The organism is Bacillota bacterium (assembly GCA_018818595.1).
GTDB lineage: Bacteria > Bacillota_I > Bacilli_A > Izemoplasmatales > Hujiaoplasmataceae > JAHIRM01.
Window position 1 is genome coordinate 1 of record JAHIRM010000013.1, and the last position, 230,686, is coordinate 230,686.

The following is a 230,686-nucleotide window of genomic DNA, read 5'->3' on the forward strand; positions in this document are numbered from 1 at the left end:
AAAAAACACTGCAGAGAATGTATCTGATTTGGTAAGCAAAGCTAAGGATATCGTCTTCGATGAAAGTGTCCAGAAAACCATCAAAGAATTCATCATGATTGTCGAAGAAAAGAACAGGCTCGCAAAAGAAAAGGGTGAAGCTTTTCTTGTCGGTGATGACAAAAAACTCGCTGTCGTATCTAGATTAAGCGAGTGGGTAAGCAATCTCACGGGTTCAACAGAGAAAGCCGTAACGTTCGTAGAAACTAATCAATCAAAGATTGAAGCAATCATTGATGACTACATTTCCTTCAGTAACAAGATGCAAGGTAGAGCAACTTTATCAGCAGCTGAGAAAATAATTCAAGAACAATTAAAGAAATGAATAATTGCCATGTTCCATATTTACTGGACATGGCTTTTTTTATTTTAATTTTAGATGTATAATATAAAAAAAGCAATGGGAGGAATTAATAATGACAAAGGGTGAGTTATTTACTTTCAAAGGGCAAAAAGTAACTTTTAAAGTTGTTGATAGTTTTCCTGATTTAAAAGTTCAATTTGTAGATCATTTTGGAGACATGAAAGTAAAAATTTCTGATTCAAAAAGTTTCTCTAAAAAAACGATTAAAATAAAAGTTGTCACAAGTTTTCCGGATGTTAAGCTTGAAAAAGTTAAGAGTTTTGGAGATATTGAAGCTTATATTGAATAATCATTGTGGTGCTAGATATTACATTGTGTATGGGTTCTAGTTAAATGCGGCTTACATGCTGACAGCCACATTTTTTTAATTTCACTAAATGGGGATAATTATGGAGAGAAAAGAATATTTGTTTAAAACTTTATCAAGGACGAAACGTAAAGATGATGAAAACTATGTTCTAAACGCAATTTGGAATAAAGCGAATAATTTGGAATTGATGCCAGTAACTCAGCAATACGTAAGGTGTGGTTCAAGATGGTATCTTATTGACATGTTTTTTCCACAAATCAATTTGGGAATTGAAGTATATGAAGCTGGGCATAACAATTCTGTACAAGCTGATTTGATTAGGTCAGACGAGATTGTTTCAGCTATGATTTATGACAACAGAACAGATTATGATGAAATTGTAATTTATACATCAGAAAATGATATAAACAATATTCATGATCAAATAAATGCCTCAGTCAATAAAATAAATGAAAAGATTAAAACACTTGTACAGCCATTGCATTGGAACACGCATGAAGAGTTTATTTCAATAGTTCGAAATAAAGGGATACTTAGTGTTTTTGACAACATAACTTTTTCAACAATAACACAAGTGTTGAATGAGCTTTTTGACTATGGTCGTAAAGGTGGAAAAGGACCAACAAAAGTATTAATTCCACATAAATTCAATAAAGACTATTCTGTATGGTTTGCACGACGTAACATATTCATCAACGATATTGAATGCGCTGTTAGTGGTTGGATTAATAGATTATCGCTAGATGGTCGTGAAATTATCGAATTTGAAGTTGACAAAAAAGAATCAGCAGGGGATTGGTTCCCAGAAAAAAGAATAACATTCTTGAAGTACAAAAATAATTTAGGAGAAAATGGATATAAGTTTGTCGGAATTTTTGTTAGAGATGGATGGACTTCAACAACATATAGAGGAGATATTGTAAACGCAAGAAAGTATACATTAATGCATGACTGTGTGGATTTGCCTAAATAAATAGGTAGGTCAGCAAAATAATACTAATTACTGATTATCTAGTATCTACAATTGATAATAACTTTCAAGAGGTTAAGATGAATAATTATGAAGTAGCGCTTAATGGTGTAAGGATTGTAGCTAAAATTTTAAATATACCATTACCATATACAAGTTTTTTTGATCCTTCAGATGTATCAAATAAAGAAATAACAGGGATGTATTTATTTGAATCAGATGAGATAGTCTTTAATGAAGAATGGGTTGTAAAATCACCATGGATCGAAGTGATTGTGACAGCTTTTCACGAAACAAGGCATGCCTATCAAGGATATTGCATAAAGAATAAGATATATGAATCACCTGAGACATTGGATATTTGGCATCAAGAATTTACTAATTACTTAAAACCTAGCGGCAAAAACAATGAAAGTGATGATGCAGAGTATTTAAATCAAGCAATAGAGATTGATGCAATTAGATTTACACATCATAAGATTAATGAATTCTTTGGAGTAAGAACGATTATTCCTAAAATCATTGAAGCAATGATAATGGAATAACCACTTTAGGGGGTAAGATTATGTACTATAGAATTGAGAATGAGTTCAAGAAAAACTCATGGTACAAGAGAGATTTGAACTTTATTTTAATTTTATCAGTGAGTTATACTGTACTATCTATATTTTTATCAACAATTTTAGGTAGTATCTGGTATAGCTATGGACTAGCTCTTTTAATCGTACCTTCGCAGTACACTTACATTTTTTTCATTGTGAGAAAATTCAATAACCATGAAGCAAAATATTTTGAAGTAAAAAGCAACGTACAATCGTATATTGATGAAAGAAAATCTCGGGATGCAAAAATGCTCGCAGAAATATGTAAGAAAAATAGCATTAATACACGTCCTAAGGTATTAGAAGCGATTAAACACTATCAAACACTGCTTCCACGAAACATAATCGGTTCTGGTGTTTTTCTAAGTTTGGTTGCTATTATTATTTCAATTGCTGCTTTTTCTTTTAATGAAAACAATACTATATCATCTGAAAGATTTCAATTTATGATGACGTTGTTTTTATTGGTTGGAATTCTCTATGCATTTTTTAAATTTACAGTAAATCAATTTGCATCTTCATTTGGAACTAAAGCATTATATAGAAGAATGGAAGAAATCTTGTCAACGATATATTTTCAATCAATTATTAAGTAGGGTAAAGAATATGGACATCTATTTCGATGAATCGCGTAATACAGGTGAGATTAGCTTTAATGGAAGTACACTTAACTATGGAGACCAACGCTATTTCGTGCTGGTTGGGTATATCGAAAGCCCAAAGACAACAGAGTTATATCAAGAATTTAAAAAAACTTGGCATTCTAGTTTGCAGACGAAAAACCCAAATTCTTTTGAAATGAAGGGCAATGATTTATTAAGAAAAGACAATACAGAAATTCGAGACGAATTTATTAAAAATTTTTGTCACGGAGATAATCTTTATGTAACTGTATATGACAAAAAGTTTTTTTTGGTAACTCAGATGATTAACTGGTTAATATATCGAGTTTGTGATTACGGTGGCGATCTATATGATTTATACGTTCATTTTTGCGAATTACTAATAAAACTCAATGATAACTTTTTGGGTAAATATGTTTCAGTAACAAAGAGTAATGATGTTGTATCTATTGATGAATTCGTTAAGTATGTTATCAATTATAATTACACTGAATGTATCAATTCTCCATTTGAATCATATCTAGTATTACAGTGGAAAAGTGCAATACTAGGTGTTCGAGATTCTGTTGAAAACTACATAATTGAACTTAAAGAAGATAATGTATCGAACGACTGGATCAAAGGTAAAGACAGAAACAACATTGTCAATCTAACTTCCCTAGGTGAAACGATACTAGTTCTTAAGAACAATAATCCCCGACTTACAAACAATCAGATAAGGATACATCATGATAAGATTGAAACTGTCCAAGAATATATCAATGCGAACTGGGATTACAAGAATATTGAATTCATATCGAGTGACAATTCGTTGCAGATACAACTAAGTGATAATATAGCAAGTATTGTTGGCAACTTAGTCAATCGTGTTCTTCCTATTCATAGTGATCGTGATTTAATTAAATTGATGCAGGAAGATTATCAGTGGGTGAAGATTTCATTGAGAAAAATCTTTATTCATATAAACCAAAGAAATACAAAATTTGTAATTCCGATGAGGGAAATGGCAGTAATCAAATCCATTTTATCCGGAATAGAATTTACAAGTTTTGATGAGTTTAAAATAGATGTTCTATCAAGGCTACAATCGCGATTCGAAACAGAAAAAGCTAGACATGTCGATTTATCAGATGCTACAAAAATACTTAAAAGATAAAAATCTAAATTGTGCTATTGACAAATATTATCGTCGGTGATATTCTATTACGATTTAGCATTAGCTAGATGAACAGAGAGGTAAGAGGTATTAAATTTATGTATGAATTTGTTGAAAAGGATGAGTATCAACCGGTTAGGAATATACTAGAGGAAATCATTCATAGAGTTCAAGATTTAGTTAGAGATGAGTTTACATTCCAATATCAACTTATCGGAAGTGGTGGTAGACACTTAATCACTAGAATTAAAGGGGGTAATCAAGGATACGATTTCGATTACAACCTAATTTTGAATGGTCCAGGCGAAGGAAAAATTTGGAAGCCGGAATTTGCAAGAGTCACTATACTGAATGCTTTGAAGGAAGCAATAAAAGAATCACCATATAACGATCCTAATAATAAAACATCAGCACTTTCCATCAAAGTCGTCGACCAAAAAAACAGTAGAATCGTGCATGGTTGTGATTTTGCTGTAGTCTATTATCCCGAGGATCAAGATAGTCATTATTATAAGTATGTTCGGTTCAATAAAGCTGATTCATCATACACTTGGGAAGAGCGTAAGTTGAGTCGAAACGTTGATGAAAAGAGAGACTGGATCGATGTTAATAATCATTGGCAGAAACTAAAAGAAGAATACTTGAAACTGAAGAACAGAAACAGTGACCCCAATAAAGTATCCTTCTCGTTGTATCACGAGGCAGTTCATAATGTGTTTAATTGGTTCAATCAAGAAGACGATGAAGATGATGATGATTGGGATGACTAGTTTGTAAATATTTCCTTTAATTGGGAAAAATATGTTCCCACACTGGAAAAAGTCTGGAATGAGGGAACATAAAATGGCTAAAAATATGTTTCCGACGTACACGAACCGACATATTTTCGAGCAATTAGATATACTCCACGCACGTGGAAAGTGTATCACTTCTTTCTCTAAAATGACCTTGCTTTCCTGTTCTTGTTTTTAGGAATACATAATATATTTAAGAAAACATGCCATCGGATCAAATTTGAGAGAATCCGATGGCATGTTTAATTTTTATTAGAGATTTTTATCTAATTATACTAAAACATTACGATAAATAGATTAAATGGTGTTTTAAGAAATATCTAATGATTCTTTGTTGATAATAAAGAATGAAAAATCATTTATTCTTAAATGTATTTACTAATTTTAGTTATCGTGTTATTTTAGTATTAACGTAACACGCATAGACATTTTTCATGAGTTATTGGGTTTAATAGTAATTAGAGAGGGATTGTTTTGGGCATTCATAATGCATGGGATTGGACGAAAGATCGTTCAAATCGTTGGCTTGTTCCTAGTGAGGATTCGTATTATTTGCTTCATCGATGGAAAGAATTAGGATTCCTTCGTTTATTAGATTTGGGATGCGGTAGAGGTAGGCACGCTGTTCTTTTCGCAAAAAACGGGTTTGATGTATCCGCGATTGATTTATCTTCTGAAAGCGTGAAAGAGTTGTCTGAATATTCCAAACATAAAAATTTGAACATTCAATGTGATGTTGCTGACATGACTTCTTTGCCTTATCCAGATGATTCGTTTGATTGCCTGATGGAGTATCACTCTATTTACCATTCCAACAGAGCAGGAGTTACTAAGGCCCTCTCAGAAATTCGCCGTGTGGTTCGGAAAGGTGGTGAAGTCTTTCGTAACGTTCGGTTCAAGCAAAACTTTGGAATATTATCCAAATAGATGGGATGTTCTTGAACGCAATGTTATTGTCAAGCATGAGGACGGACCAGAAGATGGAATTCCTCATTTCTATCCAGATGCGGAAGACCTAAAAATGTTGCTGCAAGATTTTGATATTCTCCAAACAAGGCACTCACAAAATGTTGATCTTTTCTCTGACACTTGGAAAGGATTTCATTTCTTCATAAATTTAAAAGTTGTGAAGTAACACGCAAAAATCTTTCATAAAATGCATACAATGAAAGTCGCTAAGAAAACATATAAAGTGTTATGTGCATGTATGATATTGATATTAAAATTGGATAAATGATGAATCGTTCATATGAATACTAATTAATTTAAATAGGAGAGTTGTAATGAAAAGAAAATATGTAAGAAAACTTTTTAGAATGAAAAAACCCTATGATTTAGCCAAATCGGAACAGTTATTTGTTCAAGCGATGAGAGAAAATGCAATGTATCATTATACGCATTGTATGGATTATAAACGTATTTTAGATGAAGCTCATTTTGATCCGATAACGATATCTTCCATGGAAGATGTTATAAAAATACCGTTTCTTCCTACACTCTATTTTAAACATCATGAACTCTATTCTAAACCTTTAGGCAGAATGCCGATTAAAGCAACTTCTTCTGGGACATCTTCTGGAGTGTCAAGTAAAATTGCATTAAGTTTTAGTGACTTGTGGCGTGGATTTTTGATGATTAAAAAAATATTTTCATATCATAAGTTATGGTCTTTAAGACCAGTGACCTATTTAATTTTTGGTTTTGAACCTACAAAACACAGTGATGCAGGAATAATGAAAACTGCATTTGGATTTACTTTTGTTGCACCTGCAAAAAAACGAATTTACGCGATAAGATGGAAAAAAGATGGATATAAAGTAGATTTAGATTATATGAAACAACAATTAATTCTTGCTTCTAAGAAAAAAACGCCAATACGCACGATAGGGTTTCCTGCATATACGTACTTTTTACTAAAGGAAATGAATGATGAAGGTATCAAACTACAAATGCCAAAAGGATCCATTGTAACTATCGGCGGTGGTTGGAAACAATTCTATGCTGAAAAAGTAGATAAAATGGAATTTTACAAAATGGTATATGATGCTCTTGGAATAGATGATGCACATATCTTTGAATTCTTTGGAGCTGTAGAACATCCTATTTTGTATACAGATTGTAGAAGTCATCATTTTCATGTGCCTGCATATGCAAGAGTGATTATCAGACACCCAGATACATTTGAACCATTACCAAATGGCAAATTAGGATTAATCAATTTGTTGACACCAATGACAGAAGGAACCCCTTTGTTATCTATCATGACAGATGACTTAGGAATTTTACATGACGAAGGATGCGAATGTGGTGAACATTCTCCCTTTTTAGAAATCATTGGGCGAGTAGGTATAAAAGATGTTGTAACTTGTGCTCAAGGAGCAGAAGAATTACTTTTGAGCAAGGAGGAATAAGATGATTCTCTATAAAGGAAAAATATTAGAAAATATAGAACAAAAGAAAATCATTGAATCTTTAAGAGAAGATTGTTATCAGACGCTATCATCGGTTGAACCACTCCAAAATATAGATGTGATTAAAGCGTGTAATGTATTGGCACAAAAAGTAAAGAATAAAGATTTTGATGACTTAATCATTCCTTTGCTACAAGAATTTGATATTCCATATGACTATTTTTTACAACATATTCCGATGTTTGAAGAACAAGCTCTACTTGAAAAAATCAAATTAGAATTAGGTACAATAAATTTTAAATTAGAATCACTAAATGAAAAAAATATACGTTCGATTGAGCCTCTTGGAATTTTGTTTCATATTGCTGCTGGAAATGTAGATGCATTACCTGCATATTCTGTAATAGAAGGATTACTAGCTGGTAACATTAATATTTTAAAACTCCCTTCAGGTGATAGAGGTGTATCCGTAGCATTATTATCGGAATTGATTCAAATTGAGCCGAAAATAAAAGACTATATTTATGTTTTTGATGTTCCTTCTACAGAAACAGAAACATTGCAAGACTTAGCAAACATTGCTGATGCAATCATTGTATGGGGAGGAGATGCAGCTGTAAAGGCAGTTAGAAGCATGGCGCCAATCAATGCAAAAATCATCGAATGGGGACACAAATTATCCTTTGCTTATGCATCAATTGATGCATCGGATGAAGACTTGATAGGTTTAGCACATCATATTGCTATGACAGATCAAATGCTTTGTTCTTCAGCACAAGGCATATTTGTTGATACAACATCAAGAGTTGAACTTGATCAGTTTGCTTCGAGATTTTTTAAATTATTTGTCGAAGCAAATAAAACACATAAGCCAGTTCCTTATGGAATTAGAAGTAGAAATGCTATTGTATTATATAATGAGAAATTAGAACAATCACATACAAACAAAAAAATATGGAAAACAGATGGTATCAGCGTGATTACTTCAGATGACAGTGAATTAACACTATCGATGTTATACCGTAATGTATGGATTAAGATGTGTCCTAAAGAACATTTTATTCAAACGATTAAACCTCATAAGAATCATATTCAGACAGCAAGTATTTTAACAACTGTAAGTCAGTTTGATGGTTATGCTAATCTAATCAAAAAAACAGGAATTGTGCGTATCACAAAACCATCTGAGATGTCACGCATGGTGGCAGGTGAAGCACATGATGGGCAATATCCTCTCCGCTTGTATACTAGAATTGTTGAACAATATAAACCATAACAGGATAAGCAATAAATTTTAAACCATAAAAATGACATTTTTATGGTTTTTTTATTTGGTTTAATCAAAGAATAGAATAAACTTAATTTCTTTCTACAAGGTTAATTCATATTGGGATTTTTCTTGCAATCATATTTATCTTTACTTGCTATTTATAGATTGACAAACGCAATTTCCTTTGGTAAAATAGGAATATCATTTACAATTGTAAACAATATGGAGGACATTTATGGAAAAACATTATGAAATCACAAATTCTGAATGGGCAGTAATGCGAATTCTATTAAGTAAATCACCTAGAGGTTCTAAAGAAATCATTTCAATTCTTAAAGAACAAAACAATTGGAGTAGTGCCACAGTAAAGACGTTTCTTTCGCGTTTGGTTTCAAAAAAAGTAATCGGCTATGAAACTGTAAAAAATTCGTTTTTATATTATCCTCTTGTGACAGAAATGACTTATGTAAGAGATGAAATGAAATCTTTTTTTTCAAGAATATATGGAAACACCATACATTATGAAACACAACATTTTCAATTTTCTGGGTACAACAATCAAAATTACATTCGTCCACTCGCTTTATCTTTGGAAGAATACTATGAAAAAGTTTCTACAGATTTATCAATTCAATTAAAACGCAAACAAATTATATATATCTATTCAACTCAAAAAGAATTACATTCTGCTTTGGGGTATGAGAATGGTCCAAGTTGGTTAACGGCTGGTCAATTTTGGGAGATTGTTCATTTAACTCCAAAAGATAATTTTACTGGTTCAAACCTTGAATTTGGAGCTTTTCACGCGCTTACACAATTGTTAATCTATTATATTAATCCTAGAGCTCCTTTTTGGCTACTACAAGGAATATCAGCGTTTGAAAGTAATTGGTTGTCTTTTGATGCAATTAAAAAATCAATAATTGAGTTAGGAGATGATTTAAATCGTTACTCCGTAATGCAAATTTCATCAGATGATGATTTATTTAGAATTCAACACGGGTATGAACTGACGTATTCAATGATAGAGTATATAGTGAGTCGTTTTGGAAAAAAAGCTCTTTTGTCTTTATTAAAAACCCCAGAACGTTTGAGATTTATCTTTGAATGTTCAGAAGATGATTTTTGGGACTCGTGGGTAGACTTTGTGAAGTTGAGGTATCAACATTCATGAGAAAAAATTATTTCATACCAAAGAAAATAAGCATAATAATACTAATTATATTATTTGTATTTTTATATGGATGCAATTCGGATTATCCAATATCGATTTCTCAAGACACTTATACATATTTGCCTACGCATGTTTCAATAAGTGAACCACAAGCGAACGAACGTCTTTCACAAGTAATGAGCTATTTATATGAAGAAGATACGGTAAAATATTATTTCTCTGAGACTATCGACTTAACTTTAAGAGACAAATTTATCAATTCTCAAAAATATATTTTAAATTATCTTCAAGCAAAAGGGTACATTGAAAATATACCATCTGCGATGTTCTATGTTCTAAAGGAGTATAATTCAAGAACAGAAAGCGAGAATTCTAAAGCGTTTTTTGATATTGATGATACCTTAACTTACAAACAAATCTTGATTACTTTACAAGCATATTTTGGCGATTTTACAAATTATGGTATGTTATATGGAATAAGCAATATTATCTCAAAAGAACTGAAATGGGAAACGGATAACCCTGTAGTCTCTACTAAAAATATAATTGATTTTACAGAAGCGACTTCAAATCTTGATTATTTTGATTTAACTTACCCTTGTTTTTTAGAAGCATATGTCGGAGAAGTACTTCCGATGATTAAAGCAATATCGATAAGATTAATGACTTATCTAATGAAAAATGAAGAAGTTAACTACGTAGTAGATGTTCTTAATCTTCAAAACGAATCACCTGACTTATATAGACTTAAAGCAAGTGAAATGATAAATAATTGGTTAGAATCAATAGGTAGTACAACAAATGTATCTGCAAGAGATACTTCAATTTCATTTACATATGGAGGGAATAAAACACCATTAATTATTTCTTCAGATCATGCAAAATACTATTTGCTAAACAATTTTACTGAAGTAAGAATGGATGTTACTCAAATAGATTATTTTCATTCAGATTATTTTAAATTAATTGAAGTGATTGTAAATTTAGAACTTGATATGAAGGCATCGGATGAAATTTTTAGTGACTATATGAGGCCAAACGATTTTTTTAGTGTCGTTCTTTGTAGTGAAGCAAAAGTCATAAGTGAATCTAATTCCATTGCTTACTATTCGGAAATAAATCAAACAGCGTATAGTTCTTCAGCGATACCGATATCACATGAATATCTTCATTACTTAACTACGCCTATTAATGAATATAATTGGCAATATGAATCCATTGCAATCTATTATAATCTTGATTCATCTTTTGAGAGAATTACTTCTCAAAATACAATGGATGCAAGGCGTTATTATGAAAGTGCCGAGACAACTGCTTTGCTTGAGTATTTAGGAAGAGATTTTCAAAATGAAGATTTTCCAACATTTTGTGATGTGTTTTATGTGCTTAACGAGTTGAACTCGGTAAGCGCTTCAAATCCATATGCAATGATTTCAATTGCTAATTATGTTAAGAATACTTATGGAGATGAGACGTTAAGAAAAGTATTTTTACAACAAAATACGATTGAAGAAGAAATTTCACTTTCGTGGCAAGAATTAATTGATGAATGGAATCAATGGTTAATAGATCAATATTCATATCTTCGATAAATTTAATACATGATTAGTAGTTCATTACGATAAGAGAGGAATAGATTTATGAAAAAAGAGACTTTAGTAGTTTTATGTTTTATGTTAATTAGTTTATTATTAATTGGATGTAACAACAATACTAGTTCAATAGACATTACTTCGTCTACTACAACCATATCAACAAGTGAAGTAAATTTTGATTATTTAGATCAAATTCTTCCAACCAATGAAGCCATTCGATTTGATTTAGAAAATGGAAACCGTACGTGGTTTTGGAGTGGTTCACCAGTATTCTCTCCAAATGGAAACGAAATGTATTGGACTAAAATTTTTTCTTCTCTTGATGAAGTTGAAATTTGGTATGCAAAAAAAATAGATGGAATTTGGGAACCTGGATCTAAATTAGAAATTGAAGGAATTGATGGATACACAAACTCTCCTGTGTTTAATAACAACGCAGATGAAATGTACTTCATGAACTTGTCTTTAGCAGGTACATATAGAATTTTTAAAGTAATTAAAGTAAATGGAATTTGGTCGAATCCAGAAGCACTAAATATTCCAATTCCGGATAACAAAGTATTAGAATGGAGATTTTCAGTCTCGAATAATAAAAATGTCTTTCTAACGCTTGGATCCTTTGCAGGAGATGAGCCAATTAAAATATATGTATCAACCTATCAAGACGGCACTTACAGCGCACCCGAATCCATAGATATTCTTAATGGAGATGATTTTGGAAGCGGCTCTCCTTATATCGCTTTTGATGAAAGTTATATCTTGTTTGATTCTGGGCGATATGATGGGTTTGGACACCAAGACATCTATGTTAGTTTTAAAGATGATTTTGGAAATTTTATGGAGCCAATCAATCTTGGAAATAAAGTAAATACAAGCGAAGAAGAATCTTATGCACGTATTTCTGAAGATGGAGTATATTTATTTTTTACCGCTAAAAGGTTAGAGGATGTATATTATTATCCTTATTGGATAAGACTTGATGAACTTGAAGCCTTTCAATCTAATTCATAATTTAATTTATAAGAAATTTGGCAAATAATTTCATTTCATAATAACAAAATAAGAAAGGACCACATCAAATGATAAAAAAAGGAATGATTATTTTATATTTTTTATTAAGTCTTTTATTTCTTAGTGGTTGTAATCTTCAAACAACTACTCTTTTAACTGAAGTAATACAAATCGACTATCTAAATCAAACCCCTCCAACAAATGAAAGCATTCGATTTGAGCCAGAAGGATATTTAGCAAGCGATATCTGGTTTTGGCATGGAACACCAGTGTTTTCACCCGAAGGCAATGAAATGTTTTGGACTAAGTATATTAGAGAATCAAGCGAAATTCAAATGTGGTCATCTAAAAAAGTAAATGGCATTTGGTTAGAACCTACAAAATTTGAAATAGATGGCATTGAAGGAGCGTACAATTGTCCTGTATTTGTAGACGACAAACTATATTTTTTGAATGTGAATGGATTAGATTTTACAATTTATCAAGTAACCTTTGTGAATTCAGAATGGGGAAATCCTATTGCACTTGATTTAAATCTTCCAGAAGGCAAAGCACTTGGTTGGAATTTTTCAATGGCAGATAATAAAAACATCTATTTTTCATTGTGGAATGTTGATGGCACTGAAAGCTCAAAAATATATCGTTGCGTATATTCAAATGGAGCATATCAAGAAATAGAAGAACTTTCAGTATTAAATACAGAACAATCTGGAAGTGGTGGCCTTTCATTTCTCCAGATGAAAGTTATCTCATTTTTGATTCTGTTCGAAGTTCAGGATTTGGACAACATGATTTGTATATTAGTTTTAAAGAGGAATCAGGCGATTTTTCTACTCCTGAAAATTTAGGCGATCAAATTAATACTAGTTCAGAAGATTCAAGTGCGAGTATCTCAGAAGATGGAATTTATCTCTTTTTTACATCTTCAAAAAATGAGGATCTAGGATACAACCCTTATTGGATTAGGATTGACGAAATAGAAGTGTTTAAGCAAAGATAAAAGAAATTTTTTGATTCTACATTGGATATTTAATGAGATTTGGTATAATAAGATTTAAGTAGTCTGGCATTTGATTAGATTATTTTAATTTTAATGCTTAAGGAGAATCTAATGAAAAAAACAGTTATTTGGTTATGCGGTATGTCTTTTGTATTTTTACTTGTCACAATTGCGAATACACTAAATGAATTTGAGATTATTTCTTTTACTTCAGTCTTGTTAAAAGATCTGGAACTTTTCACGTTTGTTATCAATCATATTTTTGCACTTATTTGTTTTATTCTGTCAATTAAATTGATCAAAAAAGAAAAAAATAGCTGGTATTTTTTGACTATGATTATTCCAATTGCTATAATCATATTTAGCTGGTACTTATTTGTTGGAAGATTGCTTAATGAAATTTTTTCTTAATAATTTTTTAAATGATTTAAAAGACAAACGCTACAATGCATAAGGAGATATCTATTACATGAAGAACTTAGTTATTCTATTTCAAGGAGATAGTGTCACAGATTGTAATCGAAGAATTCATGATGATTATGGTGAAGGATACGTTCATGAAATTTCAAAAAATTATCCAAACCATACCATTATAAATCGAGGAATAAGCGGAAATAAAACAAGTGATCTTTTTGCAAGATGGCAAAAAGACACAATGGATTTCACTCCAGATATTTTGTGCATTCTTATAGGAATTAATGACGTATGGCATCGGTATGCTTTTGGTACAGGAGAGACGATTACCGATTACGAAAATTATTATCGAAAAATGTTAGAGCAAGTTAAAGAAAAACTTCCAAAAACATTCATTATCATGATGGAACCATTTATGTTTACCGTGGATGACTTTCAAAGAAGTTTTCGAAAAGATTTAGATGAAGAGATTCAAGTAACAAGAATGCTTGCAAGAGAATTTGCAGATGAGTATATTCCTTTAGATGGTTTTTTAGCAGAACAAGCATTAAAGTATAATGAATTTGATTTGTTACATGATGGAATCCATCCAACAGTAAAGGGACATAGTTTGATTGCAAAAGAAGTAATCAATCGAATCGATAAATTAATCATTAAATTATAATTTTTTCATAAAAAAATGGTTGTTCATATTCTTTTAAAAGAATGTTTGAACAACCATTTGTATTCATTTTAATGCATATCTTTTTTAAGGAGTGCTAAAAGTATATTCGTCATACACCGATTGGAGCAAAGATGGAATATTTGTCATAATGCCATCTGCCCCATTTTCAATTAACATTCGCATTACTTCGGGGTCATCAATCGTCCAATAATGTACAGCAATATTATGTTTGTGAGCTGTAGCAATAAATGCTTTCGTTGATAAATTTAAACCGTACTCATCTGTTGGAACTTGTAAAACAGCAATTTTATCAAAGAAGAAAACATCTAGTCTTAATGTATGTAAAACAAAATATTTAGTTACTCCACTAGTTGCTGGAGAAAACAATAAATTGTCGTGATCATTTTTTTGAATGTTTTCTAACTCTTCATAAACTTCTTTATGAAAAGAAGCAAGTACGATTCTAGAAAAAGTGTGGTACTCTTCATCGAGGTCTTCCATTAATTCAATTACCTTTTGAAGCGCTAATAGTCCTGTTTCTCCAGATTGCTTGATTTCAACATTGATAAAATTATCTGGAAAAGAAGTAATTAATTCTTCAAGTGTAGTAGCAAGGAATACCGATTCGTGTCTTGGTAAAATTCCATCAGGATAATTAATATCCAAAGGAGTTACTTCGGATTCTAGGTAATTTGTATATTTTGTGAATTCTTCTGATACATTTATACCGCCTGTAACGGAGTTGCTATAACCAAAATCAACTTCATCGGCTATTAAGTCTGAATAATTTGTTTCAATAATTAAGGCGTTGACTAAATTGGTTTTTCGGTCAAGGCTAACATCATGTGATAATAAAATAACACCATCTTTTGTAAGAGAAACGTCAGTTTCCATCATAACTGATGAATCTATGCTATAAGCATTATAAAAGGCTTCAAGCGTGTTATCAGGAAACTCTTTATTTCCTCCTCCATGAGCAATTAAGAGCGGTTTTGATTCTTCAGAAATAACTAATGGGTTTACAGCTGAAATGCTTTGAGGACGCGGGAAAATCGCAAGTAGCCCATAGATTGAAAGAATCACAATAAAAAAAACTAATATTTTTTTTCGTCTGGTCAAAAGAGATACCTCACATAAATTTATTTTTAAGTATATTATATCATATCAGGTAAAAATAATGTATTATAGTAAATTCATTCTTTTTAATCTGATTTATTGGGTTGATTAAATATTTAGAGTATAATAGAATTGAAATTCAAAAAAAATTAAGAAATGAGTTGAAACAATGTTTGAAGAATTAGGAGAATTTACTGGTGGTTTGATTATCTTTTTTTATTTACTTACTGTTCTAAACTATGTTTTAAAATTTATTACGAAAAAATTTGGAAAGACTTTGAGGAAAGCTCCTAAATTTTACAAAATATATATTGAAATGATGAAATTCATTTTCAAGAATCATCGATTATTTGGCTTAATTACCATTTTATTGGTTTTGACTCATTTTGTGATTCAATTTATAGATAAAGGGATAAGCGTTACAGGGCTGATTGCGGCATCGTGTATGTTTTTAGAGGCAATTCTTGGATCATTTGGTGCATTTACGAAACCTAAAAAGAAAATTTGGTTATATATTCATAGAGGATTGGCGATAATAATTTTTATTGCAATAGTAATCCATCTTTAAGAATGACTATTTTAAAGGAGATATAAATGGAACACAATGTTAAAAAAGTATTTGTTGCAGGAGGAACTGGGTTTTTAGGATATTACTCTTGCCTTCAATTTTTAGAAAGAAATATATTGGTTGATACGATTGCACTTCCTAATGAAATTGATTTAGAAGGCTGGTTTCCAAAATCAATAGGACTAAATTTTGGAAATATGTTTGAAATGAGTAGGGAAGACTTAGTAAAATTATTTTCAAAAAAAGACTATGATACATTTGTTTATGCATTAGGACCAGATGACAGATTTGTTCCAATGAAACCAGCATACACTTTTTTTCATGAAAAACTAGTGATTCAAGCCAAAAAAATTTGCCAAGCTGCAAAAGATGCTAAAATAAAAAGATGTATTATCATGAATTCCTATTTTTCACACTTTGATAGAGTATATCATGGAAAATTATCTAAAAATCATCCATACATTATGGCAAGAAGACAACAAGAACAAGAACTCATTGCTTTGGGTGAACCAAATGTATTTGATGTTATGATTTTAGAACTACCATACATTTTTGGAACAATGCCTTCACGAAAACCACTTTGGCGTGAATTTTTCCTTTCTTATTTTGAAAAATACAAAACCATTTATTTCCCTTGGGGGGGAGGAACTACCGTTATAGATGTAAAAGATGTAGCAAAAGCAGTTGTTGCAGCTGCTTTTAATGGACATCATGGAGGAATTTATTTAATTGGAGATAAAAATCTAACCTTTAAAGAATTAATCTCATTAATGATTGAGGCTTCAAGTTCCAAAAAACGATATAGAAGTGTACCGCCCATTATTGCCGCATTTGGTGCAAAAAAGATTGATAAATTGTCATACTTACAAGGAAAAGAAAGTGGATTAAACCACTTTAAGTTGATGCTTCAAATACAAAATAAAAAATTCTATTGTAATCCTATGCAATACAAAAAGGAATTAGGTTATGATGAATTACATTTCAAAGAAGAAAACGATGTAATAAATTCTATTATGGAAACAATTAAAGCTTGTTACGAATGAGAAAATAGGAAATTAGATATAAAACATAAAAAAAGATAATGAAGTTAAAGTTCATTATCTTTTTTTTACTTAAGATAAGATAAAAAGATTAATTACCTGAATCAAAATCAATAGAAATGCTTGCTATGGTATTTCCTATTGAATTGATATGAATCGTAAAATTAAATAACTCTAATGTGGAGTACCAATCAAAGCTTGGATAAGATGAGGATACAAAACTAGAAGAGGCTTGATACAAATCACTATTTTCTGCATAACCATCAGTGAAAATGTCGTTATCCATGTCCGCTTCAATGATTTCAATTAATTTGTGATTAGTATCGGTATTATTATAATTAAAGATTGAATAATAGGAAGAGGAGTCATCATAGCCTTGATCAATCTCAGCGCTGATATGATAAATAATAATTCCGGAAGTAGAAAAAATGTCATATTTGTCTAATTCATTCAATCCAGTGGGGGTGTAATAACTTATAAGTAAATATTCATCAAAAATAGTATTATTCCATTCATCTATTAACAAGATGACTTCGCCATCTTCTAAAAATGGAGCGATATCGACTGTCATAGATTCGGTGACCACAAGAGGTGTAATCCAACCTAAAAGTATTTTTGAGAAAGGATTGTGATCTCCTACGGTATTATCCATCATGTCAGCTCCGCCTAATCCACCACTATTATAATAATCAGAAGAATCATAATCGTAGTAATCATCAAGGCCTAACATATGGCCTGTTTCATGTATAATGGTTCTAGCATTAAGGTTTTCATTTCCTTCTAAAAAGAAATCTGTACCTGCCCATGCAAAATAATAAGGTTCTTTGTTTTGAAAAGTATCTCCTTCGTAAATATAGATATCTTGATAAGCCCACCATAAGTCAGAACCCGATTCATAGCTTACAGGAGTAGAATAGATTACATAAATTCCATCAATATAAGAATCATTATTTTGGTCATATTGTGAATAATCAATATCACCTGCATAATTAGATAGCAATTCATAAATTAAATCAGAATCTGGATAAGTTACTTCATCTTCTCCATACAGCCAATCATCATGTACATAGTCCCATGCATATAATTTTTCATATTCATCTGCATAGTAACTTGCAGGATAGTCTGCCATATAATAACCAAACACATCAGCAGTAATATTTAATTGATTAAAAGAGCTTTTTAAGTAATAACTATTTAGAGATTCATAATCAAGATTGGAACTAGATCCATTAAAGGCAAGTTCAATGTCTTCTACCGAAACGCCAGTGTCTTCTTTTGGATAATCACTAAATTCTACAACAAAAACTAATACTTTTACATTTCCAGTTGCTGGAATTCCAACAACATCAATCTCATCTTGTAATGTGGAGTAATTGCTAGGAATAATTGGTGATTCTGTAGAAGCAGACGTTGTTTGAGATGTAGTTGTACTAACTTGAGATGTAGTTGTACTAGCGGGGGTTGAACTAGTTAAAAAAGTAGTGGTCGTAGAAGCAGTAGTAAGCATATCACAAGCGTATGCACTAAACCCAAATAAAAATAATATCATTGTTAAAAATAATCTTTTCTTCATAAAAAAACCTCCAAAGTTGTAAAATATTATATCATATTTTGAATAAAATAATAATATAATCTTTTCTTTTTTGAAACTTTTTTACAAATAAAAACCTTGTAGTTTATATAAAATTCACTACAAGGCTTTTCAGTGTAAATTAATTTTTAGGTCTTTGTTTTAAAGTCAATTTAGGAGTGTTTTCTTTGATTGCAACTCTTAAAGCAGATAAATATTCACTTGTTTCCTTTTTCTTAGCTTTTTTGTACAAATATTCATCGATTCCTTGAGCACCTCGGTGACCGTCCGCAACTCCACTAATAATATCTGGACCTCGCATGATGTCTCCTCCAGCAAATAGCCAATCTAGACCTTCAACTTGTCCAAATTCATTTGTTTTAATTTTCCCTCTAACCATTGTGATTTTTTGTTTGATTGTTTCAGGAATATATTCATAATCTGGAGCTTGTCCAATTGATACATATACTTGTAATGCATCAATTACTTGTTCTGTGTTTTGATCAAATTGAGGATTAAAACGACCTTCATTATCAAATACACTTACACATTTCCAAACTCTTAACCCTTTTACTTTGTTATTTTCAAGAACGACTTCTTGAGGTCCATTTCCTAGGAGTAATTTAAGCCCTTCTGCTTGACCTTCTTCAAATTCATCTAAACTTGCAGGAAGAATTTCTCTTGATTCAAGTGAAGTTAAAGTAACGTTTGCTTTTCCAAATTTTAAAATTTGTAGTCGAATTAAATTTCTAGCAACGTCAAATGCTACATCACCACCGCCTATGACTACTGCACTTTCTAAAATATTCATATCTTCAATTTTTATGGATCCTCTTGAAAAATCTCTAGCTCTTGGTAAGAAATCCATTGCACCAATCACATCAGGATGATTTGCCCCTGGAATGGTTAAGTTTCTAGCTTTAAAGAATCCTGTGCCTAAGAAAACGGCATCATATTTTTTTTCTAAATCTTCTAAAGCAATGTCTGTTCCAACTCTAGTATTTGTTAATATATTCACACCAATTCTTTTCAAAAAATTAATGTCTTTATCAACGGAAGCATCTGGTAAACGATAGGCAGGGGCGCCATATCTCATAACGCCACCCGCAAGTGGTTTTTCTTCAAAAACATCTACGGTATACCCTAAAGCTTTTAAATAATAAGCAGCACCAAGCCCAGCAGGACCAGATCCAACAACAGCAATTTTGGCATCTATAATTTCAGAAACAGGTTCTGATATTATGGATTCATACATGTCTTCTGGGGCAGAATCAATGATGTATCTTTTTAACCATCTAATAGCAATTGCTTCACCTCTTACAGCGATAGCGCAAGCTGTTTCACAGTTATGAGTACAAACTCTACCACATACACCTGGTAGTGGATTGGTTTCGTATATTTGTCTTAATCCGCCTTCAATATCATCTTCCCAAATGGATTTTATGTATTGAGGTATATGCATTTGCACAGGACAACTACTTGTACAAACGCCACATTCAACACAACGAGATGCCTCTTGTTTTGCGGCTTCTTTTGAAAAACCTTTTACGACTTCCATGTAACTGTTAATTCTGGTAGTCGCTTCTAAGTGTTCCATAGGAATTCTTTTTAAGTCTAATAATTCGCTTACCTCATCTTTTACCCAACCTTGTTCAACTGATTCACCTTGCCATGTTTTTTCAGGCATCAAAATAAATTTATCAGGATCGGTCGAAGCATAAATATATTCTTTGCTCATCTTTAATGATTCAGTAGTACAAGTATCAACACATAAAGCGCAAAAACAACATCTTCCATAATCTATAACTGGCCTTTGTTGATGCTTTCCTAATTCTTCTTTTACATCTAATCTTTCGACCATGGTAATTGCTTCAGTAGGACAAATTTCAGCACAAGTTCCGCATCCAATACATTTTTCCCAATCATTGGTATGAAATCCTCTTAAATTATCAGGAGCAGTTCTTGGATTGGATTCGAGTCTTAATTTGGATTTTATGATGGCATTATCATTTAAATAACTTGCATTTTTCTTTGTGAAGATATCATTAAAGGAATGACTTACTGGTTTTCTTAAGAGATATTTGAAATGTCTCATTGAATTAAAAATACTTACTGTCCGATATTTTTTCTTTTCCATAATATTCTCCTATCGATCAATCTCAGGGGAGCAAACTCCCATGGTGTCTACCCATAAAGCCGCATCATCAATCCTGGTGCCTGGCATGTATTTTTCGATTCCTAGCAACCCTTGAGGGTAGCTAGCTCCTCTTACACCCACGCGGTATGGATTCGTTCCTCCATTGGAAACCATAAAGTATCCAAATTCTCCACGACTTGATTCAACGACACTATAGACATATCCTTTAGGAACGGTCCAACGCATCGATTGTCCTCTTGATAGTGGAACTCTTACAGGGCCTTCTGGCATTTTTTTAAGACATTGTCTTAGAATGGAAATAGATTGTAATATTTCTTTTAATTTGATATCAATTCGAGCTCTAGCATCGCTGTAAGAAGAAGTGGGAACTTCAAATTCAACTTGATCATATCGAGCATAAGGCATCACTTTTCGGATATCATAAGGTTTATCAACTGCTGAACGCATACCAATTCCTGTAACGCCTAATTCCCAAACAACATTTTCAGGCAACATAATTGTATCTTTTATACGAGGAACAATTGAAGCATTTTCAATCCCTAAATCACGATATTCTTCATATCTAGATTCAAGGCTATCAATAAAAGCATGAATATCTTTTTCAATGCCTTTAGGCAAATCTTTTCTCACTCCACCAGGTACAATATATTGATGATAAACGCGATGACCTGATATTTGTTCGAAAATATCTAAGATTGAATTTCGGTCGGCGTGAGCATGATACATCAAGGTATAATTTCCTGAAGGACCTCCAAGTCCACCATAACTCATTAAATGAATACTAAGTCTTGCTAGCTCTAACATAATCATTCGAATCCAATGAGCTCTTTCAGGGACTTCAATACCAAGTAATTTTTCGGTTCCCATGGCAAAAGCCATCTCGTTAATGTCTGGTTCTACGACGCAGACTCGAGGGATTAAACTGATATTGTTTACCCAAGTATGTCTTTCCATTCCTTTTTCAAATCCTCGATGAAGCATTCCAGGAAGCAAATAGGATCTTTTGATAATATCTCCATCAACGTACAAATGAACAGAAGCATTTCCATGCATTCCAGGATGTTGAGGTCCCAAAAATAATTTCATACTTTCCATTATTTTTTACCTCCTTTTAAAGATTCTGCCCGAACTTCACGGCTAAGTCTTTTTGCTTGTTTGCTTAAAGCTCCATTTGTTACTACAAAATTTTCTGTGTACTCTCTTTTTGGAAATTTTCTGTCACTATAGGCTTTTGGGTCAAAATCTTTTCGAAGAGGGGGAATATCGTCCCACATTTCTAAAATGAGTTGTTTATGGTAATCTGGATTGCCAGGAAATTTAATTCCAAAGAATTCATGGCATTCACGCTCATAATATTTGGCTCCGGGGAAAATGGGAATGATGGAATCCATTGTTGGATTTTCTCTATCAATATTAGTTCGAATTTGCACATGAACGGCTTTATCCCAATTCATTAAAATGTATACTAATTCAAATTTATTTTCTTCAGGCCAATCAACAGCACTTAAATAGGACATTTGAATCCATCCAGCGCTTTTAAGAGCTGATAATAATAGATGTACTTCATTTCTTTCAACTACAAAACTTACTTGATAAGGACTAATTACTTCTTGAGTTATAATATGAAAGTTTTTTGAAACAAGGTCTTGTAGATATTCAACATTACTCATGGAATTCGTCATGAACTTCTACCTCCCCCAATGAATCAAGTTGATTCTTTTTGTACCAAGCATAATTATCTCTGTAACGAATCCAACCAGTTGCTGTTTTGTTTTTGATTTGTTCCATCAAATCAACAAAACCATTCATGACGGATTCTGTATTAGGCATACATCCTGCAACATAAGTATCAACAGGAATGTATTGATCTAATTGATTGATAACGGCGTGTGAATCGTGATAAATTCCTCCATTGATTGGACAACTTCCTAAACCAACTACATATTTTGGTTCACTCATTTGTTCGTAAGTATAAATAAGTCTTCTTAATGTTTTTAAAGATAAGTATCCGGAAACAAGCAAAATATCAGCTTGTCTTGGAGTTGCCATTGGGCCCATTCCAAGACGTTCCATATCGTATGCGCTTGTCATAGCGGGAGGAAGTTCAATTGCGCAACAACCAGTACAATACATTAACATCCATAATGAATTTCTTCTGAAATAATCCCCAATTTCCCACCATTTTCGGTCGATTTCTTCTTTAGATAATCTTCTTGCTGGTGTAAATTTAGTACTTTTCATTTAAATCACCCACCCAACATAAATAGCTAAAATTGCTTGTGTAATAGCCATTAACAATGGCCATTTATAGAAAAATTTAACGACTTGATCAATTTTAAAACGTCCATTCACATTAGAAATCAAGTTAACTGTTGTATATACAAGGAAATATTTAATTAAGAATACAAAGATATTAGAAGCTCCTCCTAAGAATAAATGTACAAATAAACTGACTTCAATGAAAACAGTTATTTCATGCATTATGAATAGCATTCCTAGTTGTTTTCCACCATACTCTACCATTGGACCAGAAGCAATTTCTGCCGGGGCTATGTAAGTCTCAAATGGTTTTTTTCCTAGCATACCCATTAGGCTTAAGATTGCTACGATTCCACCAAGTGGCAGTGCAATGATAAACCAATTGTTTTCAGCTAATTGTTGAAATAAACCAATTTGAGTTAGAGAACTTGTTCCCGTTAATTTTATGATGGTTAATACAATAATCATGAAAGGAACTTCATAAGCTAACATGGTCGTTAAAGCTCTCATAACACCAATACTTGCAAATGGATTTCCACTTCCGCTTGCGCTCATAGCCATACCTAACATACCAACAGCTAAAAGGTAAACGAAGATGAAGAAATTATCATATCCATAGGCACCAAAAGCAGATATAGAATTGGTAAGTGGCATGAACATTGCCGTTCCTATGATTCCACCTAACGCCATAATGACACCAAAATCAAATATCCAGCCATGGCTAACACTTCTTTTGCTTAACAATTTAAAGATATCTAAAAATTCTTGATACCATCTTGGACCATATCGTTTTTGAAGTCGACCGACTATTTTTCGGTTAACACCAGCAACACTCGTTTGTAGAACGAATCCAAAAAAGGCAATGCCAAATCCGACTAATATACGTACAATCATAATAGTTCACCCCAAAGTAAGAAGACGATAATTGCGACAATCCAAAGAATGGTTGTTTCCACAAACTTCGACATAAAAATATATTTGCCGAGTCTTCCTATTTCCTTTACTTTATTAGCAAGCGAATCATAAAAGTCTTGCATTTTCGTTGTATATTTTTCATACAATCTTTCTAAAGGAGCATAAAAATCAGTACTGTAATGTAGTAAGTCTTCCGTATGGATAAAATTACCAGCGGTATAGGTATCCATTAATCCAACTTTTTTTGATTTTTTTAATACAATAAAAATAATAAAGGCAACTCCTACTCCAAAAGCAAATACTCCTGCGATAAGAGCCGGCTGTAAAACACCGTTGTATCCAGCGATTTCAAATCCGGAAAGAACAATAGGTGCATAACCTAATTCAGATATGATGTTATTGATAAAACTTAATATACCATTTGGGAAAACACCGGTATAAATATTTAAGAGTGTAACAATCACCATTGGAATTAGCATTAAAATGGGAGCTTCTTTTACTTTGCCTTTGTATCTTGGTAACTCTTGTCCTAAGAACAAAGCAGCAAGCGGCCTAAATACATAAAGGAAAGAACCAATACTTCCGAAGAATACCGCAATGGCAACGAAAATTAATCCTTTATCAATCACTGCTTGGAAAATTAACCATTTACTGATAAATCCACCCATTGGAGGAATACCAGCCATGGAAATAATTGCGACTAAGTAAACGATGTATGTGATTGGCATTTTGTGAATAATTCCACCCATTTCACTCATCTTAGTTGTACCTGTATTTCTTGCTACAGCTGCAATAGCCATAAAGCCTCCAGCACTAGCTAACGCATGAGCTAAAATATGATAAAAGCCTCCAGCAAAAGCAACAGAATCTAATAAACTAAAAGCAACTAATATGTAACCACCATGGCTCATAGATGAATAAGCTAACAATTTTTTTGCATCATCTTCTTTAATGGCCATTAAAGTTCCAAAAACAATTGAAACACTACCAAGTAATGCAATAATATAATGAGCAACCGGTAACTGAATTGCAGAAATAATAGAAGAAGCAGGTGAAATTCTCACAAGTGCAAGAACTCCTACAAAAGCTCCTAATTTAACTAATGCACCTGACAATACCGGAGAAAAAGGATGTGGAGCGTTTCCGTGTGCAATTGGTAACCATATGTGTAAAGGAAAAGCACCTAGTTTTGCAAAAGCTCCGACCAAGAATGAAACAAAAACAATTACTGCATTTGTTCCGCTCAAACTCGCAAGACCTGCATCAATATTAAAGGAGCCGACTTGTGTATACATAATGAAAATTCCAAATAACATAGCAAAACTTCCAGCTGCACTAAATCCATAATAAGTCACAGCTGCAGATTTGCTTTTTCCCATAGGAATTAAAAACATCGTTGTCCATACAATTAGCTCAAAGAAGAAGAACAGTTCTAAAAAGTTATCTGCAAAAAACACTCCTAATACGCCAGCTAAGCTAAATAAGAATAAAAAATTATAAGCACCTTTGTATTTGAATTTATCGATAAAATAAGGATGAAAGAAAGACACCATCAAATACACAAAGGCAATAATAATCGCAAAATAAATTCCTAAATAAGTTAATTGAAAGGAAAGTCCAGGGATCAAGGCTACATTGGTACTAAGTGATAAATCAAATCCATAAGTTACTAAAGAAATAAAAACAAACATCGTAGCGAAAATCGTTAGAACTGAGCCAACAAACGTATTAATTTTTGTTAAAAAATACGACACCAAACTAGATATAACTAAAAATAATATTAAGAATTCAATACTAGCCATTATAAATCACCTCTATTTCGCTTTGAACCGTATCAATACCATTATCTAGAGAATGAAGAGGAGAAGTATAAGTTCCAAAAACAATCATTAAACTTGCAATAATGATAAATACAAGTTTATATGAAAGAGAATAATTTACGTTAATTTCATTGTCACCTTTAAACCACAATTTGACAAGTAGTTTAACAAAGTAGACACCTTCAATGATGCTTGATACTAAGATGATCGCAACAATAATTAATTTATCAGCTACTACTAGTTCAGTTAAAAAATTCAATTTAATGATAAAGCCTACAAATAAAGGTAAGCCTAAAACACTAAGAGAAGCGATTGTAAAGACAATTCCTACAAGGATATTTTTAGAAAATAATCCTTGTAAAGCATTTACATCATCATCATTTGTCTCTTTTGTGGCTTTATTAATTACAAGAAATAAAACAGCCTTGCTTAAAGCATTTGCAATAATCAAATAAACCGCCCAAAGAACGATTCCATTTACAAACAGCAAAATTGCAATACTTGCTTGCGAGATACTACTGAACAATAAAATCTCTCTTGCTTTCGAAGAAGAATAAGCCATTGCTTCTCCTATAAAGATACCAGCGACTAAAATTACAACAACTACAGTGAGTAATTTACCTTCTAACATAAATAGATTATTGATAAGTCTGCCAAATACAAGAGTCATAGTTGCTGCATAAACGCTAGCAATCATTGGACCACTTAAAGTATTAGAGTGTTTTAATATTCCTTTAACCCATGCGTTAAAAGGCAATATTTTCGCTTCAACACCAAGGCCTACAATCATTAAGAAGAAAGGTAAAATTAGATTGGAATAAGCAACGTCTGTTGTTTGGATTTGATTTATCATATCCATTAAGTTTAACGTTCCAAACATACTATATAAAATGATTAATCCAAACAAATATAAACTGCTTCCAACTGCACCAATTACTAAATAATTAAAAGTAGCTAGTGGTTTTTTATTTGAAGTTGTAATTAAGTAAGCGGAGATTCCTGCTATTTCAAGAAAAACAAATAAGTTAAATAAATCTCCAGTTAATAACAATCCGTTAAGTCCAGCTAGAGAAACAAGCAAGACGGTGCTGAATTTTTTAAATTCAGAAATGTTTAATACTACTACAATCAAAAATAAAGTATTAACAAGAATTAAAGCTAGTTTTGAGTAGGTATCAAATAATAAATTTATACCATAAGGAAAGCTAAATCCTCCAATGATAACGATTCCTTCAGGTACAAGGAATAAAAGAATAACATTTACTACTGAAACAACGATTAAAATGAAGGGAGCAAGTTTTTTAGATAAAATCGAAAGGAAAGCCGCTAATAAAGGAATAGCGATTAAAAGAATTGCACTCATTAGGATTCCTCCACTTCATCTATATTAAATGTATGATATTTTGAATGAATATTTTTGGCAATTGCAAGACCTAAAGCGGTTGTTCCAACGCCAATCACGATAGCAGTTAACACTAAAGCTTGAGGAAGTGGATCTACATAGATTAATGCACTAGAGCCATGTGTACTTGTAATAATTGGAGCAACTCCATCGTAAACAAAACCAATACTGATAATAAAAATATTTAATCCAATTTCTAAAACATTAAGAGAAATGATTATTTTAATAACGTTACGATTTGTTAATAATCCATAAAGACCTAAAACGATTAATAAAATAGCAGCGTATTGTATCATAATACTTCCTCCTCTGTAAGAAAATTATCGATAACTCCAGAAATTTCGCTTCCAACTTTTAATCCAATTAAAACATAAACAATTGGAATGATTCCGGAACTAAGTAGTTCACCAACCGTACCATTTGGTAAGAAGTTTTCTAAGAAATAAGTTGCTAGTAATAGGCCTAATAATCCTAAAACGACATATAAACTTCCCGCAACACTTTCAAGAATTTTAAATCCTCTGATTTTTGCTCTAAATTGGTCATCCGCTAAATACAATAAAAGCATGGAACTTGCAATCATTGCTCCTCCAGGGAATCCTCCACCAGGAGTTAAATGACCATGAAGAGTAATATATACTCCAGTCATTAATATAATTGCAAATAAAGCTCTTGAACCCACTCGCAACATAAAGTTGGGTTTGAAATGGAGTTCAAGTCGTTTTTGTTTGGAGCCACTTCCAAGTAATAAGGCTACGCCTAAAGCGCTTATAAACAAGACGGTTACTTCGCCTAGCGTATCAAAACTACGATAATCAGCTACGATGGAAGTAACGATATTTGCAGGACCACTTTCAGGGTCTACAGTTTCGCCAAAGATAATATCTTCTGAAGAACCTTTTACGATGTATTCGCTTGAAACTCGATCATTTAAATCTACTTCACCGAACTTAGGAAAGTAATCATTATTGCTTAAAGATAAAATGATTAATACTCCAAGACCAATTGTAAGTAGGAGAGCTAAGAAATTTTTCATTTCGTTTCCTCCTTCTTAGTTGAAAGTAAAGTAAATATAAATAAACTTGTAACTAATCCAGATCCGATAACAGCTTCTGTCAAACCGACATCAGGAGCTTTTAGAATAACAAAAGCTACAACACTTAACATGCTTAATGCTGAAAGAAAAATAACGCTTTTGATCAGTTTTTTAGTGTTGATTGCTAAGAAGGCAATCAACACTAACAAAATGGATAAAGCGAGCATCACATAATCAATTAGTATCATTTACATCACCCCTATTTGCTAAATCATCTTGAACTAAATTAGTTGGAATATTTTTGGCTTTATAGGTTGCCTTTACAATTGCACTAGATCCAATTGGATTTGAAATGGCAATAAACACGATAATAATAATTATTTTAAATGTCCAAGATGGGTTTGCAAATGCAACTCCGATTAAAATGGAAAACGAACCTAATGTCGTTGCTTTTGTACCAGCTTGAATTCGATTGAACGTATCAGGCATTCTTAAAATTCCTAGTCCTCCAAGAAAGAAGAAGATTCCACCAATTACTAAGAAAATATAACTAATTATTTCCATTATTTTTACCCTCCACGTATCTTGCGAACACGACTGTTTCTAAGAATGACAAAATAGAATAAATAATTACGACATCTAAATACAGATTATCTTTAAAGACAAGAGCTAACATAGCAATTACCCCAATAATAATCATGTTAAATGTATCCAAAGAAACGACTTTATCGCTTAGTGTTGGACCCTTTATGAACCGGATTACAGTAAATAACAAACCTATTCCTAATAAAGAAAAAACGATGATGTCTATCATTTGAAGATCCCTCCTAATATTTTTTCGAAAGGTTGACTTATTTGATTTCTGTTTTCTTCTTCGCTTTTTCCTTTTACATCTACAGTGTGGACATATAAGTAGTCTTCATCAATATCAATTGATAAGGTTCCGGGCGTTAAAGTGATTGAATTTGCTAGAGTGAGCTTGCCGAAATCGCCTTTTAAATCCGTTTTAATTCGAACAATTCCAGGATTTAAAGGTATTTTGGGACTTAGTACTCTTCTTGCAATGTCAAAATTAGCCAGTATAAGTTTCCAAACAAAAACAGGGAGATAGATAAATATAAACTTTAATAATTTGATTGGAAAATAAATATCAATTTTGTAATTAACAAATTTGACCAAAATCAAAGTTAAAGTTGCACTCACAATACTCCCCAGTATGACTTCACTAATTGTAAAGCCTGCCAAGAATAAATAAATGACAAATAACACGATAAATGTAGCTACATACTTCATAAATTCCTCCTAATTTTTCATTTTTATTTATATATTTATTAATAAATAACCAAATTAAAGAAACCCAAATCATCAAACCATAGATAATGCTTTATTATAACATAATGACCTTAGATAATGAAAGCGAAATGCATCAAAAATCAATCTAAAAAAACAAGTGCAAATATCACTAAAAAATATTAAGTAATGACTATAAAAATAGGGTATAATTAATTATTTTCTATTCTATTTATGCTAAGAAATGATATAATGAAAAAGTAATATTTCAGAAAGGAAAGAGTGCGATGAAGATATACATAGATCCTAGAATCATTGGAAAAGATAATTATGAATTTATCGTAAATAGATTTCCTCAAATTCAAATTTCAAGCGAAACCGAAAATAGCTTTGAATCTGAAGTGTTAATTGTCATGCCAGATTTCTTTATAAAAGAAGATATTAATAGATACAAAAATTTAAAATGGATTCAATTGTTAATGGCCGGATACGATAATTTTGATTTTTCAATATTACAAAATAAAGAAGTAATTGTGACAAACGCAAGCGATATTTTTTCAAAATCAATTGCTGAAGATGTCATCACAAAAATTTTAGTTCTTAATCGCAAAGTTCCATTTTTTTTAGAAGAAATGAAAACGGGATCATGGAATCCAATCAAAAATATACCGGAATTAACTAACTCAGTTGTTGGAATTTTAGGAACTGGTTCAATTGGTAAAGAAATAGCAAAAAGATTAAAATCCTTTGAAACAAAGGTAATTGGTTATCGAAGAAAAGATGCACTTGTTCAATACTTTGATGAAATATATTCAGGAGAAACAGGGCTTGAATATGTTTTAAAAAATAGTGATTACGTTGTCATTGCGTTACCTCTTACCAAAAATACAATCAATTTAATTAATAGTAAAACATTATCCTTGATGAAGGAAAATGCTTTGTTAATAAATGTTGCAAGAGGAAAAATAGTGGATCAAGATGCCTTAACAGAAGTACTTATTAACAAAAAAATTAGAGGAGCAGGATTAGATGTAACAATACCAGAACCTTTACCAAAAAGCCATCCTTTGTGGACACTTGATAACACATTTATTACTCCTCATAACGCATCTTCAAGTCCATATATGCGCACTCGAATTACTAATCTTATTCTACAAAATATTGAATTATATTTATTAAAAAAGCCTGTATTATTTCAAGTAAAAGAATAAAAAAACCGCATAATTTATGCGGTATTTTTTTTAGAAATTGACATTCTTTCTTCCAGTGCATCTAGTTGCAATCTTAGTTCTTTTGGAAGATCATTTCCATATAATTTATAAAAATCTTCTATGGATTTAATTTCATCAATCCATTCACTTTCTTTAATTGAAAACAGTTCATCAAGTTTATCTTGTGAGATATCTAATCCCTCTAAATCTAAATCATTAAGTTTCGGTAAATAGCCAATTCTAGAGATTATCACATTATCCTTATTGTTTGTTCTTTCGAAAACCCATTTTAAAACTCTAATATTATCACCAAAGCCTGGCCACAAATATTCACCTTGTTTATTTTTTCTAAACCAGTTGATATAGAATATTTTAGGTAATTTTTCTTTCGTTGATTTTTTACCCATATCTAACCAATGATTGACGTAATCGGAAATATTATAACCGATAAATGGAAGCATTGCGAAAGGATCTCTTCTTACTTTTCCAATGTTATCAGAAATGGTTGCGGCAGTGATTTCTGAACCCATGATAGAACCTAAAAATACTCCGTGGTTAAAATCAAAACTTTCATGAATTAAAGGAATAGTAGAAGGACGTCTTCCACCAAATAATATAGCACTAATTGGAACACCTAATGGGTCTTCCCAGTTTGAAGCGACGACAGGGCAGTTTTTGATGGGTGCTGTAAATCTTGAATTGGCATGTGCGGCTTTCTTGCCTGAACCTCTGTACCAGTCATTTCCCTCCCAATCAATTAAATGCGATGGGATCTCTTTTGTCATTCCTTCCCACCAAATGTCTCCATCATCTGTCAAAGCAACATTGGTAAATATAGTATCGGTTAGAATGGTTTTCATGGCATTGGGATTTGTTTTGTAAGAAGTGCCGTGTGCGACCCCGAAAAATCCCGCTTCTGGATTAATGGCATGTAAATAACCATCTTCTTGGAAGCGTAACCAAGCAATGTCGTCGCCTAGTGTCTCTGCTTTCCATCCAGGAATCGAAGGCAAAATCATCGCTAAATTTGTTTTTCCACAAGCGCTTGGAAAAGCACCTGTAATATATTTGATTTCGTTTTGTGGAGACGTTAATTTTAAAATCAACATATGTTCAGCAAGCCAGCCTTCGTTTCTTGCTTGATGACTAGCAATTCTTAATGCAAAACATTTTTTTCCTAATAATGCATTTCCACCATAGCCTGAACCGTATGCCCAAATCATGTTGTCTTCTGGGAAATGAGAAATATATTTGTTTTCAATAGGAGCAGATGGCCATGGTAAATCAACTTGACCTTTGTTTAAAGGATATCCAACTGAATGAAGACACTTAACAAATTCTCCGTCTTCTCCCAAAACTTCAAGTACGTTTATTCCTGTTCTTGTCATAATGTGCATGTTGACGGTGACATAGGGACTATCGGATATTTCAACACCGATTTTAGAAAATTTAGAACCGATTGGACCCATTGAAAAAGGAATAACGTACATGGTTCTACCCTTCATAGAACCATCAAAAAGTTTCAACATTTTTGGCTTTAAAACCAAAGGAGAAACCCAATTATTTGTGGGGCCAGCATCTCTTTCAAGCATTGTTGAAATAAAGGTTCTATTTTCAACTCTAGCTACATCTGAAGGATCGCTTCGAAACAAATAACACCCAGGTCGCTTTTGTTGATTTAAACGTATGGCTTTTCCAAGAAATGCCATTTCTTCAAGCAAAGAATCGTACTCTGCTTTGGTTCCATTCCACCAAACAACTTTGACGGGTGTACACAGATCCTTAATTTCATTTACCCATTCTTGTAATTTTTTGTGATAAATCATTTTTAGCTCCTTTTTGAAAATTTTATTGTCATACAGCGAATTTAAGAAAAATATATTATTTTGAATTACAACTTCTCATTTATTAGTGTGAATGTTATAATAAGGTCAAAAGAGGTGTTTCTATGGATATTGAAAACAAAAGTATTGCATTACTGATTGATGCTGAAAATATTTCTCCTGCTTATATAGAAATTATAGTAGATGAAGCAAATAAATACGGAAAAATTAATTACAGGAGAGTTTATGGAGATTGGACTACTCCGCAATTAAATCCATGGAAAGTAAGAATAAGTGAATTTGGATTAACTCCTGTGCAACAATATGCATATACTGCTGGGAAAAACGCATCTGATTTTACGTTAATAATTGATGCGATGGATATATTGTATACAGGAAAAGTAAATTGTTTTTGCATCGTTTCAAGTGATAGTGATTTTACAAAATTAGTTACTAGACTTCGAGAAGACAACATGTTTGTATTTGGAATGGGTGAAAGTAAAACACCAATTTCACTTGTCAACTCCTGCGAAACGTTTGCATATCTTGATAAAATGTTAGCTTCTAACAAGCCAGCAGTTATCGAAGAAAAGAAAGAAGAAGGAATCAAACCAGTCAAAAAACCAGTTTCAAAACCAATCTTAAATAAATTAGAAAGTTCCATTACACCACTTAATCGTATAAAGCAAGAATTAAAGAATATCATTATTGATAATATGGAAGATGATGGATGGGCATATTGGAGCTTAATTGCTCAATTGCTCCAAAAAAAGTTCCCTGGATTTCATCCTAGAAATTATGGAGATAATCTAAAACCACTGGCTTTCTTTGAAAAAATGGAAGAGTTTGAAGTAAAGAAAATTAATACCGTTATTCATATTCGAAATCAAATAAAAGCAAAAGTGTAGAACTGTCACAAAAGTGACAGTTTTTTTATTTTATAATGACTTTTTTTACGTAAGATGAGTTCATTAAATGGACAAGACTTGGATAATTAATATCAAATAGAATAATATCTCCAACTTTATAAGATGTTCCTGTTACATCCAAAATTAAGTGATCACTGCTACCTCCAACAATTTGGATTCCTTTATCTTGTGGAAACAAATTTGAAAGGATAACATCTTGTTTTCCAATGGCTAGTAAAGCACGTTTCATCAATCCCTTATCTTCAATTTGAGGAACTTCACCAAATGAATTTAATCCAATTTCACCGATAGGAAAACTAGGTTTAACTTTGCATTCAATTATTTTGGCTTCTAGTTGAAATACATCGTAGTAAAAATTTGGAATTCTATTTCCATAAGCAGTTTCCCTGCCCATTAGAAAAGCTTCTCCAATTCTTACGTTATTGATTTCTTTAGGAATCTGATTTTGATTAAATAGGTATACAATGGAAGAATTTCCACCTGAAATCAAGTCTAAATGAATATGAAAAGTGGATTCAATGTTTTCTTTTATGATAACGAGTTCTTTTAGGTTTTCTTGTTTAGGAAGAATGCCGCCATAGCAAGTCAAGTTTGTCCCAATTCCCAATAATTTTATATTTTCTAGTGTAAGAATTTTTTCGACAATTGGTAAATAGGAATCCAAATAGAAAATTCCTTCTCTTAAATCTCCAAGATCAAACATTAAAATAATTTGATGTATTTTCTTTTGTTTTGCGGCTTCGGTATTTAATTTTTGGATAATTTTAAGTTCTGAATTTAAAGAAATATCGGCGTATTTTATCACTTTACTGATATTGTCGTTCATTGGAAGTCTTAATAATACTTTTTGAATTGGCAAATGTTGAAATTTTTGTAAGTTTTGAATTCTAGAGTCAGCAAGATAGGAAAAACCTTGACTGAGTAGGGATGATACAATTTCAAGATTACCAGCAAAAGCTTTTACAACTGCCATGCAAGAAATATTGTTTTCTTGACAAAGTTTATTTATTTCACTAGCGTTATGGCTTAGTTTTGATAAATTGATTATAATTCTTGGATACATCTAATCACCTCTTATTTAAGACTATTTAATAAAAGAATCCGTGCAGCTTCGGGATATTTTTTTGCTAACACTCCGCAAGCGCCCATTATGTAAAGCGTGTCCAGTAAAATAGTAGTTTCTTTGTTTGGTTTTAATAATAGATCAGATTTTTTATTTAAAGAATCAAAAATAATCGTTTTACCACCAGTTATTTTAGTTAAAGCTCCGCCAGTTCCAATAATGGTTTTTACGGCACTTAAGTCTTTGCCTTCTGTTAGCGTTGTTTTCCCACTTGCACCATATAAATGGATGTAGTGCCCTGCATGTCTTTCGATAGCTCTATTTAAAGCTTCTAATGTCAAACGACGTACTAAGGGAATTTGTTGAAAAGAGGGAATGGGAAGATAGTTTGAAAGAAGTTTGTTAAGCGAAATAGTATCTAAATTTAATTCTTTTGCTAATTCATTTCTTCCAATCATTTCAATAATATTGTCTTTATTTACGTAGACACCTAAATCTCCTTCAACCGTTCTTTTGGCAAAAGGTTCAGGAGAAATCAATTTTTTTTGATTTTCTTCAAGCCCTGAAGTCACAGAATGAATATCAGAAGTCGCTCCTCCAATATCGATGGTAACTAAATCTCCTATTTCTTTTTGTAAAAGAATGGAGGCTTCCATTACAGCGCCAGGAGTAGGAATAATATTTTGGTTAATCGTATCTCTTACTTTTTCCATACCAGGAGCGTTTATAATATGTTTTTCAAAAACGGATTGAATAATTTTTCTTGCTTCCTCAACTTGAAGTACATCTATTTTTGGGTAGACATTTTGAGATATGGTTAAATAATCTAATTGATTTTCTTTTTTGAAAACAGCTTTAATTGCATCGTGATTTTGGATATTTCCTGCGTAAATGACTGGAATATTCAGATGAAGACTAGCTATTTTTTTTGCGTTTTCTAAGGCAGTATCGCTTTCACCATAATCTACTCCGCCTGCAATCATAATAATATTTAATTTCAAGTCTCTAATAAGAGCTAATTGATATACATCTATTAAGCCGGCAGTAATCAATTTCAGATTAGCCCCAGCTCCTAAACAGGCTTCTTTTGCGGCTTTTACAGTCATATCATATACTAATCCATGAACGCTCATTTTCAAACCGCCAGCAGCACTTGAACACGCAAACGATTCGATTGCTTCTAAATCGTCAACGTTCATAGAGTGTTTTAAATCATCTATTGCTTGATGTAACCCGATGGTGACGTCACCTTGTTTTACTGTTGTAGGAGCAAAGCCTTGTCCAAGAAATATAGGATTATTAGAAGAAATATGATCAAATGCACTTACAATTGTCGTCGTTGATCCAATTTCTGCGACAAGGACATCAATTTTCATTTTTATGTAATTCCTTGTGTTTTTTTACGAGAAAAGAAGCAACATCTTTGCCTTTTGTTCCTCGACCAAAGCCTTCGTCTACTCCTTGAATCCTTGCAAGTTCTGGAGTAACTTGAGTTCCTCCAGCTAGAAGAATAAGTTTATTTCTTATGCCTTTTTCTATGGCGTATTCATGCGTTTTTTTCATGTTTTTATAGTGAATTTCATCATGAGAAATGATAGTAGACATAAGTATGGCATCTGCATTTAATTCGATTGCAGCATCAACTAATTTTGAAATAGGGACAGAAGTTCCTAAGTACTCACATGTAAATCCATATTTTTCAATTCCACCGTGTTTGATGTCAATAATCTCTCTTAATCCAACTGAGTGTTCATCTTCTCCAACGGTTCCAGCAACGATGGTCATTGGATGAGATTCAAGATATTCTCTTATTTCAGTATCACTTAAAAGATCTGGAATTTTTGCTAGTTCAAGTGTGGACAAATCGATATCAAAATCAATTTTTCCTTTTATTTGAATTCTTGTTCCTTCAATGGGATGAAGAACTTCTTTATGGATTACTTCTATGTTTTTTAAATTCATTTTTTTGCCTATTTCAATGGCTGCAGCTTCCGCATAAATAACAGATGTAGGTAAAGTTAAATCAACCACAATTACGCCATCGGCTAACCATTGTACTTCAGGTTTTATAAGAGAAGAATTACGGTATTTCTCGTTTTCTTTCATACGAAGATATACATTATCTTCAGAGTCAAGTTCGTCGATATATTGAATTTTAGAACGATCTTCAAAAGTAGATCCACCAATTAAGATAGAAGGGTTATCGGATTCTTTTAATCCATATTGCTTCACATTGTTGTATCCAAAATGAGCTGGAACAGGTGCAAAATAATCTAAATCTCGTTCAAAAACTGAATTGGAACTGATACCACCATTAATTTTTCTTGAGATGCCATCTCCGTTTCGTTCAGGATAATTTCCCGAGTCAATAAAAAAGCCTTTTTCAACAGAAGCAAAATATCCGCCAACTTCAAGGAGTTCTTCAAAGAAAAGGATAGCTCGTTCTTTAATTTCTCTTACTTTTTCTTTCATGAAACCATCTTTTTTAACTTCTACTAATTCCAGCAAACCATCCATTCCAATTAATGCTTGTTTTGCAGTATCACAAGCTTCAACATTGTACATATGCCAAGGAACATTTCTTCCTTCATCAGGAGTAATAGTGGATTGAATGTCAGCTGAAGTCAACTTAGAAATCATCATATTTAATACATGAGTTACTGTAGCGTCCCGAGTAGATGATTCCATATATTTTGTGTTCATTTGAGCTCGAAATTTATATCGGCTAAAAAAATCTCTAAGGGCAACTGCGTAAGGTAAATTAATTTTCAAATCTGGTTCAGGAGAAGCAGATGGAGGTACGGTTGATAATGCAATGTAGTTATTATTCATACCTGATTTTTCAGAAAACAAACTATTGATTGCGTGTTGAACAAGAAGCTCAGGCATTATTTTCCATGCTTCCATAGCGGTTGCATTTGCGTTATGAGCTCCATCAATTTGTAAGATATTTTCATAAGCCATAATTTTTTTAGATTCTGCAGCATCCACAAAAGATCGAATCATGTTAATGTTTCGATATAATACATTGTATTGTGGATCTTGATGAGCTCCATTCACGCCTTCTTCAGCGAACATTACTGCGATATCTGGTCCGGCAACTCCCGATACATAGGAATGAAAATTAATAGGTCTTCCGACTTCGTCTTCAATTAAATCAAGTGCTTTTCGTTGAGCCCTTATTTGTTTTCTGGAAATAGGAACTCCACCAACTCCTTGAGGGGTACCCTCAATGAGCCCATCAAAATGGGATTGACCAGCAGTACGTATGACCATAATGTGGTCTGCCCCATGCCATGCGGCCATTCTCATTCTTCTAATGTCATCTTCAAATCTTCCAGATGCAATTTCAGTTGTGATTACTTGAATGGGTTGTGGATCGATTTGATTAAAATATTTAGCAGCGGGAAGAGGAACATATTGGGTTAAAGGAGTAGAAACATCACTGTAATGATGGTGATTCATTTCAAGATTGTTTTCTAAAGTTCTCCAAGTCCAGCCTTTTCTTTTAGGAACATATTGATCTAAATCTTTTAGGATTTCTTCAATATTTAAATGTTCATTAGGGTTTATCATTCTTTCACCCCAAAACTGTTTATAATAGATTCAAAACCTTGATCTTTCATTAGAGAAAGACCAGCTTCTCGAATCGAAACTTTGTAAAATGTGGAATAACGATATACAACATGGCCTGCACCTTTGCCTATTAAATGATGATCCATTACTTTTTCAACGATTACTTTAGCTTCAATGCTTGAAAATCCCATTCTAAGTAAAATAGATCGTTCAATGGCAGGAGAAGTATGTGATTTTGCTAAATCAATTAAAGGAGACACCGCTTTGTTAGCTAAACTCCAAAAAAGTTGTTTTAATTCTTCATCATTTAATGTTTGTAAATGAGATCTTCTTGTTTCAAAATCATCCATTCTAGGATTTCCCTTATTCAAATTGATCCCTCCAAAGTAACTCCGTGTTTTTTGAGTTGTGTTTTTACAAAATCGATTGATTCATTTGTTTCTAAAACAAGAAATTCTAAATCATTGTAAGTAAGACTCGAAATGTCCTTTATAGCATTTTTAATATAAGATTCTTTAATTTTCGTTAAATCAATTTCTTGTGTTTGAATTAAATCAACCGCTTTTGGTAAAACGATTGTTTTTCCTGGAATTTCATCTTTTGGGTTTCCGAAAAGAATTTGAATTCCATTTTGTCTTGCGAAAGCCAGTTGAGCTTGATGATGCTTTCCTGCACCTGTATATTCAGTTTCTTGTACAATGATAATTTGATCTTCTTTTAATTCTTTTGCTAGTGAAAAAGCAGCAGCTAAAGAGGTGTTACCAGCAGGACCGCGTTCAATTCCTTCTAGAATTGTTAACATTTCAGTCATAAAGAAAACTTCTCCTTGAGAAATCGAAACGTAACGATCAATATAACGAAGAGGTCTAGCCGCTGATCGCGGAACGTCACTTCTGTCTGGATTCATCATAAAAGGAATTCCAAAACCTGTGTGACCTGTCGTAAAGGATTTTTTATTAAAATCCGTGTCACTTGCCATATGAAGCCCTTTCAGATTCACGCTGGCTCCAACTATTTGAATTGGAGAAGAAGTTGCTTTTAATATTCCTCTTGCAGTGCCAGTTAAATTTCCTCCTCCAGCGTTAGTAACGACCACCATATCGGGAAGTTTTCCTGTTAAAGAAAGACAATCTGATATAAGTTCTAATCCTAAGGTTTCAATTCCAGAAACGCCATAAGGCGTATACAAAGAAGCGTTAAAATAGTTTGTTTCTTCCAATAATTTAAGAAATACATAAAAAAGTTCAGGGCCTACAGTCAGTTGAATCACTTCAGCACCATATGCTTCACAAGCTCTTGCTTTTTCGATGATTTCAGGTTGACCAATACCTAATGAATCAAAACATTCTTGCACAATGATACATTTTAATCCGTATTTTGCTGCTTGAGAGGCCACTGCGGCACCGTAATTTCCTGAAGTAGCCGCAATAACGCCTTTATAACCGTTTTTCTTAGCGTGATAACATGCGATAGAAGCTCTTCTAGCTTTAAAACTTCCAGAATCATTTAAAGCTTCATCTTTTATGAAAATTCTAGCACCATTTCCAGCAATAGAGACTTTTCTGACTAAAGAAGTAATGTTTTTGCATTCTTTTAAAGGCGTTTTTCCCACGCCATTTGCATATTGAATTTTTTGAATTTCTTCTATGGAATAACCAGTTTCTTTCATTAATCTTTCATAATCAAAACCAATTGAACCTGTTTCATATTTATCATAATTAATTCCAACAGAAGTCTTCATAATAGCATTTTTTCTAGATAGAACTAAAGCATAATCCAAAGAATTATTCATGAGCTTCACCACCAAAAAGCGCATTTTTTATAATGCGATCTATTTGAAGAATTTCGGGAACAAATTCACCGTAATTATGCATATAACTCGGATTTGCTTTAAGAAGAGTTCCTGTTTCTATTCGATTTGTAATCGTTCTAATTTTAACGACATCAAATAATTCTGCGTCTTGAAGCAGAAAACCTTTCACCCATAATTCAAGAGGAACAGTGCATGTTTCGCTTGGAAGAGTTTTAAGCCTTTGACTTGAGGGTAGAATTATTTTATGAATTTGGACCCAGGTATTAGAAGGTATCATACATTCACTCCTCATCAATTAATAGCCGTACATCACCCATGATAGCTCGTGGAACAGGTAAATCAATCATCGTTTTTAATCCTGGTTTTGAATTCAAAACATGAGGAATCATATTAACACAAATTGCAATTGTACCAATTCCTCCATCAACTTCTGGGGTTATAGACATATTGATTTCAGGAGTTCCATGTATAGTGATATAATCACCAGTTTTTACTCCAGCAAGATGTGGCTCAATTTGTTGAGGATGATGCATGTGAATGGTTGTATGATTGCTTAATTGAATAATGCTTTGCATATCAACTCCACAAACATCTCCTTTTTTGGCGAATCCATATGAAGATTTACGATCAACTTGAGTAATGATAGGATTCATCGTTTGTGAAAATTTATTAACAGATAGCCCTAAAGCGTGGGCAATCATATTACTTGATTCTTTAAACCCTACATGCCCTGCAATCTCATTGTGCAAGCTTTTATCTTGAAAATCTTTCAATGTAAAACCGACACCTTGTTCTTCCATCACTGTTTTTCCAAAGGGAGATAGACTATTGACTCTTGAAATGTTCATATCTTTTACTTCTGTCATCACTCCAGTTAGAGTGATGGCAAGAAGATCCATCATCATTCCTGGGTTTACTCCTGTCCCTAAAACGGTAACTCTATGTTTTTTTGCTAATTCATTCATTAATTTAGAAATGTCTGGTTCACTTGCGTATGGATAAGCCATTTCTTCAGCGGTAGAAATAATATTACATCCATTTTCAATCAGTAACTTGATTTTTGGATAGGCTTTTTTGGAAAAAGAATCTGTAGCAAGTAACACGATATCTGGATTTTGCTCTTTTATAATCGCTTCAATATCGTCTCTTACATAAACATCGTGGGATTGAGGATTGTTAATCTTTAAGATGTCATAAATGCTTTTTCCAAGATACAATTCATAACTGTCACAAACACCAACGATGTCAAATCCGGTTTTTATACTAATCATTTTAGCCATTCCAGAACCCATGGCTCCAAAACCCCAAATAACAACTTTTACTAGTTCGTTTCTCATCGATATTCCTCCTATGCTCTTATTGTTGTGCCAGCTTGTCCTTCGACAGCCAATGCAGCTTCTTCTAAAGAAGCGATGATGGCAATTCGATTTTCATTTCCTTTCACAAAGGCTAATGCAGCTTCCACTTTTGGTAGCATGCTTCCTTTTAAAAAGTGGCCTTCTAATATATGTTTTTCTAATTCTAAAACACTTATTTGATCCAAATCGATTTGATTGGATTTATTAAAATTTAATTTCACTTTATTGACAGCAGTTAAAATAATCAACATATCAGCGTTTAGCATATCAGCTAATTTTGCACTTGCAAAGTCTTTATCAATTACGGCAGGAACGCCAATGTAATGGTTATTTTTCAATATTACAGGTATACCGCCACCACCTACAGTGATAACGGTATGATTTGCTTCAACTAATGTCTTTATTATATCAATTTCTAATATATTTACTGGCTTTGGTGAAGGGACAACTCTTCGATATCCTCTATTTGCGTCCTCTTTCATAATGTAACCTCTAGTTGTCTCTAAAAAATCTGCTTTTTCTTTAGAATAAAAAGAACCGATTGGTTTTGAGGGATGTTGAAAGGCTTCATCATTTGGATCAACTTCAACTTGAGTGATGATGGTTGCAACTTTTTGAGTCATTCCTTGTTCTAAAAACTCGATTTGTAAAGCATTTTGTAAATGATACCCGATATAGCCTTGGCTCATTGCTCCACATTCTGGAAAAGGCATTAAAGGATTTTTGTTATCAAGCATAGCTCCAGTTTCAAATGCTAAATTAATCATTCCTACTTGAGGTCCGTTTCCATGAGCGATAATAACTTCATGACCTTTTTTAATTAGATCAACAATGGGTTTAACAGCATGTTTTACTTTTTCAATTTGCTCTTCTGGACTATTTCCTAAAGCATTTCCTCCCAAAGCAACAACTATTTTTTTCATATGTTTTCTCCTAAGCTAGCGTACATGACAGCTTTTATGGTATGAAGTCTGTTTTCTGCTTCATCAAACACTACTGATTGTTTGGACTCGAATATGGCTTCATTTACTTCAAGGCTTGATATACCAAATTTTTGGTAAATATCTTTTCCAACTAAAGTATCTAAATTATGAAAAGCAGGCAAACAATGCATAAAAATGGCATTTGGATTTGCATTTTTCATAATGGTTTCGTTCACTTGATAAGGCATTAATTCTTTAATTCTTTGTGCCCAAACATCTTCAGGTTCTCCCATTGATACCCAAACATCCGTATAGATGACATCGCAATCATTGCTTCCTTGTATAGGATCTTCCGTTAAAGTGATAGATCCCCCAGAAATCAAAGCAAGTTCCTTGCAGGTATGAACTAATGTTTCATTAGGCCATAAATCTTTTGGGGCCACAGCTCTAAAATCTAGTCCCATGATAGCAGACCCAATCATTAATGAATTTCCCATATTGTTTCTAGCGTCGCCAAAATAAGCGAATTTTATATTTTCTAAATGACCAAAATGTTCTTGTATGGTAAGAAAATCAGCTAGAATTTGGGTAGGATGATATTTATCGGTAAGGCCATTCCAAACAGGGACTCCAGAATATGCGGCTAAAATTTCTACTGTTTCTTGTTTATAGCCTCGATACTCAATGCCATCGTACATTCTTCCTAATACTCTTGCGGTATCTTTAATACTTTCCTTTTTCCCCATTTGAGAGCCAGTAGGTCCTAAATAAGTTACATTCATTCCTAAATCATAAGCGCCAACTTCAAAAGCGCATCTGGTTCTTGTTGAATCTTTCTCGAAAAGTAAAACGACATTTTTTCCTAAAAGTGGTTTTGATTCTTTCCCAGATTTTTTTTCGTTTTTTAATTTTAAGGAAAGATTAAGTAAATCTGTGATTTCTTGGTTTGAAAAATCAAGTAATGTTAAAAAACTTCTTCCTTTAAACGGATTGCTCATATGAATTCTCCTCTACATTGTATGCAATTTTATTCTTTTATTCTTTTTTGTCCAAAAAAAATAAAGATATCATCTACTTTAAATTATAACACTAAAGCGCTTACAAATAAACCCCTATTTGCCAGAATCAAGGTTAAATAGATAGGGCATTATCTTTTTAAGATAAGAGAGAATTGTTAATATATTTTCATCTTGCTGGAAAAACATGGCATTTATTTGTATAATGATAAGATGAGGTGATTATTTTGGCAGTTGATAACATTTATATTGAATGGAAAGATGGGTTTATAGGAACGATGTCTTCTCCAACTGGAAAAGTAATATTAGGAGATCAAGATGGTGGAATGCAACCCTATCATTTATTGTTTGGGGCATTAGGCTCATGTTTTTATGCGACGTTTTTATCCATCGCGGATAAAAAGAGATGTTCGTTTGATTCTGCAAACGTAGAAATTAGCGGAGTCAAGAGAACTGGAGAAGTAGCTACTCTTGAAACAGTTTTTGTGAAGTTGGTCGTAAAAAATCCTAGCAATGAAATTCAGTTAATTAAAAGTGCAGAATTAGGAGCTAAATTTTGCTCGATTTATCAAACATTAAGTAAAGTAGCGGAAATGACTTTAAAAGTTTATTTTGAGTAACGAAATTATGTGTTTTCATCTATAAAGTATTTGCATAGAATTGTTCGCGAAATAAATGAAAAAACAATTAAAAAGACCTAAAAGAAATCGATTAATTCCTGCCGATTTCTTTTAGGTCTTTTTTCTATATTATATATAAAGAAAAATTATCGTTATTGAGGCTCTGTAAATAAAAGCTGCTTTGAAGTTCGATCCATCAAGATAGCACCTAGTGGAGCTGTAAATAAAATAGAAAGTACTGCGACGGTCAAAATGAGATTTCCAGAAGACAATCCAAGTGACAAAGGAATCGCACCTATCGCAGCTTGAACAGTCGCTTTAGGGATATAGGAAAAAGAAACATATATTTTTTCTTTCAACGTTAGATTCGTTTTAATACAAGCAATTTGAACGGCAATCATTCTCATACATAAGGATAAGAGGATTAAAAGAAGCGCTAAAACTCCAATGTTCGAAAGCACTCTAATATCAACAATGGCACCAACTAGTACAAAAAGCATAATCTCGGCTCCAATCCAAATCTTAGAAAATTTAACAGTTAGTCTTTTCGCTAACACTGGATATTGCTTTAGAATGGTTCCACCTAAAGCCATAATTCCCAATAAACCAGAAAATGGGACATATTCTTTAATGGAATCTTCTAAAAACATTAACAGAAAAGCAAAACTAAAGATGATAAACACTTTCACAGTATCTCTGATATGAAATTTTTTGAAGATAAAAATTAATAGTAATCCAGATGAAACACCCACAATTAAACCTAGAAGAAGAGATATGGGTAAGGATAATAATGTAGAGAACCCTATCGTTCCTCCTTGTGAAATTTGTAAAAATGAAGTAAATAGAACGATAACATAAATATCATCAATTGACGCGCCTGCAAGAACCATTTGAGGAATTGATTTATTAGTCCCTTGCCTTGACTCAATTAAGTGAATCATTTTTGGAACAACAATTGCTGGAGAAACTGCGGCTACAATGCTTCCCATTAAAAGCGCATCAATCAAATTGATATTAAAAAATATAGGCGCAAGAAAACCAATCGCAAGTATTTCAATCGTTGCAGGAAGAAAACTAAGCAATATAGCGGGACGACCAACTTTTTTTAAATCTTTTAAATCAAGAGATAACCCAGCTCTAAGCAAAATAACAATTAAGGCAATTTCTCTTAAGTCTGCTGAAATAGAAAGCAAGTTGGGGGAGATTAGATTTAATACATAAGGCCCAAGAATAATTCCAGTAAAAATCATGGCAATTAAACTTGGAATATGTAATTTTATAAATAAACTACTTAATAGTAAGCTAACAAGTAGTATTAACGCAAGACTTAGTAGCATAAAAATCTCCTTTTTATTTCGACTCTAGAAAAAAACTTCTTCCTTATAAAGATTATATGTTTATCCATTTGTTTCGTCAAGGTATAGTTATTTTTTGTAAAATTAAAAAATGTTGGAAAAACCTTGTGTATGTGATTGTTTTGATAATACATGAGAAGAAGGCGATAAAACAAAAGTTAATATTGTTTTTGAGATTAATTTAATTTAAAAATCGATAAATTTGTATTTTTCACTTAAAAATTGACTAAAAAAGAGAGATAATTCGCATTTTGCTCTTTACTTTCTAACCTTATAATATATAATAGAATTGAAAGAACACTCAATTGAGTTTGTTTTTCATTATCTTATAATTGCATAACAATAAGAAGCAAGACCATACAAAAAAGGTTTAAACCAATTTAACTAAATAATTTCTTCAAGATTATTTTGACGAAAAACATAGTGATGACGTTGTAAACTGAACTTTTTTTCTTAGTTTTGAAAAGGGTTACACTTCTAAAAATTTTTTTGATATGCAATTGACAAAGCAATTTAATTAATATATAATGGGACAAACACAAAAGTGTTAAAAAAAAATGGAAATTCTATAGGAGGAAATTAAATGAACCAAATCTTTAAAAAAGTAATGTCATATGCTATTTTATTGCTTGCAGTATTTAGCGTAGTGGCGTGTACTGAAGCTACAACAACAACTACAACATCTTCTGGAACTACTACCACGACTACTACCACGGCTCCAGAACCTCAAACTTTAGTTGTCGGTGTTCCTGAAATGAACGGCGAATTTATGTTTGGTTTTGGGAATAGTTCTTATGACAACTACGTAAGAAGCTTAATTTATGGATACGGAACATATGCAAGTACACCAACTGGTGAAATTGTATTAAATGATACCGTAGTTACAGATTTAGCTACTGCTACAGACGTAGATGGAAACAAGACTTATACATTCACATTAGCTGAAGACTTATTATGGTCTGATGGCGAAGCTATCATGGCTGATGACTTTGTATTTGCAATTCTATTTAATTCATCAATCGATTGGATTAATGCAGGAGCTACTTCAGCATCTGGAGAAGGCTTATTAGGATACGATGCTTATCGCGATCCAGTTGATGGCGATGAAGAACCTCTAGATTCATCTATTGGCGTACCTTTTGCTGGTGTTAAATTATTAGGAGATTATGAATTCTCATTAACTATCGATGCAGCAGAATTACCATACTTCTATGAAACATTATATGTAAGTTATGGACCTATGCCTATGCATGTTTTAGCAGCTGATGGAGCAACAATCACTTCAACTGCAGCTGGTGCAACTCTTTCTGTAGGCGCACTTGATACTATGGATGACATTATTGCAATTGGTGGATATCGTTACCATCCAACAGTAACAGCTGGACCTTACACTTTCGTTAATTTCGTAAACCAAGTAGTTACTCTTGAAAAAGATCCAAACTTTAAAGGAAATTATGCTGGCGATAACGTTACAATCGACACAGTAATTATTAAACGCGTTAACCAAACATTAGACGTTGAATTAGTAATTAGTGGAGAAATTGACCTTGTTACTGGAGTTATTGAAGGAAACAAAATTCAAGCTGCTCAAGCTTCTACTACAGCTTCAGCAAACTATTACAACCGTAATGGTTTTGGATACCTTGGAATGGTTTGTGACTGGGGCCCAACTGCAGACGTTAAAGTACGTCAAGCAATCGCTCATTTAACTGACCGTCAATATGTTGTTGACCAAGTTCTTGAAGGATACGGTTCAATCGTGTATAGCGAATATGGTCTAGCTCAATGGATGTATGTTGATAGCGAAACTTGGGTTGAAGATAATATCGATCCATACGTATTCAGCGTTGCACAAGCTAATGCATTATTAGACGATACTGTTTGGGCATTTGAATCAGACGGAACTACAGCTTTCAATCCTGCACTTGCAACTGCTGGAAGCGGATATTTCAGATATAACGCAGCTGGAGAACCTCTTGAAATCAAACATTTCGGTACAGAAAACAACCAAGTTACAACTTCTTTACAAGCTAAATTCGAATTAAATCTTCAATTAGCAGGTATTGATTATTCAATTACTATCGGTACTTTCGATACATTACTTGATCATTACTATTATTCATATGAATTAGCTGACGAAGATAGAGTTTATTCATTATTTAACTTAGCTACTAACTTTGGAACAACTTATGATCCATATTACAGTTGGAGTCAAGATTGGTTAGGTACTTGGTATAACGCAAATCAATTAGATAATGAAGCACTTTCTGATTTAACTTCTGAACTTCGTGCTGTAGCACCTGGAGACAACGCAGCATTCTTAGCAATCTGGAGAGAGTTCCAATTATTATGGAATGAATTAATTCCAAACGTACCATTATATTCAAATCAATATTATGATATTTTTGATGCTAACCTTCAAGGCGTAAATACAACTCCATTCTATGATTGGACAGCTGCAATATTCGATATGTATTTCGAATAAGAAGAAAGCTCAATTAAAAGAAAAATTTAATTATTTACATAGTTTGTAAAATCTAGAAAAGAGGAGAGTAATTAATACCTACTCTCCTTGCTTTTCGGAATAGGAGAAAAAAATGATAAAGTTTTTAGGCAAACGCATCATATCATTGATTCCGGTTATCATTATTATCTCAATCCTGTTGTTTGCTATCATGAAAATGATGCCAGGAGATCCCGTTCGGTACATGTTGCCTCCCGGTTCTACTAGAGACCCAGAAGTATATGAACAACTTTATGCTGAAGCAGTGATAAAATTAGGATTAGATAAACCCCTTGTTACCCAATATTTCTTTTGGGTAAAAAATATGGCTATCGGAGATTTCGGTTACTCTTCTGACTTTCAACAAGAAGTTAAGTTAGTCATTAAAGAACCTCTTGTAAATAGTATTATTATCAATGTTTTTTCAATTGGAATCGCGTTTATTATTTCAATTCCTGTGGGTATTAAATCTGCAGTAAAAAAAGATTCATTAACTGATCGAGGATGGCAAGTATTCTCGCTTTTTGGTATGTCAATGCCAACCTTTTTTATTGGTTTGACTTTAATCTTTATTTTCGCAATAACTCTCGGTTGGTTTCCTTCTGGAGGAATGCCGTATGAGAATCCTGGAACGTTTGAGTATTACTTATCTTACTCAAAATATATTTTCTTGCCTGTAGTTACCCTTACAATTGGCGCTCTAGCAGGAACAATTCGTTATGTAAGAGGATCAATGTTAGATGCTTTAAGCAAAGATTATATTAGAACCGCAAGATCTAAAGGATTACGAGAAAAAGTTGTTATTTATTCTCATGCTTTTAGAAATGCATTAATTCCTGTTGTTACTATTATGTCTTTTTCAATTATTGGTTTATTTGGTGGTTCCGCCATTACAGAAGCAATATTTGTATGGAATGGTATTGGAACGGTATTAATTAGATCGTTGACTGTAAAAGATTATAATGTAGTCTTAGTATTAAATATGTTTTACGCGGTATTGGCACTAGTAGCAAATATTGTTATGGATATTAGTTATGCGCTAGTAGACCCTCGCGTAAAATTAGAGTAGGGATGAATGCATATGAAAACAATTAATAAAATTCTACAATCATTTGTAGACCTTATAAAAAGATTATTTATTCCTGGCAATCACAATCGAAGCATTTTAGAAGAAGAAGCTTTAATGAGCCCAGGAAAAGTTATTGCAAAGAACTTTTTTCGGAATAAACTGGCAATTGTAGGAATTATAGGGTTTGTTTCAATCTTTATTTTTTCTTTTGGATTATCTCTATTTGTTCCTTTAGATTTATATTATTCAAGTGCTTTTCATGCGAACTTACCCCCTAATTATGCTTATTTGAACGCTCCAAGTGCTCTTGAAGATGAAGGAGTTGCTTTAATTGATTCAGGAGTTGCATTTTCAATTGGATTGTCTGATGAAGGCAATGTTTTTGTCTGGGGAAGCAACATTTATGGAGTAAAAGATATTCCAGAAGAAGTAGCAAATGCAAATATTGTTTTTGTTTCAGCTGGAACGAAGCATTTAATGGCAATTGATGATCAAAACAATGCTTATCTTTGGGGCTATAACCATTTTTCTCAATCTTCCATTGATGAGAGATACGTCGATGATTTTTTAACAGATCCAATTGTGTATTTAGAAGGTGGATTTGATAGAACAATTGCAATTACCGAATCTGGTGCAGTATATGTTTGGGGAGTTGGAGCAACTGATATTTTAGGAAATCCAATGAGAAGATCTCCTTATATTTATCTAGATGGAGATAGTCAACCAATCAAAGCAGTAAAAGCCATTGCAAATAGTACTAATTTAATGGTTCTGTTAGAAGATGGAACGATAAGAATTGAAGGAACTTTGGATGATGTAAGAGTATTTGCTCCTGCAGAATTAAAAGATGGTTCAATTGAAATTGTTCAAATTGCTCTTACATTACGAAATGCTTTTGCTGTGGATTCTAATGGTATTTTATATGCATGGGGTAGTGCAAGCGACAGCATGCTTGATACTTATATACCAACAGAAGCTTTAACAAATATCAAAGACCTTCAATCAGGATATCAACACGTTGTAGTACTTACAAACGATGGGAATGTATATTCTTGGGGAGATAATTCTTTAGGTCAAATAGATATTCCAGAAAAGTTATCAAATGTTGATGAAATCTTTGTTAATTCATTCCAAAATTATGCTATTTCAGATGGTGAAATTACCGCTTGGGGTAATCATGGATTCATTCTTGGAACTGATGAACAAGGTAGAAACTTTGTAACACAATTAATTCATGGTGGAAAAGTTACTTTAACCGTAGGTGCCGTAGCAGTTATTATTTCTGTTGTAATTGGAGTAACGGTAGGACTAACCGCTGGATACTTTGGTGGAAAAGTCGACAATTTATTAATGCGTTTTGCTGAAATTGTATCTTCTTTCCCATTCTTACCATTTGCAATTACATTATCTGCACTTCTAATAGAAACTGCAACAACAGAAATTCAGAGAATGATGATGATTATGGTTATTTTAGGTGTCTTATCTTGGCCAGGATTATCTCGTTTGATTCGTGGACAAATTTTATCTGAGCGTGAAAGAGATTATGTTATGGCTGCAAAAGCGCTTGGAATCAAACAAAAACATATTATTTGGAGACATATTTTCCCAGCAGTTACAAGTATTGTAATTGTTAACTTAACACTTGGGTATGCAGGCTCTCTTTTAACAGAAGCAGGACTTTCTTTCTTAGGCTTTGGCGTTCAAAAACCAAATCCATCTTGGGGGAATATTTTAACAGCTGCTCAAAATACAGATGTTATTCGTACATATTGGTGGCGTTGGGTGCTACCTGGTCTTTGCATTATTATTGCCGCATTAAGTATAAATTTAATTGGTGATGCACTACGTGATGCAATGGATCCAAGAAATAATGAGCGATAGGAGGTATGGATAATGAGTTTATTAGAAATTAAAAATTTACATACTTATTTCAATACCCGAAAAGGATTAATTAAAGCCGCTAATGGTGTATCTTTGAAAGTTGAAGAAGGTAAAACGTTAGGAATTGTTGGGGAATCTGGAAGCGGAAAAAGTGTAACAGCTATGAGTATTCTACGTTTATTTGAACCCAATCAAAAAATTCATGAGGGTGAAGTTTGGTTTGAAGGAGAATTGATTTCCGAAATTTCCGAAACGGAGATTCGCAAAATCCGTGGGAATCGAATTTCTGTTATTTTCCAAGAACCAATGACTAGTTTGAACCCTGTTTTAACTGTTACAAGACAAATTAGTGAAGTATTAATGCTTCATAGAAACATGTCAAAAGAAGAAGCTCATCTAAAAACGATTGATCTTTTAGCGTCGGTTGGGATTTCAAATCCAGATAAGATTGCTAAAGTATATTCTTTCCAATTATCCGGAGGAATGAGTCAACGCGTTATGATAGCAATGGCACTTGCTTGTAGGCCTAAATTACTGATTGCAGACGAACCTACAACAGCACTAGATGTAACAATTCAAGCACAAATCCTTAAACTAATGAATGATCTAAAAAGAGAATTAGGAACTTCTATTATCTTCGTGACTCATGATTTAGGTGTTATCAACGAAATGGCTGATGATGTTGCAGTAATGTATTGTGGACAAGTTGTCGAGAATGCTTCAGCAAAAATTATTTTTGGACCTAATCCAAAATATTCACATCCATATACTGAAGGATTAATGCTTTCCATTCCTAGATTAAGCGACAAAAAAGGAAGGAAATTAGAAGTAATTCCTGGAACCGTTCCACATCCACTTGATTTACCTGAGGGATGTAAGTTCGCTCCAAGATGCAAATATGCTACTTCAAAATGTCAAAAAGAAGAACCTGAGTACATTGAAGTTGGACCTGAACACTTTGTACGTTGTTTCTATCCGGAAAGTGAGGTGCGTATAAATGGAAAAAAAGAAGCTAAGTAAAGAACCGTTAATTGAAGTTCGAAAACTTAAAAAATACTTTCCTTTAAAACGCAATTCATTCCTTGAACGAGGACAAATTTATGTTCGCGCTAACGAAGATGTATCCTTAACAATCTATAAGGGAGAAACTTTAGGATTAGTTGGAGAATCAGGATGTGGAAAAACAACCCTTGGGCGTGTCATTTTACAGTTATACCCACCAACTAGTGGATCTGTCGTTTACTATGGACCTTTATTTCAAGAAACCAAATTACAATACATAGTAGATGAAATTAAAAAATTTCCTACTTATCAAAGTAAAGCTGAAAATTTATACAATAAAAGCCTTTTAATAGATCAAGATGTAGTAACTCTAACCGCTACATTAAAAGAGTATGACATTACGCAACCTCAAGAAAAAGACGTTGTTGACAAAAAAAGAGTGAGTTTAGATAAAAAAATCAAGAAAAAAATTATGGCATCAAAGTATCTTAAAATGCGTGCTTCAAGACTTTTAAGAGAAGCTTCACGCGTTGGAGGATGTCTTATCCTTGAAGAAAACATTGATGAAATAACAGAATTATTGCTTCAAGCAGCTGATTTAGTTAAGAATAATGGTGATTTTTTAGTAGGGCTTGATGGAAGAGAACTTCCTCATTTTTCGCCTAAGTTAAAAGCTATCTTTAATAAAGTGATTGGTTTTAAAGGAAAGAATGTTAAAGCCATTACAGAACGTACTTTAGACCCAGAATACCAAGCGAAACTTGAAAATAATCGTGAGACTGGGGTTATGTTACAACTTCTAGATAAAGAAGAAGTGCGTCAATTAAGAAGAAAATTGCAAATTATTTTCCAAGACCCTTATTCATCTCTTGATTCAAGAATGACAATTGGTCAAATAATTGGAGAAGCTGTTACAGAACACGGGTTATACAAAAGAGGATCACAAGAATTAGAAGATTATGTTTTGGATACGATGTCAAAATGTGGTTTAGACCATTACATGCTTCACCGTTATCCTCATCAATTTTCTGGTGGGCAAAGACAAAGAGTTGGAATTGCAAGAGCCTTAGCTTTAAAACCTGATTTTGTAGTTTGTGATGAAGCTGTAAGTGCACTTGATGTTTCGATTCAATCTCAAATAATTAATTTACTTATGGAATTAAAAAAAGACGAAGACCTTACTTATTTGTTTATATCTCATGATTTGAGTGTTATTAAGCACATAAGTGATCGTATTGGAGTTATGTATTTAGGAAATCTTGTTGAACTTGGAGATTCAGAAGAAATTTATGAAAATCCTCTTCATCCATATACTAAAGCATTACTTTCCGCCATTCCTACAACTGATGAAGTAAAAGGAACTAGAATTATTATTGAAGGAGATATTCCATCAAACATATTTCCACCTTCTGGATGTAAATTTAGAACACGTTGCCCTTTAGCTAGAGAACGTTGTGCAAATGAACAACCACTTTACAGAGAAATTTCTAAAGGCCATCATGTGGCTTGCCATTATTATGAAGAAACGAAGGATATGAAATAATAAATGAGAGATAGAGAAACACGTGAAGAAAAGGAAAGAAAATTTGCCTTAGCAAAAAAAAACCTAGAGGAAACTCCACCCGAAAAAAATGATGTTTTAGCATTGATTATCGCTGGATTTCTTGTTTTTCTTCCTGTTCTCATCATAATTTTATCTGTATTTATTATCGTTATTGCTTTAATATTTTTATAATTCTTACCGGGTGAAGATTAACAGTCTTCACCTTTTTTTTCTCAAATTGTAATATAAAAAAGAGCTAATAAATTTTAGCTCTTTTTGTATCGTATGTTAAAAGTGTTATAAAATTAAACTTTTTGAATAAAGGAATACCCAACAATTTCATCAGTTTTATAAGAATCTTTAGCAAGATTTTTTGTAATAAATGATTGAATTTCATCAACTTTCAGGTCGTACATTTTTTCAATTTCATAATAAAAGATCGTAGGAGTTACATCAAGTAATTCCTTTAAAGTTGGAAGATGATTTGGCTCTAAAACAGTTCCTTCTTTCATAATCTTTAACAATGCCTTTTTATAGGTTTCGATCGTTCTTGCGCCAACAACTTTAATGCCTTCATTTTGTTTGTTTACAAAAACAACCGTTGGGAATCCGCTTACTCCTAAATCAATCATAGGTTGAAAGTTATCAAGTAATATCTTTTTACCCTCTTTAGAAAAAGCCAAATCGATAATAGGTTGATAAGGAACTTGAAGAGATTGAAGCATTTTGATTAATTCTTCTTTATTTGCAACATTCGTTTCAAATACAAAAGCTTTTTCTCTAACCATGCGAAGAAATGTTGCTGCTTTTATTTCATCTTGTTTTTTTAAGATTAAGTAAATGATGCTTGAAGGAAAAGATGAAGTGATGGGATTTTTATGCCAAACATTTGAATTCATAGGAATGTGGTAAAATAAACCAACGTCTTCCCAGTGAGATGCTTGAGATTTTGCCTCTTCGCCTTGTAAGTCTTGATAGTGATTTCCATCTTCAATCATTCCTCCCATAACAGTAATGATATTCAGATAGTCTTTATATTCAAGTTTGAATCGAGAAAGAGTTGAATCAAGTGCCCAGCAATGGGAACATAATGGATCAGTAAAGTAGTATAAATCAATTACATCTTTTTCCGATTTTAATGATTTAAAATCATCCTTTAATGATTCATCAGATGTGTTGAATTTTGATTCTTGGTTTAAAGTTTTATTCATTTTGGCTCCTAATATATATAATAATTAAATTCATAAAATGATTTTTATGTATTATCATTATAAATTATTTCTAAAGCATAGTCAAAAGAAATGCTTTTTAATGCTTAGGCCAAGAGATGTAGTTTCTAAGTGGTATAAATCGACAATAAACGATCTATTTTGGTAAAATCAATAAATCTAGATTCTCTTAAAATTTCTTTAGATTCACTAAAAATAACAATTGTTGGTACTGTAAAAATCAAGAATTGACCTTGAAACTCTAAAATATCTTCTAAATATAGTTGAAATAAAGGCACATTTTGATATGAACTCATTAATTCTTCTAGACGATTTGAAATTGGAACACATACATTGCATGTTTTCGTTTTTGCAATAATCACAACAATTTGATTTTTTATAATCTTTTGTAAATCTTGATAAGTTAGTATTGTTTGCATGATATCACCCGCTACAATATACCATAATTTATATTTTTTAGAAAGCAAATAGCTTTTCTTTAAAAAAAGTGTATTAAAATACCAATGCTTATACCTTTTATTAAAAAAAGTTGATATAATAAAAACAATGTTTCATAGATTTAATACATTTATACTGAAAAAGGAGATTTTTATGGAAATGGATGTTTTGGCAGTTGAAAGAAAGCTTTTAAAAAGAAATAAATGGACATATAGTGTTGGTGGAATTGGCCGAGACATGATTTATCAACTAGTCGCAACCTTTTTTATAACTTATGTACAATTTGCGGGATTAGGATTAAGTGCTGCTCAATTTTCTACTATCGGAATTTTATTGGTTATCGGTAGAGTGTGGGACGCTGTAAATGATCCAATCATGGGATCTATTGTTGAAAACACTCATTCAAAATGGGGAAAATTTAAACCTTGGATATTATTAGGTGCTATATTAACAAGTATTGTTATATTATTTATGTTTAATTTTAGGCCAAGTGGATGGGGATTTGTAGTTTTCTTTGGTGTCATTTATTTATTATGGGAAATGTCTTTTACTTTAAATGATATCCCATATTGGTCTTTACTTCCAAATCTTGCAAGAGAGAAAAAGAACAGAGATCAACTTACAACAATGGTTGTTGTTTTTGCAGGAGTTGGAGCCTTTTTAGCCAATGCTATTATCAGTTTTACAACGGTTGGTAATGCAGTACAAGGGTATAAAATGATTTCAATAACATTTGCAATCTTTTTCATGGCATGTACATTATTAACTGTATTAGGAGTTAAAGAGCCAAAAGAAGATATTAAAGAAAAACCCGAAAATATTTCTATAAAGAAAATGTTTTCTGTTATTAAAAATAACAAACAATTATTATGGTCAGCACTTAGTTTAATGTTTTATAGTGTGGGATCAGGATTATTAGTTGCATTAGGGTATAACTTTTTCTATTTAGAATTAGGATATAATGGAACACTTGTCTTAATCTTTGTCGCAACATTTGGTGTAAGTAATATTTTAATTCAAAGCTTTTATGCTTCCTTTGCAAAAAAATATACTAGGAAACAATTAACATTTTATAGCTTTATTTTGCTTGGAGTCGGATATCTATTACTTTTAGTAATGGGATATATTCCTTTCTTACCAGTTCATATAGTGACAGTTTGTTTTTTTGGAGCTTTAGTATTTAGTGGACAAGCTATATTTTACATGGTTATTATTGTAAATATGACAAATACCATTGAGTACAATGAGTATAAAACAGGAAATAGAAATGAATCTGTCATCTTTTCATTAAGACCTTTTGTAGCTAAATTTTCAAGTGCTTTACAACAAGGAGTTGTTACTCTTGTACTTGTTGTTTCTGGCATTTATGCACTTAGTCAAAACATAAGCCAATTAGAAGCTCAAAAAGACGTGTTCGACCAATTGGAGTATTCAGATCAAATCATTTATCAACAAAACATAATGGATAGAGATATCATTTTAGATGAAGTAGACATGGATGAAACTGAAAAAGTGGCTGTATATGACGCTTTAGCCCTTGTCGAATACGTAGATGAAGATGTTGATGGTAGATTTGAGATGATAATAAATGATGCAGCAGATTCTGCTTTTAAAGCTCAAGCAACTCCTTCGATGAGAATTCTATTAAGAATTTCAATTACAATTATACCAATAGGATTGATTTTTTGTTCTTATTACATTTTAAAGAAAAAATTTATTATTTCGGAAGAATATTATGAACAAATTACGCTAGAAATTTTAGAAAAACAAAAGCAATTAGCTGAAAAATTAGAAATAACTGATAAATAATATTTTGAATAGAAATAGTGATTTATAAAAAAAGGAAGAGATAATTTGATATATATTATATCTGGTGTTGCAAAATCAGGTAAAACGTATTTGACAAAGAAAATCCTGAAAAAACGACATATTTCATCATTTTCAACAGACTACTTAATGATGTCTTTATCTCTTGCAAATCCCAATTTAGGTGTTAATCATCTAGAAGATGATAAAATTGTTGCAAAGAATCTTGAACCTTACCTCTATTCAATGATTTCAACAATGATTCAAAATGGAATCGATTATTTAATAGAAGGAGTTCATTTTTACCCAGAATTTTCATATAGACTACTGACTGATTTTTCAGGTAAAATTAAATTAATTATGTTAGGATATGCCAAAGTAAACCCAATTGAAAAAGTAAGTGAATTGCAAAGATATCAAAACGATATAGAGAATTGTTGGTACAAAGATTACTCTTATGAAGAACTGAAAAATCTTGTTTTGTACTTAATTTCAGTTAGCAAAGAATTAAATAATCTTTGTTTAAAATTTGGCATTCAATACCATGAAATTACAAATATAAAGAAACAGTCAAATAAAATCATAAGAGAGTTATTTAAGAATTGATTATTGACATATTACTATAACAAAGGTAGAACATGCTTATAATTTCTTTGGGAGGGATTCTTATGCCAAGGCCACAAAAACCACGATTAATTTGTCAACTACCAGATCATAAAAATTATGGTCCATACAATCATAGTGGTCTAGAAATAAAAACAATAGTGCTTTTGCTAGATGAACTTGAAACCATTCGCTTAATTGATTTTGAAGGATGTAATCAAGAAGAAGCAGCAAATCAAATGAATGTCGCAAGAACGACGATTCAAAGAATTTATGGTGAAGCTAGAAAGAAAATCGCAGATTCATTAATTAATGGAAAACAAATTATTATTGAAGGCGGAGAATACATTCTTTGCAATAAAAATTGTGAAAAATGTTCAAAATCGAAAAGGTTTAGAAAAATTAACGATTAACTTTTAATTTTTTGTAAAAAAAACATATTAAAAAAGAGCTGAATTATCAGCTCTTTTCTTTATGGAATTAATTTAATTTCAATTTGAACGGGATTGTGATCGCTGTATTTAAAATTTTCATTTAACGTTTCTACGGACTCAATTTCAATATTGCTTGAAACAATAAAACCATCAATTAAGTAGTACTGATTACTTTCTTGGTTTTGTGTGTCGTAGGCTTTATTTAATAAACGACAACTAGGAGTTGATAAGTCAATTCCAAATTGGAAATCATTCTCTAAAAACCAATCTTCTTCCATAGGGTATGCTTGCCAGAAATCTTGATCTTTTAATTCGTAATAATAATTATACGAAAAAGAATCAATTCCATTATCAATAGAAGGAAGAATTTCAACGGCATCAGGGAAAGTTTGGTTAAAATCCCCACCTACAATTACATAATTTCCTGCATCCGTTTCATCTTTCATGATTTCTTTTAAAGCTTCCATTTCTTGTAAGCGCATTGTACCATCATCATAAGCAGATAAGTGAACGTTTATGACGATTAAAAATTGATCACTGTCTGCGATAGCAAGTCTTGAAACAACAATACATCTTTTTAAATTAGCTAAACTAATAGGCCAAGAAAAACTTCCTGGAAGTTGGTATCTTGTTGCTTCATCTACATTATAATTGATGAAACTAACAATTCCAGAATTAACAGAACCCATCATTTGTCCAAAGGTGAAAGGGAAAGGAACAAAAATGCATCTGTAATTATAGCCTAAAGTTACTGACATGCTTAATAATTCAGAATAAATAGAATATTGCAACGTATTATATGAACGATTTGAATCAACATCTACTTCCTGAAGCAAATAGATGTCTGCGTTAGAATTTGTTAAAATAGAGGAAATTCCATCAATATTTAAAGAAACCTCTGCTTCACTATCCATTCTTCCTTTGGTTCCGCCATCCATTGCGAAATCTTCTGTTTCGCTTAAAGAAGCATAACCGGTGTTAAATGTAAGAATACGTATGCTTTCATCCAAAACAACATAATTACTGGAAAGATCATCTAAGTTATTTTCAATTTCTAGTACAGTTTCATCCGCAGGACGATATTCGAAAATCTGAAGAGTTAATACAAAAATTACTGCAAATGAAAGTATTATTACAAGCAAGACAAATAGTGATTTTAATATTTTTTTAATCATAAACTTCCTCTTTAAGTTAAGTCATAGTATTATTATACACAAAAATTAATAGATTATAGATTAATTTTTGATAAATGTCTCTAAATAAATAAAACATTGTTATAATTAATATAGAAACTATTATTTAAAGAGGATAGTGAGACTTATGTCAAATCCGTTTTTGTATGTAGCTTTGGGTATTATTTCCATATTCATTTTTTTTGAGGTTAAAGGTAAAACATTAATTGCTTTTTTCTTAAAAGCATTAGCAAGTTTTAGTTTTATTGTCGTCTTTGTCTCTAATATATACAGTATCGTTAATGGACATTTTTTGTTTTTTGAAGGAAGTTCAAATAATGTCAGTATTCTTGGTAACGATTTTAGTTTTATTTTATTTTTGTTTTTAGGATTAATATGTGGCTTAATTGGAGATTTAGTTTTAGAATTAAGACCTTTTTGGAAAAAAGAAGAAGAACACCATATTATATTAGCTGGGGTTATTGCTTTTTCAATTGGACATCTCTTTTATTTAGCAGCGATTATTCGACTGAATCAATTTCATTATCAAGCAATCATTTTCTCGCTTTTTGTGAGTGTTTTAGTCTTTATTAGTGGGAAGTTGCTTAAACTGAACTGGAAAAAGTCAATCATTCCTTCCCTATTATATTCTTTTTTGATTTTCTTTATGATTGGAGAAACTATTTTCACAGCAATCGATTTTTCTTTTGATACTTTTTCAATATTCTTGATGATTGGAGCAATTTTGTTTGGAATCTCAGATTTGATATTATCTCAGATTTACTTTAAAAATCAAAACAAAGGAATATATATTATTACAAACCTTAGTTGTTATTATTTAGCACAATTATTGATTGCATCTTCAATCGTTTACTTATTTCAATAAAAACTAATTTATCAAGGAGGAAAACATTATATGGCAGATAGAATTACAATCCATGAAATGAACATGAAATCTCTTAATAATCGCAAGAAAATCATCCGAGTTTGTTTACCATCTGATTACGATACATCAAATGAATCTTATCCGGTTTTGTACATGCATGATGGACAAAATTTAAATGATCCTTCTAGTTATAGTGATTACTCTTGGGACATTCAACGAACGTTAGATCATTTACAAAATCAAAAAATAATATCTGGAATCATCGTTGTAGGAATTGATGCAGATTCAAAATATCGAATTCTTGAATATTCTCAGGAATTATCTCAAAAAGCAAAAAAATATTTACAAAAGAGTATGGCTCAAGAGGAAATTAAATCAGAAGGAAAAGAATATGCAAAGTTTATTGTACAAGATTTAAAACCTTTTATTGATAAAAATTATCGTACATTGCCTCAAAGAGAATTTACTGGAATGGCAGGAAGTTCTTGTGGAGGAAATATTTCGCTCTATATGGGAACCCAATACGATACTATTTTTAGTGTGATAGGCGCGTTCTCTCCTGCGTATTGGATTGTGAAACAAGATTTATTTTCTTTGATTAAACAAAAAAATTATTTTCAACCAATGATGATTTATTTTGATATGGGGACTAAAGAAGGGGCCTTTGGGTGTTTTACCTATTTAAAAGACACGAAACAAATGAAACAATTATTTCAAGATAAAAAATTAAATAGCATTAACTTTAAAATGGTTATTGAGAAAAAAGCGACACATACTGAATTATTCTGGCAATCAAGATTTCCTGAGTTTGTAAAATGGGGTTTTAAAAAAGTAAAATAATCGCATTATTTTACTTGAAGTATATGAGATATAGGAGTATAATTTAAAACAGTGTATAAGGAGATGAAAATTATGAAATTGGTAGTATATGTAATGAACGATACTTCTTTACTAGATAAATTTTTACATGAGTTAAATCAAAAAAACATTAAAGGTGCAACAATCTTAAATAGCACTGGAATGGCAAGAAAATTAATTGAAAATGATGATATGGCATTTATTGGGTCGCTTAAAGTATTATTTGACAATCCTAGAAAAGAATCCTACGTTATTCTCATGGCTTTACCAGATGAACAAGTTCCAATCGCTCTTCAAGTGATTGAAAAGATAGCCGGAGATTTATCTAGACCAAATTCAGGAATTGTCTTTACTTTACCGATTGACTATATCAAAGGATTAAAACAATAGAGGCGAATGACATTGAATATAACTGTTTTATTTTACTCAGGAATTATTATTGCAACAGGATTATTGTTTGGAAAAATTGCTAAATATGTGAAATTACCAAACGTTACAGGATACTTGGTAGGTGGATTATTAATAGGACCTAGTATCTTTAATATTATAAAAGAAGAAGCATTACCAGGATTAGAAATTGTATCCACAGTTGCGCTAGGTTTTATTGCTTTTTCAATCGGAAATGAACTGAAACTATCCTACTTCAAAAAAGTAGGACCAAGACCAATTATCATTGCTGTTTTTGAAGCATTATTTGGCGTGTTATTTGTTTTAGGGTCCGTTTTAATTTATTTTCTAATCATCGGACAATTAACGACAGAAAACTTTCGATTTGCACTTGTACTTGCAGCAATTGCAGCAGCTACAGCACCTGCAGCAACCCTTATGGTTGTAAGACAATATAAAGCCAAAGGGACATTAACGGATACTTTGTTAAGTGTAGTTGCGATTGATGATTCTGTAGCTATCATGTTGTTTGGAATTTGTGTTGCTATTGCCAATGCGATTGGACAATCAGCGAGCGAAGCTTCTGTTTTTGTTCAAATCACCGCTCCGTTTTTGGAGATACTTGTATCTTTAGGAATTGGTGGATTATTTGGAATCATATTGATATATGCGTGCAAATGGTTTACAGGTAGAGGCAATCGAATTAGCCTTGTGATTGCAACGATTTTCTTAACGATTTATATTGCAGATCTTTTAGGTGGATCATCTTTATTGGCTTGTATGATGGTTGGAGGATTATTTGCAAATGTTAGTAAGAAATACGAAGAAGTAAATGGTCTTGTGTATTTTGTTACACCACCTATTTTTATCATGTTTTTTGTGCTAAGTGGTGCAGAATTGAAATTATCGGTTTTATCCGTTGTGGGTATAATTGGAATTGTATACGTATTATTTAGGGTGTTCGGAAAAATATTTGGAGCTTGGTTTGGATCGAAAATTACTCATGCAGAGCCAAAAATTGCCAAGTATTTAGGATACGCCTTAGTGCCTCAGGCGGGAGTCGCTATTGGATTAAGTTTAATTGCAACACAAGTTTTAAATCCAGTGATGGGGGCTCAAATCCGAGCAATAGTTTTATCAGCTACTCTTATTTATGAGTTAACTGGACCAATTATTACGAAAATTATTCTAAAAAAAGCTGGAGAAATTGTAGTAACTGCATAAATTATGGAAGTTGGATTTTTCCAACTTCTTTTTTTTCAGATTGTATAAATTATGATTTTATGATACAATTTTGTTGATTAGGAGGACTTGAAAAATGATAGATTATGGAAAAGCAGTATGCTACTCAGGATATAGAGAAAATCAAAGTCCAATGATGAATAAATATCCGACATATAAACAAGTACTAGAGGATTTACAAATTTTAGAAAAATATTTCAATTACATTAGAATGTACGATATTTCAGAACACGTAAAGACCGTTTTACAAGTAATAAGAGAAAATAATATTTCATTAAAAGTAATGTTAGGAGTAGAACCAAGAGGAGAAATATCTAATCCAAATTGTCCTTGGGGAGGACTACATTCCATAGCTGAAATCGAACACAATAAAGTATTTAATTTTACTCAGTTAGACGGTGCAGCGCTTATCGCTAACGAATACAAAGACATCGTGTTTGCTGTTTCTGTAGGAAATGAATCTACTTCAGATTGGCACTCAAATTTAATGGAGCCATCTACAATTGCCAGTCATGCAAGGTATTTGAAATCTAAAATTAGTCAACCCATAACTTTTTGCGAAGGTGGATATTACTGGAAAACAAAAGGAAATGAAATTGCAAAAGAAGTTGACTTTATAAGCATACATTCTTACCCTTTGTGGTTAAGAGTTCCTCTTGAAAAAGCAGTAGAAACGACCCTTCGTGATTATCAAGAAAACAAAGATCTTTATCCTGACAAACAAATTATATTTACAGAATTTGGTTGGGCTTCCAAAGCAAATGAAAAAATGGATTCAACTCAAGCCAATGAAGAATTCCAAAGTATCTATTTTGAACAAATGGAAAAATGGAGCGAAACTTCTCAAGTAATCATGTTTGTTTTTGAAGCATTCGATGAACCTTGGAAGGGATCAAAGGATCTTTTAGAACCAGAGAAACATTGGGGTATTTTTAATGTGGATCGGACTCCAAAATTATATTATCAAAAACATAGCATGTTAAGAAAAGAGTGATGAAATTGAAAACAATTTTAATTGGTAAAATTGTTAATACACATGGATTAAAAGGAGAAGTCAAAGTTGTCGCGACGACAGATTTTAAAGATGAAAGATACAACCCTTTACATCCGTTGTATCTAAAACAAGGTGACATATCCGTAAAGGTACATGTAAAAAAATACAGAGTTCTTAAAGGATTTGATTTATTAACTTTTGAAGGGTTAGAAGATATAAATGCTGTAGAAAAATTTAAAGGATTTGATTTATATTCTGAAGATTTTGAAATAAAAGCATTACATCCAAATGAATTCCATGTTGATGATTTACTTCATTTACAAGTTTTTCAACAAGGAATTCTAAAAGGAACTGTCGTTCAAATCAAAGGGTTTCCTCAAGGAGATTACCTTGATGTATTAAAATTAGATAAGACGCATGCTCTTATTCCTTTTCGAGATGAATTTGTGCTTGTTGTAGATCTGAAAACGAAACGAATTGAAATTGTCGAAATGGAAGGATTATTATGAAAATTACCATTTTGAGCTTATTTCCAGAGATGTTTACAGGAATTTTTTCAGAATCGATTTTAAAAAGAGCACAAGAAGATAGTAAAGTATCTATTGAAATCATTAATTTTCGAGATTTTTCATTAGATAAACACAAAAAAGTAGATGATTATGCTTTTGGTGGAGGACCTGGAATGCTTTTATCGGTCGAACCCATTTATAATGCTTTGATTAGTATAGAAGGTTATTTTGATGCTTGGAAAATTTTACTTACGCCTCAAGGAATACCCTACCATCAAGAAGTTGCAAAAAAATACGCGCTAAAAGAGCATTTAATCCTAATATGTGGACATTATGAAGGCTTTGATGAACGAATTCGGGCTTTTGTGGATGAAGAAGTATCCATTGGTGATTTTGTTTTAACTGGCGGAGAAATCGCAGCTATGACAATTATTGATAGTGTCGTGAGACTTCTTCCGGATGTCTTAGGCTCAGAAGAATCTTTTACCCAAGATTCATTTTATGAAGGCTTACTTGAATATCCACAATATACAAGACCTCAAGAATTTATGGGAATAAAAGTACCAGACGTCTTAATCAGTGGAAATCATCAAGAAATCGAAAAATGGAGAAAAGAAGAATCATTAAAAAGAACAAAAGAAAGAAGACCAGACCTTCTTCAAAAAACAAAGAAAAAAGATTGATTTCAACTATAAATTATGATATAATACGTACCGCTGTTAAGAATAGCATTATCAATCCAATGTTCCGCTGGTTTTCTTCAAGAACGCTGGGTAAAAGTAGAGGAGTTGACCAATATGTCGCAGCAAATTATTTCGCAAGTTACACAGGAATTCATTAAGAATGATATTCCAACTTTCCGTCCTGGAGATACTGTAAAAGTATCAGTTAAGATTAAGGAAGGAAACCGTGAACGTATTCAAATTTTCGAAGGGCTTTGTATTAAAAAGCAAGGCGGAGGCGTTAGCGAAACATTTACCGTAAGAAAAATGTCTTATGGAATAGGTGTTGAAAGAACGTTTGCAGTTCATTCTCCCGTCATCGATAAAATTGAAGTTGCTCGTCACGGAAAAGTACGTCGTGCTCACTTGGGATACATTCGCGGATTATCTGCAAAAGCATCACGTATTAAAGAAAGAAGATAACATTTTAAAAAAAGACAATCATAAAATTGTCTTTTTTTCTTGAAATGTAACAAAATGAAAAATTTTCATAAAATAAGTCAAAGCCATTGAAACCACTTGTTTTTAATGGTAAAATATGACAAAAGAAAAGAAAGGGTTGGGATCATTATGAATAAAGCTACAATTTATAATGTTGCTTATGCCGCAAATGTATCGCTTGCAACGGTTTCAAGAACCTTGAATAATCCACAAAAGGTTAAACCAGAAACAAGAGATAGAGTGCTTCGCATCATTAAAGAACTAGGATACAAACCCAATGCTTTCGCTAAAGGTCTAGCAAGCAAGAAGAGTACAACGGTAGCTGTGATTGTGCCAGACATGTCGAGAGCATCGGTCGCGGAAATGCTTAATGGAATTGCTGTTGAAGCTCGCAAATATAATTATTCACTGTTGATTTATGTTTTAAAAGATGAAAAACTTGAAGAATCAGAAATGCTAAAAGAAGTTGTTGCAAGTCAAGTAGATGGAATCTTATATTTAAATGATGAAATTAATGAGCAACAATATACAATGCTAAATATCATTCAAGATGAATACAAAGTACCAATTGTATTAGCAAACACACTATATCCTTATGATAATAAACTAGTTACAGTATGTATTGACTACTTTAAAGCCGCTTATGAAATTACAAGTAGATTAATTCAAGCAGGTAGAAAAAACATCTATCTTTTGACTACAGCTAGAAAATACATGGTAAATGATTTAAAAGAAGAAGGATATTTAAAAGCAGTCAAAGAAGCAAATTTAGATACAAATATTATTCGCACAAGCGGAGATATCATTGTCAACACGGTTCATTTCAATGAATTATTTAAAGATGTAGGTAAACAAATTGATGGAGTGATTGCCGTAAGAGATTCTATCGCAGTATCGTTTATCAATACTATGATTGAAAAAGGCAAACATATTCCAAAAGACATAAGTGTTTATGGATTCCAAAACACTAAATATGCATCTCTTTGTAGACCAAAATTATCTTGTGTAGATATCCCAATTATTGATATTGGCGCAAAAGCGATGGCTTTATTAAAACGAGAAATCGATGGAGATTCTGTTGAAGTAAAATTTAATGTATTGCCACATAACATTATTGAACGAAATACAACTAAATAAAACAAAGAGTAAGCTAAGTAAGATCTATTAAGATACATATTAGAGATTTGGTGGGTGGTGAAAACCAAAATCTTTTTAGAACTGAAATACACTTATGAGTTTCTGGAAAACAGACGGTAAATCCGTTATCTTTTGAAGTGCACTTAGGTGAATTAAGGTGGTACCGCGGTTTAAATCGTCCTTTATATTAAGGGGCGATTTTTCTTTTATTTTAGAGTTATTTTAGAAAGGGTGGAGACTATGAACTTATTTGAAGATTTAAAATGGAGAGGATTAGTATATGATACAACCGATCCAAATGTAGAAAACGTATTAAATAACGAAAAATTAACATTCTATTTGGGTGCTGACCCAACAGCAGATAGTTTACATGTAGGGCATCTTTTAGCATACTTAGTTGCGAAAAGGTTGATGGATTATGGGCATAAACCAATCCTGTTAATCGGTGGAGGAACTGGATTAATTGGAGATCCAAGTTTTAAAAGTCAAGAACGTCAATTGTTAACAATAGAAGAATCGCTGAAAAATGGCGAAGGAATCTTAAAGCAAGTTAAAAACTTGCTTCCAACAGCGTCTATGGTAAATAATTATGATTGGATTTCTTCTTTAAATGCCATTGAATTTTTAAGAGACATTGGAAAACATTTCAATGTATCCTATATGATGAGTAAAGATTCGGTGAAATCAAGAATAGAAAACGGTATCTCATTTACGGAATTCGCATATCAAATTGTACAAGCATGGGATTTTGAGTATTTATTTGCAAACAAAAACTGTAATATGCAAATAGGCGGACAAGATCAATGGGGAAACATTACTTCAGGTCTAGAATTGATACGCAAAATGCATGGGTTTGAAAGCAAAGCCTATGGGTTTACCTTTCCTCTTGTAACCAAAGCGGATGGAACGAAATTCGGGAAATCAGAGTCAGGGTCTGTATGGTTAGATTCTGCCCGAACTTCAGTTTATGATTTTTATCAATATTGGATTAATACAGCAGATGATGATGTTTTGATGCGCTTAAAACAATTTTCATTTTTATCGAGAGAAACCATTGAAGAATTAGAATTAGAGGTTAAAAAAAATCCGCATCTTCGAAATGCTCAAAAAAAATTAGCAGAAGAAGTAACGACTCTTGTTCATGGAGATGACGCTTATAAAGAAGCTTTGAAAATATCTGAAGCTTTATTTAGTGGAGAAATTAAAGATTTAACTGTTTCAGAAATCCGAATGGGTTTTAAAGAATTGTTGTCATTTGAAACTTCTAAAGAAGAATTGTTAGTGGATTTACTTCTGAAAGTGGATTTAGCTTCTTCTAAAAGACAAGCTCGTGAATTTATACAAAATGGAGCAATTACCATTAATGGAGAAAAAGAAACTAATCTAGATTTTGTCGTAATAAAAGCAAATGCCATAGGGAATACCTATACCATTCTTCGAAAAGGCAAGAAAAAATATGCAGTAGTTACGCACAAATAAAAAATGGAGTATAAACTCCATTTTTTTTATTCTTTACACGTGAAGATATTTTTTTTGATAGATAATTCTTAAAGCGTTTAAAACACATAAAAGAGCTACTCCAACATCGGCAAATATAGATAGCCACATCCACATAAATCCAATGGATGATAATACTAAGAAAATTAATTTGACCAACATAGAGAATACAATGTTTTCGGTTGCAATTCTTCTTGTCTTCTTCGCAATACGAATAGCTTTGTCTAATAAACGAATATCATTGTTGATAATTATAATATCAGAGACTTCAATTGCTAAATCGCTTGCAGACCCCATAGAAACGCCAATGTCAGCATTTTTAAGTAAAGGGGCGTCATTGATACCATCTCCAACAAAAAGACTTACAGAGTTGGTTCGAATGGCATTGAATTTTTCTAATTTTTGTTCTGGTAATAATTCAGCGTAATATTCAATTCCACCTAATTTATTTGCAATCTCTTTTGCAGATTCTTCGTTATCGCCTGTTAGCATAACTGTGTCGTATTTCTTTGTGAAAGAACGAATGGTCTCCATGGAAGTTTCTTTTAGCTCGTCTTTTACAACAACATAGCCTAAATATTTTCCATCTAATGCAATAAATGTATAGGATCCAACGGGTAGTTTTTCATCTTTTACTACGATATTATTGTTTTCTAAAAAGCGTCTACTTCCTGCAAGTAATGGAACTTTTCCAATTCGACCTTTTATTCCATAACCAGGAACTTCTTCCACGTGCTTTACATCGTAGATTGGTTTTTTATTATAATCTACTATTGCTTCCGCAATAGGATGATTTGAAAATCGTTCAATTGAAGCGGCAACTCTTAAGGTTTCTTCATCTGTAAACTCTTGTACAAAGAATGACCCATAGGTTAAAGTGCCTGTTTTATCCAAAGCAATTGTTTGGACATCGGTTAAGGTATGTAAATAAGTAGAACCTTTAAATAATATACCATTTTTGGCCGCAGAGCCAATTCCTGCATAATAAGATAATGGAACAGATAATACCAAAGAACAAGGGCAAGAAATGACTAAGAAAATAGCTGCTCTGTAAATATATCCAGTGTCTGTAGATACATGAGTGGGGTCAAAAATTAGTCCGTATATTACTAGCAAAGATGCTAAGCCTACAACAATTGGAGTGTATATCCTAGCGAATTTTGTGATGAACATTTCAGGTTTTGACTTATTGTTTGTGGAATTTTCAATTAAATCAATAATCTTTGCAAGAGTAGAATCATTATATTCTTTCATTGCTTTTATATGAATGACGTTACCAACGTTTATATTTCCACTTAAGATTTCAGAACCAACATCAACTCTTTTTAATTTGGTTTCTCCAGTAAGTTCACTTGTGTTTAAACTCGAAGAACCAAGAATGACTTCTCCATCAACTGGAATTCTTTCCCCATTTTTAATCACTAGAATATCGCCTATTTTGATTTGCAAGGGATCTTTAACAATAATCTTATTATCGATTAAAACATTCGCGTATTCTACTTTAATATTCATTAAGGAAGAAATCTCATTTTTTGATTTTTGAACAGCTCTAGATTGAAGATGTTCTCCAATAGAATAGAGAATAACAACTGCAATGCTTTCTTCAAATTTACCAATAAACATTGCGGCAAAGGTAGCAATAATCATTAAAGTGTTTTCATTTAAAATATTAAAATTTCGAATTCCTTTCATTTGTAAAACAACTAATTTAGAAATTAAAAAAGAGTATCCAATCCAATAAAGAATCGTGATAGTTAAATCATCAAGAGAAAGATAATTTGTATCCAGTATCTTATTTATTAAAGGAAAAACTCGGTAGGAGAAGAAAGCGAAAAGAATGATAATCATTCCGATAAGTACCAAAAGATATTCTTTTAAAAAGTTCGGTTTTTTAATTTGAATTTTCTGTTCAAAATAATGTGTAATGATGTTATCTTCTAATAAATCAACGATACTTTTTATATCTTTTAGTGCTTTATCTTCATTATAGTCTTCTTTAAAATCGACCATTAAAATTTGGTTTGCATAATTAAAACTTGCACTATTTACATATGGAAGTCTTGAAGTTCTTCTTTCGACTTTAGCAATGCAATTTGAACAAGTTAAGTTCTTCATTACAATTTTTCGTATCATATATATGTACTCCTTAGATGAAAGGCTCTAATATGGATTGTTTTTGATTTTACACCTTATTCTTATTATACGTTTTAAAAGCAAATTGTCAAATACTTCTAGAGTATCTTGACAGAAATTCAACATAAAGCTTTTCCATTCTTAGTGTTTGCAAATGAGGCTTCATGTGATAGAATAGTATAGGTGAGGAGTTGAGTATATGGACTGGTTAAAAATCGCAAAAACATACGAAGAAGAATTTATTGAAAAAACAAGAATTTTGTTACAAATACCAACAGTACTAGAAAAATTTGAACCAAATAATTTAGAAGCGCCTTTTGGAATTTTGATTAGAAAGGCATTGGATTATATGCTAACAATGGCAGAAATTGATGGATTTACTACAAAAGACGTTTATCATTATGCTGGTCACATTGAAATGGGAGAAGGAAAAGAAGTTTTAGGAATTCTCGGTCATTTAGATGTTGTCCCAGCAGGTGGGAAGTGGGACGTACCTCCCTTTAGTGCGACTGTAAAAGACGGTAAAATTATCGCTCGCGGAGCAATGGATGATAAAGGACCTACAATCGCAGCTTATATTGCAATGAGAATGATTAAAGATCAAAAAATTACATTAAATAAAAAAGTCAGGTTAATCTTAGGCTGTGATGAAGAATCAGGTATGAGAGGAATTAATACGTATTTAGAACACGAACAAATGCCTGATATCGGGTTTGCTCCTGATGCAGATTTTCCATTAATTTATGGAGAAAAGGGTATTTTCAGTTTTGATGTTGAAGGAATTGAAAATGATGATTTAATCGAATCAATGTCTGCTGGAGAACGATATAATATTGTACCCGATATGTGCCAAGTTGTGCTGAAAAGAAATATGGAACTTGAATTTAAATCATATTTATTACAACACAATTATCAAGGAGAAACTGTAGGAAACACTTATACAATCTATGGGAAAAACGCTCATGCTGCTTGGCCACATTTAGGAGTCAATGCGATTTTCCTTATGAGTAATTTTCTTAAAAATCATACCCAAAGTGCTTTGATTCAATATATCAATAAGTATTTACTTTTTGATCATTTAGGTGCCAAGCTTGGCATAAATCATTTTGACGAAGAAATGAAAGAATTAACCATTAATACTGCTTTGATTCAATATAAAAACAATTCATTTAAAATAGGTTGCAACATTCGTTATCCCAAAGGAATTCATTTCCAAACAATGACAAACTTAATTGAAAAGAGCGCAAAATATTTTAACCTAAAGTATCTTGCTCATGAAAACTCTCCTTTTCATTATGTCTCTCCAAAAGATCCTTTAATCATTACGTTATATAACGCTTATCAAAAATATACGAATGATTTTGAAACACCAATGCTGACAATTGGTGGAGGAACCTATGCAAGAAGGTTAAAAAAAGCAGTTGCTTTTGGACCTAACTTTCCTAAAAACGAAGATTTAGCACATCAACCTAATGAGTATTTAATAATAGAAGATATGTTAATTGCTGCAGCTATCTATGCTGAAAGCATTGAAAAATTAGCTGGAGTTTAATAAGGTATGCGTTTAAGAAAAATTCAATATGCAAGTTCCTTTATTAATGAACATCCAGAATTTATGATATTAGATCCTGAAAATCAAAAAGGGAAATGGCAAGAACGATTTTTTAAAAATCAACCAATTTATATTGAAATTGGTTGTGGGAAAGGCCAATTTATTATTGAAATGGCTAAAATGTTTCCAAACATTAATTTTATTGCCATTGAAAAATATGATTCTGTTATTATAAGAGTTTTAGAAAAGGTTTTAACTTTTCCATTACCAAATCTATTGTTACTTCAAGTAGACGCAGAAAAAATAGATATGTATTTTGCTAAAGACGAAGTGTCAAGAATTTACTTAAATTTCTCTGACCCTTGGCCAAAAAAACGAAAAGAGAAAAAACGATTAACCAATCCTTTATTTCTTGTAAAATACAAACAAATTTTAACAAATAATTCTTTAATTTTCTTTAAATCAGATAACTATTCTTTGTTTGAATATTCGATGATGAAATTTAATGAAGATCCAGATTTTAACATTATATTAATCAGTTTAGATTTGTATCATGAGAAGAATTTGTTTAACATTCAAACAGAATTTGAGATGAAATTTGTTGAAATGGGAAAGCCAATATATTATATACAAGTTACATATGAAAAGGAGTTATCATGATGAAAGAAATGTACCGAGAATTAGTTGATCTTCCTGGAGTCGCAAGTCACGAGAAGTATATAAGAAAATACGTTAAAAATCGGTTAGAAAAAGTAAGTGAAACAATTTATCAAGACAAAATCGGTTCTGTCTTTGGAAGTATAAATGAATCGAAATATGGTCCCAAAATTATGATTGCTGGTCATATGGACGAAGTGGGAGCCATGGTGACAAATATTACGGATAAAGGGTTCATTAAAATGATTCCAATTGGGTCAATTAATGCACCAGTTGCACTTTCTCAACATATGAATATCGTACTGGATGATGGATCATTTTGCCCTGGAGTTGTTGGAGCAAAACCACCACATTTATTAAGAGACGATACTTCCAAACAAGTAAGCAGTTTCGAGGACTTTTTATTGGATATTGGCGCAGATTCTAAAAAGCATGCGATTGATTTAGGCGTAAAAATTGGGCAACAAATTGTTTTTGAAAACAACTACAAAGTAACAAAAGATGGTAAAAAAATCTTCTCAAAAGCTTGGGATGACCGATTTGGGACTGCAATGGCTATTGACATCCTTGAAACGGTAAATAAAGATGATATTCCTTGTCAATTATATGCTGGAGCGAATGTTCAAGAAGAAGTAGGCCTAAGAGGAGCTAAAACATCATCTTATATGATAAAACCAGATTTATTTATCGCAGTAGATTGTTCCCCTTGTTCTGACACATTTGAAGACTCAGAAGTAGGAGGATCATTAGGAAAAGGATTCATGATTCGTTTTTATGATCCTAGATGTATTATGCATCAAGGAATGAAACAATTTATTGAAGAAACTGCAAAAAAACATGACATTCCTTTTCAATATTACAAATCTATGGGTGGAACAGATGCTGCAGAAGTTCAATTATCTGGAGACGGGGTCTTAGTATGTACCATAGGAATGCCCGCTCGATACATTCATTCAACGACTTCTATGATTCATATTGATGATTACGAAGCGGTGAAAAAAATTATTTTAGCAATGCTTAAAGAACTTGATTTTAATAAGGTTGAAGAAATTAAGAAAAACGTTTAGCCTTTTAAAATAAATAACTTATGAGACCACTTAAGTGGCTTGGAAAGGGAAAAAAATGAAAACAAAAGTAATTAAAAGCAACAAACAAAAGATTCGTGAAATGACGATTTTAGCAATGTTTATCGCAATCATTGCCATCATGGGATTTATCCCAAATTTAGGATTTATAACCATAGGGCTTATTAGTTATACAATCATTCCAATTCCTGTTTTAATTGGAGGAGTATTGCTAGGGAGAAAAAGCGCAATTTGGTTAGGACTTGCATTTGGAGTTGTTTCTATGATAAGAGGAGCAACTAGTGCAGGGTTTGATTATTTGTTTATCTTTCCTTGGGTTTCGGTTTTACCAAGATTTATTTTTGGGTTAGTTATCTATGATATTTATCGTTTTTTCTTAAAAGTGATTCGCATCCGCTTTGTAGCACTAGTTGTCAGTTTCTTTATTCTGTCAATGATTCATTCACTTTTAGTACTACCAATGCTTGTAACAGCATTTCCAATTATTCTTGGGAACGCAAATATGGGCTCAATCGTTGGTTCAGAAGTTTTAGCTTTTATTTCTGATTCTTCTTCTTTAAGCGCATCAATAAAGTTAATTTTTGGAATACTAATTTCGAATAGTCTCATTGAAGCACTTTTAGCTGCATCCATTGGATCTATTATTGCGGATAGATTAATTGCTTTTCGTTTGCTAGATACAAATAATATGGAGACAGGTGAAGAATAATGCTAGCTTTAATTGATATTGGTAATTCATCTATCGCATTAAGTATTTCTTTAACTGGGGATAAAATCGACAAAGTTTATCGCATTAATACCGAAAAATCAAAATCTTCAGATGAATATGCGTTAATTCTAAATGAACTATTTGAATCGGTAGATAAAGCCGTGATTTCTTCGGTAGTTCCAGAATTAAATGATGTTTTTAAAGACTACTTTTTTCGACGTTTTGGAATTATTCCTATTTTTTTAGGAATGGGAGTAAAAACTGGGATCAAAATCAATTCCGATAACCCAAAAGAAGTGGGAGGCGATTTGATTGCGAATGCTGTTGCAGCAACCGAACTTTACAATCCAACTTGTCTTATAATCGATTTAGGAACAGCGACGACTTTTACTTACGTTGAAAACTGTAATTTAAAAGGCGTAATTATTGCACCGGGCCTTACAACTAGTAGAAATGCTCTCATTACGAAAACATCTTTACTGCCACAAGTGGAGTTAGAAGCGCCAACTAAATTACTTGGGACTACCTCAAGCGATTGTATAAAATCTGGATTAATCTATGGACACGCATCCATGATTGATGGAATGATTTTACGAATCAAGAATAAAGTTAACAATCCAAATCTATTGGTTGTCATTACAGGGGGACATGCAAAACTGATATATCCTCATTGCCTTGAAAAAATGATAATAGATGAATTATTGATTTTAAAAGGGTTGTTACTCGTTGAAAAAAGAAATTCAGTGAAAAAGAATTAAAACCAATTTACAAAATGCACATTCTCTTGTGCATTTTTTTTCCTTTTGTGTTAGAATTAATTGATATTGTGGGGTGGATTTGTGAAAAAATTATTACTAATTGACGGAAATAATCTCTTGTTTCGATCCTATTATGCTACAGCAGCAATGGGAAATTTAATGCAAAATTCACAAGGAATCTATACCAATGGAATCTATGGTTTTATTAATGCCATTCAATCAATCATAAAAATGGATTTTACACATATTCTCGTTGCATTAGATACAAAAGAAAAAACAATTCGCCATGAACTGTTTGAAGAGTACAAAGGAAAAAGAAAAGAAACACCCTCTGAGTTGATTATGCAATTTCCATATATGAAAGAGTATTTAGACGTTCAAGGAATCAGCAGATATGAAAAAGATCGTTATGAAGCAGATGATATTATTGGATATCTTGTAAAACATCAAAAAGCCTTTTTTGATGAAATTGTTATTATGAGCAATGACCACGACTTATTGCAATTAATCGATGAAAACGTTAGTCAAATGATTTCAAAACGAGGACTCAGTGAAACAGAAGTTTACACTCCTAGGTATATGATTGAAAAACTTGGAATTCATCCCTATCAAATGACCGATTACAAAGGATTGGTCGGAGATCCTTCTGATAATATCCCAGGAATTCCAGGGATAGGAGACAAAACAGCCGTAAAATTATTGCAAGAATATGAAACACTTGAAAATGTCATTGAACATTCAGAAGAATTAAAAGGCAAATTAAAAGAAAAAGTCGTTACTTATCAAGAACAAGCACTCTTTTCTAAAAAATTAGCAACGATTGAACAAGATTTTGATAATGAATTAGAAATCGATACATTTGAATACACTGGATTTGATCAAGATAAATTAATTTCATTTTTTCAAAAAATGGAATTTCATTCTTTCTTAAAACGAATGAACTTGACTGTTCCCAAAAAGCACTCTCCTTATAAAGTTATTTACAATGCTTCTGAAATACAGTCCATATTAACATCTCCTATGAGTATTCATCTTGAATTAATGGGATCTAACTATCATAGTGCAGACAAAATTGGCTTTGGGCTACAAAGTGCCAAAGGCTTGTATTATATTCCTTACGTTCTTCTAAAGGAATCGGTGCCTTTTCAAAACTGGTTAAAAGATCCCAAACAAAAAAAACATACTTTTGACCTGAAACAGTTAAAAGTAGTTTTACTATGGGATGGGTTTGATATTGAAGGAGTAGAATTTGATTTATTGTTAGCTGCTTATTTAATCAATCCTAATTTTACAAAAGAAGACTTCAAAGTTATTGTGACTGGCTTTGATTATCAAGACATTCAATACGATGAAGAGATATATGGAAAAGGTTCTAAATTCTGTATTCCTGATAGTGAAGTTGTTATACCTCATATACTAAATAAAGTAAAAGCCATTTTTTCTTTGAGAAAAGAAATTATTGAAAAAATAGAACAATTTGGACAACTAAATCTTTTAAAACAAATCGAAATGCCTCTTGCGAATACTTTGGCAATCATGGAACATAGAGGAATTTTAATTGATCAAGAAAAACTATCTGAATTTGGAGAAAACTTACATTCAAGAATTCAAGATTTAGAAAAAAACATTTATGAGTTGAGTGATGAAGAATTTAATATAAATAGTCCTAAACAACTAGGGGTAGTTTTATTTGAAAAATTAGAATTACCTTATCAAAAAAAGAATAAGACAGGGTACTCAACCGATATATCTGTATTAAAACAATTAATGGATTTTCATCCAATTATTGCATATTTGATAGAGTATAGAAGTTTAACAAAACTGTATTCCACATACTATGAAGGCTTTAAAACAGCCCTTACACTAAAAAACGATTCTAGAATTCATACCATATACAAACAAGCATTGACTCAAACTGGACGCTTATCTTCTATCGAACCTAATTTACAAAACATTCCAATTAAAACAGAAGATGGAAAAGAACTTCGCAAAGTATTTGTATCAGAAGAAGGATGTTTGCTATATTCTTGTGATTATTCACAAATTGAACTTCGTGTGTTAGCAGAAATGGCTGATGTAACTAAGTTAAAAGAAGCTTTTAGGAATCAAGAAGACATCCATTCATCAACTGCAAAGTTAATTTTAAAAAAAGAGGAAGTATCTTCTTTAGAAAGAAGACAAGCCAAAGCAATCAATTTTGGAATTATTTACGGAAAGACAGCTTGGGGACTTTCAGAAGATTTGCAAATTTCTCCCAAACATGCAGAAAGATTTATTCAAAATTATTTTGATAATTATCCAGAAATTAAAGGTTTTATGGATAAGCAAATCGAAGATGCAAAAACAAAAGGATATGTCTTAACCATGTTTCAAAGAAGAAGATATATTCCTGAAGTCAACTCTAGCAATTATCAAATGCGTGAATTTGGGAAACGAATGGCAATGAACGCGCCTATTCAAGGAAGTGCTGCAGATATTCTTAAAATAGCCATGGTTTCCATTCAAGGCGCTCTTGAAGAAAAAAAATTAAAAACAAAATTGTTATTACAAATTCATGATGAACTCGTTTTTTCAGTACCAGAATCAGAAAAAGATCAGATTGAATTGTTAATAAAAGATAAAATGGAACACGCTGTAACCTTTTCATTTCCACTAGTGATTGATTCAAGTTTTGGCACCAATTTATTTGAGGTGAAATGACATGCCTGAATTACCAGAAGTCGAAACAATCAAGGAAACGCTCAAACTTCAAATTTTAAACAAAACGATTCATAACATTTTTGTATTTTATGATAAAATCATTACAAACAGTAGCGAAGAAGAATTTAAGAAAAAACTAATTGGAGAAACACTTATTGATATAAAACGATACGGAAAATATTTGTTTTTTATCTTTAATCATATTACGCTGGTATCGCATTTAAGAATGGAAGGGAAATATTTTCTTAAACCAAAGACAGATCCTTTTGAAAAACACGAGCATATTATTTTTGAATTCACAGATGGCTTAACGTTAAGATACCATGATGTGAGAAAATTTGGAACGATGGAACTCAAAGCAATCGGTGAAGAACTATCCGCAAAAGGAGTTTCAACATTAGGAATTGAACCTTTTGAATTAGAATTTACAAGTGAATATTTAAAAAATAAAATCCATAATTCTTCAAGGCCGATAAAAAGTTTATTATTGGATCAAACCATTGTTTGTGGACTTGGAAATATTTACGTAGATGAAGTGTTATTTTTATCGAAAATTCACCCCAAAACCCAAGGTAAAAACTTAAACGATTTCGATATTTCACAATTAATAGTCCAAACTCCAATTGTTTTAAATAAGGCTATTTTACTTGGAGGGACAACGATTAGAAGTTATGTGTCTAGTTTAGGAGTTTCTGGAAGATTTCAAAACGAATTGAATGTTCATACGTTAAAGGGAAAGTCCTGTAAAGTATGCTCTCAGGAAATAGTGAAAATAAAAGTTGGTGGAAGAGGTACCTATTTTTGTCCGACTTGCCAAATAAAAAGTGAGTGATACAATGAAAGTAATAGGATTAACAGGAGGCATTGCTTCAGGGAAATCAACCGTAGCCAATTGGTTTAAAGAAGCAAGTATACCCGTCATTGATTCGGATTTAGTCTATAAAGAACTATCAAAACCAAACGAAGTATTGTATAATAAAATTATAGATACATTTGGAAAAGAAATTTTAAAAAGTGATTTGACCATTAATTGGCCTATTTTAAGCGAAAAAGTTTTTCAAAACGAAGCTGATTTGGAAAAATTAAATCAACTTACTCATCCTTTGATTAAACATGAAATCATTTTGAAATTACAACACTTTCAATCTAAATCCATAAAAATGGTTGTAGTAGTTGTGCCTTTATTATTTGAAACCGATTTTGTTAATCTTTGTAATGACACTATTTGTGTTTATGTGAATCGAAAAACACAAATTGAGCGGCTTATGAAAAGAGATCATATTGATTTTGCTTTCGCTCTTAAAAAAATAAATTCACAAATGCCTTTAGAAAAGAAAAGAGATTTAGCTGATTTTGTGATTGATAATTTTAAAGAAGTAACAGATTCAAAAAATCAATTTGATCAAATATTGAAGAAATTAAGGAGTGAATAATATGGCAATTGCAGATTTTTTTTCGACATCCTGTGAAACAAGAGAACTTCATCAAAACGGACAATTACGAACAAGATATTATCGAAACAGCTTTAAACAATGTTTTGAAGCGTTGGAAGAACTAGCTAACAGAGAAATCCTTCAAGTTCGTGATGTAAATGAACATCACGGAGAAGTCTACTTGCTTGGAAATGGATATGATTGTATTGTTACAGTTATACAGCTATCCCCGATTGAAACAAGTGTCGATTTTAAAATAAATTATTTTAGTTTTATCGGTCTTAGCAGACCTAAAAAAAGAGCGATTCAGTTTTACAAGTTTTTAGATTCAGTTTTGAAATTTAAAGGTGTTTCTTTACACCCATAAGGAGGAACTTACTTGGACGGCATTAGAAGAAATGATCCATTTATCACTTATACAAAAGGAAATATTTCTGCGGCGGATTACCAAATTCTTTCTCTATTTTATCAACCAATCATTGGAGCTCAAGCTTATGTATTGTATATGACACTTTTAAGTTTGCTAGATCGTCAAAACCTTTGTTCTTCCACGTACTTACATTGTGATTTAGAATCTTTATTGAATATAAAACTTGATATTATCGAAAAAAATAGATATAAATTAGAAGCCATAGGTCTTTTAAATTCATACTATTTAAATGACCAATTTATATATGAAATTAAGCTTCCTCTTTCTGCACAAAGCTTTGTAAATGATGGAGTATTAGGGCAATATCTAATTGCAGCTATTACCAATGATCGTTTTAAAAAATTAATTGAAATCTTTAAACTTAAATTACCAAATAAAAAACAATATTTTAAAATATCAAAAGCGTTTAATGAAGTGTTTGCTTCCATTCACCAAGAAGATCCTTTAAATGAAAATCAGCTAATGTCTGGTAAAAAAGGAAATTCCATTAAAGTGAACCTAAGTGAATTTGATTGGAGATTATTTAAAGATAATATTCCAGAATCGTTTTTTCAAGTTCAAGATATTTCAGATGCTATCAAAGAAAAGATTAACAATCTTGCTTATATTTATGGACTCGATGAACTTGATATGAAAGAAGTATTTATTAAATCCATAGATAAAAACAAAGAAATCAATCTCAACAGATTAGCCGTTGAGGCAAGAGAACAATATCAAATTCTTTCAACCAATATCGAAAAAGCAAGTGAAAAAGCGGTAGAGCCTGAAATCAGAAATATACCGAGTGACCCAGCTGAATACTTTAAAATTGTTTCGCCAAGAGCATTGTTAAAAGAAATGGGCGAAGGAATGGTATCCACTGCTGATTTAAGAATTGTGGAACGATTAATTGAAGAAGTAGGACTTGATAAAGGTGTTGTTAATGTATTACTTGCTTATATTGCCAAAATTAAAGATGGAGTTTTACCTACCTATGATTATTTTCAAAAAGTAGGTCAAAATTGGAAGCGAAATCAAATTGATACCGTTGAATTAGCAATTGACTACGTTAGACATTTAGCAAGTGAAGCAGAGAAACGCAAAAATGGAACTGCTTCAGAATCAAAATACAAGAAAACAACCAAAAATAATCGCCCAGATATAGAAGTGGATTGGCTTGAAGATTATATGAAAACCATTAAGTAAAAAGAGGTGAAAAGTTATGAAAAAAATCAATGAATATTTGCATAACTATCCAGGCAAAAAAACATCTGACGATATGATTGATCGTTTACTTGAAGATCCAATTATTCGAAATTTTGTCATGAAACATGACTTGAAACACGAGACCATTTCCTCTGGAATTAATAATCTGCTTTCTTTTAAAGAATCAAAAGATATTTGTAATCAATGCACGGGACTTTATGATTGTAAATTGATAACAACAGGGATGACACCTACATTAAGATATTATCAAAATGACGTTATCTTAGAATTTACGAAGTGCAAGTATAATACTTCTGATGATTCAAAACTTAAAATCGATTCAATGTATGTTCCAAGAAAAGTGTTTAACGCTGATTTTAGTGATTTTGACTTAGTTGGCAAAGAACGAAAAGAGATTCACAATTATATAATTCGTTTTCTAAAAGAATACTCAAGAGATCATCCTATGAAAGGGATGTATTTGTCAGGGATATTTGGTTCAGGGAAAACATATATTTTAGCAGCTATGGCCAATGAACTTGCAAAACTGGGATATGAAATCATTTTTGCATACTATCCTGATTTAGTAAGAGAATTAAAATCGTCCATTGGATCAGGAGATTTAGAAGATAAAATTGAGAGATTGAAACGAGTTGACATCTTATTTTTAGATGACATAGGTGGAGAAGCACCAAGTCAATTTATCAGAGATGAAGTGTTAGGACCGATTTTACAACACCGGGTTCTAGACGAACTTCCAACGTTCTTTTCTTCCAATTTAAAAATGAAAGTGTTACTTGAAGCGATGCAAAATGATAATTCCATCATTGAGAAAACAAAATCATCTCGAATTTATGAACGTATTAAAGAACTATCCATTGAATTTGAAATTTCAGAAAAACCTACACACTTATCTTGACAAACAAGTTTGATGTTATATAATAGTATGTAAGATGAAATACTTTGAAGAGGACATGATTATTACTATACCCAAAGAAGCGATGATAGGTTGGTGTAAGCTATCAATTGTGGCATGTAATGATTACCACCTTGGAGTAGGCTTTTGAAAAAGTCCCGTTATCCAACGTTAAAGGAATAGAGTGCTAGATTTATCTAGAACAAAGGTGGTACCGCGAGTTAAATCGTCCTTTTTTAGGACGATTTTTGTATTTTAAGGAGTGCCTAATTAGATTATAAAACAAAATCATTAAAGAAACAAAAAATATAAAGAAGGGAATAATCAAACCATCTTATAAAGACGTTTTGATTATACAAGGATAATATGATTAAGATTAAATTTAAAGATGATTCAGTAAAAGAATTTGTGAAAGGAACAACTTCAGAAGACATTGCATCTTCTATTTCATCGTCTCTCAAAAAGAAATGTATTGTCGCAAAAGTTAATGGGGAATTTATCGATTTAAATCGCCCTATTTTTCAAGATGCTACTTTAGAATTAATTACAGACGAGGATGCCAATGCATTAGAAGTTTTGCGCCATTCTACAGCTCATTTATTAGCAGAAGCAGTTGTTTCTTTGTATCCACACGCAAAATTTGGGGTTGGTCCAAATATCGAAGAAGGCTTTTATTATGACATCGATTTAGGAGAAGATATTTTAACAGAATCTGATTTACCAAAAATTGAGAAGGCTATGCAAAAACTTGCAAGTCAAAATCAATTAATTGAAAGAAGAGAACTTTCAAAACAAGAAGCACTACTTTTTTTTAAAAACGATGAATACAAACTTGAATTAATCCGTGACTTGCCTGAATCTGAAATTATTTCTGTTTATTCTCAATCACATTTTACAGACTTATGTAGAGGGCCTCATCTTCCAAGTACAAAATGGATTAAAAATTTTAAATTATTAAGTCTTGCTGGCGCTTATTGGCGAGGAGACTCAAAAAACAAACAATTAACTCGGGTTTATGGAACAGCTTTCTTTCGTCCTCAAGAACTAGAAGAACATTTAGAGTTATTAGAAGAAAGAAAAAAAAGAGATCATCGGAAATTAGGGAAAGAACTCGACTTATTTATGTTAAGCGAATTTGGCCCTGGATTTCCATTTTGGCTACCAAATGGAATGATTTTACGACGTGAATTAGAAGATTTTTGGTATAAAGTACACATAAAAGAAGGGTATAAATTAATTCAAACCCCCATTTTACTAAATAAAGATTTATGGGTTATTTCAGGACATTGGGAAAACTATAGAGAAAATATGTATATTTCTGAAATTGATGATCAAGAATATGCCATTAAGCCTATGAATTGCCCAGGTGGAATGTTGGTTTATAAAAGAGATATCCATTCCTACAAGGATTTCCCTTTAAAAGTTGGAGAACTAGGTCTTGTACATCGCCACGAAGCAAGTGGAGCTTTAAATGGATTGTTTCGGGTTCGGAATTTTACTCAAGATGATGCACATATATTTATGACAGAAGACCAAATTGTAACCGAAGTCGCAAACCTTGTAAAATTATTTGAATATGTATACAGTGTTTTTCATTTAGATTACCATATTGAACTTTCAACTAGACCAAAAGACAAATTTATTGGTAAGATTGAGACGTGGGATAAAGCAGAAAAAGCTTTAGCGGATGCACTCAAATCTTTGAATAAAGATTATAAAGTAAATCCAGGAGATGGTGCATTTTATGGGCCTAAATTGGATTTTAAACTTCGCGATTCCATGAATCGAATCTGGCAATGTGGTACGATTCAACTTGATATGAATTTGCCAGAGAGATTTGATTTAGCTTATATCGATCATTTTGGAGAAAAACAAAGACCCGTTATGCTTCATAGAGCTTTATTTGGCTCAATTGAACGTTTTATAGGGATTTTAATAGAGCATTATGCTGGAGCATTTCCAACATGGTTAGCACCAGTTCAGGTAAAAGTTATTCCTGTAAACTTGATGTATCATGAAGCTTATTCAGATACGTTAGTAAAACGACTTATGGACGAAGATATTCGAGTTGAAAAAGATTTTAGGGATGAAAAATTGGGGTATAAAATAAGAGAAGCACAAACCAAAAAAATTCCTTATCAAATCGTAATTGGAGATCAAGAAGTAAATGATCAACTCGTAACGTATCGAAAATATGGACAAACAGATCAAGTTACTGTTTCAATTGATGAATTTATTAAAATGATAAAAAAAGAAATTAAAGAGAAATAAAAAAAACGGCTATCAGCCGTTTTTTTAATGTTTTACTTTTTTAAGCGTTAAAATTAAATCTTTATCAGGATCAATATAAATTGTTTTTTGATTACTGTAATGAACAAAACAACCCATTTCTCCAGGTATTTTCTTTACGTATTTCACTAAAGTATAATCAACTGGAACACTTGAAGAAAATCTAGATTTTGAATAATAGGCAGCTAAATTCGCTGCACTTCTAATCGTCGTTTCAGTTAAATCTTCAGAACTTCTAACAATTACGTGAGCCCCATGAGCTTCCTTTGTATGAAACCACCATTCATTATTTTTTGCAATTTTGTGAGTTAAATATTCATTTTGGAGATTGTTTTTTCCAACTAGAATGGTTGTGCTTGCTATATCAATGTAGGTATCATAATTTGGAATTCCTTTTTTTACTTTTTTACCTTTTGCCTTTATAAAACCTTGTGATATTAATTCAAGCGAGATTTCGTCTAAATCATTTAAGGAAGCCGTCTCAATTTGAGAAGTTAACAAATCAAAATAGTTTATTTGTTTTATTGTAAGTTGAATTTGTTTTTCGATATAGTGAATAGCTGTTTTACTTTTTTTGTATTTTTTAAAATAATGATTCGCATTTTGAATCGGGGATAATAATCGGTCTAATTCGATAATTAATTCTTCGTTGGTTTCATAATTAAAGGTTTTAAAAGAGGCATCCCCTTTTTTAAAAGAGTGTTGATTTTGAATAATCAATGCGCCTTTCATTCGAAATGCTTCACTGTTTTTAGCTGATTCTAGCTCCAAATACAATTTTTCAAGTTTTGAAATATTCTTTTCTAATTCTTTTTTCACAAACTGAAAAATGTTTTTAGAAACTTGTTTCATTTGTTCGATTTTGCTTGTTTCGTGGAAATACTCATCTAATAGTTCTGACAAAGTAGAAAAATATTGTTTTTTTCCAAGATTAAATACATCAAAATAATAAAATTTATGAGTTGGTTCACATAAATATAAAGTAGGATTAATTGGCTCTTTAGAAAAAGAAAGGAAGAGTTCAAATGGAGAAATTTCTTGTGTGCTTAATGATTGTATAAAGTACTTAGATAAAAGAGGCGAAAACCCTCTAAAGTTATTAATGAGATCTTTATAAGTAAAATCAGAGTGCGATTCAAAGTAATCTTTTATTGATTCGATATCAAGAGGATCCATTTTATCGTCTTGAGGAATGGGATAATGTACTCCTTTCAAAATAGTTCTTTCTTTTTCTTCAAAAGGACTAATGTGTTTATAAGAATCAATGATTATGCTATTAGCATCGGTAACAATTAGATTAGCATATCTACCCATAATTTCCATAATAAGATGATACTCTAATGTTTCTCCTATTTCATTTTGATTCTCTATTAATATTTGAATAATTCTATCAGAATTAATCAACGATATATTTTTAATAAACCCACCTTCAAGATACTTTCTTAATAACATACAAAAGCCTGTGGGGGAATCTGGTCGGTCAACAAAAAATTTAGTTAAATGAATTCTTGCAAGAGAAGTAGATAAAGAAATGTTTAATTGATAATTTTGTCCTCCTGCTCGAATCAAGAGTAAAAAATCAGTTTTAGTCAACTGATATATTTTTTGAATTCTTCCACCATTTAAAGAATGATTTAATTCTTCTGTCAAAAAATATAGAAATCTTCCATCTAAACTCATAAAATCACCATAACCATTATACCACAACCAGAAAAAACAAAAAAAAAATTTACTAATTTTCATATTTGTGGTATTATAAACAATAATGCCAATATTTTGGGGGAATCGGTATGAAGCTAAACGAACGCGGCTTGTTGGTTGTCATAAGTGGGCCGTCAGGTGTTGGAAAAGGAACAATCCGAAAAGCATTGTTTGAAATACCTGAAAATAATTTTTGTTATTCTGTTTCAATGACCTCAAGAAAGCCTAGACTAGGTGAAGTAGATGGCGTTGATTATTTTTTTGTGAGTCGTGAAGTATTTGAACAAAAAATTAAAGAAAATAAATTTTTAGAATATGCGATCTTTGTTGATGAATATTATGGAACTCCTTTGGATTTTGTAGAAGATAAATTGTCTCAAGGCAAAGAAGTGATAATTGAAATTGAAGTTCAAGGAGCTTTACAAGTAAGAGAAAAAATGTCAGAAGCTGTTTTCGTTTTTATTGTTCCGCCATCAAAACAAGTGCTTTTAGATCGTTTAACAAAAAGAGGAACAGAAAAAACACAAGATATTCAAAAAAGAGTCGATAAAGCCGAAAGAGAATATCATTTAGCGTACAAATATGATTACATCGTTGTAAATGATGATGTAGACAATGCAGCCGATCGAATTTTTGCTATTATTAGAGCAGAACATGCAAAAACAGAAAGATCTATTCACAAATATTATAAATTAATGGAGGGAAATACAAGTGGGGAATCGAAATAGTGAAGGACTTCGTTATCCTTCAATCGACGAATTATTATTAGTAATTGATTCAAAGTACAAGCTTGCTTATATTTCGGCAAAAAGAGCTAAAATTATCAAACAAGATAATTACTCCTCTGTTGAAAATAAGTGCGTAAAACCAGTTGGACAAGCGCTTGAAGAAATACTAGAAGGAAAAGTAAAAGCGGAATTTTAAAACAGTTGAGAGACTGTTTTTCTTTTTGATTTTTTTATTTTTCGCAATTTTATAGATAGAATTTATGATATAATGAAAGTAATGAATTTGGAGTTGATATGATGAATGACAAAATGGAAAAACTATTAAAATTAATGGAATTAAACGATTCCATTATTTCAGAATATGGGTCTCTTCAGTCGCTTGAAGTAGACGATATGACTTGTACTTGGATTTTTTCTTTTTTATTTGATAAACCAATTCCTATCTTACGATACAGGAATTTTATTTCTCATCTGCGAAATATCCCTGAGACTGTAAGTAGTGTTCATAAAATTGAATATACTGTTACATTTGAAGAATCAAATGATTCAGACTTAATGGACTATTATGAATATGTAATCGATTTTTTAACAGACGAAGACAAACGCATTTCTCCTTTGAAAGAATACCCTACCGATATTGAAAATAAAAACATTAAAATTTTAGTTCCTTATGGAGCTAAATCCGCCAGTATGTTTCGCAAAGAAATAGAAAATGAATTACATAAAAATGGGTTTCATGCTGTTGTCGAAATTCAAGTGGATGAATCCTGTAAACCCATAGAAGAACAAATCGCTAAAACAAGTCGCTCTTTTGTTGATTCAAATCAAGTTAGCACCATTTCAAAGCGAGCTGTTTACGAACAACTTTATGAAGACAAGCCAGTTGGGAACGATTTTTTTGCAATTAAAGATTTGCCTTATGATGAACAAGATTTAGAAGAATACAAAGCTAAAAATGGAAACAAAGCTAATTTTACACTTCAAGGAAATATAGTTAGCATTGAAATAAGAGAACTAAGATCTTCTTCACAAGCAAATATGATTATCTCAGATGGAGAGGATTCCATTTCTATTAAAAAACGACTTACATCTCCTGAGGATAAAACTTTTTGCAATGCAATCAAAGAAGGAACTGGACTTTTGGTTAATGGGTACGCTATCTATGATTCGTATTATGGAGAAGTCGTTATTAATGCAATTGGTCTTGCAAAATCTACGGATATTATTCCAAAATCGTTAAGAGAAGATGATGCAAAAGAAAAAAGAGTTGAATTACACATCCATACAAAGATGTCTTCTTTGGATGGGGTTAACACAATAACAGAATATGTGGAAAGGGCCAAAATTTGGGGACATACCGCAATTGGAGTTTGTGATCATGGTTCAGTTCAATCTTTTCCTGAACTCTTTCAATTGACGAAAGATCAATCCATTAAACCTTTATATGGATTAGAATTAACTTATGTTAATGACGAATCCGTTCGAATTACCAAAGGAGATGCCAATCAATTATTAAGTGATGCGACTTACGTGGTATTTGATATTGAAACGACAGGATTGTCCGTAATGTACGATACTTTAATTGAAATTGCTGGAGTAAAAATAAAAAACGGAGCTATCATTGGTGACTTTCAATCTTTTGTAAATCCTCAAAAAGAGTTATCGGATTTTACAACAAAGTTGACAGGAATTACAGCTTCAATGGTGAAAGATGCGCCGCTGATTTATACAGTATTAAAAGATTTTTATGAGTTTAGTAAAGATGCAATTCTTGTTGCTCATAATGCGGATTTTGATTTAGGACATATCTATTACAATTACAAAAACATAGGAGTGTTTAAAGGAATTCAACCATCAATTGACACTTTAACTTTAGCTAAAGCACTTTATCCGGATCGGAGCCGATATTCTTTAGACCAATTATGTCGTTTCTTAAAAGTTCCATTAAATGATCATCACCGAGCTATTAATGATGCAAAAGCAACCACTGAAGTATTTTTACACATGCTCAAAAAATTAAGAAAAGAAGGAATTCATCGTTTTAATGATATTAATTTACTAATAGATCCACAAAATGTACATAAATATCCTTATCCAAAGCACATCAATCTATTAGTTAAAAAACAAGAAGGATTAAAAAATTTATATAAAATTTTATCACAAGCTTTGACAGTTCACTTTGATAGAGATGGAAAAGTGGTTAAATCCAATTTAGATAAATTTCGAAAAGGAATATTAGTTTCTTCTGGATGTAGAAACTCTGATTTTTTTGAAATAGCTATGAATAAATCAAGAGAAGAATTATTAGAAGCAGCGAAATATTATGATTATTTAGAAGTACAGGCTCCTTCCACGTTTTCGTATATGCATCACCAAATGCCTAACTGGCAAAATGTGATTCAAGATGTTATAAAACGAATTGTAGAAGTGGGAGAAGATTTAAATATTTTAGTTTGTGCAACAGGAGATGTACATCACCTTGACCCATCTGATGTAAAATATCGAGAAATTATGATTAATACGCCACTTGTAGGTGGCGGAGGATTTCATAAGCTCTACAATGAAAAAGAAAAACCTTCTCAGTATTTTATGACAACCAATGAATTATTACAAGAATTTAAATTTTTAGGAGATGAAAAAGCATTTGAGTTGGTTGTAAAAAATCCAAATGTTATTGCTGAAAGTGTCGATGATATTCAGATTTTTCCTAAAAAATTATTTGTTCCTTCCGATGAATTTTTGGCCGAACAAGGTGTTCCTTCCATCAATATTAAAGTGGAAACTATGGCCCGTGAAAGAGCAGAAAAAATTTATGGGAATCCTCTTCCTTTGCTTGTGAAAAAAAGACTTGATGTTGAATTAGATAGCATCATAAAAAATCAATTTTCAACGGTGTATTATATCTCGCATTTGCTTGTAAAAAAATCACTGGATGATGGATATCTAGTTGGTTCAAGAGGATCGGTTGGTTCAAGTATTGTTGCGACATTTATGGATATTACTGAAGTAAATCCATTACCACCACATTATGTTTGTCCTAAGTGCCATTTTTCTGCCTTTAAGAAAACAGAAGAAGCAAGGACGCTTTATGGCACCAATGATTTCGAAAATCAAAACCAAAAATTATTGGATCGTACCGATAGTGGATGGGATTTGCCAAATCAACATTGTCCTGTTTGCGGGACTCCACTTCTAAAAGACGGACATGACATTCCTTTTGAAACCTTTTTAGGGTTTAAAGGTGATAAAGTTCCAGATATTGATTTGAATTTTTCAGGAGATTATCAAGGAACTGTCCATGAATACATTCGAAAATTATTTGGACAAAATTATGCATTCAGAGCAGGGACGATAGGAACTTGTGCTGCTAAAACTGCCTATGCAATGGTAAGAGATTACTACGAAAAAGCAAATAAATTATTAGAAGAAAATAATCAAAACCCCATTCGAATTCGTCGAGCTGAAATGGAACGATTAGCAAAAGGAATTGAAGGATCTAAAAAAACCAGTGGACAACACCCTGGGGGGATTGTGGTCGTGCCAAACAATCAAGAAATATATGATGTGACGCCAGTTCAATATCCAGGAGACTCACAAGACACTTCTTGGAAAACGACTCATTTTGATTATCATACGTTTGAAAATAATCTTTTTAAATTAGATGTATTGGGTCATGATGATCCCACAATGATTCGGTACTTAATGGATCTTGTAAAAAAAGAACCACTTGAATTCCCGTTTTCTGACCCGAAAGATATTCCTGTGGATGATAAAGAAGTATATCGACTACTTTCAGGAACAGATGTTATTGGTTTAACGTCTTCAGAAATCTCAAGTGAAGTAGCATCTTATGGTATACCGGAATTTGGAACTAATTTTGTTCGAGGTATGTTAAAAGATTCGAGACCACAAACGTTCTCTGAACTTGTTAAAATATCTGGATTATCTCATGGAACAGATGTTTGGAGTAGCAATGCTCAAGATTTAATTACAGGGCGAAGAAAAGAATTTGGTCGAGTTGATTTTAAGGACATTATTGGTTGTAGAGACGATATTATGGTTGATTTGATTGGTTATGGTATGCAACCAACCATGGCTTTTGAAATTATGGAGTTTGTTCGAAAGGGTAAAGCACCAGTAAATCCCGAAAAGTGGGCAATTTACGCAGATTTAATGAGACAAATTAATGTTCCAGAATGGTACATTTGGTCTTGTAGTAAAATTAAATATATGTTTCCAAAAGCACATGCGACAGCTTACGTATTAATGGCAATGAGAATTGCCTGGTTTAAATTATATAAACCTATTTATTTTTATTCTGGGTATTTTTCAAAGCGCGCATCTGTATTTGATGTTGATGCGTTTATGGAAGGGGAAAGTTCCATCAAACGAAAACTAGATGAAATTTCTTCCAAAGGAAATGATGCTTCTGAAAGAGACAAAAACCTTGTTACTATACTTGAATTAGCACTTGAAATGGTAAAAAGAGGATTTTCATTCTTGCCAATTGATATCATGAAATCTCAAGAAACAGATTTTGTAATTTCAGAGGATAAAAAATCATTATTACTGCCTTTTATTGTTATTGATTCTTTAGGTAAAAACGTTGCGAGTTCTATTATCGAAGCTAGAAACGAAAAATCTTTTATTTCCAAACAAGATATTAAAAATCGCACAAAACTTTCTACAACTCTTTTTGATAAATTAGATTGTCTTGGAACGTTTGAAGGAATGATAGAAGAAAATCAAATGTCATTGTTTGATTTATAAAAAAAACACATAAATTACATATATATTTTGAATATTTTGTTGTATAATATTTTTGAATAAAGGAGGTTCTTATCATGAGACTTAGAAGTTCAAATCCAGTTTTAAGAGGGATTGATTCTCGAGCAACATATTCAGACCACGCAGTTACTTATGCAAACGTTGCGATGAAAACAATCTTTTTGGTAGCTATTACAGGAATAGTAGCGCTTTATATTTCAAATAATTTAGAATTTGTTAACTTTGGATGGCTCATCGGAGCATTTGTAATTGGATTTATTAGCGTAATTGTGGGAACAAGGTCTGTAAAGCTTTCTCCAATATTTTCAGTTATATATGCAGTTTCTGAAGGAGTTGTTTTAGGGGTTGTTTCATCGATGTTTGCTTATTTATATGAAGGAATCGTGCCTACAGCATTAATGACAACATTAATTGTTTTAGTAGTGATGATGTTATTGTATTCAACCGGAATTATAAAAGTAACACAAAAATTTGCATCTTTTATGGTTGTTGCATTAATCTCTGTTATTTTTATGTCGCTTATTTCGTTAATACTTCCTACCGCAATTACAGGTCAATTTTATTACTTAGTAGCAGGATTATCTGCGTTGTTATCTGCATTTTTCTTATTCCTTGATTTTGAAAGCATTCGTACTTGTGTTGATTCTGGAACTGACGCAAAATATGGATGGATTTTATCGCTTGGATTAATGGTGACTTTAGTCTGGATTTACGTAGAAATATTACGATTGCTTGCAATTTTTGGTAGTCGTCGTAATTAATCTTGTCAAATCATTAATAAATGATATAATAGAATAGAAGAATAACACATTGATAAAGAACTAGTAATCAGACTGAAATAACTTTTTAGAGAGAAATACAAAAAGGTGCGAGTATTTTATGTTATTGCTGATGAATTCATCTTTGGAGTGAGACTAATCATCTCCGCCAGTCGGCGTTATCGACTTGAGTGCTAGATTTATCTAGAACAAAGGTGGTACCACGGTTAAATAATCGCCCTTTTTTAGGGCGATTTTTTCTTTTTTTAGGAGGATAAATATGGACTTACAAAAACAATTAGAAAAGGTTATTGAACAAGCAAAAAGCAAATTTGAATCGGTTATGAATGTGACTGAATTAACAGATTTGAAAGCAAATTACCTTGGGAAAAAAGGTGTTTTTTCAGAGTATTTGAATCAAATGAAAGATTTGCCAAACGATCAAAAACCAGTAATCGGACAATTTATTAATGATGCAAAAAATCAAATTTCTGCATTTTTTGAACAGGCAAAGGAAACGCTGGAAAAGCACAATATAAAAAAGAAATTAAACCAAGAATCTATTGATATCGGGTTGCCAGGTTTAGAATTTAAAATTGGGTCTAAACATTTAATTAGCCAAGTTATTGAAGAATTAGAAGACTTATTTATTGGCATGGGATATACCATAAAAGAAGGCCCAGAAGTAGAACAAGATCTTTATAATTTTGAAATGTTAAATTTACCGAAATCTCATCCGGCAAGAGACATGCAAGATTCTTTTTACATAACCGATGAATTACTGTTAAGAACGCATACATCTCCTGTTCAAGTTAGAACACTTTTAGATAACGCCATGCGAAAACCAATCAAAATTATTTGTCCTGGAAAAGTATACAGAAGAGATGATGATGATCAAACTCATTCACACCAATTTACTCAAATTGAAGCTTTAGTTGTCGATCAAACAGCAAGTCTTTCTGATTTAAAAGGAACTTTATTAACGATTGCTAGAAAAATGTTTGGAGAAGACAGACAAATTAGGCTTCGCCCTTCATACTTTCCTTTTACAGAACCAAGCGTTGAAGTGGACGTGAGTTGTTACAAATGCAATGGAAAAGGTTGTTCTATGTGTAAAGGGACTGGATGGATAGAAATTCTTGGGGCAGGCATGGTAAACAATGCTGTATTAGAAGCTGCAGGATATGACACATCAATTTATCAAGGATTTGCTCTTGGAATGGGCGTTGAGAGAATAGCAATATTAAAATACGGAATTGATGACATTAGAGCATTTTATATAAATGATTTGCGGTTTAACCGACAATTCAAGTAAAGGAGAAGAAAAAATGAATATATCATTAAATTGGTTAAAAGAATTAGTCGATATTTCAGTTTCTTCTGATGCGCTTGCTAATAAATTTAATCTAATGAGTTCTGAAGTTGCAAGGCTTGAAAAGTTAGTTCAAGCAACTGGATTAGTTATTGGACACGTACTATCTTGTGAAAATCATCCAAATGCAGATAAACTTCATGTTTGTCAAGTCGAAGTTTTAAATGAAGTATTACAAATTATTTGCGGCGCAGATAACGTAAGACAAGGACTGAAAGTCATTGTTGCTCTTGATGGAGCCGTGTTACCAGGAAACTTTAAAATCAAAAAAACTAAAATTAGAGGTGTCGTTTCAAATGGAATGATTTGCTCTCTTGAAGAACTAGGAATTGATAAAAAATATCATCAAGAATCAGGAATTCATGAACTTCCTGAAGATGCTCCAATCGGTGAAAACCCCATTGAGTATATGCACCTTGATGATGAAGTGCTTGAACTGGATTTAACACCAAACCGATCAGATTTATTATCTATGATTGGAGTGGCCTACGATACAAAAGCATTATTATCATCAAAAGTTCACTTTGATGAACCAGACGTGTCTGAAGAATCAGAAAAAAATCCCGTTGCTGTCTTTACAGAAACAAAGGGATGTAAATCTTATTATGCTAGAGTAATCAAAAACGTGACCATAAAAGAGAGCCCTTATTGGTTGAAATCAAGATTAATTGCTTCTGGAATTAGACCGATTAATAACATTGTTGATATCACAAATTATGTCATGTTAGAGTATGGTCAACCACTACATGCATTTGATTACGATAAGATAAAAACAGGGAAAATCGTCGTAAGAGACGCATTCGACGAAGAAGAAATGACTACATTAGACGGCAAAAAAAGAAGATTGAATTCTGAAGATATTGTAATTACCGATGGAGAAAAAGTGCTTGCTTTAGCAGGTGTGATGGGAGGTCTTGATACAGAGGTTGTTTCTACTACATCAACCATTTTATTAGAGTCTGCAACCTTCGACCCAATTAAAGTTAGAAAAACTTCAAAATCGCAAGATTTAAGAAGTGAATCTTCCATACGCTTTGAAAGAGGATTAGACCCCAAAAGAACTGCCATAGCTGCATCAAGAGCTGCAATGCTTTTTAAAGCGCTTGCGGATGGAAAAATATTAAAAAATGTCAATTATTTTGACACTCACAATTATACAGAACTTCCAATCAAACTATCTTTAGAGCAAATTCGCAAAGTAACAGGATATGCCTACAAAGTCATGGATTTACAAGACATCTTTTCTCGTCTTAGTTTTGAATATCAAATTCTAGGAGAAACGTTTGTTGTATTTATTCCTTCTAGAAGACAAGATATTTTGACTTATCAAGATTTAATTGAAGAAGTAGTTCGAATCTTTGGATACCATGCAATTCCTTTATCGTATCCAAATACCCCTACAAATGGATATTTGACCTTAAAACAAAAACTTAGAAGAGTTATTCGAAACACTTTAGACGATTTTGGGTTAGATGAAGTAGTAACTTATTCCCTTGTTTCAAAAGAGAAAGCGGTTCAATTTGATTTAAAGAAAATTCCTGTAATTAAGCTTTATAATCCAATGTCAGAAGATAAAAATCACTTAAGGCATTCACTACTCCCTTCCATGTTAGAAGTGCTGAGTTATAATCTATCCAGAAAAATGGAAAATGTTCACTTATTCGAACTTGGGAAAGGGTATCTTCCTTCTCAAGAAATTGAACTTGTGAGCGGTGTAATGACGGGATTATATCATGAATCATTATGGCAAGGCAAAAAAGAGTCAGTTGATTTTTATGCAATGAAAGGACTTTTGCTTGCTTTATTTGAAAAAGTAAACATAGAAAATATTTTGATTGCCAAACCAGAGACTGATTTACCAAATATGCATCCAGGAATTTGCGCTGAAATTATTATAGGTGGAAAGTTTGTAGGATTTTTCGGAAAATTACATCCGGAAATGGAACTAAACTTTAATCTTCCTAGCACCTTTGTTTTTGAACTTAATTTAGGATTAATCGTTGAAGCCAGTAAACAAAATATCATTATGGAACCAATTGCTAAATATCCAAGTGTTTCAAGAGACATAGCGATTGTTCTTGATGCAAATACAAACGCAAGTGAAATTGTAAGTGTCGTAAAAGAAGCTGGAAAGAAAACGTTACATTCCGTAAAAATCTTTGACGTTTACCAAGGAGACAAAATTGAAAAAGATAAAAAATCCGTTGCCATTTCGCTTGTGTTTCAAGATTACACAAAAACATTGTCCACAGAAGAAATTGATCAAATTGTGAATCGAATTGTCAAACAGTTAGAATTAAAACTAAGTGCAACTCTACGATCATAACGATTTTGAATCAGCCAATTGTTTTGGCTGATTTTCTTTTTCTTTGTGAAAAATTGCTTGAAATTAATGGTATAATAAGATGACATAGAAATACAAGTATAAAACAGAAATAGGGAAGTTTTTAAATATAAAAATCACATAAAAATGTTTCTATTTTTATTATGCATACAGAAATGATATAATTACCTTAAAGGAAAATGGTGAAATGATGAATCAAATTTATAATTATACTTTAGAAAAATTACAAGCATATCTTGTTGAAAATGGATTTAAAAAATATAATGCAAGTCAAATTTTTGAATGGATATACCAAAAAAATATTTCCGATTTTTTAGAGATGTCCAATTTAAGTCAACCGTTAAGAGAACACCTTCAAACTCACTTCGAAATTCAAGATTTACAAATAGTATCCCATCAAGAGTCAGCTGATGGAACCAATAAATTTTTATTTAAATTACATGATGGCCAAGCAATCGAAACCGTATTGATGAGACACGAATATGGAATAAGTCTATGCGTAACAAGTCAAGTTGGATGTAGTATGGGATGTTCCTTTTGTGCATCTGGTTTGAAAAAGAAAGTAAGAGACTTAGAAATCTCTGAACTTGTGAATCAAATTATGACTGTTCAAAATAAATTAGAACTTAAAATTACTCATATTGTTGTTATGGGAACTGGTGAACCCTTTGATAATTATGATAACGTCATAAATTTTATTAAAGTAGTGAATGATTCGAAAGGACTTGCCATTGGTCAAAGACATATTACGGTTTCAACTTGTGGAATTGTTCCTAAAATCTACCAATACGCTGAAGAGCCTATTCGAAGTAATTTAGCAGTGAGTTTACATGCATCAAACGATGCTTTAAGAACGAAAATAATGTATATCAATAAACGTTATCCAATCAAAGAAATCATTGATGCTTGTAAAGTATATTTTGAAAAGACCTCAAGAAGAATTACATTTGAATATATATTACTAAGTGGAGTGAATGATTTTTTAGAACAAGCCGATGAATTAAGTGATTTACTAAGAGGGTTAAATGCTTATGTAAATTTAATCCCATACAATCATGTGACTGAGTTTGAATATGAAAAAACAGACATGAGGAGAGCGATGTCTTTTTATGATAGACTTATGAGACGAGGAATTAATGCAACATTACGGAAAGAACAAGGATCTGATATTGATGCTGCTTGTGGGCAACTAAGAATGAAGTCAAAATTGTAAATTAAGTCAACGTTTTATATTTGACTACTTTACAATTTAATGATAAACTATATAATAGTTTTTATTGGAAGGGAACATAAAATATGAACAAAGAGATTAAGAAAATTGCACTTTTAACTGGTGGTGGAGATTGCTCAGGATTAAACGCAGTCATCCGTGCGGTTGTTCGTACTGCCATTTTAAAATACAAGTATGAAGTAGTTGGATTTATCGGAGGATACGATGGTCTTTACAAAGACGAGTATTTAAAATTAGATTTAAAAACAGTATCCGGAATCTTCCATCAAGGCGGAACCATTTTAAAAAATTCAAATAAAGATAACTTATTTAACTATAGAACAGAGGATGAGTTAGGAAATATTGAATACAAAGATGTTTCAAGCGTTGCAATTGACAATCTTAATAAACACAATATTGATGCACTTGTGATTATCGGTGGAGACGGAACTTTAACATCAGCAAGAGATTTTTCAAGACAAGGAATCAATGTAGTAGGGATTCCTAAAACAATTGATAATGACGTTCCGGCAACAGATATTACTTTTGGATACCGTACAGCGCTAGATCATATCATGTTAGCTCTTGATGCGCTTCATACAACTGCTTTTTCACACGATCGCGTCATGATTCTTGAAGTGATGGGAAGAAATGCAGGATGGTTAGCTTTAGAAGGTGGAATTGCAGGATCCGCAGATGTTATACTCATTCCTGAAATTCCATACGATATTAATAAAGTTGCAAAACAAGTAATCGATCGTTACAAACGTGGCAGTAAATTTTCAATCATTTGTATTTCTGAGGGAGCAAAACCAATTGATGGAGATGTTACCATAAAAATGATTGATAGAGAAAGCCCAGATTCAGTCCGTTTAGGCGGAATTGGCGAACAAATAGCAAAATCATTAGAACGATTAGTGAAGCCAATTACAGGTCAAGACATACGTTCCACAAATTTAGGGTACATTCAACGAGGTGGAGTCACAAACACATTTGATCGAGTTTTAAGTACAAAATATGGTTCTTTTGCTGTTGATATGATTGCGAATGGTGATTTCGGACAAATGGTTACGATTAAAAATGACCGAATGAATAAAGTATTTATTGAAGATGTTGTTGGAGGCGGTAAAACAGGTGAAACCAGTCGAGGTGGAGCTAGAAGAGTCGATCCAAATGGTGATTTAATCAATGCAGCAAGAGATATTGGAATTATTTTTGGAGATGAATCTTAAATTATTCAAAGTATGATAAAATAAATTATAAACAAAATTTCAAGGAGGAGAATAAATTATGGAATTAAAAGGAAGCAAGACAGAGCAAAATTTAAAAGAAGCTTTTGCTGGAGAATCTCAAGCAAGGAACAAGTATACATTTTATGCGTCCGTAGCAAAAAAAGAAGGATATACTCAAATTTCTGATTTTTTTCTTGAAACAGCAGGAAATGAAAAAGAACATGCAGAAATTTGGTTTAAACTACTTCATGATGGACAAGTTCCAACAACTGAAGTCAATCTTGTAGATGGAGCCAGTGGCGAGCATTATGAATGGACAGAAATGTACAAAGGATTTGCAGAAGATGCAAAAAAAGAAGGTTTCACTAAAATTGCCTTTTTATTTGAGGCAGTCGCAAATATTGAAAAAGAGCATGAAGCAAGATACCTCGCTTTATTGCAAAGCATAAAAGATTCTAAAATCTTTGAAGCAGAATCCGATTCGCAAATGTGGATTTGTTCCGTTTGTGGACACATTCATGTTGGTAAAAAAGCCCCAAATAAATGTCCTGTCTGTTCTCATGATCAAGGATACTTCCGTCGATTTGTAAAAACATATTAAGATTAGAAGACGTGAGTCTTCTTTTTTTTAGCTTTTTAAAGTATAATAGAAACAAGATATGTATTTAGGAGGTCTTTTATTGAAAAAAGGCAGAATAATCAAGTTAACAGGTGGATTATACACAGTAATAGATGAAAATAAAAATAGAGTTCAATTAAGACCTTTGGGTATTTTTAGACACCACAATGAACAACCAAAAGTTGGAGATATGGTCATGTATGACCAATTTTCAATCTTATCATTGTTGCCAAGAGAAAATGATTTGGTTCGACCAGCCATTTCTAATGTAGATCAAGCTTTATTAATTAATGCCGCAACGGATCCTCATTTTAGTTTTATGTTACTTGATAAATTTTTAGCTTTGATTGAAGCTGCGCACATAAAACCTGTTATAATTGTCTCTAAAATTGACCTATTAAATGAAGTCGAATTATCGGATTTAAAAGAAAAACTAAACTACTATCAAACTTATTTTAAAGTAATCTATTTTTCTACGAAAACCAAAGTAGGAATTGAAGAAATTAAAGAAGTTGTAAAAAATAAAGTAAATGTATTAGCAGGACAAACTGGAGCTGGAAAGAGTAGCTTATTAAATACAATAGACCCTTCCCTCAATTTGAAAACCGATATTATTTCGAAAGCGTTAGGCAGAGGAAAGCATACAACAAGACACGTCGAATTAATTGATTTTGGAATTGGTGGCTGGATTGCGGATACTCCAGGATTCTCAAAACTTGAATTTACAAGCATCGAAGCTACAAAATTAACCGAAAATTATCCGGATTTCTTTGAGTTGGGCAAGAAGTGTAAATTTAAAGGATGTACACACGTTCATGAACCAGAATGTCAAATAAAAAAAGAATACAGTGAAGGCAAAATTTTGCCTGAAAGATATGAGAATTATGTTAAGTTGTATGAAGAAATTAAAGCCATTAAATCAAGATATTAAGAGGTGACATTATTATGAAAGTATCTCCTTCTTTTTTAACAGCAGATTTTACAAAATTATATGAAGAAATAAAGTCCGTTGAAAAAGCACAGTGGCTACACTTTGATGTAATGGATGGAAAATTCGTTGAAAAAAAAACATATGATGAATCAGTTCTATTTGAGATAAAAAAATTTAGTTCTCAATTTTTTGATTGCCACTTAATGATTGAACATCCAGAACAATCCATCGAAAAATACATTAAAGCTGGAGCGGATTTAGTAACATTTCATTATGAGGCTTCATCCAATCAAATTTTAAAGACAATTAAGCTGATTAAAGATAATTCATGTCAATGCGGATTATCGATAAAACCAGATACAGATGTCAAAGTATTAATTCCATATTTAGATCAACTGGATTTAGTATTAATTATGAGTGTGGAACCAGGAAAAGGGGGACAATCCTTTTTGCCATCCGCGTTAGATAAAATTTCTTTTCTAAATCAATATAGGAAGGAACATCATCTTTCCTTTTTGCTTGAAGTGGATGGAGGAATTAATCTCAAGACGGCAAATCTAGTCAAACAAACTGGAGTAGATGTTATTGTGGTTGGATCGTATATTTTTAATAAACCAGATAGATTGAAAGCAATTGAGGAATTAGAGAATGTCTAAGAAAATAAAAATATTTTGTGGACCAAATAATTATCATTTTCAAAAATTATATTTTGAAGAAGCCAACGAATTTATTGTTGGAGTCGACTCAGGACTTCAATATTTAATTGAAAATAATGTAAGAATTGATTTAGCTGTAGGTGATTTTGATTCATTAAATAGCACTTATATGTTAGAAGTAAAAAAAAGAAGTCTTAATCTTATTGAATTAAAAAAAGAAAAAGATATGACAGATTTAGCATTTACTCTAGATTATCTTTATAATAATATGGATTACGATGAAGTAGAAGTGTATGGTGGGATTGGTGGCCGAATTGATCACTTGCTTGCAAATCTAAATTTACTAAAGCGTTACAACATTACTCTTAAAGATGATCATCATTACATCTCCGTATTAAAAAAAGGAAAACATTCTATTGAAAACTACCACCACTTTATTTCTTTTTTTGCTCTGGAGGATTGCTATAATCTATCTTTAAAAGATTTTAAATTTGAGATTGATAATTATTATCTTAGCACGAGCGACTCTTTATGTGTTTCAAATGAAGGCTCTGGAATTGTGGAATTTTCAAAAGGAAGATTGCTTGTAATCTCAAGCGATGACGCATGGAAATAATTCTATGAAAAAATCACGATTCGTTCACAATAAATACATATTGTTATATTAAAATATGTATAGATTTATTTTAAACTTTATGATTGAGGTGAGCATATGAAAAAAGGAATGATTTTATTCTTATTAGCAGGAATTCTATTCTTAATTGGAGGGTGTTCGTTTTCTTTTACAACCACCACTCCTCAAACAACCACTTTTTTAACTTCAGGAACTTCAACAACAACCACTCTTGATATTGATCAAATTAAATCGGATGTCTATGCAAAAATTTATGCAGATTTATACGATGAAATCAAAGCAGAAGTTGTTCAAGATATTTCGGAAGAACGTTTTGACCAAATTTATGAAAGTGTTATTTCAGCATTACTTGTAAAAATTGAATCCGGAGAAATTGAAGTAAGCGCAGCCTCTGTCATTGACATGATATATGATGTAGCTTCAACGGATGCCAATGCAGTTGTGGGAGTTTCAAATTATAACTCTTCTGGTACGGTACAATCTATTGGTTCTGGTGTTATTTATAAACATGTAGGAACAACGTATTTTGTTGTAACAAATAATCATGTAGTTGAAGACGGAGTGACCTACGAAATTCAATTTGAAGATGACACAACAGAAGATGCTGTTGTTTTAGGAGTAGATACCTTGGTTGATCTTGCTGTGCTAAGTTTTACTTCGGACACACTTTATACCATCACAAGTTTTGGTGATTCTGATGCATTAGACCAAGGAACAATTGTCCTTGCAGTTGGTAATCCTTCTGGGTATGATTATTTTGGATCGATGACCATGGGAATCGTTTCAGGAACATCTAGATACTTTGATATCGATAATGATTCAGTAAAAGATATGTTTGTTGGGTATGTCCAACATGACGCCTCTATCAACGCAGGAAACAGTGGTGGAGCGCTCTTTAATCTTCAAGGGGAGGTTGTAGGGATAAACGTCATTAAGATTGCTGATGTGACCGTAGAGGGCATGGGATTCGCAATTCCTTCTAATCTGGTAGTAGATGTTTGTGCAGATATTGAAGAATTTGGTGTTTCGTTACAAAAACCTGTTTTAGGAATTGAATTTGTTGATATTTCCACAGGCAGAGATTATCTTATTAGTTTGGGAGCTACTATTCCAAGTTCAATCACTACAGGATTTTATGTGAATGCTATTGTTGCTGGCTCTTCTGTTGATGGATATGTTTTACCAGGCGATATTATCCAAAAAATTGGAGACGTTGACGTTACTAGTACAGCTGATTTTGTATTAGGCTTTTCAAAATATCGAGTGGGGGATGTTATTGATATTATTCTCTATCGTAACGGCCAAACCCTAACCATTTCCGATGTTGAATTAAAACCGAAAGTTTAGGGGTGAAAAAATGAAAAAATTAATCTTATTTAGTGTTTTTATATCTATGTCATTGGTATTAGTTGCTTGTTCAAGTGTATCTGCTCTTGAAACAACCACCACTCCGGTAACTACCATTCCAGATACAACTCTTTATACAGGTCAAGAAACAACCCTAGATGGAGAAATTTATGTTTATGAAGATTATCAAGATTTAGTTGATCAAATCTATCAAGATATTTACGATGATATTTATGCTGAAATTTCTCTTGAATTGGCAGACATGATTACCTTTGATTTATATGAAGAAATTTATCAAATGGTTGAAAATAATATTTCAGAAATTTTATCATCAGAAGAAATTTCTGTTTATGTAAGAGATTTTCAACAACTGATCTATAATGTAGTTGAGGTAACAAATACTTCGGTAGTTGGTGTAACAAGTTATGGAATAGATTCCTCTTCTGTAGGATCAGCTGTCGTTTATAAACACGATATACTAACAGATACTTATTATGTTGTTACAAACAATCATGTAGTAGATGAAGGCCAAGAATTTAGTGTTGTTTTCTCAGATGAAAGTTCAGTTGATGCAACCCTTTTAGGGGTAGACGCCGATGTTGATATAGCGATACTTTCTTTTAGTGGGGTGGGACTGGACAACGAAATTACCGTGTCACCTTTTGGCGATAGTGATTTAGTTGAACAAGGAAGTATAGTGATTACTGCTGGAAATCCTCAAGGGTATAATTTTTATGGTTCCGTAACAATGGGAATTGTTTCAGGTGTAAATCGAGATGTATATAACGACGGTGTAGTGTTATATATTCAACATGATGCTTCCATTAACAATGGAAATAGTGGAGGGCCTCTTTACAACATCAATGGCGAAGTTATTGGAATTAATGTTATTAAATTATCTGACTTAGAGATTGAAGGAATGGGCTTTTCCATACCAATTAATATGGTGAAAACGATTATTTCTGAAATTGAAGCTCCTTATGTTGGCTAACTTTATTTATAATAAATGATATAAAACAAAAAAGGTCTTCAACGATTGAAGACCTTTTTAATAGGTTATATTCATTAAGCTCTTGTAACTTTACCGCTTTTTAACGCTCTAGCAGAAACGTATACTCGTTTAACTATACCGTTTTCGTCAACGATTCTAACCTTTTGAAGATTCGCTTTCCATAACTTTCTTGTTGCATGCATGGAATGAGAACGTTGATTACCTGACATGAATTTTTTACCTGTTATTGCACATACTCTTGGCATGATATCACTCCGTTTCTGTAAAGATTTCAGCATACTATATTTTAACATAATTCAAGTAAAAAGCAAGTAAAATTTATTTTTTTCGAATATCTTCTAAGGGATGCCTTGCGAAAGGTTAAAGTTATTGCTTTTTTAAAATAGATATGATAAAATGTTATTGCTTTTTTGGATTTATCACAAATTATACTTTCTACCATGAATAATCGTTATATCTTATAAAAATTAAAGGGGAGATACTTATGGAAACTATTCTATTAGATGGACATTTACTTAGAAAACTAGCCGTAAATGGAAGCATTAAACTAAGAAAAAATATGGATTGGATTAATCAATTAAATGTTTTTCCAGTTCCTGATGGGGATACCGGATCAAACATGTCCGCTACTATGACTGCAGGAGCAAAAGCGTTATCTGCAGTAAATGAGCCTTCAATTGGAGCTGCTGCTAAAATTTTAGCAAGAGGTATGTTAATGGGTGCTAGAGGGAACTCTGGTGTTATTTTATCTCAATTGTTTAGTGGTCTTGCTAACGGATTAAAAGGGTATGATACTGTCAATATGGTTGACTTTTCAAATTCATTACGCCAAGGAGTAGAACAAGCTTATTCAGCTGTTATCAATCCCGTTGAAGGAACCATGTTAACCGTAGCAAGAGAAGGGGCAGATAAAGCCATATCTGTTGCTCATAGTGTTAAAAATTTTGAAGAATTGTTCAAACTTTACATTGATGAATTGAATGCTTCTCTTGAAAGAACACCTGATTTATTACCTATTTTAAAAGAAGTAGGGGTAATAGATTCTGGTGGTGCAGGATTCATTGAAATCATAAATGGAATGTTTGATGCCATTCAAGGTAATATGTACGAAGATATTCAAAATGAAAGTGAACAATCCAAATTTGCAAAGACTTTAAATTTAGAAAATTATGGTGGGGACACTGATTTTGGATATTGTACTGAATTTATTATGCAAATCGAAAAAATGGATGAATTTAGTCAAAAAGACTTTATTGAAATGATTTCTCCGCTTGGAGATTCTTTGGTTGTAGTGCAAGACGAAAACATATTAAAAGTTCATATTCATACAAAAACACCAGGAGATGCGTTAAACTTAGCTCAAAGATTTGGATATTTCATTAATATGAAAATTGAAAACATGAAACTTCAACAGACAGAAGTCTTAATGCATCAACCTTCTCAAGATAGTGAGATTTGCGAATGTGGACATGATCATTCTAGAGGAACCGCTCCAAGAATGAAGAAAAAATATGCCATTGTAGCAGTAGTAAACGGAGAAGGATTAAAAGAAACATTCATTGAAATGGGTTGCGACTACATTATTGAAGGTGGACAAACAATGAATCCATCCATAGAAGACTTTGTGAACGCATGTGAATCCATTAATGCTGATCATATCATTATAATTCCCAACAATAAAAACGTTCTTTTATCTGCAGAAACTGCAGCTAAAATGATTGAAGATAAATTGGTTTTTGTTTTGCCTGCTAAAACAATCTCTCAAGGGTATGCTGCACTTACGATGTTTGATGCTACTCAAGACATTGAGACGAATTTAAAAGATATGATAAATCACATTGAAAATGTAAAAACAGGTGAAATAACCTATGCAATTCGCCAAAGCGTAAACAACGGAAAACAAATTAATAAAAATGACTTTATGGGCATTTACAACGGAGAAATTCATGTGAGTTCCCCTTCGAGAATATCCGCAACAAAAGAACTTTTAACAGCGATGATTGATCATCGAACCGAAATCGTTACTTTGATGGTCGGAAAAGACGTTGATGATTCAGAAATTGATGAAGTCACGGATTTAATCAATAGTCTTTACCAAGTCGAAATTGAGACGATTCACGGTGGACAAGATATTTATTCTTATATTATAGCAGTAGAATAAGGGTGTTTTAGAACACCCTTTTTTTCTATAAAAAATTTGCAGGTGACATAATGAGTGAATTATTGAATCTGAAAGGAATTGGAGAATCTTCAAAAAAGAAATTAAATTTACATGGTATTTATTCGATTGAAGATTTAATCAATTCTTTTCCAACTAAATACATCAAGCACGAAATAAATTCTTTTAGTCAAGCAGTATTAGGGGAAGAGATTTCTTTATTTGCAACGGTTATTAAATTACCAAAACTCTATTATATTAGGAAAAGATTGACAAAATTATCTTTAGAAATTGAAGTAGAAAACAAAGTGATTACCGCAACTATTTTTAACAGAGAATTTTTAATGTCTTCGTTACAAATAGGAATCCAAATTGTTATTACGGGTAAATTTATTCATAATTATATACAATTTCATGCAAGTGACATAACATTAAAAGCAAATTATATTCAAGGAATTATTCCAATTTACCATATCAATTCAATAAGCGATAAATCGCTTCATAAATGGATTAATGAAGGATTGAATGAAATCAAGGGGTCAATTTATGATCCCATTCCAAATTTTCTATTAGAGAAAAATACAATTGTTGAGTTATCATCTTTTTTGCAGATTATTCATAATCCAATAAGTGAAAAAAATGTATTAGATGCCTCAAAAAGAATTAAATACGAAGAGCTATTATTATTTGCCTTAAAAATCGAATCTTTCAAAAGAATGAATTCGAGAATATTCACCAAATCAAAAAAATACGATCTTACCATAGTAAAAAAATTTATCGACACGCTCCCTTTTAAGCTTACTAATGATCAAAAACAAGCAACAAATGAACTGTTTACAGATTTAAAAAATCAAAAACAAATGAATCGACTTCTTCAAGGGGATGTAGGGTCAGGCAAAACGATTTGTGCAATAATTGCAAGCCTTGCTGTTGTTTCAGCTTTGGAACAAGTAGCGTTGATGGCACCAACAGAAATACTAGCGTATCAGCATTATCAAACAATGAAACATTATTTAGATTCATTTGGTGTAGTAATAGCTTTTTTAAGTAGTAGTATAAAAAATGAAAGTAGAGAAGAAATTTTAAAAGACTTAAAAAGTGGGAAAATCGATATTTTAATTGGAACACATGCATTAATACAAGAAGAAGTTGTTTTTAAAAATCTTGGATTTGTCATCATTGACGAACAACATAGATTTGGAGTAAACCAAAGAAAGATTTTGAGGCAAAAAGGATTAACTCCTGATGTCCTATTTATGAGTGCTACGCCGATTCCAAGAACGCTGGCAATTACTTTGTTTGGAGATATGGATATTTCCTCGATAAAGTCCTTACCTTTAGGAAGAAAACAAATTAAGACAAAAATCGTTGATTTCGAACACATTGATCGTGTTTTCCAACATGTAAATCAAGAATTATCTAAAGGGCACCAAGCTTATTTTATTGTTCCATTAATTGATGAAAACGAGAAATCTTCCTTGATTTCACTTGAAGAATTTGAAACAATAATAAAGAAAAATATTGATGTATCATATCAAATTGGATTTTTACATGGAAAAATGAAAAACGATGAGAAATCGCTAAATATAGATAAATTTTATTCGAATAAAATACAAGCTTTGGTATCTACAACGGTTGTAGAAGTGGGACTTAATGTTAGTAATGCTACGATGATGATTGTAATTAATGCATCAAAATTTGGATTATCACAACTTCACCAGCTAAGAGGAAGAGTAGGAAGAAATGACTTGCAATCCTATTGTTATTTGATTGTAGATGATTTAGTAAAAGAAACAAACAAACTATCGATTTTAGAAAAAACTTCAGATGGATTTGAAATAAGTGAAGCAGATTTACTCCAAAGAGGCCCAGGAGAAGTTTTTGGGGAAGAGCAAACAGGAATCCCTAAATTTAAGATGGCAAATATCATCGAAGATCAAGCTTTATTAGAACTTGCAATAGAGGATGCTAAATCGTTAATGAGTTCCTCTGATCTTAAAGCTAAAAAATTAATTAATCATACAATTAAACAAATTGAATCTTATCATTTAGATTAAAATATGATATACTTAAACAGAAGTTGAGGTGTTAAAATGATTAAAATAGGTGTAGATGCAATGGGTGGAGATTTTGCGCCAAAAGAACAAGTAGAAGGTGCAATGCTTGCCATTCAAAAAATTTCTGATATTGAAATTAACCTTTATGGAGATGAATCAGAAATTAAAAAATATCTTTCAAATGATGAACGAATACATATTATTCAATCAAATTATATTATCCCAATGGGAGAAAAAAATCCTATTAAAGTTATAAAAGAACATCCTGAATCTTCCATGGCTATGGCGTTAGCTAGTCTAAGAAAAAATGAAAATGACGCAGTAGTTAGTAGCGGAGCCACTCAAGCATTAATTGCAGGTGCTCATATTCTTGTAAGAAGAATGCCGGGGTTTAAACGAACAGCAATAGCGCCTGTTTTACCTTCAGTTAGTGGGAAACCAACCATTTTGCTTGATACGGGAGCAAATCTTGAAATCAGACCTGAGCATATGCTTCAACAAGCCTATTTTGCATCGGTTTATGCAAGAGAAATCCTTGGAAGAAATGATCCAATTGTTGGATTAATCAATATAGGTACTGAAGATGGAAAAGGAAGAGAACTCGATAAAGAAGTTTTTCATCTTTTTAAAGAAACGAATTTGTTTAACTTTTATGGAAACGTTGAACCTAAATCCGTATTAGATCCACCTTGTGACATTCTTATAAGTGATGGATTTACTGCAAATATCGTTATGAAAACGATTGAAGGCACCGCAAAAGGTATGGGTAAAATCTTGAAAGCAGAATTAACAAAGACGGTTTGGGGAAAAATCGGTGCGTTATTTGCAAAGAAAAATCTTTCTAATTTTAAAAAAGCAATTTCAGCTGAAGAAATCGGAGGCGCTTTAATCTATGGATTATATCGTCCTGTAATAAAAGCGCAAGGATCTTCTAGTGCCTATGGGTTCTATAATGGTATTAGACAAGCAGCAATGGTTGTAAGAAATCAAGTATTCGAAAAAGTTGAAAAATACATTCAAGAAACAAAAGGAAATGACATCGATGAATGAAAAATTACGTGAATTAGAAAAACGGTTTGGCCTTTCATTTAATCAATTTGATTTATTGGTTCGTTCTATGACACATTCATCATATGCAAATGAACATAATACTAAAAGTAATGAACGATTAGAATTTATTGGGGACGCAGTGTTAGACCTTGCTGTTGGCAAATTTTTATTTGAACATTTATCAGACGACGAAGGTGTTTTAACTAAAAAAAGAGCACAAGATGTCTGTGAACAAAGTTTATATGTCTATGCGAAAAGTTTTCAATTAGGAGATTATTTATTGTTAGGAAAAGGCGAAGAAAAAAATGGTGGCAGAGAAAAAGCGGCTGTTTTAGCCGATGCATTCGAAGCGTTTTTGGGAGCTATCTTTCTTGACAAAGGATTTGATGAAATATATAAAGTGCTTGAAAAAATCGTCTTTCCAATTATTAGAAAGACGATGAATCAAGAAGATAATGATTATAAAAGCAAACTTCAAGAGTTGGTGCAATCGGATAAACGAACTTTAAATTATGTGATTGTGTCTGAATCTGGGCCAGCACATGAAAGAGAGTTCGTCGCAAGAGTCTATATGGATGATGATATAGTAATGGGTGAAGGTACCGGAAAAACAAAAAAAGAAGCTGAACAAAATGCAGCAAAAGCAACACTGAATAAGCTTGCTTCTAGTGATTATACTTTAGAAGAATAGAAGAAAAGAGGAATTTCGATGGATTACAACCTTGCCAAGAAGTTAATAGAAGATGATATTCTTGATTTCCAAAAAATGATGTTTAAGAATTATAAATTTATTGGATTATCTGAAATTGAAGCATTCATCATTATTGAACTTCATAATCAAATGCGTCAAGGCAATACTTTTTTAAATCCTTCAAAAATCATTAAGAACATTACTATTTCAAAAGATGAATTATTAACTATTTTAGATTCCCTCATTAAAAAGGGTTATTTGTCTATTCAACTTAAAAAAACAAAATCAGGAAAAGACACAGAAATCTTTTTTTTAGATGGAACTATCCAAAAGATTTTACTATATTATCAAAAAGTTATTAAAGATGAAATCATCAATCAACCAAAAAAATATGAAACAAATGAAGAAGAATTAGTAGATATGATTGAAAGTCAATTTCAAAAGCTACTGACGCCTTTAGAAATTGAAATAATTCAAAAATGGTTAAGCGAAGATCACTTTGAAATGTTAGAAATTAAAAAAGCTTTGCTTGATGCTATCAAAGCAAATAAATATTCCATTAGTTATGTGGACAGTATTTTGATTAAACGAAGAGCAAAACTGAAAAAGAGTTCAGATGTAGTTTACAATCCAGAAAAATCAGAAGCATTAAAGGCGTTTTTTGATTCATGGGAAAAGAAACAATAAATAAAGAAAGTTTTATTTATCAAGAAATTACCAAACTTTTTCCCAATGCTCATTGTGAATTAAACTATCAGAATGCCATACAACTATTAATCGCAATTATTTTAAGCGCTCAAACAACAGATGAAGCAGTGAATAAAGTAACAAACTCTTTATTTAATAAATATAAGAATATTGAAGACTATATTCAAGTTCCTTTAGAAGTTCTTGAACAGAAATTAAAACATTTGGGTTTGTATAAAGTAAAAGCAAAAAATATCAAAGCAATGAGTATACAAATAAAGGATTTCTATAACGGTGAAATACTTCCTAGTCAAGAAATGCTCGAATCCCTTCCTGGTGTTGGAAGAAAAACAGCTAATGTATTTTTAGCGGAATGGTATCATGTTCCACGAATTGGAGTTGATACACATGTTAAAAGAATTTCCGTAAGACTTGGCCTTGCAGATGAAACGGATAATCCAGAACAAATCGAAGTAAAATTGATGAATTTATATCATGAAAGTCTTTGGATAGATTTGCATCACAAATTCATTTTTTTTGGAAGATACTTTTGCAAAGCAAAAAAACCAAACTGTCAAAATTGCCCGATTATTAGCGTTTGTAAGAAACCACTTATTTAGAAGTAGTTTCTTTTTTTTGTTTAAATTTTAGCGGGATAATCATATAGTTGCAAATCATAAAAAATCATTCAACAAAAAATCCTTTTCTTTTTTAGCGTATTTGTTTATAATGTCATTAAAATGAATTTTATACTTCTAAAAGAATTAATAAAAGTCATTAAAATTATATCCTAATGATGGAGGCAGAGAATGAAGCTGGGAAAAGAACTTGAGAGAAGAAAAAAAGAAATTTTTCAATTCTATTATCGCGGAATTGGAGATTCAATTAGAAAAAAAAGAATTGAGTGTAATTTAACACAAGAACTGCTTGCAAGGGGAATATGCTCTAACACTTATATTTCAAAAATTGAAAATAATGCGATTGCTGTGAACAAAGAAAGTCTTCTTTTGATTATGGAGCGTATGAATATCTCTTTTCAAGAAACAAGTTTTCCAGAAAAAATGATTGAAAACATGGAAAAATCAATTCAATATTTCTATAGAGATGATAAAGAAGCTTATAAAACATTATACGACGAATGCGAAAAATATGAGTTTGGAATATTGATTCAAATTATTCGGTTGGGTTATCATACATTAATAGGAAATACAGATGAAGCTGAAATGATTAACAATGAATTGATTCGATACTTGAATTCTCTTGAAGATTATGGATTTACAGTGTATTCCTTGTATGCATGTTGGCTTTATGTTTCAAAAGAGGATTATGAAACAGCAAGATCTTTATACGAAGCTGTCAGTCAACATTTTTATATGAATGATGAAATATTTGGAATATATCAATTCTTAAAATTTCAAATATACGGGAATTTACATTTATTTAATGTGTCAAGAAGTGCTTATGAAAATGCGAAAAACATGTATATGGAAAAAGGAGTAATGAGCAAACTTTTTGAAATGAGAGCAATGTTAAATCTTTTCTACGTTTATGAAAATCAAAGAGATAAAATATATCATCATGATTTCTTGTCAAATTCTTTATGTTTAAACCAAAGAAACAAATATTTTGTTCTTCTTTCAATTGAAGAAGAAAATCCACTTATATATTTAGATAAAATACAAAAAGAAGGACAGTACTATTTGGACTCGCTGTACCTTAAATGTTTGTTTTACAAAAAACAAAGCAATGTAAATAAATATAATAGTATAAAAGAAGAAATAAATCAAAATTACTGCTTAATGGATTCAGAAATTGATTATTATAAATTGTTATCTTTTGAAGAAAAAAACGAAGAATTTTTATATAAAGAATATTTAATCAATCAAGTGATGCCTTATGTTACAAAATTACAAAATATCTATTTAATGAATTTAGTCAATGAAAAAATAGTAACTATTTTATCAAGTAATAAAAGATATAAAGATGCTCTTGCAAATCAACAGAAGACTAATAAAGCTATTAAACGATTAAAAACATTAAAAAAAAGCAAACAGGAATATTAAATTCCGTTTGCTTTTCATTTTTAGATAAAATATTTTAAATCAACCTAAAGAAGGGCTAAAATTTTTCTAGCAAGATTTAAATAAATGATTCCGATTGGTTCTGAATCAGCGAAAATAGATGGATTACCTGATTTTGGTTGACCAATTGGGACTTCACCTAAGAAAGGAACAACTAATTTGTCTGCTACCATTTCGCCGCCATTTTTTCCGAAAATATAATGTTTTTTTCCGTTTACTTCAAAATATGACATGTTTTCAATAACGCCAATCACATCTTGACTTAGGTCTTTTGCGGCAAATCCTGCTTTAATTGCAATATGAGTTGCATTTGGATGAGGAGTTGTCACAAGAATCATTTTAGCATCTGGGACAAAGGTTTTAATATCCATGATTACATCTCCGGTTCCAGGTGGTAAATCTATGAGTAAAAATTCTAAATCTGCGCTCCAAAGAGTGTCTTCAAAAAATATTTTTAATACTTTATTAAGCATGGGTCCTCTCCACATAAGTGCTCTATCAGTATCAACGAAGAATTCAGTAGATACCATTTCAATTCCATCTTTTTCAAATGGATATACTTTTCCTTCAGCTGTTCCCATAAGTTCTTTTGTTTCGCATTCAAATATTTTAGGCATATTTGCTCCATAAACATCTGCGTCAATTATCCCCACTTTTTTTCCAAGAGAAGTAAGAGCATAAGCTAAATTAGCCGTTACAGAAGATTTCCCAACTCCACCTTTTCCTGAAGCAATTCCAATCACTTTTAATGATTTTGTGAGGGTTGCAGGTCTGGTTTGATTATAGTCAATGACTAAACTTTTAAAACCCATATCTAATTTTACAATTTGGGCAACGTTTCTTGTGATTTGACTTGTGATTTCGGTGTTTTTAATTCCAACTTCAATTAACAACATGACGGATTCGGTTTCAGGATTTATTCCTACATGTTTTATGGCATCTAATTCACCTAATGTCTTTTCAAGGCTTGGATCAATAACAGATTCAATTCTTTCTAAAATATCTTCTTTTGTATAGGGCATATATTTTCCTCGTTTTCTATAGATTAACATGATATATTATAACGCATTACAAGAATAATGCCAGTAATTTTACTTTGAAATGAATAAGAGTGTTTACAATAAAGAATGCACAGTCTATAATAAGTTTTAAATAGATGAAAAAGAAATGAGGGATTTCGATGTATATTGAACTGCTAAAACAAATAGCTCCCATTCCAGAAATTGAACAACACGAAAAAGTTGTTTTTATTGGAGCGCACCCTGATGATATTGAAATAGGTGCGGGAGGCACAGTCGATAAATTAATAAAACTTAAAAAAGAAGTAAATTTTGTTATTATGACTGATGGAGGCTCTGGCAGTAGAGATGTTTCCCAAAATATTGAAAAATTAATTGAAACACGTAAAAAGGAAAGTGAAGAAGCAGCAGCATTTTTAGGTGTGAAAAAAGTATATTTTCTTGATTTTCCTGACGGAGGGTATTATGAGGTTTTCGATGCAGCAAAAAAACTAGCTACTGTTCTTTTAGAACTTAATCCTGACTTAGTTGTTTGTTCTGACCCTAATTTGCCTTCAGAAATTCATCCAGATCATATTAAGTGCGGTGAAGCATCTAATTTAGCCATTATTATGGCCGCTTTTCCTTTAATGTTCGTTCGTAATCATCTCGAAATTAATGATAAATTTTTATCTCATTTTCGGCCAAGAACTTTAGCATATTATTATACACACAGACCAAATCAAACCATTTCTTTATCTAATGAGAATGTATCAAGACGTTCAAACGCCATTCAAAAACATAAAAGTCAGTTTAAAGAATTTGAAGATTATCAAATGATTCATTCTTACTTAGAAATTCACGGAAAAGCTCTAGGGTTATTGGCGAAATCTATAGAAGCAGAAGGCTTTTTTGTGTTAGGACCCGTTCATCAACACTGTTTTCCTGAGGTCAACCATTATTAGTGATTAATTCTTGACATTCCTTTGAAAAAAAAGTATAATTTATTTGCTGTGTTGAGGTGGTAAAATGAAGTGGACAATTCACGAACTAAGGAAACTTAGTTACACCAACAATCAGTTCGAATACCTCTGTGAATGTGATAAATTCATAAACGAAGATATATTAGATCTTGTCGATATTTCTTTAGCAGATGTTAAAGGACGTTTCAATATAATCGAAGAAAACAGATTATATCTATTTGAACTGCACATTAAGGTTACCCTTACTATGCTTTGTGCAATTACACTGAAACCAGTAGATGTTCCTCTGGATTTTGAAACAGCTTTACATTTCTCAAAAACGTTTATTGATGATGACACTCATGTTATCGATGGAATTACTATTGATCTCGATCCTTACGTTTGGGCAGAAATTTTAGTAGAGAAACCGATGAAAGTGGTAAGCAAAAATGCATCCAATCCTTGCTTAGAAGAACTAGCAACAATTGATGAAGAAGAAATTCTTACTGACAATCCATTTAACAATTTAAAAGAGTAGTAATTATTTACAGGAGGTGAAATCATGGCAGTACCAAAAAGAAAAACGAGCAAGTCAGTTAAAAGAAAAAGAAGAACACATTTCAAGTTAGATGCACCAACAATGGCTGTTTGTCCTAATTGTGGAGAAGTTACACTATCTCATCAAGTTTGCAGAAAATGCGGTTTTTATAAGGGTATCCTTGTGAAAGAACCAAAACCAGTCAAAGAAGAAAAAGAATAATTTTAAAAGAAAAGAAGCGCTGATAAAATCAGCGTTTTTCTTTTAGTATTTATTTAAGATATGGTATAATGACGTTGGTGATAAAATGGCTGAACATGTTTCTGTATTGCTAAATGAGGCAATTGAAAATCTAAATATTAATCCAAATGGATTATACGTAGATATGACTTTAGGTGGCGGAGGTCACAGCGAAGTCATTCTTCAGCATCTCAAAAAGGGTCACTTGTACGCTTTTGATCAAGATGAATATGCTTTAAAACAAGCAAAAATTAAATTAGCAAACTATAAAAATATTACATACATTAACTCTAATTTTGAACATGCAAAATCCGTACTTGAAGAAATGGGAATTGAAAAAGTGGATGGAATATTATTTGATTTAGGAGTTTCTTCTTTTCAATTTGATTTACCAGAAAGAGGATTTTCTTATAATTATGATAGTCCACTAGACATGAGAATGGACCAAAAATCCGCTTTATCAGCTTATGAAATTGTCAATGAATATTCAAAAGAAGAAATCATGAAAATTTTGTATCGCTATGGAGAAGAACCTTTCGCAAAAAACATTACAATCAATATTTTAGAAGCTAGGTCTCACCAAACGATTAAAACAACTTTTGAGTTAGTAGAGATCATAAAGAAATCTTTGCCAGGAAAAATATTAAGGAAAAAGGGCCATCCAGCCAAACAAACCTTTCAAGCGTTACGAATTGCGGTAAACAATGAATTAGGTGTTTTAGAAAAAGCTTTGTATGATGCTGTTTCTTTGTTAAATCCTGGAGGAAGAATTGTAACGATTACATTTCATTCTCTTGAAGATAGAATCTGTAAAATGATTTTTAGAGAATTATCCACCATTGATATTCCTAAAGGACTACCAATCATTATTACTGAAAAACCAACTTTGAAACTAATTAACAAGCATGTGATTCTTCCATCGGAAGTAGAAATTTTAGGAAACAATCGTTCACACAGTGCAAAAATGAGAGTAGTAGAGAAAAATAAGTAATCCCTCATTTTTTTGTTGACAGTCAAACGGCTTTATGATAATATAATTTTGCGATAAGGCGCAGGTATAGTTCAATGGTAGAACTTAAGCCTTCCAAGCTTACTATGAGAGTTCGATTCTCTTTACCTGCTCCATTTTTTAAAAGTTGTCACTAGTGATACAATATTATAGGCTTTACCTAATCGATGCAGGTATAGTTCAATGGTAGAACTTAAGCCTTCCAAGCTTACTATGAGAGTTCGATTCTCTTTACCTGCTCCAGTTGTTTTTAGACCCTATGATAGTCATAGGGTTTTCTTTTTTTGGAAGAGTATCGAAGAGGCTGTAACGAGCTGCACTCGAAATGCAGTCGTCCGCAAGGGCGCGTGGGTTCGAATCCCACCTCTTCCGCCATAAACTGACTAACACCTGATAACCAGGTGTTTTCTTTTTGGCGACAATATTATAATCAAATACGGACAATATGGCGAAATTGACTGTATAAATTCTTTTTTAAGGCAAAAAGTTTCCACAAAATCAAAAATATTAAGAATTAATGTAAAATATTTTCCGTAAAATTATGAAATGATGATATAATTATTGTGGGTGATAAATATGTTAATTATAAGGGAATTATATCTTTCAAAAATAAGAAAATATTATGATATCGATTTGATCAAAGTTTTGACAGGAATTAGACGAGCTGGAAAATCAAGGATTTTAGAACAAATTATCGATGAATTAAAAAATACAGGCATTGATGAGAATCACATCATTGCCATAAACTTTGAAGATATGGATTATGAATATATAAAGACATCTTCCAAATTAAATGATTATGTCAAATCCAAAATTAAAGACGATAATAAGTATTACTTATTTTTGGATGAAATACAGCATGTCAAAGATTTCGAAAAAGCAATTGCTTCTTTTAAAGCTACAAAAAATTGCTCGATATTTGTCACAGGAAGCAATTCCAAACTTCTATCGGGTGAACTAGCGACGTTATTGGTAGGAAGAACAGTAGAATTTGAGATATTTCCATTTAATTATAAAGAAGCTACTGACTATATGAAACTTATCGGAAGAGAAGTGGATCAAGATTTCATTTTTGATTATTTAAAATGGGGAGGGTTTCCTCAAAGATTTAACTTTGGTAGCGAACATGAAATTAAACAATATTTGGATAATGTTTATGATGGAATCATCTCAAAAGATATTCTAAAACGAAATTCTGACATTGAAGAGTATAAATTCAAATCAATATGCTCTTATGTACTAGCAAATGCAGGAAAAGAATTTTCGGCAGCAAATATAACCAATTATTTTAATACCATCAACAATAGGAATAAGATTGAGATAGATAAAAAGACGATCTATAACTATCTTGAAAAAATGGAAAAGGTTTATTTCATTTCAAGAGTAAAAAGATTTAATATTGTTGGAAAAGAAATATTGAAAACGATAGAAAAGCAATATGCAATCGATCCAGGGATTAGAACGATAAATACCAATTTAGTTAACTTTGAAGATACATTTTTTCTAGAAAACATCATTTATAACGAGCTCATTGTTAGAGGGTATGAAGTTTACACGGGTAAAACATACAAAGGTGAAGTAGATTTCGTTGCATTAAAAGACATGAAAAAATGTTTTATACAAGTATCATATTATCTGATTAACAAAGGAACAATCGAGAGAGAGTTTGATGCGTTTACTCCCATTAAAGATGCATCTCCCAAAATCGTTCTCTCATTAGATAAAGTTGACTTATCACATGATGGTATTATTCACATGAATATTGTAGATTTCTTACTGGGAAACATTGATCTTCCTTTATCTTAATTTCCGCCAACTAAGATATATTTTGAATTTGTGAATGATATCCTAAAACACAAACTCCAGAATAACAACATAGCAAACTTGGCTATGACAAAACATCCTAGTCACGCCAAAACCTAAAGATATAAAAAACTGATCATGCTATAGCTATTTGGGGAGATGTATATTACGCGTATAATCAAATGGATTAAATATTAAGAAAAATAAATTGTGAGAAAGGTGATTAAGATGTACGATGAAATTGGATAATATATTTGTTTTAGCAACCAATCTCGAATTAACACAAGTAGATATTGTTTTAGGTTTAGCTATCTATTGGCTAGGCGTGATGTCTATGTTTTATATTCTTAGATTTTTATGGAATATGCATATCAAGTCTAAAAAAGAAAATATTTATTTTATAAACGTTGCATTATCATTCATTATCATATTTGTTATGATTTTAGCTTATGCGTGGTTATTCTATGTTTTTATAAGTATTAATTTATATTTAATGAGTGGATTCATTGTACTTTCTGTCATTTTAAGTTTAATAATAAATAAAAAAACAGCAAAAGTAGCAGACATGATATTTTCTAATTCATTTATGGAAACATATATTAAACTTAGAAAAATCGATCATAAAGAAATAATGATATCAAGATTCATCTTAGTGTTTAATCAATTGGGTTATACTTTTGTATTTTTAACCAATTTAATCATTTTATTGTTACAGGATTAAATTTATATATGTTTGTGTCTTTAACGATAAAGAAAATATAGCTCATTTTAAAACAAACTCCATACTAATCAAATAGCAAACTTGGTTGTGACAACCTCAAAAGTGACACAAACTTGATTATGACAACACATATATTGACTAACACCTGATAACCAGGTGTTTTCTTTTTGGCGACACTAAAAAGTCTAAATCAGACAAAATTTAAATATACTAATTGACAATGTTATAACATATGCATACAGATATACTACTTAGCAAACTTGGTTATGACAACACACAAATCTGAACCCCTGCTTAACAGGGGTTTTCTTAATGCCTACATTTATTTAATCCATTGCTAATATATTGTCATCAAAAAATATTAATTAGGGTGATTCGAACAAAATGAGCTTTTATGCAATAATGTACTATTTTCAAAAAGGGTGAAATCGCATAGATATGTTAGTCAACTCAGTTTATGATAGCCCAACCGAATAATTTAAATTATTATTCTAAATTTATACTATTTACATTCATCGTATAATGTTTGATAAGCTTCTTTATCAGCTTAACAATTTTGAACAATATAGACTCTTACGTATAATGCAAGGGATTTTTTTGTTTTTTCTTACGGTGGGGTTTATATATTTATTGATTATTTTTTACTATTAAGTCTTCATCTGTTTGAATGAGGTCTTTTTTTATTATAAAAAAAATTAGTAAAAAATTGAATTGTATATTAATTGAATTTAAATTAAATTGATTAAGCGTATTGACATAAAGTGAATTAGGTGATAAATATTATATTATATATATCGTCGATTATATATATAGTACTTTATATTCTTTGGGAGGATATCTTGTAGAAATGGTTGCTAGATAGCAATTAGTTTCTCTTTTTGATATCTTTTTTTTGTTTAATAAAATAGGGGGATTTTATTGTGGTAAAACGATTAAAAAGAAGTATTAGTAATGAAATGATTTTACTTATTGTCAAAGGAATTCATAAAATTCGAAAAGTAATCGTAGTTCTTTTGCTCTAAGGCTTATTAGGAAGTTATCTTCCTCAAAAGCCGAAAGTTTCGGCATTGGAATTAACTGAATCTACGGTAGAAGAACAAGTACCGGAAGAGGAATACTCAACAACAACTGATTCAGACTTTGATGTATCACAGGTAGCTATCATAAGAGAAGTAAATTCTTTAAGAACGGAAAGCTCAAAAACATTTCAAAAAGCCGATGGAAGTTTTGTAGTAGTGCTTTATAACGACGTTATTCATTACGATGAAAATGGAATTTTTAAACAAATTGATAATTCATTATTTTTTGACGAAAATAATGAAGAGTATCAAAACAACGCTAACAAATATTCAATAAAGCTTCCAAAATCATTAGATGAAAATAAAAAAATAAAACTTTCTTTAGGTGAGTACAGCATTGATTGGATTGTTCAAAATATCGATAAAACTGATATAGAATATCAAAATAATACTGAACCATCAAATAATATCAAAGAATTAAAGAATATCAATCAAGAAGTAATGTATAAAGGAATTCAAAACAATGTAGACTTAGAATATTTTATATCTGGAAGTAAAATCAAAGAAAACATTATTCTAAATAAATATATCGAAGATTTTTCAATATCATTTACATATTTATTAAAAGATCTATCCATTCAAACAAACGAGAATGGAGAAAATGTATTTTTGAATAATCTTGGAGAAGAAATTTTTTCATTTCAAGATTTATATATGTATGATAACGAAGGAAATGAATCAAAAGACATTAACTTTGATATTATCGAAGTTAAATCAGCAGAATACATGATTACGATAACCCCAAATGATGAATGGTTACAAGATGCAAATTTTCCAGTTATCCTTGATCCGACGATTAGCAGCAAGACTCAAAGTATGTTAATCTATGATACTTTTGTATCCGAATCTAATCCAGATGTTAATTATGGTGATTTTCCAACCATAAGACTTGAAAATTTGCAAGAAAAATTTGGATTATTTACATTTGATATGCCCTCATTACTGACAGGAAAACAAATTACATATGCACATCTGATTTTTGAACATGAAGCAAATTTGGGGTATCCAAATACAATTTCACTTTATAAAAATACTACTAGATTTGTTGAATCTACCGTTAAGTGGTCTAACAAACCGAATTGTATAGACCAAATGACTGATTACGATACAAGCGATTCGTCTGTGGAATATGTTTTTGATATAATTAAAGATGTAAAAGAATGGCAAGAAAATAGTGTTGTTGAAGTACCGGGATATACGATGAAAATATACACTACAACAACAGGATATGAAACATTGTATTCGAGTGAAAATACAAATAGTGTGTTAAGACCAGTCATCGAATTTGGATATTTAGAACCATCGGGAGTAAAAGATTACTGGACATATAATTCCCAAAATATGGGAGTAATTGGGACGGGATATGTTTCAGATTATACTGGGAAACTAGTATTTATACGAAATGATATTAATTATTCGACAGAATTACAAAGTTTGAATTTATCATTTGCATTTAATGATTTGAATAAAACCTCAAATATAGGATATGGAGCAGGTTGGAATATTATTTATAATACAAAACTAACTAAAGTGGATTATCAAGATAAATTTTTTACTACTGATTACACTGGAAATACGGTATATTATCATAGACAAGATTATTGTAGTGAACGCGTTGACACATCAATAGGAACCTATTCATATGATTGTTATCTAGCGGAGGATGGATCAAGCAACATTTTAGTTCGAGTCTTCCATTATTATTATCATTTTCTTATCTCTGAATATATATTGACGCCAGACATGATTAAACAAAATTTTAATTCAGAGGGTTATTTAATCTCGATACAAGATTCAAACACAAATCTTTCTATTACAATTTCAAGAAATTCAACGAATCAGAACAAGGTAGAACAGGTAATTGATTCGTCCGGAAACAAGATTGATATTACTTATGGAACTTATGGAATTTCATTAGCGACTTTGTCTTTGAAACAAGATGACGACACTTACAAAATGGTAGAAAAAAGAACGTATACATATACAACAATTTTATCAAGTCAATATACTCAAAGATCTGTAACTCATCGAAAAGACTATAACCTAGATGGTACATTCACAGCTGATGAAACGGTATATTTTTTATATGATTCTTTAGGAAGAATTTCTAGAGCTTATTTATCGGTTAATGATACACTATATTATTATTACAATACAACAAGTCAAGTTACAAAGATCACATCATATTTTAGCTCTTATAAGTTTTCTGAAGTTAATTATGATTATCAATTTAAGCATACGACGATAACAAATCATAGAAATGAATATATTATATATGAATTCGATGATTACGGGCATACAATATTGGTAATGGATAGTTTTGGCAATCTTCAATCAAAACAGTATTACAATCCCTTTAGTCATGAAGTCGAACCAAATTACTATATTAATAATCAAATTCGGTCAACAGCTTCCTCAAGTAAATATGATTTAAACAAAGTACTAAATCACGACTTTGAACAAAACGATAGTAGTTATTTATCAAATCCTTGGAATCTTGAAATAGAAAACGCAGGGCTGATTCTATATAATCGTTCAACATTAGATTCTTATGCAGGCAGTATTTCGGGGAATTTAGAAACGAATGACTCAGCATCAGGGAATGTAAAACAGAGTGTAAATTTAGATGCAGGAACATACACATTAAGTGGATATATTAAAAATTGTACTTCCTCAAATCAAGTGTATATAGATATTTTGGGAGTGTCTACGAAATCCAATATTGAATACGTTTTACCAACTTCAGAGTGGGGGTATTATGACGTACAGTTTACAATAAATACAGATAACACACCAGTTACGATTAAAATATACAATCACAGTACAGGAACAATATATTTTGATGATATCTATATTACAGAAGGGTTTGACAATGATGGAAAAAACGTTATTGATAATCCGTCTTTTGAAAACGGGTGTGTAGGCTGGAATTTTAGTTCAGGAACATATTTGTTAGAGGATGATCTTCTTTTAGCTAACGAAGATGTGAATGAATTATTGGGAGATAGTTACGTAAGTATTTTAGGTGACCCAAATGAAGTAAGATATGCTTCGGTAGATATTTCTAAAGTGTTTTCTGGTACTTTTACTGTTGGAGGTTGGATATATTATCAAGGTGCACCTTTGTGGAAAGATATTTACGAAGATCGTTTTGTGCAAATAATAGCAGTCGTTTCTGATTTGAATTCATTGAGTTCAATTGAACATAAGGTTTCGCTCTATCAAAATGTAAATGGTTGGCAATATGTGTCACAATCATTTTATGGCGTTTACAAAGAATACACAATTTCATTGAGATTGGAATTTTTAGGAGAAGGAGCTGTATGTTTTGATGGACTACAGTTAATCAATAATTTAACACAATTTTCTGAATATACTTACGATGAAATAGGACGAGTTACAATAATAAAAAATTCCAATGGTGATGAAGTAATCATTTCATACGATAATGATATATGGACAATTCCAACTGCAATAATTACTTCAAATAAATACACTGAAATTACGTTAAATGAAGAAGGAGAAGCCTCAGAAATCACATTTAATAAAATCAAATCAAGTCTAACAAGAAATGTATACAATCAAGTAGAGCATTTGACAATTGGAGATGAATACAATAGTTTTACAACATCTACAACTTATAACCTTTCAAATCAATATATAACTTACCAAACTGATGAATTTGGAAATGATACGAATTATTTTTACGAAGAATATTCAGGGTTACTTCGTGCAATTGAAAATGCAAAAGGAGAAGATTTGTTATACCTTTATGATGATGAGGGAAAACTAACTGAAACGATATTTGTCGAAGATTATACTAACTATACAAGCTCCGATATACATGGACAAATCAGTTATGTTTACGACACAAAAGATCGATTAATTGAAATTGTGATGGATGAAGAATATTCCTATTTCATGATTTATGATAGTCAAAATAGAATTTCTGAAATCAAAGTAAATAATCAGACTTTAATGAGTTATTCATATGAGATGGATGGATTATATTATACAAATAATTTACAGACACAAACCTATGGGAACTTAGATTCTATCAAGTTTGAATATAACGATAATAATCAAATAGAAAAGGTTCAATTTAAAAATTATGAGGACGCTGTATACACAGACAAATTTATATATGTCTATGATGCAGAAGGGAGAATGGCACAATATTACGATGTTTTTGAAGATAAAACAGAATACTATGTGTATGATGGATTAGGAAGAATTATTGAAGTATTTGATGATGAAGGAAATAGTATTAATTATGGATATGATTTGGAAGGAAACTTAAATAGTTTACATTTTCAAGCAAATGAAATATCACAAGTTACAGAATATTTTTATAATAAAGAATTATATTTTAATCAATATTCAGCGTATAATACGGAGTCAATGCTATATGATAGGACTGACTATACAACTAATTCAGATAATGAAATTATCAAAGAATATAATTATGAAGCTAATGCCCTATATCGACTACATTTCATCCAATTAAGTATTAACTTACTAAACATCAAACAAGATTTTACTTATTATGGAAATACCACAAGAATTACACAAATATCGTATGATATTTCAGAAGATGGAATTGATTACAAATATGTTTATGAATATGATGAACTTGGAAATATTACCGAAATTAGCTATTATGAAAGCTATGCACTAATTACTATATATAACTACTTTTATGATGAACTTAATCAATTAATAGTAGAAGATATCTATGTATCTGGAGATAGCTGTGAAGAAAGCGACATTTGTTACACAAATATTTATACTTATGATTCAAGAGGAAACATTTTAGAAGTAAACAAATACAATTATAACGAAAGAGATGAATATGAAATTCCAGATTTGTACTATTTTAATGATAGTGGTGTTGTCGTAAAGATGTATTATAATAGTACCAAAGACTATCGAGATATCTATGTGTTAAATGTGGGCCAATCTCCTACGCTCACATTTACATACTTTAATCCATTAACTATGACTTATTATTCTGGGGTGACAACATCACAAACATTTTCTAATTTAAATACAAGTATTCCAGGCTACTACTATAGAGAATATCGAGCTTATTCAAGTATAGGCGTTGACATCCAATTTAGAATTATATTTAACGTTGGAAATGTACTTGAAGCGACTCCATATGAAACAAAAACATATGAATATTCAGATACATGGTTGGATCAATTAGAATCATATGATATAATTATTAATGGAAATTCATCCTCTCAAGAATTTACTTATGATAACCAAGGAAATCCAATATCAATTGATTATTTTACATATAATGGAACGGCCTATGATTCGGCCACCCTAAAATGGAGCGGAAGACAATTAACGCAAATTGACATTAATAATTCATCATCGACAGTGTTTAAGATTAAATATTATTATAATGATCAAGGATATAGAATAAGAAAAGAACTGTATACTTGTCAAGAATTGATTGAAACATTAACTGAAACAATTGAATATACATTACTAGGGGACTCAGTAATATATGAGACACATGGCACTTATCAGATTTTATACACTTATGATTATGATGGAACACTCATCAGCTTTAATTATGATAATGATGATTATTTCTATTTTAGAAATCAACAAGGCGATATAACACATATCCTTGACACGTCAGGAAATACCATAGTAAAATATCGATATGATGCATATGGCAATATAATTGATATTCAAGATGTTTCTCAAAACTGCAGTATATCATCTGTTAATTCATATACTTATCGTGGGTACAGGTTTGATTCAGAAATTAATATGTACTATTTAAACAGTCGATACTATAACCCTGAAATTGGTAGGTTTATTAATGCAGATGGATTACTGGGTCAAACAGGGAATGTGCAATCTACTAATATGTACGCATATTGTGCAAACAATCCAGTAATGTATCTAGATCCTAGCGGATTTTTCTCTATTAGTCAGTTCTTTGCGGGATCATTGTTAGTTCTGACAGCGGTTGCTGCTATATCTATATCAATTGCTACATTTGGTGCCGCAACGCCTCTTGCTATGACAATCATTGCAGGGATTACTCTTGGAGCTGGTGTGCTTACGGGTATCAATGGACTCTCAACGATAGGTGAATCTTTTACTGAGTATAACCTTATTAGAGACGGACTATTTAACAATATTCTAGGATTAAGCGACAATGCATACAATACCTATTCAGCCATAACCGCAGGCGTGGCTATCGTCGGTTCAATGGCATGTTCTATATGGCAAATTGCATCTCCAATAAAGGGATTTACTGATCACGGGCTAAAACAGGCTCTGTTTAGGGATGGACATGGAGTTGCAGGAAGTGCAATTAGGGATGCTGTTAGAAATCCGTTGAAGGTAATTCTTCAGCCTGATTTCGCTCTAAAGTATTTTGGCAAGAATGCAGTCGTAGTGTTAAATGAGCTTGGATATGTCGTAACAACATATGCCACAAATCACTTGGGATGGAGGTTTTGAATTCTATGATTGAGATAACTTTATCAAAAGAAGAATTACAACTATTTCATGAGGTTTTTTTGAAGTCGGATTACTTCAAACGGTTTGATATCACTAACCATAGTGTAAGAATCGATAATAATGAAAAGAAGAACCTTGAATATTTCATCGACCAAATTATGGATTACTTTATTCTGCATGGACTGAAGAAGAACTCTGAACCAAATTTGCTTGGCATCGAACTCGAAAATTTGAATGACAAATTTATAAAGGAATTACAGAAGATAAATGATGACCTAGTTTAATATTGCTTAATTCTAGATACATTACTCCAGTAATGTATGTAGATCCTGAAGGAGAATTCCTGCACTTAATTGTTTTTGTGGTCGTTGTTTTGTTTTTAGCAACAACTATTGCTTTGACACCACCCGAAGAAAAATCAGGAGAAAATATATCAGTATCATTTTCTGCGAACCCAGATCCACTTGCGGTTGGATATGAATTTCTTGGAAAAGGACTTGAAGTTCAGTATATTGAGAATGGTACATCTTGTAATATATATGGTGAATGTAGTCAGTTTACATCTTTGAATGGCCAATTGGGATTATATGGAGCAAGTTTTACGACATCAGAAGGCGAAGATACTATGAGTTATTCTTATTCAATATTTTATTTATCATATGATCCTCAGAATATTTTAGACATTAATTCATGGGGAGGAGGTATTTCACTTGGCTTTTCTGGAGGATTACCTTATATAGGATCTACTAGTGCATATTTGGACATTAATTTATTTGGTATAATAATAGATTTCTTTGGAGTTGGTAGCAATGGAACGTCATAATAGTGATTTGTTAAAGAGATATAAAAAAAGCATTTCCATTGATACATTAATGTGTATGTTGCCAGAAGTGCTTTTTGGTCTTTTCTTTCCTGCAATTAAAAATATCTTTCAAGATAGCATTCATCTAGTACTAATTTGTACATTTCTTTTGTCCTTTCTTATATACTTATTTCTTGATATCATTTTCCTAAAAAGAAGCCTGGGAAAGAGATTGTACCGGTTGGTTATATTAAAGCAATCAGAAGACAGAAAAGTGAAATACTTTCATTACGTTTATAGACGCTTTTTGGAATTGGCCATTCATTCTTTATTTACCAGAACTTTTAGTGATAAATGTCGAATAATTGAACAGGCAACACATACGAGAATTGATTATTTTGATTAATTTTTAGTCATAGTAAGTATGCAATGATTTTATATTCGGCTATAATATTGTAATTGGTTCTGTTGAGGATAATATATCGCGAATCAGAAACTATATTAGAAAAATTACAAATAATTAGATAGATTGATAGAATTGATGATTTTCACCAATATAAATTATTTATCTAAACCTGCATGAAACAACCGAAAATCAATCTATTTGATTCTACTTCAGATACATTCGAACTAAAAACATATTATGCAATTACTCCAGTAATGTATTCGGACATAACCGGAAATGCACCTGAATGGTTAGGTTACGATATTAGTCTAATCCCAACAAAACAATTGAACAATTTTGTAGTAATTGATAAATCACTCGTTAGAACATCTAGTATATTTTATCCAGAGAATCGTGATGATTACACAAAGGCATGGTCTCTAGTATCTGGTGTGATTGCAGCTAATTTCATGATGTCATTCTATACAGCAGCTGGTGGACTTACTTTCTTTGGATTATCAACTCTTAGTAGTGTGTTGATTGGTGTTGCATTTTGGGCTATAACTGTAGTTGCAATTGCCGTAATTATTTATGTTGTTGTAGATTCTATAGCAAGTACTAACGAGAATGGATGGGAGTAGTAACATGAGAAAACACATACTATATTATTTAGTTATTATTTTATCAAACACCTTATATTTTTTTATTCCTTTTCCTTTAGTTTTAATATTGATATATGGAGTCCAGACTGTTTTTACACTTCACATTTATCAAGAAATCAATCGAACGCTAGGAGATAGAGTAAAAACAATTATAGGACTATGGGCATTATCTGTAGTAATACAGTTTTCAGGAATATACTATGTAGCAGTGACCTATTTCACTAAATCAATTTATAGTGTTATTATAGCGTTGTGTTTGTCTATTGAAATATGGATCATAGCTGTAATAAGATATATAAAAGACAGGCAAAATAAATAAAAAATAGGATAAATCACATATCTCTGACTATATTACTCCGGTAATGTCTCTAGAAGTTTATCTTTCGAGAAAGACCATTTTGATGATTACATCGATTTATTGTTTGCAATCGATGGATTTCTAAAACTGGGTTATATGGAGTACTTCACATTAGTAATTGCGAAACCACTTTCTAAAAAGGTCCGAAAACATAGAGCTTTATTTCGTCTATTAGAGTTATAAGAATAATACTGATTTTCAAGGAACCAATATAAGAAGGTTTTATTTTTCTGTGCCAAACAGAAAAACAAAAAAATTATATATGATTTGTTAATAACCAAGTAAAAAATAATAGATTCGATATTTATTTTTCAATTATATAGTATAATGTATCTAAAGGGGGAATGAAAATATGAAAGCTGAATTATTAATGGATTTGCTAAAACAAGAAAAAATAATTGATGATCGTGGATTGTACTCGAAGATTCAAATTGTCTACTCTGAATATGCAAAAGTCTTAAAAGTAGCAAGCGGAATGACAACTAGCGCTGGACAAGATGGCTATATAGGTGTTTATGAAAACTCATTAGTTTGTTTTGAACATAGTTTAATTGGCGGAAAACCAACTAAAGAAGTATTTAGAGTTCCTTTTGAAAACATTTTAGAACATGAATTGAGGAAAGGATTTTTAGGATTATCATTTGTTTTATTGATTAAAACAAATGAAAGGAAATATAAATTAGTAGCTACTTTAACTCGAAAACAACAAATTCAAGCCATTGAAGATGCAATTAAAAAATAATTTTACTTAATATAAAACAACCTTGAAGGTTGTTTTTTTTAAAAAAAAAGATTGATTTCATGTAATTGAAATCAATCTTTAAAATATATAGTTTCTTATTTTTGTTTTCTGTCGTGATAATGAGTATGTAATAAATGATGTGATTTTTCACCTAGAGGTTGTTTCAAAAAATCATCATATAAAGCTTTTACTTCAGGATTTTCATGTGATTTCCGAAGAGCCATATTGGAGTCAACTTGATAAGTAGAATCAATACGTTGTTGACGGATTTCGTTAGTAGTTCCATAAGGTTGTCCACCTCCACCGATACATCCTCCAGGGCAACACATAATTTCTATGAATGCATAAGGAGAAGTATTGTTTCTTACTTGTTCAGCGAGTTTCTTAGCATTAGCTAATGTTTGAGCAACAGCAACTTTCACCATTGTTCCGCCTAAATTCACTTCAGCTTCCTTAATTCCTTCTAATCCTCTTAAATCTTTAAAATCAATTTTTTCAAGTGGTTTTCCATTTACAACTTCATAAACGGTTCGTAAAGCAGCTTCCATAACTCCGCCAGAAGCACCAAATATAGCAGCGGCTCCAGTAGTAATTCCGAATGGAGAATCAAATTTGCTTTCTTCAAGACTTGCTAAATCAATACCCATTTGTTTGATCATTTTTCCTAATTCACGAGTGGTTAATACAACATCTACATCAGGAGTTTTCCCATCTAAACTCATTTCATCGCGTTTTGCTTCATATTTTTTAGCTGTACAAGGCATTACAGAAACAACGAAAATATCTTTTGGATTAATTCCTGTTTTTTCAGCATAATAAGATTTTGCTAAAGAACCAAACATTTGTTGAGGTGATTTACAAGATGAAATGTGATCTAAAACGTCGGGGAAATGTTGTTCAGCATAATTAATCCAACCTGGGCAACAAGAAGTCATCATTGGTAACACTCCACCAGTTGTAATTCTATGAATCAATTCATTTCCTTCTTCGATAATTGTTAAATCAGCAGTAAAATCTGTGTCAAACACCATATTAAAGCCTAATAATTTCATAGCTGAGACTAGTTTTCCAGTAACAATACTTCCTGCTTTTAATCCAATTTCCTCACCAAGTGATACTCTAACAGCTGGAGCTACTTGAACGATAACATGTTTTGACTCATCGTTTAAAGCGTGCCATAAAATATCGGTATCATCTTTTTCCATAATTGCACCGACTGGACATACGCTCGCGCATTGTCCACAGAAAGTACAAAAATCATCGGATAAATTATGTTCATAAGCTGCAGTGATTCTTACACCATGTCCTCTACCCATAAAACCTAAAACGTTTGTGGATTGAATGTTTTTACAAACATCAATGCAACGGCCACATTTAATACAACGATTGGGGTTTCTAACGATAGAAGGATTGGAATCATCGATTGGTTGAGGTTGTAACACAGATGGGAAACGGTTTTCATCGATTCCTAATGTTTTTGCAAGCGATTGAAGTTCACAATTCATGTTTTTAACGCATACAGTGCAATTCGTATCATGATTTGATAAAATTAATTCAGTGATTGTTTTTCTCGCATTTAAAACTCTAGGAGAATTTGTGTTAATAACCATTCCTTCTCTTACTGGAGTAGAACAAGAAGTTACTAATCCCTTTTGACCAACAATTTCGACTACACAAATTCGGCAATCAGATTTGATGTCTAAATCAGGATAATAACAAAGTGTTGGAATATTGATATTATTTTCTTTTGCCGCATGTAAAATAGTAGTATTTTCTTTTGCAGAAACTTTTACATTGTTTATGACTAAATTAACCATTTCATTTCCTCCTTATATTCTTTCCGGATGTTCGATACGGTCGAGATAATCATCACGGAAATACCTAAGGGTAGAAATAATGGCAGTCGGTGATGTTTGGCCTAATCCGCATAGTGAAGTTTGATGCATCACACGTGCAAGCGATTCTAAAGAAATGAAATCTTTAATGGTTGCGGTTCTTTCAATAAATTTTTTGATGATGTTTACAAGTTGAATGTGTCCTTCGCGACAAGGAGTACATTTTCCACAAGATTCATGTTCAAAAAAATGCACGGTTTTAAGTAAAATATCAAATAGGTCATAGCGATCATCAATAACAATAATAGCCCCTGCACCTGTTTTTGACTCGAACTCTTCAAATCGTTCGAAATCAATAATCATATCAAGCATATATTCTGGGATGATAGGACCACAAGCCCCACCTAATTGAACCATTTTAATTTTTCGGTCATTTTCAACGCCTTTTCCTAATTGAACAATGACATCACGAATTGGAACACCAAAGGGGATTTCAAAAACGCCTTTGTTTTTAACATTTCCAGAAAGTGAAAGTAATTTCGTTCCTGTAGAAGAAGGAGTTCCAATTTTAGCAAAATTTGCGCCTGTCATTTCGATAATGGTTGGAATAGTAGAAAAAGTCTCTACATTGTTAATAAGTGTTGGTTTATTAAACAATCCTTTAGAAGTTGGAAAAGGAGGTTTAACACGTGTACGGCCAGGTTTGCCTTCAATAGACTCAATTAATGCAAACTCTTCACCACAAACGTAAGATCCAGCTCCTGAACGCACTTCAAGTTCGAAGTTAAAATTTTTATTTAGGATATGAGCTCCTAAATAACCTCTTTTTTTAGCTTCATCAATGGACCATTTCATAATTCCAATCGCTTTTTGATATTCACCACGAATATAGATGTATCCTTTTGTAGCTCCAGTTGAATAAGCAACAATAATCATACCTTCGATTATTTGGTGAGGATCATTTTCCATTAAATAACGATCTTTAAAGTTTCCTGGTTCGCCTTCGTCAGCGTTACAGATAATATATTTTTCTTTATCTGATTCTTTTGCAAGACCCATCATTTTTTTAGCAACTGGGAAACCTGCACCACCACGTCCGCGAAGATAAGAAGTTTCAATTTCTTCAATAATAGAAGTTTTTTCCATAGACAATGCTTTTGTTAAGTTTTGATAACCATTAAAGTTAATATAATCATCAATAGATAGGGGATTAATTTTTCCAAATCGTTTGGAAATTAATTTCATTTCGATCATAGCATGTATACCCGATACTCAGACAAAATCGCTTTGATTTTATTCGCAGTTAAATTTGTGTAAGTCTTATCATCAATTCTCATTGCAGGAGCAGCATCGCAACAACCGATGCAACTAGTGTATTCTAATGTAAATTGTTGATTAGAAGTAGTTTCATTAACTCGAATTCCAAGTTCCTTTTCAATGATTTTTAATACGTTAATATCTGAGGCTACATAACAAGGTACGTCTTTACAAACTTGAATAATATGTTTTCCTCTTGGAACAGTTGAAAAAAAAGTATAAAATGACATTACACTACATACTTTACTTTCTGGTACATTTAAATATTCGGCAATTTCGGCTATTTCTTCGTTAGAAATATAATGATCGTTCTTTGTTGATTGAAAATCAAGCAATATTTCAATTAATTGATCTTCTGTTTTTGGATATTTTTTTAAAATTTCTTTTAACAACATATTGAGTCCTCCCGTTAGATAAAATAAAAAATGACAATCAAGAAAGAATTGTGCCCAAGTGTAGTAAGTGAGTTATGTCTTTTCGCATGTGAAGTAAAAATTGGTATCTTTTCGCCTTAGGGGTTTATTCTTATTAAAATGAAACTGATACTAATACTTTTACAAAAAAAAAATAGTTTTTCTCCGAATAGAAAATGAAAATTAAAAAGGTAAACAATTCGTCAAGCAATCGATATGGAAATTTAGCCTCCTTGAAATGCATATTTAGCATAAAACTTTAGTTTTATTATAACGTTGATAGTGTGTAGTGTCAATAAGTTTTTTTGAGTTAGAAGGAGACATAGAAAAGATATTTGCAAATAAAGATGATAACGAAAGAATTTCATTGGATTTTTCTAAATTTATTAAAAAAAAGAGGATTCAAGTTCTTACATTCACTTCTAAAACCTAAATTCTAAATCTTGAATAATACTGAAAAAATATGTATAATATGTTATACTATTTATGAATTTGAAAGTGGGGAAAGTATATGTCAATAATCATTGCTTCAATATGGATGAATTCTATATTATCTGTCGTTATTGTTTTGACAGTATTAGGCATCTTTATATTTCAAAAAATAATGACAAATAAATTTCAAGCAACATTAAAACAATGGAATTTAATCTTAATTTACATTGTAGAATTTATAATATTTATCGGAGCAATTGTCGGAATCTTGTTTATCTGGGAGTATGATTTTGGAACAATGGTTTCTGATTTTTTAACAAATGCTGAAACATTAATTCGAGCAAAAACAGGGGCAATATTTGGTTCGATTCTTACAATTTTTATTGCAACTTTAATTATAAAAGCCAGCAAACTTGCGTTGTATCACTTAGAAGGCAAAGCAAGCTTTGGCCAAAAAAGAAAAAAAACAATTGCAAAAGTTTCCATGAGTATTATTAAATACGTAACCTATATAGTCACAATTATCGTTATACTTGCATTGTGGGAAGTTAATGTAATTCCTGCTCTTGCAGGTCTCGGAATGGCAGGCCTTGTTATTGGGTTAGGTGCTCAAAAATTTATCAATGACTTAATTAGTGGATTTTTCATTATTTTTGAACATCATTTTGATGTTGGAGACAAGGTAGAAGTTGGTGGTTTTAAAGGAGAAGTTACAGACATAGGGTTAAAAACCACAAAAATACGTAATTGGAAAGGTGAAGTAAAAATTGTTGCAAACGGAGACATTACAACCTTGATTAATTTTTCCAGAAATCCTTCTATCGGAATTGTGGATTTTGGAATTGCCTATAAAGAAGATGTGGCAAAAACGACAGAATTACTTAATAAAGAATTACCAACATTGGCACTTGATTTTCCAGATATTATAGAAGGGCCAAAAGTGTTGGGAGTGATTGAACTTGCAAGCAGTAGTGTAAACCTTCGTGTCATCGTAAAAACAGTCTCAGAATCTCATTATGGAATTGAAAGAGCGATTCGTCAACGAATTAAAGAACTGTTGGACCAAAACAAAATTGAAATACCATTTCCACAAGTTGTTGTTCATTCTCAAAAAGAATAAATGATAAACGATATCTTTTAAAAGATGTCGTTTTTTTTGGTTTAATTCTTTTATATTCCTTAGATTATGAATTGAATAAGAAATTGAATTATGATATAATAACCACAAGCACAAACAGCTATTGAAGTGAGGGAAAACATGGAAAAAATTTATTTAAAGGATTTAAATGAGTACTTTAATCAAAAGATTGAAATTTGCGGTTTTGTCGACAAAATTCGCGATTTACAATACGTTCAATTTATTATATTAAGAGATTCTTCTGGAAAAGTGCAAATAACAATTGAAAAAAATGACGAGTGCAAAACGATGAATGAAATCGTTTCTAAATTGACAAAAGAAAGCACAATTTCTGTCAAAGGAACGATATTTGATCGACCAAATGTTAAATTAAGAGGCATCGAGTTTATTCCAACTTCCATCGAAGTTACAAGCGTTAGTTTAGAAGAACTACCGATTGACATATTAGATTACACCAATAAATCCAATAAAGAATTAAGACTTGATAATCGTTTTTTAGATTTGAGATTAGATAAAAATTATCTTATTTTTAAAGCTCAAACACTTGCAGAAATGGCTATGAGAGAATATTGGATTGAACATAATTTTATTGAAATCCATTCACCCAAAATTTTAGGGACTGCATCCGAATCTGGAGCTGAAGTTTTCAAAATGGATTATTTTGGAAAAACAGTTTATCTAGCACAATCTCCACAATTTTACAAACAAATGGCTATGGCAGCTGGCTTTAATAATGTGTTTGAAATTGGACCTGTATTTAGAGCCGAAAATTCACATACAGCCTATCACGCAACTGAATTTACAAGTGTGGACTGTGAAATGAGTTGGATTAAATCTCACCATGATGTGATGGATTTAGAAGAAGCAATTTGTAAACACGTATTAAAAAAGCTTAAGATAAATTTAAGCGCAGAATTTAAAACATTATTTAATGAAGAAATTAATGATAGTGACATCAATTTTCCGAGAATTCCTTTTTATGAAGCTAAAAAAATCATTCAAGAAAAATATAAATATTTTGGAGAAAAAGAACACGATTTTGACCGTAAAGAAGAAGAACTTATTGGAATGTATGCAAAAAAGAACTTTAAATGCGATTTTGTCTTTGTTATCGACTATCCTTTTGCAGCAAGACCTTTTTATCATATGATAGATGAAACTACAGGATTAACTAAGAGTTTTGATTTATTATATAAAGGCATTGAAATTACAACTGGAGCTCAAAGAGAACACCGCGTTGAAATTTTGAAAGAACAAGCTATTCAAAAAGAGTTACCACTTGAATCCATCGATTTTTACTTGAATTTCTTTAAATATGGAATTCCACCACATGGAGGCTATGGATTTGGACTTACTCGTTTCTTAATGAAATTATTTAATCTAGATAGTATAAGAGACGTAACATTCCTTTATCGCGGTCCGAATCGAGTAAACCCTTAAAAAAGTGAACCAAACACAATATTTGTGTTTGGTTTTTTTGTTTTCGTTAAAAAAAAATAAAATTATGATAAAATAAAGTAGAATACGAGGTGAGTTCTATGATAAAAGCCATTTTAATTGGAGCAGGAGCTAGAGGAATCGGGGTCTATGGAGCTTATGCTTTAAATCATTCCAAAGAAATTCAATTTATTGGTGTTGCTGATCCTGATATCGAAAGAAGATCTTATTTTTCTATGCAACATCACATAGCTAAAACAAATCAATATAGTTTTTATGAAGATATTTTGAAACAACCACTTATGGCAGATGTGTGCTTTATTTGCACTCAAGATCATCTTCACATTGAACCAGCAAAATTGGCCTTAGAAAAAGGGTATCATGTATTTTTAGAAAAACCAATGGCAATCACTGCCAAAGATTGTATTTATTTAGGTGAACTAGCACATAAACTTGAAAAGAAATTAATGATTGGGCATGTATTACGATACACATCGTTTTTTTCGACCATTAAAGACATTATTGAATCAGGCAAAATTGGAAAAGTCATGACGATTCAACACAATGAAAACGTATCTTTTTGGCACCAAGCACATAGTTATGTCAGAGGAAATTGGCGAAATGTAAAAACATCAAGTCCAATGATTTTGGCAAAATCATGTCATGATTTGGATATTTTGTATTGGCTTGTAAATTCAAATCCAACTCAAGTATCTTCTTTTGGTGAATTATCATACTTTAAAGAAAGTGAAGCGCCTCTTGATGCGCCAAGCTATTGTATGGATGGATGCCCAAAAGAAAACACGTGTATTTATTACGCTCCAAAAGTCTATTTGAAGGCTCCTGATTGGATGAAACTGCCTGTATCGAATGATATGTCAGATGAAGGGTTATTAAAAGCATTAACAAAAGGGTCTTATGGAAGATGTGTCTATCAATGCGATAATGATGTTGTTGATCATCAAGTGGTTATTATAGAGTTTGAAAATGAAGTGACAGCTTCTTTTACCATGACTGCATTTACTCACGAGAATACAAGAACGATAAAAGTAATGGGAACACTTGGTGAAATAAGAGGACATATGGAAAAAAACGAAATTGAAGTTTATCAATTTGGAATTGATGAACCTATCGTAATGAATCTTGAATCAACAGAATATGGACATAGTGGCGGAGATTTTGGAATCATGAAAGCTTTTGTTCATTTGATAGAAGTAGGAGATAACACTTCTATCACAAGCGAAAAAGCTTCTATTGAAAGTCATCTATTAGCATTTGCTGCAGAAAAATCAAGACTTGAAAAAAGAACGATCAATTTTGCAGATTATGTAAAAGGAATTAGCAAACATGACTGAATATAGAACATGTGAAGAAAAAGAACATCGAAGCGCCATTGAACTTTCTAAATCAGTGTTCAAAGAAAATATGGAAGAACAATTTCCTTTGCTTCTTGGAAAAACCAACCTTGAAAGAATGTTTGTTTGTGTAAAAGACAAAGAAGTCGTCTCTTTAGTAAATTATTATCCAGCACATGTAAAACTAAACGAAAGTCATATTACAGTAGGCTCCATTGGATCTGTCTGTACTCACCAAAATTTTAGAGGTCAAAAAATGGCTTCAACTTTGCTTATTCTTGCTGAAAATCAAATGTTAAAGGAACAGATTAGAATCGCAATTATTTCAGGAGAAGGTGGCATTTATCATAAAATGGGGGCGACAGTTGTTGGAGATGTTGATGCATTTATCTTAAATAAAAGTAGCGTTGAAGCTTTTTCTCACTATTCACTATTGGAATATCAAGAGAAATACCTTAAAGAATTATTATCGATTTATAATCAAGAAACCATACGGTTTGTAAGAAGCGAATCTGAATTTTCACTTTTAATCCTTGGGCAAACTTATCCAGATACGTTTGCTACTTATCCTAATTTATTGATTTTCGAAAACGAAACACTTGTTGCCTATATCATTTTTGAAATGAAAAACAATTTAAAGTCACTTTTAGTAAAAGAATATGGAGGATCAAGACAAGCGATTGTTGAAACCATACCTTTAATACTAAAAAAATATAATAAAAACAAATTAACGATTTTGGCTACTCCAGAAGATGAAATTCATGAAATGTTAAAAAAGCACAAAGTGCATAAAACAGATCAACACGCTAGTTTCAAGATTATTGATTTTTTGGGACTGATTTCCGATTTAAAACCATATTTTTTATCTAAATTTGATGAAGAATTTTTAAATCAAATTAAGATTAAAATAGAAGAAACTAAGTATGTGTTTACATTCGAAAATGAGAAGTTTATAATTAATGATATTCATGAACTAAATAAACTGATATTTGGACCAAATAAGAACATAATAAAGCAAGTTTCTTCTTTTACTTTAAAATTATTTTTAAAAGAAGTTTTTCCAATACCTTTTGTATGGACTCATAATTTGAATTATCAGTAAATGGAGGGATAATATGTGGGGTTTAAGCAATGAAACTATCGCAACGATAGGAATCGCTTTTATTTTCATAATGACTACATTAGGAGCTGCAATGGTATTTTTCTTTCGAAAAGCCTTAAGTCCTAATTTCAAAAAAATCTTTTTAGGGTTTGCTGCAGGGGTTATGATTGCAGCATCTTTTTGGTCGCTGTTAAGTCCTGCAATTGCAGAAGCAGAAAATCAAGGATTAATTGGTTGGATTCCAGCTGCAATTGGTTTTATTGGTGGTGGATTATTCTTGTTATTAGTGGATAATTTGTTACCTCATCTACATATTGGAGAAGACAAACCAGAAGGACTAAAATCTTCACTTAAAAGAACGACTATGTTGGTTTTTGCTGTTACGCTTCATAATATTCCAGAAGGGTTAGCTGTAGGACTAGCATTTGGATTAGCTTTAAAAACAGGATCAACTTATGCAATTGCAGCTGCATTTGGATTAGCACTTGGAATTGGAATTCAAAACTTTCCAGAGGGAGCGGCTATTTCCCTTCCTTTAAAACAAGAAAAATTGTCTACAGGGAAATCGTTTTTATATGGAATGATGAGCGGAGCGGTAGAACCAGTCTTTGCAGTAATTGGTTTAATTCTTGCAACGCAGTTGTCTTTTATAATGCCTTGGTTTTTAGCTTTTGCTGCAGGAGCGATGATTTATGTAGTTGTTGAGGAATTAATACCCGAGTCACAGCTTGGAGAACATTCGAATGTAGGAACGATGGCTGTTATGATTGGTTTTGTGTTAATGATGATTTTAGATGTGGCTTTAGGATAAAACAAAGAATGTGAGGAAATCAAATTGGATGTGAACTCTTTAAAAATTATATATGAAGACAATCATCTAATTGTCTCCATCAAACCAGCTGGTGTGTTATCACAAGCAGGAGAAAAAAAAATACCAGATATGTTAACTTTGATTAAATCGTATTTAAAAGATAAGTACCTCAAGCCAGGGAATGTATATTTAGGGCTTGTCCATCGCTTGGACTTGAATGTTGGCGGCTTAATGGTGTTTGCTAAGACATCCAAAAGTGCATCGAGACTATCTGAAGCGATTCGTGATCATGTCTTTGAGAAGCAATATATGGCTATCGTTCAAGGGGTTATACCCGTTGGACAAAAAGACACACTTACAGATTATTTAAATAAAAACGAAGAATTAAGAAAAAGTGAAATTAGTGAAGAATCCTCTGGGAAAAAAGCCATTCTTGAATATGAGATACTGGCAAATTCTAATCTATATGGAGGAATTTCGTTAGCGAAAGTTAGACTTCTAACAGGTCGTTTTCATCAAATAAGATCTCAATTTTCGAATTTTGGTCATCCATTATTAGGAGATCAAAAATATGGAAAAAAAACATCTATTTTGTCTAATGAACTAGGACTTTGGGCTTATTATCTTGAGTTTTTGCATCCAACCTCAAAAGAAACTATGACTTTTACTGAATATCCAAATACAAATATCTTTTCTATGTTTTCAACAATATTTGAAACATTTAAAAAGAAAGATTGCGAGGAATATAAATGAAAATATCCAAAAAGTATGTGAAAGCGAATATTGTTGAAGTGACTGTAGAGACACCAAATGGTTCCGTATTTGCCTTTATCAATATAGGAGCCGCTTTGACAAAGTGGATTACTTCTGACAACACTCAAATTGTTGCTAGTTATCAAGATTATCTTGATTACTTTAAACCTGGAATGTATTTAGGGACAAATGTTGGATTAACTGCTGGTAGAATAAAAGATGGACGTTTTTCATTGGATAATATTACTTATCAATTTGAAAACCCAGAAATTAATTTATTGCATTTTGGGAAAGAAGGAATTTCATTTAAGGAATTTTCTATATTTGAAGAAGCAAACGAAGATAATAAAGTTATTTTAAGATTTTCACTTGATTATCAACATTCTGTCTTACCTGGGATGCAAAGAATCGATATCTTTTATACCATTACAGATAACTGTTTATTCATTGAATACAAAGTAGTTTCAACAGAAACAACCATTTGCAATGTTACAAATCATTCGTACTTTAATCTGGATGGTGATTTTGATTATGAAGTTAAAAGTCATTTCCTAGAAGTGAAAAGCCCATTGGTAGTAATACCCAATAAAAGAATGATTGGAGATTTGCTACTTAACGTTCAAGATACTATTTTTGATTTTAGAAATGAAAAGCAAATAATACCTGTAATTAATGATCGATCTCTTCAAGAAGATGTTACAAAGGGATTAGATCATTACTTTATACTTTCTGAAAATGAAGAATTTAATGTTTGTTTATCATCAAAAAAAACAAATCGGAAGTTATATGTTTCAACCAATTATCCAGGAATTACTATTTATTCAACTAATTATCCCGATAAAAGTATTTTGCATACTTCAAGGCCGCTTGCCTATCATTCGGCCATTGCGATTGAACCACATTTTCAATCGAATGCGATTAATGATTCAAGATTTCTTACCTACATTTTGGAACCCAATAGAACATATGAACATTTCATAGAATATCGATTGGAGGAATCAGCATGAACCTATTAGTATTAGGTGGAGCAGGTTATATCGGAAGTCATTTTGTCAAGGAAGCATTAAATCAACAACATCAAGTAATCGTCCTTGATAATCTTCAAACTGGCCATTTAGATGCCGTCTCAAAAAAGGCGAAATTCATACAAGGTGATATTCGCGACAAACAAATTATGGATACTCTTTTTAAAACCAATCGAATTGATGCTTGTATACATTTTGCGGCTAATTCTCTTGTTGAAGTCTCAATGAAATCTCCAAACGAATATTTTGATAATAATGTGTATGGGACAATTGTTTTACTCGAAATGATGGCGAAATACAATGTCAAAAAACTCGTGTTTTCTTCATCAGCTGCAGTGTATGGACTTCATAAAGAAATGCCCATTACTGAAACGTTTTTAACTCTTCCTACGAATCCTTATGGAGAGTCAAAACTAATGATGGAAAAAATGATTTCTTGGGCCGATACGGCATATGGAATTAAATACGTCAGTCTACGTTACTTTAATGTTGCAGGAGCTTCAGCGGATGCATCCATAGGAGAAGACCATCGTCCTGAAACTCATTTAATACCAATTGTATTACAAGTACCTTTGAAGAAAAGAGAAGTCATAACAATATTTGGAAACGATTACGATACGTTAGATGGAACTTGTATTCGTGATTATATTCATATTGATGATTTAGTTTTAGCCCATCTTAAAGCACTAGATTATCTTGAAGCTACTACGACATCTAATGTATTTAATTTAGGATCAAATCAAGGATATTCTAATCTTGAAATCGTGAATCAAACCAGAATAATAACAAACCACGATATTCCAGTAAAAATTGGTGAAAGACGACCAGGAGACCCAGATAAATTAATAGCTTCTAATCAAAAAGCTTTCACTGTTTTGGATTGGAAACCGCAAAAAAACTTAAATGATATAATTTCTTCTGCTTGGAAGTTTCATCGATTACATCCAAATGGATATAAGGAGTGAAGGTATGATAAACACAAATCTAAATAGATTACTAAAATACGCTTTAGATGAACATTTGATTGAAGCGAGTGATTATGATTATTCAGTAAATCAACTTTTGTATTTATTGAAATTGGAGTCATTTAAAAAGGAAGAAATACTTGAAGACTTTGATTTTTTTGAAGTCTTACAAGAAGTATTGATTTTTGCATCAGAAAAAAAAATAATCAATCTTGAAATAGAAGAAGATCATTTTGAAGCAAAACTAATGGATTGTTTTTTACCTAGGCCTTCCGAATTAAATGCTAAATTTAATCAATTGTATAAAACGGGCCCAATGACTGCTACGAATTATTTCTATCATCTATCTAAAGCTTCAAATTATATTAAAACACAAAGAATTGATAAGAACCTTCGTTTTGTCTATCAAGGGAAATATGCACCACTAGATATAACAATTAATCTATCAAAACCAGAAAAAGATCCCAAATTAATTGAGTTAAAAAAACAAGATAAAAATAATACGTATCCAATTTGTGCTCTTTGTATGGAAAATGTAGGCTATTATGGGAATGAAAACAAAGCAGAAAGAAGTAATCACCGTGTAATTGATTTGACAATCAATCACGAAACTTCTCAATGGGGATTCCAATATTCTCCTTACTCCTATTTTAACGAACACGCTATTATTTTAAGAAAAGAACATACCCCTATGAAGGTTGACTCAAACACCTTTAAAGAATTAGTGGATTTTATCAATAAATTCCCTCATTATTTAATGGGTTCAAATGCTGGATTACCCATTGTTGGCGGGTCGATTCTGAATCATTATCATTTTCAAGGTGGAAGATATGAATTTCCAATTGAAAAAGCTCGAATATTAAAAAGCTATAAAAAAAGAAAAGTTGAAATTGAAGTATTAGATTGGCCTTTATCAGTTTTAAGAGTTGTTGGAAGTAATGAAGATTACGTTTTAGATATGGTGAATCAAATTTTTGAAGCTTGGAAGGAATATAGTAATGAAGCTATTGGAATTTTTGCCAAGACAACAGAATCGCATAATACGATTACCCCGATAGTAAAACTAGATGGATCAAAATACAATTTTTATATTGTATTAAGAAATAATCTAACCACAATGAAAAGACCATATGGACTTTTCCACCCAAGAGAAGAATATTTTCATATTAAAAAGGAAAACATTGGTTTAATTGAAGTGATGGGATTAGCAGTTCTTCCTGGAAGGTTAAAAAAGGAATTAGATCTCATAAAGCTTTGTTTACTTGAAAATCGAAATCCTCAAGAGTATAAAGAACTTGAAAAACACATTTCATGGATTGAAGAAATGAAATTAAAACAAGAAAGTTTTGAAGATATCAATCTATTTTTAGAAAATCAAGTTGGAAGTATTTTTGAAAAAGTATTAGAAGATTGTGGTGTATTTAAAGAACAAAATCAAGAGGAGTTTTATCATTTTGTAGAAAATTCAATTTATTAAAAAAACGTCGGAAGTCTCGACGTTTTCGATGAATAACATTTCATAAATTATGATTATATGATATAATTATGTATCAATAGAGGTGGAAACAATGGGACAACAAAAAGATAAGTTAGTTAAAGAAATTACGAGTAGAGATGAAGATTTTGCACAATGGTATACTGATGTCTGTAAAAAAGCAGAATTAATGGATTATACAGATGCAAAAGGATTTATTATCTACCGACCATACGGATACGCATTATGGGAAAATATTCAAAAATTTCTTGATATAGAATTCAAAAAAACAGGACATGAAAATGTGTATATGCCTTTGGTCATTCCGGAATCTCTATTTCTAAAAGAAGCAGAACATGTAAAAGGATTTGCTCCCGAAACCGCAATTGTGACGATTGGTGGCAATGAAATTTTACCAGAAAGGCTTATTATTCGACCTACTTCTGAAGTTTTATTTTGTGATCACTATTCAAAAATCGTTTCATCCTATCGAGACTTGCCAAAAAAATACAATCAATGGTGTAGTGTTGTTAGATGGGAAAAAACAACCAGACCTTTTTTGAGAGGATCAGAATTTTTATGGCAAGAGGGGCATACCATCCATGCCACTGAAGAAGAAGCAAGAGCAGAAACACTCGGGATTTTAGATATTTACAAATCACTTGGAAGTGAACTATTAGCTATTCCTTTTGTGACAGGCAAAAAAACGAATAAAGAAAAGTTTGCTGGTGCAGAAGAAACATACACTATTGAAGCGTTGATGCATGACGGAAAAGCATTGCAAAGTGGAACAACACATTTCTTTGGAACGGGTTTTGCTAAGGCATTTAATATTAATTTCCAAGATAAAGATAGTATTTTGAAACCCGTTAATCAAACATCTTGGGGTGTTTCAACTAGACTAATTGGTGCAATCATTATGGTTCATGGTGATGACTCAGGGCTTGTATTACCTCCTCGAGTTGCACCGATTCAAGTTATCATCATACCTATTCAATCACAAAAAGAAGGGGTGCTTGAAGCAGCAAAAAGCATATTTGATTCACTCTCAGAAAAAGGAGTTCGTGTTAAAATCGATGATTCAGATAAATCTCCTGGATGGAAGTTTTCCGAATCCGAGATGAAAGGAATTCCTATAAGAATTGAAGTTGGACCTCGTGATCTTGCGAAAGGCGAATGCATTATAGCGAAACGATATAATGGAGAAAAAATCACAATTAAATTAATTGACTTATCCATTCAAATTCCTTTATTATTACAAGAAATTCATGAAAAAATGTATCAAAAAGCGCTTGATAACGTTTTTTTAAATACAAGACCAGCCTATACTTATCAAGAATTTAAACAAATTTTGGAATCAAAACAAGGATATATAAAAATGATGTGGTGTGGAAATCAATCTTGCGAGGATTTAATCAAAGAAGAAACCTCAGCCACAGCGAGATGCATTCCTTTTCACCAAGAGCATTTGACTGATAACTGCCCTGTTTGTGGAAGAAAAGCAGAGAAATTAGTTTATTTTGCAAAAGCATATTAAAAAAACTACCTAAAAAGAAGACGTGTAAATTTACACGTCTTTTTGAATGAATATGTCTCCACCAAAACTATCATATGCGACAATAACTGGAAAGTCTTCTACCAAAAGTTCATAAATAGCTTCACTTTGAAGTAAGGGATATGCTAGTAATTTAGAAGATTTAACGGTTTTTGATAATTTAGCACCAATGCCTCCAGTTGTAATAAAATAAATGGCTTTATTTAGTTTAAGATTTTGCTTAAAGTCATCGCTTCTGTTTCCTTTTCCAATCATCATTTTTAAACCATGTTCCATTAAGACTGTACTAAATGGATCCATTCGGTAACTTGATGTTGGTCCGCAAGATCCAATAACCATTCCAGGTTTTGGAGGAGTAGGACCAACATAATAAATGATTTGATTTTCAAAAGCAAAAGGAGTTGGTTTGTTTTCTTGAATAGTTTGTACTAATAATTGATGTGCAGCGTCTCTACCTGTGTAAATGATGCCTGTAAGAAGTATTTCATCTCCAGCTCTAAGTTGTAACCTAGTTTTTTCATCAATAGGGGTTTTAATTTTTATCATCATTCACCTCTCAAAATCATTTTTTTCTTTCTTGCAGAATGGCACTGAATATTTACAGCAACGGGCAAAGAGGCAATATGGCAAGGAAAAGAATTCACCTTAACAGCCAAACAAGTTGTATTTCCTCCAAGTCCCATTGGACCAATATTTAGTTGATTCACTTCATCTAAGAGCTCAGTTTCTAGCTGTTGATCTATTGGTAGATGTGCATGATCGTCTAAATCTCTAAATAAAGCTTCTTTTGCCATTAATGCAGCTTTTTCAAAATTGCCACCTATACCAATTCCTAATATAATGGGAGGACAAGATTTTCCTCCAGCCAATTTTACGGTTTCTAAAATAAAGTTCTTTACGCCTTGAATTCCAGAAGCAGGAGTCAACATTACTAAACGACTCATATTTTCACTGCCCGCACCTTTGGGTGCGATTTCAATTTTTAATGTGTCGCCTTTCACCAACTTTTGGTGAATAATAGCAGGAGTATTATCTAAAGTGTTTTGTCGTATCAAAGGATGATTGACAACTGATTTTCTCAAATATCCTTCTAAATACCCTTGGCGAACGCCTTCGTTTATAGCATCTTCAAGATTGTAATTTATTTCGATTTCATTTCCGATTTCAAGAAAAACAACAGCGATTCCTGTATCTTGACATAAAGGAATATGCTCATTTTTGGCGATTTCTTGATTTTCAAGAATTTGAGATAAAGTTGATTTAGCAAGTTTGAAAGTTTCGTTTTCAAAACTGATTTTTAATCTATCAATCAAACATTGATCTAAAGAAATTGCGGAAGTCATTATCATTTCTTTTACAGATTGAATTAGCAATTCTTTTGGTATTTTTTTCATGCAATCACCTCAAAAATATTATATCATTTTTCATTAAAGTTATAAAGCAGTTAATGATTAAGTTATAGCAAATCAGCAATTGTATTTATTTCTAAACTGCTTGTATCCATTATAGTGCATTTTTGTAAAATAATCTATTTTATATTTACTTTTACTATGGATTTATATATAATGATTTCAGTAGGTGACTAATTTGAAGAAAATAAAATTAATTTCTGATAGTACTTGTGATTTGTCTTCTGATTTAATAAAAAAACTTGATATTGATATTGTTCCACTTTATGTGAATTTTGTAGAAGAGTCATATTTTGATGGAGTGAACTTAACAACGGCTAAAATGTACGAACTTGTGAAAAAAAAGGGTTTGTTGCCTAAAACCGCGGCAGCATCACCTGGTGCATTTTATGAAATTTTTGAAAGGTATCTAAAAGAAGAGTACCAAATAATATATTTAGGTATTGGTTCAAAATTCTCTGCTACTTTTTTAAGTGCTCATTCCGCAAAAAAAATGTTGGAATCAGATGACATTTTTTTAGTGGATTCAGAGAATTTATCTTCAGGCTCTGGTTTGTTATTGCTAAAAGCTGACAAATTCAGACAAGAAGGAAATGACGCTCAAACCATAGTAAATAAACTTCTAGAGATTGTTCCAAAAGTAAGAAGCCAATTTGTTATTGATACTTTAGATTATTTATATAAGGGCGGCAGATTAAATGCTCTCTCTGCGTTTATGGGAACCATGTTAAAAATTAAACCAATTATTAAAGTAAGAGATGGCGTAATGGTTGTTGGAAAAAAGGCTAGAGGAAATATCAATCAAGGTATTAATTTGTTAATTAAAGAAGTCATGGATTTAAAAGAGGAAATTGATTCAGATTTTCTAATGGTGACTCATTCAATGGCACATAAATCTTATGAATACATATATAATGAAATCCACGATAAATTGCCCATTAAGCACATATATGAAACAGATGCTGGGTGTGTTATTTCTAGTCATTGTGGAGAAGGAACTATTGGAATTTTGTATATTTTAAAATAGGGAAAGAACTTACATAAATTGTAAGTTTTCTTTTTTAAAATTATTAGTTGACATCGCAACTAAATAGATATATACTTAAAAGTGATATTTAAGAAGGTGGTCTAAATGATTAATAAATATGAGCATTTGATTAATAAATTTCGTCATCGTTTTTTAGATGATAGTCTAAAGAATATTGGCATTAATGGACCTGCAGGGCCTTATTTAATTAAAATTAGTGAAGCAAAAACAATTAAAATGAATCAAATCATTGTTCACTCTCCATTTCACAAATCACATACAACTAGAGCAATAAATGAGCTTAAAGATTGTGAGTTGATTATAAAAGTGAAAGATCCAGAGGATCAAAGAAGCTTTATACTCTCTATTACAAAAAAGGGAGAATTAATCGCGGATAAAGTTATAGAAATTCTTCGCAAGTGGGATGAATTAATTTTGAGTGCATTAAACGAAGAGGAAAAACAAATGATGCAAGTCATTACAGAGAAAATATATATGAAAGTGAAAGAACACTTCGAGGAGGATTTGCTTGATGAAAAAAATGTTTAAATTTTTAAAACCATATTGGTTCCAAGTTTTTATTATCTTTATTTTAGTTTCTATTACTTCTATGGGAACTCTTCTTTTGCCAGATTATATGCGTATAATCATTGGTCAAGGAATCACAGCTGAATATCAAAGTTTAGATCCAATATCAGGGGAATATATCGTTGTAGAAGAATGCGATGTTTTAGAAAACCCCGATACCTGTAAAATTATCCAAAAAAGTGATTTTGGTATTATCGCAAAATATGGAGTAATCATGATTGGCGTTACGCTTGTATCATCGGTTGCGGCCATTATTTTAATGTATGTTTCGAGTAATGTTGCAAGTAACACCGGAAAAGATATTAGACGAGATCTATACAAGAAAATTAATCAATTTTCGATGGCAGAAGCAGAACAATTTGGCACATCCTCTTTGATTACAAGATCAACAAACGATGTAGTTCAAATTCAAAACTTTTTAATCATGGGGTTAAGAATGTTTTTACGAATTCCAATCTTCTTTATTGGTGGAATTATTATGAGCGTTCGGATTAGCAAAGAATTAACTGGAGTTCTTATTTTGGGTGTTCCAGCATTAATTATATTGATTGTTGTAACGTTTATTTTAGTTTTACCTTTATTTAAAGCTTTACAAAAGAAAGTTGATAAGCTCACTCTTGTCACAAGAGAAAGCATCAACGGAGTCAGAGTTATTCGTTCTTTTGGTCAAGGAGAAAAAGAAGTTAAACGTTTTCAAAATGCAAATGCTGATTTAACATCCACAACATTAAAATCAGGAAAAATCATGTCTATGTTAAATCCTGCTGTCAACTTAATTTTTAATTTTGTAATCTTAGGCATCTTATATCTTGCATTTACTTTTGTATCAACTGGTACATTTGGAGATTATCAAAGTTTGGCTAATGTGTCAGCTGTCATTCAATATTCTACCCAAATCATGTTTAGCTTATTAATGCTTACCATGACCTTTATTATGTACCCTAGAGCTGAAGTGTCAGGAAAAAGAATACTTGAAGTTTTAGAAAAAGAAATTGTCATAAAAGATGAAGGCAACCCTATTTACGACGATTTAGATATCACTGGAAAAATTCAATTTAACGATGTTTGTTTCAAATACGCAGACGCCGAAAAGAATGTGTTAGATCATATTTCATTTGAAGCAAATCCAGGAGAGACCATTGCAATCATCGGATCAACTGGGTCTGGCAAATCGACCATTATCAATTTATTGCCTCGCTTTTTCGATGTTACGTGTGGAAGTGTCACGATTGATGACATAAATGTATCTGATTTTACGTTGCATAAATTAAGATCAATCATAGGCTTTGTTCCACAAACTGCTACCTTATTTTCAGGAACCATTAAGGAAAATATTGGATATGGGAAAGAAGATGCGACCTTTGAAGACATTCAATATGCCGCAAACATTGGACAAGCTTCTGAGTTTATAGAAGAAATGGATTTAAAATATGATTCTGTAGTAGAACAAGGCGGAGTTAATTTCTCTGGAGGACAAAAACAAAGAATATCGATTTCAAGGGCTCTAATTAGAAAACCTAAAATCTATATTTTTGATGATAGCTTTTCAGCTTTAGATTTTAAAACAGATGCAGCTCTTCGTAAGGCATTAAAAAAAGAAACCACAGACGCAACCGTCATCATTATTGCTCAACGAATCGGAACGATTATGGATGCAGATAAAATACTAGTAATTCAAGAAGGAACCATTGTTGGAATGGGAAATCATCGTGAATTGTTAAAAACTTGTGAAGTATATAAAGAAATTGCTCTTTCTCAACTTTCAGAGGAGGAACTAGCATGAAAAAAAATGACCAAGTAAAAAATAATATTGAGCAACAATCTCAAATCCAACAATCAAAAAAACCTTCTCCAAACAGAGAACATGGTCCTGGAAGTGGAATGCCACTTGGGCGCCCTGCAGAAAAAGCTAAGGATTTTAAAGGAACCACAAAAAGATTGATCAAGTTTTTAAAACCACAATTACCTTTACTTATTTTAATGATATTGTTTACAATTATTATGACAATATTTTCTGTTATTACACCTAATTATTCAAGACAAATATTAAATACAATGCAAGGAATGATTAATGGGTCTGCCGATGCAGACAGCATTTCTTTAATTAAGACATTCTTTTACATAATCATCTTATTGTATGTATTTAGATTTATATTAGAGTTGATTTCGTATTTAATTGGAAATTCTGTAAGTGCCACAATTGGTAAGAACTTTAGAAATACATTAAGAGATAAATTAGAAACATTACCGATTCGATATTTTGATTCAAAACAAACAGGAAATATTTTATCGGTGTTTTCAAACGATGTTGAAGTAGTAACAAGTTCCATTCAACAAAGTTTAATACAAATTATTCAAGCTATTCTCTTAATCATAGGAGTTCTAGCTATGATGTTTTATATATCATGGGAATTGACCATTATTGCATTAATTGTTTTACCACTTTATATCCTAGCGACAACTTTAATTGCAAAAAAATCACAGTCTAAATTTATTCGCCAACAAAAACAACTTGGAAATTTAAATGGATATATTGAAGAGATGTTTACCGCTTTAAAAATAGTAAAATTATTTGGTAAAGAAAAAGATTCCTTTAATAAATTTCAAAAGATAAATGAAGGATTAGCCACTGAAATGAAAGGTGCTCAATTCTTAAGCGGATTGATTCGTCCCATTATGGAGTTCATTTCAAATATAGGATATGTAGCCGTTGTTATTGTGGGTGGAATTCTTGCTGGAGCGACAAATCCTTTATTAATTGGAGACATCACCATCTTTATTTCTTATCAAAGAAGTTTTGTCAATCCAATCTTAAATCTTGCTAATATTGTCAATATGCTTCAATCTACCATTGCTGGAGCAGAACGTATTTTTGAACTTTTAGATGCCGATGAAGAAACACTTGAAAAGAATTTAAAAGAGTTTGATAACGATCATTTTCAAGGACATGTTGAATTTTCTAATGTAGATTTTTCCTACAGTAAAGACAAAGATTTAATCAAAAATCTAAATCTTGAAGTTAGTTCAGGAAAACAAATCGCCATCGTTGGTCCAACTGGTGCAGGAAAAACAACTCTAGTTAATTTATTAATGCGTTTTTATGAAATTGATAAAGGAGAAATCAAAATTGATGGAATTTCATCAACGGATGTAAAAAGAACAACATTAAGATCTCTCTTTGGAATGGTTTTACAAGATACATGGTTGTTCTCAGGTTCCATCAGAGAAAATGTTTCTTTTGGAAAAGAAAACGCCACATTAGAAGAAGTGATTTCAGCATGTAAACAAGCTCATGTGCATCATTTTATTGAGACAATGCCACAAGGATATGATACAGTATTAAATGAAGATGCATCGAATATTAGCCAAGGTCAAAAACAACTTTTAACCATTGCTCGTGCTATTTTGTTTAATCCTAAAATTTTAATCTTGGACGAAGCAACTTCATCAGTAGATACTAGAACGGAAGCCTATATCCAAAACGCAATGACTTTCATGATGGAAGGTAGAACAAGTTTTGTGATTGCACATCGACTTTCGACGATTAAAAATGCTTCAACCATTCTTGTAATGGATCAAGGACAAATTGTCGAGCAAGGAACTCATAAAGAACTATTAGAGAAATCAGGAGTTTATGCTGAATTGTATTACAGTCAGTTTTTAAATGCAACAACTTAAAGAGGAGGATATCCTCTTTTTTCTTTTAAAATTCTAAAAAAAAGCGTATAATAATAGAGATATAATCTATTAATAATCTCTTTTATACTATAAATAATGTAAAGAGAACAAATCGGATAGAAAGAAATGGTATTATAGAGTTTGGAACTGCGAGGATAAATTATGAAAGTAGGATTAATCTCACTTGGATGCGCTAAAAATTTAGTGGATTCTGAGATGATTTTAGGTATTTTAAAAGAAGCAGGAATCGAAATTGTTTCTTCTCCAGAAGAAAGCGATGTAATTATTATAAATACATGTGGATTTATCGAATCAGCAAAAGAAGAAACGATAAACACTATTTTAGAAATGAAAGAATTTGGAAAAAAATTAATCGTATGTGGATGTTATGCTGAGCGTTATAAAGAAAAATTAAAGGTAGAAATGCCTTTTATTGATCGAATCATCACTTTAAAAGATTATCCAAAAATTCATCTAATATTGCAAGAAGAATTTATGGATAAAGCCTTAAAATTCATGCCATTAAGATATGAATCAAGAATGCTTTCAACATCTTCAAAAACGCCATATGTGAAAATCAGTGAAGGGTGTAACAATCGATGTACTTATTGTGCTATTCCGTTAATTCGTGGAGGATTTCGATCAAGACCATTTTTAGAAATTATTAATGAGTGCAAACTCTTAATTAAAAATGGTGCAAAAGAAATCAATTTAATTAGCCAAGACACCACAAGATACGGATCCGATTTTTCGCCAAATCATGAAAGTTTACTTGCAAGCCTTATGGAAGAAATTGCTTCTCTTAATGGAGTCGTCATGGTTCGGGCTCTGTATCTATATCCAGATGAAATAACGCCTGAATTACTTCACACAATCAAAAATAATCCTAAAATCGCATCTTATTTCGATATACCAATTCAACACATCTCTTCGTCTGTATTAAAAGCAATGAACCGAAGAGGAAATGAAACGCTTGTGAAGGAGTTACTTTATAAAATTAGAACGATGATTCCCGATGCAATCATTCGCTCTACTTTGATTGTAGGATTTCCAGGAGAAACAGAGGCTGATTTTGATCAGTTATACCATTTTGTAGAAGAGTTTCAATTTGATCGTTTAGGCGTTTTTGCTTATTCGAAAGAAGAAGATACTAAAGCGTTTCATCTAGACAATCAAATTGATGAAAATATCAAGCAAGACCGACTACATCAAATTATGAAATTACAAAAGAAAATAGCGAAAAAATTAAATAAAGAACAAATCGGCAAAGTGCATCATACGATTATTGAAGCCTATGATGAGGAATCTAAATTTTATTATGGTAGGAGTTATGCGTTTGCTCCTGATGACGTAGATGGATATATTGTTTTTATGTCAAAAGTGCCTCTATCTATTGGAGACGACATCGATGTTTTAATTACAGATGTTTTTATGTATGATTTAATTGGAGACGCTCAAATCTTATAAAAAGGGAGAATACTATGTTTATTGAATTAATGGTTAAAGGATTTATAATCGGAATAGCTTTTATTATCCCTGGAGTAAGCGGAGGGACTTTAGCAATTTATCTTGGAGTATACGATAAATTGCTGCAATCAATTGGAAATATTTTTAAAGAGTTTAAAAAAAGTGTTGCCTATCTCTTTCCTATTTTCTTAGGAATTGGATTGTCCGTTGTCGTTTTAGCAAAACTGTTAGGATTTTTAATCCAATGGAATTCGTTTATAACACTTTTATTTTTCATTGGACTCATTTTTGGAGGAATTCCTAGCATTTTAAAAAAAGTAGGAAAAGAAAATGCAACTGTCTCAGGATATTTAGCTTTCTTCATTGCTTTTGGAATTGTGCTTTTGCTTTTAATGAGTCAATTATCTCAAACCGGAATTGGAATTGCTCATTTTGATATGACATTGATGAACTTTTTACTTTTAATCTTGCTCGGAGCCATTTCATCCATTACAATGATTGTTCCTGGGATTTCAGGATCTGCACTTTTAATGGCGTTAGGTTTTTATACAGCAATAGTCACAAATGTAATAGGAAATGTATTTGATTTTTCTGTAATAGGATATAATTTATACGTGATTATTCCATTTGCAATAGGTGCCGCTTTAGGAATTATATTGTTTAGTAAAGTTATTGTTTTCTTTTTAAAGGAGTATCCAAAAGAAACCTATTTAGCAATTGTTGGATTTATTCTAGCCTCTGTTGTAGTAATCTTCTTAGAGATTAGAGACCCAAGTACTGGTGGAGTATTTACAGATCAATTGCCCATTTATAATTTCCTTTGGAATTTTATTAAAACGAATGTATTATCCGTTATTTTTGGCGTTTTAAGCTTAGTGCTAGGCGTTTTTTCCGCAACGTTATTAGTAAAATTGGAGTTTAAACTCAAAAAAAATGAAAGTTAAAACCATTCAAGCAAAATCATTTATGACAAAGACAAACATTGGAGGATCTGATTTTACTTGCAATCCATTTATTGGTTGTCAACACGGTTGTATCTATTGTTATGCAAAATACATGTTAAATGGAAGAGATACAAACGAGATTTGGGGATCTTTTGTCGAGGTAAAACAATATTTAAACCACAATATTCCAAAAGGTACTGGAAGCAAAAATTTGATATTTAGTAGTGCAACTGATCCGTATCAACCAATCGAAAAAAACGTTGAATCTGTAAAACACATTTTAGAAGATATCGTGGAAAGTGATTTAAAAGTATCGATTTTAACGAAATCTGGTTTGATCGTACGAGACATTGATTTACTGTCCAAAATGAAGAACGTTGAAGTTGGATTTAGCATTGCTTTAAACGATGAACTCGCGAAACAGATTGAACCAGGAGCTAGTTTGCCTTCCGTTCGAATAGAAGCTTTAAAAGCCTTAAAAGAAAGAGGAATTAAAACTTACGTATTCATTGCACCAATCATTCCTATTTTAACGAATGTGTTTCAAATTATTGATAGTACAAAAGATTTTGTTGATTATTATATGTTTGATTCCTTGAATTTAAAACATCCAGACAATCAAAAAAATATTTTTCAATTTATTAATCAGTATTTTCCTGATTTATTAAAAGATTATCAAGATATTTTTATCCACAGAAATAGTCCATATTACAACTCTTTGAGAGATGGGATTATAGACTATGTTAATAAAAATAATATTCAAATAAGATATATCTACGATAGAAAAGAGGAACGAAGATGGTAAAAAAACAAGATGTACTATATTTAGAGCCTTACATTATAGAAAAAAGAAGATACTTGCATCAACATCCAGAAACTGGTTTTGAAGTGAAGGAAACACATGACTATATCGCAAAAGAGTTAACAGATTTAGGAATTGAGACCATTTTGCACGTAGGTAAAAATTCACTCATCGGATTAATCCATAACGGTAAAGGGCCAATTATAGGACTAAGAGCAGATATGGATGCTTTGCCTTTAGAAGAACAAAACGACGAATTAAGCTATAAATCCATTCACAAAGGAATCATGCATGCATGCGGTCATGATAGTCATTCTGCGATGCTTTTAGGAGCCGCCTCCTATTTACAAACCCATAAGGATTTGTGGAAAGGAACGGTTAAACTGATTTTTCAAGAAGCGGAAGAGGGACCAAATCCTGGCGGGGCATATGAAATTGTACGTTCCAATCTATTAAACGATGTGGATAGTTTTTATGCTTTTCATGTATCTTCCGAATTTGAATCAGGAAAAATTGCCACTAAAAAAAATGCTACATTTGCATCAGCAGATACGATTAAAATGACTCTTCATGGAAAAGGATGTCACGCTGCTTATCCCCATTTAGGAATTGATCCTATTATTATGCAAGCAGAAGTTATCTTAGGGCTTCAGTTGATTCGCTCAAGGATACTAAATCCTTTAGAACCTTCCGTAATAACCATTGCAAAAGTAGTATCAGGAACGACTCATAATATCATTCCAGATATTGCCTATTTAGAAGGCACAGTTCGAACCTTTTCTGTTGTCGTTAGGGAAAAAATCAAGTTAGAAATTGAAAAAGTATTAAAAAGTGTGACTGAAAAATATGGTGGGACTTATGATTATTCTTATATTTATGAATATGACCCCGTCATCAATACCCCATCAGAAGTAGATTACATCGAAAAAGTTGTTCATCAAACACTTGGAAATAATGTTTTTACTTTGTTAGATAGACCTTCAATGGGGGCAGAAGACTTTTCAAGATACATCCAATTAAAACAAGGTTGTATGATGTGGCTTGGAACCAGAAAAGATGAATCAACTTCTTTTGGTCTTCATCATCCCAAATTTAATCTTGATGAAAAAGCGTTACTAAATGGTTCGCTTCTATTCATAAATTTAGTTTTAGCATATGAGAAAGGGTGAAATAATGTATTTAATTAAAAACGCAAATCTTATTAGTATGAAAGACATCAATTACGAAATCACAGATATTCTACTTGAGGGTAAGACGATTAAAGCTATTGGAAAATTAAATGAAAAGGATTATCCAAATGTTTTAATCATTGATGCCAAAGGGAATTATGTGACTCCAGGAATTGTCGACCCACATTGTCACATTGGAATATTTGAAGAGGCAATTGGCTTTGAGGGCGCTGATGGAAATGAAATGACAAATCCTGTTTTACCAGAACTTAGAGCAATTGATGCAATTAAACCTCAAGATGTAGCCTTCCAAGAAGCTCTTGAAGCAGGAGTAACAACCGTTTGTACTGGTCCAGGTAGTGCAAATGTAATTGGAGGTACGTTTTGTATCATGAAAACAAAAGGCACTACCATTGATGATATGATTGTAAAAGAAGAATCTTCAATGAAAATGGCTTTAGGAGAAAATCCAAAAAGAGTGTATAACTCTAAAAGTCAAACGCCTCAAACCAGAATGGCTTCTGCAGCACTTATTAGAGACGCTTTAATGAAAGCCAAAGAATATAAAGTGAAAAAGGATAAATATCAAGAAGATTTAGCAAATGGAAAAGAAGGAATTGTGAAACCAGAATCCAATATGAAATGGGAATCTCTTTCAAGAGTATACGATGGCTTTTTAGTTAAAATACATGCTCATCAACAAGATGATATCGTGACCGCCATTCGCATTATTAATGAATTTGGATTAAATGCGACAATCGAACATGCAACAGAAGGTTATTTAATTACTGATTACTTAGTGAAATATAATCAAAGAGTAATCATTGGGCCAACTCTTGGTTCAAAATCAAAATATGAACTTCGAAATAAAACGTTTAAAGCTGCAAAGATTTTATCCGATGCAAAAGTAGAATTTGCCATTATGACCGATCATCCCGTTATCCATTTAGCTAATGCTTTGACTCAAGTTGGATTATTTGTCAAAGAAGGTTTAAGTGAATTAGAAGGATTTAAAGCCGTCACAATCAATGCGGCCAAAATCAATGAAATTGATAGCCAAGTTGGAAGTATTGAAGTTGGAAAAGATGCTGATATCGTTATCTGGGATGGACATCCTTTACATTACTTAACAAAAACAAATTATGTTTTCATCAATGGAGCCATTGCGTTTCAACGTTAGAAAAAAAACACGGAATTTTCCGTGTTTTATTTTTTGTTTTGTTCTTCAATGAAGGCTTCTTGGTATTTATCAATTAAGTTTATGGCATCTTGTTTTGGATAGTAATCCAATACTTCGACGTGATGACCTGGTTGTAATTCTTTATAGTTTCTAAAGAATAATTTGATTTCTTTTAATTGCAATTCTTTAAAATCTGTTATATCTTGAATGTCTTCAAATCGAGGATCTGCATCCACGACTGCAATTAACTTTTCGTCGTGCTCTCCAGAATCGTACATATCCAAATATCCTACCACTCTAGCATCTACGATACATCCTGGAAATGTTGGAGTAGTCGCAAGAACCAATATATCCAAAGGATCTCCATCTTCCGCTAATGTTTCTTCAATAAATCCATACTCAGCAGGGTAAGTCATTTTTGAATACAGTACTCGGTTCAACTTAATTCGATTCTTTTTTTTGTCAACTTCATATTTGTTTTGTGTACCCATAGGGATTTCAATAATAGCTTCGATAACTTTTGGCATGAGTTCTCCTTTTATCTTTCTCAATGATTATATCGTATCTGAATTCTTTTTTCAAGTTAATGATACTGAATTATTATTTTTTAAGATTTAAGAATATTATTTTTTAATTTTATGATAAAATATAGAGTAAGAGGTGGTTTCATTGGTTTATTATAGCTTCTTTTTGATAGGAATCAATATAACAATTCATAACATATCTTTTGCTATAGTAGGAAGTTCATTTTCCGATTTTTTACTTCAAAATTTAGGATGGTGTATCTTACTTATCTTTTTGCTTTTTGCAATAATCTTTTACATTATTTTTAGAAAAAAGAAAAATAGCAAGGTTGATATTATGAGTAATGATAATATCGAAGCAATTCTTAACTGTTTTGGAACCTTAGAGAACATCGTTTCTTGCTCACTTGAAGGATCGAGATTAAAAGTACTGACAAAAGATATCAGCAAAGTGGATTTAGTATCCATAAAAGCGTTAAAAGCTCAAGGTATTTTTGTTTCAGGCAACCAAGTAAAATTGATATTTTCTTTTGATGTACATCCGCTTGTTGATTATATAATAAATCAAAAAAAGGAGAAATGAACAATGATTGAATCTAAATTTAAAATTGGGTACCCTCTTGGACTTCACGCAAGACCTGCGACAATGTTGGTAAGTAAAGCCAATAGCTTTCAAGCCGAAATGACAATTGAATTTAATGAAAAAAGAGTAAATTTAAAATCAATCATGGGAGTACTGTCATTAAGTGTACCTCAAAACAAAACGTTTATCATTACATTTAATGGTAGAGATGAAGAAGAAGCTTCTCAAGCAATCAATCGAATTATTAACGAAATCAATTTAATGAAATAAACGAAGGGCATCTGTAAAAGATACCCTTTTTTTATTTTCTTTTTCTACCAAGCCCAATTTTTTGTTTGCATTTTTCTAGCTTTCTAAAGGCAAATTGAGAAGCAACTTCTTTTCCTTTGTCTAATATTTCATCTACAATAGAAGAATTAATGATTTCAGTATATCGTTTTTGTAAAGGAATCAGTTCTTTTACAACTAAATCTGCTAAATCCTCTTTAAATTCTTTATAACCTAGATTTTTGTATTTTTTGACAATATCGTCAATTTCTAAACCTGTCAAAGAAGCATAAATATTCAATAAATTTGCAATACCCGTTTGATGAATTGGATCATATTTTACAATCCCTAACGAATCCGTAACAGCGGATTTTATTTTTTTTACGATGACATTTTCATCATCAAATAAAGAAATATACCCTTTATCTGATTCATCTGATTTACTCATCTTTTTATCAGGATTTTGTAAATCCATAATTCTCGCACCAACTTTTGGAATTAAAGGAGTTGGCACGATAAAGAAATCTCCATATCGATTATTGAAACGAGTGGCAATATCTCTTGTAAGTTCTAAATGTTGTTTTTGATCTTCTCCCACGGGGACATAATCAGCATCATATAATAAAATATCAGCTGCCATTAAGGATGGATATGTAAACAACGATGCAGTAATTCCGCTTTCTTGTTTTTTGGATTTATCTTTAAATTGCGTCATTCTTTCTAATTCACCCATATAAGTAAAGCATTGCAAAATATATCCAAGTTCAGCATGTTCTTTTACTTCAGATTGGATAAATAATATTGTTTTTTCTTTGCTTAAACCAGCAGCTAAATAGATAGCAATGATGTCTTTTGTTCTTTTCCTCAGTTCTGAAGCGATTTGAGGAGTGGTAATAGCGTGCAAGTCTGCCACAAAAAAGTAAAACTCTGCATCGGGCATTTCCCTTTGCATTTTAACAAATACTTTAATTGCGCCCAAATAATTTCCTAAAGTCAATGTTCCTGTAGGTTGAATTCCTGATACGATTTTTTTCATAATTTTCCCTCCAATAAAAAAATCGCCCTTAAATAAAGGACGATTTAACGCGGTACCACCTTTGTTCTAGTTTACACTAGCACTCATTCCTTTAACGCAGGATTACGGATGGGATTAGCATCACTCACTGGTCCATTCATCCTATTTTCCTTGTTCTCACCTACCACAAGGTCTCTTGTTTTTTCCTAGGATTACTATTTCAGTTCATCGTTTTGATATATTATATCACTTCTAATTTTGTAATTCAACCTCTAATTGATCAACTAATTCAGTTAATCGATTTACAACAGCCATAAAAGCGTCTTGTTTGGTTAAATCCACTCCAGCATCCATCAATTGTTTGATTGGGAAAGCACTTCCACCGGATTTCAAGAGTCCAATGTATTTGTCAAATGAACCACTAACGCCATTTTTAACATCTTCATAGATTTTTAAAGAAGCAGCAAAACTCGTTGCGTATTGGTATACATAAAATGGAGTATAGAAAAAGTGAGGAATGTATGCCCATACGAAAGGTTTCATGTCTTCTTTTTCAATATTGATGTCATAGAATTCTTTATATAGGTTTATCATAATGTTTGATAAATTATCGGCTGTGATTGGTTGACCAGTTTCAACTAATTTATGAGCTTCCAGTTCATAAATGGCAAAAAGAGTTTGTCTGTAAAATGTTGAAAGAATATCATCAATTGCTCTTTGTAATAATGAAATTTTTTCATTTCTTGAAGCTTTGCTTTCCTTTATAAAATAATCGAGAAGATTATGTTCGTTAAAAGTAGAAGCAACTTCTGCCACAAAAATAGTATAGTTTTGCAAGGAAGAAGGTTGTGTTTCTGCAGCAAACATGGAATGAATGGAATGACCTGCTTCATGAGCAACCGTAAATACATCAGGTAATGATTTCGAATAATTTAGTAAAATGTAAGGATGAAGATTAGGCATAGAGGAAGAATAAGCTCCTGTTCGTTTGCCTGGTTGTTCAAAGACATCCACAAAACCATCTTTTAACACATCTTTTGCTTTTTCTTGGAAATAATTCGGAAAATGAGAAATGGAATTAAAGAATAATTCTTTTGCTTCTTCGAATTCATATTCTTTATCCGAATGTGCAAGATCTAAAAATCGATCATATGTATGATATTCTTCTAATTTCAATGTTTTTTTGACAAGTTGAATGTATTTTTTGATAGGAGCAGTATTATTTCTTGCGACACTGGCAAGAGATTGATAAACTTCAACAGGAATGGCATTATTAAATAAGTAACTTTGAACACAACTTTTATAATTTCTTGATTTCATAATTGCATAATCATTTAATAACACGTTTTTATAAATGCTAGCATAAGTGTTTTTATGCATTTCGTAATAAGAAAAAACAGCTTCAAAGATATCTTTTCTTTCAGAAGGATTTTCACTTTTTTTAATGAAAGAACGATAATTGCTATTTGAGATTGTTACAATCTCGCCATTGTCTAACATGACATCTTGATTTTCCATATCAGCAACGGATAAAGAACCATACAAATCTCTGCCAGAATCAGCTAATTGATTAAAATTAGCTAATAAAGCTTCTGCTTGATCATCTAAAATATGTGCTTGACGACGGAACAGTTTTTCAAAGGAAAAGCGAAATTCTTCCAGTTCAGGATTTCCTTCAACAAATTTCATAACTGTATCTTTGCCAAGCTTAATTAGTTCTGGCTCTTCAAAAGAAATGGATTCTTGAAATTTTGAGTAAAGGATTTGAATTTTTTGTAATTGGCTTGCGTTATTCATGTCTTTTTTATTTAAGTCGCTTTTTAAACTAGCATATTGATAAGCTCTAAGTCCATAATTTTCCATATCCTTTTGTAATAGAAAATATTCTTTAAAACTTAATTCATTACCTAATTTGCCTTTATAGGTTGAAAGTAAAGTAATAACTTCAGCTGTTTTTTGAACAGCCTCTTCAAAAGCTTGATCATTTGGGAATAAATAAGATAAATTCCAGTTCATAAATAAAAAACCTCCTATCATTGTATGAGATTATTATAACATCATTTTTTAAAAAAGTAGAACAAATTTGTATCTTTATGGTATAATACAACGAGGAAAGAAGGGAAAAAATGATAACATTATATACAAGTTCAAGTTGCTCTTCCTGTCGGAAAGCTAAAAAATGGCTTGAAGAAAATCAAATACCTTATAAAGAAAAAAATATCATTGGTATTCGACTAACGCGAGATGATATTATCAATATGCTAAAATTCTCTGAAAACGGATTCGAAGACATTATTTCAACCCGTTCTAAAATATTTAAAGATAGTAATTTAGATACAGATGAAATGAGATTTGGAGAATTAGCCGATTTTATTATTCATAACCCCACGATTTTAAAAAGGCCAATTATCATCAATGACAAAATTATGCAAACGGGATACAACGAAGACGAAATTAGAGCTTTTATACCTAGAAGATTTCGCGATAATGTGATTTGTCAAGAGTGCGATGATGATTGTGAATACAAGCGTTCGATTAGAGAAGCATTAGCAAAAGCAAATAGAACAAGAACTTTATAATTTAAAAGATGGAAAACTCCATCTTTTTTTCTTGAAAGCGTTTTAATGACAGAGATATGTTGATAAAACTTGGTTTTTCGTGTAGAATAATAGGGAAGAATATAATTTATATTAAAAATATAGGAGGAAATAGAATATGTCAGTAAAAGTTGCAATTAATGGATTTGGAAGAATCGGTCGTTTAGCATTTAGAGTTATGTTTGGTAATAGTGATTTTGATATTGTTGCAATCAATGATTTAACAGATGCAGAACAATTAGCTTATTTATTAAAATATGATAGCAGTCAAGGAAGATATGGAAAACAAGTATCTTTTGAAGGCAATTATTTAATTGTTGAAGGAAAGAAAATTCCTGTTTATGCTCAAAAGAACCCTGCAGACCTTCCATGGAAAGATCATTCAGTGGATGTAGTATTAGAATGTACTGGATTCTTTACTTCAAGAGAAAAAGCAATGCTTCATTTACAAGCTGGTGCAAGAAAAGTCATTATTAGTGCTCCTGCAAAAGAAAAAGATGTTCCAACAGTCGTATTTGGCGTAAATGAAAATTCTTTATCAGGAGAAGAAACAATTATTAGTGCAGCTTCTTGTACTACAAACTGTTTAGCTCCAATTGCAAAAATATTAGATGAAAACTTTGAAATCCTAAGAGGGTTCATGACTACAGTTCATGCTTATACAAACGATCAAGCTACTTTAGATGTTCCTCATTCAAAAGGCTTTAGATCACGTAGAGGTAGAGCAGCAGCTGCAAATATCGTTCCAACTACTACTGGAGCTGCAAAAGCAGTAGCACTTGTTTTACCACAACTAAAAGGTAAAATGGATGGATTAGCTTTAAGAGTTCCTGTTATTACTGGTTCCATTGTAGACTTAGTGGTTGAACTTAAAAAGAAAGTTACCGTAGAAGAAATAAACGCCGCTGTAAAAGCTGCAGAGTCTGAAGTGGTTGGTTATACAGAAGATCCAATCGTATCAAGCGATGTCATTGGCATTTCTCAAGGAACTATGTTTGATGCATCTAGTACAATCGTAATGGAAGTAGATGGAAAACAACTTGTTAAAATATTAGCATGGTATGATAACGAAGCTTCCTTTACTTGGCAAATGGTTCGTACATTAAAACATTTTGCGGAATTGATTTAAACCAAAGCATCCGGCAGGATGCTTTTTTCTCATGATATAGAAAGAAGGAACCCTTTTGACTTTTCTTTTAGATTTACTTGATAAACTTCAACAATTTATTTTAAGCAATATCTGGTTTGCACCGCTTGCTGCGGTGTTTTTACCATTTTTAGAAGCCGTAATTCCTTATTTACCATTAACCATGTTGGTAGCTTTTAATTTAACTATCATGGCAAGTGCTTATGGAACGGTTCAAGGAACCGTCTTAACCATTCTTCTTTCTACATTAGGCTCTTTTTTAGGAATGTTTTTGATATTTGGAATTATTCGTTCAACGTTTGGACCATATTTTGTAAAAAAAGTTGAAGATCATAAATACGGTAAAAAGTTTTTAAATATGGTGTCTGGACCGAATGTGTGGTTGGTTCTCATTATTTTATCAAATCCTTTTTTACCATCTTCTATTTTGAACTATGCCATTTCTCTTACTAAAATAAAAGTTTCAAAATATATATTTTTAACCATTACGTCTAGATTAATCATTGTCATGTTTTTAGTGTTTTTAGGATCAGTATTTGATATTCAAAATCATCCAATCAATGCTTTATGGTTTATTCTGATTTATCTTGTATTATTTGGAATATGGATGTTGTGGACTAAGTTAAAAAAGAACAAAGAATCGATTTAAAAAAACTCACTTAAAAAAAAGTGATTTTTTTTTAAAATAATTGTTGACATTATATACTATGTATTGTATAGTATTACACATAGGGAGGTATTCGCATGGACAGTCAATTAAAAAAAGGTTTTTTAGAACTTCTTGTGTTAGCGTCCATAAAATTTGAAGACTCTTATGGTTATTTAATTGTACAAGAAGTTTCCAAAGTACAAGATGTATCCGAGTCGACGCTTTATCCAATTTTGAAAAGATTAGAAATACAAAATTTAGTTAGTACGTATCAAACCATTTTCAATTCAAGAATTCGGAAGTATTACAAAATTACAAAAAGTGGGTTACAAAAACTAAAGGAATCAGAATCAGATTTTGTAGAAATGAAACAAATTTATGACTATGTTTTACGATAAGAGGAGGATTTTTAAATGAAAAAAAATGATTTTATAAAGAATTTAAAATTACAATTAGAATTTTTAGATAAGTCAGAAAAAGAAGAAATTCTAAGTTACTACGAAGAGTTAATACAAGATGCAATAGATAATAACGAAGGAGAAGAATCTTTTATCCTAAGTTTGGGAAGAATTGATGATTTAGTAAAAACCATCAAAACTGATGAAACCTTTATTCAAAAAGTAAAAGAAAAACGTGAATTCTCCTTGATAAATGCTTTTGGGGTTTCGGTTCGAATTATTGGATACTTTCTATATGCAATTTTATTCATAATCGTCGTATCTGTTGGGTTTAGCTTTGCTGTTTCAGGGATCGCAGTTTCAGTTCAAGCGATTATTCAATACATTCTTGAAAGTTCAAAACCAGTTTCAATACAACTGATGTATCTGGGACATTTCACAGTGGGAGTGGGATTCTTACTATTAGGAATTGGATTGATTCAATGGTTTTTCGATCAAGCAAAAGATTGGTTAAATCAAATTATGCGCAAAGTTCAATCATGGCAAAAAAGGGAAGGTGTTTAAGATGAACCGATTGGTAAAAATAGGATTTGCATTATTGTTAATAGGAATTGGTGTATCGATAGCGTTTGGTATTATCTCAGGTGAAGGGATTTCAAGTTTCTATAAAGCAGAAGATTATGAATTAAGAGAATTAACTTACAGCGCAGATGAATTTTCTTCCATAGACCTTTTCTTAGATAATAAACAAGTAATCATACTTCCAAGTGAATCAGACGAAATAATCTTAAGTTTTTATGAATCAGAAAAAAGTTGGATGGATGTTACATTAAGTGGCACATCACTTGAAATCCAAAATGAGCAATTATGGTATGCGGATTTCTTCATTGGATTTGATTTCTTTAATCTTTCAACTTATAATAAATTTTATTTATATTTGCCTACAACCGAAATTTATAATTTGTATGTAGACACATCCAATGGAAGCATTGAAGTCAGTGATTTAAGCGTATTTGATGAACTTAATTTAAACAGTTCAAATGGGGAAGTCACACTTATAAACGTTACTGCATTACATTCAGTTTTAGTCGATACTTCCAATGGTAAAATAATATTAAATAATGTTGAAGCGCTTGTGATTGAAGTTGAAACATCAAACGGAGCCATTGAAGGATCTTCTATCTTAGCTGAATCTATTGATTGTTATACTTCAAATGGACCAATCAGTATGCAAGTAGAAGGAAATTTTGATGATTATTTTGTTTCATTAAACACAATCAATGGAAAGCTTTATATTGATGATGGAGAAGTGGTTGTAAATCAATATCACACAACTTTAGAGAACGAAATTAAATTAAGGACTTCAAACGGGACGATTCGATTAAATTTTACGAATTAAAAAGCACAGATTTTGTGCTTTTTTGTTTATTGATTCAAAGAATATGTTATAATATATAAAAATGATTTTGAGGTGATAGAAATGAACAAACTCATATTTAAAAAACATCGTCAAGAATTTGCGGACCAAATGAAAGAGTATTCGTTTGCCCTTTTTTACTCAGGAGAAGCTCCTCACAAAACAGCAGATCAATTCTATCAATATGTTCCAAATCGGAATTTCTATTATTTGACAGGACTAAAAAATGCAAATAATATATTACTGCTCTTAAAAACAGAATCTTCTTTTTTAGAGTTTATGTTTATTGAAGAAGCAAGTGATTTTGCGACAAAATGGCTTGGAAGACGATTGACAAAAGATGAAGTTTCTACTATTTGCGATGTTGAAGTGAAAAACATCCATTTTTTGAATGAATTCACGAATTTTGTGTCCCAACAAATATTATCGAATTCAAGAAAGGCCTTAACGGTTTTCCCAAAGAAAGTCTATCTTGATTTATATCGTTCAAAACCAAATTCAAGACCAATTAGTCTTGATCAAAGTGATTTTTTCTTAAAAAATTATCCAGAAATTCGCATTCAAAACGCCAATGAAATTTTAGATATAAAAAGAATGTATAAATCGCAAGAAGAGGTGGCTCTTATCTCTCAAGCAATTGAATATGCAAAAAAAGGAATTGAAGCGATTTTTCGTTTTACAAAACCTAAATACAATGAACATCAATTAGAAGCTTTGTTTGAATATACGATTAAATCAGAAGGAAGTGAGGGATTGTCTTTTAATTCCATTATAGCTAGTGGTAAAAATGCAACCATTTTACATTATGAAGATAATTTCTGTGAAATAAAAGATGGCGATTTAGTATTGCTTGATTTAGGAGCACTATCAGATACTTATGCATCCGATATTTCAAGAACGTTTCCAGCAAATGGAACATTTACTTCAAGACAAGCTAAAATTTATGAAATTGTACTTTCTGTAAACAAAAAAACCATTGAATATGTTAAACCTGGTATTTTCGTTGCTGATTTAAATCGATATGCAAAAGATCTACTTACTCAAGGATTAAAAGCAATTGGTTTGATAAAAGAAGACTCCGAAATTGATAGATATTATTATCATTCAGTAAGCCACTATCTTGGACTTGATGTTCATGATGTAGGAACTTATCAAGAGCCTTTAAAACCTGGAATTGTCCTTACGGTTGAACCAGGACTTTACATTGAAGAAGAAGGGCTTGGCATTCGAATCGAAGACAACGTCTTAGTTACAGAAGAAGGACACATTAATTTAAGTGAATCGATTATTAAGGAAATGAAAGATATTGAAGCATTTATGAAATAACACGTTTGAAAGGATATGAAATGAACTATATTGAAGGGTTGATTAAACAATATTTGTTTTACAGCGACGATAGTTCCTATTCAGTTATTAAAGTTGAAATAATTGATACAAATGAATTGGATTTACTTCATTTTGAACCCACAGTTATTGTTTGTGGGTTTTTTCCTCGTTTAGATGCTCTTCATCGATACCGTTTTTTTGGAGAAGTTACCAATCATCCAAAATATGGAGTTCAATATAATGCAAATCGATTTGAGAGATTAATGGAAAAAACGAGAGAAGGAATCATAGATTATTTATCCAGTGATCTTTTTAAAGGCATTGGTCCAAAAACCGCTGAAAATATTGTTGATTTTTTAGGAGAAGATACCCTAGATCAAATAGCAAATAATCCAGATGTTTTAAATAACGTACCTTTAATGAATGAAAAAAAGAAGAACATTATTGAAACCAACATTATCAAAAACAGACAAGTCGAGTCGACACTTGTATGGTTATATGGATTTCAAATATCTCCAAAAATGGCAATGAAGATTTATTCACATTATGGCTTTTCCGCAATAGACATCATTAAAACAAACCCCTACATTCTAATGGATGATATTGAAGGAATTGGATTTAAACGAGCCGATGAAATTGGGTTGAAAATTGGATTTTCCTTTGATAATCCTTTAAGAATTAAAGCCGTTATTTCGTATTTGTTGATCGAGTATATGAATAAATATGGAGACACTTTCTTATTAAAAGAACGACTTGTTGCTTATACGTTGTCTTACTTAAACGTCAGTGAAGATTTTTATATAGAAGAATCACAAATTTTTGATATGTTAGACGTCCTAGCAAGTGAAAATAAAATCATTTATCAAGAAGATAAAATTAGTTTGACTCATCTTTTTTATGCAGAAAAAGGAATTTCAAATTATGTGTTTCAATTAAATGAAATCAAAGAGGAATCCTTTGACTTAGATTTAATTGAAACATACATCTCTGACTTTGAAAAATTATCATTTATTGAATATACTCCTATTCAACGGCTTGCGATTAAAACAGCGTTAGAAAAACATTTTGTTATCATTACCGGTGGCCCAGGAACAGGGAAAACAACCATCATTAATGGAATTGTACATGTTTATAAGTTGATGCATCAAAACGATTTATCTATTCGATCAAAAATAAAACTAGCAGCTCCTACAGGAAAAGCAGCCAAACGTTTAAAGGAAGCTACCAATATGGAAGTTACCACTATTCACAGATTATTAGGTCTTGATTACGAAGGTCATTTTACGTTTAATGAGCACAATAAAATCGAAGCATCTTTGGTTGTTATTGATGAAGCATCCATGTTAGATGTTCTTTTAGCAAAACAATTATTTAGGTCTATTCAACTACGTACCAAAGTCATAATCGTAGGAGATGACAATCAACTACCCTCTGTTGGACCAGGACAAGTATTGACGGATTTACTTGAATCTGATTTATTCCCGGTTGTAAAATTAAATAAAATTCATCGTCAAGCCTATGATTCTTCCATTATTTCTTTGGCCTATGATATTCTAAATCAAAATTTAAGCGAAAATCTGATTCAAAATAATGAAGATCGAAAATTCATACGTTCAAACGATTCGTTAGTTTCTAGTGTCGTTTTAAAAGTGATTCAAGAAGCCATAAACGAAGGATTTGATTTGCAAGAAGATATTCAAGTTCTAGTGCCAATGTACAAAGGAATAAATGGAATTGATCACTTAAATCAATTAATTCAAGAACGGTTCAATAAACAGCACTTATCACATAAAATCACGAATGGGGATAAAACATTTTGTTTTAATGACAAAGTATTACAACTTGTTAATCAACCAGAAGACTCCATAATGAATGGAGATTTAGGAGTAGTAGTTGGAATAATTGAAGATAAAGAAATGCTAGTTGATTTTTCTGGCAATCAAGTAAAATATAACGTAAAAGATTTTGATAATCTTGCGTTAGCTTATGCAATCAGCATCCATAAATCTCAAGGAAGCGAATTTAAAATAGTCATTTTACCACTGGTAAGAAGTTATACGATTATGTTAAAAAGAAAACTACTTTATACAGCAGTCACAAGAGCAAAAGAAAAACTAATAATGATAGGTGATTATTCTGCGTTAAGACAAGGAGTGTCAGGACAAGAAGTCCCTCGTAATACACTTTTAAAATCATTTTTATCACAAGTTGAATCCAATCATCTAAGTGAGAATCTTCTCACAATTGAAGATTTTTTATAACGTTTGAAAAACGTTTGCAAAAAGTAAAAAAATGTTGTATAATACCTTCAAATCGATGCGAAAGATAAGTAGAAATTTTATTTAAAATAAAGAGAGTTTAGGGTTGGTGAAACTAAACAATAAATAAAATTTTGAAGCTCCTTTCAAGAGGTGTTAAAAACACCCGTAACTCTCTGCGTTAAAGAGATAGAGTGCTAGTTTTCTAGAACAAAGGTGGTACCGCGATAAAATCGTCCTTTATATGTTAAGGATGATTTTCTTTTTTTGGGAGGATAAATCATGAGATATTTAACAGGAAATGAAATCAGACAAATGTGGTTAGACTTTTTTAAAGAAAAAGGTCATTCCATCGAAAAAGGAGCATCCTTAATTCCAAATGATGATCCGACTTTACTATGGATGAATGCAGGAGTAGCCGCTTTAAAAAAATATTTTGATGGGACTATTGTTCCTAAAAACCCTCGTATTGTTAATGCACAAAAATGCATTAGAACCAATGACATTGATAATGTTGGAAAAACCGCAAGACATCACACCTTTTTTGAAATGCTTGGAAACTTCTCAATAGGAGATTATTTTAGAGAAGAAGCTGTTGCTTGGGGATATGAATTACTCACTAGTCCTAAATGGTTCGGATTTAACAAAGATGACTTATATATTACTGTTTATCCTACTGACGAAGAGACAAAAGCCTTGTGGATAAAACTTGGTATCGATAAAGACCATATCATTCCAACTGTGGATGGTAATTTTTGGGAAATTGGAGAAGGTCCTTGTGGACCTTGCACGGAAATCTTTATTGATCGAGGACCTACATTTGGTGATTTTAACAAAGACGCAATCAAAGATGATATCGATAACGATCGTTTTGTTGAAATCTGGAACATTGTTTTTTCTCAATATAATGCAAAACCTGGGCTACTTCGACAAGATTATCCTGAACTTCCAAATAAAAACATCGATACCGGATGTGGATTAGAACGACTTGCCTCCGTGATTCAAAATGCTCCTACAAATTTTGAAACAGATTTCTTTTTACCAATCATTAAGCGACTTGAAAGCATCTCAGGAGTTCCTTACAAAGGCCAAATGGCTTTTAAAGTAATATCTGATCATATAAGAGCTGTTACCTTTGCAATAGCTGATGGAGCAATTTTATCAAACGAAGGAAGAGGCTATGTTCTTAGAAGACTTTTAAGAAGAGCAGTTAAATATGGAAAAACGTTAGGAATTATTTTTCCGTTTTTAGATCAATTAGTCGATGAAGTTCTATTTGTTATGAAAGATTTTTATCCAAATTTGATTGAACAAGAAGACATCATTAAGAAAATTGTTATAGCAGAAGAAACTAAATTTCTGGAAACATTAGTGAGCGGTGAAAAACGCTTTGAAACCATTGCAATGGTTTCTAAGAATAATCTAATTAGTGGTGAAGATGCTTTTTTGTTATATGATACTTTTGGATTTCCGATTGAATTAACGATGGAATACGCTTTAGAATTAGGACTAAAAGTTGATACAGTAGGATTTCTTCAAGAAATGGAAAAACAAAAAGACAGAGCCAGAAATGCAAGAAAAGACATTCAATCTATGAAATCACAAAACGAAGAATTTTTAGACTTCAAAACTCCAAGTGAGTTTGTTGGATACGATTTATTGTTTGTAGAAACAAAAATCATCAAAGTATTTCCGGAAGGACTTGTACTAGAAAAAACACCGTTTTATGCGACTTCTGGTGGACAAGTATCCGATACTGGAATCATTTATAATGATCAATTTGTGGTTTCGGTAATCGATGTTTCTAAAATGCCAAATGGCCAATTTCTTCATCAATATACTGTTTTAGAAGGACAAGTAATTGAAGGAGCACAAGTTAATGCAAAAGTAGATGAACTAAAACGAAAACAAACGACTTACAATCACTCTGCCACTCATTTGTTATTTAAAGCTCTAAGAGATCTATTTGGAGGCCATATTTCCCAACAAGGAAGTCAAGTCACAAGTGAGACACTTCGTTTCGATTTTAATCATTATGAATCCATTACAGAAGAACAACTATTGATTCTTGAAAAAATGGTTAATGACATGATTTCAGAGCATTACATCGCATCAACGGACATCATCACAGTAAAAGAAGCAATCAAAAGAGGTGCAATAGCTGAATTTGGTGAAAAATACGATGATTTAGTTCGTGCAGTCAATTTAAAATATTCACTCGATTTATGTGGAGGAACTCATGTATCTGATTTGTATGATATCAAAAAATTTGCAATCAAAAGTTTTTCTTCCATTGGATCTGGTATTTATCGAATCGAAGGATTAACAAATGACAATGTGTATTCGATTAAAGATTCTTTGATTGGGATGAATCAAGACGCAGACAATCTGTTAAAAAAAGCAAACTCGATTGTGGAGAATGCAATATCAGAGCACATTAATTTATCATTTCACTTTTCTTTTTCTTCTGAAGTATTAGGAAGTTATCAAGATGTTTTAAATAAACGTCAAGAACTTCATGAATTGCAAAAAGAAGTGAAGGAATTAGAAAAAGATTACTCAAGACAAAAAGAAAGCAATGTAATGAGTCATATGGACACTTACTTTAATCAAATCATCAATAATCGTCTTATCACAAAAGTCGACAATTTAGAGATTCAAACATTAAAACAATTAGTAGACAATATCATGGACAAAATAGAAAAAGGAGTGGTATTCATTGCTTCAGTTCTAGAAGACAAAGTGGTATTTATTGCAAAAAGCAATGATCCAAAGATTCATGCGGGCAATCTTGTAAAAACAGCTGCACTCCTCTGTGATGGAAATGGTGGAGGCCGACCTGATTTTGCTCAAGCCGGAGGAAAAGATAAAACTAAAGTGGATGAAGCACTTCAAAAAATTAAGGAGCTGTTATTATGAGAATACTAGGTTTGGATTTAGGATCTAAGACGTTAGGTATTGCTCTTTCAGATCCAAGCGCGATATTAGCAAGTGGGATTGAAACATTTACATTTACAGAAGGAAATTATCAAATACCCCTTGACTACATCGCACATTTTATTGATAATAATAAAGTAGAACTTGTCGTCTTAGGCTATCCTAAAAACATGGATGGTTCGACGGGTTTTCAAGCGAAAATTTCGGAAGATTTTAGAGATGAATTAAAACAAAAAACAAAGGCAACGATTGTATTGTGGGATGAAAGATTGACATCAAGAATTGTCAATCAAGTGATGATTAACGCCAATATGAGTCGAAAAAAACGAAAAGAAAAAATTGACAAGCTTGCCGCAACAATCATATTACAAAGCTACTTAGATAGCAGAAAGTGAGTTACTATGGGAAACGAAATGGAATATTTATTAGTTACAGATGAAAATGGAAATGAAATTGAATGTGAAATTCTTTTAACATTTGAATCCGAAGAATTTGGTAAATCATATGTTGTTTATCAAATAAAAGATGATGAATCAGGGGAATACTATGCTGCAAGTTATAATCCAGATGATGATGACGAAGGCAAATTAGTTCAAATAGAGACAGACGCTGAATGGGATTTAGTTGAAGAAGTATTAGAAAGCTTTTTAGAAGACGAAGAAGAAGCTGAAGATGAAGAAGAAATAGTTGAAGATGAAGAAGAAGGCAAAGAAGAGTAATTAGTTACTCTTTTCCCTTTTTTAGTTGGTGATTTTTTGAAAAACGAATATTTAAATCGATTAAATTCGGTATTTGATGATCCTGTTTTAAAGAGACTCCGTAAAGAATCCATTCAAGAACAAATTCCTATTATGACAGAAGAAGGAATTCATTTTCTAATTCAATTAATCCAAATCGGAAAAATAAATCGTGTTTTGGAAATCGGAACTGCGATTGGGTATAGCGCAATTGCAATATCTAGGCATACATCCGCAACCGTTGTAACGATTGAAAAAGATAAACGAATGGAAATTCGCGCCAATAAAAACATTGAAGAATCTAACTTAAAAGATAAAATTAATGTTATTTTTGCTGATGCGTTAGACATAGAAATTCAATCATTAGATAAAGTGGACTTGATCTTCATTGATGCTGCAAAAGCACAATATATCAAGTTTTTTGAGAAATATGAACCAATTTTGTTAGATAAAGGTGTCATTATTTCTGATAATTTATTATTTAGAGGTCAAGTAGAAGATACGTCTAGTATCATAAGTCGTAACAGAAAACAATTGGTTCGTAAAATCCAAAAATATAATACTTGGTTGTTAGAAAATCAAAATTTTAATACTTATATTTATGAAATTGGCGATGGAATTGCAGTTTCTATTAAAAAATGAGGTGAAAACATGAGAATCGTTGCAACGTTAAAATCAATGGATGAAATTGAACATTTAGGCAATATTGGCGTTGATGTATTCTTAGTTCAAACCAATTATTTTACTGCAAAAGCCGTTTATCCTTTTTCTTTATCCGAAATAGATCTAATTGTAAAAAAAGTAAAACAAATGCAAAAATCAATTTACATTTTAATGAACACAATGATCCACGAAACGGATTTAGTGGAACTTCATAATTATTTATCCATATTAAACAAAATGAACGTAGATGGAATTGTGTGTTTTGATATGACCATTCTTGTGGCCTCAAAAGAACATAATATGGAACACTTAATGATTTATCAACCAGGGACAATGAATACAAATGGTTACGATTCTTGGTTTTTACATCAATTCAAAATTAAAGGAATGACTATTTCGAAGGAAATAACTTTAGAAGATATTATAGACATTTCTTCGAATCATCATCACTTAGAAATTTCGCTTGTTGGTCATGGATATTTAGATATGTTTTACTCTAGAAGACCGTTGCTTACAAATTATTTTTCTTTTAAAGGAGAAAAAATTCAAAATTATTTATCAAGTACTTCTTTTTATTTAAAAGAAGAAATGAGAAAAAACGAAGAATATCCTATCGTTGAAGATCGATTTGGCACTTATATCTTTCGCTCCAAAAAACTATCTTCTTTTCAAGAACTGGGTGTGTTAAAGCCTTACTTAACGGATTTGTTTTTAGAAAGAATCTTTATGAGTGATGATGAATATTATCAAGCAATTAAGGCATATCAAAATGAATCTCTAGTTTCATCGTTTTTCAATACATACAATAAATTATATGACAGCGGATTTTATTACCGAAAAACTGAGAAAATAAAAGGTGAAAACGAATGAAGCCAGAACTATTAGCTCCAGCCGGAGACCTTGAAAAAGTAAAAATAGCATTATTATATGGCGCAGATGCGGTCTATATAGGTGGAACAAAGTTTTCACTTAGAGCTAGAGCATCTAATTTCTCATTAGTTTCAATAAAGGAAGCAGTTGATTTTGCTCATTCGATTCAAAAAAAAATTTATGTGACTACTAATATTGTTCCACACAATTCCGATTTACTTGATTTAGATCAATACTTACTTGATTTAGAAAGATGTCAAGTGGATGCCATTATTTGTTCAAGTCCTTATATTATTGACCGAGCAAAAACGCTCACTCACTTAAATATTCATCTATCAACCCAATTATCCGTGACAAATAGTCTGCTTTCTAATTATTGGTATAATTATGGAATTTCACGAATTGTTTTAGCAAGAGAATTATCTCTTGAAGAAATTAAAACGATATCTCACAATACTTTATCGGAATTAGAAGTATTTATCCATGGAGGAATGTGCGTATCTTATTCAGGAAAATGCACGTTATCAAACTATATGTCAAATCGAGACGCAAATAGAGGTGGGTGTGCACATAGTTGCCGCTGGAAATATGATCTATATCATCTCGATACAAAAATCAGCGAGGATTTTGATTTTCAAATGTCTTCAAAAGACTTAGAAACGTTAGCTTTTATTCCTACTCTAATGGACCTTGGAATTTCATCTTTAAAAATTGAAGGCAGAATGAAATCCATTCACTACATCGCCACAGTTGTATCAACCTATCGAATGTTAATAGATGATTATGATTTAAGACAAATCAAACCGATTTCATTTTATGAAAATGAAATAAAAAAAGCAGAAAATCGTTTAACATCATTTGGTTTTATGAAAGGGATAACTACACCTTTGCAACAGCTTTACAACATGAGAAGCGAAGAGCCAACCAAAGAGTTTGTTGGAATTGTGCTAAGTTACAATCAAGAAACCAAACAAGCAATGATTGAACAACGAAATTACTTCAAGCCGCAAGACATTTTAGAAGTGTTGAGCCCAACACAAATACCCATTCAATTTCAAGTAGGAGATTTATATTCTGAAGATGGACTCCTTTTAGACGCCGCAAGACATCCTTTACAAATAATATTGTTTCAATCTGATCTTGACTTAAAACCATATGATTTAATTAGGAAGGTGTTTTAAATGACAAAACCAGTCGTAATAGCAGTCGCAGGTGGATCGTCCTCTGGAAAAACAACGGTTGTGAATAAAATACTAGCGACTCTGGGACATTTTGAGATTATTGTAATAAAACATGACGATTATTACAAAAATCAATCTTCACTTTCTATGGAAGAACGAAGAAAAGTAAATTATGATCATCCATTCTCCCTTGACAATGATTTATTTTACAATCATATTCAAGAGCTGATTTTAGGCCACTCTATTGAAAAACCAACTTATGATTTTGTGAATTTAACAAGAGCAAAAAAAGTAGAAATTGTTCATCCGGCAAAGATTATTATATTAGAAGGTATTTTAGTTTTAGAAGATGAACGAATTCGAAATCTTGCTGATATCAAAATCTTTGTGGAAGCAGATGACGATTTGAGGTTTATTCGAAGATTGAAACGAGATACAAAAGAAAGAGGAAGAACCATAGAAAGTGTCATTGAACAATACTTGACAACTGTAAAACCGATGCATTATGCGTTTGTAAAACCATCAAAACGGTATGCGGATATCATTATACCAAATGACTATTCTCATGATGTGGCTGTGGATTTAATAAATGCAAAAATTATTACTATCTTAAACAAATAAACTATGTTATAATATAAAACACTAAAAGTAAGGGGACAAAAATTATGGAAAACACTTTTAAATTAACGGAAGCCGGCTTTCAAAATTTAAAACAAGAATTAGAAACTTTGAAAGAAGTTGACCGCAAACAAAATTTAGAAGCTTTAAAAGAAGCTAGAGCTCAAGGAGACTTGTCTGAAAACGCTGATTACGATGCAGCAAGAGACGAACAAGCAAGAATTGAAGCTAGAATCAAAGAAATAGAAAACATTTTAAAACATTCAGAAATCATTCGTGATACGAATTCAAGAGTAGTAATGATTGGCAAAACAGTCATTATAAAATTTTTGAGCAATGATAACGTGAGAGAATTTACAATTGTTGGTCATCTAGAAGCAAATCCTTTGCAAGGCAAAATATCCAATGAATCGCCAATTGGTAGAGCATTGATTGGCCATAAAAAAGGAAATGTTATTCAATATAAAGCTGAGACTGGCACAGAATTATCCGTGGAAATTATCGATATCAAATAATGAGAAAATGAAAATTTTTCTCTTTTTTCTTTTGGAGGGTTGGAAATGATTGGAATCATTGGAGCAATGGATAAAGAATTAGCTTATTTATTTGATGTTATGAAGCAAAATGAAGTGATAGACATTGCTGATAAACGTTTTTTTGTAGGCGAAATATTTGATAAAAAAGTAGTTTTAGTAAAATCAGGAGTTGGCAAGGTAAATGCTGCCATAACAACTACGCTTCTTTTGAAAACATTTTCCATCGATTATGTAATGAATATTGGCGTTGCGGGAGGACTGATTCCCGCAAAAGAAGGCAACATTATTTTAGCTGAAGCCGTTAGTTATTTCGATGTTTCTTTAATCGAAATTGATCATCTGCCCTTTGGTAAAATAGGAGATGAACCTTTACAAATTTTTACAGACTCAAATTTAAGAAAAAAAGCGATTACGGTCTTTGATAAACTGAAAATTCCTTATTTAATTGGTAACATTGTTTCAGGGGATCAGTTTGTTGTTTCTACGCGAGTTTTATTGCCTATTCTTAATGAAATTGACAATGTTTTAGCTTGCGAAATGGAAGGCATGGCAATCGGAATGACTTGCTATAAATTTAACACTCCTTTTCTATCAATCAGGGGAATATCAGATGTGATTGACGACCCGATTCAAACAAAAATCTATAAAGATATCGTTACCGATGTTGCTAAAAAGACAACGGATTTTGCCATCGCTTTTTTGGAGGCTTAAGATGAAAACGGTTCAAATAGGAACAAAACAAATGTCGTACGATATCCGTTATAAAAACATAAAAAATACTTACTTAAGAATCAAGAAAAATAGTCACTTATTGATTACTACAAATAAATTAGTTTCGGAATCAGAAATTATCAAATTTATCCAAAAGAATGAAGCGAAGATCCATAAAATGATTGATATTCCACAAAGATTAAATTTATATAATTCTGATTTTGTTTCTATTTTCGGACAAAAGATTCCTCTTGAAAAAGTGAAATCTTCCAATCAAAAAATCATATTATCTAACAATATTCTTATTTACCAAACAAACCAACAAGACTTAAATCATAAAAAATTAGAATCATTTTTTCAAACAATAGTATTAGATACTGTAAAAGTGATGCTTTTAACTTTGGAAGATACGTTAGGGAAAGAAATTAATCTTAACAACATTACTTTTAAGAGTCAGCTTATGAAAAGTCAATTTGGTAGTTGTCATATCAAAAAAAGAATCATTAAGCTAAATAGCGTTCTTTGCCGATTTGAAAAAAAGTACTTACACGCTATTTTACTTCATGAACTCATCCATTTAGTGGTTCCAGGACATCAAAAATCCTTTTATGATTTACTCTTAAAATATGAACCAAATTACAAAATCATGCGCAAAGAATTAAAACAATTATTTAAGAATTACGAGGTGTAACTATGCCGTTTTTACCAATTAATCGTTTGGAAATGGAAAACAGCGGAATCAGTCAACCTGATTTTGTATTTGTTACAGGAGACGCATACTGCGATCATCCTTCTTTTGGCACGGCAATTATCGCTAGAATTTTAGAAAGACACGGATTTACAGTTTGTATTCTTTCTCAGCCAAATGTAAAAGACTCAAATTCCTTTCTAGAATTTGGTAAACCACGACTTGGCTGGCTTGTAAATAGTGGGAACATTGATTCAATGGTTAACCACTATACAGTCAATAAAAGAAAAAGGAATTCAGACACATATACTCCTGGTGGAGTTGCAGGTAAAAGACCAGATAGAGCCGTTATTAAATATAGCAATCTCATTAGAGAAATCGACTCTGAAAATGTAATAATTGTTGGAGGGATTGAGGCATCACTTCGAAGACTTTCCCATTATGATTACTGGGAAGATCACATTCGTAAAAGCATTTTAATTGATTCAAAAGCAGACTTGTTAGTCTATGGTATGGGCGAATTAGCAATCGTTGAAATTGCAGAAGCATTAGATGCTGGACTAAAAGCCACTGATATCATTTACATTAAAGGAACGGTTTATAAAACGAATAATGAAGATTTGATTGCGCAAAACTCAATTGTTTTACCTTCTTTTGATGAATTAATTGCTTCAAAAGAAACATATGCAAAATCTTTTATGATTCAATACAAGAACACCGATGCTATTTCTGCAAGACCACTTGTCGAAAATTATAAAAATCATTATGTGGTTCAAAACCCTCCTCAGCCTCCTTTAACTGAATTTGAAATGGATCAAATTTATACTTTACCATTTATGAGACGTCCTCATCCTTTGCAAGAAAAACAAGGACACATTAAAGCAATGGACGAAGTACTATTTAGCATTACAATTAATCGCGGTTGTTATGGAGGATGTTCTTTTTGTGCTTTAACGATGCATCAAGGAAGAACGATTCAATCTAGAAGCAAAGAATCTGTTGTGTTAGAAGCAAAAGAATTTGAAAAAGACGAAGAGTTTAAAGGGTACATTCACGATGTAGGTGGGCCAACAGCAAACTTTTACCACAAATCTTGTAAGCAACAAGAAAAATATGGAGTATGTCAAAACAGGCAATGCATTCAAGATGAACCTTGTTCGCAATTGATTGTTGATCATAGTGATTATTTAGCAGTTTTAAGAGAATTAAGAGAATTAGAAGGAATCAAAAAAGTTTTTATTCGAAGTGGAATAAGATATGATTATGTCATGTATGACAAAGATGATACTTTTTTTAAAGAACTAGTACAACATCATGTATCTGGGCAATTAAAAGTAGCACCAGAACATGTATCAGATCGAGTATTAGAAAAAATGGGTAAACCAAAAAAAGCTTTATTTGATGAATTTGTTAGAAAATTTTATGCCATCAATAATCATATTCAAAAAGAACAATATCTTGTTCCCTATTTAATGAGTTCACATCCCGGATCTACCATTGAAGATGCAATTATATTAGCAGAATACATACGGGATATGAAATACAATCCAGAACAAGTTCAAGACTTTTATCCTACCCCTTTGACTCTTTCTACAACCATGTATTATACCGGGTTAGATCCAAGGACCATGACTCCTCTTTATGTTGCAAAATCTGCTCAAGAAAAAGCCATGCAAAGAGCATTAATCCAATACCGCAATCCGAAAAACTATGATTTGGTATTTGAAGCGTTAATGAAAGCAAAACGTTATGATTTGATTGGTTTCGAACCTACTTGTTTGATTAAACCAAAAAAAGGTCGTTCTTGGAGATGATCGCGAAGTATTTAAGAAATGTTACGATGCAAGATTTAGGCCCTAACCCGCCACTTTCCATGATTCTTGAATCTGTTCAAAAGCAATTGCAAATTTCAACAGATTTTTATAGTCAAGATCTCGGATTTGGGTATGAACAGATGAATATTATCGGATTGTTTTGGGTTATCTCAAGAATTCGAGTAGAGTGGAAATCTTTGCCTGTATCAAATCAAACGATTCAAATTGAAACATGGCCAAACCCTATCACAAAACTAGGGATTATTTGGAATTATCGGATTATGGATTTAAATGGAATTGAACTTTTAAAGGCAATGGCTCTTTGGAGTATCGTAAGCCGGAGTACTCTAAAACTTCAAAACGCTCTTCAATCGAATGTTGTTGATAAAAATCTTGTTTTTGAATCTGACACAGTATTTTTTCAAATTAATTTTAAAAAAATATCTCCAATCGAATTACAAATGAATCAAACAGCGATTTGCAAACGTATTTTATCAAAAGATATTGATGAAAATCTACATGTCAACAATTCTTGTTATATTCGTTACGTTGTAGAATCGCTTGAACATAAAACCAGCCCAAATACCTACCAAATTCATTACATACAACCGTTATACGTTAATGAAGAGATAGAGCTGATTTTAAAACCAAAAGATGAGTGGATTCAACTAGATGGTTTTGTTTTAAGGCAAGGCCTAAAAGTTCTTTCTTTTCAAGCCAAAATCGAGGGTTAGTTACTTTATAAAATTCGATGATTTTCTATCATCGTTTTTTTTATAATGTGATTTTGATGATTAGAAATCACAAAATAAAAAAATGGACTTTTTTGCGATTATTAGGTATAATATAGATTAGTATTTGGAGGTAAGAAATGATTGGAATATTTGTAAAAGATTCATTGTTTTGTCCAGATGATTATCAAAAAACCGTTTTTGATATTAACTTTGAGGCTTTAAAACAAAAAGGAATTAAAGCCTTACTGATTGATTTGGATAATACATTAATACCATATGATGAAACTTCACCTAATGATTTAATCATTCAATTGTTTTCTAAACTTACTCTTTTAGAATTCCAAATTGTTATTATCTCAAACAATCACTATGATCGAGTTAAATTTTTTTCAAATCAAGTGCATTCTTTATTTGTTAGCAGTGCAAGAAAGCCTTTAAAAAGAGGATTTAAAAAAGCATTTAATTTCCTTCATGACGTAACATGTAATCAAGTTTGCGTTATTGGAGATCAATTTATGACAGATGTCCTAGGCGGAAAACGAATGGGATTTAACGTTATCGTTGTAGATGCCATTAAACGAAACGTTGAAAAGTGGTATACTAAATTAAATCGAAAACTTGAAAAGAGAGTATTAGTAAAGTTAAAAAAACATAATATTGCGTATTTTAACGAATTACATTTAGCAGAGAAGAGGTAGAAAACTATGACTGAACTATATTGTAAGGGTTGTGGAGCATTAATTCAAACCATCGATAAAACTTTGCCGGGATTTGTTTCAGAAACGATGACAGACTCTTTTGAACAAAAAAATCTTCTTTGTCAAAGATGTTATAGAATACGTCATTACAGCGATATTATTACTTACAGTTTATCCAATGATGATTACCTAAATGTCATTAATAAAATTAGCAAAGAAAATGCTTTAATAGTTAAAATCGTTGATATATTTGATTTTTCAGGTTCATTTGTTCCAGCCATTAAACGACTTACTGGAAATGAAGATGTTATTTTAGTGGGAAACAAAATGGATTTACTTCCCAAAAACGTGAAACCAGAACGTATCTTAAATTGGCTAAAACAAATGCTTGCAAGTGAAGGATTTAGCGTTTTGGATAGTATTCTAATTTCCGCTAAATACGGGAATAATTTTGATGACTTAATGGCAATTATTGAAAAGCATAAAGGAAAAAGAAATGTATATATCGTTGGGTCAACCAATGTAGGAAAATCAAAAATAATTAATCAAATCTTAAAACGTTATCTTGGATCACCTGCTGATGTTGTCACTGTGTCTTCATCACCAGGAACAACCATTGGTCTTGTAGGATTTCCTCTTTTAGATGGCACAATGATTTTTGATACACCAGGTGTAATTAATAAACATCAATATACACACTATTTGACGAGACCTTCTTACAAATTAACCGTTCCAAAAAAAGAAGTAAAACCTTTGGTTTTTCAACTAAACGAAGGACAAACTTTATTTTTTGGTGGTCTTGCAAGACTTGACATTATCAACGGTGAAACAGGGGACAAAGTGAATGTGGTAACTTATTTTGCCAATACGTTAAACATTCATCGTACGAAAACCATTCGCGCTGATGAACTGTACGAGACTAAATTGTATTCATTACTTACTCCACCATTTAATGAAGATGAAGCAGTTCCAAAATGGGTTTTTCATGAGTTTAAAATTAGAGACAATTCAAAATATGACATCGTCTTTTCTGGACTTGGGTTTGTTACCATAAGAGCCCCATTTTATGTGAGAGCTTTTGCTCCTTTTGTTGTGGGTGTTTACTCGAGACCCGCGATTATTTAATGAAATCATTAGAGGAACTATATCGTTTAGTTTTTAATAAATTACAGAAAGACCAAAAAAGACAAATTCATACAGAAGGTGTCATTTCAACCGCAATTTCTTTATGTGGTGTTTATGGAATAGACCCTATAAAAGGAGAAATTGCAGGACTTTTACATGATTCAACCAAACTTGAATCGAAAGAAGAAACTATTTCGAGAATCATACATTTTTTTGGAAAAGAAGAATTAAATCTCTGGCCACCTAAAGCGTGGCACGCCTTAAGCGCTTGTGATTATGCAAAACATGAGTGTGAAATAGACGACGAAGACATTTTAAATGCTATTTGCTTTCATACAACAGGAAGAAGTGACATGTCTATCCTTGAAAAAATCATTTATGTAAGTGATTTTATCGAGGATTCAAGAAAAAATGTCAATGAAAAACTTAAAAATCTTTCTAAAATTAATCTAGATAAAACCGTCTTTGAGATAATGAAATTAACAATTAGTCATCTAACTCGTAATGGCGAATTTATCGCCAAAATTACGAAAGAAGCCATTGATAATTATCAAATGAAATTGGAGGAAATGAATGAGTGATCTTTTGCAAGTTGTCACCAAAACATTAAGTGATTTAATACTAACAGATATAAGAATATTTGATTTTAGAGGGTTTTCACCTTATTTTGATTATCAAATAATTGCTTCAGCTTCGAATGAAAGGCAAGTTCACGCGGCAATTGATCATCTTGCCAAATCTTTGCCTAAAGATGCGATTAGAAGAATCGAAGGGGCAAGTGAAAATCGTTGGATTTTATTTGATTTAGGTGAAATAATTGTCCATGTCATGCATCAAGAAGATCGCGCCTATTATAAAATTGAAAAGCTATTTTTTGAAAGAGAAGAAATCTTTCTTGAAGGTAATAAAGAGTGAGCTATGATTTATTAGCTTCTTTTTATGACGCTTTTATTGACCATGAGATCTATCAAGAATACATAAATTTAATTGATAAATATACTTCAAAAGGAACTTTACTTGATATTGGATGTGGAACGGGGACCCTTTCTTTAGAACTTTCCCAAAAAGGGTTTCAAGTTATGGCTACCGATTTAAGTGAAGAAATGTTGCAGATTGTAAATTTTCGAGCAAATGAGGAACATATTCCAATCAAGATTGCAGTTTACGATATGTTAGATCCTTTCTCATCCACATATGATACCGTTATTGCTTCTATGGATGTGATTAACCATTTAGCAGATTTAGAAGATGTTTTATTTGGTTTCACAAATATTTATGAAGGTTTAAATGAAAATGGAGTTTTTATTTTCGATGTTTTAAGTGCAGAATACATCGATGCTTTAGATGGATACGTAGAAGATGATCAAGAATTTCAATTTCATTGGGAATCCCATAAAGGAAACAAAGAACATAGCATTGTTCATACAATCACTTTAAATCTACAAGGAGAAAATCAAGAAGTAAGAATTTACGAAGAAACTCATGATATTTCGCTTTATGAGTCGATAAGTCTTAGAGTAGGTTTTAAAATTCTTGAGAAAAAGGTATTTCCTGAGCGCACCATTTTTGTTCTACAAAAAACTGAATAAAGAATTTAAATCTAGCAAGCGTAGTATTTTTATGAGGTGATATAATGCTTTCATTTATACGCAAATATGCTGGGTTTTTTTTATTGCTTTTTGGAGTAATTGGGATTATTGTAATAAACGGTTTCAATAAAGATTCAGATACAACGATTGTAACATCCATTGCCAGTCCATTGACTTATCAACAAACGACGACTTCTAATTTAGTACTTGAAAGTGTATTTGTCGATATCAAGGGAGAAGTTTTGTATCCTGGAGTTTATGAAGTTGGAAAAAGTATGAGAATTTCAGATGTGATTTTACTATCTGGTGGATTACTACCAAGTGCGGATGTAAGTAAAATTAATTTATCAAAAAATGTATACGATGAGTTAGTAATTATCATACCAAAATCTGAAACAATCATTGAAGTTCAAACTCAAAGTGAATTTGTTTATGTGGATATCAAAGGCGAAGTTCTCGTTCCTGGAGTTTATAAATTGGAACAAGGAAAAAGAATTATGGATGCACTCCTTTTAGCAGGAGGCCTTACAAATGATGCGGATACAAGCTCTATTAATTTATCTTTAATTGTAAGCGATCAGTTAGTTATTTTTATTCCAGAAAAAAGCCAATCAATCGATTCCGAAGACTCAAGCAGTCATTTGTTTAAAGTCACAATTAGTGGAGAAATTGTTCAACCAGGACAATATTTTGTGGATGATACCTATACGCTTCAAACCTTAATCAATGAAGCTGGCGGCGTTACTATTAACGCTGACACGACAAATTTACTCTACTCCATGCCTTTATACATTGGGTTTGAATTATCTATTCCCAATCTCCAAGAAAAAATCATTAGTTCGGGTCAAGATTTATCTGGGAAAATCAATATTAATAAAGCCAATTTAGAAGCGTTAATGACTCTAAAAGGTATCGGAATAATTTTGGGTCAGCGAATCATTGATTACCGAGCTGAATTTGGTGATTTCTTATCTATTGAAGATATTGTGTTAGTATCTGGAATCAAAGATAGTATTTATGAACAAATTAAAGATTACATTACTGTCTGAATCTGGTAAATTTATTCATGTTGGAATTGTCGTTTTATTGTTTTTATTGAGTCTTAAAGAAGTTCTTATCATTCCTTTTCTTTTTGCAGAACTCCTATTTTTATGCAAAAAAGCTAAAAACATTTTTGTGATTTGTTTGACTGTATTATTTGTGATGCAACTTCGGATATTCTTAACAGAAGAAGTAACGTTTGATGATACAAAGAGTAGTTTAGAAGGAAAGGTAGTCGATGTATTTCAAACCAAATTTGTTTTGCTTCAAGGCACAAAAAAATACTACGTATATTCCGACAATCTAGTATCGGTTTCTCCAGGAGATTTGGTTGTTATTGAAGGGGATTTTTTTGAAAATGAATCACAACAAATACCTCATACATTTGATTATCAAACTTATTTAAATACAATAGGAATTACCGCCTCTTTTTACGCAACGGATGTTTTTGTAACGAATCATCATTTTCATATAAATCAAATAAAAACCTCCATTTCAGAATATATTCTTTTGAATTTTTCACAGAAAACAAGTCCTTTTTTATTATTACTGGTTTTAGGAAACTCCGAATATGTAAGTGACGAATTTAACATAGCAACAAAAGAATTGGGAATAACGCACTTGTTTGCCTTGTCAGGAATGCACGTTGGAATGATTGTTGCATTTTTAAATCAACTGTTAAAAAGGTTTTATTTACAAAAAAAACACCATCATTTTTTGATAGGCGTTTTTTTAGTAATATATAACATTATAACTGGATTTTCCGTTTCGATTGTAAGAGCTTCCTTGTTGATTATCACTTTATTTTGGAATGAGGATAAAAATCTTCTTTTCTCTCGAACGGATTTATTAACGTTCTCTTTTGTCCTTTATTTACTTTTTAATCCAAATTATATATTGTTGTTAGGATTTCAATTAAGTTATTTAGTTGCCTGCGCTATTCTTCTTGGAAGGATATTTTTTTATAAGAATTCACATTTAATTCAAGTACTTAAAATTACATTACTTGCTAATTTAGTTAGTTTACCTTTATTGCTCGAAACAAACAAATCATTTGGAGTTATTACTATTTTTGCGAATGTATTTTTTATTGAGTTTGTAAGTAAGATGTTTTTACCTTTATCTTTTTTAACCCTTTTCATTGTGATTTTTGATCCAATATATGGATACGCTACCTCACTTTTTTTAAAAGGAATTGAATTATTTAATTTCTATAATTTCCAAATCACTTTTAATTTTCCAAACAATGCATTCAAAATAATGTATTACATCATCATATTTCTTTTACTAAAAGCCTATTTAAATAAGAAACGAACACTTATATATGGATTTTACATGATAATTCTTATTATAGTCACTGTTTCATTAAACACCACGATTGGCATTACGTATGTAAAGGTTTTTGATGTAGGACAAGGAGATGCAATACTTGTCCATCAAAATAACTGTAATCTATTGATAGATACAGGACCAATTGATGACTTTGATGGCATAATTGAATACCTAAAAGGAGAAAACATTTCTTCAATCGATATTTTGCTTATAACACATAATCACGAAGATCATTATGGTGAAGTTGATGATATTATTAAGTCCATTGATGTAAAAATGATTGTCGCTGGAACTAGTATAAAAAATAATGAAAACATTTTAGTTACGCTTACAAAAGAAGGTGATACGATTAGCTGCAAAGGACTAGAATTTCAAGTCTTAAATTCCTATCAAACAAATTCCTTAGAAAATAACAATTCGATCGTGTTGTATGGAAAGATTGGGAATGATTATTGGTTATTTTTAGGAGATGCTGAATCAAAAATCGAAAAAGAACTTATCGATAAATATGATTTGCAAGTGGATATTCTAAAAGTATCACACCACGGAAGTTCTAATGCAACAACCGAATCATTTTTAAATGCAATCCAACCAAAAACTGCAATAATATCAGTGGGAATAAATAACATCTATCAACATCCAAGCGAAGAAGTTCTAAATCGTTTTAAGAAAAGAGAAATTTTTGTTTTGAGAACAGATCAAGTAGGGACGATTACCATATTTTATGGAATCATCAAGAATCAGACGTTTTTTCAAACGTATAAGCATCAACAATTCTTTTGGAATCAATTCCCAAGCATACTCGATTCTTCTTAATTGAAATTCCCGGATAAAACTTTATCTTTCATTTTTTTCATGATATAATCATATCGGTGATTAGAGATGGAAAAAAATCGTTATTTGCTTTATGGGACAGATCATTATTGTATTAAAAATAAAACATTATCAATTTTGAACTTACACAATATCTCACTTGAGTGCGCAGAGTTTTACGATATGGATGAAAGTCTATTAGATGAAGCGATAACAAGTGCGATGACCATTCCTTTTTTGGATGAAAAAAAAGCAGTCGTGATTTCGAATGCTTCCTTTTTATCGCAAAATAAATCACCAAAAGAACTAAATCATCAATTTGATTTATTTTTAAGTTATTGGAATAATCCAAACCCTACAACCGTTTTAATTATTCAAGCTCCTTATGAACGACTTGATTCTCGAAAAAATTTAGTGAAGATTATTCAAGATCAAGCAGAGGTTACTATTTGTCAAAAGAATGAATCGGAAGACCTTTATGCACTCATAAAAGATATTCTTAAAGAAAAAGAAAAAACGATAGATGCTAACGCACTTCAATTGTTTGTTTCTAGAACAAGTTATGATAAAACGCTCATGATGAACGAACTAGATAAAGTGCTTATGTACATTGATAAGGATACAAAAATAGATATTTCAATTATTAGAGAAGTTGTATCAAGAAATTTAGAAGACAATATTTATCAGTTAGTAAATGCCGTTTTATCGCAAGATGGAAGAACGATTATGAGTATCTATCAAGATTTAATTAAAATCAATACAGAACCGATGTGGATGATTGGTGTTATCGTAAACAAATTCCAAGAGATTCTTTACACCAAAGAATTAATCCATTTAAATTATCAATTTGAAGATATCATGAAATATTTTTCTGTTACAAAAGGTAGAGCGTACTATATGGTTAAAAATGCAAAAGAAGTAGAAGATCAGATGCTCATGAGATATTTGAGTCAATTAGAAATGCTTGATTACCAAATTAAAAGTGGACAAATCGATAAAAGAATCGGACTTGAATTATTTTTGTTAAAGATAAACAAATAAATGTTTAGAAAGAAAAAAAGCCAATTGGCTTTTTTTCTTTAAAGAACATTAACTTTTCTAGTTAAGCGTGATTTTTGTCTTGATGAATAATTATTGTGATGAACGCCTTTTGCGACAGATTTGTCAAGTTTTTTGTATGCGATACTTAATGCGATAACAGCGGCATCTTTGTCCTTTTTTTCCACTGCCATTTCAACATTTTTAATTGCAGTTTTTAATGATGATTTAAAAGAAGCGTTAGCTAAACGTCTTTTATCATTTGTAAGATTACGTTTTATTTGCGACTTAATATTTGCCATATAATCACCTCCATAGACATAAGCGTTATTATTGTATCAAATTTAATCAAAAAAAGCAATAATGATAATTAATTATTTTTTCTTTCAAAGCTCAATTTTCAAAGATTTAATGAAAAATTTGAATATATTCTTCAAAAAGGAAATTAATCCTATATTTTCGCACATTTTCGCATTAATTTTTAAAAGTGAATGGTTATAAAGTTTTTGATGTGTTATAATTTTCGCAAAAGTGTATTTGTTTTTAGGTAAGAATTTTAAACACTTATTTTACTTGCTGGGGGTTTTGTATATTGAAAAACTATAAACATTATTTTCAAGAACTATGTGAGCGAATTAATTACTCCACAATTATTTTTATTCAAGAGACATCTCAAGTTCTTGCTTTTTCTGAATGCTTAAATAAAAAAGTTCCAAAACTGTGTTCGTTGAACGTCAATTATTCAGCTGTTAAAAAAGAAAATAGTAAAGTGTTTTATGGTCACAACCTTACAATTGATAATGAAACGAAAATGTGTAGCGGATCCTTTAATATCATTGATATCAATGGATTACATGTAGTGATTGTATTTTATAATACAGATATTAAAAATTTCAGAGATAATCAACTTCCAAGAATATTATGGAAAAACACAAAACATGTCTATTTAGGACATAGTGATTATGTTCCTTCCGAAAACAAATTAAATCATTCCATGGTTGGATTTTGCGACAACGAGTTATTTAGTGACGAGTTTTATCAATCATTTAAAAAAAGCGATGATGCTGTCTTTACAAAAGAAGTGTGCTTTTGGAATACAATTGGAACCATTAAAGATAAAATTTTCTCTTCGATGATTAAATATCAAAAATTTCCATATTACTCGATGACTAATCAATTAGAAGGAATCATACTTGTTTATACTTTAATAAATGAAATTACTGGAATGACTTCAGAAAATGATTCTTCAGATGAAGAGGAAACGCTGTTATTAATAAAGAAATCATTATCTGAAGCAAATCTTTTTTTGGCCATTCAAAATTTTGATAAAGATAAAAAAATTAAATTTATGAGTCAAAATTTTAGCACGCTTGGATATGATTTACAAGAGTTCATCGATGGAAAAATTGCGTTTGAAGATATCGTTTTTGAAGAAGATAAAGAGCAATACATTCAAGAGACCGAAGATATACTACTTCTAAAAAAAGAAACGTATAAAACTAAACTACGACTGATAAATACATCAAATCAAATCGTATATTCAGAACTTACGATTGTACCTTTACTTAGTCCAACAAATGATATTAAAAGTCTAGCGTTAATCATCGAATTTCTTAATCGAAATGAAAAACATAATAATCAATTTTTTAAACTTTTAAACATTATCAATAAAGGAAACATTGTCTATACCATTCGACCACTTTCCAATCCATATTGCTTCCAATTGTTAACCGAAAATTTTAGTCAATTTGGATATTCGCATTTTGAATTAATGATGGGAAAATGTATTTTTACAGACATTATTTTTCATGAAGACGTCGAAATGTATAAAAATCAAATTGAAAAACTCATCACACATCAATTACACCAAATTGAGGTTGAATATCGGCTTATCTCAAGTAGACGTCAACTTCATTGGATTTCTGAAAAATTGTACTTAACAGATATTGATGGGGTAGAATATATCGAATCGTCTATTCGAAACATTACTACATCAAAAAGAGCATTCGATGAATTAAATGTCATTAATCAATTCAACCAAGTATCTTTAGAATCTAACAAGCAACTTAAAATGCTTGAATTGAATTTTGATCAAGTTTTGAAACAATTAAAATTAGAAAAAATAGTGAGAAAATTATCTAATTCCTTAAATATAGATGTTGCATTTTTAAACAATTCTGACGCGTTTCTGATTTCGCCATCTGGAGAAAAAGAGGCTTATGAACATCTAAAATCGACGCTTAAAAATCATGTTTGTTTTTCAATGGAAGAAGAGGTTTCTAGTAGCTACGATAATGTGTTCTTTAACATCATTCCAATCATTAACGATGATTTTAGGATAGGGACACTTGTTGTTTACGGATTGATAGAAGATACTACTTCAACAAATCCTTTGCCAGTTTCCAATCATCATTATCGTTTAGTAAAATCAAAAGATATCGAACAAATTAGGCAAAACGCTGAAGTGACCGCAGATAATCTGGGTTATATGATGTTCACCACTACATTAGCGTTAATGCAAACTCAGTCTTCATCCATCTATCAAGGTGATTTATCTAGACAAAGACATAGCCATGGAATTATCTTAGAAATTTTAAATCTTGCTAACACTTGTGAAACCATTGAGGATTTTTTTGAATCGATGTTTCCAATTGTTGCTAATGCATTTCAATTATCAAGAGGATCACTTTTTGAATATAACGAAGAAAAAAAGCTTTACAGTTGTGCTTTAGAATGGTTCTCTGATATTGATTTTTCTCGGATTTCTTCTTACCAAAACATCAACATTGAAGATACTTTTTTCCGCGAATGGCAATTAGACGAACAAAATAGTTTTTCAATTGATTATGAAGAAGATATAAAAGAAAATGCAGATCTTCGTAAATACGCTAAAGCAATTGTTGGAATTAGAATATCAAACAAAGACAAACTATATGGAATTTTAAATTTTGTAGATAATCATTCACTTAGAAATTGGAAAAACGATGATATCATTGTTTTTGAAGACATCGGATATATCATGTCTTATGTCATAGAAAAAACATTTAACAAAGAACAAATTGATTTAAATCAAATTCAATTAGTGAAAACGTTAGATTCCTTACCAAACGCTATTGCAATCTATGAGTGTGAAACCAGTACTTTACTTCATGTGAATAAACAATTCATGAAAATATTTGGTCAAAACAAGCAAAAATCAAAAAAAGAATTAGATCAGTATTTAAAACAAATTATCCGTTCAGAAAAGGCAAATTCTATTACGAAGGAAGTCTATTTTTTAGATTTAGATTTATGGTTTTTGCTCAACAAATCACATATTATTTTTGAGAAAAACAGTGAAGCGTGTATGATGATTTTAACTGACATCTCCGAAAATAAAAAATATGCAGAAATGATGTCTTCTCTTGCTTTTCATGATGTATTAACCGATCTTCCTAATCGAGTAAAATTCGAACACGACATCAACAAAACATATGAATTAAATAAAGAAGACTACGAGCATTCCTTCGTAGGAATCGTCAATATTGATAACTTTAAAATGATAAATAATACCTTTGGATATCAATACGGAGACGCATTATTAAAATCTATGGCCAAACAATTAAATCATATTCCTGAAATCAGAGGGAATGTTTATCGTTTTGGAGGAGATGAATTTTCTTTCTTCGTAAACAACAAGTATGAAACTCAAGTATACGAAATAGCCAATAAAGTGATGAATTTATTTCAAAGTCCTTTCTTTGTTGAAGGATATGAGACGTATTTAACCGTCAGCTTAGGAATTGGATTTTTGACTGATTCAGACAAAAATCTGAATGATTTAATTCGTAAAGCCAATCTATCTCTTTTTGAAGCGAAAACATCTGGAAAGAATAAATTTATTCTGTACGATACGAGTCTACAAAAATACGAAGAAGATACCTTATCACTCGAAAGAGCTTTAAAAACAGCACTTGATGAAGGGTATGGAGAATTTGAAGTTTATTTTCAACCAATCGTCTCAGCTAAAACCGGTAAAATTATTGGTGCAGAAGCACTTGCAAGATGGTTTAGCAAAGAGTTTGGCTATATTTCACCTGTCAAATTCATTCCAATTGCCGAATCAACTGGATTAATTATTCCACTTGGCAAATACATTTTGAATCAAGCATGTAAAGAAGCAAAAAAATGGTTGGATTATGGATATGATTTGCAAATTGCCGTAAACTTTTCGGTCATCCAAACATTCCAATCAGATTTAATATCGACCATTTTAAATGCATTGCATACCTACAGAATTCCAGCAGGAAATTTGATTATTGAAATTACAGAGTCTCTTGCGATTAAAGACATTAACAAAGTCGTTAATATTTTAAATACGATTAAACAAATTGGAGTTAAAATCGCACTGGATGATTTTGGAACTGGGTATTCCTCTTTATCCCATTTAAGAAGACTTCCACTTGATATTGTAAAAATTGATAGAAGTTTCATTTTTAATGTGGATTATGATCCTTACTCACTTTCTTTTATTGATACGATTGCTAAATTTTGTCATTTAAATAATACTAAAGTGTGCTGCGAAGGCGTAGAAAACGAAACCCAAAAAGGACTACTAAAAGGAATTGAAATTGATACACTTCAAGGGTATCTATTTGCAAAACCAGCGCCTGCAGAAGAGTTTTGGAAATTATTGATTAAAGAATAGTTTAAAAGCATCGTATTCTAAAACGATGCTTTTTATTTTTTAAAGGAAGAATCTCACCATTTTTTCCAAGTATAAATAAGAAATTACATGTTATAATAGTAATTAGTATAGATTAATGGAAGTCTTTTTATTAAAATCTATAAACTCAATTCGAACATCATAATTTTTTCGACTTCATGTGAAATTTATTTTTAGTAATCAATTAAAAGAGGTAAATCATGGAAAAAATGGAACATAATGGATTTAACAAAGAAGATATTTTAAGCAATGGAAACAAGTACTTAATTGCTAATGGGTATTTTGGATATCGAGGAACATTAGAAGAATTCTCAAAAAATGAAATGGTTGAGTTTAACTTAAATGGATTATATGATCAATTTGAAGATCGACCAAGAGAATCAGTAAATGCTTTCAATCCGCTTTTTACTTACATCAAAGTAGGACAAACACTATTAAATCCTTTAGAAACACAACCAATTTCTCATCTTCAAGGTTTGGATATGGAAAACGGAATTCATTACCGAAAAACGGCATTTAAAATTGATGAAGCAACAATCATAATAAAATCAGAACGTTTTGCGGATCAAATACATAAAAACTTTCTGTACAGTAAATATTCATTTAGCGCAACAGAACCAATGGAAATTGATATTTATACTGGAATTGATTCCATTATCTATGATGCTTCAGGGTCACATTTTAAAAACATTCATTTTGAGCAACAAGAGGATTGTTTTTTAATTGAAGCTTTCACAAATGAACTTGAAATTCCTTTGGTAGTAGGAGAAAGTATCTTAACGAATTTTTCTTGCGAATGGGATATCGTTTTACTAGATAATAAAGCAATGCGTCATACCTCACTCACATTAAAGCCTAGAGCTGCCTATACGATTTATAAGTTTGCAGGTGTCGTTCATTCTGCAAAAAAACTGAAAGCGTTCCTGATTGGAAAAATCAATAGAGGGAAAAGATTGGGATTCGAAAAACTTTTACTTGAGAATAAACATTTTTGGAAGAAAAAATGGAAAATTGCCAATGTAGAAATTTCAGGGAATCCTGAAGCAGATCAAGCCATAAAAAATTGTATTTATCATTTAATTAGTAACCGACCCTATTCGGATAAAGTATCCATTCCGATAAGAGGGCTCTCAGGCCAAGCATTGAAAGGTGCAGTTAGATGGGATACTGAAATTTTAATGTTACCGTTTTATTTAAATACTGATATTGAATCAGCAAGGCATATCATCATGTATCGTATTCACGGGTTAAAAGGAGCTTTAAAGAAGGCAAAAGATTTTGGGTACTCTGGCGCGTTTTATGCATTGGAAAGCCAAGAAGAAGGATTTGATGCTTCTAGGGACTATAACAGAAGCACTCAATCATCAAAAAAGAAAAACAAAGACTTTTTCAAAGAAAAACAAATCCATATTAACGGAACTATTGTTTATGCATTAAAAAATTATTTAGATCGAACAGAGGACTTTTCTGTTTTATTTGAAGGTGGATTAAGAATGATTCTAGAAATAGCAAGATTCTATCAATCATGCTTAACTTATAATCAAGAGACAGATTTGTATGATGTATTTGATGTAATTGGGTTAGACGAATTTCATGAAAGAGTAAACAATAATGCCTATACCAATTATTTAATAAAAAACACATTTGAAGTTTTGTTGGAATGCATGAAACTTGCTAAATCTAAAAATCAACTTTTTGTATCTGATTTACTACAAAAATTGGATTATTCTGAAGACATAAAAAAAGTAAAAGTTCTTTTAAAACATTTATACATTCCTTTTGCCAATTCAGACGGAATTATTGAGCCTTTCCAAGGTTATTTTCAATTAGAAAATAATGAATTAAAAAAAGATGCAATAAATTCTAAAATTGTGAAACAAGCGGATGTAATGGCTTTGCTTTCTTTATTTAAAGATGATTTTTCAACCGAAGTAAAAAAAGCGAATTTCTATTATTATGAACCTAAAACGTTACAAGACTCCAGCATCTTTCAAGCGACCTATGCTTTAGTTGCTTGTAATATTGGTGAATTCGATTCTGCTTTATCTATGTTTTTAAACAGCGCAAATTGTGATTTGTATCAAGAGTCTAATCCATATGAAAATGGAATATACAAAGGAGGAATACATCCTTCTACTCATGGTGGAGCTTATTTGAGTGTGATTTACGGGTTTGCAGGATTAACTCATCACCACACCTTTTTAAAATCAGATGTCTGTTTACCAAAAAAAATGAGAAGCATTGTATTTAAAGTTATTTTAAAACAAAAAATTGCAACTGTAAAAGTTGTTTGGAATAAAGCAACCATTACATGGGGGGATTTAAAGTGAAATATAAAGGCGTTATTTTTGATTTAGATGGAGTGATTGTTTCTACAGATGAATTTCATTTCCAATCTTGGAAAAAACTAGCACAGCGAGAACACATCGATTTTAATCAAGAGATAAATCATCGTTTGCGAGGCATCTCAAGGATGGAGTCTCTTGACATTCTTTTAGAAAAATCATCACTTGAATATACACTTCTTCAAAAAGAAGAAATGGCAATGTATAAAAACCAAATTTATGTAAAACTGTTATCAAATCTTTCTCCAAGTGATTTATTACCAAACGTGGTCAAAACCATTGAGTTTTTACAAGCACATCATATAAAAATCGCCATAGGCTCAAGTAGTAAAAACACAAAAACCATTCTAAAACAAATCGGATTATTAAATAGTTTTGATGCCATCGTCGATGGCACAGATATTACGAAAAGCAAACCAAACCCAGAAGTGTTTTTAAAAGCTGCTAAAAAGTTAGATTTGCTTCCAGAAGAATGTATGGTAATTGAAGATGCTATAGCAGGAATCAATGCAGCGAAAGCTGCGAATATGATGGCAGTTGCTATCCATGATGCTGTTAAATCGAAACATGCAGATATTAAGATTAAAGATTTATACGAAATTGCAAACTTTTTTGTTAAGTAATTTTAGACTTTGTAAATAATATATATAATCCTTTAAATTGACAAATCACCCTTTTTTAGGTAAAATAGAACGAGGAGATGAAATGAATGAATAAAAACAATCGTTATTTTCTTGGAGTCATTATCTTAATATTTGGAGTAGTTTTTTTATTGCAAAGATTAGGGTACATTCCAGACACAATATTTTTTGAAGGATGGTGGACTTTGTTATTAATCATACCTGCTATTTTTTCAATGTCAAAACAAGGAGTCACTACTGGCAATACTGTATTATTAGTTCTTGGAGTATTCTTTCTCTTAGATGCAAGAGGGTGGAATTTATCTGGTTATCTTGTGCCAGTTCTATTAATTGCTTTAGGCGTAGGAATATTGCTGAAACGCCGCTAACATGTGCCTTTTTTGTGAATTAAAGAATCACAAAGACAAACTCATTTATGAAAATGATTTGGTGTTTGCAATTGAAGATGAATTTCCTGTTTCCAAAGGACATCTTTTACTGATTACAAAAAGACATATTGAAACGTATTTTGAGACAACCAAAGAAGAAGTACTTGCACTTGATGAAGCAATGAAACGTTTAAAAATACAATTAGATCAAAAGTATAAACCACAAGGATATAATATTGGTATCAACAACGGAATCAATGCCGGACAGAGCATTTTGCATTTACATCTTCATTTGATTCCAAGATATTTTGGTGACGTATTAAATCCTAGAGGTGGTGTTCGTAGCGTTATTCCGGGAAAACAGGATTACTAGTTTTCCCTTTTTCAACGGGAGAAACCAATGGATAAACTGCAATTAGTGATAGACAAAGATTTTGATAAAAAATCGCTTCGTTTCTTTTTTGAATATTTTCATATTGCAAAAAAGAAAATATATTTACTTGAGACAAGTCAAAATGTCCTTTTAAATAGTCAAACTCACCCATTTTCTAGTATGGTTCATACAGGAGATGTCATCGATATCGATTTAAGCTCTTTTGAACAATTAGATTTTGAGCCAGATTTTGGCCCTTTAAAAGTTCTTTTTGAAGATGAATGGGTTTTAGTAATTGATAAATCACCGGGAATCATTATTTATCCCGAGTTTAAACACGAACACAATACGTTAGTCAATTTAGTTGCGGCTTATTACAAAAATCAAGGATTAAACCGGCAAATTCGATATTTACATCGTTTGGATAAGGACACATCGGGAGTCATGATTTTTGCGAAAAACTTTTTAAGTCATAGTTATTTGTCTAATCTTTGGGATCACGAGATGATTTCAAGAGAATATACTCTTCTTGTAGAAGGACATTTGCCAAAACCAAAAGGAACGATAGATGCTCCCATCGGGAAAGACCGACATAAAAACAATCATTATTTAGTTCTTCCTACTGGGAAAAAAGCAGTGACTCATTATGAAGTTCTAAAAGAATTTTCAAATTATTCTTTAATAAAGTGTCGTTTAGAGACTGGAAGAACTCACCAAATTCGAGTTCATCTATCTTATTTAGGGAATCCTTTGTTAGGAGATACGCTCTATCAGGCAAAAACAAAAGAAGTAAAAAGAGTAATGTTACACTCTTCTAAAATCGAATTTTTTCATCCGATTTTGAAGAAAATGATTGAAGTAAGTTCACCCTTAGATGTGGATTTTAAGGGTTTTCTATAGAAAAGAGGCAGTTTATGAATATCAGAAACATTGCGATAATTGCGCATGTGGATCACGGAAAGACAACGCTTGTTGATGGGCTTTTAAAGCAATCAATGACGTTAAGAAAGAATCAACATATCGAAGAGAGAGCTATGGATACAAATGCCATCGAACGCGAAAGAGGCATTACGATTCTTGCTAAAAATACAGCGATTTTATATGGAGATGTAAGAATTAATATACTGGATACCCCCGGTCATGCGGACTTTGGCGGAGAAGTAGAACGAATCATGAATATGGTGGATGGAGTTCTTCTTGTTGTAGATGCTTATGAAGGAACGATGCCACAAACACGCTTTGTTTTACGTAAAGCTTTGGAAGCAGGAGTGAAACCTTTGGTTTTAATCAACAAGGTTGATCGAGAAGCTTCAAGACCCATTGAAGTCGTTGATGAAGTTATGGAACTATTTATCGAGTTAGGTGCGGATAATCATCAAATCGAATTTCCTTATTTATTTGGTTCTGGAATTAATGGACAAGCAAGTGAAAGTCATATCTTAAAGCCTACGGATGATTTGAAGCCGCTTTTAGATATGATTGTAAAAGAAGTACCTTCACCAAAAGTAGATATAGATGCTCCACTGCAATTTCAACCCTCTTTACTTGATTATAATGATTACGTAGGAAGAATGGGAATTGGAAGAATTCAAGCAGGTCAAATGAAAACAGGAGAAACAGTTGCTTGTGTTCGCCTTGATGGTTCCATTCAAGAATTTAGAATTCAAAAATTGTATGGTTATTTTGGTTTAGAAAAAACAGAAATCATGGAAGCTTTTGCAGGAGACATCGTTGCCATTTCTGGACTTCCTGATATTTATGTTGGTGAAACGATTTGTAATCCTGGTGCGATTAATGCACTACCTTTGATTAAAATTGGAGAACCCACAGTCGAAATGACTTTTGGAACAAATACATCACCTTTTTCAGGACTTGAAGGTAAATTTGTCACTTCAACGAAAATTGATGACAGATTATATCGTGAAACACAAAAAGATTTGGCTTTAAAAGTGAAACGAATCGGTACATCTGAAACTTGGGTAGTTTCAGGAAGAGGAGAACTTCACTTAGGAATCTTAATTGAAAATATGCGACGCGAAGGATTTGAATTTCAAGTTTCAAAAGCGAAAGTGATTATGAAAGAAATTGATGGCGTATTAGAAGAACCTTTTGAATCCGTTCAAGTGGATGTTCCACTGTCTTCTGTAGGAACAGTTATGGAATTGATTGGAACAAGACATGGGATTCTTGAAACCATGGAGACATCTGACAATCAAAGTAGACTTCATTATATTATGCCTTCAAGAGGGTTAATTGGATTTATGACCGATTTCATGACTTCAACAAAAGGATATGGAATCATTAATCATACTTATTTAGAATACAGACCTGTTGAAAACATGGAAGTTGGAAATCGAAAATTTGGAGTTTTAGTATCGGTTGAAGATGGAATCGCTACGGCATATTCGATTGGTGGACTTGAAGACAGAGGAACCATGTTTATCGAACCTAGAACGAAAATATACGAAGGCATGGTTGTAGGAGAATGTAATCGTGAAAAAGACTTGGCAGTCAATGTTACCAAAGAAAAACAACAAACGAACATTCGTTCAGCTGCTAAAGACAATACAGTTGTACTAAAAAGACCTAGAAGAATGAGTTTAGAAACAACTCTTGATTACATAAACGATGATGAATTAGTTGAAATAACACCTTATTCCATTCGAATTCGAAAATTAATTCTAGATACAAATGAGAGAAAAAAATTTGATAGCAGAAAGCAAAAACAATCAAATGATTCTTCATCTTAGGATGAAATATATATCATAAAAGAGTATAATAGAAGTACAATCCCAAAAAGGAGGGATGATTTTGAAACGAAAAACGAAAATTATTTGTACCATTGGGCCAGCCATTGACTCAGAGATTATGATTGAAAAAATGATTGATGCAGGTATGAACGTTGCAAGATTAAACTTTTCTCATGGAACACACGAAGATCATTTAAAACGAATTCAAATGATTCGAAAAATTGCGAAAAAGTTGAATCGATATATTGGTATTATGGCAGATACGAAAGGTCCAGAAATCAGAACTGGCCTTTTTGAAAATAATCAAGTCGCTTTTAAAAAAGGTGAACTTGTCGACATTGTTAGAGAGCCAGTTCTTGGAAACCATGAACGTTTTCACATTGCTTGTCCTGAATTATTTGATGACATTCAAATTGGAGATTTTTTATTAATTGACGATGGCAAAATTAAACTAACTGTTTTAAAAACCACAGAGTTTGGGGCAACATGCAAAATTGAAAACTCAGGAATCATTAAAAGTCAAAAAGGAGTTAACGTTCCAAACGTTAAACTAAGTATGCCTTTTATTTCCAAAAAAGATGATGATGATATTCGTTTTGTTTGTAACCATGGAGTGGATATGATTGCACTTTCTTTTGTAAGAAGAAAAGAAGATGTGTTAGCTATTCGTGAAATTCTAAAAAGTGAAAACAAAGAAAATATTGAGATTATTGCTAAAATAGAAAATCAAGAAGGTGTTGACAATCTTCAACAAATTCTTGAAGTCAGTGATGGAATCATGGTGGCTAGAGGGGATTTGGGAGTTGAAGTATCCACAGAACTTGTACCCATTTATCAAAAGAAGATTATTCGAAAAGCGAATGAACTTGGAAAACCAGTTATCACAGCGACTCATATGTTAGAATCTATGATGTTTTCACCAAGACCTACAAGAGCAGAAGCATCCGACGTTGCCAACGCTATTTTAGACGGATCTGATGCGATTATGCTATCAGGAGAGTCCGCTGCAGGAGAATATCCAGTGGAAGCTGTCTTAACGATGGATACCATTGCAAAAGCCATAGAAGACATTATCCCTTATGAAGATAAATTACAACATTCCATCAAAACCAGTCAAAATACGATAAACGATGCTATCGGAATTGCAGTTAGTCAAACGTCTCATACTTTAGAAAATGCAGAAGTCATTGTTGCCTTTACGGAGACCGGTGGTACTGCAAAAAGAATGTGTAAATTTAGACCTGAAGTACCTATTATTGCTATTACAGATAGTATAGAAACTTGTCAAAAACTTTCTTATTATTGGGGAGTGTTTGCTACCTTAAGAGATAATGTTACCGATTATGGTTTATACGACTCTGTTGCAATTGAAGTCGCACGAGATTTCGGTTTTCAATCGGGAGCAACACTTATTATTACTTCTGGGTGGGGTCAAAAACATGGATCTACCAACACCTTAAGAATCATTGATATTCCTTAAATAAAAAAACGATATCTGAGAAAAACAGATATCGTTTTATTTTTTAATAAAGATTAGTCATTCCATTCTAATTTTAATTTTTGGTTAATTTTTGTAAAGAATTTTTGAAGGCTTAAAACGGCTTTTGAATCTTTTACAATCCAATAAAATATTTCTGCAATTCCAATTCCAGTAATTAAGTCAATGATGTAATGTTGTTTTAGAGTTTGAGTCGAAATACAGATTGATATTCCTAAAGTCCAAATAATAATTTTAATAGGAGTAGGCATTTTCTTATCCATTCTAGCGCCAAGGATACAGAGCCAACTCATTAAACAGTGCATAGAAGGATTGGCATTTCTTGGTCCTGCTGAGTTATAGATCAAAAAAACAATCGATTCCGAAAAACTTAAATCCGTTTGAGTAAATAATCCTGAGGTTTCTCTCCAAGCTTGAACATCCGTTTGAAAGAAAAAGTAAGAAAGACCGCAAATAGTAAAAGTAATCAAAACCAAAAGCAAGAGTGTATACATATTTTTTTTAGAACGGTATCCAACGTAGAAAAATGTTAAAAACCAAAATGGATAAGCCAATATATAAGGATAAATTGTAAAGGAAAGAAAAGGAACCCATTCATTAAATGGTAAGAAAATCCAACTGAGGTCGCTTCCAATAACGTTATTGGTTTCTGAGTACCATTGATTTCCAAAGTATGTAATCAGAAGCATTGTTACAACCACTAAAAATGGGATTAGACTGTACGTTATTCGTTTTGTATTCATAGAAGCACCACCCTGTTTTTTTACTCAATTATACATTAAGACCACTAAAAAGACAAGATTATTTACAAGATTACCGTAATTGCACTTTACAACTTGAAAAGATAGTTATTTTGTGATAAAATCTAAACAAATTGTAAAGTGGAGGAAATCAAAAATGTTCGGATTTAGAAGTGATGGAAAAAGAATCAAGACAATTGATCCAATTATGAAACTTTCACCTCATGTTATGACAAAGAGAAATGATGCGATGGTCATGACATTATATGATATTAATTGTAAAGGAATCGATGAGTATATTTTCGAAAAAAGAAAAGAAGAAAATATACGCTTTAATTATATGCATGTTTTAATTGCTGGAATGGTTCGTACGATGGCATTAAGGCCTAAATTAAATCGATTTATCATGGATGGAAGAGTCTACAAAAGAAATGAAATTCAAATTGCATTTGCGGTTAAAAAAGCTCTGTTAGACACAGTAGAAGAAACCACCATCAAACTTACATTTGATGGTACAGAAAATATTTATGAAATCAAAGAAATGATGGACAAAGAAATCGAAATAAATACCAAACAAACTGCTTTTAATGAAACAGATTCTTTAGCTAAATTTTTAACAGTTGTTCCTAATTTTTTAATAAAGTTTGTCGTAGGATTGTTAAAATGGTGGGATAAAATTGGAATTCTTCCAAAGAGCGTTTTACAGCTAAGCCCTTTCCACACTTCTTTATTTTTTACTAATATGAAGTCTATAAAAATGAATTATGTTTTTCATCATATATATAATTTTGGCACCACATCGATTTTTCTATCAATGGGAAAAGAAAAATATGAACCCGTCATTTTAGATAGAGATGAAGGCACCATTGGATTTGAAAAAAATCTTAAAGCAGGAATGGTTATCGATGAAAGAATTTGTGATGGATTGTATTTTGGAAATTCTTTTAGAGAATTCATTAAGTTTATGGATAATCCAAAAAAACTTGAAACAAAATTAGAGCATAAAGTAGAAGATATCAAGTAGTCAATTGACTACTTTTTTCTTTTTAAGGGAGAATCAAATGTAGAAAACATGTAAAAAATATCTATAAAGTAAAAAAAATGATATCATATATTTAAAGGACGTGGTATCTTTGGCAAAATTGGTTTTTGTACTTGATGATGATGAAAACATTCGAAATATCATAGAAAAATTTTTAATGTATGAAGGATTTCAAGTTGAAAAATTTAAAACAGGAACAGATTTATTAAAAACATTTGAACTGAAGAGTCCAGATTGTTTTGTGATTGATATTATGCTTCCAGATATGAGCGGATTTAAAGTTTGTCAACAAATAAGACAAGAATCAAACATTCCGATTTTATTTGTCTCCGCAAAAGGAGAAGAAACAGATCGAATTTTAGGGCTTGAAATCGGTGGAGATGATTACATCACAAAACCATTTTCAGGAAGAGAATTAGCCGTTCGAGTCAAAGCACTTTTAAGAAGAAGCGCAACCTCTTCTCAAATTGAAGATTTAGGTGAATTTCGTTTAGGAAATTTACTGTTTCAAATGGACCAAAGAGTAATTAGTTGTAATGAAGAACAAATTATTTTTACCGCAAAAGAATACGATTTATTTTTACTACTTTCCAAAAACAGCCCAAAAGCTTTTTCAAGGGAAGACTTGTTTCGTTTGGTATGGAAATGGGAAGTAATTGATGGAACAAGAAGTGTAGATGATTTGGTAAAAAGAATTCGGAAAAAAATAGCTACAGTCTCATGTAATGTAGAAATTAAAACCGTTTTTGGTTATGGGTATAAAGTTTTAGAGAAAGTGGATATTATTGATTATGAAAATAAGGAATAAACTATTTATCTATTATGGTGTACTCCTTGTAGTATGCTATGGAATTGCAGCACTTCTAACAGGTATTGTCATCAGTGCAGGACTTGATCGTCTTCTTTTTAGTAATATTTATGATTTGAATCAAAATATTGTTGAAAAGCTTGATGTAGTGGATGATGAAGATTTTGCTTCTACACTGGACTCCGCAAGACAATTCACAGAAGTTGAATTAATGGTTTATCAAGATGGAAATATCTTTTATTCTTCTTTTGTAGAAGAAGAAATAAATTTTGAAAATTCTTTTTTAGTGAATAGCACTTATCAAGTGTATCGAGCTAGGACCGATGTTCAAACGTATTACTATACATCTAGTGTATTAAATGATGGAAATTATGAAGTGTTTGTTTTTAGAGGCGAAGGATTCTTGATGGAAGAAAATCAAGAATTATATTTGCTTAGTTTTATTGGAGTAGTTTTTTTAGTGGTTTCTATCACGCTAATCTCCATCTTCTCAGCGAGAAGTTTTGCCAATCCTTTACGAATATTGACAGAATATGCCAGTGATTTTTCAGTTGAAACAAAACCTCAACAAAAACCATTTTTTAAGATAGCCGAACTTGAAGAGCTGGCTTTATCTATTGAAAGAGCCCAGCTAAGAGTCTATGAATATAATCAGAGTGAACAAGAATTTTTACATAATTTTTCTCATGAAATGAAAACACCTCTTACGAATATTTATAGTTATGCGGAAGCAATTCTTTATGGTGTTTTAACCGAAGAAGAGAATGAAAATGCGTGTAATATAATTATGAGAGAAAGTGAAAAATTAAAAGATTTTATTAATCAAATATTATATTTAGGTCGTTTAGATACCGTAGGTGATAATTTAAACCGTTCCAAAATTAATTTAGTAGACGTAATTGGTGATTCACTAAATAGTGTTGATATTCAAGCAAAAGAAAAAGGAATTGAATTAAAATTTGATACATCAGAAGAAAACATCTATTTTATGGGAGACCCAGAAAAACTTGAAGTAGCTTTTGTTAATATTCTAACCAATGCCATTCGGTATGCGACTTCTCAAGTTTGCATAAAACTCACTAAAACAAAAACGGAACTCTTAATTGAATTTGATGATGATGGAGCAGGAATAGATGAAGACATAAAAGAAAAAATATGGGAACGTTACGTAATTGGGAAAGAAGGCCATACAGGCCTTGGACTTACGATTACAAAATCCATTATTGAAAAACATGGCGGGAAAATCCAAGCATTAAAAAATGAGTGGAATGGAGCTAAAATTCAAATTCGAATTTCAAACGTTGAACATTAACAATTTAATTGTGGTATCTTTGTGAAATTCAACAACTGAACCAATATTTTTAATATAATAAAGGTGTAAAATTTAATAGGTGATAAACATCATCATTTGGTCGAATAATTTTTTCATTAAATGTATTTCCTCTCCTAGAATGTTTAATTTTTAAACTGACCACTCAAGATGATGTTTTTTGTTTGAAAAAAATCAATCTTTTTGGTATAATGTACTTGTTGTAAAAGATCGAGGTGGAAACATGGATATACCTTTGAAAGTATTAGGAATTATTATAGGATTTGGATTTTCATTTGTTGGAGTTCGTTTTTTATTTTATAGTACAAAAGTCATTCAAGGAATTCAAAAATATAAATTTAAAACAACGTCAACTCCAAAAAAACAAGAACTGATTTTTTCAAAGATTATTGGAGTGTTGCTCCTCTTAATGGGTCTGTACTATATGGGGATTGCAATCGTATCACTTTTCTAAAATTTAAACACTTTAAAATCCTCGAAAACTCGGGGATTTTTTTGATTTTAACCGCTGAAAAAAAACTCAAATTTATTTCTCAAAAAATCACGGAAAAAAGTTTGAAAAAAAACAATAAAAAATATTAAAAAAGTTGTTTACATTCCTAGGTATTCGATATATAATATTGCTTGATTTTTTTAATCGGCAAAGGAGAAAATTATGGGAAAAAAATTGATTGAACTCAAGAACGTTACAAAGATTTATGATGATGTTCCTGTCGTCAATAATTTGAATTTATACATAAATGAAAATGAATTTATTACTTTGCTCGGACCTTCTGGATGTGGAAAGACGACAACTCTAAGAATGATTGGTGGTTTTGAAAAGCCCGATAGTGGAGATATCATTCTAAATGGAGTAGTTGTGACAGAGCTTCCACCTTATGAGCGTCCTATTAATACTGTTTTTCAAAGATATGCATTATTTCCTCATTTAAATGTTTTTGATAACATTGCATTTGGATTAAGAAGTCAAAAAGTAAAAAAAGAAGAAATTACAGTTCGAGTGGAACAAGCATTAAAAATGGTGAGTCTGCCAGGATTTGGTATGAGAAAAGTTCAAAATTTATCTGGAGGGCAACAACAACGTGTTGCTATAGCAAGGGCCATTGTGAATCAACCAAAAATTTTATTGTTAGATGAACCTTTAGCTGCTCTTGATTTAAAACTAAGACAAAATATGCAATATGAATTAAAAGAAATGCAACGAAAACTAGGAATTACATTTATATATGTGACACATGATCAAGAAGAAGCATTAACGATGTCTGACACCATCGTTGTTATGAAAGATGGATTGGTTCAACAAATTGGAACACCATTTGGTATATACAATGAACCTAAAAATAGATTTGTAGCTAATTTTATTGGAGAATCAAATATCTTCGAAGGCGTTTATTTAAAACAAAATTTAGTTCAATTCATGGATTTTGAATTTGCTTGTGTAGATACGCTATTTGCTGATGGCGAAAAAGTAGATGTTGTCATTCGACCAGAAGATTTTGATATTATTTCTCCAGAAGAAGCTTTATTAAAAGGAAAAGTTACTAGTTCTGTGTTCAAAGGCGTTCACTTTGAACTTTGTATTATGATTCAAGGAAAAGAATTTGTGGTTCACACCTACGAAAATCGTAAAGTAGATGAATTAATCGGTTTAAAAGTAGATCCTTATGAAATTCATCTAATGAAGGTAGTACCAAGTGAACATTAAACGATTAGGGAGATTTGCATCTCCTTACATGGTCTGGTTGATTATTCTAGTTGTTTTTCCACTTTTAATGATGATTTTATTATCGTTTATGAAAACAACCGCTATGAGTTTTACAAACGCAACGTTTTCATTTGAAAGCTGGAATAAACTTTTTACCGATTCTGCGATAAGAACTGCTCTTGCAAATTCATTTCGATATGCTTTTCTTGCGACAGTAATTGCCTTTTTCCTTGGGTATCCTATGGCTTATATTTTAGCGAAATCTCCCTTTTCAAATAAACTCGTAATTTTAGTTTTAACCATTATTCCTATGTGGTCTAATTCTCTTTTAAGAACAAGTGCTTTAGCAAATTTGTTAAGTGCAGATAGTATTGTAAATGATTTGTTAAATTTAATAGGGTTGTCCTTTGTTTGGAACATAAGAGGGACAGGCCTTGCAATTGTTGTAGGTCTTGTGATAACGTATTTGCCTTTTATGATTTTACCTATTTATACCGTTTTAGAAAAAATGGATCCGTTACTTCATGAGGCTTCAATGGATTTAGGTTCAAATAAAGCGAAAACGTTCTTAAAAGTTACTTTTCCTTTATCTTTAAAAGGGGTGGCAACGGGAATCATTTTAGTTTTCCTTCCTAGTTTCTCTGGATTTGCTATTCCTGAAATACTTGGAAATAGTCGAATCATCTTTATCGGAACATTAGTAGATTCTAGTTTCCTATTTAGCAATTATAATTATGGTAGTCTGTTATCTCTTGTAATCATCATTCTTATCCTTGGGTCGATGTTCCTCTTTAACAAAGTCGATAAGGAAGGAGAAACACTACTATGATAAAAATAAACGATTTATCGTATATTCGAAAAACAGTATTGTTCTTCCGAAAACCTAAGGTTGCAAAAGTAGTGTCTTTCGTTCTGAATGTATTTAAATATCTGTTTTTTATTTCAGTCATTTTGATGCTATATCTTCCCATCATTATTATCGCAATTCACTCTCTAAATGAGAATAGGTCAGTATATGATTTTACAAATGTGACGTTTCATTGGTATACCGATTTATTTAGTAACCTAATCAATAAAGGCGAATTGTACTGGGTAATTCGAAACACTTTATTAATCGCTTTTCTATCTACAGCCATTTCGACTGTTCTTGGAACTTTATTTGCGATTGGAATCCATTCGATGACGAAGAAGAAAAGGCAAAGAATGGTAATGCTAAATCAAATTCCAATCTTAAATGCAGATATTGTAACAGGTATTTCACTTATGTTAATTTTTAAATTATTTATGGTTGTTTTTCCAAATATTTTTGGGTTAACGACAATGCTTTTGGCCCATGTTTTCTTTTCCATTCCTTATGTGGTCTTAAGTGTATTACCTAAACTAAGCGAATTAGACGTCAATTTATTTGATGCAGCTCTTGATTTAGGATGCAAGCCAACAAGAGGAATGAGAAAAGTAATTATTCCCGCCATTTCATCAGGGATTTTTACAGGAATGCTTATTGCATTTACAATGAGTATCGATGACTTTGTAATAAGTTATTTCACAACTGGAAACGGATTTGACAATGTGTCAATTTTCATATATGCTGGGTACAGGTTAAACATGTCTCCTGAGATTTATGCTTATAACACGTTACTATCATTTACCGTTGTATTTTTATTGATAGGTGTTTATGTTTTTGGATCATTCAAAAAAAGAAGAGAATTAAAAATAAAATCTAATTTTAATAGGGGAGCTGTTTAGTACAAAATGAAAAAATTTATGGTAGTAGGATTCACCGCATTTTTGTCGTTATTATTAATTGCTTGTAGTTCAAAACCAAAGTTATACATATTGAATTGGGGAGAATACATCAATTATGATCTAGTCTCAGAATTTGAAGATACTTATGGCGTGACAGTTAAGTGGTCGTATGCGGATTCAAACGAATTAATGGAACAACGCGTTGTATCTCAAACAACGGCCTATGACATTGTCATTCCTTCCGATTATATGATTGAAAAATTATATACGAATGGATATTTACAAAAAATTGATTTAACAAAATTAACCAACTATTCTCAAGATGCATTTATGGATGGTGTGAATGTCATTATGGCAGAAATGTTTAAAGACAATGAAGATGTCACGTCTGCCTATGAAGTATCCATTCCTTATTTTTGGGGAGTCTTTGGAATTATGTATAATCGTAGTTTAGATGGACTTGAAACCTATATTGAAACAAAAAAATGGCAAGTCATGTTTGAAGAAGATCCTGCAGATACATTTTCAAGACCACTTCTTGTGGGAATGTATGATGTGCCAAGATTTGCTTATTCTTTATCCATGATTTATGCAAATGAAGTAGAGTTAATTGATGACCTAGATGCCTTAAATGTTGCATCTGCAGCAAATCTTACTTTATCAGAAACCATTCTATCTCAAAGACAATACGAAGAATGGTCCACTGATTTTCTAAAGAAAAACATTGAAGCGGGGCTTTTAGATTATGCTTTTGTATACGTTGGAGATTTCTTTGATACGTATTTAATTAAAAGTGCAGAAGCAACCACTGCTCAAGAAGCCAGAGATTTAACGTCTCATATTGGAATTTTTGTGCCTGAAAATACGATTGCTTTTTATGATGGAATGGTTATTCCTACTAACGCAAGAAACGTAGATTTAGCTTACCAATTCATTGATTTCTTTTTAGATCCAATCAATGCATATGAAAACTCTAGTATTGTGGGATATACAACTGCTTTGACTGCCACATACGAAATGATTCAAAATGCAACTTATGGTGATGAAATTCGTGCAGCGATGGTTTCGGATTATCCGTATAACCCTGCAATTTCTGAAAATTTTGCTGGAAAACCTTTAATCGCTTTTTCGAATGAATTTACCGACGAAATTGCTTCAATGGTGTATCGCGTCTTAGCCGCAGGCAATTAAAAACAGATTATCATTTAAAACTAGTTTCGGATTTTTTGAAACTAGTTTTTTTATATTAATCAGATGTTATTGAAAAGAAGTAGTAATCTTGATACAATAAACAAGAGCATAAGATGGAAGAATCAAGAAAGGAAGACGATTATGAAAAATTTTAATGCATTTGCATTTAAAGTGGCAACCAAAAAGAATGTTCTTATTTCTACGATAATTTTTCTTTTATTTTTATTGATTGTTTTACCGGTGGTCGCAAAATATACTGAAATTATAACTGGTTCACTTGAAACTCCAGACACCTTTTTCTTTTATCAACCTGAAGATTTATATCGGTTAGCTCAAATCTATGGAGATACTGGAAGAGCCGCTTATGTGTATCTACGTATCTCGTTTGATGTAATTTGGCCTGTCGTCTATGGAACTTTTTTAATATTATCGACTGCCTATTTCTTAAAAGAATCGAATTTTAAAGATTTATCGTGGATACTGTTTGTGCCGATTTTAGGAGTAATATTTGATTTACTTGAAAACATTGGCGCGTCCATCGTTATGGCAAGATATCCTTTAGAGTCACCTATTTTTGCCTATAGTACTCCGTATTTTACTTTCTTTAAGTGGATCATTTTGATTATTTCCTTTTTCATTTTGTTTGGGGTTATTGTGAATCATCTATATTTAAAGAAAAAGAATAAAAAGATATAAAATGGATTTATATAATCTTCATTCTAAACGTTTAGAATACAGACCTTTCCAAGAAACGGACTTTTTAGATTTAGTTGAGTTATTAACCAATGAGTCTGTTTGTGAATTTTTACCAAGGAAAAAAGCCTATTCTGAAGAAGTCATTCATAATTGGCTAACTCATATCATCAAATCATTTTCTATCGATTTTCCAAATGTCATTTATGCAGTTATTGAACCTATTTCGCAAGAAGTAATTGGATATGCAGGAAATGCTTATGTAAAAGAGTATGAAAAAAACGAAATAATGTATGCGTTTAAAGAATCAGCTTGGCATCAAGGATATGCTACTGAAGCCGCTTTAAAAATGAAAGAAGTGGCGATTTTTCTGCATCAAAAAGAAGTCATTGCCCTAGCAGATATTCACAATATTGCAAGTCAAAATGTCTTAAAAAAAGTAGGATTTATTTGTAAAGAAACGGTTTTGTTATGGGGGCTTGAAATGTATTATTATGAGCTTGTTTTTGAAAACAAGAGATAATTTATAAAAAAATCTTGTAAATCTTTTGTGGTTCTGTTAAAATTAAAGCGCAAGACATGGCTAATTATCGCTAAATTTGTCTGATGGGATGTGATTTCATGAACTTACTAAAAATAAATAACCTAAAAAAGACATTTGGTGGTAATATCCTTTTTGATAAAGTATCATTGGAAGTGAATCGTGATGACAAAGTTGCGCTCATTGGCCAAAATGGGGTTGGGAAATCAACTCTAATCAAAATGATATTAGGAGATATTTCCCCGGATTCTGGGGAAATTTTTATTTATAGTCAAGCAAAAATCGGCTATTTAAGTCAAGATGTATTAAGTAATATGGATTTCTCATTAATTGAAGAAGCAGAGGATGTTTTTAAAGACGTTATCCTTTTGGAATCAAAATTAAAAGAAAATGCTCTCCTTCTTGAAAAAAATCAAGACGAAGCCTTGATTAAAAGGTATGCAAGTCTTGAAGAAGAATATCGAATAAAAAGCGGATATGAATTTAGAACGTTTATCAACATGATTTTATCAAAATTTGGATTTTTAAAATCAGATTATCATAGAAAAATTTCAACATTTTCAGGTGGAGAAAAAACCAGAATCGCTTTCGCTAAATTATTATTAATCAAACCAGATATTTTGCTTCTTGATGAACCTACAAATCATATGGATATCGAAATCATTGAGTGGTTAGAAGAATATTTAAAACGATACGATGGAGCAGTATTTGTTGTGACTCATGATAAATATTTTATCAATAAAATCGTAAACAAAATCTTTGAATTAGATCAAAACACGTTAAGTGTCTACTATGGGAAATATGATGATTATGAAATCGAAAAAGTAAAACGATACGAACTTTTAATGAAACAATTTCTAAAACAAAACAAACAAATCGATCATTTACAAAGTTTTGTGGATCGCTTTCGCTATAAATCAAGCAAAGCAAAAAGTGCTCAAGATCGCATTAAAAAAATCAATAAAATTGATCGACTTGAAAAACCAGTTAATCGCCGACACGCGGTACAAGTTTCTTTTAAAAGTAAAAGAGCAACGGATGCCATTATTTTGGAAGCAAAAGATATTTCGATTGGTTACGATGATATTCTAAAATCAAATATTGATTTTTCCATGCGAGGATTTGAAAAAATCGGGATCATTGGTCCAAACGGTATCGGGAAATCCACATTAATCAAAACACTTATCGGAGAAATCATTCCTTTAACAGGAGAAATTTTATTTCATAAGGACATGAAAATCGGATATTTTGATCAAAATTTAGAAGGACTAAATGAATCATTAAATGTAATGGATACCATCCATAATTTATATCCGAGTAAAACAATAGGAGAAGTAAGAAGCCTTCTTGCAAAATTGCTTTTTGTTGGTGATGATGTCTTCAAACAAGTGAAAGTGTTAAGTGGGGGAGAAAAGGTTCGGCTACGACTTTTATTGTTAATGCTTGAAGAACCAGAATTATTAATTTTAGATGAACCAACCAATCACTTAGACATTGAGACCAAAAATATTGTAGAAGATATTTTCGAAGAATTTATAGGACCCATTATTTTTATTTCTCATGATCGCTATTTTATCAACAAAGTTGCAACAAAAATAATCGCTTTTTATCATGAAGAAGTAATTGTATTTGATGGAAATTATGATGAATACAAAACGTATTTAGAATCGTTAAAACCAAATCCAGAACCAAAATTTAAAAAAGAAAAAACAATCTCTTCAAAATTAATGATAAAAGAGTTAGAAAAGAACATTGATTCCTATCACAAAGAGATTGATGAGTTAAAACAATCTTTATTCTTAAAAGAAGTCTATATGAATAAAATGCTATACATTGAAAAAGAAGAAAGGATACTTGTATTAGAAAAAGAAATTCAAGAGATGTTTGAAAAAATTGTTACCTTAACCAGTGATTAACCAAAAAATAGATACTATTTCAAATAGAATATGCTACAATAGTAGATGAAATATAGATTGGGGGAGTATAACAATGAAGCCATTAATGGTAATTACAGACACCTTAGTAGAAATTCCACCAAAAATTCAAACCAGAGAAACGGTTCGAGCCATCATTGTACGTGATGGATTTATATTATTAATGTTCTCAAAAATAGACCAAATGTATGGAATTCCAGGAGGCGGAATAGCGCTAAATGAATCCAAATTAGATACTTTATATCGTGAATTATTAGAAGAAGTAGGGGCAGTCAAAATTAAGATTGTCGAATACCTTGGTGTAACAGAAGAAATTAGAGAATCAAGATCACTCAGAGGAAAACCAGTTAAAATTCTTTCAGATTATTATCATGTAGAAGTGACCGACTTTATGGAAAAATCACTTGAAGATCATGAAGAAGAAATGGGATTGGAACCAATGTGGGTTGATATTGATGCAGCCATTTCAAAAAATGAAATGACACTTCTTTCATTAAAACAACCAAAGATAACTTTTTATTATTCACAAACAGCGATGTTAAAGTATATAAAAAATAGATTTGGACTTTAGTCCGAATTTTATTTTTGTGAAAGGGTGATGAATCATGATTGAAATGATAAAATTAGAACTTAGAATGTTCCTAGAGAAAGAGTTAAGCCGAATTTATTTAATGCCAATTTCTATGGTTGTAGAAGAACCTAAAAAGGCAGGACAAGGCGATATCTCAGTCCCTGTTTTCAGTGTGGTAAATACGCTTAAAAAACCTCTTCTTTTGATTTCAAAGGAGATTAGAGATTTAATTAAGATAAGTCCGTTTAAAAATCTGTTTTCAGAAGTAAATATAATGGGCGGATTCGTAAATCTTGTTCTAAACAAACAAGTATACGCCCTAAATGTTATAGAACACTTTAAAAAGAACCAAGAAAATTATGGAAATAATGTATTTGGAAATGGTAAAACAATCGTGATGGACTATTCATCGCCTAATATTGCAAAACCATTTTCAATTGGACACTTACGTTCTACCATTATTGGTCATTCCATTGGAAATATTCTTGAAAAATGTGGCTATAAAGTATATCGAATCAACCACTTAGGTGATTTTGGAACACAGTTTGGAAAAATAATTTATGCGTATTTAAACTTTGGATCAGAGGCTGCTGTAAAAGCAAACCCCATTGAAGAGTTAGTAAAATTATACGTTGAATTCCATGAATTAGCTAAAAATGATCCTTCTCTTGAAGAAAAAGCAAGAGAAATCTTTAAAGAATTAGAACAAAACAATCCAAAATACGTGGCGCTTTGGACGTGGTTTAGAGAAGAATCCCTAAAAGATTATATGGAAGTATACAAATTACTTCAAGTTGATTTTGATTCATTCAATGGAGAAGCATTTTATAACGATAAAATGCAGAAAGTTATTGATGAGTTGAAAGAAAAAGAATTATTAAAATTAGATCAAGGAGCAATGATTGTGGATTTAGGAGAAGACTTTCCTCCTGCACTCATTCAAAAATCTGATGGGTCTACTTTGTATATTACAAGGGATTTAGCGGCTTTATTTTATCGCAAGAACACTTATCATTTTGATAAGGCTTTGTATATTGTAGGAAACGAACAAAAACTTCATTTTACTCAAATCCAAAAAGTAATTGAATTAATGGGATATGAGTTTAAAGATGACATTGTTCATGTTAATTTTGGATTGGTATTACAAGATGGCAAAAAGATGTCAACGAGAAAAGGTAAAATTGTTCGTTTAATGGACGTTTTACAAGAAGCCATCCATTTAAGCTTACTTTACATTAATGAGAAAAATCCAACTCTAGAAAACAAGGAATTAATAGCCGAAAAAATAGGTGTTAGTGCGATTATTTTCAACGATTTAAAAAATTACCGAGCAAACGATTTTGAATTTAACTTAGAAGAAATGGTGAACTTTGTTGGCCAAACTGGGCCATATTTACAATATACTTCTGTTAGAATTACGTCCATTTTGCAATCAGATGCTTTCGTATTTGATGGAGAAATCGATGCGAGTCTTTTTGAAAAAGATCACTATTTTGAAATCATGAAACAAGCAAGTCAATACCCAGATATTATTGCAAAAGCAGCAAGCGAATATGCTCCAAGCGTATTAGCCAAATATTTATTAAATTTAGCAAGTCTATTTAATAGTTTTTATGGAAGAGAAAAGATTATAGTAGAAGATTTGCTTGAAAAAAATACAAAAATGCATCTTTTATATATCGTTCGAAACATTTTAAATGATGGGATGGTTACTCTAGGGATGCAAGTAATTGAAAAAATGTAAATACTAATACTCCATATCTAATAGAAGCGAGGTGAACGATGTGGAAAAAATATTATCAGAAAACGCACCAAAAAAGAGCGTTAAACGCTCTTTATATTTAATGTTTAAGTGGATGGGAAAATCCTGGCCATTACTTATAATATCATTCATATTATTATATTTTATATCTTATATCCGAACAATTATTCCATTGTTTGGTCAACATATCATTGACTATATTTTAAAATTTAGTGATCAAGGATCAAGATTACCGCAATTTTTTATTAACTTTATTGAAGCAGATACCGTTGCAAAGCAATTACTATTAACTGTTTCTTTGGTGGTTGTACTTGACTTAATTAGAGCCATTTCTATCTTTTTTAGAAGAACGTTTACAGCATTGTTTTCAGAAAAAGTAGGGTACAGATTACGAAATAATTTATACAGACAATTACAAAATTTAGGATATAAGTTTCATTCTCATGCCGAAACAGGAGATTTAATTCAACGATGTACAACCGATGTTGAAACGTACAAACACTTCATAAGCGATCAAATCGTCGAAGTCGTTCGGTTAGTATTACTCGTAGGATTATCCATCTGGCAAATGTCAAAATTGAATGTCAATTTAATGTTTATTTCTTTGATTATTGCGCCAGTTATCTTACTAATAGCCACCATTTACTTTCGAAAAGTCGAAAAACTGTTTCAAGTGATTGAAGGCAATGAAGCAACTATGACAACCGACGTTCAAGAAAACGTGACTGGTGCTAGAGTCGTAAGAGCTTTTGCAAATGAAAAATATGAAGATGAAAAATTTGACCAGTTAAATAGAACCTTCACGACTTCCGATTATAATTTAATTAAAAAAATGGCAATGTTTTGGAGTGGAACCGATTTTATCTGTTTTGCCCAATTTTGTCTTATTGCTGTTGTGGGTGTTGTCTATGCATCAAAAGGAATTATTACTTTAGGAGTTTACACAGCATTTTTAGCTTATGCCGGAAATATTATTTGGCCAATGCGTCAACTTGGACGTTTGGTTGGAGATTTTTCGAAAGCAACCGTTGCTGTTTCTAGACTTGACAAAATCATCTCAACTCCAAATGAGTATAGAGATGAAGAACACACCACAAAACCTGAGATAACCGGTAATGTTTTATTTGAAAACGTATCGTTTAAATTTGATGATTCAACGTATCATCAATTAGAAGATATCTCCTTTAAAGTAAAAAGAGGAGAAACAATTGCGATTGTAGGAAAAACTGGTTCAGGAAAATCAACTCTTATGAATTTGATGGTTCGACTTTTAGACCATCAAGAAGGTACTATTTACATCGATGATACCGAAATTCGACAAATTGAAAAACATCATTTAAGAGAAAACATTGGTATCATTTTACAAGAACCATTTTTATATTCAAAAACCGTAGAAGAAAACATAGGGATTGCCGATCGTATGCAAACAGAATCTCGTGTTCAAGAAGTCGCAAAAATTGCGCATGTTCATGATGATATTGTTCATTTCGAGAAAGGATACCAAACCTTAGTTGGTGAAAGAGGAGTTACGTTATCTGGTGGTCAAAAGCAACGAGTTGCTATTGCCAGAATGCTTCTGAAACCAAAACCAATTTTAATTTTCGACGATAGCTTAAGTGCTGTCGATACCGAAACAGATGTTCAAATCAGAAATGCATTAAAGAAGGAGTGGAAAGATTCCACAGTTTTCATCATCACTCACAGAATTACAACGGCCAAAGAAGCAGACCGGATTTTAGTGATTGATAAAGGACGAATCAAAGAAAGCGGATCACACGAAGAATTAATCTTACAAAATGGATTATACAAAGCAATCTGGGATATTCAGTCCAAAATAGATTTTCAAGTAGAGGACGGTGAAGAACATGTTTGATCAATTACAAGATGAAGAGAGTTTTACGTCCCAGAAGTTAGATTGGAAAGTTTGGAAAAAGATTTTTAGTTTCATGAAACCATTAAAAAAATATGTTATTTTAAGTATTTTTGCCATGTCTGTACTTGCCGCAACCGATGTCATTTATCCTTACATTTCAAAATTTGCAATTGATGATATCATTAAACCAAATATTGATAGTGGAGTTGCTGATTTATCGAAGTTGCCACTGTTTATTGGATTATACGTGATTTTTATGATCATTCAAGCAACGATGGTATATCTGTTTATCTTGCTTGCAGGTAAAGTACAAACTGAACTTGCCTTTAACATTAGAAGAAAAGCATTTCATCACTTACAAGAATTACCTTTTTCTTATTATGACAGAACCAGAACTGGGTGGATTATGGCGAGAATGACTTCGGATTCGAGAAACCTAAGTGATATCTTATCATGGGGAATTATCGATCTTACTTGGGGTTTATTCTTAATGATTTTACTTATTTTAGTCATGCTTCTTGTCAACTGGCAGTTAGCATTAATTACCATGGCAATCGTACCATTCTTAATTGTCATATCGATGTATTTTAGAAAATACATCTTAAAGTCCTATCGTTCGATTCGAAAAGTAAACTCAAAAATTACTGGAGCATATAACGAGGGCATTACCGGAGCGATTACAACAAAAACACTTGTACTTGAAAATTCAAACTATGGCGATTTTGATGATTTAACTTCAGATATGAAGCGTCAATCAATTCGCGCAGCGATGGTACAAGGATTATATTTCCCAACCGTTATCTTTTTGATTTCGATTGCGACTGCTGTTATTTATTATGTTGGCGGAAACATGGTTTTTAATTTAGCCATCAGTGTGGGAACTCTTTATTTATTTACCAACTATGTTTGGCAATTCTTTGAACCGGTAAATAACATTGCATCTATTTATGCAAGGTTCCAGCAAGCACAAGCATCCGCAGAGCGAATTGTTTCATTAATTGAAACAGAACCAGATATTGTTGATACACAAGAAGTCATTGATAAATATGGAACCTTATTTGATTACAAACTAGAAAACTTTGAACCATTAAGAGGAGATGTTACATTTAAACATGTATCCTTTAAATATCATGTAGGGGAACAAGTGTTAACGGATTTTAATTTAGACGTGAAAGCGGGAGAATCTATAGCACTAGTAGGTCATACTGGAGCAGGAAAATCAACGATTGTCAATTTGATTTGCCGATTTTATGAGCCAACCGAAGGAAATATCCTAATTGATGGTGTTGATTACAAAGAAAGAAGCTTAGGGTGGCTACATTCGAATTTAGGCTACGTTTTACAGTCTCCTCATCTCTTTAGTGGTAATGTAATGGAAAACATCCGTTATGGCAATTTAAAGGCAACTGACGATGAAGTGATTCAAGCCGCAAAAGCCGTTGAAGCTCATGAGTTTATTATGAGATTTGAAAACGGATATGAAACGGAGTGTGGCGAGGGAGGATCTCGATTATCGGTTGGGCAAAAACAATTAATTTCTTTTGCTAGAGCCATTTTAGCTGATCCTAAGATTTTAGTGTTAGATGAAGCAACTTCTTCTGTAGATACCGAAACCGAACAAGTCATTCAATTTGCAATTAACAAGCTCTTAAAAGGCAGAACTTCTTTTATTGTTGCGCATCGTTTATCAACCATAGTCCATTCGAATCGAATTTTAGTTTTAGAGGATGGAAAAGTGATTGAAGAAGGAACCCATAAAGAATTAATTAACAAAAAAGGTCAATATTTCCAATTATATACCAATCAATATTCCGAAGATATGTTAGAACTCTCAAAAAAATAAGAAACAACCGGCTGAAAAGTCGGTTGTTTTTCTTTAAAAATTCAGAAAAAAGAACTATTATTTTAAAAATAAATAGTGTATAATAATGATTGCTATGCCGGTGTGGTGAAATCGGTAGACACGATAGACTCAAAATCTATTGCCCACAAAGCGTGCCGGTTCGAGTCCGGCCACCGGTACCAATCATAAAATGGAAAATTCAATATTTGTGGTAGTAAAGAACGTTCTTTCTTGAGGAAAAACGTTTTTTTATTTTTTATAGAAGGCACAGGGGTATTACAAAATAAATATGATATAATTTATTTATGTGTTAATGAGTCGATTTTCTGTTTAAACATTACTTACTTAATTTTATCAAAAAAACATATAGGGCTAAAGAAGAAACTAATTCACAAAACTTAAACGTTTCTTGATGAACGCCTAGTGGGGAATGTAGCCATTGAAACTGGTAAAAACAATGATTTAAACAGATGAAATTCTTACCATTTCAGTATTAATTAATGAAATGATTGGAGCAGATAAGGAGTACAAATATGGAAAGAACTAATATAGAAAAAATTTTGATGGATCGATTTGAAATCAAGGAAGAGGATATCATTGATTCCATTCGATTTTTTGGTAAAGATGGAAGATTATTCTGCTTCCCATCTAAACAAAAAAATAAAGTTATTATTTTTATCATCCTTTCTAATAAATTTGAGTTTGATATCGAATATTCTGAAAAGGAAATTAACATGGAATTAAAACGAATTGTTGATGATTTTCCTTTGTTTCGAAGAGCGCTCATTGATTTTGGTTTGTTTTCTAGGACAAGAGATTGTAAAGTATATACTAGAAACAGGTAATGATAAGTTAAATTAGAAGATTTTTTGGCCATTAGATAAGATAGATAAGAGTTTATTTCTGCATCTACTTTGAACAAAAGGAGTTATGCTATGAAAAGAAGATTAAGAGAGAATAGATTATCTTTCATTGTCCCTATCATCGTTTTTTTGTTGTGGGTTTTAATAGCATTAACCTTTACGATTATTAGAGAAAATTCAAACAAAGCCTATATTCAAAAAGAAGCGGATTTCATGATCCATTCAATTGAACAAAGCATGAATGATATTATTCAAAAAAGTATTGGACTGGAATATTTTATCCTAGCTTCACTTGACACAGAGTTTGAAACAGAATTAAATAATTATGTAGAAGGACTAGTGGCGTTAAATGAAGGAATTGAAAATGTTTCTTACGCTCCGCTTGGGATTATTTCTTATATTTATCAGGATTCTTTGGTTTCAGCAATCGGTAGAAATTTATATTTAGAATTATCAGAAGAAGTAAGAGAAGATGTTTTAAACGCAGAAGAAACGGGATTAATCACCATTTCTGGGTTGTTAAGTGATGAAAACCATAGTTGCAGCGGACTTGCCTTTCGAAATCCAATTTACTCAGAAAACACTTTTGTAGGTTTTATCAATGTGTGTATGTCTGAAGAGTATTTAATTGGTATATTCGACCAATCTCAAAGTGATGTTTTTAGTTATGCTATTTACAATCAATATAATATTTCGGTCATGAATGATTTAGCTTTTAATGAAGAAAATATGTATTATTATGATAAAGTATCTCCAGAAATTTATGATTGGCAACTAGGATTAATTGTGAATGAAACTTATATGCAAACATTTAATCGTACCAATATAATTTTTATTGTATTAACTTTTGTTTGTTTTACCGCAATTGGGCTTGGTCTTGCCTATTATTACTATAAAAGCAGTGAATATTTAAAACAAACGGAAGAATTAATCTTTTTTGATTATCTAACCAAATTGCCAAACAGGCACAAATTAGAAGAAGATATGATTCACTTAATTAAAAAAGAACGACCATTTTTCCTATTGTATGGAGATCTTGATAATTTTAAGATGTTAAATGATACTTACGGACATACAATAGGAGATCAAATTCTTCTCGAATTATCTCGTCGATTTACAAAGTTAGGAAATGATCTCATCCACTTTTACCGTTGGGGAGGCGATGAGTTTGTATGCATCATTCAATCTGCCCAAAAAGATCAAGTATTAAAGCTAGTTAGTAAAATCAATCAATTACTGGAACACCCAATTGGTATTAATGATTTTCAATATCAAATCTTTATGAGTTTAGGAATTTCAAGTTATCCTAACGATGCGTCTTCCATGATGCAACTGATAATGTTTGCAGATATTGCTATGTATAAAATGAAAGAACTAACCACCAATAATTATTTATTTTATAATCACGAGATAGGAAAAGATTTTTATGATGAGCAAGAATTAGAAGAAAAACTATCAAAATTGGATTATAATGAAATTGAAGTATTTTTACAGCCGATTGTCAGTTTAAAGACGAATGAAATTATTGGATTTGAATCATTACTAAGAATTCAAGAAAATGGTATTTATTTTAACACGCAAAAGGTAGTTAATATCGCTGAAAAAAATGGATCCATTACCATGATTGATTTAAAAGTGTTTGCTAAATCTTGTGAATATTTAAAACGGCTTCAAAAAATTAACAAAAATTATATCATTGAAGTCAATTTTTCTGTTTTAAGTTTAAACGAAGAATCAATTAAGAAGATTAAAGAAATTCTTCTTAAATATGATGTTGAAAGCAAGTATATTGTTATTGAAGCAACTGAAACGTCAAAAATATTTAGTTATAGAGATGTAGTTAAAATACTTTCTGAATTAAAAGAATTAGGATTTAACATTGCATTAGATGATTTTGGAAGTGGATATGCGTCATTAAATCATTTAGCTGAATTACCACTTACGCATTTAAAAGTCGATATCATATTAATCCAAAACTACATGAACCAAACAAATAAACAATTATTAACGGCAATTAAAGGATTAGGACAATCATTGAATTTTATCATTATAGCAGAAGGAATTGAAACAGAAGTACAGTTGAATTATTTTAAGTCCATTCAATACGATTATTACCAAGGATATTATTTTAGTAAAGCAAAACCAATTGATGAAATTATTGATTTAATCAAATCTGAAACATTAAAAATATCAGCAAATCAACAAGTGAAAGGATGATTCTATGAATGTTTTTTTAAAGAAAAATCAACCTCCTGGAGCCGCAATTTATACTGGGATTCATAATGTTCAAACTGAAATTTCTCATATCATTTATAATGACGGTATGCTAGAAACCATAACCGATTTAACCTTAATGAAAGATTGTGTTAATTGGTTTATCGTGAAAGGCTTGCAAGATACTGCTAAAATCAAGTCTTTTTGCGAACAATACAATGTAGATGCATTGGTAGTAGAAGATATTTTAAATGTGAATCAACGAAATAAACTTGAATTTTTTGATGAGTATATCTTCTGCGTATTAAGTTATGCCTATCTTCATGAAAACGAGATAAGACATGATTATTTGTCTTTGTTAGTCTTTGAAGATAAAGTGCTTACGTTTCATGAACACAATGTCAATCTTTTCGACGAAATGTATAAAAGGCTTGAAAATCATTTAGGGTCTATTCGTAAAATGAAACATGATTACTTGTTTTATGCTATTTTAGACACAGTAATTGATAACGATATTTTTGTACAAAAAGAATTATCAAATCGCACGTTTACCTTAGAAGAAGACATTATAAATTTGGAATCAACCAATCAATCTGACCTTTATAATTCAAGAAAAGAACTATTATTTTTAAAAAGTAATATCGATCCAATTTATGAAAGTTTTGTGAAAGCAGAATTTAAAAACACCAAATTGTTATCAGCTCAAATCTATAAATATTTTGATGATTTAACAGACCATTTAAGGCGAATCAACGACCAAATTACAACCGAACGAGAATTGCTTAGAAACTTACTTGATGTTCACATCAATAATGTTTCAAATAAAATGAACGCTATTATGAAGACATTAACCATCTTTAGTGCTATTTTTATTCCTTTATCTTTTTTAGCAGGCTTTTTTGGTATGAATTTTGTTGATTTTCCTGGGTTAAACAGCCCCAATGGAATTTATGTTTTTGCAGGAAGTTGTCTCGTGATAGCAGTAGGAATGATTCTCTTTTTCAAGAAAAGAAAATGGTTTTAATTTTTACTTGCATTTTAAAACTAAAAAAAGACAGAATAATGTCTTTTTTCTTTTATAAAGGATAGCCAGAATGGATGTATTATTCTTGCTATTTGAGAAAGAGTATACTATAATCTACAAGATTGGATGTGTTTCTTGTGACGATGGATAACAATGAATTACTTGGTAAATATAACGTAAAGAAATTATTAATAAAATTATCCATTCCAGCAACAATCGGAATGGTAGCTAATGCCCTATATAATTTCGTTGACACACTTTTCGTTGCGAAAGGTGCTGGGGAAATAGCCATTGGAGGATTAGCCTTAGCTTTTCCGATTCAAATGATTGTGATGGCAGTAGGATTAATGATTGGTATGGGAAGTGCTTCGGTATTTTCTCGTGCTTTTGGTAGAAATGATACAGAAAAAATGGAGCAATCCGTTAATACTGCTTTACGAATTGATTTCGTTGGAGCTTTAATTTTTTCGGTATTAGGATTTATCTTTTTAGACAAATTACTTGTCTTTTTTGGTGCAACTTCATCTAATATTGGCTATGCAAAAGATTATATGTCCATTATTTTATATGGATTAGTTCCTTTATCGCTTTCTATGGTACTTAACAACCTTACAAGAGCAGAAGGAAGAGCAAAAGTAGCGATGATTTCTATGATGATTGGAACGCTTTTAAATATCGTACTTGATCCGATTTTTATCTTTGATTTTGGGTTTGGCCTTGGAGTAAAAGGAGCAGCAATCGCTACAGTTATTTCTCAGTGTATTGCTTTTATTTACATCTTTATTCAAGCAATTTCTAAAAAATCTAATTTACATATTAACTTAAAGAAATGGTTTAAAATCGATTTTAAAACAGTAAATGAAGTTTTAATCATAGGAACTCCTACGTTCTTAAGAAATGCAACAGGTGCTTTTATTGCAATTATTATTTATAATCTAATTAATAAATATGCACAAGGAGATCCAGCAATTTATATTTCAATATATGGAGTTATTAACCGAGTTATCTATTTTATCTTTATGCCAGGCTTTGGATTGGTTCAAGGATTAGCGCCAATTGTTGGCTTTAATTTTGGAGCGAAGAATTATTTGAGATTAAAACAAGTGATTCTTTTTGCAACAAAAATGATTGCGGTTTACTTTTTTATTGGATTCGTATTTGTTCAACTTTTTGCACATACTATCTTTGTGATGTTTAGTGAATCACACAATCAATTCTTCATCACTTATGGAACAAGTTCCTTTAAAATAATTTCGATAGGTTTTATCTTGGTTGGCTTTCAAGTAGTAATTAGTGCCGTGTATCAATCGTTTGGTTATCCAATCCGTGCGACACTTGTTGCTTTATCAAGACAAATTCTTTTCTTTATTCCACTAGCATATTTATTTTCTTCTCTTTTTGGACTAGATGGAGTGTGGATTAGCTTTGCAGTTTCAGATCTACTTTCTGGACTTATTAGTATCATTTTAATGGTTTTTGAACTTAAAGCCATTCAAAAAAGAATTCTGTTTCAAACGACTGATTTTAATGCTTTGTAATATAAACTGATTATTTTAAACATCAAAATGACAATTTTTTTAGTAAAAACCGCTCTATTTATTGTATAATAATAGTGCAAAGCTTTGGAGGATTAAATGAATAAATCTAAATTACTCTATGGGATTCCTTATCTTATCTTACTTAGTGTCTTAACACTGTTTTTTTGGACGTTTCAATTAGAGCAAATTGGCTTTTTGATTTTTTTAGCTGCTATCTTCCTCATTTTTGTATTGTTTAAAAATGTTATGCCATCCATTCCTATTTTACTTAACTCTTTATTCATGATTAGTCAAACAGAATGGACATTAAATAACATTCCTTTGTATTTATATCTAACACCTATCGTTTTGATTTTGGGTATTGTGATTCACATCATTCGGTTTAAAGTTAACATATTTAAAGGCAAGATGACCTTAGGAATTGCTTTAATGTTTCTTGCGATGCTTTTATCTTCTATTAATGCCGAATTTATTAATATCAATTATATTTTTTATGGAGTAATTGGACTTGTATATGCTTTTATCTATTTCTTTTATGTTAATTCAATCAAAGGAAATCACATAGATTACTTACTTCAAATGATGATGATACTAGGAGTATTGATTTCTTTTGAAGTATTGATTTATTATATAAGAGTAGAAGATGTTCTGTATGCTTTAGAACACAAAACCATCGATCTTGGTTGGGGGATTTCTAATTTTATTGCGACCTATTTAATTATGTTTATTCCAACCACTTTTTATTTTGCTAAAACATCAAAAATTAATTTCTTCTGGATTTTCTTAGGAATTTTTGAAATACTCATGCTCTTTTTCACTCTTTCTAGAGGTGGCATTCTCGCATTCTTGCTTATTTTTATCTTAGTACTCATTTTCTTATTGAAATCGTCGAATTGGAAGTTAACTCTTTTAAATTTTGCTTTAACCATTGCGATATTAACGTTGCTATCTATCTATAATTATGATTTGTTTTCCGCAATCTATGATAGATTTATGAATTTATTATTAGATGATTCTGGAAGAATAGAAATCTATAAAGATGCTATTGCTACTTTTTTAGCACATCCATTATTTGGGGCAGGTATTTTTGCAAGGTTAGACGCTCTTGGAGATTATCGAATGTATCATAATACCATTCTACATACTATGGCCACATTTGGAGCGGTTGGATTGATTGGTTTATTGATTCAATTTTATCAAATGTTTCGAGTGTTTGTCTATCAATTAAAACCTCAAACACTTATTTTAAGTATTTCTGTTTTAGGGGCTATGGCGCATGGAATGATTGACAATGTCTACTTTATGCCACAATTTATGATTATGCTTTTTATAATCATTGCGGTCGTTGAAAATAGTAACAAGGCTTATTTAGAAACACATCAAATAGAACGGTTATCTGAAGGAGTTATTGCTTAACTACTACTTTTTATGATTCATTTTGTTTCAAGAAATGAGGAATTTTTTATGAATGCAAACAAAACAAAAAACAGATTATCGATTGCGTTTATTCTCAATTTATTATTTACCGTTTTTGAATTTGTTGGAGGTTTACTTACAAATAGTATCGCTTTATTATCAGATAGTATTCATGATTTAGGTGATTCTTTATCGATTGGACTATCAATGATTTTAGAATCAAAATCAAAGAAGAAACCAGATAAAATTTATACGTATGGATACAAAAGATATTCTTTACTTGGAGGACTTATCTCATCAGTTGTTCTGCTGATAGGATCTACCATCATTATCATTAAAGCTATACCTAGACTCATTCATCCGGAAATGATTGACGTAAATACGGTTTTATGGTTTGCGGTTATTGGTATTGTGGTAAATGGAATTGCGGCTCTTAATGCTTCCAAAGGCAAATCGATAAATGAAAAAGTCATTAGTTTGCATTTGTTTGAAGATGTTTTGGGATGGGTAGCACTTTTAATCGCAAGTATCATTATGAGCTTTAGTGATTTTTACATTTTAGATGCGATTTTATCGATTGTTTTTACTCTTTATATCTTGTTTCATGTTTTTAAGAATATGAGGCAAATTGTTTATGTGTTTTTAGAAAAAGCGCCTACAGAACCTTCGATTTCTTCCATTAAAAAAACCTTAATAGATGGAAAGATTATTTTAGATATTCATCATATCCATTATTGGAGTTTAGAAGGAGAAATTCCTTTACTGACACTCCACGCTGTAATTAAACAAGATACTTCAAAAGAAGAACTAATGAAAGCACAAGAGAAAATGCATCAACTACTTGAAGAATTAAAAATCTTGCATGCGACGATTGAAATTGAATTTGAGAATTCCAAATGTCATGGTAAGGATTGTGAAGATTTAGAAACAGCGCAAAGTTTCAACCATCATCATCACTAAAAAAAAGACTCTTCTACATTGAATGTAGAGGAGTCTTTTCTAAAAAAGGATAGATTTATAAGTTCGAATTATCTAATGTATCGTCATCTGTATCATCATCATCGTCATCATTGTTAGAGTTTCCATTGTTTTCTCCGTAATAATGTCCGTGATGTTGTTGGTACTCATGCATGTATTGATCGCCATCATCTTGAACTTGGTAAGAATAGATTACTTCGCCAGTTACTTCATCAATTGTTGCGATTAATTTGATTTGGCCAGATTCTTCCGTTCCATCTGCAGTTACTAATTCATAACGAATTTTAATATAAGTAACGCCATCTTCTGTTTCTTCTTTGTATTCAAATGAGGCAGAAGCTAAACCTTCAACGATTTCAAGTTTTACTTTTAATTCATTATCTTCGTTTGAAATTTTAACTTTGCTTTCAGAAGTAACAATACCATCTTGAACAACTTCAAAGAAAAATTTGCTTTCTTCGCCATCGTTTTCAGTTTTGTATTCTACTTTAACATAATTATCTTGATCGATATAAGAACGAAGTCTTAATACTTCTTCATCATCTTCAACGATTTGTTTTCCTTCAACATTGTAAACAAGATCGCCATCTACTAAGATTCCAGTAATAAGATATTTAACTGAATCATCTTCGTCATCTTCAAAACAGAAATTATGTTCATTGTCTTGATCTTGCATCATGTCTTGATCCATAGAAAGTGGATCGGTAATTGTAGTCTCTGTGTCTGTAGTTGTTACTTCAGGTTCTTCCGTTGTAACAGTAGTAGTTGTAGTATCGTCTATGACAACATCGGTTGCATAACTTTCTTCATTGTAGTAAAGAATATAAGTATGAGGATTTCCAAGTAAATCAACAGAAGTATAAGTCATCATATATTCCCATTCTGGTAAATCCGAGACAGCTTGAGTAACGGTTAACCCGTTGTCGCTTCCTAAGAATTGTTCCACCATTGCTAAGTAACGATTGATTTCATCGATTTCAGTACTTACAATTGGTTCCTCCACGATTGGAGTTTCAGTTGTGTCTTCAAGTACAACAAGGCCTACTGGTAAAGCTGTAGCTTGAACAGTACTTAATTCAATAAGGCTAGATGCGGAAACAGCTTGTAATGCAAATACTTGATTATCTGTTTCTAAAACTACTTCTTCAATAATTGGAGCACTTGTACAAGCAAATACACCAAGTCCCATCGCAAATACGAAAAGGGTTGCTAATAATTTTTTCATAAAATTTCCTCCTAAATATATTTATCTATTTCATATACGTAAAAATATGCTTTTTTATTGGAAAAAAAAGTTAATACTTTAAAAAGTATAACTTTTTCTTTAAATAACATTCAAATTTTTGATCGAAGTTATTAAATAATCTTCGTTGTAACAATTTTTACCACAATTATCACTTCGTCCTGGACATTGTGATGTAGTAGTATTTGTATCGTTTGAATCATCAGAATCATCATCGGTAGTAAAATCATCATCATTTGCTTGAGTATTTCCTTTGTCTTGTCGATTACAAATAATTTCATCGGTATCTTCATTTTCGGTAATCGTATAGCGATATTGATACATTCCAGAGACTTGATTCATTTCAACAGATACATCGATTTGACCAACTAATGAGGTTTCGTTGTTTAAGATATAATTTACACTGAATCCAGAATTTGCTGCTCCATTGTCAGCTTTTTCAATATTCATTTGGCAGTTTTCGTTTTGAAAACGAGTATTAATTTTTGCTTTAATGGAAGTATTTGTTAAGTCTAAAGAAATTTCGCTTTCGTTAATTAAACTTGCATTCTCATATATTTTATATAAAAACTTTTGTCCGGTAGTGTCGGTAATGTCTTGTACGATAACATAATTGTTTTCATCGATTGAAGCTTGGAATTGTGATTGAATTACTTCACCTGAGTTACTTAATTCGCCATGAATGGTATAGGTTATTTCGTTATGAATCATAATTCCGTCTATTAGTTCTAAATCTCCGTCTTGAGTGGTGTTATAGTATAGTTGAAATTGAACTAAATTTCCGAGTAAATCCATACTTTTAAATGAAATTTGAGTTTGATAAGCATCATCTTCAGACAGTTTGCTTTGATAAAGAAGAGTTTCTTTGTTACCAATCACAACTTCCATCATGTTTAAGTACTTATTAATGATATCAATTTCTGACTCAATGACAGATGTCGTCTCAATTCCTCCAAGAAGTAAAATAGAAGGAGTATCACTGGTCATAGATAAACTAAGTGGTGTTGTAAAAGATTCAGAAAGTAAGGAGGTAGCTGATACTGCTTGAAATCCAATTATTTCCGTTTCATTTTCAAGCGCTGCCTCATAAGGAGATACTGGATTCGATAATGAATTAAAAATAAGGACAGAAGAAACTAGTATAAATAAGAAAGAAAAAGAATAAGTTAAGACTCTTCGAAGAGAGGTGAAAGGTTTAGCGTTTTCTTCTTGAAAAGCTGGAATAATCTCAATCGAAGATAAATCAATCTTGTTTAAAATTTCTGGCATTTCTTTTAATGCTGTTTCTCGAATCAACATTTTTATTTGTCTTGTTTTCATGATTACTCCTTTCTAACGGTGTCTTTTAGTTTTTTTATACCTTTATTATAGATCCATAAGACAGTGCCTAATGGTTTGTCTAGTGTCTTTGCAATATCTTTAAACTTAGTATTTGAAACGATTCTTAATAAAACAACTTGTCTTTCTTCATCATCAAGAGGTTTCAGTAATTCATTTACTTCATGAGGAGATGAATCATTTTCTAAAGAAGCCGCTTTGTCAAAAATATAAGATTGTTCTTGCGGATCATAGGCAGTTACATTATGATTTTTGCGATAAAAATCAATTGCTATGTTTTTTGCGATTTGCAAAAGCCAAGCGTTAAAATTACGACCTATTTGGTAAGAATTAATATTTTTAAGCATTTTGATATATGTTTCTTGCATCAAATCTTCGGTTTCGCTTTTATCTTTTACAATCGAGATAATTATCGAGAACACGCCTCTTTTTGTATGCTCATAAACAAGCTCAAATGCCTTATCGTCCTTTAGTTTTAGTAATTCGATATAGTCATCGAAGTTTATATACATTCCCGTTCACCACCTTGATGATAATTATACCATATCAAGTTATATTGTGAACTCAATTCACTAAAAGAATTTTCTTACCTAATATACGTTATTGTGTACGTTTTTATTGGTATGTTTTAATTTTATTGTTTGATTGCGTTTACAAAGAGGAGAATTTATAATATAATCTTGACATAATGAATATGGGTGAAATTGATGGAAAAAGTAAAAAAATACCGAATTTGGGAATTAGATTTTTTAAGAGGGTTAGCCATTTTATTAATGGTGTTTGATCATTTAATGTTCGATTTAAAAAGTTTACCAAATTGGTTTAGTAATTTTTACTCCGTTGGAAGTCCTTTTATGGAATGGTTATATGATTTTGCCTCTTTGTATTGGGAATCTGCTCTTAGGGCATATGGGCATATTGTGTTCGTAGCGATTTTTTTACTGGTCTCAGGTATCAGTTTTAATTTCAGCCGTTCCAATTTAAAACGAGGATTAAAATTTTTAGCTGTAGCCATTATAATATCTGTTATTACTATGACAACCGAAGTCGTTTCAGGATTGCAAATAGGTATTCTATTTGGAATCATTCACTTATTTGCGGTTGGAACACTTCTTACTTATTTGTTTCGTAAAATTTGGAATAATGATGTATTTATCTTAGCCCTTGGTCTCATTATTATTGGAATTGGATTTTATATTGAGTGGTGGAAAGTTTCTTATTATGAAACCATTACTTTTTCCAGATTTTTTGAAATTATCATAGGTTTAAAAGGATACGGTGCAGACTATTTTGGAATCATCCCTTACACTGGCGTAATAATGGTTGGTACCGTACTTGGAAATTTATTCTATTCGAAAAGAGTCTCGCTACTTCCAGGTCTTGATAAAAAATGGAACCGTCCTTTTGTCTTTGCTGGACAAAAATCTTTAATTATATTTGTAACACATCAACTTGTTATTTTAACTTTAGTATATCTTTTGGGGTATCTTTTAGGTTATAGACTATAAATTAGGAGGAATGATTTAATGAATACAAATTTATCATTATACGATGCAATCAAAGACACCAACGCAAGAATTCCACAAAATAATGCATTATTATTTATGGACAAATTCATTACGTACGAAGCATTAATTAAGCGAATTAATCAAGTAAGTGAATCTCTATTAAAGCTTAAGATTACTTCAAAAGATGTCGTAACAATGGCAATGCCTAATATATTTGAGGCTATTTATGCATTCTATGCAGTAAACAAAATAGGAGCAATTTGCCATATGGTCCATCCATTTACGCCTCCCAACCAAATGAGAAGGTTTATGGAAAAAACAGGAAGTAAGACGCTTATTGTTGTGGATACATTTTACGATCATTATAAAGAGTTGTTAGCTGATTCATCCATCACAATGATTCTTGCAAATCCTACATCAGAATTTGGAATGATTAAAAAAATTGGATACAAATTAATTAACGCAAAAAAATTAAAAGGAATCGTATACTCAGATAAAGTTCTTTCTTTTAATGCATTGTTAAAGGAATCTTCCATTACAAGAAATGATGAAATTGACCCAAAAAGAACCGCTGTATATCTACACAGTGGTGGAACATTAGGTGAACCAAAAACAATT

At 31.6% G+C, this 230,686-nt stretch carries 211 protein-coding genes, 4 tRNA genes, 1 pseudogene and 5 other annotated features (1 of these 221 cut by a window edge); of the genes and pseudogenes, 170 read left to right on the plus strand and 46 right to left on the minus strand.

All coding sequences use genetic code 11. The features are described 5' to 3' along the window. From KJ971_02660 to KJ971_02735, 16 genes are all read left to right on the plus strand, one after another. The coding region (locus KJ971_02660; GenBank protein MBU1144744.1) for a hypothetical protein at positions 1-364 on the plus strand (364 nt) is incomplete at its 5' end. Between the two features lie 91 nt (positions 365-455). Continuing rightward, entirely contained in the window at positions 456-692 is a 237-nt protein-coding gene (locus tag KJ971_02665; protein MBU1144745.1) for a hypothetical protein, read from the plus strand. Between the two features lie 100 nt (positions 693-792). Next, positions 793-1,686 carry a hypothetical protein gene (locus tag KJ971_02670; protein MBU1144746.1) on the plus strand — a complete coding sequence of 298 codons (894 nt, stop codon included), beginning with the start codon at positions 793-795 and terminating at the stop codon, positions 1,684-1,686. Positions 1,687-1,763: 77 nt separating this feature from the next. Then, positions 1,764-2,228 carry a hypothetical protein gene (locus tag KJ971_02675; protein MBU1144747.1) on the plus strand — a complete coding sequence of 155 codons (465 nt, stop codon included), beginning with the start codon at positions 1,764-1,766 and terminating at the stop codon, positions 2,226-2,228. Between the two features lie 20 nt (positions 2,229-2,248). Next, positions 2,249-2,881, plus strand: coding sequence for a hypothetical protein (locus tag KJ971_02680; GenBank protein ID MBU1144748.1), 633 nt, complete (start codon positions 2,249-2,251; stop codon positions 2,879-2,881). A 10-nt stretch (positions 2,882-2,891) separates the two neighbouring features. Continuing rightward, positions 2,892-4,064, plus strand: coding sequence for a DUF3800 domain-containing protein (locus KJ971_02685; protein MBU1144749.1), 1,173 nt, complete (start codon positions 2,892-2,894; stop codon positions 4,062-4,064). A gap of 98 nt (positions 4,065-4,162) precedes the next feature. Further along, positions 4,163-4,834 carry a hypothetical protein gene (locus tag KJ971_02690; GenBank protein ID MBU1144750.1) on the plus strand — a complete coding sequence of 224 codons (672 nt, stop codon included), beginning with the start codon at positions 4,163-4,165 and terminating at the stop codon, positions 4,832-4,834. 498 nt (positions 4,835-5,332) lie between these two features. Then, positions 5,333-5,785, plus strand: a complete 453-nt coding sequence (locus KJ971_02695; GenBank protein MBU1144751.1) for a class I SAM-dependent methyltransferase — start codon at positions 5,333-5,335, stop codon at positions 5,783-5,785. A gap of 356 nt (positions 5,786-6,141) precedes the next feature. Next, the gene (locus KJ971_02700; GenBank protein MBU1144752.1) at positions 6,142-7,269 is read left to right on the plus strand and encodes an acyl-protein synthetase; all 1,128 of its coding nucleotides are present in this window, start codon (positions 6,142-6,144) and stop codon (positions 7,267-7,269) included. A gap of 1 nt (position 7,270) precedes the next feature. Further along, the gene (locus tag KJ971_02705; protein ID MBU1144753.1) at positions 7,271-8,545 is read left to right on the plus strand and encodes an acyl-CoA reductase; all 1,275 of its coding nucleotides are present in this window, start codon (positions 7,271-7,273) and stop codon (positions 8,543-8,545) included. Between the two features lie 229 nt (positions 8,546-8,774). Further along, positions 8,775-9,713 (plus strand): BlaI/MecI/CopY family transcriptional regulator, encoded by a 939-nt coding sequence (locus KJ971_02710; protein ID MBU1144754.1) that lies wholly within the window; start codon positions 8,775-8,777, stop codon positions 9,711-9,713. After that, the gene (locus tag KJ971_02715) at positions 9,710-11,305 is read left to right on the plus strand and encodes a hypothetical protein (GenBank protein ID MBU1144755.1); all 1,596 of its coding nucleotides are present in this window, start codon (positions 9,710-9,712) and stop codon (positions 11,303-11,305) included. Before KJ971_02710 ends, KJ971_02715 begins: the two co-directional genes overlap by 4 nt. Positions 11,306-11,353: 48 nt before the next feature. Continuing rightward, on the plus strand, positions 11,354-12,319 hold the full coding sequence (locus KJ971_02720) for a hypothetical protein (GenBank protein ID MBU1144756.1): 966 nt from the start codon (positions 11,354-11,356) through the stop codon (positions 12,317-12,319). 68 nt (positions 12,320-12,387) lie between these two features. Further along, the gene (locus KJ971_02725) at positions 12,388-13,167 is read left to right on the plus strand and encodes a hypothetical protein (GenBank protein MBU1144757.1); all 780 of its coding nucleotides are present in this window, start codon (positions 12,388-12,390) and stop codon (positions 13,165-13,167) included. Between the two features lie 263 nt (positions 13,168-13,430). Further along, positions 13,431-13,730: a hypothetical protein gene (locus KJ971_02730; protein MBU1144758.1), complete on the plus strand. Its 300-nt coding sequence runs from the start codon at positions 13,431-13,433 to the stop codon at positions 13,728-13,730. 58 nt (positions 13,731-13,788) lie between these two features. Continuing rightward, complete coding sequence (locus tag KJ971_02735; GenBank protein MBU1144759.1) at positions 13,789-14,397, plus strand: SGNH/GDSL hydrolase family protein; 609 nt, start codon at positions 13,789-13,791, stop codon at positions 14,395-14,397. A gap of 84 nt (positions 14,398-14,481) precedes the next feature. Here the strand turns inward: KJ971_02735 and KJ971_02740 are convergent, their stop codons facing one another. Next, positions 14,482-15,516, minus strand: coding sequence for a hypothetical protein (locus KJ971_02740; protein MBU1144760.1), 1,035 nt, complete (start codon positions 15,514-15,516; stop codon positions 14,482-14,484). Between the two features lie 166 nt (positions 15,517-15,682). Between KJ971_02740 and KJ971_02745 the strand changes: the two genes are divergently transcribed. Together KJ971_02745 and KJ971_02750 are read left to right on the plus strand one after the other, a co-directional pair. Then, positions 15,683-16,081 (plus strand): hypothetical protein, encoded by a 399-nt coding sequence (locus KJ971_02745; GenBank protein ID MBU1144761.1) that lies wholly within the window; start codon positions 15,683-15,685, stop codon positions 16,079-16,081. Positions 16,082-16,107: 26 nt separating this feature from the next. Beyond that, positions 16,108-17,124, plus strand: coding sequence for an NAD-dependent epimerase/dehydratase family protein (locus KJ971_02750; protein ID MBU1144762.1), 1,017 nt, complete (start codon positions 16,108-16,110; stop codon positions 17,122-17,124). Between the two features lie 88 nt (positions 17,125-17,212). Here the strand turns inward: KJ971_02750 and KJ971_02755 are convergent, their stop codons facing one another. The 14 genes from KJ971_02755 to KJ971_02820 all read right to left on the minus strand — a co-directional run bounded on the left by KJ971_02755 (position 17,213) and on the right by KJ971_02820 (position 29,574). Continuing rightward, positions 17,213-18,694 (minus strand): hypothetical protein, encoded by a 1,482-nt coding sequence (locus KJ971_02755; GenBank protein ID MBU1144763.1) that lies wholly within the window; start codon positions 18,692-18,694, stop codon positions 17,213-17,215. A 139-nt stretch (positions 18,695-18,833) separates the two neighbouring features. Further along, complete coding sequence (locus tag KJ971_02760) at positions 18,834-20,828, minus strand: FAD-dependent oxidoreductase (GenBank protein MBU1144764.1); 1,995 nt, start codon at positions 20,826-20,828, stop codon at positions 18,834-18,836. 9 nt (positions 20,829-20,837) lie between these two features. Continuing rightward, positions 20,838-21,944, minus strand: coding sequence for an NADH-quinone oxidoreductase subunit D (locus KJ971_02765; protein MBU1144765.1), 1,107 nt, complete (start codon positions 21,942-21,944; stop codon positions 20,838-20,840). Next, positions 21,944-22,531 carry an NADH-quinone oxidoreductase subunit C gene (locus KJ971_02770; protein MBU1144766.1) on the minus strand — a complete coding sequence of 196 codons (588 nt, stop codon included), beginning with the start codon at positions 22,529-22,531 and terminating at the stop codon, positions 21,944-21,946. Before KJ971_02770 ends, KJ971_02765 begins: the two co-directional genes overlap by 1 nt. Continuing rightward, the gene (gene nuoB / locus KJ971_02775) at positions 22,512-23,090 is read right to left on the minus strand and encodes an NADH-quinone oxidoreductase subunit NuoB (GenBank protein ID MBU1144767.1); all 579 of its coding nucleotides are present in this window, start codon (positions 23,088-23,090) and stop codon (positions 22,512-22,514) included. The genes KJ971_02770 and nuoB overlap by 20 nt, the downstream gene beginning before the upstream one ends. Beyond that, positions 23,091-24,002 carry an NADH-quinone oxidoreductase subunit H gene (locus tag KJ971_02780; protein MBU1144768.1) on the minus strand — a complete coding sequence of 304 codons (912 nt, stop codon included), beginning with the start codon at positions 24,000-24,002 and terminating at the stop codon, positions 23,091-23,093. After that, the gene (locus KJ971_02785) at positions 23,999-25,825 is read right to left on the minus strand and encodes an NADH-quinone oxidoreductase subunit M (protein MBU1144769.1); all 1,827 of its coding nucleotides are present in this window, start codon (positions 25,823-25,825) and stop codon (positions 23,999-24,001) included. Before KJ971_02785 ends, KJ971_02780 begins: the two co-directional genes overlap by 4 nt. Further along, positions 25,818-27,206 (minus strand): NADH-ubiquinone oxidoreductase, encoded by a 1,389-nt coding sequence (locus KJ971_02790; GenBank protein MBU1144770.1) that lies wholly within the window; start codon positions 27,204-27,206, stop codon positions 25,818-25,820. The genes KJ971_02785 and KJ971_02790 overlap by 8 nt, the downstream gene beginning before the upstream one ends. After that, a complete protein-coding gene (locus KJ971_02795; protein ID MBU1144771.1) occupies positions 27,206-27,541 on the minus strand; it encodes a cation:proton antiporter subunit C in 336 nt (111 codons plus the stop codon). The genes KJ971_02790 and KJ971_02795 overlap by 1 nt, the downstream gene beginning before the upstream one ends. Then, positions 27,538-28,281 (minus strand): Na(+)/H(+) antiporter subunit B, encoded by a 744-nt coding sequence (locus tag KJ971_02800; protein ID MBU1144772.1) that lies wholly within the window; start codon positions 28,279-28,281, stop codon positions 27,538-27,540. The genes KJ971_02795 and KJ971_02800 overlap by 4 nt, the downstream gene beginning before the upstream one ends. Next, the gene (locus KJ971_02805; protein ID MBU1144773.1) at positions 28,278-28,529 is read right to left on the minus strand and encodes a DUF4040 domain-containing protein; all 252 of its coding nucleotides are present in this window, start codon (positions 28,527-28,529) and stop codon (positions 28,278-28,280) included. Before KJ971_02805 ends, KJ971_02800 begins: the two co-directional genes overlap by 4 nt. Continuing rightward, entirely contained in the window at positions 28,516-28,845 is a 330-nt protein-coding gene (gene mnhG / locus KJ971_02810; protein ID MBU1144774.1) for a monovalent cation/H(+) antiporter subunit G, read from the minus strand. The genes KJ971_02805 and mnhG overlap by 14 nt, the downstream gene beginning before the upstream one ends. Beyond that, the gene (locus KJ971_02815) at positions 28,832-29,095 is read right to left on the minus strand and encodes a cation:proton antiporter (GenBank protein ID MBU1144775.1); all 264 of its coding nucleotides are present in this window, start codon (positions 29,093-29,095) and stop codon (positions 28,832-28,834) included. Before KJ971_02815 ends, mnhG begins: the two co-directional genes overlap by 14 nt. Further along, complete coding sequence (locus KJ971_02820; protein MBU1144776.1) at positions 29,092-29,574, minus strand: Na+/H+ antiporter subunit E; 483 nt, start codon at positions 29,572-29,574, stop codon at positions 29,092-29,094. The genes KJ971_02815 and KJ971_02820 overlap by 4 nt, the downstream gene beginning before the upstream one ends. Positions 29,575-29,858: 284 nt before the next feature. Here KJ971_02820 and KJ971_02825 point away from each other — a divergent pair, with 284 nt between their 5' ends. Then, entirely contained in the window at positions 29,859-30,782 is a 924-nt protein-coding gene (locus KJ971_02825) for a D-2-hydroxyacid dehydrogenase (protein ID MBU1144777.1), read from the plus strand. A gap of 14 nt (positions 30,783-30,796) precedes the next feature. Here the strand turns inward: KJ971_02825 and KJ971_02830 are convergent, their stop codons facing one another. Then, a complete protein-coding gene (locus KJ971_02830; GenBank protein ID MBU1144778.1) occupies positions 30,797-32,608 on the minus strand; it encodes a phosphoenolpyruvate carboxykinase (GTP) in 1,812 nt (603 codons plus the stop codon). A gap of 122 nt (positions 32,609-32,730) precedes the next feature. Between KJ971_02830 and KJ971_02835 the strand changes: the two genes are divergently transcribed. Then, positions 32,731-33,513 (plus strand): NYN domain-containing protein, encoded by a 783-nt coding sequence (locus KJ971_02835; GenBank protein MBU1144779.1) that lies wholly within the window; start codon positions 32,731-32,733, stop codon positions 33,511-33,513. 25 nt (positions 33,514-33,538) lie between these two features. Here KJ971_02835 and KJ971_02840 read toward each other — a convergent pair whose 3' ends face one another. The 9 genes from KJ971_02840 to argF are packed head-to-tail and all read right to left on the minus strand — an operon-like array spanning position 33,539 to position 43,265. After that, a complete protein-coding gene (locus KJ971_02840; protein ID MBU1144780.1) occupies positions 33,539-34,597 on the minus strand; it encodes an alanine/ornithine racemase family PLP-dependent enzyme in 1,059 nt (352 codons plus the stop codon). Positions 34,598-34,608: 11 nt separating this feature from the next. After that, positions 34,609-35,973, minus strand: a complete 1,365-nt coding sequence (locus tag KJ971_02845; GenBank protein MBU1144781.1) for a glutamate mutase L — start codon at positions 35,971-35,973, stop codon at positions 34,609-34,611. Then, the gene (locus KJ971_02850) at positions 35,963-38,173 is read right to left on the minus strand and encodes a cobalamin-dependent protein (GenBank protein ID MBU1144782.1); all 2,211 of its coding nucleotides are present in this window, start codon (positions 38,171-38,173) and stop codon (positions 35,963-35,965) included. Before KJ971_02850 ends, KJ971_02845 begins: the two co-directional genes overlap by 11 nt. Then, positions 38,170-38,523, minus strand: coding sequence for an ornithine aminomutase subunit alpha (locus KJ971_02855; GenBank protein ID MBU1144783.1), 354 nt, complete (start codon positions 38,521-38,523; stop codon positions 38,170-38,172). The genes KJ971_02850 and KJ971_02855 overlap by 4 nt, the downstream gene beginning before the upstream one ends. A 17-nt stretch (positions 38,524-38,540) precedes the next feature. Beyond that, entirely contained in the window at positions 38,541-39,965 is a 1,425-nt protein-coding gene (locus tag KJ971_02860; GenBank protein MBU1144784.1) for a PLP-dependent lyase/thiolase, read from the minus strand. After that, positions 39,958-40,263 (minus strand): 2-amino-4-ketopentanoate thiolase, encoded by a 306-nt coding sequence (locus KJ971_02865; GenBank protein MBU1144785.1) that lies wholly within the window; start codon positions 40,261-40,263, stop codon positions 39,958-39,960. The genes KJ971_02860 and KJ971_02865 overlap by 8 nt, the downstream gene beginning before the upstream one ends. Positions 40,264-40,267: 4 nt before the next feature. Then, positions 40,268-41,323 carry a hypothetical protein gene (locus KJ971_02870; protein ID MBU1144786.1) on the minus strand — a complete coding sequence of 352 codons (1,056 nt, stop codon included), beginning with the start codon at positions 41,321-41,323 and terminating at the stop codon, positions 40,268-40,270. Positions 41,324-41,334: 11 nt separating this feature from the next. Then, positions 41,335-42,267: a carbamate kinase gene (arcC, locus tag KJ971_02875; GenBank protein MBU1144787.1), complete on the minus strand. Its 933-nt coding sequence runs from the start codon at positions 42,265-42,267 to the stop codon at positions 41,335-41,337. Next, positions 42,264-43,265 carry an ornithine carbamoyltransferase gene (gene argF, locus KJ971_02880; protein MBU1144788.1) on the minus strand — a complete coding sequence of 334 codons (1,002 nt, stop codon included), beginning with the start codon at positions 43,263-43,265 and terminating at the stop codon, positions 42,264-42,266. The genes arcC and argF overlap by 4 nt, the downstream gene beginning before the upstream one ends. A gap of 245 nt (positions 43,266-43,510) precedes the next feature. Between argF and KJ971_02885 the strand changes: the two genes are divergently transcribed. Beyond that, positions 43,511-43,903: an OsmC family protein gene (locus KJ971_02885; protein ID MBU1144789.1), complete on the plus strand. Its 393-nt coding sequence runs from the start codon at positions 43,511-43,513 to the stop codon at positions 43,901-43,903. 152 nt (positions 43,904-44,055) lie between these two features. Here KJ971_02885 and KJ971_02890 read toward each other — a convergent pair whose 3' ends face one another. Next, positions 44,056-45,240: a cation:proton antiporter gene (locus KJ971_02890; protein ID MBU1144790.1), complete on the minus strand. Its 1,185-nt coding sequence runs from the start codon at positions 45,238-45,240 to the stop codon at positions 44,056-44,058. Positions 45,241-45,841: 601 nt separating this feature from the next. Between KJ971_02890 and KJ971_02895 the strand changes: the two genes are divergently transcribed. From KJ971_02895 to KJ971_02920, 6 genes are all read left to right on the plus strand, one after another. Beyond that, positions 45,842-47,743, plus strand: coding sequence for an ABC transporter substrate-binding protein (locus KJ971_02895; protein ID MBU1144791.1), 1,902 nt, complete (start codon positions 45,842-45,844; stop codon positions 47,741-47,743). A 112-nt stretch (positions 47,744-47,855) separates the two neighbouring features. Next, positions 47,856-48,830: an ABC transporter permease gene (locus KJ971_02900; protein ID MBU1144792.1), complete on the plus strand. Its 975-nt coding sequence runs from the start codon at positions 47,856-47,858 to the stop codon at positions 48,828-48,830. Between the two features lie 12 nt (positions 48,831-48,842). Continuing rightward, positions 48,843-50,711 carry an ABC transporter permease subunit gene (locus KJ971_02905; protein ID MBU1144793.1) on the plus strand — a complete coding sequence of 623 codons (1,869 nt, stop codon included), beginning with the start codon at positions 48,843-48,845 and terminating at the stop codon, positions 50,709-50,711. 12 nt (positions 50,712-50,723) lie between these two features. Beyond that, positions 50,724-51,731 carry an ABC transporter ATP-binding protein gene (locus KJ971_02910; GenBank protein ID MBU1144794.1) on the plus strand — a complete coding sequence of 336 codons (1,008 nt, stop codon included), beginning with the start codon at positions 50,724-50,726 and terminating at the stop codon, positions 51,729-51,731. Then, complete coding sequence (locus KJ971_02915; GenBank protein MBU1144795.1) at positions 51,709-53,256, plus strand: ATP-binding cassette domain-containing protein; 1,548 nt, start codon at positions 51,709-51,711, stop codon at positions 53,254-53,256. Before KJ971_02910 ends, KJ971_02915 begins: the two co-directional genes overlap by 23 nt. A 3-nt stretch (positions 53,257-53,259) precedes the next feature. Then, positions 53,260-53,448 (plus strand): hypothetical protein, encoded by a 189-nt coding sequence (locus KJ971_02920; protein MBU1144796.1) that lies wholly within the window; start codon positions 53,260-53,262, stop codon positions 53,446-53,448. 113 nt (positions 53,449-53,561) lie between these two features. On the opposite strand, the gene KJ971_02925 is transcribed toward KJ971_02920, so the two are convergent. Both KJ971_02925 and KJ971_02930 read right to left on the minus strand, forming a co-directional pair. After that, positions 53,562-54,467 carry a DsbA family protein gene (locus KJ971_02925; GenBank protein MBU1144797.1) on the minus strand — a complete coding sequence of 302 codons (906 nt, stop codon included), beginning with the start codon at positions 54,465-54,467 and terminating at the stop codon, positions 53,562-53,564. Positions 54,468-54,592: 125 nt separating this feature from the next. Further along, complete coding sequence (locus KJ971_02930) at positions 54,593-54,904, minus strand: thioredoxin family protein (GenBank protein ID MBU1144798.1); 312 nt, start codon at positions 54,902-54,904, stop codon at positions 54,593-54,595. A 172-nt stretch (positions 54,905-55,076) separates the two neighbouring features. Between KJ971_02930 and KJ971_02935 the strand changes: the two genes are divergently transcribed. From KJ971_02935 to KJ971_02945, 3 genes are all read left to right on the plus strand, one after another. Beyond that, positions 55,077-56,732, plus strand: a complete 1,656-nt coding sequence (locus tag KJ971_02935; protein MBU1144799.1) for a glycoside-pentoside-hexuronide (GPH):cation symporter — start codon at positions 55,077-55,079, stop codon at positions 56,730-56,732. Positions 56,733-56,777: 45 nt separating this feature from the next. Then, positions 56,778-57,335: a hypothetical protein gene (locus tag KJ971_02940; GenBank protein MBU1144800.1), complete on the plus strand. Its 558-nt coding sequence runs from the start codon at positions 56,778-56,780 to the stop codon at positions 57,333-57,335. Positions 57,336-57,397: 62 nt separating this feature from the next. Continuing rightward, entirely contained in the window at positions 57,398-57,745 is a 348-nt protein-coding gene (locus tag KJ971_02945; protein ID MBU1144801.1) for a DUF134 domain-containing protein, read from the plus strand. A gap of 59 nt (positions 57,746-57,804) precedes the next feature. Here the strand turns inward: KJ971_02945 and KJ971_02950 are convergent, their stop codons facing one another. Then, the gene (locus KJ971_02950) at positions 57,805-58,941 is read right to left on the minus strand and encodes an endonuclease (GenBank protein ID MBU1144802.1); all 1,137 of its coding nucleotides are present in this window, start codon (positions 58,939-58,941) and stop codon (positions 57,805-57,807) included. Positions 58,942-59,086: 145 nt separating this feature from the next. On the opposite strand from KJ971_02950, the gene KJ971_02955 reads away from it, so the two are divergent. From KJ971_02955 to KJ971_03000, 10 genes are all read left to right on the plus strand, one after another. Further along, the gene (locus tag KJ971_02955) at positions 59,087-59,824 is read left to right on the plus strand and encodes a lysoplasmalogenase (GenBank protein ID MBU1144803.1); all 738 of its coding nucleotides are present in this window, start codon (positions 59,087-59,089) and stop codon (positions 59,822-59,824) included. A 30-nt stretch (positions 59,825-59,854) separates the two neighbouring features. Further along, positions 59,855-60,664, plus strand: coding sequence for an alpha/beta hydrolase (locus KJ971_02960; GenBank protein ID MBU1144804.1), 810 nt, complete (start codon positions 59,855-59,857; stop codon positions 60,662-60,664). 72 nt (positions 60,665-60,736) lie between these two features. After that, positions 60,737-61,072: a hypothetical protein gene (locus KJ971_02965; GenBank protein ID MBU1144805.1), complete on the plus strand. Its 336-nt coding sequence runs from the start codon at positions 60,737-60,739 to the stop codon at positions 61,070-61,072. 6 nt (positions 61,073-61,078) lie between these two features. Continuing rightward, positions 61,079-62,293 (plus strand): cation:proton antiporter, encoded by a 1,215-nt coding sequence (locus tag KJ971_02970; GenBank protein ID MBU1144806.1) that lies wholly within the window; start codon positions 61,079-61,081, stop codon positions 62,291-62,293. Between the two features lie 94 nt (positions 62,294-62,387). Further along, positions 62,388-63,305, plus strand: a complete 918-nt coding sequence (locus KJ971_02975) for a glycosyl hydrolase (GenBank protein ID MBU1144807.1) — start codon at positions 62,388-62,390, stop codon at positions 63,303-63,305. A 5-nt stretch (positions 63,306-63,310) separates the two neighbouring features. Beyond that, complete coding sequence (gene rimM / locus KJ971_02980) at positions 63,311-63,814, plus strand: ribosome maturation factor RimM (GenBank protein ID MBU1144808.1); 504 nt, start codon at positions 63,311-63,313, stop codon at positions 63,812-63,814. Beyond that, positions 63,811-64,497, plus strand: a complete 687-nt coding sequence (gene trmD / locus KJ971_02985; protein ID MBU1144809.1) for a tRNA (guanosine(37)-N1)-methyltransferase TrmD — start codon at positions 63,811-63,813, stop codon at positions 64,495-64,497. Before rimM ends, trmD begins: the two co-directional genes overlap by 4 nt. Positions 64,498-64,611: 114 nt before the next feature. Further along, positions 64,612-64,959 (plus strand): 50S ribosomal protein L19, encoded by a 348-nt coding sequence (gene rplS / locus KJ971_02990; protein MBU1144810.1) that lies wholly within the window; start codon positions 64,612-64,614, stop codon positions 64,957-64,959. Positions 64,960-65,106: 147 nt separating this feature from the next. Then, a complete protein-coding gene (locus KJ971_02995) occupies positions 65,107-66,114 on the plus strand; it encodes a LacI family transcriptional regulator (GenBank protein ID MBU1144811.1) in 1,008 nt (335 codons plus the stop codon). Then, positions 66,110-66,300 (plus strand) — a binding site (T-box leader). Its footprint overlaps the gene before it by 5 nt. A gap of 54 nt (positions 66,301-66,354) precedes the next feature. Continuing rightward, complete coding sequence (locus KJ971_03000) at positions 66,355-67,593, plus strand: tyrosine--tRNA ligase (protein ID MBU1144812.1); 1,239 nt, start codon at positions 66,355-66,357, stop codon at positions 67,591-67,593. 33 nt (positions 67,594-67,626) lie between these two features. Here the strand turns inward: KJ971_03000 and cadA are convergent, their stop codons facing one another. Continuing rightward, positions 67,627-69,744 (minus strand): cadmium-translocating P-type ATPase, encoded by a 2,118-nt coding sequence (cadA, locus tag KJ971_03005; protein ID MBU1144813.1) that lies wholly within the window; start codon positions 69,742-69,744, stop codon positions 67,627-67,629. Between the two features lie 199 nt (positions 69,745-69,943). Here cadA and pepV point away from each other — a divergent pair, with 199 nt between their 5' ends. From pepV to thrS, 12 genes are all read left to right on the plus strand, one after another. Then, positions 69,944-71,296, plus strand: a complete 1,353-nt coding sequence (gene pepV / locus KJ971_03010) for a dipeptidase PepV (protein MBU1144814.1) — start codon at positions 69,944-69,946, stop codon at positions 71,294-71,296. A 6-nt stretch (positions 71,297-71,302) separates the two neighbouring features. Then, complete coding sequence (trmB, locus tag KJ971_03015) at positions 71,303-71,956, plus strand: tRNA (guanosine(46)-N7)-methyltransferase TrmB (GenBank protein MBU1144815.1); 654 nt, start codon at positions 71,303-71,305, stop codon at positions 71,954-71,956. Next, positions 71,953-73,020, plus strand: a complete 1,068-nt coding sequence (locus KJ971_03020) for a M42 family metallopeptidase (GenBank protein ID MBU1144816.1) — start codon at positions 71,953-71,955, stop codon at positions 73,018-73,020. Before trmB ends, KJ971_03020 begins: the two co-directional genes overlap by 4 nt. 55 nt (positions 73,021-73,075) lie before the next feature. After that, positions 73,076-73,747, plus strand: a complete 672-nt coding sequence (locus KJ971_03025; protein ID MBU1144817.1) for an ECF transporter S component — start codon at positions 73,076-73,078, stop codon at positions 73,745-73,747. After that, positions 73,747-74,505 carry a type III pantothenate kinase gene (locus tag KJ971_03030; GenBank protein ID MBU1144818.1) on the plus strand — a complete coding sequence of 253 codons (759 nt, stop codon included), beginning with the start codon at positions 73,747-73,749 and terminating at the stop codon, positions 74,503-74,505. The genes KJ971_03025 and KJ971_03030 overlap by 1 nt, the downstream gene beginning before the upstream one ends. An 81-nt stretch (positions 74,506-74,586) precedes the next feature. After that, on the plus strand, positions 74,587-77,205 hold the full coding sequence (gene polA, locus KJ971_03035; GenBank protein ID MBU1144819.1) for a DNA polymerase I: 2,619 nt from the start codon (positions 74,587-74,589) through the stop codon (positions 77,203-77,205). Between the two features lies 1 nt (position 77,206). Continuing rightward, on the plus strand, positions 77,207-78,037 hold the full coding sequence (mutM, locus tag KJ971_03040) for a DNA-formamidopyrimidine glycosylase (protein MBU1144820.1): 831 nt from the start codon (positions 77,207-77,209) through the stop codon (positions 78,035-78,037). Positions 78,038-78,041: 4 nt separating this feature from the next. Next, a complete protein-coding gene (coaE, locus tag KJ971_03045) occupies positions 78,042-78,638 on the plus strand; it encodes a dephospho-CoA kinase (protein MBU1144821.1) in 597 nt (198 codons plus the stop codon). 1 nt (position 78,639) lies between these two features. Continuing rightward, on the plus strand, positions 78,640-79,005 hold the full coding sequence (locus KJ971_03050; GenBank protein MBU1144822.1) for a hypothetical protein: 366 nt from the start codon (positions 78,640-78,642) through the stop codon (positions 79,003-79,005). Positions 79,006-79,017: 12 nt separating this feature from the next. Continuing rightward, positions 79,018-80,253: a DnaD domain protein gene (locus KJ971_03055; GenBank protein ID MBU1144823.1), complete on the plus strand. Its 1,236-nt coding sequence runs from the start codon at positions 79,018-79,020 to the stop codon at positions 80,251-80,253. A gap of 16 nt (positions 80,254-80,269) precedes the next feature. Continuing rightward, on the plus strand, positions 80,270-81,172 hold the full coding sequence (gene dnaI, locus KJ971_03060; GenBank protein MBU1144824.1) for a primosomal protein DnaI: 903 nt from the start codon (positions 80,270-80,272) through the stop codon (positions 81,170-81,172). Between the two features lie 35 nt (positions 81,173-81,207). Further along, positions 81,208-81,406: a binding site (T-box leader), on the plus strand. Positions 81,407-81,535: 129 nt separating this feature from the next. Next, positions 81,536-83,440, plus strand: coding sequence for a threonine--tRNA ligase (gene thrS, locus KJ971_03065; protein ID MBU1144825.1), 1,905 nt, complete (start codon positions 81,536-81,538; stop codon positions 83,438-83,440). A 24-nt stretch (positions 83,441-83,464) separates the two neighbouring features. Here the strand turns inward: thrS and KJ971_03070 are convergent, their stop codons facing one another. Further along, entirely contained in the window at positions 83,465-85,138 is a 1,674-nt protein-coding gene (locus KJ971_03070) for an NFACT family protein (protein MBU1144826.1), read from the minus strand. A 110-nt stretch (positions 85,139-85,248) separates the two neighbouring features. Between KJ971_03070 and gmk the strand changes: the two genes are divergently transcribed. From gmk to KJ971_03140, 14 genes are all read left to right on the plus strand, one after another. Further along, on the plus strand, positions 85,249-85,887 hold the full coding sequence (gene gmk, locus KJ971_03075) for a guanylate kinase (GenBank protein ID MBU1144827.1): 639 nt from the start codon (positions 85,249-85,251) through the stop codon (positions 85,885-85,887). Next, positions 85,871-86,083: a DNA-directed RNA polymerase subunit omega gene (gene rpoZ / locus KJ971_03080; protein MBU1144828.1), complete on the plus strand. Its 213-nt coding sequence runs from the start codon at positions 85,871-85,873 to the stop codon at positions 86,081-86,083. Before gmk ends, rpoZ begins: the two co-directional genes overlap by 17 nt. 101 nt (positions 86,084-86,184) lie before the next feature. After that, positions 86,185-90,657: a PolC-type DNA polymerase III gene (locus KJ971_03085; protein ID MBU1144829.1), complete on the plus strand. Its 4,473-nt coding sequence runs from the start codon at positions 86,185-86,187 to the stop codon at positions 90,655-90,657. A 74-nt stretch (positions 90,658-90,731) separates the two neighbouring features. Further along, positions 90,732-91,436, plus strand: coding sequence for a Bax inhibitor-1/YccA family protein (locus tag KJ971_03090; GenBank protein MBU1144830.1), 705 nt, complete (start codon positions 90,732-90,734; stop codon positions 91,434-91,436). A 40-nt stretch (positions 91,437-91,476) separates the two neighbouring features. Then, positions 91,477-91,679, plus strand: a binding site (T-box leader). A gap of 34 nt (positions 91,680-91,713) precedes the next feature. Next, positions 91,714-92,748, plus strand: a complete 1,035-nt coding sequence (pheS, locus tag KJ971_03095) for a phenylalanine--tRNA ligase subunit alpha (GenBank protein MBU1144831.1) — start codon at positions 91,714-91,716, stop codon at positions 92,746-92,748. A gap of 13 nt (positions 92,749-92,761) precedes the next feature. Beyond that, positions 92,762-95,131 (plus strand): phenylalanine--tRNA ligase subunit beta, encoded by a 2,370-nt coding sequence (gene pheT, locus KJ971_03100; protein ID MBU1144832.1) that lies wholly within the window; start codon positions 92,762-92,764, stop codon positions 95,129-95,131. 205 nt (positions 95,132-95,336) lie between these two features. Beyond that, complete coding sequence (gene rlmN / locus KJ971_03105) at positions 95,337-96,362, plus strand: 23S rRNA (adenine(2503)-C(2))-methyltransferase RlmN (protein ID MBU1144833.1); 1,026 nt, start codon at positions 95,337-95,339, stop codon at positions 96,360-96,362. A gap of 83 nt (positions 96,363-96,445) precedes the next feature. Beyond that, entirely contained in the window at positions 96,446-97,591 is a 1,146-nt protein-coding gene (locus tag KJ971_03110; GenBank protein ID MBU1144834.1) for an ATP-dependent 6-phosphofructokinase, read from the plus strand. Positions 97,592-97,646: 55 nt separating this feature from the next. After that, the gene (locus KJ971_03115; GenBank protein ID MBU1144835.1) at positions 97,647-98,192 is read left to right on the plus strand and encodes a rubrerythrin family protein; all 546 of its coding nucleotides are present in this window, start codon (positions 97,647-97,649) and stop codon (positions 98,190-98,192) included. Positions 98,193-98,271: 79 nt separating this feature from the next. Then, complete coding sequence (gene rsgA / locus KJ971_03120; GenBank protein MBU1144836.1) at positions 98,272-99,141, plus strand: ribosome small subunit-dependent GTPase A; 870 nt, start codon at positions 98,272-98,274, stop codon at positions 99,139-99,141. An 11-nt stretch (positions 99,142-99,152) separates the two neighbouring features. Then, entirely contained in the window at positions 99,153-99,797 is a 645-nt protein-coding gene (gene rpe, locus KJ971_03125) for a ribulose-phosphate 3-epimerase (protein ID MBU1144837.1), read from the plus strand. After that, entirely contained in the window at positions 99,790-100,413 is a 624-nt protein-coding gene (locus KJ971_03130; protein ID MBU1144838.1) for a thiamine diphosphokinase, read from the plus strand. Before rpe ends, KJ971_03130 begins: the two co-directional genes overlap by 8 nt. A 96-nt stretch (positions 100,414-100,509) precedes the next feature. Beyond that, positions 100,510-101,778, plus strand: a complete 1,269-nt coding sequence (locus KJ971_03135; GenBank protein MBU1144839.1) for a trypsin-like peptidase domain-containing protein — start codon at positions 100,510-100,512, stop codon at positions 101,776-101,778. Between the two features lie 10 nt (positions 101,779-101,788). Further along, positions 101,789-102,769, plus strand: a complete 981-nt coding sequence (locus tag KJ971_03140) for a trypsin-like peptidase domain-containing protein (GenBank protein ID MBU1144840.1) — start codon at positions 101,789-101,791, stop codon at positions 102,767-102,769. A 74-nt stretch (positions 102,770-102,843) separates the two neighbouring features. Here the strand turns inward: KJ971_03140 and rpmB are convergent, their stop codons facing one another. Beyond that, positions 102,844-103,035, minus strand: a complete 192-nt coding sequence (gene rpmB / locus KJ971_03145; GenBank protein ID MBU1144841.1) for a 50S ribosomal protein L28 — start codon at positions 103,033-103,035, stop codon at positions 102,844-102,846. 239 nt (positions 103,036-103,274) lie between these two features. Here rpmB and KJ971_03150 point away from each other — a divergent pair, with 239 nt between their 5' ends. The 7 genes from KJ971_03150 to KJ971_03180 all read left to right on the plus strand — a co-directional run bounded on the left by KJ971_03150 (position 103,275) and on the right by KJ971_03180 (position 111,496). Next, complete coding sequence (locus KJ971_03150) at positions 103,275-104,951, plus strand: DAK2 domain-containing protein (GenBank protein ID MBU1144842.1); 1,677 nt, start codon at positions 103,275-103,277, stop codon at positions 104,949-104,951. Between the two features lie 50 nt (positions 104,952-105,001). After that, positions 105,002-107,005, plus strand: a complete 2,004-nt coding sequence (gene recG / locus KJ971_03155; protein ID MBU1144843.1) for an ATP-dependent DNA helicase RecG — start codon at positions 105,002-105,004, stop codon at positions 107,003-107,005. Between the two features lie 36 nt (positions 107,006-107,041). Next, the gene (gene plsX, locus KJ971_03160; GenBank protein MBU1144844.1) at positions 107,042-108,055 is read left to right on the plus strand and encodes a phosphate acyltransferase PlsX; all 1,014 of its coding nucleotides are present in this window, start codon (positions 107,042-107,044) and stop codon (positions 108,053-108,055) included. Beyond that, on the plus strand, positions 108,039-108,746 hold the full coding sequence (gene rnc / locus KJ971_03165) for a ribonuclease III (GenBank protein MBU1144845.1): 708 nt from the start codon (positions 108,039-108,041) through the stop codon (positions 108,744-108,746). Before plsX ends, rnc begins: the two co-directional genes overlap by 17 nt. Before the next feature lie 18 nt (positions 108,747-108,764). After that, the gene (locus KJ971_03170; protein ID MBU1144846.1) at positions 108,765-109,433 is read left to right on the plus strand and encodes a DnaD domain protein; all 669 of its coding nucleotides are present in this window, start codon (positions 108,765-108,767) and stop codon (positions 109,431-109,433) included. After that, positions 109,415-110,053: an endonuclease III gene (gene nth, locus KJ971_03175; GenBank protein MBU1144847.1), complete on the plus strand. Its 639-nt coding sequence runs from the start codon at positions 109,415-109,417 to the stop codon at positions 110,051-110,053. Before KJ971_03170 ends, nth begins: the two co-directional genes overlap by 19 nt. Before the next feature lie 189 nt (positions 110,054-110,242). Next, on the plus strand, positions 110,243-111,496 hold the full coding sequence (locus tag KJ971_03180) for a helix-turn-helix domain-containing protein (GenBank protein MBU1144848.1): 1,254 nt from the start codon (positions 110,243-110,245) through the stop codon (positions 111,494-111,496). Positions 111,497-111,540: 44 nt separating this feature from the next. Here KJ971_03180 and KJ971_03185 read toward each other — a convergent pair whose 3' ends face one another. Next, the gene (locus KJ971_03185) at positions 111,541-112,536 is read right to left on the minus strand and encodes a P-loop NTPase (GenBank protein MBU1144849.1); all 996 of its coding nucleotides are present in this window, start codon (positions 112,534-112,536) and stop codon (positions 111,541-111,543) included. Between the two features lie 158 nt (positions 112,537-112,694). Between KJ971_03185 and KJ971_03190 the strand changes: the two genes are divergently transcribed. The 16 genes from KJ971_03190 (at position 112,695) to KJ971_03265 (ending at position 128,305) form a co-directional block, all read left to right on the plus strand. After that, the gene (locus KJ971_03190) at positions 112,695-113,477 is read left to right on the plus strand and encodes a PIG-L family deacetylase (GenBank protein ID MBU1144850.1); all 783 of its coding nucleotides are present in this window, start codon (positions 112,695-112,697) and stop codon (positions 113,475-113,477) included. A gap of 64 nt (positions 113,478-113,541) precedes the next feature. Further along, positions 113,542-114,012, plus strand: a complete 471-nt coding sequence (locus KJ971_03195) for a DUF177 domain-containing protein (protein MBU1144851.1) — start codon at positions 113,542-113,544, stop codon at positions 114,010-114,012. 24 nt (positions 114,013-114,036) lie between these two features. Next, the gene (gene rpmF, locus KJ971_03200; GenBank protein MBU1144852.1) at positions 114,037-114,234 is read left to right on the plus strand and encodes a 50S ribosomal protein L32; all 198 of its coding nucleotides are present in this window, start codon (positions 114,037-114,039) and stop codon (positions 114,232-114,234) included. A gap of 85 nt (positions 114,235-114,319) precedes the next feature. Beyond that, the gene (gene rsmH / locus KJ971_03205; GenBank protein MBU1144853.1) at positions 114,320-115,243 is read left to right on the plus strand and encodes a 16S rRNA (cytosine(1402)-N(4))-methyltransferase RsmH; all 924 of its coding nucleotides are present in this window, start codon (positions 114,320-114,322) and stop codon (positions 115,241-115,243) included. A gap of 60 nt (positions 115,244-115,303) precedes the next feature. Continuing rightward, a tRNA-Gly gene (locus KJ971_03210) sits at positions 115,304-115,377 on the plus strand. Between the two features lie 53 nt (positions 115,378-115,430). Next, positions 115,431-115,504 (plus strand) — tRNA-Gly (locus KJ971_03215). A 43-nt stretch (positions 115,505-115,547) separates the two neighbouring features. Beyond that, positions 115,548-115,636: transfer RNA gene (locus KJ971_03220), tRNA-Ser, on the plus strand. Between the two features lie 201 nt (positions 115,637-115,837). Further along, positions 115,838-117,067 (plus strand): ATP-binding protein, encoded by a 1,230-nt coding sequence (locus KJ971_03225; GenBank protein ID MBU1144854.1) that lies wholly within the window; start codon positions 115,838-115,840, stop codon positions 117,065-117,067. 232 nt (positions 117,068-117,299) lie between these two features. Further along, a complete protein-coding gene (locus KJ971_03230; GenBank protein MBU1144855.1) occupies positions 117,300-117,785 on the plus strand; it encodes a hypothetical protein in 486 nt (161 codons plus the stop codon). 1,067 nt (positions 117,786-118,852) lie between these two features. After that, positions 118,853-125,356, plus strand: a complete 6,504-nt coding sequence (locus KJ971_03235; protein MBU1144856.1) for a hypothetical protein — start codon at positions 118,853-118,855, stop codon at positions 125,354-125,356. Continuing rightward, the gene (locus tag KJ971_03240) at positions 125,353-125,640 is read left to right on the plus strand and encodes a hypothetical protein (protein ID MBU1144857.1); all 288 of its coding nucleotides are present in this window, start codon (positions 125,353-125,355) and stop codon (positions 125,638-125,640) included. Before KJ971_03235 ends, KJ971_03240 begins: the two co-directional genes overlap by 4 nt. A gap of 2 nt (positions 125,641-125,642) precedes the next feature. After that, positions 125,643-126,179: a hypothetical protein gene (locus KJ971_03245; protein ID MBU1144858.1), complete on the plus strand. Its 537-nt coding sequence runs from the start codon at positions 125,643-125,645 to the stop codon at positions 126,177-126,179. After that, positions 126,166-126,564: an RDD family protein gene (locus KJ971_03250; GenBank protein MBU1144859.1), complete on the plus strand. Its 399-nt coding sequence runs from the start codon at positions 126,166-126,168 to the stop codon at positions 126,562-126,564. The genes KJ971_03245 and KJ971_03250 overlap by 14 nt, the downstream gene beginning before the upstream one ends. 173 nt (positions 126,565-126,737) lie before the next feature. Further along, complete coding sequence (locus KJ971_03255) at positions 126,738-127,184, plus strand: hypothetical protein (GenBank protein MBU1144860.1); 447 nt, start codon at positions 126,738-126,740, stop codon at positions 127,182-127,184. Positions 127,185-127,188: 4 nt separating this feature from the next. Then, on the plus strand, positions 127,189-127,524 hold the full coding sequence (locus KJ971_03260) for a hypothetical protein (GenBank protein MBU1144861.1): 336 nt from the start codon (positions 127,189-127,191) through the stop codon (positions 127,522-127,524). Positions 127,525-127,915: 391 nt separating this feature from the next. Beyond that, positions 127,916-128,305 carry a hypothetical protein gene (locus KJ971_03265; GenBank protein ID MBU1144862.1) on the plus strand — a complete coding sequence of 130 codons (390 nt, stop codon included), beginning with the start codon at positions 127,916-127,918 and terminating at the stop codon, positions 128,303-128,305. A gap of 95 nt (positions 128,306-128,400) precedes the next feature. Here the strand turns inward: KJ971_03265 and KJ971_03270 are convergent, their stop codons facing one another. From KJ971_03270 to KJ971_03280, 3 genes are read right to left on the minus strand one after another with little or no spacing between them, the layout of a single operon-like run. After that, positions 128,401-130,122, minus strand: a complete 1,722-nt coding sequence (locus KJ971_03270) for a [FeFe] hydrogenase, group A (GenBank protein MBU1144863.1) — start codon at positions 130,120-130,122, stop codon at positions 128,401-128,403. Positions 130,123-130,134: 12 nt separating this feature from the next. Beyond that, on the minus strand, positions 130,135-131,385 hold the full coding sequence (locus tag KJ971_03275) for an NADH-quinone oxidoreductase subunit F (protein MBU1144864.1): 1,251 nt from the start codon (positions 131,383-131,385) through the stop codon (positions 130,135-130,137). A gap of 5 nt (positions 131,386-131,390) precedes the next feature. Continuing rightward, positions 131,391-131,852, minus strand: a complete 462-nt coding sequence (locus KJ971_03280; GenBank protein MBU1144865.1) for an NAD(P)H-dependent oxidoreductase subunit E — start codon at positions 131,850-131,852, stop codon at positions 131,391-131,393. 529 nt (positions 131,853-132,381) lie between these two features. Here KJ971_03280 and KJ971_03285 point away from each other — a divergent pair. The 10 genes from KJ971_03285 to proS all read left to right on the plus strand — a co-directional run bounded on the left by KJ971_03285 (position 132,382) and on the right by proS (position 143,899). After that, positions 132,382-133,422 carry a mechanosensitive ion channel family protein gene (locus KJ971_03285; GenBank protein MBU1144866.1) on the plus strand — a complete coding sequence of 347 codons (1,041 nt, stop codon included), beginning with the start codon at positions 132,382-132,384 and terminating at the stop codon, positions 133,420-133,422. A 138-nt stretch (positions 133,423-133,560) separates the two neighbouring features. Next, a complete protein-coding gene (gene aspS / locus KJ971_03290) occupies positions 133,561-134,880 on the plus strand; it encodes an aspartate--tRNA(Asn) ligase (protein MBU1144867.1) in 1,320 nt (439 codons plus the stop codon). A 98-nt stretch (positions 134,881-134,978) separates the two neighbouring features. Beyond that, a complete protein-coding gene (locus KJ971_03295) occupies positions 134,979-136,232 on the plus strand; it encodes a Gfo/Idh/MocA family oxidoreductase (GenBank protein ID MBU1144868.1) in 1,254 nt (417 codons plus the stop codon). After that, positions 136,225-137,334, plus strand: coding sequence for a GNAT family N-acetyltransferase (locus tag KJ971_03300; protein MBU1144869.1), 1,110 nt, complete (start codon positions 136,225-136,227; stop codon positions 137,332-137,334). The genes KJ971_03295 and KJ971_03300 overlap by 8 nt, the downstream gene beginning before the upstream one ends. A 13-nt stretch (positions 137,335-137,347) precedes the next feature. Then, the gene (locus KJ971_03305) at positions 137,348-138,145 is read left to right on the plus strand and encodes a ZIP family metal transporter (protein MBU1144870.1); all 798 of its coding nucleotides are present in this window, start codon (positions 137,348-137,350) and stop codon (positions 138,143-138,145) included. A 30-nt stretch (positions 138,146-138,175) separates the two neighbouring features. After that, positions 138,176-138,898, plus strand: a complete 723-nt coding sequence (locus tag KJ971_03310; GenBank protein ID MBU1144871.1) for an RluA family pseudouridine synthase — start codon at positions 138,176-138,178, stop codon at positions 138,896-138,898. Beyond that, a complete protein-coding gene (locus KJ971_03315; GenBank protein MBU1144872.1) occupies positions 138,895-139,905 on the plus strand; it encodes a hypothetical protein in 1,011 nt (336 codons plus the stop codon). Before KJ971_03310 ends, KJ971_03315 begins: the two co-directional genes overlap by 4 nt. Further along, a complete protein-coding gene (galE, locus tag KJ971_03320; protein ID MBU1144873.1) occupies positions 139,902-140,888 on the plus strand; it encodes a UDP-glucose 4-epimerase GalE in 987 nt (328 codons plus the stop codon). The genes KJ971_03315 and galE overlap by 4 nt, the downstream gene beginning before the upstream one ends. Positions 140,889-140,892: 4 nt before the next feature. Then, on the plus strand, positions 140,893-142,365 hold the full coding sequence (locus KJ971_03325) for a UDP-glucose--hexose-1-phosphate uridylyltransferase (protein MBU1144874.1): 1,473 nt from the start codon (positions 140,893-140,895) through the stop codon (positions 142,363-142,365). A 91-nt stretch (positions 142,366-142,456) separates the two neighbouring features. Beyond that, complete coding sequence (proS, locus tag KJ971_03330; protein MBU1144875.1) at positions 142,457-143,899, plus strand: proline--tRNA ligase; 1,443 nt, start codon at positions 142,457-142,459, stop codon at positions 143,897-143,899. Positions 143,900-143,929: 30 nt separating this feature from the next. Here the strand turns inward: proS and KJ971_03335 are convergent, their stop codons facing one another. Both KJ971_03335 and KJ971_03340 read right to left on the minus strand, forming a co-directional pair. Next, on the minus strand, positions 143,930-144,466 hold the full coding sequence (locus KJ971_03335) for a FumA C-terminus/TtdB family hydratase beta subunit (protein MBU1144876.1): 537 nt from the start codon (positions 144,464-144,466) through the stop codon (positions 143,930-143,932). Then, positions 144,463-145,311, minus strand: coding sequence for a fumarate hydratase (locus KJ971_03340; GenBank protein MBU1144877.1), 849 nt, complete (start codon positions 145,309-145,311; stop codon positions 144,463-144,465). The genes KJ971_03335 and KJ971_03340 overlap by 4 nt, the downstream gene beginning before the upstream one ends. Positions 145,312-145,504: 193 nt before the next feature. Here KJ971_03340 and KJ971_03345 point away from each other — a divergent pair, with 193 nt between their 5' ends. From KJ971_03345 to KJ971_03385, 9 genes are all read left to right on the plus strand, one after another. Further along, entirely contained in the window at positions 145,505-146,353 is an 849-nt protein-coding gene (locus tag KJ971_03345; GenBank protein ID MBU1144878.1) for a DegV family protein, read from the plus strand. Positions 146,354-146,458: 105 nt separating this feature from the next. Then, positions 146,459-146,902, plus strand: coding sequence for a hypothetical protein (locus KJ971_03350; GenBank protein MBU1144879.1), 444 nt, complete (start codon positions 146,459-146,461; stop codon positions 146,900-146,902). Next, positions 146,886-148,724 carry an ABC transporter ATP-binding protein/permease gene (locus tag KJ971_03355; GenBank protein ID MBU1144880.1) on the plus strand — a complete coding sequence of 613 codons (1,839 nt, stop codon included), beginning with the start codon at positions 146,886-146,888 and terminating at the stop codon, positions 148,722-148,724. Before KJ971_03350 ends, KJ971_03355 begins: the two co-directional genes overlap by 17 nt. Next, positions 148,721-150,619 carry an ABC transporter ATP-binding protein/permease gene (locus tag KJ971_03360; protein ID MBU1144881.1) on the plus strand — a complete coding sequence of 633 codons (1,899 nt, stop codon included), beginning with the start codon at positions 148,721-148,723 and terminating at the stop codon, positions 150,617-150,619. The genes KJ971_03355 and KJ971_03360 overlap by 4 nt, the downstream gene beginning before the upstream one ends. A 162-nt stretch (positions 150,620-150,781) precedes the next feature. Then, entirely contained in the window at positions 150,782-152,086 is a 1,305-nt protein-coding gene (gene rimO / locus KJ971_03365) for a 30S ribosomal protein S12 methylthiotransferase RimO (GenBank protein MBU1144882.1), read from the plus strand. A 14-nt stretch (positions 152,087-152,100) separates the two neighbouring features. Further along, complete coding sequence (locus KJ971_03370; GenBank protein MBU1144883.1) at positions 152,101-153,030, plus strand: DUF368 domain-containing protein; 930 nt, start codon at positions 152,101-152,103, stop codon at positions 153,028-153,030. Further along, the gene (locus tag KJ971_03375; protein MBU1144884.1) at positions 153,020-153,835 is read left to right on the plus strand and encodes a radical SAM protein; all 816 of its coding nucleotides are present in this window, start codon (positions 153,020-153,022) and stop codon (positions 153,833-153,835) included. Before KJ971_03370 ends, KJ971_03375 begins: the two co-directional genes overlap by 11 nt. After that, positions 153,829-155,001 (plus strand): amidohydrolase, encoded by a 1,173-nt coding sequence (locus KJ971_03380; GenBank protein ID MBU1144885.1) that lies wholly within the window; start codon positions 153,829-153,831, stop codon positions 154,999-155,001. The genes KJ971_03375 and KJ971_03380 overlap by 7 nt, the downstream gene beginning before the upstream one ends. Before the next feature lie 4 nt (positions 155,002-155,005). Beyond that, positions 155,006-156,181, plus strand: a complete 1,176-nt coding sequence (locus tag KJ971_03385; GenBank protein MBU1144886.1) for an amidohydrolase — start codon at positions 155,006-155,008, stop codon at positions 156,179-156,181. A 26-nt stretch (positions 156,182-156,207) separates the two neighbouring features. Here KJ971_03385 and KJ971_03390 read toward each other — a convergent pair whose 3' ends face one another. Next, entirely contained in the window at positions 156,208-156,708 is a 501-nt protein-coding gene (locus tag KJ971_03390; GenBank protein MBU1144887.1) for an inorganic diphosphatase, read from the minus strand. A 142-nt stretch (positions 156,709-156,850) separates the two neighbouring features. Here KJ971_03390 and KJ971_03395 point away from each other — a divergent pair, with 142 nt between their 5' ends. Together KJ971_03395 and KJ971_03400 are read left to right on the plus strand one after the other, a co-directional pair. Next, complete coding sequence (locus KJ971_03395) at positions 156,851-157,288, plus strand: hypothetical protein (GenBank protein ID MBU1144888.1); 438 nt, start codon at positions 156,851-156,853, stop codon at positions 157,286-157,288. A 3-nt stretch (positions 157,289-157,291) separates the two neighbouring features. Continuing rightward, positions 157,292-157,558: an HPr family phosphocarrier protein gene (locus KJ971_03400; GenBank protein MBU1144889.1), complete on the plus strand. Its 267-nt coding sequence runs from the start codon at positions 157,292-157,294 to the stop codon at positions 157,556-157,558. A gap of 31 nt (positions 157,559-157,589) precedes the next feature. Here the strand turns inward: KJ971_03400 and trpS are convergent, their stop codons facing one another. Further along, positions 157,590-158,591, minus strand: coding sequence for a tryptophan--tRNA ligase (gene trpS / locus KJ971_03405; protein MBU1144890.1), 1,002 nt, complete (start codon positions 158,589-158,591; stop codon positions 157,590-157,592). A gap of 32 nt (positions 158,592-158,623) precedes the next feature. After that, positions 158,624-158,808 (minus strand) — a binding site (T-box leader). A 14-nt stretch (positions 158,809-158,822) separates the two neighbouring features. Beyond that, entirely contained in the window at positions 158,823-160,586 is a 1,764-nt protein-coding gene (gene pepF, locus KJ971_03410; GenBank protein MBU1144891.1) for an oligoendopeptidase F, read from the minus strand. Positions 160,587-160,696: 110 nt separating this feature from the next. Between pepF and KJ971_03415 the strand changes: the two genes are divergently transcribed. The 28 genes from KJ971_03415 (at position 160,697) to holA (ending at position 187,490) form a co-directional block, all read left to right on the plus strand. Further along, a complete protein-coding gene (locus KJ971_03415; GenBank protein ID MBU1144892.1) occupies positions 160,697-161,149 on the plus strand; it encodes a Spx/MgsR family RNA polymerase-binding regulatory protein in 453 nt (150 codons plus the stop codon). Positions 161,150-161,285: 136 nt separating this feature from the next. Beyond that, positions 161,286-162,296 (plus strand): type I glyceraldehyde-3-phosphate dehydrogenase, encoded by a 1,011-nt coding sequence (gene gap / locus KJ971_03420; GenBank protein MBU1144893.1) that lies wholly within the window; start codon positions 161,286-161,288, stop codon positions 162,294-162,296. 55 nt (positions 162,297-162,351) lie between these two features. Continuing rightward, positions 162,352-162,963 carry a VTT domain-containing protein gene (locus KJ971_03425; GenBank protein MBU1144894.1) on the plus strand — a complete coding sequence of 204 codons (612 nt, stop codon included), beginning with the start codon at positions 162,352-162,354 and terminating at the stop codon, positions 162,961-162,963. 95 nt (positions 162,964-163,058) lie between these two features. Continuing rightward, positions 163,059-163,361: a PadR family transcriptional regulator gene (locus tag KJ971_03430; protein ID MBU1144895.1), complete on the plus strand. Its 303-nt coding sequence runs from the start codon at positions 163,059-163,061 to the stop codon at positions 163,359-163,361. 15 nt (positions 163,362-163,376) lie between these two features. Then, entirely contained in the window at positions 163,377-163,925 is a 549-nt protein-coding gene (locus KJ971_03435) for a DUF1700 domain-containing protein (protein ID MBU1144896.1), read from the plus strand. Between the two features lies 1 nt (position 163,926). After that, positions 163,927-164,760, plus strand: a complete 834-nt coding sequence (locus KJ971_03440) for a DUF4097 domain-containing protein (GenBank protein ID MBU1144897.1) — start codon at positions 163,927-163,929, stop codon at positions 164,758-164,760. Between the two features lie 81 nt (positions 164,761-164,841). Continuing rightward, positions 164,842-166,104 (plus strand): aminopeptidase P family protein, encoded by a 1,263-nt coding sequence (locus KJ971_03445; protein MBU1144898.1) that lies wholly within the window; start codon positions 164,842-164,844, stop codon positions 166,102-166,104. 20 nt (positions 166,105-166,124) lie between these two features. Then, positions 166,125-168,365 (plus strand): ATP-dependent RecD-like DNA helicase, encoded by a 2,241-nt coding sequence (locus KJ971_03450; protein ID MBU1144899.1) that lies wholly within the window; start codon positions 166,125-166,127, stop codon positions 168,363-168,365. 46 nt (positions 168,366-168,411) lie between these two features. Further along, positions 168,412-168,606 (plus strand) — a binding site (T-box leader). A gap of 38 nt (positions 168,607-168,644) precedes the next feature. Further along, a complete protein-coding gene (gene alaS, locus KJ971_03455; GenBank protein ID MBU1144900.1) occupies positions 168,645-171,281 on the plus strand; it encodes an alanine--tRNA ligase in 2,637 nt (878 codons plus the stop codon). Further along, a complete protein-coding gene (ruvX, locus tag KJ971_03460; protein MBU1144901.1) occupies positions 171,278-171,694 on the plus strand; it encodes a Holliday junction resolvase RuvX in 417 nt (138 codons plus the stop codon). Before alaS ends, ruvX begins: the two co-directional genes overlap by 4 nt. Positions 171,695-171,700: 6 nt before the next feature. Then, on the plus strand, positions 171,701-172,018 hold the full coding sequence (locus KJ971_03465) for a DUF1292 domain-containing protein (GenBank protein ID MBU1144902.1): 318 nt from the start codon (positions 171,701-171,703) through the stop codon (positions 172,016-172,018). A 36-nt stretch (positions 172,019-172,054) separates the two neighbouring features. Beyond that, positions 172,055-172,678 carry an O-methyltransferase gene (locus tag KJ971_03470; GenBank protein MBU1144903.1) on the plus strand — a complete coding sequence of 208 codons (624 nt, stop codon included), beginning with the start codon at positions 172,055-172,057 and terminating at the stop codon, positions 172,676-172,678. 9 nt (positions 172,679-172,687) lie between these two features. Further along, positions 172,688-173,569 (plus strand): U32 family peptidase, encoded by an 882-nt coding sequence (locus KJ971_03475; protein ID MBU1144904.1) that lies wholly within the window; start codon positions 172,688-172,690, stop codon positions 173,567-173,569. Beyond that, complete coding sequence (locus tag KJ971_03480; protein ID MBU1144905.1) at positions 173,566-174,750, plus strand: U32 family peptidase; 1,185 nt, start codon at positions 173,566-173,568, stop codon at positions 174,748-174,750. The genes KJ971_03475 and KJ971_03480 overlap by 4 nt, the downstream gene beginning before the upstream one ends. Next, positions 174,751-175,371 (plus strand): uridine kinase, encoded by a 621-nt coding sequence (udk, locus tag KJ971_03485; GenBank protein ID MBU1144906.1) that lies wholly within the window; start codon positions 174,751-174,753, stop codon positions 175,369-175,371. It begins immediately after the preceding gene. A 44-nt stretch (positions 175,372-175,415) separates the two neighbouring features. Continuing rightward, positions 175,416-175,883 (plus strand): transcription elongation factor GreA, encoded by a 468-nt coding sequence (gene greA, locus KJ971_03490; GenBank protein MBU1144907.1) that lies wholly within the window; start codon positions 175,416-175,418, stop codon positions 175,881-175,883. Positions 175,884-175,928: 45 nt separating this feature from the next. Next, complete coding sequence (locus tag KJ971_03495; protein MBU1144908.1) at positions 175,929-176,615, plus strand: 5'-methylthioadenosine/adenosylhomocysteine nucleosidase; 687 nt, start codon at positions 175,929-175,931, stop codon at positions 176,613-176,615. Between the two features lies 1 nt (position 176,616). Beyond that, positions 176,617-177,306 (plus strand): M48 family metallopeptidase, encoded by a 690-nt coding sequence (locus tag KJ971_03500; protein MBU1144909.1) that lies wholly within the window; start codon positions 176,617-176,619, stop codon positions 177,304-177,306. Between the two features lie 2 nt (positions 177,307-177,308). Further along, entirely contained in the window at positions 177,309-179,117 is a 1,809-nt protein-coding gene (locus KJ971_03505; GenBank protein ID MBU1144910.1) for a YgiQ family radical SAM protein, read from the plus strand. Next, positions 179,114-179,851, plus strand: a complete 738-nt coding sequence (locus tag KJ971_03510) for a hypothetical protein (protein MBU1144911.1) — start codon at positions 179,114-179,116, stop codon at positions 179,849-179,851. Before KJ971_03505 ends, KJ971_03510 begins: the two co-directional genes overlap by 4 nt. A gap of 137 nt (positions 179,852-179,988) precedes the next feature. Next, complete coding sequence (locus KJ971_03515) at positions 179,989-180,549, plus strand: YqeG family HAD IIIA-type phosphatase (GenBank protein MBU1144912.1); 561 nt, start codon at positions 179,989-179,991, stop codon at positions 180,547-180,549. A gap of 6 nt (positions 180,550-180,555) precedes the next feature. After that, positions 180,556-181,674, plus strand: coding sequence for a ribosome biogenesis GTPase YqeH (yqeH, locus tag KJ971_03520; protein MBU1144913.1), 1,119 nt, complete (start codon positions 180,556-180,558; stop codon positions 181,672-181,674). Next, positions 181,674-182,255: a bis(5'-nucleosyl)-tetraphosphatase (symmetrical) YqeK gene (gene yqeK / locus KJ971_03525; protein MBU1144914.1), complete on the plus strand. Its 582-nt coding sequence runs from the start codon at positions 181,674-181,676 to the stop codon at positions 182,253-182,255. The genes yqeH and yqeK overlap by 1 nt, the downstream gene beginning before the upstream one ends. Next, a complete protein-coding gene (gene rsfS, locus KJ971_03530) occupies positions 182,248-182,589 on the plus strand; it encodes a ribosome silencing factor (protein MBU1144915.1) in 342 nt (113 codons plus the stop codon). The genes yqeK and rsfS overlap by 8 nt, the downstream gene beginning before the upstream one ends. Then, positions 182,586-183,263 carry a class I SAM-dependent methyltransferase gene (locus KJ971_03535; GenBank protein ID MBU1144916.1) on the plus strand — a complete coding sequence of 226 codons (678 nt, stop codon included), beginning with the start codon at positions 182,586-182,588 and terminating at the stop codon, positions 183,261-183,263. The genes rsfS and KJ971_03535 overlap by 4 nt, the downstream gene beginning before the upstream one ends. Before the next feature lie 44 nt (positions 183,264-183,307). Continuing rightward, complete coding sequence (locus tag KJ971_03540; protein MBU1144917.1) at positions 183,308-184,312, plus strand: SLBB domain-containing protein; 1,005 nt, start codon at positions 183,308-183,310, stop codon at positions 184,310-184,312. Then, the gene (locus tag KJ971_03545; GenBank protein MBU1144918.1) at positions 184,281-186,452 is read left to right on the plus strand and encodes a DNA internalization-related competence protein ComEC/Rec2; all 2,172 of its coding nucleotides are present in this window, start codon (positions 184,281-184,283) and stop codon (positions 186,450-186,452) included. The genes KJ971_03540 and KJ971_03545 overlap by 32 nt, the downstream gene beginning before the upstream one ends. 66 nt (positions 186,453-186,518) lie before the next feature. After that, positions 186,519-187,490, plus strand: coding sequence for a DNA polymerase III subunit delta (holA, locus tag KJ971_03550; GenBank protein MBU1144919.1), 972 nt, complete (start codon positions 186,519-186,521; stop codon positions 187,488-187,490). Positions 187,491-187,528: 38 nt separating this feature from the next. Here the strand turns inward: holA and rpsT are convergent, their stop codons facing one another. Continuing rightward, positions 187,529-187,789 (minus strand): 30S ribosomal protein S20, encoded by a 261-nt coding sequence (gene rpsT, locus KJ971_03555; GenBank protein ID MBU1144920.1) that lies wholly within the window; start codon positions 187,787-187,789, stop codon positions 187,529-187,531. A gap of 290 nt (positions 187,790-188,079) precedes the next feature. On the opposite strand from rpsT, the gene KJ971_03560 reads away from it, so the two are divergent. From KJ971_03560 to pyk, 8 genes are all read left to right on the plus strand, one after another. After that, complete coding sequence (locus KJ971_03560; GenBank protein ID MBU1144921.1) at positions 188,080-192,174, plus strand: EAL domain-containing protein; 4,095 nt, start codon at positions 188,080-188,082, stop codon at positions 192,172-192,174. 218 nt (positions 192,175-192,392) lie between these two features. After that, positions 192,393-194,522 carry a hypothetical protein gene (locus KJ971_03565; protein ID MBU1144922.1) on the plus strand — a complete coding sequence of 710 codons (2,130 nt, stop codon included), beginning with the start codon at positions 192,393-192,395 and terminating at the stop codon, positions 194,520-194,522. After that, positions 194,519-195,160 (plus strand): beta-phosphoglucomutase, encoded by a 642-nt coding sequence (gene pgmB / locus KJ971_03570; protein ID MBU1144923.1) that lies wholly within the window; start codon positions 194,519-194,521, stop codon positions 195,158-195,160. Before KJ971_03565 ends, pgmB begins: the two co-directional genes overlap by 4 nt. A gap of 86 nt (positions 195,161-195,246) precedes the next feature. Then, on the plus strand, positions 195,247-195,546 hold the full coding sequence (locus KJ971_03575) for a hypothetical protein (protein ID MBU1144924.1): 300 nt from the start codon (positions 195,247-195,249) through the stop codon (positions 195,544-195,546). Between the two features lies 1 nt (position 195,547). After that, the gene (locus tag KJ971_03580) at positions 195,548-195,919 is read left to right on the plus strand and encodes an HIT family protein (GenBank protein ID MBU1144925.1); all 372 of its coding nucleotides are present in this window, start codon (positions 195,548-195,550) and stop codon (positions 195,917-195,919) included. Between the two features lie 27 nt (positions 195,920-195,946). Then, positions 195,947-196,819: an RluA family pseudouridine synthase gene (locus tag KJ971_03585; protein MBU1144926.1), complete on the plus strand. Its 873-nt coding sequence runs from the start codon at positions 195,947-195,949 to the stop codon at positions 196,817-196,819. Positions 196,820-196,833: 14 nt separating this feature from the next. After that, complete coding sequence (gene typA / locus KJ971_03590) at positions 196,834-198,669, plus strand: translational GTPase TypA (GenBank protein ID MBU1144927.1); 1,836 nt, start codon at positions 196,834-196,836, stop codon at positions 198,667-198,669. 55 nt (positions 198,670-198,724) lie between these two features. Continuing rightward, positions 198,725-200,149, plus strand: coding sequence for a pyruvate kinase (pyk, locus tag KJ971_03595; protein MBU1144928.1), 1,425 nt, complete (start codon positions 198,725-198,727; stop codon positions 200,147-200,149). A 53-nt stretch (positions 200,150-200,202) separates the two neighbouring features. Here the strand turns inward: pyk and KJ971_03600 are convergent, their stop codons facing one another. After that, a complete protein-coding gene (locus KJ971_03600) occupies positions 200,203-200,910 on the minus strand; it encodes a phosphatase PAP2 family protein (GenBank protein ID MBU1144929.1) in 708 nt (235 codons plus the stop codon). Between the two features lie 154 nt (positions 200,911-201,064). Here KJ971_03600 and KJ971_03605 point away from each other — a divergent pair, with 154 nt between their 5' ends. From KJ971_03605 to KJ971_03710, 22 genes and pseudogenes are all read left to right on the plus strand, one after another. After that, on the plus strand, positions 201,065-201,931 hold the full coding sequence (locus KJ971_03605; protein ID MBU1144930.1) for a 2-oxoglutarate dehydrogenase: 867 nt from the start codon (positions 201,065-201,067) through the stop codon (positions 201,929-201,931). A 115-nt stretch (positions 201,932-202,046) separates the two neighbouring features. Then, positions 202,047-202,757 (plus strand): annotated as a pseudogene (locus KJ971_03610) (response regulator transcription factor). Further along, positions 202,741-204,069: a HAMP domain-containing histidine kinase gene (locus tag KJ971_03615; protein MBU1144931.1), complete on the plus strand. Its 1,329-nt coding sequence runs from the start codon at positions 202,741-202,743 to the stop codon at positions 204,067-204,069. The pseudogene KJ971_03610 and the gene KJ971_03615 overlap by 17 nt, the downstream one beginning before the upstream one ends. A gap of 178 nt (positions 204,070-204,247) precedes the next feature. Beyond that, the gene (locus KJ971_03620; GenBank protein MBU1144932.1) at positions 204,248-204,541 is read left to right on the plus strand and encodes a hypothetical protein; all 294 of its coding nucleotides are present in this window, start codon (positions 204,248-204,250) and stop codon (positions 204,539-204,541) included. A gap of 201 nt (positions 204,542-204,742) precedes the next feature. After that, the gene (locus tag KJ971_03625) at positions 204,743-205,792 is read left to right on the plus strand and encodes an ABC transporter ATP-binding protein (GenBank protein ID MBU1144933.1); all 1,050 of its coding nucleotides are present in this window, start codon (positions 204,743-204,745) and stop codon (positions 205,790-205,792) included. Next, a complete protein-coding gene (locus tag KJ971_03630; protein MBU1144934.1) occupies positions 205,782-206,621 on the plus strand; it encodes an ABC transporter permease in 840 nt (279 codons plus the stop codon). Before KJ971_03625 ends, KJ971_03630 begins: the two co-directional genes overlap by 11 nt. 125 nt (positions 206,622-206,746) lie before the next feature. Next, on the plus strand, positions 206,747-207,538 hold the full coding sequence (locus KJ971_03635; protein ID MBU1144935.1) for an ABC transporter permease: 792 nt from the start codon (positions 206,747-206,749) through the stop codon (positions 207,536-207,538). Positions 207,539-207,544: 6 nt separating this feature from the next. Continuing rightward, positions 207,545-208,729: an extracellular solute-binding protein gene (locus tag KJ971_03640; protein ID MBU1144936.1), complete on the plus strand. Its 1,185-nt coding sequence runs from the start codon at positions 207,545-207,547 to the stop codon at positions 208,727-208,729. A 141-nt stretch (positions 208,730-208,870) separates the two neighbouring features. Next, a complete protein-coding gene (locus KJ971_03645) occupies positions 208,871-209,425 on the plus strand; it encodes a hypothetical protein (protein MBU1144937.1) in 555 nt (184 codons plus the stop codon). 1 nt (position 209,426) lies between these two features. Further along, complete coding sequence (locus tag KJ971_03650) at positions 209,427-209,945, plus strand: GNAT family N-acetyltransferase (GenBank protein MBU1144938.1); 519 nt, start codon at positions 209,427-209,429, stop codon at positions 209,943-209,945. Between the two features lie 98 nt (positions 209,946-210,043). Beyond that, positions 210,044-211,879, plus strand: a complete 1,836-nt coding sequence (locus KJ971_03655; GenBank protein ID MBU1144939.1) for an ATP-binding cassette domain-containing protein — start codon at positions 210,044-210,046, stop codon at positions 211,877-211,879. Positions 211,880-211,952: 73 nt separating this feature from the next. Next, positions 211,953-212,468 carry an NUDIX domain-containing protein gene (locus KJ971_03660; protein ID MBU1144940.1) on the plus strand — a complete coding sequence of 172 codons (516 nt, stop codon included), beginning with the start codon at positions 211,953-211,955 and terminating at the stop codon, positions 212,466-212,468. Positions 212,469-212,502: 34 nt separating this feature from the next. Then, positions 212,503-214,212, plus strand: a complete 1,710-nt coding sequence (gene argS, locus KJ971_03665; protein ID MBU1144941.1) for an arginine--tRNA ligase — start codon at positions 212,503-212,505, stop codon at positions 214,210-214,212. Between the two features lie 40 nt (positions 214,213-214,252). Continuing rightward, positions 214,253-216,103 (plus strand): ABC transporter ATP-binding protein/permease, encoded by a 1,851-nt coding sequence (locus tag KJ971_03670; GenBank protein MBU1144942.1) that lies wholly within the window; start codon positions 214,253-214,255, stop codon positions 216,101-216,103. Beyond that, entirely contained in the window at positions 216,096-217,946 is a 1,851-nt protein-coding gene (locus KJ971_03675) for an ABC transporter ATP-binding protein/permease (protein ID MBU1144943.1), read from the plus strand. Before KJ971_03670 ends, KJ971_03675 begins: the two co-directional genes overlap by 8 nt. 96 nt (positions 217,947-218,042) lie before the next feature. Continuing rightward, positions 218,043-218,128, plus strand: a tRNA-Leu gene (locus KJ971_03680). Between the two features lie 351 nt (positions 218,129-218,479). Next, the gene (locus KJ971_03685; GenBank protein MBU1144944.1) at positions 218,480-218,791 is read left to right on the plus strand and encodes a DUF2087 domain-containing protein; all 312 of its coding nucleotides are present in this window, start codon (positions 218,480-218,482) and stop codon (positions 218,789-218,791) included. Between the two features lie 90 nt (positions 218,792-218,881). Further along, positions 218,882-221,026 carry a bifunctional diguanylate cyclase/phosphodiesterase gene (locus KJ971_03690; GenBank protein MBU1144945.1) on the plus strand — a complete coding sequence of 715 codons (2,145 nt, stop codon included), beginning with the start codon at positions 218,882-218,884 and terminating at the stop codon, positions 221,024-221,026. Positions 221,027-221,030: 4 nt separating this feature from the next. Further along, entirely contained in the window at positions 221,031-222,047 is a 1,017-nt protein-coding gene (locus KJ971_03695; GenBank protein MBU1144946.1) for a magnesium and cobalt transport protein CorA, read from the plus strand. 143 nt (positions 222,048-222,190) lie between these two features. Beyond that, on the plus strand, positions 222,191-223,585 hold the full coding sequence (locus KJ971_03700; GenBank protein ID MBU1144947.1) for an MATE family efflux transporter: 1,395 nt from the start codon (positions 222,191-222,193) through the stop codon (positions 223,583-223,585). Positions 223,586-223,681: 96 nt separating this feature from the next. Next, positions 223,682-225,001, plus strand: a complete 1,320-nt coding sequence (locus KJ971_03705) for an O-antigen ligase family protein (GenBank protein ID MBU1144948.1) — start codon at positions 223,682-223,684, stop codon at positions 224,999-225,001. Positions 225,002-225,049: 48 nt separating this feature from the next. Then, entirely contained in the window at positions 225,050-225,961 is a 912-nt protein-coding gene (locus KJ971_03710) for a cation diffusion facilitator family transporter (GenBank protein MBU1144949.1), read from the plus strand. 55 nt (positions 225,962-226,016) lie between these two features. On the opposite strand, the gene KJ971_03715 is transcribed toward KJ971_03710, so the two are convergent. The 3 genes from KJ971_03715 to KJ971_03725 form a co-directional block, all read right to left on the minus strand. Continuing rightward, entirely contained in the window at positions 226,017-227,204 is a 1,188-nt protein-coding gene (locus KJ971_03715) for a hypothetical protein (GenBank protein MBU1144950.1), read from the minus strand. A gap of 99 nt (positions 227,205-227,303) precedes the next feature. Further along, positions 227,304-228,542, minus strand: coding sequence for a hypothetical protein (locus KJ971_03720; protein MBU1144951.1), 1,239 nt, complete (start codon positions 228,540-228,542; stop codon positions 227,304-227,306). A gap of 2 nt (positions 228,543-228,544) precedes the next feature. After that, positions 228,545-229,072, minus strand: coding sequence for a sigma-70 family RNA polymerase sigma factor (locus tag KJ971_03725; GenBank protein MBU1144952.1), 528 nt, complete (start codon positions 229,070-229,072; stop codon positions 228,545-228,547). Positions 229,073-229,267: 195 nt separating this feature from the next. Between KJ971_03725 and KJ971_03730 the strand changes: the two genes are divergently transcribed. Together KJ971_03730 and KJ971_03735 are read left to right on the plus strand one after the other, a co-directional pair. After that, on the plus strand, positions 229,268-230,068 hold the full coding sequence (locus tag KJ971_03730) for a DUF1624 domain-containing protein (protein ID MBU1144953.1): 801 nt from the start codon (positions 229,268-229,270) through the stop codon (positions 230,066-230,068). Positions 230,069-230,086: 18 nt separating this feature from the next. Next, on the plus strand, positions 230,087-230,686 hold the beginning of the coding sequence (locus KJ971_03735) for an acyl--CoA ligase (GenBank protein MBU1144954.1). The gene runs 1,020 nt beyond the window's last position; only the first 600 of its 1,620 coding nucleotides appear in the window; the start codon lies at positions 230,087-230,089; its stop codon lies off the right edge, out of view.

Coding starts and splice junctions, on each gene's coding strand:
- KJ971_02665 (MBU1144745.1), top strand. CDS start 456: ATGACAAAGGGTGAGTTATTTACTTTCAAAGGGCAAAAAGTAACTTTT.
- KJ971_02670 (MBU1144746.1), top strand. CDS start 793: ATGGAGAGAAAAGAATATTTGTTTAAAACTTTATCAAGGACGAAACGT.
- KJ971_02675 (MBU1144747.1), top strand. CDS start 1,764: ATGAATAATTATGAAGTAGCGCTTAATGGTGTAAGGATTGTAGCTAAA.
- KJ971_02680 (MBU1144748.1), top strand. CDS start 2,249: ATGTACTATAGAATTGAGAATGAGTTCAAGAAAAACTCATGGTACAAG.
- KJ971_02685 (MBU1144749.1), top strand. CDS start 2,892: ATGGACATCTATTTCGATGAATCGCGTAATACAGGTGAGATTAGCTTT.
- KJ971_02690 (MBU1144750.1), top strand. CDS start 4,163: ATGTATGAATTTGTTGAAAAGGATGAGTATCAACCGGTTAGGAATATA.
- KJ971_02700 (MBU1144752.1), top strand. CDS start 6,142: ATGAAAAGAAAATATGTAAGAAAACTTTTTAGAATGAAAAAACCCTAT.
- KJ971_02705 (MBU1144753.1), top strand. CDS start 7,271: ATGATTCTCTATAAAGGAAAAATATTAGAAAATATAGAACAAAAGAAA.
- KJ971_02710 (MBU1144754.1), top strand. CDS start 8,775: ATGGAAAAACATTATGAAATCACAAATTCTGAATGGGCAGTAATGCGA.
- KJ971_02715 (MBU1144755.1), top strand. CDS start 9,710: ATGAGAAAAAATTATTTCATACCAAAGAAAATAAGCATAATAATACTA.
- KJ971_02720 (MBU1144756.1), top strand. CDS start 11,354: ATGAAAAAAGAGACTTTAGTAGTTTTATGTTTTATGTTAATTAGTTTA.
- KJ971_02725 (MBU1144757.1), top strand. CDS start 12,388: ATGATAAAAAAAGGAATGATTATTTTATATTTTTTATTAAGTCTTTTA.
- KJ971_02730 (MBU1144758.1), top strand. CDS start 13,431: ATGAAAAAAACAGTTATTTGGTTATGCGGTATGTCTTTTGTATTTTTA.
- KJ971_02735 (MBU1144759.1), top strand. CDS start 13,789: ATGAAGAACTTAGTTATTCTATTTCAAGGAGATAGTGTCACAGATTGT.
- KJ971_02745 (MBU1144761.1), top strand. CDS start 15,683: ATGTTTGAAGAATTAGGAGAATTTACTGGTGGTTTGATTATCTTTTTT.
- KJ971_02750 (MBU1144762.1), top strand. CDS start 16,108: ATGGAACACAATGTTAAAAAAGTATTTGTTGCAGGAGGAACTGGGTTT.
- KJ971_02755 (MBU1144763.1), bottom strand. CDS start 18,694: ATGAAGAAAAGATTATTTTTAACAATGATATTATTTTTATTTGGGTTT.
- KJ971_02760 (MBU1144764.1), bottom strand. CDS start 20,828: ATGGAAAAGAAAAAATATCGGACAGTAAGTATTTTTAATTCAATGAGA.
- KJ971_02765 (MBU1144765.1), bottom strand. CDS start 21,944: ATGGAAAGTATGAAATTATTTTTGGGACCTCAACATCCTGGAATGCAT.
- KJ971_02770 (MBU1144766.1), bottom strand. CDS start 22,531: ATGACGAATTCCATGAGTAATGTTGAATATCTACAAGACCTTGTTTCA.
- nuoB (MBU1144767.1), bottom strand. CDS start 23,090: ATGAAAAGTACTAAATTTACACCAGCAAGAAGATTATCTAAAGAAGAA.
- KJ971_02780 (MBU1144768.1), bottom strand. CDS start 24,002: ATGATTGTACGTATATTAGTCGGATTTGGCATTGCCTTTTTTGGATTC.
- KJ971_02785 (MBU1144769.1), bottom strand. CDS start 25,825: ATGGCTAGTATTGAATTCTTAATATTATTTTTAGTTATATCTAGTTTG.
- KJ971_02790 (MBU1144770.1), bottom strand. CDS start 27,206: ATGAGTGCAATTCTTTTAATCGCTATTCCTTTATTAGCGGCTTTCCTT.
- KJ971_02795 (MBU1144771.1), bottom strand. CDS start 27,541: ATGATACAATACGCTGCTATTTTATTAATCGTTTTAGGTCTTTATGGA.
- KJ971_02800 (MBU1144772.1), bottom strand. CDS start 28,281: ATGAAAAATTTCTTAGCTCTCCTACTTACAATTGGTCTTGGAGTATTA.
- KJ971_02805 (MBU1144773.1), bottom strand. CDS start 28,529: ATGATACTAATTGATTATGTGATGCTCGCTTTATCCATTTTGTTAGTG.
- mnhG (MBU1144774.1), bottom strand. CDS start 28,845: ATGGAAATAATTAGTTATATTTTCTTAGTAATTGGTGGAATCTTCTTC.
- KJ971_02815 (MBU1144775.1), bottom strand. CDS start 29,095: ATGATAGACATCATCGTTTTTTCTTTATTAGGAATAGGTTTGTTATTT.
- KJ971_02820 (MBU1144776.1), bottom strand. CDS start 29,574: ATGAAGTATGTAGCTACATTTATCGTGTTATTTGTCATTTATTTATTC.
- KJ971_02825 (MBU1144777.1), top strand. CDS start 29,859: ATGAAGATATACATAGATCCTAGAATCATTGGAAAAGATAATTATGAA.
- KJ971_02830 (MBU1144778.1), bottom strand. CDS start 32,608: ATGATTTATCACAAAAAATTACAAGAATGGGTAAATGAAATTAAGGAT.
- KJ971_02835 (MBU1144779.1), top strand. CDS start 32,731: ATGGATATTGAAAACAAAAGTATTGCATTACTGATTGATGCTGAAAAT.
- KJ971_02840 (MBU1144780.1), bottom strand. CDS start 34,597: ATGTATCCAAGAATTATAATCAATTTATCAAAACTAAGCCATAACGCT.
- KJ971_02845 (MBU1144781.1), bottom strand. CDS start 35,973: ATGAAAATTGATGTCCTTGTCGCAGAAATTGGATCAACGACGACAATT.
- KJ971_02850 (MBU1144782.1), bottom strand. CDS start 38,173: ATGATAAACCCTAATGAACATTTAAATATTGAAGAAATCCTAAAAGAT.
- KJ971_02855 (MBU1144783.1), bottom strand. CDS start 38,523: ATGGATGATTTTGAAACAAGAAGATCTCATTTACAAACATTAAATGAT.
- KJ971_02860 (MBU1144784.1), bottom strand. CDS start 39,965: ATGAATAATTCTTTGGATTATGCTTTAGTTCTATCTAGAAAAAATGCT.
- KJ971_02865 (MBU1144785.1), bottom strand. CDS start 40,263: ATGATACCTTCTAATACCTGGGTCCAAATTCATAAAATAATTCTACCC.
- KJ971_02870 (MBU1144786.1), bottom strand. CDS start 41,323: ATGAGAAACGAACTAGTAAAAGTTGTTATTTGGGGTTTTGGAGCCATG.
- arcC (MBU1144787.1), bottom strand. CDS start 42,267: ATGAAAAAAATAGTTGTTGCTTTGGGAGGAAATGCTTTAGGAAATAGT.
- argF (MBU1144788.1), bottom strand. CDS start 43,265: ATGAGCAATCCGTTTAAAGGAAGAAGTTTTTTAACATTACTTGATTTT.
- KJ971_02890 (MBU1144790.1), bottom strand. CDS start 45,240: ATGCTACTAAGTCTTGCGTTAATACTACTTGTTAGCTTACTATTAAGT.
- KJ971_02895 (MBU1144791.1), top strand. CDS start 45,842: ATGAACCAAATCTTTAAAAAAGTAATGTCATATGCTATTTTATTGCTT.
- KJ971_02900 (MBU1144792.1), top strand. CDS start 47,856: ATGATAAAGTTTTTAGGCAAACGCATCATATCATTGATTCCGGTTATC.
- KJ971_02905 (MBU1144793.1), top strand. CDS start 48,843: ATGAAAACAATTAATAAAATTCTACAATCATTTGTAGACCTTATAAAA.
- KJ971_02910 (MBU1144794.1), top strand. CDS start 50,724: ATGAGTTTATTAGAAATTAAAAATTTACATACTTATTTCAATACCCGA.
- KJ971_02915 (MBU1144795.1), top strand. CDS start 51,709: ATGGAAAAAAAGAAGCTAAGTAAAGAACCGTTAATTGAAGTTCGAAAA.
- KJ971_02920 (MBU1144796.1), top strand. CDS start 53,260: ATGAGAGATAGAGAAACACGTGAAGAAAAGGAAAGAAAATTTGCCTTA.
- KJ971_02925 (MBU1144797.1), bottom strand. CDS start 54,467: ATGAATAAAACTTTAAACCAAGAATCAAAATTCAACACATCTGATGAA.
- KJ971_02930 (MBU1144798.1), bottom strand. CDS start 54,904: ATGCAAACAATACTAACTTATCAAGATTTACAAAAGATTATAAAAAAT.
- KJ971_02935 (MBU1144799.1), top strand. CDS start 55,077: ATGGAAATGGATGTTTTGGCAGTTGAAAGAAAGCTTTTAAAAAGAAAT.
- KJ971_02945 (MBU1144801.1), top strand. CDS start 57,398: ATGCCAAGGCCACAAAAACCACGATTAATTTGTCAACTACCAGATCAT.
- KJ971_02950 (MBU1144802.1), bottom strand. CDS start 58,941: ATGATTAAAAAAATATTAAAATCACTATTTGTCTTGCTTGTAATAATA.
- KJ971_02955 (MBU1144803.1), top strand. CDS start 59,087: ATGTCAAATCCGTTTTTGTATGTAGCTTTGGGTATTATTTCCATATTC.
- KJ971_02960 (MBU1144804.1), top strand. CDS start 59,855: ATGGCAGATAGAATTACAATCCATGAAATGAACATGAAATCTCTTAAT.
- KJ971_02965 (MBU1144805.1), top strand. CDS start 60,737: ATGAAATTGGTAGTATATGTAATGAACGATACTTCTTTACTAGATAAA.
- KJ971_02970 (MBU1144806.1), top strand. CDS start 61,079: ATGACATTGAATATAACTGTTTTATTTTACTCAGGAATTATTATTGCA.
- KJ971_02975 (MBU1144807.1), top strand. CDS start 62,388: ATGATAGATTATGGAAAAGCAGTATGCTACTCAGGATATAGAGAAAAT.
- trmD (MBU1144809.1), top strand. CDS start 63,811: ATGAAAATTACCATTTTGAGCTTATTTCCAGAGATGTTTACAGGAATT.
- rplS (MBU1144810.1), top strand. CDS start 64,612: ATGTCGCAGCAAATTATTTCGCAAGTTACACAGGAATTCATTAAGAAT.
- KJ971_02995 (MBU1144811.1), top strand. CDS start 65,107: ATGAATAAAGCTACAATTTATAATGTTGCTTATGCCGCAAATGTATCG.
- KJ971_03000 (MBU1144812.1), top strand. CDS start 66,355: ATGAACTTATTTGAAGATTTAAAATGGAGAGGATTAGTATATGATACA.
- cadA (MBU1144813.1), bottom strand. CDS start 69,744: ATGATACGAAAAATTGTAATGAAGAACTTAACTTGTTCAAATTGCATT.
- pepV (MBU1144814.1), top strand. CDS start 69,944: ATGGACTGGTTAAAAATCGCAAAAACATACGAAGAAGAATTTATTGAA.
- trmB (MBU1144815.1), top strand. CDS start 71,303: ATGCGTTTAAGAAAAATTCAATATGCAAGTTCCTTTATTAATGAACAT.
- KJ971_03020 (MBU1144816.1), top strand. CDS start 71,953: ATGATGAAAGAAATGTACCGAGAATTAGTTGATCTTCCTGGAGTCGCA.
- KJ971_03025 (MBU1144817.1), top strand. CDS start 73,076: ATGAAAACAAAAGTAATTAAAAGCAACAAACAAAAGATTCGTGAAATG.
- KJ971_03030 (MBU1144818.1), top strand. CDS start 73,747: ATGCTAGCTTTAATTGATATTGGTAATTCATCTATCGCATTAAGTATT.
- mutM (MBU1144820.1), top strand. CDS start 77,207: ATGCCTGAATTACCAGAAGTCGAAACAATCAAGGAAACGCTCAAACTT.
- coaE (MBU1144821.1), top strand. CDS start 78,042: ATGAAAGTAATAGGATTAACAGGAGGCATTGCTTCAGGGAAATCAACC.
- KJ971_03050 (MBU1144822.1), top strand. CDS start 78,640: ATGGCAATTGCAGATTTTTTTTCGACATCCTGTGAAACAAGAGAACTT.
- dnaI (MBU1144824.1), top strand. CDS start 80,270: ATGAAAAAAATCAATGAATATTTGCATAACTATCCAGGCAAAAAAACA.
- thrS (MBU1144825.1), top strand. CDS start 81,536: ATGATTAAGATTAAATTTAAAGATGATTCAGTAAAAGAATTTGTGAAA.
- KJ971_03070 (MBU1144826.1), bottom strand. CDS start 85,138: ATGAGTTTAGATGGAAGATTTCTATATTTTTTGACAGAAGAATTAAAT.
- gmk (MBU1144827.1), top strand. CDS start 85,249: ATGAAGCTAAACGAACGCGGCTTGTTGGTTGTCATAAGTGGGCCGTCA.
- KJ971_03085 (MBU1144829.1), top strand. CDS start 86,185: ATGAATGACAAAATGGAAAAACTATTAAAATTAATGGAATTAAACGAT.
- KJ971_03090 (MBU1144830.1), top strand. CDS start 90,732: ATGAGACTTAGAAGTTCAAATCCAGTTTTAAGAGGGATTGATTCTCGA.
- pheS (MBU1144831.1), top strand. CDS start 91,714: ATGGACTTACAAAAACAATTAGAAAAGGTTATTGAACAAGCAAAAAGC.
- pheT (MBU1144832.1), top strand. CDS start 92,762: ATGAATATATCATTAAATTGGTTAAAAGAATTAGTCGATATTTCAGTT.
- rlmN (MBU1144833.1), top strand. CDS start 95,337: ATGATGAATCAAATTTATAATTATACTTTAGAAAAATTACAAGCATAT.
- KJ971_03110 (MBU1144834.1), top strand. CDS start 96,446: ATGAACAAAGAGATTAAGAAAATTGCACTTTTAACTGGTGGTGGAGAT.
- KJ971_03130 (MBU1144838.1), top strand. CDS start 99,790: ATGTCTAAGAAAATAAAAATATTTTGTGGACCAAATAATTATCATTTT.
- KJ971_03135 (MBU1144839.1), top strand. CDS start 100,510: ATGAAAAAAGGAATGATTTTATTCTTATTAGCAGGAATTCTATTCTTA.
- KJ971_03140 (MBU1144840.1), top strand. CDS start 101,789: ATGAAAAAATTAATCTTATTTAGTGTTTTTATATCTATGTCATTGGTA.
- rpmB (MBU1144841.1), bottom strand. CDS start 103,035: ATGCCAAGAGTATGTGCAATAACAGGTAAAAAATTCATGTCAGGTAAT.
- KJ971_03150 (MBU1144842.1), top strand. CDS start 103,275: ATGGAAACTATTCTATTAGATGGACATTTACTTAGAAAACTAGCCGTA.
- recG (MBU1144843.1), top strand. CDS start 105,002: ATGAGTGAATTATTGAATCTGAAAGGAATTGGAGAATCTTCAAAAAAG.
- plsX (MBU1144844.1), top strand. CDS start 107,042: ATGATTAAAATAGGTGTAGATGCAATGGGTGGAGATTTTGCGCCAAAA.
- rnc (MBU1144845.1), top strand. CDS start 108,039: ATGACATCGATGAATGAAAAATTACGTGAATTAGAAAAACGGTTTGGC.
- KJ971_03170 (MBU1144846.1), top strand. CDS start 108,765: ATGGATTACAACCTTGCCAAGAAGTTAATAGAAGATGATATTCTTGAT.
- nth (MBU1144847.1), top strand. CDS start 109,415: ATGGGAAAAGAAACAATAAATAAAGAAAGTTTTATTTATCAAGAAATT.
- KJ971_03180 (MBU1144848.1), top strand. CDS start 110,243: ATGAAGCTGGGAAAAGAACTTGAGAGAAGAAAAAAAGAAATTTTTCAA.
- KJ971_03185 (MBU1144849.1), bottom strand. CDS start 112,536: ATGCCCTATACAAAAGAAGATATTTTAGAAAGAATTGAATCTGTTATT.
- KJ971_03190 (MBU1144850.1), top strand. CDS start 112,695: ATGTATATTGAACTGCTAAAACAAATAGCTCCCATTCCAGAAATTGAA.
- KJ971_03195 (MBU1144851.1), top strand. CDS start 113,542: ATGAAGTGGACAATTCACGAACTAAGGAAACTTAGTTACACCAACAAT.
- rpmF (MBU1144852.1), top strand. CDS start 114,037: ATGGCAGTACCAAAAAGAAAAACGAGCAAGTCAGTTAAAAGAAAAAGA.
- rsmH (MBU1144853.1), top strand. CDS start 114,320: ATGGCTGAACATGTTTCTGTATTGCTAAATGAGGCAATTGAAAATCTA.
- KJ971_03225 (MBU1144854.1), top strand. CDS start 115,838: ATGTTAATTATAAGGGAATTATATCTTTCAAAAATAAGAAAATATTAT.
- KJ971_03230 (MBU1144855.1), top strand. CDS start 117,300: ATGAAATTGGATAATATATTTGTTTTAGCAACCAATCTCGAATTAACA.
- KJ971_03250 (MBU1144859.1), top strand. CDS start 126,166: ATGGAACGTCATAATAGTGATTTGTTAAAGAGATATAAAAAAAGCATT.
- KJ971_03255 (MBU1144860.1), top strand. CDS start 126,738: ATGAAACAACCGAAAATCAATCTATTTGATTCTACTTCAGATACATTC.
- KJ971_03260 (MBU1144861.1), top strand. CDS start 127,189: ATGAGAAAACACATACTATATTATTTAGTTATTATTTTATCAAACACC.
- KJ971_03265 (MBU1144862.1), top strand. CDS start 127,916: ATGAAAGCTGAATTATTAATGGATTTGCTAAAACAAGAAAAAATAATT.
- KJ971_03270 (MBU1144863.1), bottom strand. CDS start 130,122: ATGGTTAATTTAGTCATAAACAATGTAAAAGTTTCTGCAAAAGAAAAT.
- KJ971_03275 (MBU1144864.1), bottom strand. CDS start 131,385: ATGAAATTAATTTCCAAACGATTTGGAAAAATTAATCCCCTATCTATT.
- KJ971_03280 (MBU1144865.1), bottom strand. CDS start 131,852: ATGTTGTTAAAAGAAATTTTAAAAAAATATCCAAAAACAGAAGATCAA.
- KJ971_03285 (MBU1144866.1), top strand. CDS start 132,382: ATGTCAATAATCATTGCTTCAATATGGATGAATTCTATATTATCTGTC.
- aspS (MBU1144867.1), top strand. CDS start 133,561: ATGGAAAAAATTTATTTAAAGGATTTAAATGAGTACTTTAATCAAAAG.
- KJ971_03295 (MBU1144868.1), top strand. CDS start 134,979: ATGATAAAAGCCATTTTAATTGGAGCAGGAGCTAGAGGAATCGGGGTC.
- KJ971_03300 (MBU1144869.1), top strand. CDS start 136,225: ATGACTGAATATAGAACATGTGAAGAAAAAGAACATCGAAGCGCCATT.
- KJ971_03305 (MBU1144870.1), top strand. CDS start 137,348: ATGTGGGGTTTAAGCAATGAAACTATCGCAACGATAGGAATCGCTTTT.
- KJ971_03315 (MBU1144872.1), top strand. CDS start 138,895: ATGAAAATATCCAAAAAGTATGTGAAAGCGAATATTGTTGAAGTGACT.
- galE (MBU1144873.1), top strand. CDS start 139,902: ATGAACCTATTAGTATTAGGTGGAGCAGGTTATATCGGAAGTCATTTT.
- KJ971_03325 (MBU1144874.1), top strand. CDS start 140,893: ATGATAAACACAAATCTAAATAGATTACTAAAATACGCTTTAGATGAA.
- proS (MBU1144875.1), top strand. CDS start 142,457: ATGGGACAACAAAAAGATAAGTTAGTTAAAGAAATTACGAGTAGAGAT.
- KJ971_03335 (MBU1144876.1), bottom strand. CDS start 144,466: ATGATGATAAAAATTAAAACCCCTATTGATGAAAAAACTAGGTTACAA.
- KJ971_03340 (MBU1144877.1), bottom strand. CDS start 145,311: ATGAAAAAAATACCAAAAGAATTGCTAATTCAATCTGTAAAAGAAATG.
- KJ971_03350 (MBU1144879.1), top strand. CDS start 146,459: ATGATTAATAAATATGAGCATTTGATTAATAAATTTCGTCATCGTTTT.
- KJ971_03355 (MBU1144880.1), top strand. CDS start 146,886: ATGAAAAAAATGTTTAAATTTTTAAAACCATATTGGTTCCAAGTTTTT.
- KJ971_03360 (MBU1144881.1), top strand. CDS start 148,721: ATGAAAAAAAATGACCAAGTAAAAAATAATATTGAGCAACAATCTCAA.
- rimO (MBU1144882.1), top strand. CDS start 150,782: ATGAAAGTAGGATTAATCTCACTTGGATGCGCTAAAAATTTAGTGGAT.
- KJ971_03370 (MBU1144883.1), top strand. CDS start 152,101: ATGTTTATTGAATTAATGGTTAAAGGATTTATAATCGGAATAGCTTTT.
- KJ971_03375 (MBU1144884.1), top strand. CDS start 153,020: ATGAAAGTTAAAACCATTCAAGCAAAATCATTTATGACAAAGACAAAC.
- KJ971_03380 (MBU1144885.1), top strand. CDS start 153,829: ATGGTAAAAAAACAAGATGTACTATATTTAGAGCCTTACATTATAGAA.
- KJ971_03385 (MBU1144886.1), top strand. CDS start 155,006: ATGTATTTAATTAAAAACGCAAATCTTATTAGTATGAAAGACATCAAT.
- KJ971_03390 (MBU1144887.1), bottom strand. CDS start 156,708: ATGCCAAAAGTTATCGAAGCTATTATTGAAATCCCTATGGGTACACAA.
- KJ971_03400 (MBU1144889.1), top strand. CDS start 157,292: ATGATTGAATCTAAATTTAAAATTGGGTACCCTCTTGGACTTCACGCA.
- trpS (MBU1144890.1), bottom strand. CDS start 158,591: ATGAAAAAAATCGTATCAGGAATTCAACCTACAGGAACATTGACTTTA.
- pepF (MBU1144891.1), bottom strand. CDS start 160,586: ATGAACTGGAATTTATCTTATTTATTCCCAAATGATCAAGCTTTTGAA.
- KJ971_03415 (MBU1144892.1), top strand. CDS start 160,697: ATGATAACATTATATACAAGTTCAAGTTGCTCTTCCTGTCGGAAAGCT.
- gap (MBU1144893.1), top strand. CDS start 161,286: ATGTCAGTAAAAGTTGCAATTAATGGATTTGGAAGAATCGGTCGTTTA.
- KJ971_03430 (MBU1144895.1), top strand. CDS start 163,059: ATGGACAGTCAATTAAAAAAAGGTTTTTTAGAACTTCTTGTGTTAGCG.
- KJ971_03435 (MBU1144896.1), top strand. CDS start 163,377: ATGAAAAAAAATGATTTTATAAAGAATTTAAAATTACAATTAGAATTT.
- KJ971_03440 (MBU1144897.1), top strand. CDS start 163,927: ATGAACCGATTGGTAAAAATAGGATTTGCATTATTGTTAATAGGAATT.
- KJ971_03445 (MBU1144898.1), top strand. CDS start 164,842: ATGAACAAACTCATATTTAAAAAACATCGTCAAGAATTTGCGGACCAA.
- KJ971_03450 (MBU1144899.1), top strand. CDS start 166,125: ATGAACTATATTGAAGGGTTGATTAAACAATATTTGTTTTACAGCGAC.
- alaS (MBU1144900.1), top strand. CDS start 168,645: ATGAGATATTTAACAGGAAATGAAATCAGACAAATGTGGTTAGACTTT.
- ruvX (MBU1144901.1), top strand. CDS start 171,278: ATGAGAATACTAGGTTTGGATTTAGGATCTAAGACGTTAGGTATTGCT.
- KJ971_03465 (MBU1144902.1), top strand. CDS start 171,701: ATGGGAAACGAAATGGAATATTTATTAGTTACAGATGAAAATGGAAAT.
- KJ971_03475 (MBU1144904.1), top strand. CDS start 172,688: ATGAGAATCGTTGCAACGTTAAAATCAATGGATGAAATTGAACATTTA.
- KJ971_03480 (MBU1144905.1), top strand. CDS start 173,566: ATGAAGCCAGAACTATTAGCTCCAGCCGGAGACCTTGAAAAAGTAAAA.
- udk (MBU1144906.1), top strand. CDS start 174,751: ATGACAAAACCAGTCGTAATAGCAGTCGCAGGTGGATCGTCCTCTGGA.
- greA (MBU1144907.1), top strand. CDS start 175,416: ATGGAAAACACTTTTAAATTAACGGAAGCCGGCTTTCAAAATTTAAAA.
- KJ971_03495 (MBU1144908.1), top strand. CDS start 175,929: ATGATTGGAATCATTGGAGCAATGGATAAAGAATTAGCTTATTTATTT.
- KJ971_03500 (MBU1144909.1), top strand. CDS start 176,617: ATGAAAACGGTTCAAATAGGAACAAAACAAATGTCGTACGATATCCGT.
- KJ971_03505 (MBU1144910.1), top strand. CDS start 177,309: ATGCCGTTTTTACCAATTAATCGTTTGGAAATGGAAAACAGCGGAATC.
- KJ971_03510 (MBU1144911.1), top strand. CDS start 179,114: ATGATCGCGAAGTATTTAAGAAATGTTACGATGCAAGATTTAGGCCCT.
- KJ971_03515 (MBU1144912.1), top strand. CDS start 179,989: ATGATTGGAATATTTGTAAAAGATTCATTGTTTTGTCCAGATGATTAT.
- yqeH (MBU1144913.1), top strand. CDS start 180,556: ATGACTGAACTATATTGTAAGGGTTGTGGAGCATTAATTCAAACCATC.
- yqeK (MBU1144914.1), top strand. CDS start 181,674: ATGAAATCATTAGAGGAACTATATCGTTTAGTTTTTAATAAATTACAG.
- rsfS (MBU1144915.1), top strand. CDS start 182,248: ATGAGTGATCTTTTGCAAGTTGTCACCAAAACATTAAGTGATTTAATA.
- KJ971_03540 (MBU1144917.1), top strand. CDS start 183,308: ATGCTTTCATTTATACGCAAATATGCTGGGTTTTTTTTATTGCTTTTT.
- KJ971_03545 (MBU1144918.1), top strand. CDS start 184,281: ATGAACAAATTAAAGATTACATTACTGTCTGAATCTGGTAAATTTATT.
- holA (MBU1144919.1), top strand. CDS start 186,519: ATGGAAAAAAATCGTTATTTGCTTTATGGGACAGATCATTATTGTATT.
- rpsT (MBU1144920.1), bottom strand. CDS start 187,789: ATGGCAAATATTAAGTCGCAAATAAAACGTAATCTTACAAATGATAAA.
- KJ971_03565 (MBU1144922.1), top strand. CDS start 192,393: ATGGAAAAAATGGAACATAATGGATTTAACAAAGAAGATATTTTAAGC.
- KJ971_03575 (MBU1144924.1), top strand. CDS start 195,247: ATGAATAAAAACAATCGTTATTTTCTTGGAGTCATTATCTTAATATTT.
- KJ971_03580 (MBU1144925.1), top strand. CDS start 195,548: ATGTGCCTTTTTTGTGAATTAAAGAATCACAAAGACAAACTCATTTAT.
- KJ971_03585 (MBU1144926.1), top strand. CDS start 195,947: ATGGATAAACTGCAATTAGTGATAGACAAAGATTTTGATAAAAAATCG.
- typA (MBU1144927.1), top strand. CDS start 196,834: ATGAATATCAGAAACATTGCGATAATTGCGCATGTGGATCACGGAAAG.
- pyk (MBU1144928.1), top strand. CDS start 198,725: ATGATTTTGAAACGAAAAACGAAAATTATTTGTACCATTGGGCCAGCC.
- KJ971_03600 (MBU1144929.1), bottom strand. CDS start 200,910: ATGAATACAAAACGAATAACGTACAGTCTAATCCCATTTTTAGTGGTT.
- KJ971_03605 (MBU1144930.1), top strand. CDS start 201,065: ATGTTCGGATTTAGAAGTGATGGAAAAAGAATCAAGACAATTGATCCA.
- KJ971_03615 (MBU1144931.1), top strand. CDS start 202,741: ATGAAAATAAGGAATAAACTATTTATCTATTATGGTGTACTCCTTGTA.
- KJ971_03625 (MBU1144933.1), top strand. CDS start 204,743: ATGGGAAAAAAATTGATTGAACTCAAGAACGTTACAAAGATTTATGAT.
- KJ971_03635 (MBU1144935.1), top strand. CDS start 206,747: ATGCTATATCTTCCCATCATTATTATCGCAATTCACTCTCTAAATGAG.
- KJ971_03640 (MBU1144936.1), top strand. CDS start 207,545: ATGAAAAAATTTATGGTAGTAGGATTCACCGCATTTTTGTCGTTATTA.
- KJ971_03645 (MBU1144937.1), top strand. CDS start 208,871: ATGAAAAATTTTAATGCATTTGCATTTAAAGTGGCAACCAAAAAGAAT.
- KJ971_03650 (MBU1144938.1), top strand. CDS start 209,427: ATGGATTTATATAATCTTCATTCTAAACGTTTAGAATACAGACCTTTC.
- KJ971_03655 (MBU1144939.1), top strand. CDS start 210,044: ATGAACTTACTAAAAATAAATAACCTAAAAAAGACATTTGGTGGTAAT.
- KJ971_03660 (MBU1144940.1), top strand. CDS start 211,953: ATGAAGCCATTAATGGTAATTACAGACACCTTAGTAGAAATTCCACCA.
- argS (MBU1144941.1), top strand. CDS start 212,503: ATGATTGAAATGATAAAATTAGAACTTAGAATGTTCCTAGAGAAAGAG.
- KJ971_03675 (MBU1144943.1), top strand. CDS start 216,096: ATGTTTGATCAATTACAAGATGAAGAGAGTTTTACGTCCCAGAAGTTA.
- KJ971_03685 (MBU1144944.1), top strand. CDS start 218,480: ATGGAAAGAACTAATATAGAAAAAATTTTGATGGATCGATTTGAAATC.
- KJ971_03690 (MBU1144945.1), top strand. CDS start 218,882: ATGAAAAGAAGATTAAGAGAGAATAGATTATCTTTCATTGTCCCTATC.
- KJ971_03695 (MBU1144946.1), top strand. CDS start 221,031: ATGAATGTTTTTTTAAAGAAAAATCAACCTCCTGGAGCCGCAATTTAT.
- KJ971_03700 (MBU1144947.1), top strand. CDS start 222,191: ATGGATAACAATGAATTACTTGGTAAATATAACGTAAAGAAATTATTA.
- KJ971_03705 (MBU1144948.1), top strand. CDS start 223,682: ATGAATAAATCTAAATTACTCTATGGGATTCCTTATCTTATCTTACTT.
- KJ971_03710 (MBU1144949.1), top strand. CDS start 225,050: ATGAATGCAAACAAAACAAAAAACAGATTATCGATTGCGTTTATTCTC.
- KJ971_03715 (MBU1144950.1), bottom strand. CDS start 227,204: ATGAAAAAATTATTAGCAACCCTTTTCGTATTTGCGATGGGACTTGGT.
- KJ971_03720 (MBU1144951.1), bottom strand. CDS start 228,542: ATGAAAACAAGACAAATAAAAATGTTGATTCGAGAAACAGCATTAAAA.
- KJ971_03725 (MBU1144952.1), bottom strand. CDS start 229,072: ATGTATATAAACTTCGATGACTATATCGAATTACTAAAACTAAAGGAC.
- KJ971_03730 (MBU1144953.1), top strand. CDS start 229,268: ATGGAAAAAGTAAAAAAATACCGAATTTGGGAATTAGATTTTTTAAGA.